Origin of the sequence: Olivibacter sp. CPCC 100613, assembly GCF_036959255.1 — a bacterium.
Taxonomy (GTDB): Bacteria; Bacteroidota; Bacteroidia; order Sphingobacteriales; family Sphingobacteriaceae; genus Olivibacter.
This window is the reverse complement of sequence record NZ_JAWMTI010000002.1, coordinates 692,059-922,744: the sequence shown is the minus strand read 5'-3', so window position 1 is coordinate 922,744 and position 230,686 is coordinate 692,059. Positions and strand designations below refer to the sequence as shown.

The window sequence follows — 230,686 nt, the reverse complement described above, 5'->3', positions numbered from 1 at the left end:
TGAAGGGCAATGTTAATGTTTTTATAGCTGAAGAAGTAGTCGTCTCTGTACCATCCGAATCTGATGTATGCGTATTGCCTTGTTCATTTTGACAGGCAATGATTAGAAAGGATGCAATAATTACCGAAACAATCGTTATGAATGATCTTTTTACTTCCATGTGATTTCAACTAAAGTTCAAAACTGTTTCCATACAGCCCTCCGGGCAGCGCGGTGATACCCCCTATGGCTGTATTTTATGGTGTAGTGACCGCTACCGGTAACACTTTACCATTAAAAAACTTATGTCCGGTCAATGCAAAATCCGCAATATATTTACCCATTTCAAAGGCCGCAATTGGTGACTGGTAATTAGGAAACGCTTTTTCAAGCATTTCTGTTTGCGCTGATCCAATAGCAAGACAGTTAATGTGAATTTTCCGCGCTGCAAATTCAACCGCAAGGCACTCCGTTAGGGTGTGCAATGCTGCTTTACTGGCAGAATAGGCTGCTAACCCGGGAAATTTGACACTTCCTTGAAAACCACCCATACTACCGATGTTTAAGATGTGGCTCCCTGCGGGCATGATAGGACTTAGGTGTTTAATCATTTTTACGTGTCCCAAAACGTTCGTTTGCAACATTTCTGCAAAATCAATGGCAGTTGTTTCTTCGAAAGACTTATTAATTAGGACACCTGCATTGTTAATCAATATATCAACATGACCAATTTTTTCTACAATAAAAGGTAACAGGCCCGATTCGTAGTCATCATGAACAATATCAAATCTTGCTGGGTATATATTGCAATCGGGATTCAATCCCTTTGCTATTTCGAATAGTCTTTTCAGTTTATCATGTGATCGAGCTAAAGCTATTACATGATGTTCATTTCGTAAGATCAGTTCTAAAACGGCTTCAAATCCTACACCACTGCTTGCACCTGTTATTACTATATTCATGTTTAACACTATTTTTCATCTACTATGCATTACATTTCAATGCTGTAAATGTTTATACAAAGTTACATTCTTTTCGTTTAGTCCGCTAAATCTACTTCATTGGTTTCAGGAAGTTTCTCTTCTCCTAGCGCTTTGGGATGAAAGGTGAAATAGGAGCCCGATAAGGATATAAGGGCGGATATAAAATAAGAGATTAAACTGATCAGGATAGCGCGATGTGAATCCAAATGAAAGTAATCTGATCCGTACATAAATACGACTTCCCTTGCGCCTAATCCACCTATTGACAGTGGAATTACAGCAACAATCTGTGAAAGTAAAAAGAGCAACAAATACGGAGAAAATTTCCCCTCGAAGTGCAATCCATACAGAATGCATATGGCACATATTACTTGTAATGATTGAACACCCAAGGCCTTCAGGTGTTTGAAAACAAATGAGTAGGCGTAGTCATTGAAAAATCGGCGCATAACTATGTAGTATACAATTGTTCCAACGACGACCCCTAAAATAGGCATCCAATTGGGTATACCGAGCCTAGGAATAAAAATAACAAGTGCTGCCGTTATTAAACACAATGCCCATAAACCACTCAGCCTATCGAAGAAGACACACGACAATAATTTTCTTCCTTTTACTTGATATTTTTTACGCAAGAAGTAAATTTTATAGCCATCACCGCCTATACCACCAGGTAATGATATATTATAGAACATACCGAGTAAATATAGTTTGAAATTGTAGAGCTCCGGAAGGTCTAGATCAACACCTTTAAAAAACGTATTTAATCTCCATGCTGAGATAACGATCGAAATAAAGAAACTTAAAAACCCCAGAGAGAGAAATAAAGGATCTGATTTTGTAAAGACTTCTTTCAAATCGTTCAGACTTACTTTAGTAAATACTAAATACAGTGCTAGAGCGGTTACGGCAAATTTTAAGAGTAATTTGGTGGTATTCCAGAGCTTCTGTTTGGTCATTGGGTTTATTTATAGATCAGAGGAGCTAAGCGGATGAAAAGCATAACTACATAAATGATCAAGAGTAACGTGTTAAGCGAAAGCATCCAATTGAGGTCCGTTTTTTCGTGACGGTTCCGTCCCGTTAAAATTAATAGCGTTAAAAAGCTTAGAAACAAGATCAGTGGAAATATAAAAACCCATTTGTTTTCTATATAAACATAAGTAGTTCCCAATTTTGCAGCAATTTCGTCATCTACAAAAGCCGGAACAACAGCCGCGGCTAAAATAAGGATAAAAAGTCGTACTAATAATTTGGAAACAAATTTGCTTGTGGTATGATTTTTGGATATAGGACTCTTGGATTTAGACTTCATGGATTTACTTTGTTATTTCCTTTTGCTTTACTATAATTAAATCGAGCGATAATAATTTTAAAAAGCTGCACAATGCTCTATATTTGTGATGTATTTTTATTAACTCAAACCTTTACAAAGGAAACAAATGTACAACTTTATTGTATTAAGATTAAAATCTATCACTAAAGAATAAACGGCTATTGGGGATAATTCGTATGAATACCACCGGCTCTTATCCTTTAGTGAGTACTTTTATCATAAATAACTAGTAAGAATGAAAACAACTTTAAAACTTTTGATTTTAGCACCCTTTCTGTTCTTTTTCGTAGCTTGTTCATCTTCGAAGCAAGCTGTATCATCTTCCTCGCCAAGCGGTAGTCAATGGAAGAGAGGTGTAAAGGGCCAATGGGTGCTTAATAGCGTTGAGAAAAAAAATTTTCCAACAGGAGCCAATGTAAAGCGTATCTTTGATGAAGCACCGATTGATTGTTTTGTCGGAAGTACATGGAACTTGATTGCTAACGGAAAAGGTACGATTACCTTCTCAAAAGACGGTGAGCTTTGCGCACCAGGTGCTACCCGTGACATCTTTTGGTCTATTTTTGAGCCTGAAAACGGGGGAGAAGCGCAGTTTCAGTTTAAGAAGCTTTATCCTGGGGAGAAAGCTAAAAACGTAACCGAAGGATATCGTTTGGATTTGGCTTATGCAGATGAGCAAACTTTTACGCTGCAAATGCCGGTCAATACAGGAGATGGTAACGATTCGTTTTTGGAATTCAAATTCAGCAAACGCTAAAATTACATCAATAAAGATTTTACAAAGCGCTGTAACGAGTTAAGTTGCAGCGCTTTTGTTTTTTTTATACTGCAATACATAAAAAGATTTTGCCGTTAAGTTTTCCTGAACGTGCCTTGCATTTGCGGTTTGATCATTAAAATTCTACATTTATCGCCCTAAACATATTTCACACATGCTAAAATTTAATATGAAAACGTTCGTCGTTGCAGCGGCATTCTTTATTGCCGGCAATGGACAGAGCTTTGCACAAGACAACCTCGTTAAGTCGTTACAGAACAACCAAAGTGACAGTAGTAAATTCGGATTTAAGTTTACTGAGGTAATTAATCTGCAAAATACAACTGTCAAAAACCAGGGATCATCGGGAACCTGCTGGAGCTATTCAGGAAACTCTTTTCTGGAGTCGGAGATGATCAGAAATGGAAGAGAGCCTGTGGAAATATCGCAATTATTTACTGCGCGGAATGTATATGTTGAAAAAGGTAAAAATTATGTTCGTTTACACGGCGGTTTGAGCTTAGGAGAAGGTGGGCAATTGCATGATGTTATCAATATGTACCGTAAATATGGTGCAGTGCCCCGTGAGGTATATACGGGATTACATTATGGTACAGACGGAAACAAGCTGGCAGAGATGAGTAGCGTAACTGATGCGGTATTAGCTGCCGTTGTTAAAAATCCAAATGGCAAACTAACGCCGAATTGGATAGAAGCTTATACAAATGCCATTGATACTTATTTGGGAAGAGTTCCTGAAACATTCAATTACAAAGGAAAAAACTATACACCAAAATCATTTGCTAAGGAGGTGATTGGCTTGAATGCGGATGACTATATCGAGCTTTCGTCCTTTAAAGACCACCCATATTACAGCAAGTTCACCCTTTTGATTCCGGATAACTGGTCTTTCGATCAGGTTTATAATGTATCGATGACCGATATGACGGACATTATTGATCATGCATTAGCGAATGGATATACTGTGGGTTGGGCTACTGATGTAAGTGAAAAAGGTTTCAGTTGGAAAAATGGAGTGGCATATGTGCCGGAAAAACCATACGAAAAAATGAATGAAGAAGAGAAAGCGGCCATGTTTAATGGTCCTAAATCCGAACTGACTATCACGGAAGATCTGCGGCAACAAGCTTTTGACGACTATTCAACCACCGATGATCATGGAATGCACATTGTGGGTCTAGCGAAAGATCAAAACGGTAAAGAGTACTATATTGTGAAAAATTCATGGGGCGCATCAAACGATTATAATGGTTATCTTTACGTGACGAAAGCTTTTGTGCAGTTTAAAACGACTGCTTTTATGGTTCATAAGGGCGGGTTGCCGAAGGATGTAGCGAAGAAATTAGGTTTGTAATCGTTTATAGATTAAAACAAAAAGCGCCTACCGGAACGGTAGGCGCTTTTTGTTTAACCTTGAGGAGTTCCTGAAAATAGCTTCTCGATATTATTTAAGGCATCTTCCAATGCCTTCGCTTCTTTGTTCTGCTTATATTCTTTAGCAAGCTCTGCGGAGCTGTAGATGATTTGTGTACCGATTTGAATATTTTGCATTTCTAAATTCGGTTTCGTACCGGCAATAGCAATGTAATATCGAAGTAGTTCATCCACGTATTTTCCATTTTGCGCTAATAGCGCATTTGCTTTATCTGTCATGCCAACCTGATACAATTGTCGAGTCAAAAAGTATAATACTCTTGATTGACCAAGTGAGTAAATCCGTTTGGGAACTACCGACAGGCATCTGTCCAGAACCTTTTTGGCTTCCTCTTTACGGCCTTCTTCATATAAAGTCTGACTTAGTGTGCTGAAGTTGTTGATAATCAAAGAGAGCATTCCATACGATTCATGGTCAAGATAACGTGCCTTAGCCATATTACCCCATACAAATTTATTCATCGTATTATCATAGAGGGCGTCTACGTTAACCGTTTCCCCCATACGCAGCTGTTCTTCTGTTTTGTTGAACTTAACAGGCATCAGACGTAGGGCAAAACCTTCATTAATCAGGTAATTGTCTAAACCTAAATAGTTGCTGTTAGGTACGGTTGTGGCAAAATAAATAGGGCGCTTCCAGTTATTATGTACCAGGATATCAAACATAGCTAATTCTGCTTTAGACACAAAATCCTTATTATAGGTCCAAACCATGGTATCTACGACATTATTATCCCATTTTGCAGGAACCACCTTGTTTTTAACAACATCGGCTTTATTTACTGAAAGTTTGAAATTTTTTGTAAATAAATAATTGGAGCGACTGCCATCCTGATATTCAACTTGATCGTTCGGATTATCCGATAATAGAACATCAAGAACGGAGCTCAGTTCGATTGGTTGTTTGAATCCGGCATCCATAAATGATAGACCATCACGGGTTCCCTGTTTAAACTGACTGTCCTTCATTGTGATGGGGAGAGCATCGGCTTCATTGACTTTTTCCTTCATTTGTCGTACGTACCAATCGGCACTCAATAAACTCAAGTTAACGATACGAACATCGGGTCTAAAATTTTCAACTTCCTGAACGTACCATAAGGGATAAGTGTCGTTGTCTCCATAGGTAAACAAAATAGCATTAGGTGCACAGGATTGCAGGTAATCTTTGGCGAGATCTCGGGCAACGTATTTTGTGGAGCGGTCATGATCGTCCCAACCCTCTTTTGCCATCAGTATAGGGGCTGCAAATAAGCCTATCAGTGTAGCTGCGATACCTGCCGTTTTAGCACTGGTTTTCTTTTGTAGCATATCCGCTAGCCCAATGACACCTAACCCGATCCAAATAGCGAAGGCGTAAAAAGATCCCGCATAGGCATAATCGCGCTCACGCGGTTGGAGAGGTGTTTGGTTAAGATATAACACGATCGCCAAACCGGTAAAGAAAAAGAGCAAACCCACAATACCCGCGTCTTTTTGATGACGTTTAAAGTGCCACAATGCACCTATTATACCTAAAATTAAAGGCAGTCCATAAAATTTATTATTCGAAGGATCTGTTTTTAATGATTCCGGTATTGCATCCTGCCCTCCCAGACGTGCCTGATCAATTGGCTTGATACCTGTTATCCAATTACCCTCCGTGAAGCTTCCATCACCCTTTTGATCGTTTTGTCGCCCGACAAAATTCCAGAAGAAATAACGAGCATACATATGACCTACTTGATAGGTGAAAAAGAAACTGAGGTTATTACCAAAAGTAGGTTGATCATTTTCCCCTAAATTTAGCCAGCTTCTATAAAATTGCGGATGCCCTCTTCCCGGATCATTACTATAGATGCGAGGAAATATAGTTTCCCGATCATAAACATAGCTGTATTTTTTTCCTATATTTTCGTATTTTTCTTCTCCCTTAATATAGGTATTGCTACCTTCTTTTCGATCGATAATTTTGGATGTGAAGTAAGGGCCTTTGAAGAGTGGCTCTTCACCGTATTGCTCTCGGTTAAGGTATCCCAAAAATGAAAATGCATTATCGGGATCGCTATTGTTTAAGCTTGGATCCGCTTTTGCACGTACTAAAATCATGGCAAAAGAACCGTAACCTAAAATAATAAAGCAAATCCCTAATAAAATTAAATTTAAACGCGGTTTTACTTTTGTTATTGAATAGTAAATACCAAATGTCAAGCCACCGATGACCAGTAAGGCAAAAAACACCACGCCGGTGCCGAAACCGAGTCCTAATGTATTAACGAAGAATAGGTCGAAGTAAGCCGCAAACTTAATCAGGTACTGGATGATGCCCCAAAGGACAAAGGCCACAATGACACAACCAATTAAGAAAGTTTTGAAGACACCCCCGTTGCTTGGAGTTTTAACCCGTTTAAAATAAACGACGAGGGCGAGTGCGGGAATTGTTAATAGGTTCAGTAAGTGAACGCCAATAGAAAGCCCCATAACATACGCGATTAACAAGAGCCATTTGTCGGCCCGAGGTTCTTCAGCGTGGGCTTCCCATTTTAGAATTGCCCAAAACACGATCGCTGTACACAGGGACGACATGGCGTATACCTCGGATTCGACCGCAGAAAACCAGAACGTGTCAGAGAACGTGTAAGCCAAAGCGCCAACCAGACCTGCACCCATTATTTGAATAAGATTTCCCGGTAACAAGGTTGTATTCCCCTGCCACAGTACTTTCCGTGCCAGGGCTGTGATGGTCCAAAACAGGAACATAATGGTTAAACCACTGGAAACAGCCGATCCGAAGTTCATCCAATAAGCGATTGACTCTTTGTTACCGAAGGCTAGATTGCTGAAAATATTCTGCAACATCAAGAAAAGGGGAGCGCCCGGTTGATGTACGATTTGCATCTTATAGGCGGCTGCGATAAATTCACCACAGTCCCAATAACTGGCTGTAGGTTCTAGGGTTAACACATAAACTAAGGTGGAAACGATAAATGTTATCCATCCGAGTAAATTGTTCGTTTTGTTATAATCCATCAGTTACTATTGTTTATTTCGTTCTTTTAAGCGTTCGTTCTCGGTATAAGAAACGCATAATATATCATTATAATACAATTAAGTGCCGAAAATAAGTATTAGTATTGATATAAAGGAAAAATTGAAAAGTAAAAAGTAAAAAAAGAGATGCTGAAAAACATCCACTTGATATTCAAGTAGCTGCTAAAAAAGAGAAAAAAAATGAATGAAATATTTTGAGTATTTAGAATATCACTTTATATTTGCACTCCGTTTACGGCAGAAGGCTGATAAACAAAGCGAATTGCCCGATAGTATAAAGGTAGTACAACTGATTTTGGTTCAGTTTGTCTAGGTTCGAATCCTGGTCGGGCAACATAAACAAAAGAGAATCGGGTCGTTGAAAGCGGCCCGAATTTTTTTAAACACCAAACCCACACGCATGCCTCTTCAATTTAACACGGTTAAATTATTTGCCGGATCCGGTAGCAAAGAACTGGCTCAAAAAATCTCTCAATCTTATGGTAAGGAATTAGGCGAAATGACCTTGTCTCGCTTTAGTGATGGCGAGTTCCAACCATTTTACAACGAATCGGTTCGTGGTAGCGACGTGTTCTTGATACAGTCCACTTATCAGCCAACCGATAACTTGTTTGAACTGCTTTTAATGATCGATGCTGCAAAACGAGCTTCTGCTCATTATATAACAGCTGTAGTTCCTTATTTCGGTTTTGCCCGTCAAGATCGAAAAGATAAGCCACGGGTAGCGATAGGGGCGAAGATGATCGCTAACCTGTTAACAGCGGCGGGAGCCCATCGGATTATGACCATGGATTTGCATGCTGCTCAAATTCAAGGGTTCTTTGATATACCGGTCGATCATTTAGATGCAGCGAGTATTTTTGTGCCCTATATCAAGTCGTTGAATCTTCCCAATCTCACAATCGCTTCGCCTGATATGGGCGGTTCTTATCGCGCTAGAACTTTTGCCAAATACTTTAATGCTGAGGTGGTTATTTGTGATAAACAGCGTAAACGGGCAAACGAGATTGAGTCGATGTCCATTATTGGCGATGTGACAGGACAAGATATCGTGTTGATTGATGATATTTGTGATACCGCAGGTACCTTATCAAAAGCAGCTTCGCTGATTATGGAGAATGGTGCCAGTAGTGTACGGGCAGTGTGTACACATCCTGTTCTTTCGGGTAAGGCCTATGAAACGGTCGAGAACTCAGTTTTAAGTGAGCTGATTGTTACGGATACCATCCCTTTAAAGGGGAAAAGTAGTAAAATCAAAGTATTGTCAACCGCGGATTTGTTTGCACGTGCGATAACAAACATCAATGAACACGGTTCAATCAGTGATTTATTTAAAATTTTTGATCAAAATAAATAATCGATCAATCTTTTTTTCTATCTTTGCAGCCTTGAAAAATGGGGCATGTAGATTGTGTTCTGTAAATGGAAAAATAATAAATATAGATAATGAAATCAATTGCTATTAGCGGTTCTCTTAGAGAGAACGTAGGGAAAAGAGACGCAAAAGAATTACGCTATGCCGGTAAGGTACCAGCTGTTCTTTATGGAGGTGATGAACAATACCACTTCGCTGTGTCCGCAGCTGATTTGAAACCATTGATTTATACACCGGAAGTTAATTTCGTAGATCTTGAAATTGGCGGAAAGAAGTATCAAGCAATTGTTCAAGAGGCTCAGTATCATCCGCTTACGGATCAAATTATTCACATTGACTTTTTGGCGCTAAATGAAAAGAAAGAGGTTTCTGTGAATATTCCTATCGCGCTAACCGGTACATCTCCCGGTGTTAAAATGGGTGGTAAATTAGTTCAAAAATTACGTAAATTGCGCGTGAAGGCCCTACCAAAAGATATGCCTCAAGTGATTGAAGTTAGCTTAGAGTCATTGGAAGTAGGGAAATCTGTACGTGTAGGCGCTATTGAAATTAAGAATGCTAAGGTGCTTAATAATGCTGATGATACAATTGTTTCAGTAATTATGTCACGTGCATTAAAACAAGCTGAACAAGAAGCTGCTAAGACTGGTAAGAAATAATAGTTTTTTAAGCATTTACCAAAGGCATCCGGTGATCAGCATCGGATGCTTTTTTTATAGGGTAAAAAATGAAGTATCTAATAGTTGGTTTAGGTAATATTGGGCAAGAATATGCTGATACACGGCATAATATCGGGTTTATGGTTGCGGATGAACTTATCAAGGAATTCGCTGCAGGTTATTCTACCTTGAAATATGCATTTTATTCGGAATTTAAGCACAAAGGCAGAGCCGTTCATGTTATTAAACCTACCACTTATATGAATCTGAGCGGAAAAGCGGTTAATTACTGGATGCATGAGCTTAAGATACCGATTTCCAATGTTTTGGTCATTGTGGACGATTTAGCGATCCCATTTGGTAGCATTCGAATTAAACCAAAAGGAAGTGCGGCGGGACATAATGGACTCAAAAATATTGAGGCATTGTGTGGGGGACAGCAATATGCACGTTTGCGTTTTGGTATAGGTGATAATTATCCTAAAGGACGGCAGATAGATTATGTTTTGGGACCGTTTGATAAGGATGAGCAAGCCTCGTTGCCGTCATTAATACAACATGCAGTCGACGCGATCAAAAGTTTCGTTTCCGTGGGACTCGAGCTGACGATGACGAATTTTAATAAATAGCTTTAAGTTTCAGGAGTTAACCCTTAATTAATAGCTAAGTCAAGGTTAAAAACGAGAGAAAAATGAAAATTTACGGAATTAAGAACTGTAATACAGTTAAAAAAGCATTGGAATGGCTGGAAAAAAATGAAATATCCTATGATTTTCAGGATTTTAAGAAATTGGGTGTGAGCGAAGATACATTACAGCGCTGGGAGGAGGAAGTAAGTTGGGAATTGTTAGTTAATAAAAGGGGAACAACTTGGCGAAGTTTAAGCGATGCAGAGAAGGAGGCGGTAGTTGATCAATATACGGCCAACAAATTAATGCAAGAGAAAACCAGCGTTATAAAACGACCCGTTATTGAATCTCCAAAAGGGTTAATAGTGGGATTTGATGAGAAGGAATACCTGGATAAACTAAAATAATTGTTACAAAGGCTTAAAATATTCATTTTAAGCCTTTATTTTTATAAGTGACCTTAAAAATAGAGTTATATTAGCGGATAGCCAAAGTTGGAGCGAATCTTGCTTTGCAAGTTATTTTTAATTTATACAGATGCTAAAACAACGATCCTTTATAGCTTTTATAGCTTTTATTCTTTTTTCGGGAGTTGCTGCCTTCGCTCAGCAGACCGTTTCTACTCAAAGCAAATATAACTATGAAAAAGCCTTTGCCCCGATCTTTTATACCCAGAATGGAAATGAGTATCGGTCGGCAAGTGGAAAGCCGGGAATAAAGTATTGGCAAAATAAGGTCAATTATACGATAAAGGTACACTTGAACACGGATCGAAAAGAGCTGGAAGGGATAGCATATTTAGATTATACCAATAATAGCCCTGATAAACTCGATTTTCTATGGCTACAGTTGGATCAGAATCTCTTTTCAAAAAAGAGCCGGGGAGCACAAATTGTTTCGATAGGTAAAAGTAGATACGGTTCACATGATACGCCTTTTGATGGCGGTTATACGATTGAGGCAGTTAAAGGAGCCGACGGTAAAGAAATAGATTACAAGATTGACGATACACGTATGCAGGTATTTCTACCGGAAGATTTGGATGCCACCGGGGGCAACACGAAGCTTGCCATTCATTATCGTTACACAATCCCGGATTATGGTGCAGATCGTACGGGTATTTTGGAAACCGCGCATGGAGATATTTTTGCTATTGCACAATGGTATCCTCGAATGGCTGTTTACGACGATGTGCTTGGATGGAATGTACAACCGTATACAGGACCCGGTGAATTTTACCTGGAGTATGGCGATTTCAATATTGAAATTACGGCCCCCAGCAAGCATATCGTTGTTTGTGGAGGAGAATTGTTAAATCCTGAAGAAGTGTACACAACGGAGCAGTTGAAGCGGTGGGAGCGTGCTGCTAAGAGTGATAAAACAGTTGTGATACGCTCCGGTGAAGAGGTGACTGACGTCAAGTCCAGGCCTGGTGAGAATAAAGAACTAACTTGGCGATTTAAACTTAATCGTAGTAGGGACATTGCGTGGGCATCGTCCAGTTCTTTCATTGTGGATGCCGCAAAAATTAATTTACCCGGGGGGCAAACTTCTCTGGCAATATCCGCTTATCCAATAGAAAGTAGGGGAAACAACGCTTGGGAACGATCAACAGAGTATACAAAATCATCAATAGAATATTATTCAAACAAATGGTACCCTTATCCCTATCCGGTTGCGGTGAATGTTGCATCGAATGTCGGAGGGATGGAATACCCAGGTATTGTTTTTTGTAGAAATACTGCTAAAGCGAGTAGCTTATGGGGGGTGACAGACCACGAGTTTGGACATATTTGGTTTCCAATGATAGTAGGAAGTAACGAGCGATTGTATGCCTGGATGGATGAAGGTTTTAATAGTTTTATCAATTCGCTGTCAAAAGACGTTTTTAATAGGGGCGAATATAAAGCACCGAAGTATGATGGACATGACTTGGCCCGTATTTATTTTGGTGATGAGGTTGAGCCCATCATGTCATCACCTCAAAATATGAAGGAAAGTAATATCGGAACACTCGCCTACAGGAAGCCACAGTTGGCATTAACAATTTTACGGGAACATATTTTGGGAGAGGAACGCTTTGACAGGGCATTCAAAACATATATTGAATATTGGGCGTATAAACATCCTACACCATTCGACTTCTTTCGAACAATGGAGAATGTGGCAGGTGAAAATTTAAGTTGGTTTTGGAGATCATGGTTTCAACACAATTGGAAATTAGATCAAGCTGTTGAAGGAGTTAAATACGTTGACAATGACCCTGCTAAAGGAGCGATCATTACGGTGTCTAATCTTGAGGAAATGCCAATGCCATTAATTGTCGAAATTGTTTCTGCCGATGATGAGAAGCAACTGATAAAACTTCCGGTGGAGATTTGGGAAAGAAATCAATCTTTTTCATTTAAAGTGTCTACTATAGAAAAGCTTAAGTCAGTAGTTATCGACCCTGAACGGGTTTTTCCAGATGTCAACCCAAGCAATAATAGTTGGACTGATATACAATAAATGTTAAATTTTAGGTTTTAGCTAACACTTTTCATTTAAAACTGTTTAGTTTGTACCTGAAATACCAGATTCATTGAATATATGATAAAGCCTTTTACATTGTGTTTCTTTTTATTGGTTAGTATGATTACGGTAAACGCTCAAGACCGTTTTAGAGGAATCGTGTTGGAGTATAAAAGCAACGAGCTGATGCCGGAAGTATCGATAAAGAATTTGAATAAAAGTGATAGCACACGCAGTGATCAATCGGGGGAATTCTCGATTCGTGCCAGTAAGGATGATATTCTGGTATTTTCTTATCCGGGATATCGTGTAGATAGTTTGGTGGTGACGGACTTCGCGTTGAAAAGAATATATCTCACTTCCGTAAATGATCCTCGTATGTTAGAGGTGGTGAACATTAACGCCTTGACAAACAATCGTATTGCTGAAGAAAAAGAGCGTTTAAAAAAAGAAGGTCAATTTGCGAATACCGTTACCGGTAGTAGCAATGTAAATGGTACCCAACGGATGGGAGGGATTGGTTTTTCTCCTTCTCGTATTTTTGGGAAGGGAGCCCGCAATGCCAGAAGGCAGTATAAGATGCTGGAAGAGGAAAGTAACAATCGTATTATAGATGCTCGGTTTACAGCCGAGTTAATTACCAGCCTGACACCTTTAAGAGGAGAAGATTTAAGTTTATTTATGGCGAAATATCGTCCGAAGGCTTCGTTTATCCAAGAAGCCAATGATGAAACGCTTCGTTTATATGTTATGGATTCCTATAATAAATATAAAAACTTAAGCCCGGCCGCTAAAGAAAAAATTAAATTGGAGGATACAACACAGACTAAATAAAGTCCGCATTCCATATAATGGCTGTTTTATCGTCACTTACCGAAACAAAAGTTTGATCATCTATCCAGGATATATTATTGATAGACAAACGATGTGTTTCGTATCCTTTGTCGAAACTAATATTTTTGATTAACGAATAATCTGCAGTACGCCATATTTTTATACTTTTATCACGACTAGCTGTAATAAACACTGGAAAAGTAGGGTGATAAGCTATGCCGTATATACTAAACATGTGGGCCGTGATATTCTTTTCTAATAGAAAATGCTTAGTCTCGAATACATTTAATTGCGCATCTCGTCCGCCCGTTAATAAAAAGCGGTCATCCGGTGAGAAGGCAAGTGCGGTTATGGCTGCACTATGTTCATTGATCTCTTGAAACGGTATATAGTCTTGGGCATGGAACAACCTGATTTTGCTGTCTTTTGATCCAAATGCGAGTATATTTTCTTCCTGATTGAGCGCTATGCAACGCACTGTTTCTGTTGATACGCTGAAATGATATAGTAAATTGAAATTTACCGTGTTCCATATAGAGACTGTACCATCTTCTGAAGATACGATAATTTCGGATTTCGTTCGAAATGCCTGTATCCCAAAAATGGGTTTTTCGTGATGTTGTAGCCTGGCGACTACGAGCTGTTTTTCAATATCAACAATCGTAACCAATCCACTTCGTTCACCAACTGCAAGTAAATTACTGGCAGGTATATAGTGTAAGGCATAGACGGAGCTCTTTACCGGAAGAAGTATTCTTCTAAACTTGCCCAGCTCAAGATCCCATTCAACTACGCCTTTATCATTACCTGCCGTGAAGAGCGTTGTAGGAGCTCCTCCTGTTTCAACAGCAAAAATCGGATTCTGATGTCCCGATAAGGTGTGTTTTTTAGTGATCTCTATCTTATTCATACTTTACTTCTGATGCCGTTTCGCCAGATTTTCTGCAATACGTATCAAGGGAGTATCTTTCTCTCGCAATAGGACCAATAAATGGAAGAGTAGGTCTGACGACTCGTTAATGAAGTCCGTATCCGATTCCTTAAGTGCGGCGATGACAGTTTCAACTGCTTCTTCTCCTACTTTTTGAGCAATTTTATTGACACCTTTTCCTCTTAGCTTATTTACATAAGAACTTTCAACGGGGTTGGTAAATCGGTCATCAATAATTTTTTCTAGCTGGAAAATGAAATTTTGATTGTAGTCGGTGTTAAAGCAACTTCTGGATCCGGTATGGCAAGTTGGGCCTTTTGGATTTACTTTAATCAGAAGCGTGTCCTGATCACAATCAACAGCCGTTTCTACTACTTCTAAGTAATTACCACTTTCTTCCCCTTTGGTCCAAAGACGATTCTTGGTACGAGAGAAGAAAGTGACACGTTGCTCCCGCTTCGTTTTCTCCCAAGCTTCTTCATTCATATACCCTAACATCAGGACTTCCAATGTTTGGTAATCTTGGATGACAGCGGGAACTAAGCCTGCTCCCTTATTAAAATCTAACATTCTTTTTAAATTAAAATTACATTAACGGACTTCAATACCCTGTGATCTCAGCGTTTCCTTTAGTTCGGGTATACGAATTTCACCGTAATGAAAAACGGACGCTGCTAGCGCAGCATCTACCTGTGTTTCCAAGAAAACATCTACAAAGTGTTGCTGATTACCTGCACCACCCGAAGCGATAAGGGGTATACTTAAGCTTTTGTTAACCGTGCGAAGCAAGTTGCAATCAAAACCATTCTTTGTTCCGTCATGATCCATAGAGGTAAGTAATATCTCTCCGGCCCCTCTACTTTCGGCTTCCTTTATCCATTCTTCTGTTATCAAATCTGTTTTTATTCTTCCGCCATTAAGGTGAACATAATTTTTGCCGTCGATATGTTTTGTATCAATCGCAACTACAACGAATTGAATACCAAAAGTGTCCGCCAGCTTATTGATTAAATCGGGATTTCTTACAGCAGCGGAGTTGATAGAGATTTTATCAGCGCCAGCGTTTAGCAATAGATCCGCATCACTTATTTCATGTATCCCTCCGCCGATGGTAAAAGGGATATTCACATTTCTAGCGACAGCTTTTACCATATCGATCGTAGTCTTACGTTTTTCATGTGTAGCTGTGATATCTAGAAAAACCAACTCATCGGCATCCTGTTTGGAATACTGCCATGCCAGCTCAACGGGATCTCCTGCATCACGCAAATCAATGAAGTTAACTCCCTTAACTGTTCTCCCATCCTTTACATCGAGGCAAGGGATAATACGCTTAGTAACACCCGTGTTTAGAAATTGATCAGCGCGCGAAGGTTCCATTCTTTTATTTCTTCAATACTTATCCTGTCTTCGTAAATCGCTTTTCCAACCACACATGCTTCTATCCGAAATTCATCGAGGGCTTTAATATCATCCATCGAACTAATACCACCAGAAGCAATTAATTTGATTATCGGGGAATGATCTAAAAGTTTTTTATACAAATCAATACCTGCTCCGCCAAGTTTTCCGTCCTTATTGATGTCTGTGCAAAGGAATCGGAAGAAACCTAAACCAAGGCATCTATCTATATAATCGATTAACTTTAGTGGCGAACTTTCCATCCAACCTGAATACTTAATTACCTCATCTAAAACATCGATAGCAACCACAATGTGATCGGAACATTTGATGCCATTACAATAAAGATGGCTGAGCTCATCCAAAAATTCAGGATTGGTAATTGCTTGTGTTCCCACGATAACCCGATGTACACCTGCGTCAATCAGCTCTTTTACTTTTTCGATGCTCCTGACCCCGCCTCCATATTGCACCTTCATGTCGGTTTTTTTGATAATGTCAAAAAGGTATTGCTGATTGCTAAAATCGCCTTTTGCGCCGTTGAGATCAATAACATGTACGAATTCGGTACCATTTGACTGGTATTTTTCGATCATCTCCTCCAAACTAATATCGTAGGTGGTGATATCGTCATATTTACCTTCTCGTAGACGAACTACCTTTTTATCCAATATATCGATCGCTGGAATAATATACATGACTTTTCTTGATTAGATTGTACAAAAATTTCTTAATAATTGTTCCCCTGCTTCCCCGGATTTTTCAGGATGAAACTGGACTCCGTAAAAATTGTTAAACTGTATAGCAGAAGAAAACTTAAGACCATACGTTGTATAAGCGAGTGTAAAAGTAGGATTATATTCGATAAAATAAGAGTGGACAAAGTAAAAATATGCATCAGTGGGTATTCCGCGAAAAAGACCGTCGGCATGCTTTGCACTCACTTGATTCCATCCCATATGGGGAACTTTATGTGGAATCTTATGTGTAAAATGTAACGTGTCAATATCCATAATGTCCAATAGTTGAGCATCTCCTTCTTCCGAATGGCGTGTTAACAATTGCATACCTACACAAATCCCCAATACGGGTTTTTTAAGCACTTTTATCGAATCAACTAATCCTGAAGTTTGCAGTTTTTGCATAGCAGCACCTGCATGACCAACACCAGGTATAATAATATGGCTATATTTCTCCATCGTATCTCCCGCATTAACCATACCATATTTTAAGCTCAGTCGATCGAGCGCAGCAGTTAGAGAGAAAATGTTTCCTGCACCGTAATTTATTATTCCTATCATTATTCCAACATTCTATGTTAAGAATTACCATTCATAATGGTAGAGATTATCTGTTTTGGCGCCATTTACCGAAAAATGTAGCGCCTGAATTTATTTATTTCTAAAGTACTCCTTTGGTACTAGGAAGCTCCATCCGCTCGGGGTCTCTTTTTACCGCCATTTTAATCGCTTTTGCAAAAGCCTTAAAAATCGCCTCAATTTTGTGATGTTCATTTTGTCCTTCTGCTTTAATATTCAGGTTGCATTTTGCTGCATCAGAAAAGGACTTAAAGAAATGGATGAACATTTCAGTAGGCATTTCACCTATTTTCTCACGTTTAAATGTTGCCTCCCATACCAGCCAGCTTCTGCCCCCAAAATCCAATGCCACTTGCGCTAAGCAGTCATCCATTGGCAAACAGAAACCGTATCGCTCCATACCTCTTTTATCACCGAGTGCTTTCAATATTGCTTCTCCTAATGCAAGCGCTGTATCTTCGATCGTATGATGTTCATCAATATGTAGATCACCTTTTGTTTTGATGGTCAGATCCATGCTCCCATGCCGCGCTAACTGATCAAGCATATGATCGAAAAAAGGAAGACCTGTTTCGATATCCGCCTTACCTTTTCCCTCCAAGTTGACGGCTACATAAATATCCGTTTCATTGGTTGTTCGTTGATGCGTGGCCGAGCGACGGCCAACTTTTAAATATTCATATACCTTTTTGAATTCTGTTGTTTCTAAAGCAATAACATTGGCATCAACAAGAAGGTTTTCTTTTGCACCTAGCTCATCGTTATTTCGCAGCCAAATAGCCTTTGCACCAAGATTCTGCGCAAGACGTACATCGTTGATCCGATCGCCGATAACGTAGGAATTAGATAAGTCATATTTGTCGTTATCAAAATAGATTGTTAGCATACCAATACCGGGTTTCCGCGTTTCTGCTTGTTCGTGTGGAAAAGTACGATCGATATGTTCCCTGCTAAAATGAACACCTTCGCCGGCGAAAGTTTCCATAACAAAGCGATGTACCGGCCAAAAATTGGCCTCCGGATGTGAATCAGTGCCTAGGCCATCTTGATTACTGACCAAAACTAGTTCATAGTCCAGTTCATTGGCTATTCGGGCCAGGTACTGTATAGCCCCGGGATAAAATTTAAGCTTTTCGAAGGAATCAATTTGTTCATCTTCTGGTTCAAGGATCAATGTCCCGTCGCGGTCAATAAATAAAATCCGCTTTTTATTGTTGGTAATTGCCATATTATCAATTCATTCGTCCTTTAAATCTAACAAAGCAAACAAAATTACCATTAATTCTTTTGTAAAGACAGGCTTTTGGATTTGCGTAAATTTTCTGTTTTATTATTTAATGCGAGTCTATTGCTCACTGGTTGGCAAATATTCTTGAAGAGCTTTTAAAAGTTGCTGATTTTCTGTTGGTGTTCCAATAGTAATACGCAAGCACCCTTCGCATAATATGACTGAAGATCGGTCACGTACGATAATGCCCAAATCAACAAGAAATTTGTAAAGTTCGCGAGGAGCAACCACTTTTATTAAGATGAAGTTGGCTTCCGATGGATATATATACTGTACAAAAGGAAAAGCTAGCAGGTCTTTTACCAATTTTTCTCGTTCTGCAACCGTCGTTTTTATCCAGGTATTAATTTCGTCCACATTTTCCAGCGCTTGTAAAGCAAGTGCTTGCGAGGCCTCATTGATATTATATGGGGGCTTTATTTTGTTAAGGACATCGATGACATCGGTAACTGCAAAGGCCATCCCAATTCTTAATCCGGCCAATCCCCAAGCTTTAGATAAGGTTTGTAAGATTACCAAATTGTTATATTCTGTTAATTCCTGAGTGAAAGATCGTTGTCTTGCAAAATTAATATACGCTTCGTCCACCACGACGATCCCCTTAAAGTGGTTTAGCAATGTTTCTATGTCTTCTCTATGGATTGCATTTCCTGTGGGATTATTCGGTGAACAGATGAAAATAATTTTGCTGCGTTCGTCGATTGCTTCCGCTAAACCGTCGAGATCGAGCTGAAATTCAGTAGTTAATGGAACACGTTTAATTAATACATCGTTAATATTCGCCGAAACCTCATACATTCCATAAGTGGGTGGAACGATGATGATATTGTCGACACCTGGATGGCAAAAGGCTCTCAGTAGGAGGTCAATCGCTTCATCACTTCCATTGCCGATAAAAATGTTCTCGGTGGGGACACCTTTGATTTGAGCGACTTTCTCTTTTAGTTTTACTTGCAGGGGATCGGGGTACCGATTGTAATTAACAGGTAAGGGCGAGCCAAAGGCGTTTTCATTTGCATCTAATAAGATAGAAGCTTCTCCTTTAAATTCATCACGTGCGGAGGAATAAGGGGTGAGTTTTTTTATATTTTCCCTTAACAGGTTCTGGATATTGACAGTCATGCTTAAATTAAAAATTAAAAAGTCAAATAGTTTGCTACTGCATACTCGTTCTGGACCCTTTTTTACGCTTCTTTGTTATTTAACCGTACCGTTACGGCATTTTTATGGGCGTGTAGCCCTTCGAGCTCAGCTAGTATTTCTACCGTAGGCCCTATTTGTTTTATTCCAACCGGTGTTATATGTTGAAAGGTGATTTTTTTAATAAAAGAATCCACGGAAACCCCGGCGTAGGCTTTTGCATAGGCGCTGGTTGGTAAAGTGTGATTGGTGCCGGAGGCATAATCTCCCACACTTTCAGGTGTCAGGTGACCTAAAAAAACAGAACCGGCATTGGTTATTTTGTTTACAACAGACCGCCAATCGTCCAAGGCAAGAATTAAATGCTCTGGGGCATAGGCGTTGCTGAATGACATCGCTTCCGTTAGATCGTGGCAAAACAGGGCATACGAATTAGCAATAGCGGATTTGGCTATTTCAACTCGAGGCAAAACCTCAACTTGTTTAGCCAATTCTTCGTTTACTTGTTCTATCATCGATTTGCTATCACTGACCAGTACGGCTTGGCTATCTTTTCCATGTTCAGCCTGTGCGAGGAGATCGGCAGCTACATAGATAGGGTTACTTGTTTTATCAGCTATTATAAGGACCTCTGAAGGACCTGCCGGCATATCGATTGCCGTGTTGGTAGTTGCTTGGACGATGGTTTTTGCTTTCGTGACAAATTGATTGCCTGGCCCGAAGATCTTGTCGACTTTCGGAACTGTTGCTGTGCCATAGGCCATAGCGCCAATTGCCTGCGCTCCTCCGATGAGGTAAATACGCTTTATTTTCAAAAGATAAGCACAATAGGCTATATAACCGTTGATTAGGCCATTCACCTGAGGGGGACAACAGACAACAATTTCTTTGCATCCGGCAATCCGAGCCGGAACACCAAGCATGAGAAAAGTACTTGGAAGTACGGCCGACCCACCTGGAACATAAAGTCCCACGCGTTCGATAGGACGTGCCTCTCTCCAACAGGTGACGCCTTGCATTGTGTCAATTTTCTTTTCTTTTCTTAATTGTTGTTGGTGGAATTTGTAAATATTGTTAAAAGCGATTTCCAGTGCTCGTTGCTGTTCACGACCAATACCACTAGCCAACGACTGAATCTCGTCCTCCTCTATGTATAGCTTTTCCAATTTAACCTTGTCAAATTGTTCGGTGAAGTCGAACAGTGCAGTGTCCCCATTGTTTCGAACGCTTTGGATAATGCTTTCAACGGTCTCCTGAATGGTATGGGCCGGATCCGTATTACGCAACATCAGTTGATTCAATGCTTCCCGAGAAAGCTCGTTGTAATTATAGGTATTTAACATGTGGTTTTATTGTTCACTATTAGCTGAACGTTATCCGTTGTTCGAACGGGCAACTTACAGCCAATACTATAAATTACATAATAATCTTTTCAATAGGCATGACTACAATCCCTTGTGCACCTGCGGCTTTGAGTTTATTTATCTTTTCCCAAAAGTCGCGCTCTTGTATAACCGTATGGACAGCCACCCAATCTTCCTCAGCAAGAGGAACCACCGTTGGGCTCTTTACACCCGGTAATAAGTTGACAATTATCGGGAGGTTTTCACGCTTCACATTAAGCACAACGTATTTGGTTTCTTTAGCCTTCAAGACAGACTGGATCCGTTGCATCAACTCTTTTACAACCTCCTCTTGTTCTATCCCATTTTTGCTGATTAAAATCGCCTCGGATGACATAACATCTGCAAAGGGTTTTAAGCCGTTGCTTTTTAATGTGCCTCCTGTTGAGACGATGTCACAGATGGCATCACTTAATCCTAATCCGGGAGAAATTTCGACCGATCCGGATATGGTTCGAATGGTAGCATTAATCTGATTGTCTGCAAGATACTTTTTTAAGATGTTTGGATAAGAAGTAGCGATAGCACGACCTTCTAAGTCGCTGATTTGCTTTAAGTCGCTTTCATTCGGTATGGCAATCTTCAGGGTACATTTTCCAAATCCAAGACGTTGCAGGTAATGTACATTCACTTCCGTTTCATTAATGACATTCTCGCCAACAATCCCTAAATCGGCAATCCCATCTTGAACATATTCCGGTATATCGTCATCTCTTAAAAAGAGAATTTCCAGCGGAAAATTGGATACAGAGGAGATGAGAGAGCTTTTATAATTTTCGAAAGTTAAACCACAGTTCTTTAATAGTTCTACAGATTTTTCGTTTAATCTGCCCGACTTTTGGATGGCTATTTTTAAAGACGACATCGATAGTATTTAATATTAAGTTTTCACATGCATAAGATAGCATGCTCTTGAATCTAAAAAAATTAACGAATTGGGGGAGGGTATCTGCTTCACGTAGAAACATACTTATTACATATCGCCGCAAGGGCGATGATGAAAATGTACGTGATGTGTGAAGACTTTCAACATTTTTATTAATCTGCGCTTCTTTGTTAAGAAGAATGTTGCAAATATAGGATACAATTTTGTTTTTGCAAATAAAAGGTGAACTTTATTAGCAAAAATTCATGCGAAAGGAAAGGGAGTTAACTTCTTTTTTTAAGTTTTTTATTTATATTCACCGTAAATATGGGACGAATGCCTCATTGAATGTGCGCATTAACCTTTGCCTGTTATTTTGATCCCATTGCCTGTTATAAGCGGATGAGAAGAAAATTAGCTTTCCTTGAAGGAACATTGTATGCCGGCGGAGTGATTGCCAATAATGTCGTTACAACGGTAACGATTCGCGGAATCTTTAGTAGGGAGTCTTTGAATAAGGCCCTTGATAAAGTACAGCGACGGCATCCACTTTTAAATGTTCATATTGAACATGGTGATGATGGAACACCTTATTTTGTCCAAAATACGATAAAAAAAGATATTGATGTTCGAGTAGTCGATCGAAGCGGTGATGAGGATTGGAAAGATGAGTTTGTCAAGGAATGCCTCATCTCTTTTGACGCAGTCAATAGCTTACTTTTACGGATCGTGTGGATCAAAGGAAACGATTTTTCAGATTTGATTTTTGTAGGTCATCATTGTATTTGTGATGGCAGATCCATCTTAAACTTGGTGCATGAAACGCTTCACGTACTAGGTGATCCAGAGATGGATATTGGTACATATAATCAATTTTCCGCTATACTCGATTTCGTTCCCACGTATGTTAAGCGTAATAGAGCCAATAGAATGATTGCCAAGTGTCTCCCGGTGTTAACAAAAATAGCCTTACGTTTTGCTTCGTTTAAAAAGGAAATTAGTCGAAATAGCCCCTATTTCATTCATTGGAAATTAAGTGTTGAAGAATCAAAGGCTATTTTCGAGCAATGTAAGGTTAGAGGACTTTCTATTCATGCCTTTTTTTGTGCCGTATTTTTGCGCGCTTTTGGTGATGTCGAAGGAAGGAAAAGACAGCTGAAACTTTTTTGTTCCATTGATATGAGGAGATTTATCAAGGAGGTGAAAAATGATATGCTTTTTGCCTTTCCGGCAATGGTTCCTTTACATTTGAATAAAAATCCGTCTCGAAATGTCTGGCAGCAAGCGGAGGTGTTAAAAACAACATTATCAAGGCGCATCGAAAAATTATCAGTTTATGACACCTTGGCTTTTAGCGAAGGACTGACAACGTTGATTCCGCAGATAACCGAGTATGCAAAAAAGGATAAAGGAACGCACGCATTTACTTTCTCAAACATGGGGCTTGTTCAGTTGGCGGATCAATATAACGGACTCATCGTGGAAAATTTATATTCTCCTGCAAGTATTTTCGCTTTGGGTAATCCCTCTACTTTATCCATTACCTGTTTTAAAGCACAAATCGATTTTATGTTTACCTCGGATGAAAATTTTCTTCCACACGCGTCAGCACAAGCTTTTCAAACGCGTGCACTTGAAATTATACGAACTTCCCTTTAACCAAGTGAATATAAAAAACGGTGGAAAAAATAAATTTTTCTGATCGCTGGAAGTGGATGCAGTGTGAATGTGGAACAGCTATAAATAGTTGCTGAACTATTGCATTCATAGCGCAAATACTGTACATTGGCTATATAAATTTGAAATTGACGGAATATGGCTGAAACAATTAATAAAGATGCAATAGAACCAATTCAGGAGGAGACATTAGAGTCGGGCATCCAACATGTCAATAACCCGGTGTTGGACTTGCCACAGATTGTAAAGAAATATCTTCAAAAAATTACAGGTTACGTACAAAAAGGTAACAGCTATGTGTTTACAGATGGCTCTGCTGCAGTCGAAGTTAAAGTAGTGAGCGATGAGATTATACGGGTGCGTTTAGCACCTCATAGTCAGTTTTTAGATGATTTTTCTTATGCGGTTCCCAACCCGGATCAACACGTAGCACTTTATGCATTTCAGGAAGAAGAGGATACTTATAGTGTAAGCACGAATACGGTTACCTGTGTAATCAATAAAGAAGACTTTTTATTATCTTTCCAGGACCGCGAAGGGCGCGTAATTAATCGAGATCATACGCCCATGCATTGGGAGGAAAACCCGGATTTTGGAGGCTATTATGTTTATTGTACCAAAGTTGCCGAAGAGCAGGAAGCTTTTTATGGGGTGGGCGATAAACCCACTCACCTGAATTTACGCGGGAAAAGAATGACAAACTGGAACTCAGATACGTATTCCTTTTCTTTTGACCAAGATCCATTGTATCGAAGTATCCCCTTTTATATTGGCTTGAATAAAGGCGAGGCTTATGGTATTTTTTTCGATAATACTTTCAAAACTTATTTTGATTTTGCTGCTGAGAAACAAGATCAAACCAGCTTTTGGTCGGAAGGCGGTGAGCTTCAATACTATTACATTCATGGACCGCACATGATGGATGTAGTGAAGCGTTACCATAGTATTACCGGAACGCATTATTTGCCTCCCCTATGGGCTTTGGGATTTCATCAGTGCCGATGGAGTTATTATCCGGAGAGCAAAGTATATGAAATAGCGAATGGTTTTCGTTCTCGAAATATTCCGTGTGATGCCATATACCTCGATATCGATTATATGGACGGATACCGCTGCTTTACTTGGAATAAGCATTATTTTCCAAACCCGAAGAAGATGATTAAAGCTTTATCCGATCAAGGGTTTAAAACGGTTGTTATTATTGACCCGGGCATTAAAGTAGACGATAATTATTGGGTATTTAAAGAGGGGAAAGAAAATAAGTACTTCTGTAGAAGAGGTGATGATTATTTTATGGAGGGACACGTATGGCCGGGACGATGTCAGTTTCCTGATTTTACAAACCCGGAAACCAGAGAGTGGTGGGGTGGGTTGTTTAAAGGTTTGGTTGACGTTGGGGTCGCCGGGGTATGGAATGATATGAATGAACCTGCCGTATTCGGTCGGGGTACCTTTCCAAACGACGTGCGGCATAACTATGACGGCTATCGTGGTTCACATCGAAAGGCTCATAACGTATACGGAATGCAGATGGTACGAGCTACTTATGAAGGGCTAAAAAAACTGAACCATGGTAAACGACCTTTTACCATAACGCGAGCGGCCTATGCGGGCACACAACGATATTCTTCTGTTTGGACAGGCGACAATGTGGCCACATGGGAGCACTTGCGTTTAGGTGTATTACAGCTCCAACGGCTTTCTGTATCAGGCATGTCTTTTTGCGGAACTGATATAGGGGGGTTCAGCGGTGAACCCGATGGTGAATTGTTTACCAGATGGATCCAGTTTGGGGTTTTTTCTCCTTTTATGCGTGCGCATTCGGCAGGTGATACACGAGAACGAGAGCCTTGGAGCTTTGGAGCGGATTTGGAAGCTATCAACAGAAAGTTCATTGAGCTCCGCTATCAATTTCTACCCTATATTTATTCAGTTTTTTGGGAACATGCACAGTATGGTTTCCCGATACTGAGACCGATCACAATGCTAGAACAAGCGGTAGATACAAATATTCCAAGAGAGGAAGAATTTTCTTTTGGTGATAAAGTGTTGACTTCGCCTGTCGTTAATCCCGGACAAGTAAGTAAAAAGGTATATCTACCTGTAGGTTACTGGTATCACTATTGGTCAAATATTGTATTAAAAGGAGGAGAGGAGCATGAAATAGCTACGCCAATGGATGAAATACCTTTGTTCATTAAGGCAGGTGCGGTCATTCCTGAGTATCCTGTAATGCAATATGTGGATCTCCGCCAGGTTGAGTTCTTAAAACTACGCGTCTACTACGCTGACGTCGAAGTTAATTCTTTTATTTATGAAGATCACGGAGATACCTTTGCTTACGAGCAAGAGATTTACCTTGAGAAAAAAATTGTACTAAAAGGTGATAAAAATAGCTTAACCTTAAACCAAACGATCGATGGATTGTTTACAGAAAGGTATGAGACTTATAAATTGAATTTTATAGGCTTGCCTTTTAAAATAAATAGAATATTGGTTGATAATCGAATCGTTGAATGGAAAGAGGAAGAGGGGTTCCCCACTATTCAGGTTGATAAAGATTTCCGGAATATTATTGTTGAATAAAGAGAAAGCATAAGGGATATACGCACCCGTATGTTTCTCGCAGGAACGGAATGTGTCTCCGAATTTAATTCGGAAAGGTCAGCTGTTGAATAAGGTAGCCTTTATGGAACGTGCCTAACTTGTTAAAAAACACCATTATATGCATAGTACTGTCGAAGTATTCTCGCTGTTTACTGATTTTGATATTAGCCTTTTCAAAGCAGGAAAACATTTTAAGCTATATGAAAAATTTGGTGCTCACTATCTGGAGAAAGATGGAAAGAGGGGAACTTATTTTTCAGTTTGGGCGCCCAATGCACGACTAGTCAGTGTGATTGGTGATTTTAATGGATGGAATCCCCATTCACATCACTTGTATGTTCGATGGGATGCTTCCGGTATTTGGGAAGGGTTTATTCCTGATATGTCTTTGGGTGCTAATTATAAATATCTTATAAAAACAACAACCGGAGAAAACCTGGAAAAGGGAGATCCTTTTGCCTTGGTGTGGGAGACACCTCCCAAAACTGCATCAAAAGTTAGTACTACTTGGTACGAGTGGAAAGACCAGAGCTGGATGCAGAAGCGACATCAATATAATGGTTTGGATAAACCTATATCGGTATATGAATTGCACCTTGGTTCGTGGATGCGAGATCCGGCCCACCCTAACCGTTTACTGAGTTATGGACAGATCGCTGATAAATTGGTGCCTTATGTTAAAGATGCCGGTTTTACGCATGTAGAATTTATGCCTATCATGGAGCATCCTTACTACCCTTCATGGGGCTATCAGGTAACGGGTTACTTTGCGGCTAGTGCCCGTTATGGTCCGCCCCAAGAGCTCATGTATCTTATTGAGCAATTGCATTTGAACGAAATTGGTGTTTTCCTTGATTGGGTACCTTCTCATTTTCCAGGTGATGCGCATGGATTATATCGGTTTGACGGTTCACATTTATACGAACATGCAGATCCCCGGAAAGGATATCATCCCGATTGGAGTTCCTATATATTTAATTACGGACGAAATGAGGTGAAAGCGTTTTTGATAAGCAATGCGATTTTTTGGCTAGAGCGGTTTCATGCGGATGGATTGCGGGTAGATGCCGTTGCTTCCATGCTTTATTTAGATTATTCACGAAAGGCGGGAGAATGGATACCGAATGAATATGGTGGGCGAGAAAATCTAGAAGCTGTAAGTTTCCTAAAGGAATTGAACGAGGCTGTATATTCAAATTTTCCGGATGTGCAAACAATTGCAGAGGAGTCAACGGCGTGGCCGGGGGTTAGTAGGCCTACTTTCTCGGGAGGCCTGGGATTTGGTATGAAGTGGATGATGGGCTGGATGCACGATACATTGAATTATTTTAAAGAGGATCCCGTATATCGTAAGTACAATCACCAGCAAATCACGTTCAGTACCGTTTATGCTTTTCATGAAAATTTTATGCTTCCGCTCTCGCATGATGAAGTAGTGCATGGGAAACAGGCATTGATCTATAAAATGCCCGGGGACGAGTGGCAACGTTTTGCTAACCTCCGCGCTTTATATCTCTATATGTTTACGCATTCGGGTACAAAGCTTTTATTCATGGGAGGAGAGTTCGGACAAACAGTAGAATGGGACTATAATCAATCATTGGATTGGCATTTACTTAATTATCCAGCGCATGCAGGTTTATTTCGCTTCGTAAAAGATCTAAATAAATTGTATAGAAATGAACCCGCTTTATATGAAAAAAGTTTCTCCCCTGAAGGTTTCGAATGGGTAGAATTAGGTGATCATGAGAATTCGGTACTTGTCTATTATCGAAAAGGATATCAGCAAAAAGATGACTTGATTGTTGTGTTAAATTTAACGCCGGTAGTTCGGTATTATTACCGCATTGGCCTTCCGTACAAAGGGACTTATGAAATATTGCTGAATTCGGATCACGAGATTTATTTTGGAAGTGGGGTAAACAATGATCCGGTCAAAGCGGAGCCTTATCATTGGATGAATAAAGCATATTCGGCTAAGTTTACGCTACCTCCATTAGGTGGTCTGGTCTTAAAAAAAACAAAATAAAACGAGCAAAAAATGCGTGTAATTCATTTTGCCGCGGAGTGCTATCCGGTGGCTAAAGTTGGCGGTTTAGCGGATGTACTAGGTGCTTTGCCCAAGTATCAACGAAAAGCAGGAATAACTGCATCGGTTGTAATGCCCTTTTATAATAAGGCTTTTGTACAAAATAACGAGCTTGAAATTGTGTATGAAGGCCAAATCCAACAAGGTCATTCTCTTTATGATTACCATGTTTTAAAGGAACGAAGTGATTTATTGGGATTCGAATTGATACTAATTAAAATACCGGGCTTATTGGATCGGGAAGAGATATATAGCTATCCAGATGAAAGCGAACAATTTCTTGCTTTTCAGCATGCTGCTTTAAATTGGCTATGTGATACAAACCTGCGTCCGGATATTATACATTGTCATGACCACCATACCGGCTTAATTCCATTCTATATTGAAAATGCGAAGCAGTTCGCTTATCTGAAGGGGGTGCCTACTGTAGCGACTGTCCATAATGGGCAGTATCAGGGATGGCAAAACTGGGATAGCGCCGCACTTATGCCGGCATTTGATACCTGGCGGTGGGGGTTGCTCGATTGGAACGGTCTAATTAATCCGCTTGCAGCTCTTATTAAATGTTGTTGGGCTTACACGACCGTTTCAGAAGGATATTTGCATGAGTTATATACAAGGGCCAACGGACTGGAAAGCCTTTTTAAAGCGGAACAGGACAAGTCCTATGGTATTGTAAACGGAATCGATACGGATGTTTGGAATACGTTAACCGATCCAATGCTGAATCATAACTTTTCGCAAGCTGCTGTTAAAAAGGGGAAAGAAATCAGTAAAAAAAATATAGGTGAGCAATACGGCATGGACGAAACATTGCCTTTGTTTGTATTTATCGGACGGTTTGCATTGGAAAAAGGTGCAGATCTATTAGTTTCTGTTTTCGAATCCATTTTTGAAAACCTTAAAGGACAAGCTAATTTTTTTGTTTTAGGGTCGGGTGATAAAAACATTGAAGCGTCATTATTAAAAATTCAAAAACAATTTTCACAACATTTAGCCTTGTTTATTGGTTATAATGAAGAGCTAGCCCACCAAGTGTACGCGAGTGCGGACTTTCTATTGATGCCCTCAAGGATCGAGCCCTGCGGTTTAAATCAATTGTATGCTATGCGCTATGGAACGGTGCCTGTAGTACATGCAACAGGAGGGCTGAAAGATACCGTTATTGACATGAATGAAGGAGGTTATGGTATCTTATTCAATGATATCACTGTTAGTGGAATAGCCGAAGCAATTCAGCGAGCGCTACAGCACTGGAATGCCACAGATCAGAAGCAGTGGACCACTTTACGTAAAAAATTAATGAAGCTTGATTTTTCCTGGGAAAAATCGACACGCAAGTATACAGAACTATATAACAAACTAATTAACTAATATGACTCCAAAGGTAATATCCATTGTGCTAGGAGGGGGGAGGGGTTCCCGTTTAGCACCTTTAACTGATAAACGGTCGAAACCGGCGGTGCCAATCGCAGGTAAATATCGCCTAGTTGATATACCTATTTCCAATTGTTTGAATTCGGGTTTCAATCGGATTTTTGTGTTAACACAATACAATTCGGCATCATTAAACACACACATCAAAAACACCTATAATTTTAGTGTTTTCAGCAAAGGATTTGTGGACATTATCGCAGCTGAACAAACGATCGAAGGAGACAAATGGTTTCAGGGAACAGCGGATGCCGTAAGGCACTCTTTACGCTATATGGTTAATCACGATTATGATTTCATTCTTATCTTGTCGGGGGATCAACTTTATCAGATCGATTTTCAGGAAATGATAGAGTTTCATATCAGTAAAAAGGCAGAAATCACCATCGCAACTATACCGGTTAACGCAAAAGATGCAACCTCCTTTGGTATCTTGAAATCGGACGATGAGGGACATATCACTTCTTTCATAGAAAAACCTAAAACAGAATTGCTTGTCGACTGGAGTTCGGAGGTAAGTGAGGAAATGAAGGAGGCGGGAAGGGTTTATCTGGCTTCGATGGGAATTTATGTTTTTAGTAAAGGCGTGTTGAATGATTTATTGACGCAAAATCAAGGCTTAGATTTTGGCAAAGAGCTGATACCGGACGCAATTACAGACCAAAAGAAGGTAATAAGTTATCAATATGATGGTTATTGGACAGATATTGGTAATATTGATTCATTCTTCGAAGCTAATATTGGGTTAACGGATGAAATACCGGCCTTCAATCTTTTTGATAAACAAAGTATTTTTACACGACCTCGTATGCTTCCTCCATCTAAGATGGCAGCTACCACACTGTATAATGCAATTGTAGCAGATGGTTGTATTATTGCTGCGAAGGAAATTGAACGTTCTGTGATCGGCGTGCGTTCCAGAATAGGAAAGGGTACTGTTATCAAGAATACCTATATGATGGGAAGTGACTTTTATCAAAATCTTGAAGAGCTGGAAGATGCTAAGAGAAACAATAAACCGATTGTGGGGGTTGGGGAAGATTGTTATATTGACACCGCTATTTTAGATAAAAGTTGCTCTATCGGTAATAATGTTCAGATTAAGGGCGGATCTCATTTACCGGACGGTGACTTTGAAACTTATACCGTGAAAGATGGTATTATTGTTATTAAGAAACGAGCAATAATAGCGGATGATACCATTATAGGTTAGCTGGTTCATTAATTAGTTAATTGGCCTATTAACTTATTATCATATCAAATTCAGTACAAAATATTCGTTAGCATTAATGACTATTTTGTACTTTTGTTTTTTAATGAAAGTTCCTCAGATTGTACTTCATTCTTCACTGCGTTTTATAACCGGAACGGTTATATCACAACAACCTTTTCTTTTTTGCCACATATTGTCAGGCTTTTTATTGAAGTCGCTGACACTTTATATTTATTTGTCAAAAAAACGCTTTGTTTTACATGGATAAAATACTGATAAAGTCTGCCACGCTAGCATTTCCCGGGCATGAAAAAAATGGCCAGCTATTAGATGTTCTCATTTCCCGAGGTATTATAGAGACCATTGGAAATGAGAATAGCTTAGACGACGAAAATGCAATCATCGTTGAGGCCGATGGGCAATACTTGGCTCCTGGATTTTTCGATTTAAATGTGAATTTAGGGGAGCCTGGATTAGAGACGAAGGAAACGGTTGAAAGTGGTTGTGCAGCAGCAGCAGCAGGCGGGTTTACCGGTTTAGCGATGCATCCTAATACGGAACCTGCCCTTCATAGCAAAGGAGAAATCGCTATGGTGGTCAATTTAGCAAAAAATCAGCTTGTATCCCTTTATCCGGTCGGGGCGATTAGTAAAGAACGGGTAGGTAATGATCTTGCTGAACTTTATGATATGAAGTTAGCAGGAGCGATTGCTTTTTCTAATGGGAATAAAAGCATTCAGCAAGCTGAATTAATGAGCAGAGCACTCCTATATTGCAAAGGATTCGGTGCCTTGGTGATGTCCTTTGCCGAGGATGCTTCGATTGCAAATCGTGCTAAAATGAACGAAGGTATTGTAAGCACTTATCTGGGAATGAAAGGAAATCCAGGTCTTGCAGAAGAGTTGATGGTGTCGAGAGATTTATCACTTGCCAATTACCATAATACAACTATTCATTTTAGTACAATCAGTACAAAAGGCAGTGTCTCTCTTATCAAAGAAGCTAAGCAGCGGGGCATTCAAGTGACTTGTGATGTTGCAGCCCATCATTTGGTTTTGACGGACGAGAAAATCGTCGGTTTTGATAGTAATTACAAAGTGAGCCCGCCCTTACGAACTGAAGAAGATATTCATGCATTGCAAGAAGGATTGTTAGATGGCACAATTGATGCAATCGTGTCGCAGCATACACCTCACGAAGTAGAATATAAACGCGTTGAATTTGAAATTGCAAAGAACGGTATTATTGGTCTTCAGACAGCGTTGCCGTTGTTGCTGAATGCAAAATTACCCATTGATTTAATTGTGGAGAAGATGGCGATAAACCCACGTAAAATTTTGGCGCTTCCCGTACCGTCTTTAACCACAGGAGCCGAAGCTAATTTAGTTTTGTTTAATCCAGAAGAAAATTGGACCTTTGATGCGAGTACGAACTATTCCAAATCGACTAACAGCCCTTTTTATGGCACTACATTAATGGGCAGAGTAAATTTAGTGGTGAATAATAATAAGGTATATAGTACGCTAAGCTAACATGATGGACGCACGTATTGAAAAAGCATTAACTGCGGCAATTTCCGCTTTTGATAGAGTAAATGAAACCGGGGAGAATGGGTTTCAGACTCACTTATTTGCCGCCTTTAATAGTAATGAAGGTTATATGCAAAAGGTAGATTTGTTAGATGAGTGTTTTGATTCTTCTCCTTCTTATGAAGATTTAAGAGAAATCGCCTTCGATCTCTTATTAATGAATTTTTTTGCAGCGGATGTCGAAAAATTAGAAGAGGATTATCTTGAATCAGAAGAATGGGAAGATATTGAAGAACAAACAATTGATCGGGGAACCGAGTTGCTTAACTTGTTGTTGTACTTAAGAGAATGTATTGATGAAGAGATCGAGCCCGAACTGGGTGATTTTCTCAAAGAATTCTTGCTGGTTGACGAAGATGAGTTTCAAGATGAGCACCGCATTTACGAGCCGATGATTGCAAATCAGATTCTAGTAGAGAGCAGTTATAAGGAAATAAGTCGTGTTGCCGGCAAGCTCAACGAAGAACAGGAGTTGGCGGCCCTATTCTATCCGATAATGAGTTTTTTTGCCGAACAAAATCCATCAGAAAGTCAATTTGCTGAATATGTGAAAGCGAGTACCGATCCATCAATGGATGCGGCGATTTATGCACTTGCGATTGCTTACAATAAAAAATAGAAGCAAAATGGAAAACAACAGTTTATTACGGAAAGAAGGAGCCAAGTTGGGAATTGGACTGGGAATATTGATGATCGTATTAACTATTATCCCCATGTATTATTACGCATCCAGCTCTTCCTTTTGGATGGTTATTATTGGTCCTGTCATCACCGGTTTTTTTCTTCCTCTGGTGTTAGCCATTTTGTTCACATTTAGATTGAGAAGAAAAATAGGCGGTTACTGGAGTTTCAGACAAGCCGTAATTGGTGTTTTCTTCATGCTGCTTGTGGCGAGCGTTATCTCGTCCATTTCAGGATTTGTTTTTGAAAAATATGTGGAGCCTGATATGAGAGAACGTTATATGCGTAATATAGCGAATAACTCCATTGAGTATATGGAAAAATCAGGCGCAGATGCAGAACAGATTGATGCACAGTTAGAAAAAATAGATGAACAAATAGAAAAGGCAGGAGAGGTAAATGTCGTTAATAGCTTGCGTGGGTTATTAATTTCTATTATTGTTGTCTTTGTAATTGCGCTCATATTTGGTGCCTTATTTAAAAAAGAACGACCGATATTTCAAACAATTTCTGAAGAACCACAGGAATAGATCAGCATTAAAATTAGTTAATCATCGCTCATTGAATATGGATATATCTGTCGTCATACCTTTATATAATGAAGTTGAATCTTTGCCTGAATTAATGACTTGGATTAAAAGGGTTAACGATGAGAACGGCTTTAGTTATGAAGTGATCATGGTGGACGACGGAAGTACGGATGGTTCGTGGGCAGAGATTGAGTCTCTTAAGGTGCGGCACCCCGAAATTTATGCTATTAAGTTTAGGCGTAATTATGGAAAATCGGCAGCGCTAAATGTTGGTTTTGCTGCTGCTTCAGGAGATGTAATCATTACGATGGATGCCGATCTGCAAGATAGTCCTGATGAAATACCGACCCTTTTTAAACGAATAAAAGAGGAAAAGCTTGATTTATTATCAGGCTATAAACAGAAAAGACATGATCCGCTGAGTAAGACGATGCCTACAAAACTTTTCAACGCCGTGACACGCAGGGTTTCAGGAATAAATAATTTGCATGATTTTAATTGTGGATTGAAGGCCTATCGGAAGGATGTTGTTAAGAATATAGAGGTTTATGGAGAAATGCATCGTTATATTCCTGTTATTGCTAAATGGGCGGGTTTTACAAAGATAGACGAACAGGTCGTAAAACATTATCCTAGGAAATACGGTACCACTAAATTTGGTGTCAGTCGGTTCGTAAACGGTTTTTTAGATTTATTGTCCATATTTTTTGTTGGCAAGTTTAGCAAAAGGCCTATGCATTTTTTTGGAAGCCTAGGCGTGTTAAGTTTTATGGGTGGTTTTGTTCTAACTTTTTGGCTAATTCTGGACAAACTGATTAGTATTTCAAAAGGTACACCTTATCGAAATGTTACCGATCAACCTTTATTTTATATTGCGCTAGTTGCTATCATTGTCGGTACACAACTTTTTTTAACCGGTTTTATTTCCGAGTTGGTTTCACGCAACGCAAATGAGCGCAATAATTATCAAATAGAAAAAGTAATCTAGATAGCATTGATATTCCTCTATGATTTTCTTTTCAATCATTATTCCTTTATATAATCGACCACAAGAGATAGATGAACTCCTGTTTACCTTGGTACAGCAAAACTATCCTAGGTTCGAGGTGCTGATTATTGAAGATGGATCTTCAAACGATGCTAGAAAAATCGTTGAAAGCTATCGGGATAAGCTCGATATCCAATACTTTTTTAAACCCAATGAAGGACAAGGGTTCAGCAGAAACTTTGGTTTCGAACGGGCAAAAGGCGATTACTTTATTGTGTTTGATTCCGATTGTTTGATACCTGCCAATTATCTTCAGCTTGTTGATGACTATCTTTCCCTTCATAAATTGGATGCTTATGGCGGACCGGATGCAGCCCATGCTTCCTTTACGTCTGTTCAAAAAGCGATCAGTTATTCCATGACTTCTCCCTTTACGACGGGGGGAATTAGAGGAAATAAAAAACATATCGGACAGTTTCATCCCAGAAGTTTTAACATGGGAGTTTCCCGAGAGGCCTGGAAAACCGTTGGGGGATATAAATTAACGAGATTGGGAGAGGATATAGAATATAGTATACGTATCCATAAAGCAGGGTTCAAAATCGGTCTAATACCAACGGCAGTAGTTTATCACAAACGAAGAACCGATTTTGGTCAGTTTTATAAGCAATTGCATTTTTTTGGAAGAGCTCGGGTTAATATCTATAAGCATTTTCCTTCAGAACTGAAGTTAGTGCATTTTTTTCCGACACTTTTTACCTTGTTTTTAATAGGTACATTTATACTGAATTTTTTACAAGGACTTTCTCTTTTCAGCTTTCCATACCTGACATCATGGTGTAATTTTTTACTGGGAGTTTATGTTTTATTGCTTTTTTTTCATGCATGGTGGCAAACCAAATCACTTCGTGTGGGGAGCTTAAGTGTTATAGCGGCGCTTATTCAATTAACTGCTTATGGTTTAGGGTTTATGCAGGACTTTTGGAAAAGAGTGGTGATCAATAAGAAATAAGGTTAGCCGAGTGCAATAATTTTATTGTTTAGGTCTTCTATATTGAAAGGCTTTTCTATATAATCGTCCGCACCAACTTCCGAAGCTATACGCTCACTTTCTCTACTAGCTGAAAACATAATGATAGGTAAGCGGGCAGTATCTTTATTGTTTTTTAACATTCTTACTATCTCATCACCCATTAGTAAAGGCATCCAAATATCGATTAATAATAAGTCTGGTTTTTCAGTTGAAATCCTGGGAAGTAAAAGCGAACTATTAGGCTCCAATAAAACCTGATATCCGTAGCTTTCTAACAATAAGCCTGTAATGTCCAATATCCCTTCATCATCATCACATATCATAATTTTCTTTATCATGATCTTCATGTTTAAGTGGTAATGTAAAACTGAAGGTGGCGCCTTCACCAATTGTACTTTCAACCCAGAGGGTTCCCCTGTGCTTTTTGATGATCTGGTTACTTACATATAAGCCAATTCCAATACCTGGATATCGTTTCTGCACGTCGTCAACACGATAAAAAGTATCAAATATTTTCTTCTGGTATTGATGGTCTACACCCAACCCATAATCGGTAATGGATACTTTTATGAAATCACTTAACCTGGAAAGATGTATGTTTATCGATCGATCAATAGGGGAAAATTTGACGGAATTTGCTAATAGATTTAGAACCACTTGCTCTAAACGCAGTTTGTCACCAATATAATGATTACTTGCAACCCCTTGTATTTCGAAATGATTGTTAGGATATCTTCCTTTCAATTTCCCTACTACTTCCAGAATCATCGCATCGAAATCAAAGGCCTGTTTCGCAAGTTCTATTGTTCCTGTCTTAATTTTGGATGCGTCTAATAGATCGGTAACAAGATGTTCTAATTTATCTACATAGGATTTTGTCTTATTGAGTGTTTCTTTGAGCGTTTCGCTCGCATCCGGTGAAAGCATTCGTTGCGTTAATTGTAAGCTGGCGGTAATGGTAGTTAACGGCGTTTTTAGCTCATGACTCGCCACACTGAGAAAATCATCTTTTCTTCTTTCCAGCTCACGTAACTCAGTGATGTCATTAATCGCCAGTATAATTGCTGCATGAGGAAAATGTGCTATAAAATGTGCATTAAAATTGAGTACCTTCTTTCCAATGCGCGTTGAAAAGTCTTCCAACAAATAATCCCTAATACTTGTTTTTTTTAATTTTAACTGCTCTACCAGATTTTGCAACCCCATTGTATTCCACCTTCCGCTATCAATTTCAAAAATGTGCTGGTTCAGTATTTCGTCTTCAGCTATATGGAATGTTTTGAGAAATAACGCATTGACCTTTATAATATGAAGATTTTCTGTTAGAACCAGGACCGAATCGTTAACAATATTAGTTATTGCGGTCATTAAATCTTCATCAGCGGATAGGTTGTTATCATGCTCCACCAGATGCTTCTTTACTTTAAGTTTCTCTATTCTAAGCTGCTGATCCGTTAATTTCAAACGAGTTACATCGTTTTGAGTACCAATATAGTACATTACCTTGTTCTCTTCGTCTTTTATTGGTTGCAGGCGAAGTTCATTCCAAAAAAGCGTACCATCTTTTTTATAATTTTTTATTTCTATTTCACAATGTATGCCTAAACGAAGGGCTTCTTTGATAATTTCCCTTTGTTCATTATTATCATCATTGCCCTGTAAAAACCTGCAATTGTGACCAATAATTTCGTTACGAGAATAGCCGGTCAGTTCTTCGAAAGCTTTATTGCAATAAACAATAGGATAATCTGGTTGCGAGCAATCGGTTATCACTACACCGGCTTTTGTGGCATCTAAAGCGGTAAGTAGTAGATCCAATTCCTTATTATAAGTACGAGCGGAAAATGAAAATTTATTTTCGTCAACTTGCTTCATACATTGCAAATATTATCCTGTGTCTAATAAAACGAGGAGATGTTTGTACAATAAAGTGGTCATACTCCCAATTTCTCTATTTACACATTGTTATTACAAACTTCAAACCAAAGTGATTTTACTTGCGAGTTTATGTACAGGAAGGCACTAAAATTGCTCACATTCTATACAATTGGCGGTGAAAAAACAACATGGATAATTATCTATGAAGACAAGCAGGTAACCCTATCATTGCGTTATTCAAATTGAACAAAAAAATAACAAAAAAATGATAAACGAGTTTCCGTTTTAAAATCAGCTTATTGCGTCCTTTTTTAGGCTTTTTCGTGATCAAGATAGATTACTTTGGTTGAATATTTGATAATAACACATACTGATATTGCTAGGATCGACGTTATAAAAATAATCCAAGATCGCTGGACTTTTAGCAGATCTTTTGTGAAATTAATTTATTGAATTTTATCAGAATAGATCAGTAAAAGAAGCTCTTATTCAGTGAATAATGAAATATTGCTGCTGTTGATTGCTTTTAATGTTAAGTATAAGACTGATGAAATCTGCGTGTGTCATCACTTATGACAAGATGATATGCGCCAGCTTCATTGGCGTTAAAAAATGGATTTTGAAATGAAGAACATTCTTTGCGTAGATGACGACACGGATTTTGCAACCATGGTTGCAGATGTATTAAAACCAGAGGGATACAATGTAGAGATAGATACAGGGAAAAACATGCATTATATTTTGAGGACAGGGAAATTTGGACTTGTTCTACTTGATGAGCGCTTGATGTGGATGTGGGGTAGTGATTTGTGTGTGGAACTAAAGCAGAACCCTTCAACGAGTCATATTCCGGTAGCTATGGTGTCGGCATCAGATGATATAGCGAAGATTAAAGAACGATGCGGAGCAGAAGCTTATGTGAAGAAACCATTTGAACTAATGCACTTTTTGCATTTAGTGGATGAATTATATTTGTATAAAGATGAAGTCGTCTAAATATTGTATACTTGAATATATTTAGAAAATGTATGAGTATTGGACAATATCGAAAGGAAATTTTTATCGGACAATATGTAGGGGTTATATTAAAAAAAGATCAGCGTACAGGTGATATTACCTATGGGCATGTCAAGAATATTTTAACATCTGCAGCTTTTCATTCAAGAGGAATCAAAGTTAGGCTCGAAGATGGGCAGATTGGTAGGGTAGCTGAAATTCCGGAAGAATAGCCGACTGTTTAGTTTTATTGTTATTATTAAAGGCTATCACTTAAGTGATAGCCTTTAATCTATAGCTTATATTTTCTATTCAGCCGATTTAATTTTCCGTAATGATCAACCAACCAATGATTTTATAGATAAAGCGATTTTACGCATATCATTGTACTTGTTCTTAAAAAGAGTTATTTTTCTTATATGCAAGAATACCTATTATTTATCGACACGGAAACAACCGGTCTTCCAAAAAAGTGGACGGTAGCGTATTCTGCAAAAGATAATTGGCCAAGTGCGGTTCAAATTGCCTGGATCTTGTTTACAAAGGAAGGAAAAGAGATTAAGCGAGAAAATTTCTATGTGAATGAAGACGATATGGTAATTAGTGGGCAAGCGCAACAAGTTCATCAAATAGATCACGCTTATTTAAGGCGATTTGGTGTACCACGTTGTATTGTCATGGAGAAGCTCAGCGATGATCTTCGGCAATTTGAACCTTTAGTTGTGGGACACTTTGTCGCGTTAGACTGTCATGTACTGGGAGCAGATTTTTACCGCTGTGCCATGGAAAATCCATTTTTAAACATGCGTCTGTTTTGCACGATGATCGCGAGTTCCAGATACGTTAAAAAGCCTTGGATAAAATACCTGCGTTTAAATGAGCTCTATCAAGAACTTTTTGAAAAGGAGTTGGAGAAGGCACACAATGCATTGACAGATGCGGAAGCCACCGCAAAGAGTTACTTCGAGCTCATCAAGCGAAGGGACATTACAGAAAAGACTATTTTGGATCAACAAAGCAAATTATCAAAACAGCTGTTATTCAGTAAGCCATCATTGAGCATGTCAAGAGTAGTAATCATTTTGCTTTTACTGCTTAGTGTACTTTTCTGCTTGATTATTTTCAAACTTGAGTAAGTCGTGTATATGTATTTCAGAACATAACAAACCCAATGAATTAGCAGGTATTGATAGCGTTTATTGATTTAAGATAGCATAGTAAAGGAGCATATTATAAATGAAATTCCATGGATAATACGAAAGAACAAAACTCGTTCTTTGAAGAAAGTTACCTGATGCCCGAACAGATATATTCGAGAAGAATAAGTGATATAGCGTTCAGAGAACTGGTAACATGCAAAGGAAACGTACCTGTTAATGAGGCGGCACGTATTATGGCCAACCATAAGGTTAGCTGTTTGTTTGTTACAAGCGAAAGTGGGAACATTGACGGCTTTATTACGGATATAACATTGCGCGACAATGTGATCGCAAAAAATGCCGACCTTAGCAAGCCTGTCTATTATTTTATGGACCACGCGCTCCAGTCCATCTCCATTGATACCCCTGTATACGAGGCCTTATTAACGATGTACCAAACCAAATTACGTTATTTGTTAGTTGAGTCAGACGGGAAGTACATCGGCTTTGTTAGCAGAAATAAATTAATGAGCGAGCAAGCCCAATCTCCATTAGTTTTCATTCAGTCGGTGAAATTAGCTAGAACAAGTACCGAATTAAAAGATAAGTGGTCTCTTGTACCCTACATTGTCAATCAATTGTTGAGCAAAGGTGTGCAGGCAGAGATTGTTAACCAATTAATTACAGCTATTGCTGACACAATTGCACAGAATGTAATTGAGGAAGTGCTGGTTGAAATGGGGGATTCACCTTCTAAATTTGTTTTTATGGTGTTGGGAAGTGAAGGACGGAAGGAACAAACATTAAAAACAGACCAGGATAATGCTATTATATACGAGGATAAGGCGAACGAAGATCGAGAAGAGGTTCGGGAATGGTTTCTTGAATTTGCCCGGAAAGTATCAGATCGATTGCATTTTGTGGGCTTCGCCTACTGTACGGGAGGGTATATGGCGAGTAATCCACAGTGGACACATTCCTTATCGCATTGGAAGAGCAATTATAAGAAATGGATGGAAGAATCTCTACCTGAAACGGCGATTAAATTTTCTACATTTTTCGATTGTCGTTTGATCTATGGAGATAAAGCGATTATGAATGATCTTAGGGATTTTCTTGATCTTGAACTTCAACAACCATTAGAGAAATTTTTTGTGTACCTGGCTAAGAATGCCTTGCAGTACGTACCACCATTAACATTTTTTAAGCCAATTAAAACAATAACCGTACAGGGACGGGAGGTCTTTGATATCAAAAAGGCCATGACTCCTATCGTAGACCTTGTCCGCGTATATGCCCTGCGAAATCGGGTTTTTCAGGAAAATACAGGGGATCGAATGAAAATGTTGCGGGATATGGGGGTGTTCACAGAAACACAATACCAGGAACTAAGCTTATCCTATTATTATTTAATGACAATGCGCCTTAAAAATCAGGCCATGCGCATGATTGTCGATAAAATTGAACCTGATAATTATATTGATATAGAGAAAATTACACGTATAGAGCGAGTTACACTAAAGGAAATATTTAAGACGGTAGAAAACTTTCAATCCGGAATACGCATAAAGTTTACCAATAACTTGCTAGGATAAAGCATTTTTTATTATATCATCAAATTTAACAAGAGCACACCAATGAGACCGACGACGGCCACGATGGATTCCATTATGGACCAGGTGAGTACGGTGTCCTTTATTGTCAGATTAAAATACTCCTTAAACATCCAGAATCCTGAATCATTAACATGTGAAAAGGCCAAACTACCTGCACCAACAGCCAATACCATCAAGTTGGGATCGGTTCCGGTCGATTGAATAAGCGGTAGAATCATAGATCCGGTTGTCAAACCCGCCACAGTTGCTGAGCCAATACAGATGCGTATGATAGCAGCTATAAGCCAACCTAAAGCAAGAGGAGGAATAGGAAGTACGCTTAAAGATGTAGCAATTTCTTCGCTTACACCTGTTTGCGTGAAAATCTCTTTAAGCGCTCCGGAACCCGCTATAATTAAGATGATGGTAGCAACGTCTTTTACAGCTTGTGTACAATGATTCATTAAATCGCTCATTTTGTTTTTTTGTACAACCCCTAGGGAGAAAAGCGCGTAAAAAAATACAATCATCAAAACTACCGAAGGAGCACTTAGGAATACCAGTAAGCGTTGAACAGTTGGATTCAGCGTAAGTACATGTTGCGAAAAGGTAGTTGTAATTAATAATATAACAGGTAAAAGAGCGGTGAAAAAGCTGTTAAAAGTTCCCGGTAATTTATCCTCCGGTAGGTCTTCTGAAACAAAGGTCTGTAGCGGTTTTGAAGGGATCTTTTTTAGGAACTGGGCGAAAAAAGGACCTGCAATGATAATAGCGGGAATTGCAAGGGCGAACCCGTAGATGAGTGTTAAACCCATATTGGCATTAAATTGAATAACCAAGGCAGAAGGAGAAGGGTGCGGTGGCAGGAAGCCATGCGTAACAGATAAAGCTGCTAACATGGGTAAACCAATGAAAACCGCAGGTAGCTTATATTTATAAACAACCGAAAAAATAAGCGGTACCATAAGCACAAATCCAACGCCATAAAAAAGTGGAATACCTATGATAAAGCCAACAATCATCATAGCCCATTGAATTTTATTTTGTCCTACCCATGACATCATCACGGTAGCTATCTTTTGTGCGGCACCGCTTACAGCGATGATTTTACCAAACATAGCACCGAATGTGATCAAAATCAACAGCGATGATAAAATGTCGCCAATTCCTTTTTCTAGCGCAGGTGCAATTTTATCAAGGGATAGACCTAAGCTAATTGCCGCGAAGATCGAAACGATTAAGAAGGCAGGAAAGGGATGTATTTTGAACGTATTAATCAACAGGATTAATAAAAGAATGGATAGCGCAATATAAACTAAGGTCATTGGTGTTTGTTTTGTTGGTACTGTGTTAGCCAAATTAATAGAATTGTTTTATTTATAAAAATAAAGAACGAAGATTGTTGAGAATAACTGTAAAACGAGGGGATTCAAATACCAAATGTAGCAAAAAGTCCCTCCGAAAATAGGTGCCTATTTTCGGAGGGACGATAACGTGTGTTTGACGCGGCTTATACTTAGTACCCTGGATTCTGCTTTAAATTTGGATTAATGGCTATCTGTGTGTTCGGAATCGGGTATAGTTCGCGGTTCTGATCATTGCTCGGCTTATGATCCCACCAAGAGGCCGTTGTGTATTTTCCAAAACGAATAAGGTCTGTTCGCCTTTTTCCTTCAAAAATAAATTCGCGACCACGTTCGGCCAATAATTCATCGAGTGTCAGACTTGCTGTTGTATACTGAGCAGCAGACCAGTCTTCAGATGAAAACGCCCGTTTTCTACTTTCATTGATCAAATTTACAGCCTCCTGTGTAGCAGTTCCGCCATTTTTTCGCATAATTGCTTCTGCTTTGTCGAAATATATTTCGGTCAGACGATAAATCATATAATGGTTTTCTCGATAGTTAGCGTCTTGTAAAGTTCCCGATTTATATTTGTTGAATCGCGCGCCACTATTTTCTTCGCCCAGCGCCATACCGCCTTCACTTGTTTTATCACCCTCACTTTCACGACGAATACTATTCACAAAAACGATGGGTTTACCGCTCCATTCCTCTGTGCCTAAAACGGGTGTTTGTGTCCCGTATTTATATTGAGGTCCGAATAAAAACCACTGTTTTTTGCGTTGATCATTTTCTGCGTAGGCGTCAAATGCCGTTGGTATAACGACAAATGCATTCCATCCACCGTAGCCAACATTAAGTACATCTTTCATATAATCATAGCCCATAAAGAAGCCTCCCCAATCAAAAGCAAAGCCACCTTTTTGGCTATAAGCAAATTGAAAAAGAGCTTCCGTGGCACGTTGGTTTGTGTTGCTGAATGTAGTGGTAAGATCCGTAGCTAATTTGGGGCCACCGCTTAGCCCCCCACCTTCACCGTTTAGAATCTTATCGCAAGCTGCAATACACTGGTCCCACATAGGCTGACCATTCCATTTTTCCGCATTTAGATAGAGCTCGGCTAGCATAGCATAACCTGCCGCTTTATTTACCCGTCCTATCAACTCCTCAGAAAGAGGTAATAGATTAGGGACGTTTTCTTCCAGTTCCTTTTGTATGAAGGCAAAGACTTCCGTACGTGGTTTCGTCTCCGGATTGGCTATTTCCTCAGCAACTTCCTCCACAATGGGAACGTTTCCCCATAATTCCATGATTTTCATGTAATTATAAGCGCGAAGTACTTTGAGCTCTGCGATGATGGCATTCAGTTCATCGGGTTCCATGCCTACCTTTTCAGGAGACGTTGCTTGAATCCGGCTGAGTGCGTTGTTAATATAACCCAAACCGGTCCACATGCCAATCCAAGCATCACGTGTTCTGGATTCATTGTCTGTCCACGTATGATAATGCTGTCTGAAATGATCCCCTGCATCGTAGCCGTGACGGCCTTTTTGTGGCCAGGCTAATTGATCGGATGACAGTTCAGAATGATAATAATAACCACTACCACCTGTAGGAGCAAGCCAAGATTGCATATGCGTCATAGGACGTAAAGCGGCTTGCAATACCTCTCTTCTGTTGTTGAGAAATTTATCATTGCTTATTTCGCTGTAGGGATTTTCATCCAATTTAGTACAGGCTTGGTAACTCATTGCCGTCATACCAAATACTGCGATATATATAGATTTTTTTAAGAGCTGTTTCATTTTTGATGTTTTTAAAATCCAACATTTACACCGAGCGTGAACGATTTAGTTCGAGGATAAAATCCACGACCGTCTATTCCGGTCGTAAAACCGGTATCTTGAATTTCGGGATCGATTCCACTGTAACCTGTGAACGTTGCTAAATTTCTACCGGCGGCGTAGATTCTTAAGTTTCTTATGTAGTTAGAATTCAGCTTGAAGGTATATCCCAAAGTAACATTATCTAATTTTACAAAATCTCCTTTTTCTAAGTAGTAATCAGAGTATTGTGGATCATCATTCAGCTGATTATGGGTAGTGATAGCACTTTTGAAAATATTATTTGGAAGCCATTTCTTGTTTCCAAAATACATTTCTTTGGTATTCAGAATATCAAAGCCGAATTTACCTCTGAAGAATACGGTAAGATCAAAGTTCTTGTATCGTAGTGTATTGTTTAAGGATAGATTATACTTTGGTACGCCATTTCCGATTATAGTGAGATCGTCATTATTCATTTCACTGGTAGTTGCTACGGATCCGTCAGCCTTATAAAATAACCATTTTCCATCGTCGGTGAAACCTGCAAATCGTTTCCCATAGAAATTACCTACTTTGCCTCCTTCCTCGAGACGAATTGCGTTTCCAAGATTACCTGGGGAAGGCAGACCCCCAAATTCAAGGAAATTGGCTTGGAAGACGTCGCTTGACAGTTGTTTTAATCGGTTGTTTTGCAAACTTCCTGCTAAATCAATATTCCAGGTGAAATTGTCTTTCTTAATAGGCGTGCCACTAACTATAAGCTCAACCCCCTTGTTGGTTATAGAGCCCACATTCATTAAAATTTTGTCGCGAACGAATGATGGTTGCTGCGCGTTGTAATCATATATTAAATCCTTTGTTAAACGGCTGTAAACATCTAATGAACCCGAGAACCTGTTATCTAGTAAGGCAAAATCTAAACCGAAGTTCCACTCGGCTTTACGTTCCCATTTAAGATTGGGATTGGCATTTCTAGATGGGCCGAACGTCTGGTAATAAGTTCCATCCATCAAATACGTGCCTCCTGTACTCAAGGTAAGCAAAGACTGGTAATTACTTATGTCTTGATTACCGGTAACACCATAACCTACTCTTAATTTTAAATTATTAATAAGGGCCGTGTTCTTTAAAAACTCTTCCTCACTGATGGTCCAACCGATAGAAGCTGCGGGGAAATTTCCCCATTTGTTGTTTGAGCCAAAGCGACTGGAACCTTCTCTCCGGAGAATAAATTGTGCGGAGTATTTTCCTAAATAGGAATAATTAACCCGACCAAAAAAAGCGACGAGCGTGTTATCATCTTTAAAACTGCCCATACCGGGACGCGGTAGCAAAGTATTATTAATAGCGCTACCTCCACCGAGGTCCCAGTCCAACATGGCATCATTGGTAAAACCATTGTTGTTCACATTGAATTTTTCCAACGTATTATATTGATAACTGTAGCCTATGGTTGCATTCAATGAATGGTCGTCTGCAATAGTGGTAGTATAATCTAAAGTCGATTCAAATGTCTGCGACCAAGTTAAGAAATTGGCTTTCGCGGCATAGCCCATTCCTTGATACTCAGAATTCTGACGTTGGTCCCAATCGTTTATCGATCGATACCGACGATCGTTGTATTCATCTCGAACATACGATCCGAAAGCTGAGGCTTTTAAACCTTCTATGATGTTGTAGGTGAATCGAGCATCTCCACTAACTGTAGACTGATTGCGCTCAAAGATGCGATTCTCTAGTCTGGAAAGTGGGTTATAGTTATTAAATCCCTGCGTTTCCAAAAAGGAACCATCGGCATTTCTGACGGGAGCCGTTGGATTTCGTTGAATGGCTTGTTCAAAATCAGAACCCGTTGTTTTTCCGTAATCGACGGAACTGAGGTCGTCGTTTACTCCTCCTCCTAGCAGATTTGCTTTGCTTAGATTGGCTGCTAAATTGAATTGCATCTCCAGATGATCTTGTAACCCTTTTTGATTGATATTAACGCGACCGCCAAACTGCCTTCTTCCATTTTCTTTTGCGATACCCTGTGCATTGTTAAAATAGAGCGAAGCACGGTAGTTCGATTTTTCACTACCACCGGAGGCTGCTAAATTGTGATAATGACTTACATTATCTTTGTTTACAAGCTCATCATATAAGTCTGTGGACCCTCCTAAATCTAAATCCTGACCGATTAATCCTTGATTGATAAGGTTACGGAATTCAGATGCCGATAGATACGCTGGCTTCTTATCAACGGATTCATGTTGTATGTAGCTGGAGTAGTCATACCTCGGTTCCCCGGCCTTTCCTTTTTTTGTAGTAATTAAAATTACCCCGGCATTACCTCTCGTACCATAAATAGCCGCCGCAGAACCGTCTTTTAATACAGAGAATGATTCAATATCATCTTGTTGCAGGAGATCCAGGTTGCCTCCCGGAATTCCGTCAACAACGATCAAAGGGTTGGTACCTCCTTTTAGCGAATTAATACCCCTCAACTGAATTGAGGTCGCAGAGTTCGGATTGTTCCCTTGCGTACGTGTAATGTTCAAACCAGCTACTTTCCCTTGGATCAAATCCATGGGTGATCTGGTTCCTCCGGCGTTGAAGTCTTCTGCCTTTACATTGGCTACAGCCGAGTTAATTTCGCTTCGCTTTTGTGTACCATAACCAACAACCACCACCTCTTCTAAGTTATTGCTTTCCTCTCGTAAGGATACATTAACAATAGCTCGATTACCCACCGGTTGTTCGGTATTTAAGTAACCGATATAGCTAAATACTAACACATCATTTGCTGACGCTTCTAAGGTAAAACGGCCCTTCTCATCGGTGGTGACACCTTTTGAAGAACCTTTTATTAAAACAGAAACACCTGGTAAGGGTGCCTGATCGGTAGCACTTGTTACCGTTCCGGCGATTGTTTTCTGTTGCTGGTCGATTGATAGACTTGGCGGTTCCGAGGTAGTTCCGTTAGATGCCATCGCGTGAAAAGGGTAGCATGGTACCCCAATCGAAATAAACAAAGCCAAACTTCCCGTTATGGCCATGTTTTTAATGGGTTTGTTTTTTTGATTGGTCATAAATATTTAATAATCAAGTTTGTAAATGATTGGTTGTTGAAAAATCCAGGCAATAAGAATCCCGTTTACTAAAGCGCTTTAGTAAATTTTCCAAAAAAAATCTTAGGTTACTTAAAAAAATCCTATGGACTAAACTGTTTTGGTTTTCTTATCATAGTTTAATGGTTTTTGTTAGTTTGTATTGTTTCAAAAAGCTAACTTCTTAAGAAAAAAATTAATATCAAAGAGTTTTTGCTAATTTGTGAAATGTACTCACCACTAAGTCTATTTCTTTATGAAGTAATAAATATAAGTTTTTAGGGAAGACAGGAAGATAAGAGGAGGTTCTGGTGCGTACGGAAGTAAAAGAGAATAGGGATTGATTATCGATACCCTCTATAAAGCAAAGAGGCAATTTTCATATTGAAAATTGCCTCTTTGCTGGCTATCACCTTTTTATTAAATTTACCATCCAGGATTGTTTGGTGCTAAATTCGGATTCGCTTGGATTTCCCGTTGCGGAATCGGTAATAATAAATATTTCTCCGTCCAAGTAGTACCACTTTCATTTCTATAGCCGATTAAATCAACAAAGCTATTAGCTGCTAGGTTATAGGCTTTATGGGTTCTTTGGATATCAAAATAAGCTTTGTTTTCAAAGCATAATTCATGATACCTTTCACGCCATACTGCCTCTCTGAATTGGCTTTGAGATAGACCGCTTAGTGGTGCAAGACCGGCCCTTTGTCTTACCTTGTTTAAAGAAGCATAAGCTGCATCTGTAGGACCGTTCACTTCATTTTCAGCTTCCGCTTGGATTAAATACACTTCCGGCATACGTATTAATGTAAAGTTAATATCCGGTGTTAAATCCCCATTGACCCCTGAGGAGGCTTCCAGCCAATATTTATACAAAGCTGGTGGAAAAGTAATTGTTCCTGTACCATTTTTTGCCCTTGCTGAACTCGTAAAGAAGAACCCGCGTTCCGCACTACGTTTATCACCCTCTTCATAACTATTAACAAATGCTTGTCTTGGAACTAAGGCCCCATATTCATCTCCATGTTTTGAGATGGATGAGTTGTAAGGGATGATCATTTGTGTGATATTGTTTTCTGCAACACCACCAAGATATTGTACTTGTAGAATGAATTCTCCCAAATTTTTATTTGGCCTGTCGTGAAGAAAGTCTAGATTACTAAACAAGGGATACCATGCATCTCCTTGTGTTGTTACTTCAGCTGCTTTAGCCGCTGCTAATTGATAATATTCAGCGCCCTTGTTTAAAGGATACCCGGCCATTGTAAGATATACGTTAGCCAGTAGTGATTTCACAGCCCCTTTAGACGTTCTTCCGGTTCGATCTACATCTGGTAGCGAAGAGTTTTCTGCGGCAGTTAAGTCGCTGACAATAAGTTCATATATTGCTTCTTTATTTGCTCTTTGCGGACGCAATTGGCTGTCGTCAGTTGGATCAACAGGTTGTGTCACCAAGGGAATATCGCCAAAAAGACGGGTAAGAAAGAAGTAATAATAGGCCCGTAGAAAATAAGCTTGCCCCATTAAATTGGATTTTTCAGTATCGCTCATGTCAATCTGCGGTATACGGCTTATAGCTACATTGGCGTTAGCTATGCCTTCATAAAAACCTTGCCAGTAACTGTAAAAACCAGGGTTTTCCGTCCCAGTAGTATGGTTAATAACGCCCAAATTAAAGTTACTTTGTGAATTTGTTGTCGCATGACCAACCAATAATTCAATATTTATCCAAGGACTCTCGCCGTAACCAATTCCGTCACCACTCGTATTAGATCTTAAATTCGTATAGATCCCATTGACAAAGGTTTGAGCCTGGGTTGCATTTTGAAAATAACTATCCTGTGTCGGATTACTCTTGTTATTTTCATCCAGAAAACTCTCGCTGCACGAACTCGCCGTAAGTAAGGTGGCAGCCGCAAAGATGGATATAATAGATTTTTTCATTGTTCTCTTGTCTATAAATTAAAAAGTTGCGTTTAATCCAAATGTAAATGTCATTGGCTTTGGATAATCATGAAACTCGATACCTTGTGCGAAGGTATCATCGTATGTAGTAACTTCAGGATCATAGCCACTGTAATCCGTTATTAAGAAGAAGTTTTGAACAGATGCATATACTCTCAATCTGCTTAATTTGATCTTCTCAAGTACATTGGAAGGAAGATTATACCCCAACATCAGGTTTTTACCTCTGATAAAGGACCCGTCTTCAACTTTATGGGAGTCAAGCAACGTATCGTAACGAACACCCGCACCTCTTATTTCAGCGATTGGTGTATTTTGGTTTTCCGGAGTCCACGCATTTAAAACAGTAGCATAGCTATTAGCAATACCGGTACGATCTTCTGACGAGTGTTGGCTCATGCGGAATACATCATTTCCGTAAGAGTACTGTAATTCGAGTGTAAGATCGAAATTCTTATAGCGCACGGTATTAAAAAGACCACCATAAAAATCAGGAATACCTTTTCCAAGAATTGTTCTATCGGCATCGTTGATTTGGCCATCGTTATTTAAGTCGCGGTACTTGATATCACCGGGCAAGCGATTATAACGTGCCGCTTCCTCTGCCTCAGCTGTTCCCCAAGTTCCTTCTCGGATCAATCCATAAAAGCTGCCTACCGGGTTGCCCACGCGTAGAATATTACTGTTGCTTCCAATGAAGAATGGGTTCATAAATACATCTTCATTGTTTGTACCTAATGCGGTTACTTCATTCTTTAAATAAGAGAAGTTCAATGCCGTGGTCCATGAGAAGTCACCTTTGTCGATGTTAACCGTATTAATGCCGAACTCGAACCCGCTGTTTTTCATATCTCCGATATTTGTCATCATCGTTGTATATCCGCTGGAAGCAGGAACGGGTGCTGCAAGAAGCAAATCAGATGTTTTCTTGATATAAGCGTCGAACACAATATTAATACGATCATTCAGTAAGCCTAAATCGAAACCTGCATTGTATTGAGCCGTTTTTTCCCATTTTAAGTTAGGGTTAGGTAGTGTACTTATAATGGTACCTGCCGAAAGACGTCCGTCAAATACATAGTTTCCAGATTGGAGGTTTGCTCTTGATAGATAACTATCAATTTCAGAGTTACCGGTCAAGCCATAGCTTAAGCGTAATTTCAGGTTGCTTACTGTTTCACTTCCTTTCAGGAAGTCCTCTTCCGAAATACGCCAAGCGGCGGCAGCAGATGGGAAGAAGGCAAATTTATTGTTTTCACCGAAGCGTGACGAACCATCGAAACGACCTGTAACAGTTAACAAGTATTTATCCTTATAACCGTAATTCGCACGGGCAAAATAAGAATTCATTTGGTAGTTCTGAACGTCAGAAGTGGGAGGCATCGGTGTAGCTCCCATGCCCAGGTTGTTCCATTGATAAAAGTCATCAGCGATATCGTTCGCGGATGCTTCCCATTCTAACACTTCAAATTTTTGCGCTTCTGTACCTAAGGTCGCACTAATATTGTGGTCTCCAAATGTTTTGTTGTAATTGATGTGATTGGACCATTGCCAGAAATAAGAACTTTCAGCACCTATGCGAGCAAATGTACGCCCTAAACCACCGTCGAAGTTCGATAAACTACTTACAAAATAAGGTTGGTGTTGATCACGCACATTAGCACCGATCGTAGACGTGAAATCTAAGCCATCCATCAAAGTAACTTTAGCGTAAGCATTTCCTGTGAATACATTGCGTTTATAAAGACGGGTAATTTCATCCGCTTGTGCTCTCGGGTTATCACCGGTTTCTAAGCCATCATAATCCTCACGACGGCCGTATGTACCGTCTGGATATTGATAAGGAACGAATGGAACCATTTCGATCATCATTCGTGGAGGAATATTTCCGCCCACACCATCATCTTGTCTGCGTTCCGTATTGTTAGAATAACTTATTGTTCCTCCTACTTTCAACCAGTCACGCACCTGATGATCGATAACGGCTCGTGCGCTATATCTTTTTTGAAAGCTATTTACAATAATTCCCTGATCATCAAAATAACCGAGATATAAACCGTAAGTAGATTTATCGCTTCCTCCTGTAAAAGACAAATTATGTGATTGCCCAATAGCAGTGCGTGTCAGTAGATCTTGCCAATCTACATCATAAAGCGGTTGTCCGTCAGCAGTAAACAGCTCCCTGTTACCGAACGTGTTACCCACAGCATAACGTTTGTGTTTTTCCGCAGGATCTTCATATTTACCTGCCGCAAAACCTTCAGGATCGTATTTTTGTGCATTTTTATAACCCAAAGCCTCCACTTCCATCCATTCAGAGGAATTAAGTACATCCTGTTTACGCGTCATTTTGTTCACGGTCATAAAGGCATCGTAATTGATTTGACTTTGCCCTTTTTTTCCGCGTTTTGTGGTGATCATAATCACCCCATTTGCACCACGTGTTCCGTAAATTGCGGTTGAAGAAGCATCTTTAAGAACGTCAACAGACTCAATATCGCCCGGATTAATCGTAGAGATATCTTCAGTGAAAATAATTCCATCAACTACATAAAGTGGTTCATTCGTCGCGTTGATTGAACTAAATCCACGAATACGAACTTGAGTTCTCCCCCCAGGTCTTCCTGAGTTTGTAGATGCATTTACACCGGCTATTCGACCGCTTAGCGCTTGGTTAACGTTTTGAGCTGGCCGTTGGGTAAGTTCTTCCGATTTAACACCAGCTACGGAGCCTGTGATATCTACTTTTCGCTGTGTTCCGTAACCAACAACAACAACTTCATCTAAACTTTGGCTGTCTTCTTGTAGCGCAACATTGACGTTGGTTGAGCTTCCGACCGTCCTTTCGCTTGTTAAATAGCCCACATAGCTAAATACTAATATATCAGAAGGAGCCGCCTCAATTGTAAATTGCCCCTTTTCATTTGTGGTGACTCCTTTCGCCGATCCTTTGACTAAAACCGAAACACCGGGTAGGGGACTTTGATCAGTAGCGCTGGTTACCGTACCGGCTACTTGTTGTTGCTTCTTAACAGGAAGATAAGAAGATTTGGAAGTTAATCTGCCCGATGCCGTCGCCTGTGATGGACAGAACGGTATTCCAACAGACATCAACAAAGCCAAACTTCCGGTTAAGGCTATGTTTTTAATTGGTTTGTTTTTTTGATTGGTCATAAATGTTTAATATTCAGAATATAAAATGCTTAATTCATGCAGGTTGCAAATGAGTTAATCACTAAATCGCTTTAGTGATGATCTAAAAAATAAAGAGCGAAACTTTCGTTTAGCTAAATTGTTTTAGTTTTAAAGGCAAAATTGTTCATCATGGTTGTTCTGGTTTGTTAGCTTGTTTATATTAATAGTCGGCTAACTTCTTAATAAAAATGTTAATATCAAAGAACTTTCTCAAATTTGTGCGGATAAAGGGCGCAATTCGCGAATATTTTTAACAATTATGTGAAAACGATTGCCTTTTTCTTTCTTTAAATATTATCTTTACCACAACCTTATCAGCTAAACAATGCTATTACCAATTGCATAATCAATGAAAAGAAATAGAATCTCCATTAAAGATATTTCGAAGGCCCTGGGGCTTTCCAATACCACGATCTCTTTCATCTTGAATGGGAAGGCCGAAGAAATGCGAATAAGTGCACAAGTTGCTGAACGTGTTTTGGCTTATGTAAAAGAAGTGGGTTATACACCAAATTACCTTGCAAGAGGTTTGGTGACCGGTAAAACGAATACAATTGGCTTTATTGTTGAAAATATCGGCAATCCTTTTTTTTCGCAAATTGCTTCCTTAATAGAGGAACAGGCCTATAACAATGGGTATAAAATAATTTACAGTAGTACGAATGGGCAGACGGAAAAGGCTGTTGAGCTTATACGCATGTTTAGAGATAGGGGGGTGGACGGTTATATAATTTGCCCTACGGAAGGTCTCGAAGATGAAATTAAACAGTTAAGGGAAGAAAATAGACCTGTTGTACTTTTTGATAGGTATTTACCAATGATTGATTCACATTATATAGGAATCAGTAATGAGGATGCTATGTATGAGGCTTGTGAACATTTGGCAAATAAAGGGAAAAAACATATTGCCCTGATTACAACTGATTCGCAGCAAACCCAAATGCTTAGCCGGCTTGAAGGGTATAAAAAATTAATAAAGGAGCGCAAGTTGGAAGAATATATCCTTTACATTCCCTATAAAGAAAGAAAAGAACGTTTGCAGTCAGATTTTGAAGAATTCTTAAAAAATAATCCAACGATAGATAGTATCTGCTTCGCTACCAATTATTTAGCGGTTGGTGGTTTGGAGGTGATGAGAAGTAAAAAAATTAAAATGCCTACCAAAGTTGCGGTGGTGGCATTTGACGATAATGAAGCGCTTCGTTTATTTCAACCAGGTATAACAGCGGTTGAACAGCCACTTGAAGAGATGGCTAAGTTAATTATTGATCGATTATTGCTCGATTTAAAGCTTGGCAAGGTAAATGATAAGACTTTTCACAAGGAATTACCTGCTCGATTAATTTTGAGAGATTCGACGGAAAAGCTGGTGTAGGTATAGCGTTAGCGCGCTAATAGGTAGCTATTTTTCCCACCTAGGTATATCAATGTCAAAGCCAAATAAATCCAGTGCGCGAGCTACGGTATGTGTAATCATCTCTTCCATCGTTTGGGGCTGCATATAGAAAGCGGGTACCGGAGGCATCACAATACCACCCATTTCAGTTACTTGCAACATGGTTTTTAAGTGACCTGCATGCAAAGGGGTTTCTCTAAAAAGTAGGACGAGTCGTCGCCTTTCCTTTAAAGTTACATCGGCAGCTCGTGATAAAAGTGAGCTGGTTACACCTGTCGCAATTTCTGACATTGTTTTTACCGAACAGGGTGCGATTAACATGCCCATCGTTTTGAAGGAACCACTGGAGATGGCTGCTCCAACATCTGATAGGGAATAAACCTTATGTGCGAGTGAAACAATATGTTCATGTTTATAGTCTGTTTCGTAAGTCCTGACCATTTCGGCAGCCCTACTGATAATAAGATGTGTTTCAACGCCTAGTTTTTGCAGTAGTTCAAGTGCTTTTATTCCATACTGAATGCCTGTAGCACCACTGATGCCTACTACTATTCTTTGTTTAGTCATTTTTTCTGAAAACTTTACCAACCAATACCATAGTCCTCTCCATGATTGCTGCTTCCTCCCCAAAAGGTACCATGTTCCTGGTCAACAAAGATAGCATTTATCGGACCACTCGTACGTTCGCCAAAAGTCATGTTGTAACCCATTTGTTTCAACGTTGTTCTCACTTCTTCATTGGTATTACTATTCAATAAAATACTGCCGGATTTAGGAATTCGATCTTTCATTTGGGTGCCACCTAAGGATAACCAAAGTTGATTGCTGTTAATATTAGCTGCTTCAGTTGCTTGTTGCACGGTCATACCGAACTCAACGGTATTAAGGAAGAATTGCAAGAGGTTTTGATCCTGCGTATCGCCACCTTGTACGGCAAAGGCCAAAAGAGGTTTGTCATTTTTTAATGCCAGGGAAGGCGTTAAAGTCACACGCGGTCGTTTACCGGGTTGTATCACATTATACGGGTTAATGGTCGAGTCGAGCACAAAGCTCTGCAAGCGTTGGCTCATTCCTACTCCGGTATTCCCCGCAATGCAGGCGGGCACCCAACCACCACTGGGCGTAATTGCAATAAGCCAACCTTCTTTGTCTGCTGCAACGACACTGGTTGTCCCTCGCCAAAGGCGATCATGATAAAGACTGTCTTCAGTTACCTTGTCATATAATTGAGCATGATTGGAAGCATCATGTTTAGGTACAAAATCCTTAAGCCCTTCATTTTTATTGGTGTCTAATAATAGAGATCGTTTCTTTAATAGATCGCCGAAGGGATTGTGCTCGTTTTGAAACGGAAAGGGGTCGCCCGGTAGGGCAAGCGCAATATTTTTATCTTTTGGTATTATCGACGCCCGTACTTTGGCATAACTCTTATCGAGTAAGCCGCGAATAGGAGGATGCGGTTTAAAAGAGGGATCTCCATAATAAAAGTCTCTATCTGCAAAAGCCAAATTCATGGTTTGATAAAGCGTGTGAATGTACTGAGCAGAGTTATACCCCATGCTTTTGAGATCAAAGTTTTCAAGTATATTTAAACTCTGCAATAAAGCGGGTCCTTGTGTCCATTCTTGAAGTTTGTATACTTCAACATTACGATAATTCACATGCAACGGTTCTTCTTCAAGCGGTTTCCAATTCGCTAAGTCTGCCTTGGTAATTAAGCCTCCTTGTTCACTTGATCCGCGTACGAACTCATCGGCGATATCGCCTTTGTAAAAACGATCATAAGCAGCCATAATTGCATCTGCTCTGCTTTTTCCTTCTTTCAAAGCTTGTTGTTCAGCCTCTACGAGTTTATTGAGTGTCACTAATAATTGCGGCTGTCGGAAGATTTCTCCGGCGATTGGAGCTTCACGTTCATTGCCGAGATGTGGCAGAAATACTGCTTTGCTGTAAGGCCATTCTTTTATCTTTTCTTTGTTGCGTTCAATACTATTAGCCGTTTGAGCATCGATCGGATACCCCGTGGCCATCTCAATGGAAGGAGCCAGCACTTCTTTCAAGCTTAAAGTGCCATAACGGGCCAGGATGTAACAAAGTCCACCTGGAGTACCTGGTGTTACCGCTGCTAATGGTCCGTATTCAGGAGGAAAGTCGTATCCTTTTGCTTTAAAAAAATCGACAGTTGCTCCGGTAGGAGCAACACCTAAGGCATTGATTGCAATTACTTTCTTACTTCTCGGGTTATAAATTAACGCCTGGGTTTCTCCCCCCCAACTTAAAACATCCCACATAGTGCACGTTGCAGCTAGCATCGCACAGGCTGCATCAATTGCATTTCCACCTTGCTGAAAAATCATGGCGCCCGCAGTAGCAGCTAATGGCTTACCCGTTATTGCCATCCAATTTTTGCCATATAATGGGGGTTTTTGTGTTTGCTGGCCAAATGACGGCATGAAAAACAGCAAAAGGGTACAGAGGTATAAGAAAAAATATTTCATAACAAGAACGCCTGTTTTGATGCGGAATCAAAGATAGGAAAATTGACTGAGTATACGCGTTTCAAAACTTGGCGTCTTACGGTGACCTTATTACGAAGGTTTTACTTTGAAGGCTTGGAAATACATGTTAAAAGCCGGCCCTGGCGAATTCTTCCTGAAATCAACCAGGGCAATAAATTTATTGTGCTTTTAGTTTATCCAAGAGTCTTGTAGCATCTGGATGACTATAGTCTGCCATCCCTTCATGCTTGAATGCGATTTCGCCACTTTTATTTAGGATCACGGTGGTTGGAATAGTAGAACCTAGAAGATCTGCAGGAATCGGACTATTAGGTGTGTAGGTGGGAAGATCATACTGATTTTTATTCATGAACTTAATCGCCTTTTTTAAATTTCCGTCTGTTTCAACGAAAAGAAACACCAGCTCTTCATCCTGTTTTTTCATGTTATAAAGATTTTGCAAAGACGGCATTTCGGCGATACAAGGTGGACACCAGGTGGCCCAAAAGTTGATGAATATAACTTTTCCTTTTAGATCCCCTAAATTGACAATTCGATTATCTTGATCCCTAAATGAAATATGGCTTAAAGGGGCATGGGTAGGTCTATCAGCCTTCATAACGGACTCATTTTTTGGCTTAAATAAGCCTATTTTCATGAGTCCTTGAAGTACCGTTGATTTAAAAGAAGGCATAACCAGCAGGGTTGCAATAAATAGTAAGGCAATGACAAAGAGAATATTGATAATCCTTTGCCATCCATTCTTTTTTACGATTTGTCGATTTGGCATATTTAAAAAAATTAGGAATACCAATATTCAACAATAGATGAATTTAAGGTATTGCTTTATGTGAGTACGAAATAATAGGAAGAATTGTTTACAAAAGTTTTCCTGTCAACAAGCGTTTTTCAGATTAGCAATTGCCGATATTTTAAGTAGATAGGGGGAGTGCGATAGCATTGCTTTTTATTAAATGAAATATATTTTAAATTAATGGAAAGTAGCGGAAAGCAACAGCAAAAAAAAGCTGAAATCAGGAAGATTGTTTGACCGGTATGTTTATATTTAAAAAAACTCGTATCAGTTTTGGAATAAAGCTGGCAAAAATATTTCTTAAGTTTGAAGTTTCCTTCTCTAGTTAAGGCTTGCTTAGTTGGATTGTTTGATGGAAGTTCCTTTGTGCTTACTTGATTTAGTATCCATTGTTTCATAGGGCATGAAGTGAATACGATGATCGACAACATGAACCCTAAAAGAATAGGCGGAATTTTTTTCAAACAGCTATTCACTCCCATGTTGTAAAAATACAATTAATTAAAGAATAACTGATTATTACACTGTCTCAATTTTGTTTCATATATGCACAAACCCGCTATTGTTCAGAAAATGTGAAACGAAACAATCAAAATGAAGACTTCGATGTTTATTAAAAAAACAGAATATGACCAATCTATCACTCTATTTGCCCAATAAAAAAAATGGAAGAAACTTTTCTCTGCTTGCTGCAGATATTGGGGGAACAAAAACAAGTCTAGGTTTATTCAAAGTAGAAGAAACACGGATTACATTGCTTAACGAGAAAACCTTTCCTTCCCAACGTTACCATTCTTTCGACGACATTTTAGACGAATACCTAAAAAACTGTCTTGATACACCTCCTGATATATTATCTATAGGTGTAGCTGGGCCGGTGGTGAACAATTCCGTAAAATTGACCAATTTATCGTGGAGTATCGATGCTAAATTGTTGCAACAGAATCGAGATTGGAATAAAGTATGCTTATTGAATGATCTCGAGGCAACTGCTTATGGCCTAGCCGGTGTTACAAAGGAGGACCTTGCAACCTTATATTCAGGCGAACAAAAAGCAGGCAATATTGCTGTGCTGGCACCGGGGACAGGATTGGGAGAAGCAGGTCTTTTTTGGGATGGAAAATACTATAGACCATTTGCTACGGAGGGAGGTCATAGCGAATTCTCTCCACGTACGGAGCTCGATGTAGAGCTTTTTCACTATTTGCGTAAAGAAAGCCCGTTAATCAGTTGGGAATATTTGATCTCAGGGGCGGGAATACACCGGATTTATTCCTTTTTACGAGAGATTAAAGGATATAAGGAACCGGCTTGGCTAACCGAAAAATTAAATACGGAAGACCCTGCTGCGGTAATAAGTCATACTGCCATGCGTGAGCTGAATGATGCATGTATTAAGGCGATGCAGTTATTCGTGAGCTATATGGCCCGGGAAGCAACGAGTTTGGTGCTTAAATTGAAAGCTACTGGTGGCCTATATCTTGGTGGCGGAATTCCTCCGAAAATATACCCGCTTTTACGGGACGAACTTTTTCGCCAACAATTTATCCAAAGTGATCGTATGGAAGTCCTCCTACAGCATGTGCCAATCCATCTGCTTTTAAAAAGCAGAGCTGCGTTGATTGGCGCGGCATATTATGGTGCTTTTGGTAAGGATGTATGAGCTCAAGTGCAATTAAGTACTTTCTTCAAGTATCGATAAAATATTACCGGCAGGGTCGGTAAACCAAGCAATCTTCGGGCCTGGTCTAGAACCATCCGCATTGGCAATTCCGTTTTTATCGGTTTGAATTTCTCCTGTATAGGAAATGAATTGGATGCCTTTGGTTGTCAATTGATTGACCATGGCAACTATATCTTCTACAACAAAGTTGAGCACCGTAAAAGTGGCGGGGCTATGATTCTCTTTTGGATAAATAATGACGGTATGGTCGTTCTTCAGGTGAAGCTCAAGTACGCCCATTTCAGCACGTACTACGCCCAATCCTAGGGTATCTTTGTAAAACGCTTCGGCTTTTCCCAAATCGTCTGTGGAATAGCTGCCGAAAACTTGATTGTTTTGTAACATAATGATTCCTCAAATTAGTAGTTCAATCATTCATTTATTCTAAGATTGAACTATTTTTCTTTCACTGGTAACAATTGAATAGCAATCTTGTTCGTGACGCTGTCGTTAAATTTTTCTAGCTCGCAAACGGTTGCGTTTACATCCTTTTTGGTTTTAAAGTTATTAAGCCTTAAAATTGTTCAATAGGGCAAAACGAGCCAAATCGAGAACAGAAAATGTAAAACCAGTTATGAAATCAACAATATCGAAACAAATATTTGCTATAGCAAGCTTAATCATCCAGTTTATCATTCCCTTTATCGGAAATGCGCAACAGAAATCTTCAAGACCTAATATTATTTATATCTACGCCGATGACTTAGGTTATGGTGATGTAAGTGCTTATGGTGCAACTCAGATACAAACTCCCAATTTAGATCGTCTCGCCATCGAGGGGACACGCTTTACGAATGCACACAGTACATCTGCCACCTGTACACCATCCAGATACGGACTGATAACGGGTATTTACCCTTGGAGGCAACAGGGAACGGGGATACTTCCCGGTGACGCTAAACTTATTATACCTATCGACCGAGTCACATTGCCCCAAATTTTTAAAAGAGCTGGTTACCAAACGGCAATAGTTGGTAAATGGCATTTGGGACTAGGTATGCAAGTGAAGAAGAACTGGAATGGAGAGATTAAGCCAGGTCCGAATGAAGTTGGTTTCGATTATTCTTTCATTTTTCCGGCGACTGCCGATCGTGTGCCGACCGTGTTTATGGAGAACCAGCGTGTGCTCGGGCTTGAAGACGACGACCCGATCGAAGTAGATTATGAACACAAGGTAGGTAATGACCCTACTGGTAAGGAACATCCCGAATTATTGAAAATGCCATCATCCTCAGGACATGGACATAATCAGACAATTGTGAACGGTATTGGGCGTATTGGATATATGAGTGGGGGCCATCGTTCAAGGTGGGTGGATGAAGAGATTTCCACTACATTTTTAACGGTTGCCAAAGAGTTTATTGAAAAAAATCAGAAGGAACCCTTTTTTCTTTATTTCTCGCTGACAGAGCCTCACGTCCCTCGAATGCCTGCCACTCGATTTAAAGGTAAAAGCAATCTCGGTTATCGTGGGGATGCTATCCTTCAACTTGATTGGACAGTGGGACAGCTTGTAGAACAAATTGAAACGCTTGGTTTAGCGGATAATACGATCATTATTTTCTCCAGCGACAATGGGCCGGTACTTGATGATGGATATGACGATGGTGCTGTAACGCTCCGTAATGGTCATATGCCCGCGGGATCATTAAGAGGAGGAAAGTACAGTATTTTCGAAGGGGGGACGCGAGTGCCTTTCATTGTAAGTGGTGCAGGAGTAGCCAAGAAGAAAGTCTCGAACGCGCTTATCTGCCAGATGGATCTATTGGCGTCTGTCGCTGATATGTTGAATCAGAAAATACCATCGGGAGAAGCCGTTGATAGTCAGTCACTATGGGATGTTTTTCTCGGTACAAAAAATCATGGTCGATCTCATTTGGTTGAACATGCCGGGAGCCTGGGAATCATCAAGGACAACTGGAAATATATTGAGCCTAGCAATGCACCAGTATATGCTAAATTAACGGATACCGAACTGGGGAATGCAGCAACTGTCCAATTATATGACCTGTCTAACGATATTGGTGAAAAGAAAAATGTTGCGGCAAGGTATCCTGAAGTAGTAAAAGAAATGGCAGAACTTTTGGAAAAGGAACGTATGGGGCATAAGTGATTTCATTTCGAAACGACCGCAAGAAACGGATTGCATGTTGACAATCCTTTCTTTAACTTGGGCCATGCAAAATCAGCAATTAATAATACCGGTTAATGGTCCCTTTAATTTTAAAGAATGCCTATGGTTTCTTGATAGAGGATACGATGATTGCTTGATTCGTGTTTACCGAGATCATTTTCGAAAAGCCTTGATTGTAGAAAATGAAGAGATTATCTTCGATGTCTTTGGTGATATTGAAGGATTAAAAGTAACGATAATCAGCGGAAAACTAAAAGAACAAACCATTGATTATATCAAACGGTATTTGACGGAATGGTTTGACCTTGAAAATGATTTGGAGGATTATTACCGTGCTATATCGTTTGATGAAAGATTGAATTATATGTCCGACACGTTTTATGGCCTACGCTTAATTGGTATTCCTGATCTTTTTGAAGCGATTGTTTGGTGTATTATTGGGCAACAGATCAATCTTACATTTGCTTACAAAATTAAACGACGTTTAGTGGAAGAATTTGGTAAACAGGTTAATTGCCAAAACCAAACTTTTTACATTTTCCCTTCTCCTCAAGATTTTAAAACGGTAGATCCGCAGGATTTACTTCGGATACAGCTCTCTAAAAGCAAAGCAAATTATATTCTTGAAGTAGCTAAAGCTTTTTTAGAGGGCCGAATCAATAAGAAAGTGCTAATTGAACAAGCAAGCTTTGAGTTGCAGCAACGATTGTTAATGTCGATTAAGGGGATTGGTCTTTGGACCGCAAATTACGTCTTGATGAAATGCATAAGAATAAATAACAGTGTACCGTATGGTGACGCCGGATTATCGAATGCTCTTATTCAGCACCAAATAATTGCAAACAAAACAGACTTGGTAGGCACTAAACATTTCTTCAGGCAATTTGAGGGTTGGGAATCTTACCTTGTTTTCTATCTATGGCATAGCCTGTCTAAAAATGTGAAGATTAACTCAGTGCATCGTGAAAAATGATGCCAAGGGCATACCGTTGACCTCCATGTAGCGGACTTACCCCATGTTTCATGTTTATTTTATAAAAACCTTTGGTTCCCTTTGTCGATCGAAAACTTGTCGTAAATATCAATAAGTCGCCCTGGTCCGGTTGCAGTACATGGGCTTTTGATTGCGCACGGGGTATTTGCTCAGTGATAACAAATTCGCCCCCGGTATAGTCTTTTTCAATCTGATTAAGTACAACAACCAGCTGCAAAGGAAAGTAAACCGGTCCGTATAAGTCCTGATGCAATGTATTAAAGCCACCCTTCTGGTATTTTAATATTAGTACGGTTGGTTTCATCTGTCCTTGTTCTTGGCAACGCCTTTGCATTTCGTTAAAAACAAGCGGAAATCGGGTGTCTAAGTTCAGCTCGTTCATCCATTGATTGGCCACCGATACAATTTTTGGATAAATCATTTCCCGCAAGGACGAGATGAGTGGCGGTAGTGGGTAGTTGTAATATTTATATTCGCCTAAGCCAAAACGATATTTTTCCATTATAACAGTCTTTCTATAAAGCGTATCATTGTTGTAGCTTTCGATTAACAATTTACATATGTCCTTTGGAATGACATTTTTTATAATAGCAAAACCTTTTTTATGCAATATTGACGAAAGGCGAGTCCAATCTTGTTCTTCTATTGATGAAAAATAATGTTCCATATGAGTTGATGCTAGGTGAACGATTTTTGTTTTGTTGATTTCCATTTCTGATACTGATTTTTTAAACAATGACCACAAGGACGATATCCGTGATGAATTGCCTCCTGCTCATCATAAAAGAACACACGATGAACAATTTTCATTCTTTTGCCTGAAATGCAGGATAATAAGCCATATATTTTTTTGGGCCTATATCCAGCTAAGCTTACACGCCCCTTGCGAATCAGCCAATGCAGCTTGGCCTTTATTTCTTCAGGGCTTCCTCCAAGTTCAGTATGTTGATACATGTATAAATTATTTTCTTCAAAATAAATTGATGCTTATTATATAGGAAACCCGAAAATTGCTGTTTTTGAGGAATACATAATTGCACATATCTCAGTTGACTGTAACAAGAATTAAAAAAATTACCTTTCTTTAAAATAAATTAATATATTTACTTAGCGTAAATCGCTGATAATCACTTTTCCAATTATTTTAAAAACAAATTATGAAAAACTATTTTGCAGAATTTTTCGGAACTTTCTGGTTGGTTTTTGGGGGGTGTGGAAGCGCACTGTTTGCAGCAGGTATACCAGATTTAGGCATTGGCTATATGGGAGTAGCGTTTGCTTTCGGTTTAACAGTACTTACTATGGCTTACGCTGTAGGTCATGTTTCGGGCGGGCATTTTAATCCTGCAGTCTCAATTGGACTTCTTGTAGGTGGACGCTTTCCCGCTAAAGACTTGTTGCCTTACATTCTCTCCCAAGTTTTGGGGGCACTTGCTGCTGCAGCCATCCTGTACTTGATATTAGCGGGGAATGCGAGTCCTCTGGCAATTGATAATACGAAGGCTGGAGCTTTTGCCGCAAATGGTTACGGTGCTTTGTCTCCTCATGGTTATCAGCTTGGTGCGGCCTTTCTGGCAGAAACCGTATTAACGGCCTTTTTTCTTATCGTGATCCTAGGAGCAACGGATAAGTTTGCTAATGGTAAATTTGCGGGTATTGCCATTGGCTTGGCACTTACTTTAATCCATCTCATTTCCATTCCCATAACAAATACATCAGTAAATCCTGCGCGCTCTACTTCACAGGCGGTGATCGCGGGTGGAGAGTACCTTAGTCAATTATGGTTGTTTTGGGTAGCACCCATTGCAGGGGCAATCATAGGGGGCTTAATTTACAAATCGCTTATTCAGAAGAACGGAACGAACTGACTTTTTTATATGATTTTCAACAGGGGTAACCGTTAGGCTACCCCTGTTGTATATTGATAGGTTACACTGAACCTGATTCTTCACCCTCTAGCAGCTCTGCTATCCTCTCGTTCTTTAGGAGCCACCTTCCAAGGCGATCAATTAAAAAAGTGTCTTTCATATTTTTAGGTAGTTAATGACCTTTTGTCGTCATACCTAGGGCCATGTTAAAATCAAATAAATTTCAGAAAAGACAAGACAATGAGCCCACGTGCACACGATTTTGCTAACTTTGTTTGCAAGGTCTTCTATAAAATTTTGTAGATACATAGCTATATGAATTTAAACGTTATCCATAAACGTGTTATCGACTTCTTAACAAAAACAGATAAACCGATATTTTTAACTGGTAAAGCTGGAACGGGGAAAACTACTTTTCTTCATCATATAAAAACGACTATAACGAAAAATCTGGCGATCGTGGCACCCACTGCTATTGCTGCTTTGAATGCAGGTGGTGTTACTATCAACTCGCTTTTTCAAATACCTTTTGGTCCATTGATTCCTCAAAGGAACCCCGACGATTTCCATTCCGGTAAGCCGCTGCATATGTCGCCCGATAAAGCTAAGTTGCTTATCAGTCTGCAGTTGCTCATCATCGATGAAATTAGTATGGTTCGTGCGGATGTTATTGACAGAATTGATTTGATATTAAGGAACATCAAAGGTTCTACTCGACCATTCGGTGGTGTTCAGTTGCTGATGATTGGTGACCTTTATCAATTACCACCGGTTTATCAGCATGATTGGCCTGTTTTACAGCAATATTATGTTAGCCCTTATTTTTTCAATAGCTGGGCTTTTGAATCCTTGCCCTTATTCAGTTTTGAACTGACCGAAGTTTTTCGACAGGCAGACCCTACCTTTATTCGTATGCTAAATAGTATTAGAGATGCTAATATTGATGATTCGCTTCTCACGGTTCTGAATCAACAATATAAGCCGGAAATTGCAACAGCATTGACGGATTACGTCACACTTTCGACACATAATAATTCTGTACGGCAAATCAATGAGGCTCGCTTACAAGAGCTGGAAGGAGAGGTGGTGGTATACAAAGCGAGGGTTGTTGGTGATTTTCCCAAAGATGCCTACCCTGCTGAACTGGAATTAAGCCTCAAAGTGGGAGCGCAAGTTATTTTTATAAAAAACGACTCAAGTGGTAAGAAGCAATACTATAACGGGCGCACCGCTTGTATTATGAAGGCAATGCAGAACAACATTCGCGTCCGTTTTTTAGATGATGGCACAGAGCTTGACGTATTACCCGAGACTTGGGAAAACACAAAATATACTCTCAATGAATCGGAGGGGAAAATAGCATCCTCATCCAGCGGTTCTTTTACTCAATATCCTATTAAGTTGGCTTGGGCAATCACTATTCACAAAAGCCAGGGTTTGACATTTGATAAAGCTGTGATCGATGTAGAAGCCGCTTTTGCGCATGGTCAAACCTATGTGGCGCTCAGTCGGTGCAGAAATTTGGATGGTTTGGTGTTGAAAGCACCTATAAGAATCGAGAACATAATGACAGATCCGCGTATAATTGCATTTATGAATAAGTGCAGAATGCAAAGCGGTCAGGACGCCTTATTGGACCAGGCGGTAATAGAATCTGCTTATAAATGGATCGCTGATGTTTTTGGTTTTAAGAATATTGAACTGGAATGGAACATATTGAAATCCATGTTGAGTACATTGGTAAGGGAAGAACTTATTGTAGCAAACCTTCGTGAAATAGAGGAAATTTTAATGAATCAGGTGAGAAAAGTAGCTGACAAATTTTTAATGCGGGAGTTTGCCAATTTGGATTGGAGGCTTCCACTTGCTGCACAGGATAATTTTTTGCATCGTCTAAAGCAGGCGATCATCTATTTTAAACCCAAAGTTGACTCCCTATTGGACCTAATCCAAGGACTAGTGACTTTACCTATCGAGGAGGGACTTGACCCCGAATTTTTCTCTATATATAATCAGTTATTAATACATTTGAAAGGGAAGCAAGCCGCTTTGCAGATCGACTTGGCGCTAACTGATTTGCAAGAACTGTCGGCAGCGATGATAACAGCGGCGCTGAATCACCCCCCTGTTTATCAAGTGAAGAAAATAGCGGTTGAACCTAAAATTAGCGATTTGGTGGACCCCCGATTACTCAACGAGATTTTTGCATGGCGGACAGCGAACAGCAAAAAGACCGGGCTTGCAGATTACCTTGTTTTAAGTGAACAGCTTTGTATGGCGATTGCAGCCAAATCGCCGAAATCGTTGGGAGAATTGGCACAAATAAAAGGGATAGGGGTTGGAAAAGCAAAGGAATTAGGTGATGAATTTGTAAAGATCATTCGTCATTTTCACGGTGAACACGATTTGTTTGGTTAGTGAGCATAGGCATCTTTTTCACGCCCATTTTTAACCGGTCCGCTTGTTGAAAACAAAGGAACTGACTAAGAAAGGTAAGGGCAGGCCGATCATACAGATTAAAATTAGCAGTTCTTTGATTGCATGGGGCAAGTTAAAGGCTCCTTTTGGTGTATTGCTGAGCGGAACTACCAAAAAATTCATAATAGTCCAGATGAAGAGACCATAAAATATGCCTGCTAATACCTTGTTCTTTGATATAATCGGAAGACGATTATACAGCAGGCAGAAAAATACAGTAAACGAAATCGCAATGCCATAATGTAACAATAACCCAATGAGAATGATAGGTATTCCACTAGACAAAGCTTCTGAACCAAATATTCCGCTTGCAATATATTTGAATATAAACACCGGATCTTTTCCAGTTGTTAGATAGTATTTTATTAAGGCTGCCGTGATGTCGAACGTTCCTACTATTAAACCGACTATTAAAACTTTCACAGCTATGGATGATACCGGTAAATTGGTTTGATTTTTCATAATTGGTTACTATAATGGATAAGGCGGAAATTGTTATACAAAAGAACTAAATATTATTCATACTTCTGTTTTCCGCCTTGCTTTTGTAGGCTACTGTTCGACCGGGAAACGTGATCTCGTTGGAACTTCACGTACCTCAACAACGCCTCCATGCTTTAAAATAGGGCAATATGCTGCATATTTTAAAGCACTTTGAAAATCTTCCGCTCGGAGTATAATGTTACTAACTACGCGCGTATTGTTTGCTACAACAACTCCTTTGCGGACCTGCTTCTTCGCGCCTTTAATAATATAACCTTCGCCGGGGAAGGCATAGCTATAGACATAAACACCTTCTTTTTGCCACCGTGCAATCGTTTTTTCCCATTCAGGACTTACAGCTTTTGCAAGCTCGTTTGAATAGGTCGTAGGAACGCTAACAAGAAGACTGAACTCTTTCATAGGGATTTCTGCTTCTGGTTTTAAACTAATGACTGTTTGCGCGTTCGACCATTTACTTACAATGCTTAAAGCAAGGAGAATAAATAATTTTCGATTTTTCATAAGATTTCTATTTTATTGCCAGGCTCTTCTTTGAAAATGAACCTTCTAGGGCAAAAATGCAACCTGAAATTGATCTAGACTTGTAAAAAATCATTGATCTTGATACGGCTTCATAAGAAATATAAAAAGGACCGATCATATTTCGTAGTAGCAGCGATATGCGGAAAAATCATTACCTTTATTCTTTTAAGAGAACCTAAAAAAGAATGCACGAAAACATAAGTACAAAAATACCCCGTATTGAAGTAGTAGATGCATTGCGGGGCTTTGCTGTGATGGCGATTCTATTAGTTCATAACTTAGAACATTTTATCTTTCCCGTTTATCCCGATTCCACAAATTATCCACATTGGTTGTCTATTTTAGATCAAGGGGTCTTTGATATCACCTTTTCGTTGTTCGCTGGGAAATCCTATGCCATTTTTGCGCTTCTTTTCGGGTTTACTTTTCATATACAATACACGAATCAGCAAATAAAAGGAAATGATTTCGGTTATAGGTTTCTATGGCGACTTTTGTTATTGGTAGGGTTTGCGGCGTTAAATGCTGCCTTTTTCCCGGCTGGAGATGTATTATTACTGTTTTCGATCGTTGGTATACTTCTATTCATTGTAAGAAATTGGAGCGATCAGGCGATTCTTATAGCTGCCGTGATTTTGCTGTTACAGCCCGTTGAATGGGTTCATTATATTTTAAAACTAATGGATTCATCTTATACTTTACCCGATCTGGGTGTTGGAGCTATGTATAAAATGGTGGCTGCTTATACAAGTGAGGGGGATTTTAGTAAGTTTATCTTAGGGAATTTAACTTTAGGGCAAAAGGCGAGCTTATTATGGGCGGTAGGTGCCGGGCGATTCCTTCAAACGGCTGGTCTATTTCTTTTAGGTCTGTTGATCGGACGGAAGCAACTTTTTTTGTTTTCCCCAAGAAGTATCCGTTTTTGGACGTTTACACTTATTTTCGCTTCTATACTTTACGGCCCGCTCTATGTCTTAAAAGTGAATATTTACGATCAGGGAAGTACCGAATTTATCAAGCGCACGATCGGAGTCGTATTTGATATGTGGCAAAAACTGGCCTTTACTTTTGTATTGGTATCTGCCTTCGTTCTTCTATATCAAACAGCGAAGTTTAAACGACTTACGTCCAAATTTCGATATTATGGGAAGATGAGCCTCACTAATTATATTATGCAATCAATTGTAGGTGCTTTCCTTTATTTTCCATTTGGCTTGTACCTAGCGCCACACTGCGGATATACCCTAAGTTTATGTATTGGTATTATTGTCTTTTTTCTACAGGTCTTATGTTGTAAGTGGTGGCTTAAAAGATATAAACAGGGGCCACTGGAAAGTCTATGGCATAAGTTAACATGGATAAGATAATCCTGGCACGTTAATACCCATTTTTACACTTTTTAAAATTTAATCTTAACCATTTTTTACAAAATCTATGGAATGTCAAAAGAATATCTATATTTGTCTACTTATTCTATAGATTTTATTATGTTTAAACAAAAACTACTCCTCTTTTTTCTAACAACACTAATTTCTCAGTTTGTTTTCGCACAACAGACGATTACTGGTATCGTCAAGGATGCGGACGATATTGCCATTCTTGGCGCAACGATACTTATCAAGGGGACTAATTTAAAAGCAGTGACTGACGCGAACGGTGAGTTTACAATACAGACAGCAAGCGTGCCACCTTTTACACTTTCTGTTAGTTCCGTAGGATTTCGGACAAGAGATGTTCAAGTTCAAGAAGTCAATGGGCGTAAACTAAATATTGTATTACTTACAGATGATTTTCAGCTTTCGGAAGTTGCCGTTACGGCACGACGTCGTACCGAACGTGTACAAAATGTTCCGATTCCTATTTCAGTAATTGGTGGAGCGCGCGTTGAAAATGCAGGTGCATTTAATGTTAATCGATTAAAGGAACTGGTTCCCGCTGTGCAGTTATACTCATCTAATCCTAGAAATACAACATTGAATATTAGGGGTTTAGGTTCTACATTTGGACTTACAAATGATGGAATAGACCCAGGTGTTGGTTTTTATGTAGATGGAGTCTATTTTGCTCGTCCGGCGGCAACTACGCTCGACTTCATTGATGTTGAACGTATAGAAGTGTTACGGGGGCCTCAGGGCACGTTATTTGGAAAAAATACAACAGCTGGAGCTTTCAATATTACTACACGCAAAGCTAGTTTTACACCAGAGGTTAATTTCGAGGCTAGCTATGGAAATTATGGTTACGTTCAAGCAAAAACTTCTGTTACAGGACCACTAACCAGAAATTTAGCAGCGCGCGTTTCTTTTTCGGGGACTCAGCGAGATGGTGTATTATACAACGTTGCTACCGACCAGCATGTAAATGATCTTAATAATTTAGGATTTCGGGGGCAGTTACTCTACGCGCCATCTAATAATATTAATATTGTATTAGCAGGTGATGTGTCGAGACAACGTCCCAATGGTTATGCTCAAGTAGTCGCTGGTGTAGTACCTACGCAGCGCGCAGCTTACAGACAATTTGAGCAAATTATTGCGGACCTCGGCTATAATCTGCCAAGTCGTAATCCTTTCGATAGAAAAATAGATCATGATACACCATGGCGATCAGACAATGATTTGGGTGGTGTTTCTTTAAATGCAGATATCAAAATCGGTTCGGGCACATTAACTTCAACTACTGCATGGAGATATTGGAATTGGAATCCGTCAAATGACCGTGATTTTACGGGGCTTCCTGTTTTATCACTTTCACAAGCACCGTCTAAACATCAGCAGTGGTCACAGGAGATTCGCTATGCCGGTGATCTTTCTTCCCGTCTAAGTGGCGTTTTTGGTGTTTATGCTATTGGGCAACGATTAAAGACAGATCCATACCATACAGAAGAATCGGGTTCGGCGCAATGGCGATTCTCTCAAAATTCGACAAGTGATTTATGGGCAACACCGGGTTTGCTTGATGGGTATGGTATTCGCACCTATTCAAAGTTGACATCCTTTAGTGGTGCGGTATTTGGTCAGCTCGACTGGTCGATCACCGATCAATTGCATGTATTACCGGGGCTCAGGTTTAATTACGACGACAAGAAAGTAGATTTCAACCGCCAAACTTACGGTGGACTTCAGACGGATGATCCCGAGCTTTTAGCAATAAAAAGGGCCGTTTATACTGATCAAGTGTTTAATGCGAATACCGATAATACCAATTTGTCAGGACAACTAACGCTTGCCTATAAACCTAATGATCGTATTAATTCTTACACTACTTTCTCAACTAATTACAAACCGGTGGGACTCAATCTCGGTGGTTTGCCAACCAGTAATGGTGAACCAATGTTAGAATTGGCGGAGATTAAACCCGAATACGTTACACATTATGAGATTGGTATAAAAACAAGCCCTTCTGATAATGCAACCTTAAATCTTGCGGTTTACAATACGAATATTAAGGATTTTCAAACACAGGTACAAACAGCAGAAGTAGGTGTAAACCGCGGCTATCTGGCAAACGCAGAAAAAGTGCGTGTACGGGGAGCGGAACTTGATGGTAATGTATTTATTGGTAATGTCTTTTCTTTGTATGGCGCTCTTTCATATACAGACGGTAAATATATTTCCTTTAAAAATGCGCCTGTTCCATTAGAAGAAACGGGTGGTGAATCTGCCTTCAAGGATATTTCAGGCGGAAGGCTGCCCGGGATTTCAAAATGGGCGGGGTCTTTAGGTGGTCAGGTTGATCTGCCAAGTAAGTTTCTTACTTTAGGAGGAAGTTACTTCCTCGCACTCGATTCTTATTTTCGTTCTTCATTTTCGTCAAGTCCATCTCCATCCCGGTATTTAAATGTAGATGGTTATCTATTGTTGAACGCACGACTTGGATTTCAGGCAAGTCAAGGTGTGTCTTTCTTTATTTGGAGTCGGAATTTATTGGATAAAGATTACTTTGAGCAATTACTTCCTGCGGCGGGTAATGCAGGACATTATGCCGCTGTATTAGGTGATCCGCGCACCTTCGGTGCTACTGTTCGCTATAGCTTTGGTAAAGCGATAAGATAGGTCGTCAAAGAGGATGGGGAGAAATATTGCTAATTGCGATCTCAATCCAAAGGGGCTGGCTATTACATTCAATTGCATCGTATGTGCCAACTTCATTGGATTGAGATCGCTATATAATATGGGAAAGATAGTTTTGGTGCCCCTTTTTTCGGATAGTAGCTTGTTATAGACTGACTTTATAATGGTTTTCTTTAAGATCTCCTTTTCAAATCCGTCACTAATAAAGGATTTTCTTTCTTTAATTCTTTTACCAAATTCTCAACTGCCGTTGTCGTTGGATTTTGTTGAAGCCGCTCCAATTCTGTAGATGTAATGCCTATCAGCTGCAAAAAGGAGACTTCTCCGTGAGCGGTGTCTATCTTGCCTAATTCAGGGTCTAGCGCCAAAACAAAACCGGTAATATCTGTATCTGTATTCAGCCTTATCGGTCCGTTGGCTGGTATAAAATGGTTTTCTTCAAACCATCGACCGCTATTATTTACGTAACGCGCGAGATTATTCATTACCTGTATTGCCCAGATAGGATCTTTTTCGTCCTCGTCAAAAGGAACCAGTCTAAAGGTGAACTCAAATCCCCATTTACTAAATTCTCCCCCGGCTTTTTCCTCGTCGTAATAAAGCTCACTCATTCCATAACTTATAATATGTCTATGAAATGGCTCCTTGTGATTGTCGTAAATACTCGCGCCATCTATAGGATCTGTTCCGCCTGCCATATAGTGCAAGCCACATAGTGGGGGATAGTGTCGCGGTTCAATTTGCCCATATACTTTTTCAATTTGGGCATCGATAGATAACCAGCCTACAGCGTCTTCTTCTTTGTATTTGTCTTTATATTCTTCTGTTGTCATATTATACTTCATTAAATGTTAAACGCATTCAAATATTAAAAATAAAATGTATTGAATGAATATCTTTCTTGAAAATGGCTGATTTCGGTGATATCGGGTCCTCGATGATTTTCTTGTTAAAATTTTATCATTAATTGTTCGTTTCTCGGGTGTAAATGCTTAATTTTTTCTGATTTTGTTCGGCTTTCAGTAAAACAAAATCATCGTTTGAAAATTTATAAAGAGTTGTTAAACAGTGATAAGTGTGTTATATTTGCCGCTTATTGAGATCTTCTCGCCTGACTATATTAATAAAAAAGTAAAACTTTCAAAAAAAAGATATTTAATTCGATGAGAATTTTAAACCATTGGCTACCTTTGAAACCAGTAATTTTAACCGCAGGCAATTTTTTGAGAGCTCAATGGTAGTGCTCATCTTCTTCTAAGCTTACTTTAAATGCCTGTTTTACATGAAAATAATTTATTTTAACTAATGGAACATAAAATCAAAGTCGCAATCCTAGGTGTAGGAAATTGCGCAAGCTCATTGGTACAAGGTGTTGAGTATTATACTAATCATCCTGATCAAAAATCTGGCTTAATGACAGATGACATTGGAGGCTATCGTGCAGCAGATATCGAATTTGTTTGCGGGTTTGATGTTGATGAACGAAAAATTGGGAAAACTTTGAAGGAAGCCATTTTTGAAAAACCAAATTGTACAATGGTTCTGTATGACCAAATCAGCTCTACTGCTCCAATATATCCATCCGTTGTTCTTGATGGCGTTTCACCACTGATGGCAAGCTATCCGGAGACACAAAGATTCAAAATTGCAGAACCTTTAAAAGCAACTGATATGCTTGACAATGGTTCGGCATATGATAAGGTGCTTGTGGATACTTATCGTGAGCAGATTATTAACCAATTGAAAGGACATCAGGTTGAGATTTTGATCAATTATCTACCTGTTGGTTCGCAAATTGCTACCGAATTTTTTGCGGAAATATGTTTAGAACTAGGTATTTCACTGGTGAATTGTATCCCGGTATTCATTGCTTCTGATCCTGTTTGGGAGCAACGGTTTATTGATGCAGGTATTCCGATTATTGGAGATGATATGAGAAGCCAGTTTGGAGCAAGCATTTTGTCACAAATGCTTCAGGAACTCGCATTTGCACGTGGACACCATGTTAAAGCTCATATTCAAAGAAATATTGGTGGTAATACAGATTTCTTGAATATGGAAGACAAAAATCGATTGAAATCGAAAAAGATCTCGAAAGAAAACGTTATCAGAGCACAAAATGATATCAGAAATATATCGACTGAAAATAGCTTTTTACACGCAGGGCCATCGGAATACATCGCTTATTACGGGGACAATAAGGTAGCTAATTTCAGATTAGAGCTAGAAGGTTTTATGGGAGCACCCGTTATATTAGATGCACAATTATCTGTTCAGGATTCTCCTAATTCTGCCGGGGTAGTGATTGATGCTATACGGTACGTATACGTAGCGAGAGAATTGGGCATCGTAGGAGCCCTAAGAGGCCCTTCTGCTGCCACGCAAAAAACACCTCCCGAGCAAATGATGTTCAGTCAAGCACTGGAAGAGTGTCATGCTTTAGCGAAGCGTGAATTGACAGCTTCTACGAAGAGTCAGCTTAAAAAAACACAATTAGTGACGGAATAATCTTCTTTAAAATGGGAGAAACGGTAAGTGTTCAACAGCGCTTGCCGTTTTTTTTTTGAATAATAATGTGTACCCCTCCTTTTTTCAGGGATAGCGAAACTTTCATTTTCCCGCTATCTTTGGACGAAAGGATGACATGTTACGCAATCTGGCCTTTGTTCTTAATAAATGTCCAAGCAAGTTTTCCTCATCGGCGGTTTCTATCAATGATACGACCAGAATAGATGTGCAATTGAAAAGAAGGAATATATGGGTTAGGTCCCCGTCTTCAGGTAAGGAAAAAAAGCGAAATGGTCACTTTTTGAATTTACCTTAACCATAATACCACGAGAACCGATAAAGTGATCCTCGCCCGCGTTTATTAAAAATATTGAGAACTTAGTGCGTAATTATGAAAAGGAGGTATATGCCTCCCTTGTTGAAAGCGAAATAAATAATACAACGAGAAATTGGCTCTATACTATTGCTTCGAGGCAGAAATCGGATAATGGTAGAACACTCATTGTACTTTTTCGTATGCACGGAAGTTGTTTCTATTTAGCAGAAATGGAAATAGAAAACATACAATTGCGCGTCTTTCCGTTGGACCAATGGAAGGAGATGGTTTTTTAATGCCTATTAAAATAGTACCTTCGTGGTAAGGAAGGCGTTCTTTTTATATTGATTTGATAAAGACCTTCTCAAAAACACGAATGTACATACCTAAAAATTTTGCATTTAATGACCAGGAACAGTTGTTGGAATTTCTAAAGGCGAACAGTTTTGGTCTTATCGTTAATGGAGATGCGCAAATGACGCCTATAGCGACACATTTGCCTTTCACGGTTGAACATGCAAGTGAAAGGCTTGTACTGAAATCGCATTTTGCTAAAGCCAATAACCAATGGAAATCAATAGAAGAAAAGCGTGTTTTAGTAGTATTTTCTGGCCCCCATGCTTATATATCTCCTAAAAATTATGAAAAAACAGAAAGTGTACCCACATGGAATTATGTTTCAGTGCATGTCTATGGAACCGTTAGCTTAATCTGGGAACGGGAAGAAATATTGGACGTGCTAACAGCTACGATCAATTTTTATGAAAAGGATTATAATGAGCAGTGGAAAACCTTGCCTAAAGAATATATCGATCGAATGGTTAAAGGGATTGTTGCTTTTAAATTAGATGTACAAGAGATCCAGGGTGTAAAAAAATTAAGTCAGAATAAAACACTAACAGAACAGAAACGGATTATCAACGATTTGGCGGGACATAATGATGTAAATGATCAAGCGCTGGCATGGCTAATGCAAAAAGAGTTACAGGTAAGTGATGATCTGAAATAAATACAGTACTAGTGCCACCATCCATTCAACTTTCTGATTAAGAGAATTTGCCCGACGTGATAAGCATTATGATCTAGAATTAGCAATGCTTCATTAAAAAGAGTTTGTCCTGTCCCGTGATCAAAGCGTTTAAAAATGTCCAAGTCATTCTGTATTAACGCGACGAAAGCTTGATGATCTTCCCGAATCTTATCTTGTGTTTGTTTCCATTCCAAACTGTTTCTGGGACTACTTTGTTTGGGCCAATAGCCCGAGGGCCAGTCAGGAGATTTGTAACTCGGATTACGGCAAAATTCCAATATATCGAATTGGGAAATACGGATATGTTCCGTTAGTTGCCAAATATTGTAAGGAAAGTGTTCCTTTTTTTGTCCGGCTTGCTCCCAAGAAAGTCCGTGTATTGCGTCAAAAAGATCAACATGCGCACCACTCCTTGTAAAGCGATCCAATAGTTGTCCTTTTACTTGTGCAATGAGATTATCTAGTGAGTTTTCCATGCATGTAAAAGAATTAAGTCATTGATTTTGTTTTAATAAAATTCAAAATCTTTATATTGATTTCAGGTATCTCTTTTTGGGTGTTAAAAATATTGGCCTCAACTCCCTTGCTTTACTAGTTCTCAGGATAAAAAAGTCATTTTATTATTTATTATATTTATCTTTGTTGCTAAGATATTTAGAGACTAATATTTTTTTCGATGATTGATAACTCAAAAGAGCAGCAGATCCAAACCTTTAGATCCCTAAGCAGGAAATATTCCGATACATCCATATTGATGCACGAAGCGATTGCTCGGGAAATAGGATTGTCGGGTACGGATCATAAGTATTTAGGCTTAATAATGCAAAATGGGCAAATGACTGCAGGTGAATTATCCAGGCTGACTGGATTGACAACGGGAGCAGTTACTGGTTTGGTAGACCGACTTGAAAGGAAAAAATTGATCAAAAGACAATTTGATAAAGAAGATCGGCGAAAGGTAATGATTGTACCAAATACAGAAAATGTTTTCAAGTTACTAAATCCCATTTTTGATAAGCTAAATGAGAAAACAATGGAACTGGTAAATTCCTTTTCGGAACATGAAATCAATATGCTCGAGCGATATTTTCGTTCTGCCATTGATATCATGAATGAAATGATCGAACAACTAAGAGCATAATAAATATGGAATACAGCGCAAATTATATAGTACGGGCAGAGATATGGCTATTTATTACAACACTTGTTTATTTTCTGATGAATGGAGCACAGATTTTTGAAACTGCAGTGATTGTTCCGAAATGGACAGCCTCACCACCGGAATCATTTCAGCTGCTGGGCGGAAAATATGGACTCAATTTAAAGACTTTTTGGATAGTGGTTCATTCCATTCATGAACTTACATTCGTATTAGCACTTATTTTTTGTTGGAAAATTATTCCTGTCAGAAATTGGGTCTTGCTTCTTTTTGTTCTGCACATGGCCGTACGTGCTTGGACACTTTTGTATTTTGCACCGAATATTATCGCATTCCAAAGTATTGCCAATGGATCAGTTCCGGAAGCGGATCTATTAGCTAAAGCAAATCTTTGGCGAACGCTCAATTATGTTCGTGTAAGTCTTTTTATCCTGATATCATGTTGTTTCATTCCCCTTTGTATGTGGATTATAAACATAAAAGTCAGATAAAACTCAAAAGCTGATGATTTATAGGTACTAATCGCTCGTTTTAACGGCGTTGATTTTTTGCTTTTTCCAAAGCTGATAGTCTGTCTTTTTATTGTATTTCTTCGCGTTATTATATCGGTTTTTTCTGCCCAAATGATATTAAAAAGCCACTTTTTTTGTATCTTTATAAGATATAGATAGAACCTGTATAACCAAAGAAATTACGTTATACAAAAGTTTTTTATTTACTTTTTCAATTTTAATGTTCTTTAAACTATTTTTTACATTTACAAAAATTGGCCTTTTTACAATTGGTGGGGGATACGCAGTGATTCCATTGATAGAACGCGACATTGTATCACGTGGTTGGTTGTCTAAAGAAGAATTTTATGAATTACTCTCTATTACTGAATCGTTACCGGGCGTTTTTGCTACAAATATTGCCGCGCTAGTGGGGTATAAAATTAACGGTCTGAAAGGCGGCGCCCTTGCTGCATTGGGAACGATTATTGCACCCTTTATGATCATTATTTTGATTGCTGCTTTTTTTAATAGATTTCAGGAAAACGTATGGGTTGCGAAAGCATTTAAAGCATTGCGCCCAGCTGTTGTTGCACTTATTGTGGCTCCCTGTTTTTCGGCGGCAAAAGCTAACAAACTTACTTATAAAACAGCAGTGATACCAGTTGTCGCATGGCTATTAATGTGGCAGGGAAACGTCTCGCCTATTTTTATTGTTGTTTTTGGATGCGCTGCAGGAATAATTTATCATATTTTCAGAGAGAAAAATAAGGGAAAGTAACGTGATTTTTTTGAGATTATTTTGGGTTTTTACAAAGATTGGTGTTTTTGGTTTTGGTGGTGGGTACGCTATGCTCTCGTTGATTCAGCATGAAGTTGTAGAAAAAAACGGCTGGATGACAAAGCAGCAATTTACCGATTTAATAGCGGTATCTCAAATGACACCTGGACCGATTGGAATCAATACGGCTACCTATGCAGGCTATACTGCTCTTGAAAATTCGGGCCATTCTCCCTTTATAGCTGTTTTAGGCTCCATTGTCGCTACTTTTTCTTTATGCTTACCTTCATTCGTTTTAATCATTCTAATATCTTATTTTTTCAGTCGCTTTCGAAGCAATAAATATTTTACCTGGGCTATGACAGGTGTTAGATTATTAAGTGTGGCGCTCATAGGACTTGCAGCCGTATCTTTAATGACCCACGAAAATTTTATAGACTATGTAAGCCCGATTTTATTCTTAGGAGCACTTTTCCTCTCAGTTCGTTATAAGTTACATCCGGTTTTTATAATAGCAATCGCAGCGATTGTCGGAATTGTTATTTATTAAATAGTATGGCCCTTCTGTCTTGGATCATTTTATTATACCGACTTGTGTCATTAGGAAACTCGCGTTTCTATTTTTTGTGATTCTTTTTTTGATTGTATAATCAAAAGACGAGCCTTCCCCCGGCATAGAGCTGAGCCCGTTGACGAAAACGAGTTTCTTGAAGCATGAAGCTATTTATACGTTCCGTGTATACAGCATGTAAGTTTTTTATGTGAACAAACCGATTTTACAATGGTAATCTTTTGAATCGAGTTTGACAACGTCGCGCTTAGCGATAATGTGCAATAAATTGCTAATTTTATCACAGCAAATTCCAGTACCTATTTATACTATGAAACAGATATTTCAAAAAGGAGCGATAAATCCATCTTTTATTTCCACTAGTATTGCTAAACATGCCACCAAAACAGAAATTGGAGCTCACCATATTTTTTTAGGGCAGGTGAGGGCGGACTTGATTGATGGCAAGGAAGTGGCCGCGATTGAATATACAGCTTATGAAGAAATGGCACTTGAAAAAATGCACGCTATTCGAGAAGAGATTTTTAACAAGTATTCCTTGACTTGTATGCACGTGCACCACAGCTTAGGTGTAGTAAAGACGGGTGAAATTTGTCTTTTTGTATTCACTTCCTCACCACATCGTAAAGCGGCAATGGAAGCTTGTACGGAAGTTGTAGAAAGGATAAAAAGTGAATTACCGATTTGGGGTAAGGAATTGTTAGACGACGGGTATCAATGGAAGGTAAATCAATAAACAAGGGCGACTAAAAGAGATATAGAGGTCTGTGAGTGTCATCAGCTAGGCTAGCAATTTTTTGAACAAGTCTTATAAGTTTTATATTTTAACATCTTTTGTGGGAATACCACGGATATCGATTGGTGTAAAGCACGTCAGCGTTCTTATGTGCCGTAGGCCTGTCTGGGATGCACAATAGAACGAAGTTTTGTGCCATGATCTATGATTTGCTATCTTGTACCGAACAAAGTCAGATACAAATAATAGATAGGACACTTTTTAAGTAAATCAAAATGAAAAGAAAAGATTTTATAAAGAACACGTTGATAGGTGCTGTCGGTATCAGCATAATACCAAGGCATGTACTCGGTGGACAAGGTTTTTTAGCACCTAGCGATCGGATTAATTTGGGGTATATAGGAACGGGAAAACAGAACACCTATTTATTGAGTGCCATCGCTAAATGCCCGGAAACAATGGTGCTCGCAGCGAGTGATGTAGATAAACAGAAGTTGCAGCATTTTGTGCAAGCCGCTGTTGCCGAAAATAAAAAAAAGACAGCGACTGACGTAACTACTTATGGACGATATCGTGAACTATTAGAGAGAAAAGATATAGACGCTGTCGTAATCGCTTCACCCGATCACTGGCATGCACAAATGGTGGTTGATGCCGCCAAGGCTGGTAAAGACATTTATTGTGAAAAACCCCTTTCATTGACAATAGCAGAAGGCAGGGCCATGGTTGATGCGGTTCGTAAATATAAGCGGGTTTTTCAGACAGGGAGCATGCAACGATCCCAACAATATTTCAGAGATGCTGCAAACTTGATAAGAAATGGCTATATCGGTGATATTAAAGAAATCAATGTTTCAATAGGAGGCCCCGTAAAGGCTTGCGATTTACCCTCGTTACCGATACCGGATTATCTAGATTGGGACAGCTGGATTGGTCCGTCTTTATACAGAGGCTATCATCCCACACTTTCTCCTCCTCTAGGTGATGAGAGTTGGGCCGGTTGGCGAAATTATCAAGGTTTTGGAGGTGGCTATGTAACAGACTGGGGGGCGCATATGTTTGACATCGTGCAATGGGCTTTGGATATGGATCGTTCTGGTCCGATTGAGTTTGTACCTCCACAACAACCACTTGCTCAGGAAGGTTTATATTTTAAATATGCGAATGGCATCCAAGTCAATCATAAAAGATGGGTAGATGGAAACGCCATCCAATTCGTCGGGACGGAAGGTACGCTGGAGGTAGCAAGAGAATTTCTTCGTTCAGCACCCGAATCGCTGGTTAACATTTCACTTAAAACAAGTGATAAAAAAGTATATCATAGTGAAAATCATTACCAAGATTGGATCAATGCCATTAAGGTTAGAAAACAACCCATAGTTGATGTAGAGACCGGACATCGTACCGCAACGGTTTGTAATGCGGTCAATATTGCATATGAATTGCAAAAACCACTGAAATGGGATCCCAAAAAAGAATTATTTGATAACTCTTATGCAAATGGAATGCGCTCACGACCGTATAGAGGAACCTGGGATTTTAATGATTTCTAAATTACATGTCAATTCATAAGGGAGCCCCACAAGGGGCTTCTATCTTCTGTCGCAGAATCCCCCTTCCTTTGCCGTAATCCCTACTGTTTTGCATTAATTAATTTACTACTTTTGTTAAGCCTAAGCGCATAAGAGCGATAGGCTCCTATAACTGAATGGATAAATAAATACTTAACAAGTTATAAATTAATGAATTATGAAAATTGTAAAAACCATTCTCTGTGTATTATTTGGTTTGATGTTTATCAATGCCGGCTTAGACAAATTTTTGCACTACATGCCTGTTCCTCCATTGGAAGGTGAAATGTTAAAGGTGGGGGAGGCCTTTATGCAAATCAAGTGGCTATTTCCTTTGGTAGGGGCCATTGAAGTCATTGGTGGATTACTATTTATCTTACCTAAAACAAGAGCTCTTGGCGCTATCGTCATTCTTCCTATTATGGTCGGTGTTATTTTACATAATGCGATTTATATGCCATCTGGACTGATGATTGCAGGTGTTATGTTTTTAATTAATCTTTGGGTGATTGGCGATAATTGGAAAAAATATCAAGTTCTTGTAAGCTAAGTATTTATACTAACATTAACCTGTCACTTCTTCCTGATCAGTTAAGTAAAACGAGTAGATTTAAGACGAGGCTCCTTTGGGAGCCTTTTTTAATATTGATTTCAACAGATGTCAATGATTGCCGGAATTCGATTCGGTTCCATCGTTTTCATATTTTTTCGATACATTTATCCCTTTGACGCTTCGGAGCGGATAAAAATTCCCTCTTGAAGACATTTGTTAACCAATAAAAAATATATGTTAGTAATAAATAATTTCGAAGAGTATGAGTCGCATGTCGGTGAAGGGCTTGGTGTTTCGGATTGGCATAAAATAGATCAGGCACAGATCGATAAATTTGCCGATGCAACGTTAGATCATCAATGGATACATGTAGATAAGAAACGGGCCGAAAGTGACGGGCCATTTAAAAGCACCATTGCTCACGGTTATTTAACCTTGTCATTAATTCCGTATTTATGGAAGCAGATTGCGGATGTACGGAATATAAAAATGGAAATAAATTATGGTATAGAAAACCTAAAGTTTGGCCAGCCCGTATTGGTTAATAATGAAGTTCAGTTAAAGGCAAAACTGATTTCAGCTGTCAATTTGAGAGGTGTGACGAAAGTTGTTATCGAGGCAACGCTTGTCATTAAAGATCAACCAAAACCTGCTTACTCCGGTAATGTGGTGTTCTTATATCATTTTATTTAAACATTTGAAACTGAACCCTCAAATGTAACACAACCTTATTTTTCAGGGAACAAAAGAAATGTAATTTGCTTGTTTTATTTGGCGGAAATTGTTGGATTTTTGTCTTTTCGGACATGAAAAATGAATGGTAACTTTGTTGAAAAAGATAAGGTTATGATTAAAGTTGCAATTAATGGATTCGGTCGTATCGGTCGTTTGACGCTCCGTGAAATGACGAATAATGATAAATTGGAAGTTGTTGCTATTAATGACTTAGCAGATCCTTCCATGTTATCGTACTTGTTGAAATATGATTCCATACATGGAAGATTTGAAAAAAGTGTCGATTATACTGAAAACGCCCTTCTTGTTGATGGGAAAAAAATTGCCGTATATACCGAGCGTGATCCACATAGGTTGCCTTGGGGCAAAGATAAAGTAGATTTAGTAATAGAATGTACTGGTATCTTCGAATCAAAGGAAAAAGCCAGTGCACATTTGGAAGCAGGGGCTAAAAAAGTAATTATTTCGGCACCATCTGACAAAGATGTCAAGACGATTGTTTTTAATGTAAATCACCAGCTACTTGACACGCAAGATGAACTAATCAGCTGTGCCTCTTGTACAACGAATTGCTTAGCTCCGATGGCGAAAGTAATAAACGATCATTTTGGTATCATCGTCGGACAAATGACAACCATTCATGCGTATACCAATTCGCAACCATTAATGGATACGCCAGATCCAAAAGTAAACTATCGTAAATCACGAGCAGCAGGCGACAGCATCATCCCTTATACTACGGGGGCTGCGAAAGCAATTGGCCTGGTTATTCCCGAGTTAGCCGGAAAACTCGATGGTTCGTCCCAGCGTGTTCCTGTCCATGCAGGATCGGTTGTTGAATTGTTTACTTTACTTGAGAAAGAAACGAGTGTAAAGGAAATCAATGCGACAATGCAAGCAGCAGCTAATGAATCTTATGGATATACTGAGGATTTCATTGTTTCTGCTGATACCCTTGGTATCCGTTATGGCTCACTATTCGATGCCACTCAAACAAAGATTGTAGCGGTCGGCGACAGGCAGTTGGTAAAAACGGTTTCCTGGTATGATAATGAAATGTCCTTCGTATCACAAATGGTCCGTACAGCAGTTTATTTCGGTGCATTATAAAGAGATCTTATTATCAGCTGGGGCGACTTTTTGTTGGGCCCGGCTGTTAATAAGTAATTGCGGATGCAAAGCTTTTACGATAATCACTCGGGGTTGTCTTCAAGTGGCGTAAAAACAAGCGACGTAATCCCTCAGTGCTTCCGATTCCGCATTCATCACAAATTTCATCCAGTGTTAATTGTGTTTCCTCTAGTCTTCGACGCGCCCATTCAAGTCGTATTTTTTCAACATATTTTGCTGGAGTCACCCCAGTTTCACGTAAAAAGACGCGTGCGAAGTTCCGTGGGCTCATGGAAACTTTTTCCGCCAAGAGTTCAACGCTTAATTCGCCGTCTAAATGATCAATAATCCAATCTTGGGCAACTTTAATGGGTTCGTAGTCCACCGTTTGATGCATGAGAATATTGCTGAACTGTGATTGGTTCCCTGGGCGTTTTAAATATAGAACCAATATTTTCGCTACCATAACGGCTACATCCCTTCCGAAATCTTCTTCTACGAGCGCGAGTGATAAATCCATGCCGGTAGAGATACCTGCAGAGGTGTAAACATTGCCGTCTTTGATGTAAATGGCATCTTTTTCCACCTTTATTTCGGGATAATATTTTGCCATTTTATCACAAACTTGCCAATGGGATGTCGCCCGCTTGCCGTTTAATATACCAGCTTCTGCCAAAATAAAAGCGCCTGCGCAAATGGATCCTATGCGGCGTATTTTATAACGATTTTCTTTTAGCCAACTAGATAGCTTCTCAGTTATCGAGTTATCGGCATCACCCTTTCCAGCAACTAAGACCGTGTCAATTTCGTAATGAATCGAGTCAATACCACCTTCGCAAACAATAGGTAAACCTGCCGATGTATTAACGATATTGGAGGAACCTGTGGAGAGTACATGAGTAACATAGGCTTTTTTTGTTATCGATTTCTGTTTCCTGACATAATCGGCTGCCTTCGTAAAAACCTCCAAAGGACCTGCTACATCAAGAATAGAAGTCATTGGCGGAACAATAATTACAATGTGTTTTGCTTTGTTCATGGCTTTTTAGAGAAACAAAAATAAGACAAGTAAATGGCAGACAAATATTTTTTTTATATTCTCTGCCATTTACTTGTCTTATTAATCGTTTAGTTGCTAGCCTGCTCTTTGGAAAAAAATGATGCTCATGATCATCGTCTCAAATTATGAAGCAATCATACCGCCAACGGATAATCTGACATTTGTCAGTATACTAGGGAACAATTTTTTATGATGGCGGCTCATTAAGTGATTTTACAAATTCGGTAGGAGTTTGGCCGGTCACTTTTTTAAATGTTGTATTGAAGGTGGTTTTAGAATTAAATCCCGCATGAGCGGCAACACCAAACATATCCAAATGTTTTGCTTGTCCAGAAGCCAATAAGTGCTTGACCTCTTCCACTCTCATTTCATTAATAAATTGATAAAAATTTTTCGATAAGCCATTATTTAGCACATAGGATAATTCATGAGCGCTGATTCCTATTTTCTCGGATAATAACGGTAGTGTAAGCCCTGGCTCGAGGTAGGGTTTCTCCGTTTTTATGTATCGTATCACATCCGTTTTGAGTGTGTCAACCTGTTCTGGCGTCAACCGCTCATACGTTGCTTTCTTACCGAGTACAATTTCCAGTTCTGGAAGCTGTGCAGGAAGAACTGGATAAATGACAGCTTGCTTCAATGAAAAATAGCTTAAAAAAACGACGCTTACAAAATAGATAACAGGAAAAAAGGTTGAAAACATTTCGAATCCGCTAGCAAGATGAATCACTTGCAAGAAAAGTACAATGAACAGTACATACTTTATCCATGTTAGATCGATTTTTTCAATGGAGGAAGAGATCATGCGTATGTTCCGTGCGTGAATATGCAGCTGCGCAAAACAAAGGAACCAATAGAGAAAAAATTGGAATAAAAAGAAATGGCGAATAAAAAGGGGTATCACCGTCGAAAACTCAGGCATTGTCCTCGTGGGATTAAAATGTTGCGGTATGATATACGTAATCGAAAAAAGAAAAAAAAGCGTAACGGGAAGAAAATGAAGGAATATAACGTTGGATTTTTTTGCAGGATTTACAAAATACAAGATGGCCAAATAAAAACAGGGAAGTAAGGCCCATCGAGGTAATTCCAGCAAATGAATGACAAAAGGGAAGCGATCACCTAATCCAAAGGCTTCAATAAATAGCTGCGTAAAAGTGCAAGCTAGAAGACAATAAAAAAATCCAAGCCATCGGTTTGCTTTCTCATTCACGCCAGGCACATTCATTAAAAAGAGAAAGGATAACAAGTATAAGCTACCGGCCGTAAAAGCAAAAAAAATATGTACTAATTCCAAATTTTAGATATTTCGTTACTGATGCTAATATAAGACACTTATAGATTTAAATAGCTGTTCTATGCTGCAAAAAAAGGAAACGGATTGGATTTTCGCGTTCGCTTGGATACAAGCGAACGCCATTTTAGGGTGTTTTTTTCAGATGATACGTTTTGAAATATCGATGATATCCTGTTATTGTTACTCCACCGTGTAGTGAAATTGGATATCATGCGCTTTAAGTTTCTTAGAAGAAAGGAGGCTCTTACCATATCCAAAACAACCAAGCTTCGATTCGGTGCGAAGTAGGAAGAAATATCCATCATTTTTCTTTACAGAAATACCGGGATGAAGGGTCATTTTTTTGGCTGACCAGCCCAGTGAGTCTGCTGGAATTTCAATAGATCCGAGTAGTAGCTCCGTCTCTTCCTTTTTATAAAAATCAATTATCAAATTAGCATCTGGATAACCACTTTTCAGCAAGGTAATTTCAAAATTAGTCAACCTCCCTGTCCGATTAGCAATAAAAGGTTGCTGACGTGTTTCGGTGTGGGTAATTTCACAAACAGCTTTGTAGGAATCGATGTCGTCCATATCGGTTGCTTTCTTTTCCCTGCTTACGCTAAAGTCTCTTATACATTTCAATGGTTTAATGGCTCCGTTTGGCTCAAAGGTCAGGGGTGCCCAATAGAAATTCGCGAGCGCTTCATTTTTTGCTGCGTTATTCCAAAGATCGCTACCATAGAGGAATAAGGTATCGCCGGGTAGTTTAATGGTCGCAACGAAAGAGGGTTGTCCTCCGCATGAGTTGTCGCTGATTTTTTTTGCTTCTGACCAAGGGCCTAGCGGTGATTTAGCGGTTTTGTAGGAGGTGCCTGTTCCTGCACAATAACCACAATTCGGATCTGAATACGTAATATAATAAACCCCTTTCCGTTTGAAAAGTCCGGGCGCCTCGGTTTTTCCTGCAGTAACTTTAGTAGCTACTTTGCCTGTTCCGCTTAAATAATCATCTGTTAACTGCTCAATGGCAATGGCTCCCTCTGCCCGCCAGTCCGTTATCGCTAAATATGCTGTTCCATCGTCATCCACAAATAGATCATGATCGCCATTATTTAATCCAGCTACTGGCTGATCCTTATTGATTGTTAGTTTCGGTTCTTCGACTTCAATAAAAGGACCAACGGGCGATTCGCTAGTAAAGACACGATAACCGATCACATTATCATATACATTGATCCATAAAACATATTGATTGTTCTTAGGGTTGTAAACTACATGTGGTCTAAAGCAACCATATGTTTTACCATCACATCTCGATTGCCACACTGGATTTTGGGCATCAAATAAAAAACCTTCATCTTTCCAATTTACCAAATCTTTAGAAGAATAACTTTTAAATCCGCAAAAGGGCGCCTTTTTGTTATTCCATTCAAAACCACAATCGTAACTTGTACCATACAAATAATAAACACCATTGAAATAAGCAATCATCCCGTCGTGTGCGTCTACTGCTTTTCCTAAATTATCGAATTTGGTAATCTGTTCTCCCGAAGGTGAAAAATTCTTCACTTGCGTTCGACCCAAAAAGGGAGCAGTGAATAGAAGAATAAACAGAAGATAGGTTTTGAACATAGGGTTATAAATTTAGTGAAAAGTGCAGGGAGGTCAACGTTAGCATATTTGTACGGTATTGACTTTTAGTAGTTTGCCTAATTTTTTGATTTTCGATGCCAGGTGACCTTTTCCAATTGCGCAATGATGGGCCGGACCTTCGGCATTCCATGCTTCAACAAAGTTTCTCGCACCAATAGCAAAGGAGTATCGGCTATTGGTGTTGCCTATTTCGAGAATATCACCCGGGACGGATTTCCCTTCGGCCATGATTAATTTAAGCGCCCCTTCGCCGTCCTCTACGACAGAAAGCAAGGTGACCGGCCCGTTTTTGACAGACATCTCGACCGAAAGACCGTTACCTACTTTCCCATGGTAAACTTTTAATGGTTTCACTTTAACTTTCCCTTCCGCTATCTGGGGATGGCATGGTCCATCGTGTCCCATTAATACCAGGTCTTCGTTAAAATCCATGGCATAATATTCAGTAAAGGACCCCCCCGCGCCAAAACTATCCATGATCTTCATCGCTTGTACATTTTTGATTTCATACTCACCTGCCACTGGAATGTGCTTTCCTGTCAATATTGAATTACCTAAAATAACCGAAGTCGCTGTGTTTTCATTAGCTTCGTTTCCGCTGCCCTTATGATAATAGGCCAAGGAACCCAGTTTATATTTATCCACAAGTTTGTCCAATGCTACAGCGGTTATAGCTGCCCGTTGGAGTTCTTCTGAAAGACAATCCTTTTGTACATCAAAAATCTGAACTATTTCCTGTAATTTAAACTCGAGTTCTGTTGTTGTCACCCCTTCTCTCAAATGCGATAATTCATCGATCTCCAATATTTCTATGTGGCCGCCAAATGTGGCACATTGCAAGGTTAAGTCAGTATAAATATCCATCATGCCACCATAGTAATTACCCATAACTCCCATTCGATTGTAGTACATTACTTTGGCTACCCTCGCTGCTTCTATCCATTCCTCTATTTCATTCCATACATGTGGATCATTTTGTAAGATACCTGTAATTTGAAAGAAAGGAATTTTACAGCGTCTAAATACGTTGGCTATCTCAGGAACCGGGCAAGCAGAACAATACGCAAGCCATTCGCCTGTCATCTTTGTCCGATCTTGTAAGCGATTAAATGCTTTATAATCAATATTGGCATTAGGAGACAGGTTTAGAATAATGACAGGTACATTGGCCTTCTTAACAATGGGCAATACAGTCGATGACAAGGCGTAGGTGGTAACGTAGAGCATCAATAAATCGACGTCTTTCTTTTTAAAATGATCGCCTGCTTCAAAGGCTTTTTCCGGTGTATCAATTAGGCCGAGATTAACGATTTCTGTGTTAAGAGCTGCTAATCCCGTAGCAACCAATTCTATTTGGTTTGATAATCGGTCTTTTAAACCATCGAATTGCGCCCAATAGGTTTCCAATCCGATACCGAATAAACCTATCCTAACCTTTGTTTTCATACCCATTTTCATCTTGTTGTTTACAATCGGTGTTGGTTTTATAATTTTTAATCTGTTATCATTAGTCTTCACAAACCTAAAAAAGGGTAAACATTAAAAAAATCGACATTTTGATATTTTAAATACATTTTGTGATTTTTTATCTGGAATGTTCATTCATATTAGTATGTTTATTTTTACTTGGTCAATTGAAAACATAGATGATCGATTTTTTCAAATATCTCCCCGTAAGTCGAGAAGATGAAAAATGGGGGTTAACCGTTCTAAACGTAGGTTGTACGCGAGTAAAAGCTACTACTGATTATCCATTGGCAAGCCACCCCGCAGGTTATAACTTCAATAGAACAGGTTGGCGTATTTTGCAAGAGTACCAACTTATTTATATTATTAAGGGACAAGGCGTTTTTGAGTCGGCAAGTTGTAAGTCAACTATGGTAAAAGCCGGGACAGTACTTTTCCTTTTTCCGAATGAAAAACATCGATATAAACCGGATAACAGAACAGGTTGGGATGAATATTGGGTAGGCTTACAAGGGTCCGTTATTGACAATTTGTTGTTATCAGGTTATTTGAAACGGGATAGTCCATGTATTTATATCGGTTTCAATGAACAGGTATTGGACGTTTATAATACGATTATTGAACATGCCAAATTGGAAAAACCAGGTTATCAGCCTTTGATAGCAGGGGCCACATTACACCTTTTGGGCATCTGCCATGCTATTGCAAAACAACGTATCACCGGCACGAAAGAAGATGAAGGGGTCATCGAGAAAGCGAGACTCTTGTTTCGTTCGAATATTAGTACAAGCTATTCACCCGAGATGGCCGCTGCCGAATTGAATGTGGGGTATTCTTGGTTTCGGAAATTATTCAAGCTTTATACCGGACTTTCGCCTGGTCAGTATTACCTGCAATTGAAAATAGACAAAGCGAAAGATCTTTTGGCAAATAGCGATCGATCGGTTAAAGAAATAGCGACTGACTTAAACTTTCAATCGAGTTTTTATTTTTCAAAAATATTTAAAGATAAAACAGGTTTACGACCTACTGAATACCGAAAAGAAACAAATTTTTAAACCCTTAATGATGTTGAGTCATTGCCAACAACCGTGCTTAGGTAAGCGTTATTCTTTCACTTCATCCAAACGTTTGCCTTTTGTTTCGTGAACAAAAAACCATAAGAATACAAAATATACAAAGCAAATGCCCGCGAATAGGATGAAGGTTTGACTAGCGGAAAATTTATCGATCAAAACGGGAAATGCATAGGTTAACCCAAAGCAGGCAATCCAAAGCATGGTGGAGGAAACGGAGATAGCGAGTTCTCTGACGTTAGTGGGGAAAATCTCTGCAATCAGCACCCACGTTACAGGTGCTAACGTTGCAGCATAAACGGCAATGAAAGCCAAAACGGAGGCACTTAAAAGATATCCGGAGAACAGTTCATGCTTGAATGCATAAGCAATAAGGAGTAACAGTAAGACCATTACTCCCGAACCGAAAAGCATCAAGCTTTTACGCCCTAGCCTATCAACCAGCTGCATGGCAATCAATGTGAAGATTAGGTTAATACCGCCAATTAGTATCTGTTGAAAGAGCTGATCATTGACGTTCATTCCCGCTTTGCCAAAAATAACAGGCGCATAAAATAGAACTGCGTTAGCCCCTGATATCTGTTGGAAAATAGCGATCGTGATTCCCAAGAGCACTAGCGGAAAGATACCCTTTTTGAACAAATCCATAAAAGAAGGCTTCAACGAAGGTGTTTGCCGGTATCGGCGAATAAGTTTGATTTCCAGTTCAACTTCTTTTGGAGGAAGGAGATGCTTCAACACCTGTTCCCCTTTATCCTGGTAACCTTTTATGATGAGCCACCGAGGGCTTTCGGGTATAAGGAATATGCCAAGGAAGAAAAAAATAGCTGGTACAGCTCCACTGGCAAACATCCAACGCCAATTATCAGTTACTGGAGCTAATAAATAGTTGGAGAAGTAAGCTAATAGAATTCCAATCACAATGGCCAGTTGATTGATTGAAACCATTTTTCCTCGCATATTGGCTGGACTTACTTCAGCGATATAAAGAGGGGAGAGTACAGAAGCGCCACCTACCCCAAGTCCCGCGATGATGCGCCAGCAGATTAATGTCGTTGTTTCCGCAGCCAATCCCATCATCATAGAAGAAAAGGCAAAAAGAACGGCCGCAATAATAAGGGGCTTTTTTCGACCAACCCTTTCCGTAAGCCAACCTGTTAATAAAGCCCCGAAAATGCAGCCAATGTATAGGGAACTGGCTATCCATCCTAATTGTTCGGCGTCTAATTGAAAGTGGGGTTTAATAAATGGAATGGTTCCGGAAAAAATAGCAATATCAAATCCAAATAATAAGCCACCCAAGGCTGCCACTAAGCTGATCAAAACCGTATGACGGTGATTTTTATCCATGCGAATATCAAGGTCTATATTTGTTAGCTAAGCTAGTAAATCAATAAGTGTTCGCAATGGAATAAACTCCGTTTAGCATGGATTTTTTTCTGATTATGGATGCATCGCCCAACGATTACGGTAATTTTTTGGCGATATACCCATATGACTTCTAAATAATCGAGAAAAATAATAAGGATCGTCAATGCCTATGGCCAACGCAATTTCAAAGACACGGTGATTGCTAAACTGAAGCAGATGGCAAGCATGTTGTATTTTTAAATGATTGAAATATTCAATGGGTGAGTAGCCCGTTGTTTTATGAAAGACACTGGAAAAATGGGAGACCGATAAATGTACGTGGTTTGCTATGTCTTTTAGGGTAGTGGCTTCAGCGATACGATTTTTAAGAAAACGGATGGCTTGATCGCTTATGTTTACATCTTCTTTTTCTACATGATCGTTAAAACGCTCAGTCAGTAAGTAGCCACTTAAATAATAAGGGAAAGTTAAAGCGATGAATTCGATATTTTCCTTACTATAACCCTGTTGTAAAGTACTGTATATTTTGTCGAACAGATAGCGGTATTGCTCGCTGAACATTACCTTGTTCTTTTGTTGAAGCATACGTTCATAGAGTCGTTTACTAATAGCTGCGGCTTGTAAACCCTTGAAATGTACCCAATAAATCGTCCAAGGATAGTTTGGATCTGCGCGATAGACGTGTTTTGTCTTGGCTGGGATGATAAGGTATTCGCTTGGACCAATGCTTATCTCTTTATCATGGATTGTTGCCGTTCCGCGTCCTTCCACACAGTGGATTAAAATATGTTCCTGTGCGCCTTCTTGCCGGTCGCGATAATGATGTCGAGCCTTTGGGTAGTAGCCAATGTCGGTAACATAGAATTCCTTTGTAAAAGGTGTTTTCTCGTATTGTTCTAAGATTTTTGGAGGTAAAATGATCGCACGTTCCCCTTCAAACCCCTCTTGTTTTTGAATCATAATGGTTGGTTTTGTTTAGCAATTTAAGAAAATAATCCATTGTTAAAAATGATTTCTCCATTTTCGACTATCTGGTAAAGACTAATTTTGTTTCTAAAACCATTATAATCTCATGGACGCAGATGTTAAAGCTTGGATCGAACAGATCTTTATTCCGACGTACAGTATAGGTAAGCCCGAAAAAAATCCCATGTTTTTGGAAAAAAGAATCTATCAAGGAAGTAGCGGCGTGGTGTATCCGTACCCAGTTATTGAAAAAATTCTTGATAAAAAAGAGGACAAGGTTTATACCGCCTTGTTTTTAGAAAATGACTATCTTAAAATTATGGTTTTGCCTGAGCTGGGAGGGAGGGTACAAATGGCCTACGATAAGCTCAAACATCGCCATTTTATATATTACAATCAGGTCATTAAACCCGCTTTAGTTGGACTCACCGGTCCTTGGATTTCGGGGGGTATCGAATTCAATTGGCCACAACATCATCGTCCAAGTACTTTTCTACCAGTAGATTATATTACCGAAGAACGGGCGGATGGAGCTAGGACGATATGGGTAAATGAACTTGAGATTATGTTTAGAACAAAGGCACGGGTTGGTTTTACCCTTTATCCTGATAAGGCTTACCTTGAAGTGGAAGCACATTTATCGAATAGAACATTATTTCCGCAAACCTTTCTTTGGTGGGCCAACCCTGCAGTGAAAGTTAACGATTACTACCAATCAATTTTTCCGCCTGATGTACATGCCGTTTACGACCATGGGAAACGAGATGTATCAACTTTCCCGATCGCAAAGGGAGTCTATTATAAGATGGACTATTCACCTGGTACGGATATCTCTCGTTATAAAAATATACCTGTTCCTACCTCATTTATGGCTGTAAACTCCCGATATGATTTCATGGGGGGATATGAACACGATGTACAAGCAGGTATGTTGCATGTAGCAAACCACCATACGGTCCCCGGAAAGAAGCAATGGACATGGGGAAATGCAGATTTCGGTCGAGCTTGGGACCGTAACTTGACGGATGCTGACGGCCCTTACATCGAACTAATGACGGGGGCTTATACAGATAATCAACCCGATTTTTCGTGGTTGCAACCGAATGAAAATAAAACTTTTCTACAATATTTTATGCCCTATAGCGATATAGGAGAGGTAAAAAATGCAACTAAAGAGGTGGCGGTGCATTTTGATAAGCAAGGCGAATTTTTCAGCTTGGGTGTTTATGTAACTGCCGTATATGAAAATGCGCGTATTTTAATAAAACGAGATGGAAATGTACTAGTCACGCGCGAGATAACTTTATCACCTAAAGCGAGTTATATGGAGCAACTATCCTTATCAGACTGCGCACCTCTACATACTTTTCTGGTTGAAATATATGATGAGTCAGGCAATTTACTGATTCGCTATCAGCCGGATGAGCTGAAAGAGAAAGAAATTCCTTCCCCTGCTACGCCTGCACCAATGCCCGAGAAAGTATCAAGTACAGAAGAGCTTTACTTGCATGGTTTACACCTGGAGCAATATCGTCATGCAACTTTTGATCCAAGACCATATTATCTAGAGGCATTAAAACGTGATGCCGGTGACCTTCGTTGCAATAACGCGATGGGTTTGTGGTTTTTACGCCGTGGTATGTTTACTGAAGCCGAGCAATATTTTCGTGTTGCTAAAGAGCGTTTATTCATCCGCAATACCAATCCCTACGATAGTGAAGTGTTGTATAACCTAGCTTTAGTATGTCTGTTCAAGAAACGTTATGTCGAAGCATACGAATTATTTTACAAAGCTGCCTGGAATGCCGCTTGGAAGGATGTTGCCTATTTTATGTTGGCTAGAGTTGATCTGATTCAGGGCAATATGCAGCTTGCATTGGAGCACATACAGGCATCGCTGGAACGCAATGCAAAAAGTAGTCGGGCGCTGCATCTTCAAGTCGTTATACTGGTTAAGTTAGGGCGTTTAACGGAAGCCTTGCAAGTAGCTAACAGTGCACTGACGACGGATCCCTTCAATTATGGTCTTTACTTTGAAAAACAAGGTGTTCTTGAAAGGCTAGAACGCGAAAGGGAAGCGCTGGAGACCAAAGAACGGGCGCTACATTTAATGAGGGGAAATATTTCTACTTTTATAGAATACGCATTAGATTACAAGCAAGCAGGATGTTATCAGGAAGCTGTCAGTTTACTACAATGGATTGCAGGTATCGGCGAAACGGATCCACTGTTCAATTATCATTTAGGTGCTATTCTGGCAGAACAAGGTAAGGTAGAAGAGGCTATTTTTTATTTTGCAAAAGCAGGTGTCTGTTCGTCTGATTATTGTTTTCCAAATCGAGTGGAAGATATGCTCGTATTGGAGCAAGCATTGACCTATAACCCAAGGGATGCAAAAGCGTACTACTATCTGGGGAATTATTGGTATGACAAACGTATTCATCTCAAGGCGATTGCGCAATGGGAACAATCAAGCACATTAGATCCTGGTTTTCCAACGGCTAAACGAAATTTAGCACTTGCCTACTATAATAAGTTAGCGGATTACGAAAAAGCACAAGTGCTGTTGGAAGATGCCTTTTCCTTGGATAATTCGGATGCTCGGATATTGATGGAGTTAAACCAGCTACATACATTACAACAGGTGCCTTTGGCGAAGCGGCTGTCGTTTTTAACACTTCATTTTGCCTTGGTTGAGACACGGGATGATTTATATTTGGAATATATCACACTCCTGAATTTATTAGGGAGGTATGAAGAAGCATTTGCCTATCTTAAGAGCAGAAAATTTCATCCCTGGGAGGGAGGTGAAGGGAAAACGACAAGTCAATATTTAACGGCGGGACTTGAACTTGCAAAGGAGGCCTTGCTATCCCATGATCCGACAAGAGCACTGGAACTTTTAGCGGGCTTGGAGGTATATCCCGAGAATTTAGGAGAAGGTAAATTACCCAATATACCCGAAAATGATATTCACTATTTAAAAGGTATCGCGTATGAAAATATGGGTGATACTTTAAATGCGAACATCTATTTCAAGCACGCAACGATTGGTGAAGAGAACCCTGTTCAAGCTATCTTTTATAATGATCCCCAACCTGATAAAATATTTTATCAAGGGCTCGCTTGGTTAAAGCTCAACGATATAAGAAAAGCCAACGAAATATTCGGCAAATTGTCTGCTTTTGGCGAGCTACATGTAGAAGATCGGATCGCAATCGATTATATGGCTGTTTCACTACCCGATTTGCTCGTGTTCGAGCAAGATCTTTCACTCAGAAATCGTATCCACTGCTTATACATGCTAGGTTTGGCGGCACTCGGTTTTGGACACCTTGAAAAAGCACAACAATATTTTGATGAGGTCCTTCAGTTGAACAATAGCCATATGGGGGCAACGATTCATCAGAAGATGATCGCCTTATTAAAATTTCTGAACGCATTACCGGAATAGACAGTTGGGTCAAAAGAATATTTTCCATCTTTTGCCCACAATTGTCTATTTTTTTGGCTCCCTGGAGACGTAGTTTTGCAATACCACGAGGCTATCATTTAACCAAAATAAATCTTTTATGCAACCAATTAAATCATGTCTCAACCAGAAGGATGCAAGGCTTTTGTCTAGGACAATTCTTTGTATATTTTACCTGGTCCTTCCGCTGATATTAAGCGCACAGGAAAAGGGGGAACACATCCTACGAGGTCGGATTACCGACCCTGTGGGACAAGCCATCCCGGGAGTTTCTATTGTTGTTAAGGCAAAATCAGCTAAAGGAACATCGTCCGATGCTTCGGGTAATTTTCAATTAAGCGTTAACTCCCTGGATATACTGATAATAAGTGCTATCGGTTATGTTACACAAGAAGTGAAAGTAGGTGAACAACAAGTTGTCAATATTCAACTTAGCGCTGATAATAAGGCGTTGGACGAAGTCGTAGTCGTTGGTTATGGTACGCAAAAGCGGTCTAACATAACCGGAGCAATTGCATCCATTTCCGCAGAAGATATTGTTTCCGAGGGTTTCAGTAACGTGGGGCAAGCTATCCAAGGCAAAGTTGCCGGTGTGCAGATTGAATCAGGTGGTGGAAATCCCGGGTCGGGTGTGCGCGTGTTGATCCGCGGAACGGGATCGCTGAACAATAATAATCCATTGTATATTGTTGACGGTGTACAGGTTGATAACATCAATAATATAGCACCTAGTGATATTGCTTCCATGGATGTCCTAAAAGACGCTTCAGCCGCGGCTATATACGGTTCACGCGCAGCAAATGGTGTCGTTCTGGTCACGACAAAATCAGGGAAAAAAGGCGATAACATCATTGCTTTAAATGCCTATTATGGTTACCAAAAACTAGCCAAGAAATTGGATGTTTTAAATGCACAGGAATGGGCTTCTGTTAGCAATGCAGCGCACGATAATGCAAGTTTAGCACGTTTGGAAATTGCAGATAACTATGCGCAACTTGCAGATGTTGACTGGCAGGATGAGATCTTTCATCAGGCACCTATGCAAAATTATAATCTGAATGCAACGGGTGGGGGAGAAAACTATAATTATAATATTTCAGGTGATTACTTAGGACAGGAAGGTATTGTCCGCACAACCGGCTATGAACGATATAACCTGCGCATCAAATCAGATTTTACCAAGGGACGGGTAAAAATTGGTGAAACCATTATTCTCTCTGATGAAAAGTGGCGTAATATGTCAACGGGTTGGGGTGGTCAAGGTGGTGGCCCTGTCGGCGCCGCACTTAAAATGATTCCTGTTTTTAACGTTTATGATCCAAATGCTATCGGCGGTTTTGCCGGTGCATATGGCCCGGTAGTTAACGTAGCTAATCCTGTCGCTCAACTGCATTTGGATAGGCCGGAATATGCTGCTGCTAATGCGCTCATTAATGCCTATGCCGAAGTAAGTATCATCGATGGGTTGAAATACAAATACAATGCAGGCTATACCCGTACATACGGAAAAGATTTTGCTTATCAGCACCCTTATGAAGTTGGAACGTTGTTTATCAATCGAATGGCTAATCTATATGAACGGCGGACGGAAAAGCAAGTTATATTACAAGAGCACACGTTAACTTATGATAAACAATGGAACAAACATAGCTTGCAAGGCATGGCTGGTTATACCTATCAAAATTCCAACTATCGTGAGCTAAGTGGACGTAAAAGCGGAATGCCGCGGGGCATTGAGGTACTCGACGCAGGAACAACCAATACCGTTACAGGAAGCAACGCACTTGAAAATACGTTAATCTCTTATTTTGGAAGACTGATCTATACCTATGATGACAAATATACATTAACGGCCATTATCCGTAGAGATGGTTCTTCTCGATTCGGTGAAGATTATAAATATGGTAATTTTCCTTCCTTGGCAGCTGCTTGGAATGTGTCGAATGAGTCTTTTTTTAAAGACGCGATCCCTTCAGTCAGCTCATTAAAAATACGGGCAGGTTACGGTAAGCTCGGTAACCAGGAAATTTCAGATTATCAGTTTTTAGCTAATATCAACCCAAATATAAATTATGTAATCGGTAGTGATCAACAATTGATGCCCGGAGCTACACAGGTTGCATTTGCTACACCTGATATACGATGGGAAAGTTCGGAAACCTATAATGCGGGCTTAGATTTGGGCCTCTTTAACAATAAACTCGCACTGATAGCCGACTATTTTGTAAAAAATAGCAATGATATTCTTTTGCAAGTTCCTATACCGCTGTCCACAGGCGCGAGCGCTGCAAGCCCATACGTTAATGCGGGGAGTATCCGTAACAAAGGTTTCGAAGCAGATCTTTCTTTCTCCGACGAAAAAGGGGATTTTTCTTATGGCATTAACGCAACTTTCTCGACGATCTCAAATAAGGTACTTGCACTGGGAAGTGGTTCTCAGCAGATTTTCGGTGGACAACCGACACATCATGGTGCTTCTGCAACTGTAACTCAGGCCGGCTGGCCTGTGGGTGCCTTTTATTTAATTCATGCAGACGGTATTTTTCAGTCAGAAGATGAAGTACAGCAACACAACCTAAACGGTCAGTTGATTCAACCGAATGCTAAGCCGGGTGATATCCGTTTTTTGGATGTCAATGATGACGGTAAAATCGATCAAAACGATCGGCAATACGCAGGAAGTCCGAATCCTAAATTCAGTTATGGTTTTGGTGGAAATTTGCGATGGAAGAACGTTGACCTTAACTTGTTTTTTCAAGGCACCTACGGTAATAAAATCTATAATGGTTTACGGCAGGATTTAGAAGGCATGAATCTAGAATTTAATTATCTGAGAACGACACTTGATGCCTGGACACCACAACATACTAATACGGATATGCCAAGAGCTGTTATCAATGATCCTAATCTAAACAGTCAGACCAGCGATCGTTTTCTTGAAAGCGGGTCCTATTTACGACTTCGTACAGTGCAGGTCGGTTATACATTGCCATCAACTACATTGGAATCTTTGAAGATCAATAACTGCCGGTTTTATGTCAGCCTCGATAATGTTTTTACTGTAAGCAAATACAAAGGATATAATCCTGATTTGGGAAGAACGGGGAGCATATTAAATAGAGGGGTCGATTTCGGCCACATTGCTTATCCATTGGCAAAAACGGCTATGCTAGGTGTACAGGTTTCTTTTTAACAAGTTAAATTCAAGAACATGAATACTGAAAATATTGTACAAATGAGGCGCATATTTACCTTGATAGGGGTAATTGGTGCGATGGTGCTTCTAATTGGTTGTACGGATAAGTTATCATTGGAGAATCCCAATACACAAACCGATGCCAATTTTTGGAAAAATGAAGAAGATGTTTTAAGTGGTTTAGCGGCTACTTATAAAGTATTAAAAGACGTTAATCGTGGCTATTTTGGTGTACGTGGGGTAGAATTGTCAAATGGAAGGGGGGATGATTTTTTCATCCGAAATGACGTACAGTCGCTTTATCAGTTATCCACGTTCACCAACAATCCGACGACTACTACACCGAGAGATCTATACGATGGATTTTTTAGAGGAATCTTTAGGGCCAATCAAGTTATCGAAAATACCCCCAGTGCCGAAATCGACGAAGAGAAAAAGACAGCATTGATCGCCGAAGCTAAATTTTTACGAGCGTTGAATTATTTTTATCTGATTATTAATTTTGGCGATGTACCCCTCATTTCGTCCGTACCAAAAGAACGCGATCAATATTTTACATCACCTGCCAAGCAGGAAGATCTCTGGAACTTTATTATTACCGATCTTAATGAGGCAAAAAATGCCCTACCTCTTAACTATCCAGATGAATATATTGGCCGGGCCACGAATGGTGCTGCTATTGCCATGCTAGGTAAAGTATATCTCTATATGGAGCGGTGGGAAGAGGCAGCAAATGAATTGGATATTGTAACGAAGGCTCCATACGATTATACCTTGTTGGATAATTATGAACAGAATTTTATGGCTGCATATGACAACAATAAAGAATCCTTGTTTGAGGTTCAGATGCAAAATGTAGGCGGGCCACAACCCTGGGCAGGAGAGAACGCGAATGAGTCGCAGGGCACGACAGTAGCACAAGAATTTGCACCCGCAGAGGTTGCAGGTTGGTTTGAAGCCTTTCCAACCAATAAAATCTTTCAAGCTTTCCAGCAAGAGAAAACCATAGACGGTGATTTCGATGCACGCATGTACGCTTCATTGGTATGGGACTATCCGGGAGCACAATATTATAATCGCCCCTTTTCGTCTTTCAAAAAGCAGTTTGGTTTCAACGCAATGATCCGTAAGTATCAGAATTGGCGAAATAATGACGAAGGAATATTTATTTCAGAGAATAACGAAAAGGTTATTCGTTTTGCGGATGTTTTACTGATGCGTGCGGAAGCTTTGATCCAATTGGGACGTATGAACGAAGCCTATCCGCTTATAAATCGGGTTAGAATACGTGCTAAACTTGCCCCACTGCCAGCAGGCAAAGATCAACAAGCCCTGCTTGAGGAGATTATGCACCAGCGCATGTTGGAATTTTTTAGAGAAGGATTGCGATTCTACGACCTGAGACGTTGGGGCAAACTTGCAGACGAAATTGCCGCAAGTGACAAAGAAGGACGTCAGTTTTTAACACTTCCAAGACATGAGTTATTTCCTATACCACAAGACGAGTTGAATACAAACCCAAATATGGTGCAAAATCCTAATTGGTAACAGTCCTTATTAATCTTAAATTTAAAAAACGATTAAACGACCATGAATAGATTGCTCTTATTATTTTGCATTGTATTGTTTAGTACCTGTCGTGTTGATAAATCAACGCAGCGATATGCTGATCTCACAGGCGAATGGTCTTTTTCGCTTGATACGGCTGACCTTGGCGAACGAGAGAAATGGTTTGCCAAAGCTTTACAGGAGAAGGTGAAATTGCCGGGTTCAACGACCACCAATGGCAAAGGTTTTGATATTAGTGTTCATACACCATGGACAGGAGGTATTGTCGACTCCTCTTATTTTACGGATACGGCTTATGCTCCCTATCGTCGCGAAGGAAACATCAAAGTGCCGTTTTGGTTACAACCAGTAAAGTATTATAAGGGTGCTGCTTGGTATCAAAAGGAAATCCGAATACCAGATAGCGCTTATCAAATGGGTGCGGAGCTTTTTATTGAACGTGTACATTGGGAAAGTACAGTCTGGTTAGATAGCATGAAATTGGGTACCGAAAATAGCCTTAGTACGCCTCATCGCTTTTTGTTCAAAGGAAATCTCTCGCCTGGAAGACACCTGATAACTATTCGTGTTGACAACCGGGTTAAATCGATTGATGTTGGTCCTAATGCACATAGCATCACTGATCATACACAAAGCAATTGGAATGGGATGATCGGAGAAATTAGCTTGGAGCCTCTGAAAAAATATCGTATAGAAAGCCTGCAGGTTTTTCCTGATCTATCCAAAAAAAGTGTCACTGTCCATGCACGTATTCGGAATATGGGTGAACCGGTAAACGCTTCCTTGCTACTTCACGCAATCGAAAAGGGAGGAAATAAGCTGAATGATATACAACAGACACTGACCCTTTCAAATGGTGCCAATGAGGTGAAGATAGATTACCCGATGGGGAATACGATTAAAACGTGGGATGAATTCAATCCGATTTTGTATACATTGGTAGCTGGTTTGTCAGTGGATGGAAAATCATTCGGATATCAAACCGATTTTGGAATGCGTGAGGTCGCGGTTCGCGAGAAGGAAATCACCTTAAACGGACGGCCCATTTTTTTACGGGGGACCTTGGAGAGTGCAATTTTTCCACTTACCGGTTATCCGGCAACCGACGTCGAATCTTGGGCGAAAATTATCAATACCTGTAAATCATACGGGTTGAACCACCTTCGCTTTCATTCCTGGTGCCCACCCGAAGCAGCTTTTAGAGCTGCTGATAGCTTAGGTATGTATCTTCAGATCGAATGTGCGTCTTGGGCAAACCAAGGAGCGACAATTGGTGATGGCAAACCCTTGGACAATTATATCTATCGCGAAAGCGAACGCATCGTAGCACAGTATGGAAATCACCCTTCATTTTTATTGATGGCCTATGGGAATGAACCGAGTGGGAAAAATCACGTTGCTTATCTTCGAAAATTTGTAGAAACTTGGAAAGCGAAGGATGAAAGACGCCTATATACAACAGCTGCCGGTTGGCCTGCTATTGCAGAAAATAATTACAATAATATACCTGAACCTCGAATACAGGCTTGGGGGGATGGTTTGAACTCCATCATTAATAAACAAAAGCCACGGAATGATTACGATTGGCGAGACCGTATTGCCCGGTTCGATATTCCTACGGTAAGTCATGAAATTGGCCAATGGTGCGTATATCCCGATTTTAAGGAGATAAAAACTTATACAGGTGTCATGAAAGCAAAGAATTTTGAAATTTTTCAAGATCGTTTACGTGCATCTGGAATGGACAGTTTAGCCGAGAAATTTTTGCAAGCATCCGGTAAACTACAGACCTTATGCTATAAGGCCGATATCGAAGCGGCCTTGCGTACCCCCGGCTTTGCGGGCTTTCAATTGTTGGATTTACACGATTTTCCAGGCCAAGGTACTGCCTTGGTAGGTGTTTTAAACGCGTTTTGGAAAGATAAAGGTTACGTTGATGGAAAAACCTATAGTCAATTCTGTAATAGTACTGTACCGCTGGCCCGATTTGCAAATTTTATCTATACCAATGATCAATTATTAAAAGTTCCTGTTGAAATCGCACATTATGGACCGGAAGAGAAAGATAATGTTCGTGTTAAATGGCAAATAATTGATGAAGCACAACATGTTTATGCGACGGGAAGCCTTTTACTGAATAAGCTAAGGTTTGGAAATAACCAAACTGCGGGTGTGGTCTCTATGGATTTGAAGAAGGTAAAAGAGGCTAGGAAATTAATTTTACAGGTAACTTTGGGCCAGTATACAAACCAATGGGATTTTTTCGTCTTTCCAAAAACTTTACCACGTTTAAGTGATGAAGTATATGTAACGGCCCGTTTCGATCAGCAGGCGAAGGAGGTATTAGCGAAGGGAGGAAAGGTACTGTACTCAATCGAAAAAGGGATGCTTAAGCAGGATAAGGGAGGGGATGTTGCATTGGGCTTTTCGAGTATTTTCTGGAATACGGCCTGGACACGTGGACAGGCTCCGGTTACACTTGGACTACTTTGTGAACCTCATCATCCGGCCTTTCAATATTTTCCTACGGAGTTTCACTCCAACTGGCAATGGTGGGACGCGATCACACATGCGAATGCCATGCGGTTAGACCGAATCAATCCAACATTAAAACCAATTGTGCGTGTAATTGACGATTGGTTTACCGCCCGACCTTTGGGGTTGGTTTTTGAGGCTAACATCGGGAAGGGAAAGTTGTTGGTTTCTGCAATTGACTTATTAACAGATCGCCAAAATAGGCCCGAAGCGAGGCAATTATTGTATAGCCTCGGCAATTATATGCAATCTTCTTCCTTCGCTCCCAAGACGAGCTTGCAGCCTGACGAAATTGTGCAGTTGACAGAATAAATAACAGGTAGTGTCCCTGATTGCAGGGACACTACCTGTTATGTAAAGATGAAGGCTAGCTGAAATTTTCAGGCACTTGGTAGCGATCATTTAATCAAATGCACGAGCTGTTTATTGAAAATATGTATGGAATGCGGGTTGGCATGCTGGATTATGGTGCTAGGTTAACGCGCATTGAAGTTCCCACTTCTTCGGGTTCGTTTCTTAATACGATCTTAAGGTATGCCTCGAGCAAAGACTATCTAAGCGATCCGTATTATATTGGGAGCACGATCGGAAGATTTGCAAATCGGATTCGAGATGGACGCTTTATACTGATGGGACGTGACGTTCAGCTATCCATGAATGAAACTGCTCATTTAAATCACCTCCATGGTGGTTTTATAGGGTTTGATAAAAAAGTCTGGCAGGTAAAGAATCATGAACGATCGGCAATCACGTTGACAGTTAGAAGTGAAGATGGCGAAGAAGGCTTCCCTGGCGCTGTACATGTTGAAATGCATCTTAAGCTATTAGGTAATAGTACCTTGGCTATCAAGTTTTACGGAACAACAGATGCGCCAACAATAATGAACTTAACGAATCATGCTTATTTTAATCTGAGCGGGTCTGTAGATACGATTGATCAGCATAAATTGCAGGTTTTAACAGATTGCTATACACCATTAAATAATAGAAACTTACCGAATGGAGAAATTGAAATGGTGAGGGGAACTAGGTATGATCTTCGACAGCCGCAATCGGTTTACGAAGTAAAAAATACAATAGTTAATGCGAACTATTGTTTTGACCAACAGCAAGAAAGGGTGAAGAAGATGGCTGTATTGGTTCACGGTCCGTCAAACCGTACATTGACCGTTGGCTCAACCTATCCAGGACTACAGGTGTATTTTGGAAATTTTCTTGGCAAACCATTTATCAGCAATCAGGGTTTATGTTTGGAACCCCAGTATTTTCCTGATAGCCCCAATTTACCGCAATTTCCAACTACTCTTTTACTTCCCGGTCAAGTTTATTGCCATGAAATTTATTATCATTTTTCCAACTTTTAAGTTCTTCATTCATTAAGAGTGAAATGTACGATCATCAACATGCAAATCATTGAAAAATTGAGAGAGGCTAATTAATCGTCTTGTCTACTTGAGATGATCTATTGAATAAATGAGAAACGGAACTACTCATTCTTTCCCAATAATATGTACTTTTAAGACCAAGACGTCAGATAGTAGGATCATGAATATTAATTTGAATAGAATAAGCCTTTTTTTCTTTATATACCTCGGAATGTGCCAAGTTCTGGTAGCGCAACATGTCAAAGCGGTTATTCCAGGTGATTTTGCTGATCCTTCTATCATCAGGCAAGGTGATCGTTATTATGCGATCGGTACATCAAGTGAATGGGCTCCCCATTTCCCTATTTTTAAATCGACCAATTTGAAGGAGTGGCAACAAGTAGGATTTTTATTTGAAGAGGCCCCAAAATGGACGAAAGGCTCTTTTTGGGCCCCTGAGTATTACTTTCACAATGGAGTTTATTACGTCTACTATACGGCACGACGAAAAAGTGATGGGGTTTCCTGCATCGGGGTAGCTACTTCTCAATTCCCCGATCGTGGATTCAAGGATCATGGTGTGCTAATTGAGTACGGAAAGGAGGCTATTGACGCTTTTGTATTTAATGATGAGGGTCAGCTGTATATTACGTGGAAAGCATATGGTTTGGACAAAAGGCCCATCGAAATCTTGGGAAGTAAACTTTCAGAGGATGGACGCTCGCTCGTAGGGAAACCTTTTACCCTGCTAAAAGACAAGCGAGGGGAGGGAATTGAGGGGCAAAGTATATTAAAAAAGGGTCAGTATTATTACCTATTTTATTCAGCGGGTGCTTGTTGTGGTTTAGAATGTACCTATAATGTAAGCGTGGCACGCGCAAAGGCAATTACCGGGCCATATGAGGAATATACGGCAAATCCGATTCTTGATGATCTGGACGATTGGAAATGTCCTGGACACGGGACCTTCGTGGAGGATAAAGAAGGGAAAACCTTCTATATGTACCACGCCTATAACAAAACCAGCCACGTTTTCACGGGAAGAGAAGGGCAAATTTCCGAGTTACAATGGAAGGACGAATGGCCGGCTTTTGGTAGTTCTATTTCGGAAGATGCGGACTATCCTAATGTTCATGTTGATTTTACTAATGACACTGAGCGTATTTTCTGGCAGTGGGATTTTCGATATATGCAACCACGAATTCAGATGCAAAATACACAGCTAACTCTTTCGGGAGCATATGATTCGCATTATGAGGCAGGAATTGCATTAACATTAAGACCTTATACACTTTCTTATGAAATGAGTACGACCGTGTTAAACCACAACCACTCCGATAAGGGTTTAATTCTTTATGGTGATGAAAAGGCATCTATTGGGCTTTCCGCAAAGGGAGACGATGCGGTGTTTTGGATGATAAAAGATGGAAGGAAAAAAATAATTGATAAGCAAGCTTTATCGGATAAGGAGCAACCTGTTTCCTTAAAAATGCGTATATCTCCCAATTTTATCTGTAAAGCATATTGGAAACAAGATAACAATTGGCAGGAGCTGGATGCGGAGAAGGACGGATATGCAATTGATTTTTTACCGCCTTGGGATCGCAGCCCTCGACCTGGTTTGAATTTCAGCGGATCAGAAGACAGCCAGGCAGTTTTTCAATTTTTTGATCTTAACTATCTAAGGCACTAAAAAGAGGCGGTTTTATGGATACACAAACAATAGAAGGTAGGCTGAGAGATCATATAACGAAAATCGTGCCCCTTGATGATGAGGAATTTGCATTTGTGTTTCGTCATTTTTCAGTTAAAAGATACCGAAAGCATCAATTTCTTGTTCAGGAAGGTGACTTCGTAAAATATCATTATTTTGTAGTTACAGGTTTGTTAAAATTAGTTTACACCGACGAGTCCGGGAAGCAATACATTGTATCTTTTGCCATGGAGGACTGGTGGGAGAGCGATTTTTATGCTTACTATACGCAAACGAAAGCTACGATGTCGCTAGAATGCCTTGAAGATACAATTGTCTTATGCCTTTTGCTTGAAGACTATAAAAAGTTGTGTGACGACCTTCAAAAGATGGAACGTTTCTTTCTTGAAAAAGCGAATTTTGGTTTTATTGGGTCGCAACGTCGTATTATATCTTGGTTGACATCTAACACGAAAGAACGTTATGAACAACTCCTTAAACGTTATCCTGGACTTATTCAGCGTGTACCCAAAAGTCTTATTGCCGCTTACTTGGGTGTTTCGCGGGAAACGCTTAGTAGGTTAGCCCGCTAAAGTCACAAGAAGCAATGGACTACATTAAATGCCCACTCTCTATCTTACTTAGAATTTTGTAAGGTAAATTTCAAGAAGCTTATTGGTTTATTACAGAAAATCACCGTTTCGGTACAATGTTCCATTTTCAGCTTTTCCCTTGGCGACAAAGTTTTTATATTTGGAATACGCGCTGCATGAAATTATTGTGAAATTGATGCAGATGGTAGGATAGAATGAATTTTTCACCCAAAATTTAATTGGAAGTTATGGAAACGTTAAAATTTATGACTGATATCAACTCGCCAATGGAAATGAGTCGCATTAAATCTATTCTCGACAAGTTTTCTGAAATCCGTGAATGGAAGATAGATTTTGATTCGATCTATAATCTCTTGATAGTAAGAGCGATTAACTTAAAAGGCCCTGTGTTAGCGGAGGCACTTCATCGAATGGGTTACAATGCCACTTTATTATATGAGGAGTAGCTTTGGGCTATTCTCCTCGTTTATTTTTTTTCTTCTAAAAATACGCCATGTGCCATTGTGCCATCTACAATGCTTTCTTTTGCTACTCGCTTGCAGCGGCCCAACAACACATTAAAGCTGATGGATGGCACCCTTACAAAGGGTCCTTCATGATTAGCTTGTCAATGCTTAACTCATTTATATGAAGCTTACCAATTTTACCCTTTCCGATTCGGAGCATGCCTATAGCAATTGTGCCTATTGCAAGTGCTCCAATAGCCATTGCTCCAATGGCCATCACACCAAAAGCAATACGACCACCTGCCGCCTGCCCAACAACAGCACTTCTGACCTTGCTTGTTAAAAACGATTTTCTTTTCATCTTTATATTCTCTTTTGATTCTAGTAGGAGTTCATTATTATTAACAACATTTTAAAGAAGAATCGGTTTACCGGTATTTATAGGAGGCAAATTTTATCCTCTCCTATGGATTCGTTTTTGTTTAGATGAATCAAATAGCCGTTATTTTGATACATTATGGCTGTTTAAATTCAGTAGAATTTTGTTATTTAGCTTTCAATATTGACCATAAATTATCCAAACCATTAAATTAATATGATACAGAAAACCTGCTTAGGTAATGGCATTACAATGGGTTTCTTCTTTATCCTCCTTTGCTCTGGCAATTTACAAGCTCAGGAGAAGCCTGCGATGTATTTTACCGATTGTTCATCTGGTAAGCCTATTGCGAAAGACCCTAAAGTGATATATTTTAAAGGAAAGCATTGGATGTACTATTCCATTCCAGGAAAAGAAGGTGGGGGCTGGCGTATTGGTATCGCTCAAAGTAATAATTTGACCGATTGGCAGAAAGTTGGCGAATTAACTAAAGCTGCAACTTATGAGCAAAATGGCCTGTGCGCTCCTGGTGCACTCGTGCGAGGTGATACCGTCCATCTTTTCTATCAAACCTATGGCAATGGACCTAAAGACGCTATTTGTCATGCTTATTCTACCGATGGAGTTCATTTTACGAGAGATAATACGAATCCGATATTTAAACCCACAGGTGATTGGAATAATGGTCGAGCAATTGATGCGGAAGTTCATTTCTATAAAAATCAATACTTTCTCTTTTTTGCTACACGAGATCCCATGGGAGAAGTGCAGATGCAAGGGGTAGCCGTTGCTCCCAAGGGTACCGATTTCAGAAAAACACATTGGAAGCAGGCCTATGACGGGCCTATTTTAAGGCCAACCTTACCTTGGGAAGGCCAATGTATCGAAGCCGCATCTGTAATCGAAAAAGACGGTGCACTGTATATGTTTTATGCGGGGAGCTATAATAATGATCCACAGCAAATCGGATTAGCGAAAAGCGAAGATGGTATCCATTGGAAACGCGAAGTACAAGAACCCTTTTTGTCAAATGGAAGTTCTGGGACGTGGAATCAAAGTGAGTCTGGTCATCCCGATATCTTTAAAACAAAAGATGGTAAATACTATTTGTTTTTTCAGGGAAATAACACCAGTGATGGACAGTCTTGGTATCTTTCCAATGTACAGCTGCAATGGACAAAGGCCCTGCCCGAAATCCGTCGCTGATTTTAAGGTGTTTTTATCCTAAATATGTTTGTCCACCTGGCCATGCGCATAGGCTTGGCCATAGGCTGTGGCTGTTCGTAATACCGTTTTGTTCTTATTGAAAGATTGTGGGTGTTCAAAACTCGGGTTTATAAGCGGATGATTTACTGTTTTTTAATTGCCTGCTCAAGCACACGATTAACTACTTCAGCCATTCGGGTAAATCCTAAATCTGTTAAATGGGTGCCATCAATCATTGCTTCATGATCATTTCCCGTTAAATGCGCAGCAGGTATATAAAAGATATTGTTGTATTTTTCCTCCTTTAACAGCTGATAAACCCGATGAATACTTTCATTTTGTTTTTTTACATGACGGCCTGTCTGTTGATCAAAATAGCCCGTTTCTCTTATAACGCTTTCTATTAGTATAATAGGTGTCTTGGGGTGCTGCGACTTTAGGTATTTAATAAAAGGCAGTGCCCGCTCATTAATTTGCGCTACTGTTTGATTAGGAATGCAATCCAAAATATAACAATCGGCGGAAACCGTGGCAAGGTATTTTGCAAGCGCCATCTCCATTTTGGCGCTGCCGCTAAAACCTAAGTTAATAACATCGATACCCAACTTTCGTTGAATAATTGCGGGATAGGCCATAGCTGGTCTACTGGCAGAGGCTCCTTGGACGATACTGGAACCGTAAATTACAACGCGTTTGGTCGTGTCAATACCAGGCTGCTTAGGGCGACCAATACTAGATTTAGGTTCGATTCCAATCTGTAGTTCTGAAACGGTATTGTACAGTGGCAGATAGAGCATAAACTGCTTTGTTGTTGTATCCATTCTGCTGATGATAATCTGTTTTTGATTCAACATATCCTTTGCAGGTTTTCCTACACCCACATACTGCCACTTACCATCTTTTAAGCAATAAAGATCCAGTCCACTATGGGCAATGGGAGTCATATTGGCGAAGTATTTATCTTCGGCTAAGGTCCATTTTGCTGCTAATATCGACGAATTTGTTTCAAAAACTACAGCGATGCCCGCACTGTTCAATGCCAGGTCCTGAACAGCTTGAGGCATCAGGTTTGATTCCCGACTTTGGATTCGTTGAAAGATTTCCTTGGTGGGTTTAGGCTTTCCCAAAAGGACCAGGTCATTTGCCGGAATATATCTTAGACTATCCTGCGCATAAGCTACTTGACTTAAAAAAAAATAACATAGGAATAGCCATACAGAAAAAACTGCCTTTTCTTGTTTTTTTTCTTCCATATCTTTATAGTGAAAGTTTTACATAATACGGAATGTAAAAATTTTTTTGTAGAAAATTAGGAAAAGTAATTTTTTTAATAATCCAACCACATTTTAAATACAGGTGCTTTTGTTCTGCTAACAATAACACCTGTGTCCGTGTCGTTTTTAATTTTAACTTTCAATTTTCCATTAAAAAAATTAGCAACCTTTTCAATGGAATTGACGTGTATAATATACTGACGATTTGCTCTAAAGAAGAATTTTGGATTCAATTCCTGTTCCAAAATTTCCAAGGTTTGAGGAACGATGATCCGCTCCCCATTGTATAGGTTTGCAAAACTGATATTCTGCTGGGAATAAAAAAAGGCAATATCTTCTACATTGATTTTCCTATAGCCATCGCGGTAGGGAAGTAGGAAACGTGATCGATATTCTTTTGGTTGGATGTAGGCTAACAGTTCTTCAATTAATGGATATTGTTGGTGCTGTTGTACGGTATGTTCAAATTTTAGGATAGCAGCCTCAAGTTCATCTTTTTCTATCGGCTTAAGAAGATAATCCACACTATTGTATTTGAATGCCTTCACCGCATATTCATCATATGCTGTTGTAAATATGACCGGACATCTGACTTCCGCTAGATTGAAAATCTCAAAGCTTAACCCATCAGCCAATTGCACATCCATGATGATCAGGTCGGGGGATTTATTTTCGGAAAGCCAACGTATTGTTTTCTTGACACTTGTCAAGATAGCAACAATCTCTACATTAGGTCGTATTTTGGATATTAACCGCTTTATACGTTCTGAGTTGAGCTTTTCATCCTCTAGAATCAATACTTTTTTTATTACGTTCATAATTTGATAAGAGGGACTTTTACGGTAAAATGTTCATCGTTTTTTTCTACAACAGGTTTTCTCGCCGATATTAATGCATAACGGCTAATGATATTTTTTAAGCCAATACCTGTAGAATGGGGCTTTTTGATTAGCGGTAACAAGGTGTTGGAAACAACCAATTCGTCTTGATCATTAGCGTAAATACTTACAACTAATGGGTCTTCTTCCTCGGTACGATTATATTTCAGTGCATTTTCGATAAATAGTTGAAGGGTAATAGGAGGAATTAGCAACGTAAGTTTAGATTCCTCAATGTTAATCCGAAAAACAGCACCTCCTCCCATCCGGTTTTTAATAAGGAAAAGATAGGCATGGAGAAATTTGAGTTCCTCGGCTAATGTCACCAATTTCTTTTTAGAATTGACGAGCAGATATCGATAGACCTTCGTAAAATTTTCTGTGTATTCATAACCCAATTGTTGATCCTTCAATATCAATTCCGATAGAACACTTAAGTTGTTAAAAACAAAATGCGGATCAAGTTGCAACTTCAAAGCCTGCAACTCTATTTCAGCTGCTAATTGCTTATTTTCGGCTGCTTTTACTTTGTATTCTGCCGCTGTCATGGTCGCTTTTTTCCAATTTTGCAATAAAAAATCACCGGTATTCAGACTACTGATCATTAAAGCCCACAATACGATGGCAATCACGGTGTATAAGCCCTCTCTTAAACCAATAATGGGCTTTGTGTTTATATTTATGGGATCTGTAAAGGTATAATAAAGAAGACCCAAAGAAACAATAAGACTCAAAGCACCTATGATTTGAAGTATTGTTTGAATAAACAGGCGTTTCATCGGGTGAGTAATCCAAGGTATTTTTCTATTCAATTTCCTGTCTATGAAAAGACTCAGTTCCAAGACTACTGCGCAAAATAATAGATTGACGAGCACGTCTATTATTAGCTCGGATGTCGGCATGTTAAAATATTCCGTCCAATATGAATAGGGAAATATAACGAACAAGGTCGCATAAGATACCAAGAAAGTTAGTATAAGCAACTGGATATGTTTCGCTTTACCTCTTTTTATAATCTTAATTATTTTTTGCAGCTTGTTCACAAATTCCCTTTTTTATATAGTTGGCATTCCGTATAGCTCTATTTCGTATTACTCACAAAATAAAAGAGTTTAAAGTGAGTTTTTAAATAAAATTAATTGAAATGCATCAATGTTCAATTGAAAGGGACGCTAACCGCATTGAAATGAATACGAGCGATTGGTGCCGTCTGTACTGAAGTTTGTTACGAAGATCGTTGTCACCGTACTAATATCAATTAAAAACCTCCATCTTTTAGCTAAATTTTAAATTGGGTACCTATTAAAAATGACTAATATTAACTTCATATCAAATAGGAGAGCATTGCAATAAGCACATAAATATACGATTTTCTGTGCCTGTATTGTGTAAGTGAAACTATCCGAATTATAGTAGCTTTGTTCTATCACAAAGGGTCGGATGGCCGAGCGGCTAGGCAGAGCTCCGCAAGAGATCTTAGAGTGGTTCGAATCCACTTCCGACCTCAATGAAAAATACAAGTGCGTATTTTTTTATTTGGAGTTCACGTAAATTTTAACCGTCTTCCGCTGAGAACGAAGACGGTTTTTTTATTTATATGAACGGAACTCTTATGTCAATCTAATGTTTCAAAGGTATATTTGATATTCCACATTTTGAGTGGTACAGGTAAATTTTTTTCATTCAGTTCGGCCGTCCTTTTTTGAGATTTAAGGACGGCTTTTTATTTTAACCTAGTCAATAAGTAGCCATTTAGAAAATGTAAAACTCTTGCATTATTTAAAATGTGTATTTGGGTTATACGGAAAATCTGGTTTTTTATTTTCTTAAGATTTTCTCCATGGATTTACCTTTTGCTAATTCATCAATCAACTTATCCAAATAGCGGACCTTCTGCATGAGCTTATCTTCTATTTCCTCTACACGATATCCGCAGATTACGCCTGTAATTTTTGAAACATTTGGATTGATTTGTGGTGCTTGGGCGAAGAATGTTTCAAAATTAGTCTTATTGGTGATGTGCTGTTGCAAAGTTTGCGCATCATAGCCAGTTAGCCAATAGATGATCTCATCTACCTCTGCTTTGGTGCGTCCCTTTTTTTCCGCCTTTTGTATATAGTGCGGATATACACCTGCGAAAGACATTTTATAAACTCTTGTATTATCCATCGTATTACGATTATCAAATGATTTTATGTTCGTTATGACCCTGATTCCAAAGTCTGTTTTTGAATTACTTGGCGTATGTCGGAATTAGGCGGCCGATTTGATAAACTTCCCATATTTTTTTTTTGCTTCCATTAAAATTATCTATGCCCGCGGTCGTTCAATAATTTGCAGCTTATTTAGGAGCTTGTTGAATTGATCCAGGCCGCTTGTAAGCGATTCGTTATATAGCAAACAGAGTGGTCAACTTGAAAAGGATATTTTTTTGAATTTTTCTTCCCATCATTTCCTTCAGATTTATCCTTACGCACAAATGTAAGGATATAATTTACATATCTAAACCTTTTAGGGAAGAGACAGGTGTTTTGATGAGCTAGAAAAGCATCGTGAAGTTGATCGAAGGAAAGACTTAATAATACCAACGTTAATTTGAACAAAAATTATAATTCCGTAACTTGGAAATTTTAAGAAAAAAATAACCGTTCGTATGAAAAGCATAAGAAAAATAAACATTTTATGTTCTCTTTTGCTCTTAGTTCCTGTGTGGTCACTAGGTGCCAATCAAACGAAGAAGGTAGATGTTGAATTTTACATTCCGGTAAAAGATTCCAGGCTGTATGTCCGTGTTGTAGGTAATCCGCAGGCCCCTTTGTTAATCAATTTACATGGCGGCCCCGGAGGATTTTCCGGTTTTGATCATCTATTGAACGAAAAACATTTAGAAGACGATTACTTAGTTGCTTATCTTGATCAAAGAGGCGGAGGGAAATCGGATGCTTGCCCCGATTCCACCCTGCTCACAATGCAGCAATTTGTGGCCGATCTGGATGTTGTTGTTGATACGCTGAAAAATAAATACCACCATAAGCAGATAAGTCTGGTAGGTTCTTCTTGGGGAGGAAGTTTAGGCCTGTTGTATATGATTGATCATCAGGATAAAATAACATCTTTTGTTTGTGTAAGTGGTAAAGCGGATGGTGTATATCCTGTATATGCATTGATTGAACATGAAGAAAAGCTGGCGAGCGATTTACTGCAAGAAACTAAGGATGAGAAAAAAAGAGAGCGATATAAAGAAATTCTTTCAACACTGAATGAAGTAAAAGGAAGCGATTTTAATCGATTCTATGAAAAGCTGATGCTGATAAAAATGCAATTTCCCAAAGAACTTGGTTTCAGTCCCTACTGGTCAAATACCAAAGCGCAAGCGCTTGCTGTACAATTGGGCAAAGACCCCGCATATTATGCAGCAGCACATTATACAAAAGCAAGCTTTGATGAAGCGCTGGAAAAAGGAGAGTATGTCAATCGTATATTTCGGAATACCCGTGCTTACAATTATTTGAATATACTGCCTGCGCTTAAAGTCATCAACAAACCCGTATTGGTTGTACAGGGGGAAGACGATTATGCAATTGGTCAGAAGCAGGGATCTATGATTTATAGCGCGTTAACGGGTGTTCCCGCGGAGAAAAAGGAGCTTCATATGATTCCTCATGCGGCTCATAATTTAAACATGGAAAGTGAAGAGCTATATTACAAAATCATCAAGACCTTTTTGTGGAAACACCTAGTTCCGTAGAGCACACGCAGAACGATATTATGAATAATTTCATATAAATATTACAGGTAATCCATTTTTTCTTTTGGTCAAATGATTCGGGCTTTTTATTTTTGTCCACGTGAAAAGATTTTTTCTGTATATTTTCATTATTCTCCTTATTGGTGAAAGTTTGGGATTGACCCAATTGGTCAAATTACCGAAATTATATGAACATTACAGGGAACATCAAGCGCTGAACCCCGAAGTTAGCCTCTATGACTACCTTGCTATGCACTATTGGGGGCAGGATCTGAACGATGACGATGATGAAAAAGATATGCAACTTCCGTTCAAGAAGCACGATATCAGTACACCATCCTTTCTTTTCATTCCCAATAATAAAGTTGTTTGCTTAAAACCACAAGCTTGGCCTGTTGAAGAAGATTTTGACGCGGAACGTTCAACTTTTTACTTCAACCCGGCCGGTGAGTCCTTATTCCGTCCTCCGAGAGTCTAGTTTAACCTTGCTTTTATTTTGCAGTCAAATAGGCTGCTAGAACGTGTCATTTGTGAAGACAAATGGCCTTGCTTCGTATATTCTAGACTTTAATTTATGTTAAATAAAATAATTCAATTTTCAGTTAAGAACAAACTGGCGATTGCGGCATTTATGTTGGTATGGATCGTTTATGGTGCCTATCAATTAACGCAATTGCCCATAGATGCGGTACCGGATATTACGAATAACCAGGTACAGGTGATTACTACAGCACCTGCACTTGGTGCAGAAGATGTAGAACGGTTAATTACATTTCCTATCGAATTAGCCGTAAGCAATATACCTGGCATTCAAGAAAGCCGTAGTATGTCGCGATTCGGACTCTCGCTGATCACCATTGTTTTCGAAGATGGGACAGATGTATATTGGGCCAGGCAACAGGTCACTGAACGCCTATCTCAAATTGAAATCAGTGAAAATGCCAATGCACCTTCGCTTGCCCCCGTAACTACTGGTTTAGGTGAAATCTATCAATATGTAGTTAGACCCGAAAAGGGCTATGAGAAACGCTATTCCCTCGCTGATTTACGAACGATACAAGACTGGGTGATCCGTAGACAAATTCTTGGAACACCTGGTGTAGCTGATGTATCGACCTTTGGTGGAGAACTAAAACAATACGAGGTTGCCGTTAATCCTTCCAAATTGAAATCAATGAATCTAAGCATCAGCGATGTTTTTAATGCACTTAAACGTAACAATCAGAATACGGGAGGTGCATATATCGAAAAGGGCCCTGCTGTACTTTATATAAGGAGTGTCGGATTAACAAAATCGATGTCCGATATCAACAAGATTGTGGTAAAAGAAAACAATGGTATCCCTGTGCTTATCAGTCATGTCGCAGATGTAAGGTTGGGTGCCGCTATCCGGTATGGAGCCTTAACCATGGCTGGTGAAGGGGAGGTTTGTGGTGGTATTGTGATGATGCTTAAAGGTGGAAATTCATCCGAAGTTATTGAGACGGTAAAGACAAAGGTAGCCGAGATTCAGAAAACACTGCCCGAAGGACTAAAAATCGAGCCCTTTCTTGATCGTACCAAAATGGTTAATAATGCAATTGGTACGGTAGAACACAACCTACTAGAAGGAGCGCTGATCGTTGTTCTTGTCCTGGTACTTTTTCTAGGTAATCTTAGAGCGGGACTCATCGTTGCATCGGTCATTCCCTTATCCATGCTCTTTGCTATTGCCATGATGAATACATTCGGTGTAAGTGGCAATTTGATGAGCCTAGGGGCACTCGATTTTGGTTTAATTGTAGATGGGGCGGTCATCATTGTTGAAGCCATTTTGCATCATATGCATTTCACAAAAAAATATATGGGTGTCGATCGGATATCGCAAGAGGAGATGAACAAGGAGGTTACCGCATCCGCCTCGCGTATGATGAACGCGGCGGTATTCGGACAAATCATTATCCTAATCGTTTATCTTCCTATTCTGTCGTTAACTGGTATTGAAGGTAAAATGTTCAAACCAATGGCGCAAACGGTCGCATTTGCGATTCTTGGAGCCTTTATTCTTTCACTCACTTACGTACCCATGATCAGCTCGTTGGTTATCAGTAAAAAAATAACCCACAAACCCAGTATATCGGATCGTATGATGACGCGTCTTGAGACGACTTATCAACGGTTGCTTTCCAAAGCACTTGCTATTCGAAGAATCTTGGTAATTGCCACTTTTCTATTATTCTCTATGGCTGTTTTCATCTTTACCCGCATGGGAGGAGAGTTTATCCCTCAACTTGAGGAAGGCGATTTTGCTGTAGAGACGAGGTTATTGGTTGGTGCCAATCTTTCTACAACCATAAAATCCATTAATAGAATTACCGAGACACTTAAAGAACAGTATCCCGAGGTCGAGAAAATTGTATCCCGCATTGGAAGTGCCGAAATCCCTACTGATCCAATGCCTATAGAAGGTGGCGATATGATTATTGTTCTGAAAGATAAATCGGTATGGACCAGCGCAACAACTTTTCCTGAATTGGCGGCTAAGATGTCTACAACAGTGCAGCAAGTAATGCCTGGGGTCACGACGGGCTTTCAATATCCGGTACAGATGCGTTTCAATGAACTAATGACCGGGGCAAAGCAAGATGTCGTATGTAAAATATATGGAGAAGATCTCGATAAGTTGGCCTCCTACGCAGGCCAACTTGGTTCCATTGCTAAAACTGTTGACGGAACGGCCGATTGGTATATTGAATCAGTGACAGGAATGCCACAGGTTGTAATCGATTATAATCGCGGTGAAATAGCCAAATACGGTTTGGATATTGAGAATGTGAATAGAACAGTGAATGCGGCATTTGCCGGCGCTTCTGCAGGGAAAGTTTATGAAGGTGAGAAAAGTTTCGATCTTGTTGTAAGAGTTGGGGATGAGGGAAGAAAAAGTATAGAAGATGTCAGAAATCTACAGATATCAACATCTACAGGCCTCCAGCTACCGCTCTATCAGCTTGCAAGTATTAATGAAGTCGAGGGGCCAAATCAAATACAACGAGAGAATGCAAGACGTAGAATTATTGTTGGTTTTAATGTTCGCGGACGCGATGTTCAATCCATTGTAGAAGAGCTGCAACAAAAAGTCGATACCAAACTCAAAATGGAACCGGGTTACACGATAACCTACGGCGGCGCCTTTGAAAATTTACAGCAGGCAAAGAAGCGATTGAGTGTTGCTGTTCCTATTGCTTTGCTGCTTATTTTTGTTATGTTGTATTTTGCTTTTTCGTCAATAAAAGAAGGAGCGTTGATTTATACGGCTATTCCCTTATCGGCTATTGGTGGTGTCTTCGCACTTGCTATCAGAGGTATGCCTTTCAGCATTTCAGCGGGAGTAGGCTTTATCGCACTTTTTGGAGTTGCCGTGCTTAACGGGATTGTGCTTATCTCCGAGTTCAACCGTATCAAAAAAGAAGGGAAAATTACCGATATCCATGAGTTGATCTTAGTAGGTACACGAAACAGATTACGTCCCGTGTTGATGACTGCCGCTGTAGCTTCACTGGGATTTTTACCGATGGCGATCAGTAACGGTGCGGGGGCTGAAGTTCAAAGACCTCTTGCGACAGTGGTGATTGGGGGACTGATCACAGCTACTTTTCTTACGCTTTTTGTTTTACCGGCGCTTTATCTTTTATTCAATCGAAAGGCAAGTGATAAGTCGAATAAATCCATCTCTTTAGTCGTTCTCGCCTTGCTGGTTTCAAATTTTGCATTTGCACAGACAAACAAAGTACAACCTGTTGGAATAGAAGAATCGCTCCGAATTGCTGAACAACATAATCTTAGATTGCAAGGATCGCGATTGAATGAGCAGGCCTATGAAAGCCTAAAAAATACTGGATTTGATCCTGCCAAAGCTCAATTGTCCGGTGATTACGGTCATGTGAATAGCGCTTACAACGACAATCGAATCGGAATAACCCAAACTTTGAGTTTTCCGACCGTCTATGTTAATCAGAGCAGAATCTTGAAATCAGATCTTCAAGTTGCTCAAGAAGATACCCGATTAAACGAACAAGAGTTAAAAGCAGCTATAAGAAGTATCTTTTTTGAATACCTCTCTATGGAAAAGCGGAAAGAGCTACTGATTTATGCCGACAGTCTTTACCGGCTTTTCGAAGCCAAGTCCAATAAACGGTTTGAAGTCGGGGAGGCTAATGTCCTCGAAAAAACGGCTGCAGCATCACAAAGACAGCAGATTAATAACCAATTTCGCCTTTTACAAAAAGATATGGACATCGCATTGAACCGTTTTAATGCTTTACTGCAAGATACGGTATCCCATATCCCTGAATCACGTGAATCGCGCTTTTTTTTCTTCCCTGAACAGGTAGATTCCTTGTCCGGTATTAGGTCACTTCCTGCTTTTAAGCGTGCTGAGCACATAGCGGAAGCGTCCCATAATCGCTGGAAACTTGAGCGATCCAAGCTATTACCTGAAATTACTTTAGGTTATAATAATCAAAGCTTACAGGGAATTCAAAACGTTGGGGGAGAAGAAGTGAACTATACAAGGTCAGATCGCTTTAGTTATGTTAGTGCAGGCCTAAGCATTCCTGTTTTCTTTGGTGCACAGTCTGCCCGCGCAAAATCTGCTAAATTTATCTGGCAGCGTCAGGTCAAACAAGCATCACAGGTTGAGCTTCAGCTTCGCGCCGATCTGCGTGATGCCATTCAAGAAGTTGAAAAGTTTCAGGAGGTGCTTAACTATTATGAAACAACAGGGCTGAAGAATGCTGAAACGATCATATCTACCGCAGATCAACAGTTTCAAGAGGGAGAGATCGATTACTTGCAGTGGGTCATCCTGGTTAATCAGGCAATCGGAATTAAAGGCGAATACATCAATATGCTGAACGCCTGCAACCAAGCATCAATCGAATTAAGTAAACTATATAATAATTAAGCACAATGAAATATATAATATATAGCTGGATAGCTTTCCTTTTTCTGGCAGCATGCAGCGGAGAAAATAAAGAGCAGGAAAAAGCAGATAAGACAGCTGATTCGATTCAGCAGCTAAACGATACCCTTGTGAATCTTAGTGACGAACAGATTTCATCAGCAGGGATTGAAGTGGGAAAACCTTTGTCAGAACATATTAGTGGGATGGTCGCATTACAGGGTGCGGTAGATGTACCTCCAAAAAATACGGTCAACCTGAGTTTTCCTATGAGCGGGTATGTTAAGTCGACTTCCATGCTGCCTGGTAAACAGGTGAAAAAAGGGGAGGTTTTAGCTGTTTTAGCGGATATGCAATTTATACAATTACAGCAGGATTACCTGACGGCTAAAACGAATGCAGCACTCGCTGAAGCCGAATTTGACAGACAACGAGAACTGAATGCCAGCAAGGCTAGTAGTGACAAAGTGTTTCAACAGGCGAAAGCAGAAATGGAACGCCAACGTATTCTAGTAAGCGCATTCGGTGAGAAGCTGGCGTTGATTGGGATTGATCAGCATAAACTTAATGCATCTAATGTACGGAAAGAAGTTTCTTTGATATCTCCCATAAACGGATTTGTAGCCAAAGTCAACGTGGCAGTTGGCAAATATACATCACCTACTGATGTGCTCTTTGAGCTAATAGATCCTTCTGATATTCATTTATCATTAAAGGTTTTTGAAAAAGATCTACCCAATATTGTGATTGGCGAGCGCGTGTCTGCTTATACGAACAACAATCCTGCGAAGAAATTCGGAGCGAAAGTTTTTTTAGTTAGCAGAACTTTCGATGAAAACAGAATGGCTGATATACATTGCCATTTTGATCAATACGATCCATCACTTGTACCAGGTATGTTCATGAATGCCGAGGTAGCAGTGAAGGATGTAAAAGCGCTGGTTGTTCCGGAAGAAGCCATTGTCCGATGGGAAAACAAATATTATGTGTTTATAGAGCGCTCACAGGGTAATTTCATCATGACAGAAATAACTCCCGGTATTCAGCGTGATGGAAAACAGCAAATTGAAGGAAATGCAATCAATATAGATACCAAACTAGTTGTAAAAAATGCTTTTTCGCTCCTCATGAAAATAAAGAATACAGAAGAGGAAGGTTAAATTAAAATCAATTATTATTATTCTAAAAAGCCATTCTCGATGAAATCGAGAATGGCTTTTTATGGGCTAAATGATTGTTATGGATATTTACTAAACGAATGAATATTTAATAGCATTTTACATGAAAAAATGTCGTTTTATCGATGCGAAGTAATTCGAATTCAACGGATGTGTTATGCTGATAGAACGCAGATGCTACGGATGCTGGGAGCAACTTCAAAATGTAAAACAAATAATTGATGAATACAATGAATCATATTTTTGATATCTTTGCCTACAATGAGGCTTATTTCATTGATTTGTGTATTGTTGATTGTTATCCAGAATGCCTTGCCTTGTGGAGATAGGGCTGTTGGTGGATCTACCATGCTGGAGAGAAGCGTTAGCACCTACAAATCCCTAAGCCATGATAAGGAACACAAGGATAGCTGCACACCTTTTTGCCAATGTAGTTGCTGTGCTACACCTTCTCTTCAATATCCGTCCATAACATACAATGTTTTTATTCCTGAAACCGTAAATGATTATATCGGTTATATACTTTCTGATGTACCGCAATTTCCACTTGATATCTGGCAACCACCTCGGTTAAAAGCCTAATTTTTTCTCCGTCTGACATCTGATCAAGGATGTCTCAACTACTATTTATTTATTATTTCAATTAAAAGGTAATGGCACGCAAGAAACCTTACCGGAGAAATGGCGTATGAAACATAAGCGCGTCCAGCGCTTGTTTTATGTTCCGTTTCGCATTTCAACTAATTGTATGCTTAATAGAGTCATAAAATTCTCAATCGAGAATAAACTAATAATCGCCTTGATGACATTGGCGCTTATCATATGGGGGGGCTATTCACTACAGAAGCTTCCAATAGATGCTACACCTGATATTACGAACAATCAGGTACAGGTTATTACCTTAAGTCCATCATTGGCCACACCTGAAGTTGAGCGATTGATTTCCTTTCCGGTTGAACAGACAATGTCAACCATTCCCAAGATTGAGCAAGTCCGTTCGATTTCGAGATTTGGCCTTTCCGTTGTTACCATTGTTTTTCAAGATGACGTCGATATTTACTGGGCCCGCCAACAAGTTAATGAAAAATTGGCGGAAGCTGGAAGTAATATACCGCCCACGATTGGAAAACCCGAGATCGCTCCAATTTCAACAGGATTGGGCGAAATTTATCAATATGTTGTACACGCCAAACCTGGCTATGAAGATAAATACAATGCGCGGGAATTGCGCACAATACAAGATTGGGTGGTTCGTCGGCAGCTTTTAGGTACACCTGGTGTGGCCGAAGTCAATAGCTTTGGTGGATTGCTAAAACAATTCGAAATCGCACTCGATCCAGATAAGCTTAATAGCTATAACTTAAGTATTACAGATGTATTCGGTGCCTTGGAACGTAATAACCAGAATACAGGAGGTGCTTATATCGATAAGAAGCCCAATGCTTATTTTATCAGGAGCGAGGGTTTAGTGGGAAGTTTGGCAGATATCCGAAAAATTGTTGTTGAGAAGCGACTTGGCCAGGTGCCGATATTGATTGAAGATATAGCCACCGTACAAATGGGGAGTGCCGTTCGATACGGTGCGCTTACTCGAGCAACTGGTAAGTCACAAGGTGAAGCGGTAGGCGGCATCGTGATGATGTTAAAAGGGTCCAATGCGAAGAAGGTAGTGTCAACCGTTAAAGAACGCATCGCGCGTATCAATAAAACCTTGCCGGAAGGGGTGACAATTGAGGCATTTCTGGATCGAAGTGCACTTGTTGACCGGGCGATTGGTACGGTTGCCAAAAACCTGATTGAGGGAGCGCTGATTGTTATCTTTGTATTGGTGCTTTTCCTGGGAAATTTGCGGGCGGGAATTATCGTTGCCTCTGTGATCCCTTTATCCATGCTTTTTGCCATTTCCATGATGAATCTTTTTGGGGTTACTGGTAATTTAATGAGCTTAGGTGCTATTGATTTCGGTTTGATTGTCGATGGAGCGGTCATTATCGTGGAAGCAACTATGCATCATCTGGGATTGCGCAAAGGGAGTGAGCAATTACATCAAACCGAAATGGATGCAGAAGTGTATGTGTCCGCATCAAAAATCCGTTCAGCCGCAGCTTTTGGAGAAATTATTATTCTTATTGTGTATTTGCCAATCTTAGCCTTGGTAGGAATAGAAGGCAAAATGTTTGGTCCGATGGCGCAAACAGTTTCCTTTGCCATTCTCGGAGCATTTTTGCTGTCGCTGACCTACGTGCCTATGATTTCTTCGCTTGTGCTCAGCAAAAAAATACAACACAAACGCACTTTTTCCGATCGTATGATGGCTTTTTTCCATCGCTACTATGAACCGATACTAAAGTGGGCATTGCGGAACAAGGCGAAAGTCGTGATATCCGCAGTTGTCTTATTGGCGATCAGCATTTTTGCGTTTTCAAAAATGGGCGGGGAATTTATTCCAACATTAGAAGAAGGAGATTTTGCCGTGGAGACGCGTTTACTCACAGGGAGCTCACTTAGCCAAACAATTGATAAGGTGAATCAAGCATCGGCTATCCTGATCAATAAATTTCCCGAAGTAGTAGAGGTTGTTGGAAAAGTTGGTGCTGCGGAGATCCCGACGGATCCAATGCCTATGGAGGCAACAGATTTGACCGTCATTCTGAAAGACAAAAAGGAGTGGGTGTCTGCTAAGGGGCGGGAAGAATTAGCCAACAAGATGGCTGAAGCGCTTGAGTCGGTTACGGGTGTCACCTTCGGCTTTTCACAACCTATCCAGCTTCGATCAAATGAGCTGATATCAGGGGTTCGTCAGGATATCGGTATCAAGATTTTTGGGGAAGATCTCGATCAACTCACAAAACTGTCACAGCAGGTGGGTAAATTGGCCGCTTCGGTTCAGGGGGCTGTCGATATATATATTGAACAGGCGGGTGGATTACCACAGATTGTAGTTAAGATTGATAGGGCCCAACTCGCACGATTCGGTGTTGACGTTGACGCGGTTAATCAGACGGTCAATACAGCCTTTGCCGGCCAATCGGCGGGCTTGGTTTATGAGGGCGAGCGTCGCTTCGATATGGTGGTTCGTCTCGACAGCACGTATCGAAAAGATATCAATGATGTACGTGATGTCTATGTTTCCGCTGCCGATGGGAGTAAGATCCCCTTATCACAATTGGCGAAGGTTGATTTCCAAGTGGGACCGAACCAAATCCAACGTGAAGATACAAAAAGAAGGATCATCGTAGGTTTGAATGTGCGTGGTCGGGATATAGAAAGTGTAGTCGAAGAAATACAGCAGAAAATTGATAAGCAAGTTAAGCTCCCTACGGGTTATTATATTACCTATGGAGGTCAATTTGAGAATTTGCAAGCAGCCGGTAGACGATTATCCATCGCTGTGCCAGCGGCTCTTTTGCTCATTCTTACCCTTTTATATTTTACATTCGGATCTGTCAAGCAATCCTTGCTGATTTTTACCGCCATCCCAATGGCGGCCATAGGTGGTGTGTTTGCACTTTTGCTTCGAGATATGCCCTTCAGTATTTCTGCAGGTGTTGGCTTTATCGCACTTTTCGGAGTTGCGGTTCTGAATGGCATCGTGCTTATTACGGAGTTTAATCGTCTTAAAGATGACGGACTTGAGGATCTGAACGAAATTATTCTTCAAGGTACTGCTGTCAGATTACGACCGGTACTGATGACTGCAACTGTTGCTTCTCTTGGTTTCATGCCAATGGCCCTTTCTACAGCGGCTGGTGCCGAAGTGCAAAAGCCACTAGCTACGGTTGTGATCGGCGGGCTTGTCACATCTACCATTCTGACACTACTCGTGCTGCCTATCTTGTATACGTATTTTGAAAACATGAAGTTAGGTGTTGGTCGAGCTGGAAAGTTGACCGTCAGCGCCGTTCTTCTCGGTTTAATGGCTTTTCCTAATCAAGGATACGGCCAAACGACACAAAATCAAAAATCGGACTTGTTAACGATGGAAGAAGCCATCAAAACTGCACTGCAAAATAATCCTGCTATACGAGCTTCTTCGCTGCAAATAGATCAGCAAAAAGCTCTGCGTGGTGCTTCTGTCGATCTTGGTAAAACAACATTCGATTTACAATACGGACAGATGAACACCACTAAAAGGGATAATAATTTCTCCATTTCGCAAGGGATTCCCAATCCCTTTCTTTTCGCGAAACAGCGGAAGTTGGTGGATGAGCAGGTCAAAAGTCAGGAATATAATCTTGCTATTACAGAGAATGACCTGATCTATCAGGTAAGGAGCGCTTACGGTCAATTGAGTTATTTTCTTTCACTGGAAAAACTGTTTCTAAAACAGGACTCGATTTATGGTGGATTTTTGAGAGCTTCGTCATTGCGCTATAAAGCCGGTGAAACGAATCTGCTTGAGAAAACGACTGCAGAGACCCAGCTCAATGAGATACGGAACAGACTGGAAAAGAACCGTTCCGATATTTTAATCTATAAAGCGGAGCTAAAACGACTACTAAAAACGGATGACTCGATTATGATTGCTGACGATAGTCTACGCCGTCAGATTTGGAAGCCCCTTGATGAGTTTGTGACTGCTGAAAATCCTTTATTACTATTGCAAAAGCAACAGGTGAGGGTTTCGGATAAAAATTTAGCTGTTGAAAAAGCCAAGTCGGGTCCCGATTTCAGTATCGGTTATTTTAACCAATCGCTGATAGGAAGCCAGAACGTCAATGGCAACGAAGTTTACTTCGATGCAGGTAAACGTTTTCAAGGTATTCAGGTAGGGTTATCCGTTCCTTTATTCTTCAGCCCTTTTTCCAGTCGGATAAAAGCAGCACGTATTGGCCAACAGGTAGCTCAATCGGAGGCTGAGTTAATGGAAGTTAATCTGCACTCGCAATACCAGCAGGCGCGACAGGATTTTTTCAAAAACCTACGCAGTATTGAGTATTACGAGTCGAATGCCTTGCCCAATGTGGAACTCATTCTGCGTCAATCGCAGATTGCCTTTCAACAAGGGGAAATTGGGTATGTCGAGTTCAGCGTTGCATTACGCACCTATACCGATATCCGCTTTGCTTATTTGCAGGCACTAAATCAATACAATCAATCGATCTATACCTTGCAACATTTAACAGGAAATAATCAATAAAACATGAATAACAGCATAAAAATTAAAGGATTGTATGCCTTTTTGGTTTTAGCTACTCTATTAATGTTGTCATGTGGGCAGCAGGCAACAAAATCGGAAACTGTAGCAAGCGAATCCGAATCCGAAGAAAATGCAAATATCGTTGAACTTTCCACCGCACAATACCAGGCTTCCGGTGTGTCAATTGGTGAACCTGAAAAGAAAGCGTTGAGCGGTACCTTGAAAGTAAACGGTTTTGTGGATGTACCTCCAGAAAACTTATACAGTATAACCACGCAGATGGGGGGGATCGTCAAATCGGTAAGCGTGCTTCAGGGCAGCATGGTTACCAAAGGGAAAGTGATTGCCATTCTCGAAAATCAGGATTATGTGCAGTTGCAGCAAGATTATCTGGAAAGTAACAGTCAATTGGAGCTTGCTGAGGCAGAGTATAAAAGACAACTTGAACTTTCAAAAGAAAACATCAATGCAGCGAAGGTATTACAACAAGCAAAGGCGCAGCGCCAAACAATGCTGGCCAGAACGAATGCATTGCGCGAAAGGTTGAAGTTGATTAATATTGATGCAAACAAGCTCAATTCTGGTAATATTCGCAGTACGATGAATATCTACGCCCCTACAGCTGGTTATGTAACAAAGGTAAACATTAATGTCGGAAAGTTTGTTGCACCCAATGATGCGATGATGGAAGTGGTGAAGAATACTAATCTGCATGTGGAACTGAAAGCGTTCGAGAAGGATGTCTCCAAGTTGGCAGTTGGACAGAATGTACGCTTTGTACTGAACAATGAAACAGCAGAGAGAAATGCAAGAATTGTGCTTATCGGGAAAGAAGTTGGAACCGATAAAACGGTTACGATTCACTGCCTTGCTAATATCGATTCCGAAAATCTGATCCCGAATACCTATGTACGGGCCTTCATTGAAACGGGTAGCAAGGAAGTCGTAGCACTTCCTGAGACGGGTGTAGTGGATTATTTGGGTAAGCGGTACATTTTTGTAGAGAAACAAAATCGGAAGTTGGCAAACAAAGATGCTATGCCAACGAATCGTAGCGAAATGCACCGTTTCGAGATGGTAAACATCATTACCGGATTACAAGAAGCTGGTTATGTTGAAGTACAGCTTCCTAAAGGTATCGACTCTACTTCGATTGTGAAGACCGGCGCATATGATTTGCTTTCGAAGTTAAAAAATAGTGAGGAAGAGGAATAACTGTAGATCCATTGCAAAATGATATATAAAATGGAATAATAATGGAAAAAACGAAAATTGATCTAGCGATACTTTTTCCCGCTATAATTGATGATAATGATCGGTGTATAGGCCGTCTCATCGATATTTTGGAGGGATATAAAGGGATCGAAAAGGTGCACGTTCAAAATAAAGGTCATAATAAAAAACCGGTTCTATGTTTTCATTACGATCCAAATCGGCTACATGTGGATCAGATTGTCAGAATGGCGCAAGGAGTCGGAACCAAATTGAGTCAGCGTTTCGGTCACCTACTTTTGAAAAGTGAAAACACAAAAAATCCGCGAAATGCAAGATTGCTTGAAAAGACCTTACGTTCTTATAGGGGGGTGAGTTATGTAGCCGCTAGCGGAACAGGCTTTATCAGTTTGGAGTACGATACCAAGTTGGTTGATAGGAACAAACTACTGCAAAAGCTCGAAGCTGCCGGATACAAAACGGAGATTAAGACAGCTGAACCAAATGTTGATACCGCTAAAAAATCGGAAGAAATCAAAACCGGTCAACCAGCAAATGGGCATGAACACGGTGGGTGGTTTGGTCATAATAGTGAGCTGATCTTCAGCCTTATTTGCGGAGCTTTGCTGGGTATTGGTTATGGATTAACCTACGTGAGTGATCTTGCTTCCTGGGTGCCACAAGCTTTGTTTTTTGGTGTTTATTTTTTTGGTGCTTATTTTGTCGTTATTGAAGCATATGAAGCGATATCCAAGGGTGAATTTGAGATCGATTTCTTAATGCTAGTGGCTGCGGTGGGAGCTGGGATTTTGGGACAATGGGAGGAAGGAGCTTTATTGCTGTTTCTATTTAGCCTGGGGCATGCTTTAGAACATTTTGCGATGGAAAAGGCACGCAAATCGATAGAAGCGCTGGCAGATTTAGCCCCAAAAACAGCACTGCGTAAACGCAATAACGAAACCGAGGAGGTGCCAATTGAAGCATTGAAAATTGGAGATACAATTATGGTACGTCCCAACACGCGTGTTGCGGCAGACGCCATCGTAATCAGTGGAACCAGCAGTGTCGATCAATCTCCTATTACCGGCGAAAGTATTCCCGTTGACAAGGTTGCCATAGAAAAATCTGCACCATCAACTGATTTTCAATACATCGATCAAAAAAATAAAGTGTTTTCAGGATCTATCAACGGTAATGGTACATTAGAAGTGGAGGTGATTCGCGAGGCAAATGATTCAACCATATCTCGGGTTATTGAGATGGTCAAAGAGGCGCAGACACAAAAATCACCGACTCAACAGTTTACGGACCGCTTTGAAAAATTTTTTGTACCCTTTGTATTGCTACTTGTTGTGATTTTGTGTTTTGCGTTTTTAGTAATCGACGAGACATTCAAAACCAGTTTCTATCGCGCAATGGCCGTGCTGGTAGCCGCTAGTCCATGTGCCTTGGCGATTTCAACACCCAGTGCCGTTCTTAGTGGTGTTGCAAGAGCCGCACGTGGTGGTGTTCTTATCAAGGGTGGAAAACCACTTGAAGACTTGGGATCGCTAACGGCATTAGCCTTTGACAAAACGGGTACATTGACGGAAGGAAAACCACGACTTACCGAAGTTAAACCGGTGGAAGGTATCAGCGAAGAAGAGCTCCTGCGCATAGCGGTGGCGGTTGAGGCATTAAGTGATCATCCGCTTGCCAAAGCCATCGTAAAGGATGGACGCGCTCGTCTAACTGATCGTGAAATTCCTACTGCTGAAAACTTAGAGGCCATTTTGGGAAAAGGAATCAAGGCAACGCTTGCCGGACAAACGATATATATGGGAAATCTTCCACTTTTTGAAGTTTTAGATGATAAAGCACCTCCCCGAGATCTTGTGTCGGTAGTCAAAAGCTTTGAGTGTAAAGGCAATACAACCATGCTTTTGCGGAGAGCGGATGATTACTTGGGACTTATCGCGGTGATGGATACACCGAGAGCAGAAGCAAAAACAACACTGGAGGCATTGGCACAGCTGGGAATTAAGCGGATGATTATGCTAACGGGCGATAATCAGCAAGTTGCTGAGGCTATAGCAAAAGAAGTGAATTTAACGGATGCTTGGGGTGGCCTATTACCTGAAGATAAAGTTGAAGCTATAAAAAAACTCACCAAGGAAGAGGGGAAAGTTGCCATGATAGGGGATGGCGTTAACGATGCCCCAGCCATGGCAAACAGCACGGTTGGTATTGCCATGGGGGCGGCAGGCTCAGATGTGGCTTTAGAGACCGCAGATATTGCGCTAATGGGAGATAAGCTTAGTTTACTGCCTTTTGCAATTGGTTTAAGTAGAAGGTCAAAAGGTATTATTAAGCAAAATCTTTGGATCAGCTTGGGTGTTGTTGCAATTTTAGTACCCTTGACAATAATGGGTATTACTACTATCGGGCCTGCTGTAATGGCACACGAAGGCTCCACCTTATTGGTGGTCTTTAATGCATTACGTTTGCTGGCATACCGTCAAAGAAATCTTCATTGAGTGGAATTAGATCAGTCAAAAAGAAATCATGTTTCTTGAGCGCTTTTCGACTGATCTAGCTTCATTAAATGATTTCTGAACAAAGTTTACCGCTGTCTTGTCTATCCGATTAATTAAATGATTGTCTAAATTCCAACGGAGACATATTTGTTTTTCTTTTGAAAAGTTTGTTGAAAGATTGCGGATATTCAAATCCCAATTGATAAGCGATTTCCGCTACTGATAAATTACTTAACGTCAAGTATTCCTTTGCTTTTTCAACCTGTTTGTCGTGAATATGTTGTTGTGCGCTTTGTCCAGTTAATGAGCGTAACATATCACTGAGATAATGTGCAGAAAGGTTCAATTTTCCTGCAAAATGCTCGACTGTCGGAAGTCCGTTTTTTAGGGTTTGTTCATCCGCAAAGTAATCCGTTAACAACTGCTCCATCCGTGTTAACAAATCATGGTTCACCGCTTTCCGTGTAATGAATTGTCTTTCATAAAAGCGGTTACTGTAATTAAGCAACAAATCGATTTGTGAGAGAATGATATCCTGCGTATGGCGGTCGATATGCTGGTATTCAGTTTCTATCTTCTGGAAAATTTCGATGATGTCCTTCTCCTCTTGAACGGAAACGTGCAGTGCTTCATTAACGGTGTATGAAAAAAAACCATAATTTTTAATCATGGTGGCCAATGGATGTTTGTAAAGAAAATCGGGATGGAATAGGAGTATATAACCATGCCCGCATTCCTTTTTCATTTGTTGAATATCTGATTTACTCAGCGATTGTACTTGCTTCGGAGCAATGAAGTTCATCGTACCCTTATCAAAATCGTAGTATTGTTGCCCGTATTTCATTTTTGCCGAAACATTTTTTTTTAGCGATATATTGAAAAAATTTATAAAAAATTGTTCCCAAATCTCGCTCTCCACGGGCCTCAGATCTGAAATTTGAATGACACTTACCAAAGGATGTAAAGGCTCCGGTAAACCGAGCAGACGATGAAATTCGGATATGGAATTAATAGTATGCATGACCGTTTTCTTTTACAAATTTACAAAAGCAAAGACAGTTTACCCCGCAAATTGTTTCCCGATTTCCTGTATAAATGCTTCTTTCCCAATTTCCATGCGCCTGGAATAAAACATATGGGCATCTGCACCGGCTAAATAACGTACTTGATCTTTACCGTCTGTTGCCGCTTCATAAACAACTTCTGCAATCTGTTCGGCGGTTGATGCCGATTTGAAGGCTTCGTCAACACCGGCAAACAATTTGGTCTCGATTTCCTGATATTCAGCGTGCGTATTCATGTCGAGCGACCGCCCCGCAAAATCAGTTAAAATACCACCGGGAGCAACGGTTTTGATACTGATGCCAAATTTTTTTAGTTCGAAATGCATGCTCTCAGACCAACCTTCCAATGCGAATTTTGTGGCGTGATAAATGGAACTCAATGGAAAACCCATAAATCCGCCAATTGAAGTCGTGCTGATAAATAGCCCTTTTTTATTTTTTCTGAAATGCGGGATAAAGGCTTGTGTTACACGTATTACACCCAACAGATTGGTGTCGATCTGACGGAGGATTTTTCCATCACTTAGGCCTTCTAGGGCACCCATTAATCCGTAGCCTGCATTATTGAAAACTACATCAATATCGTGTTGTACTAAGGTTTTTTCAACGGTTGATTTAATTTGTTCCGCATCTGTAACATCGAGAGGTAACAGTATGATGTTTTTCAATTGGTTTAATTCTGTTTCATTTTCCGGATTTCGCATGGTGGCGATGACACTCCAACCCCTTGATTGAAACAGTTTGGCCGCGGCCTTTCCTAATCCGCTTGATGCGCCGGTAATAAAAATTGTTTTTGACATGGTTTTACAATTAAAATCTAAAATCTTACCATGCAAAATTGAATAGAAACAGAAAATTAGATGTTTCCAAATCGGGCTTCGTTGTATCCTAAATGCTGATTGATTCGGCTGATATCCTACAATGTGCACATTTTTTTTGGTAATTATCTTGGTGAAGAAAGCTGCCGACATGTCCCGTACGGTTGCTTATACCCATGAAGATAGGCTCACTTATCACCTAGTTACTTTTCTTAAATTCCTGATAAGATCGTTTGATATAATCATACAGATCATACGTTGTCCACTTTTTAACTTCTTCTAGGGTTGGCCTATAGGTTATTTTAAACTTTTCAATTTCATTGTCCTCAATGGTCACGACCTGTTTTATGATTTGGGTGTTAAATTTGGTATCAATTTCATTCAATTCAATTTGTTGATGGATATATCTATTAAATTTCCTGACTTTCTTCCCATCCTTGCCAAGAAGTTCGCGGAAAAAAGTTATTGGGCTCCCGTCAAACGGAGATAGCAATGCTATCGGTGGTCTTCCCCCAAAATATATGCTATTTTTCTTGCTATATTCAATTGCAGTCGCCTCCAATGAATATCGATTGTTCATGACGGCCTCAATATTAACCTCATCTAAAAGAATTGTACTGTCTAAGTAAACGGTCATGTGCTCATAACTTTTTACCTGAATATATTTTTTTGGTATGCCTGGAAGGTATATGGTTAATGAGTCTCCTATTCGTGCCTCAATAAAGAAATTACCCAGCTGATCTGCCGTTGTTGAGATTTTTTTTGCTAAATTACTGATTTTGACATCACCCACGTTTAATTTAAGATCAGTAGGTACATCGTTTAATACCACCGTACCGCTTAATCCATTTGTCGCCTGGGCATATAATCCGTTTGTGGTCAGCAAAAGCATAAGGTACACAAAAAAAAGTCTATAACTTTCCATTAGACCGAAATTAAAATAAAAGCCTTTATCGAACGTTGATTTAACATCATTTAACAATAGGAGTAAGGGCATTTAAGGAAAGGAGAAAAGTGTACGGAAACCTACGCACCAAATGAGCAACATGTTGCTACAGAAAAAAAACAGAATTGGATGCGTATCTTTGAAGTAATGAGATTCACATTCAATGAAAATTCTGCTTATTGAAGACGAAATGGAATTGGCTAAGGCGATTTCCACCTATCTTTCCGGAGAACAGTATCGCTGTGAACTGGCATGTTCTTATGATGAAGGAATGTCTAAAATGAATCAATACAGCTATGATTGCATTATACTTGACCTAACATTACCGGGTGGGGATGGGCTGAAAATTTTGGAAACGTTGAAGCAAAGTGGTAAAGATGACGGCGTGATTATTATTTCCGCCAGAGGTTCATTGGAAGATCGCTTACAGGGACTCACTATCGGGGCTGATGATTATTTGTCCAAACCTTTCCATCTCTCGGAGCTTGCAGCGAGAATATATGCGGTTATTCGTAGACGCCAGCTGGGGAGCAGAAACCTTATCCGACAAGGAGCCCTTATGGTGGATGTTCTTGCCAGAATCGTGACAGTAAATGGATATGAAATAACATTGACCAGACGAGAGTTTGATCTTTTAGTATATTTTATCAGTAATAAGAACAAGGTAATCTCAAAAAATGCAATTGCTGAACATTTATCGGGTGATTTCGCAGATATGCTGGATAATTATGATTTTATCTACGGGCACATTAAGAACCTTAAAAAGAAGCTGAGCGAATTTGGTGGTGATAACTACCTGAAAACGATTTATGGAACAGGGTATAAATGGGAAGTATGAATAAGTTACTGAACCGTTCGTTGAATAAATTGCTTATCTATGCTGCTATTGTACTATGTTGTAGTATACCGATATATTATTTTATATTCAGCGCTTTACTGCAGTATGAACTGGATGAACATAATATTATACTAACAGAAAGGGCAGGTCGTGAGGATAGCTATCTGATCATAGTTACGGTAACAATTCTGACGGTGCTTTTTTCGAGTTTACTATTAATCGGTCTGGTATTATTGAACCGTCGACTTTCGCGTGAATTATGGCGTCCTTTTTATGATAGTCTCACCAAGATTAAAGATTTTGACCTGAACAAACACCAAGCCGTTGCTTTCACACCTACTGACATTGCTGAGTTCGCAGAATTGAATGATAATCTCGATAAACTGATAACTAGCTCCATTTCAGCTTATAATCAACAAAAGAAATTCACGGAGAATGCAAGTCATGAGCTACAAACCCCCTTGGCTATTATGCAGTCTAAACTAGATCTTTTTCTTCAGGAAGAAAACCTTTCGTCTCATCAACATCAATTGATACGTGAGTTGAGCGCTGCTGTGACGCGTACATCGCGCATTAATAGAAATTTGCTTATGCTCGCAAAAATTGATAATAAGCAGTTTGAACAGCAGGAAATCATTAATCTTAGCGGGCTTATCAACGATCTCATGGAGTTATTAGGTGATCATCAAAGTGATAAAAATATAAAGCTCGAAACCAATATCACGCAAGATGTATCAGTTCGCGCCAATCGCGTACTGGTAGAAGTTCTGTTACAAAATCTTTTTTCCAATGCTTACCGACATAATATCCAAGAAGGTAGGTTGCTGATTCGTTTGGACCCTTCGACAATTGTCATTGCCAATTCAGGAAAAGAAGCCTTGGATAGCGATCAACTTTTTAAACGTTTTACTTCCGTAAAAGGAAGTGGAACGGGTTTGGGATTGGCCATCGTTCATGAAACCTGTGCCAGCTTGCGCTGGTCTGTGCGCTATGCCTTTGAAAATCAGAAACACTATTTTTACGTGCGTTTTATTTAAAGCAGAATTTCTACAGAATTGACATGGAGCTTTGTGGGTACAAACAAAAGAGCAACCATGTTTTTGAAAAAATGGAATCTAATAAGATTGTTGTTATGGCTGTCTGTATTCGGTATATCCAATGTATCCGCACAGTGGAGCCAATATACCCGGGAGGGAAAGTATAATGAAACGATCCCGGCAATAAAGCCCTTTTATTTACAACAACCGTTTGTAAGCTTTCACACAAGACAATTATACGCACCTATTGGGCTTATGCTCAGCGGTTTTTTGGCCAATTCAAATGGCCCTGAATCATTAAAAATGGAAATTGTGGAAGAACGTAATGAACATTTTGCCAATTTTCATACAGGTATTGATAATTACTTGCAATACGCGCCGATAGCGGCTGTCTATACGATGGATGCATATGGTTACCATGCCAAACATGACTTTATCAATCGTTCCGCTATCTTGTTGAAAGGTGAACTGATGATGTCTGCTCTTGTCTTTACCGCCAAATCTTCCTTCCATAATTTGCGTCCGGATGGGAGTACATATAATTCCTTTCCTTCAGGTCATACGGCACAAGCCTTCGCAGCTGCTACTTTTTTAACGGAAGAATACGGTTCTACCTATAAATGGATGCCCTACGTGGCCTATGGCGCTGCTTCCTGTGTGGGTGGATTACGCATGGCCAATAATCGTCATTATATCAGCGATGTATTACTGGGAGCTGGAATTGGGATTTTAACGATGAAGGTGGCTTATTGGACACACCGCTTCAAATGGAAAAAACATCGCTCATCTCCTGATGTCATTGAAAATTAGGATTTTTCCAACATGATGGTATGATGTATCGCCTTGATAAAAATGATCAAGAATTGAAGCAAGCCGTGAACGCTTCTTTGTAAAGCAAAATGGAGATTAATTAACTGTTTTTCTTGGTGGAGACTTTCCGACGCTTCAACATGGTTTTCCCTATCTCTCTGGTGCCGTTCGATTGGTGCTTAAAGACATTATTATGATGACTGCCGGTTTGCTTGTGTCTTCGGATGCTGCCAAGCGGATTTTAAAGCGGGGAAATCCCGTCTTTCTGTTTGAAAATTTTTAGATTGGAAAACGTGCCTGTTTTGATGTTCCAACAATACTCAAATGCAATGGTGTATCCTTTAGATTGAATTTGCCAGGTTTGCTCGTCTTTTTTACTTAGGCAATAGTGTCGGAAACCAGCCATTGCATTTTTTCCTATTTCATTGATGTCTTCATTGAACGGTGCAATACCATTAGTAAAGGAAAAAAGTTGATAAGCAGCCTCATCAGGTTGGATAATATTAAGTTGTAAAGCTTGTTGTAATCGCTGCTGTTCTGTAGTTGACAGGTCTCGAAGTTCTTCCCAGTGGGTATCTAATTTGAACCCTTTTTTTAACCCCTGAAGCACTTCTTTTCTGACACCTAGAAACCGTTGCTGATTTTTTGCACAAAATGAGCGAAGGCCTTGATTAATACTATCTTGCCAAACTTCTGGCAACATGTTTTGCAATAGGTCTGTCGAATAGGTATCCCAACGAATTTGATCCATTTCCTGATAAAGTTTGTCGAGTTCATTTGCTTGTTTGTGAGAAATGAACGGGAGCTGTATTTTCAAATAGGAAGGTGTATTTGGAAGGCTATATTCCAATTTGCTCATATGCATGCCGTTTAAGTCAAGAACAAATCGCATCACATACGCTCGGTTGGCAAGCCAGATTTGCCAGGTATCGTCTTGAAGATTTCTTGCGAAAGCTTGCCGTCCGAACATATAGGCTATGCTCGCTTCTCTGGTACTTATTCCGGAGGATTGATAAATTGAGGGCTGGATTATGTTATTAATAATACCAGCTATTTCCACGGGCCTATAACATTGAAATAAGGTTACGTCTATAAATTTCGGATCGCTTAATATTTTTGTGAAACTACTGTCTTCTAAATGGTGAAAACGAATACTGCTCAGCACTTCAGGAGGAGACGGAGTTTGTTTTAGATACGTGGTGCGTATTTCTTTATATTTCGATTGTTCTTTCTTCGTATAATCCACTATTGGATTAAATAAATTGCGCTGCTGCTCCGGTGTCAATGTGGTATCCGAGAGCTTATCAGATACTTCATCTAACAGATGAAAGAACATCTCTTTGGCTTTTTCTTTATGATCTTTCATAACGAGGTCATAAACCTGTGCTGAGCCGGTAAACGCAAGCAATAGAAAAAGTGCGGTGAAAATGGTGCTGTTTAACATGAGTTCTTTGGTCGGTTATATACATAGTGTGTACTTAACGTGGATATTACGTCATACATGTCAAAGGGTTTGCGTATAAAATGTTGTGCACCACAGTTTTGGGCAATTGTCGAGATATTCCATATTCCGGAAATCATTACAATTGGGATATGATCATACGCGGGAAATGTCCTGATTTGCGAACAAAGATCACTGCCTCTATACGCTCCCAGGTTTTCGTCCATGAAAATCATGCGTACGTTATTTTCTTCTAAGATTTTAGCGATGTTCATTCCATTATCAACGATAACACCAATTCCTTCATATTTTAGGATATCGGAAAGTAGGATCTGCATATTGATATCATCTTCTATATATAATACGAGCTCTTTTGAAGTCATAGATTATTTTTTTCGAGCTAGGACAAATTTCGTGCTAGACTTGTTTTTGGCCTAGAACGAGTCTGTAACAAATTAATGATAACATATACCCCTTTTTTCAAAAATCGATCATAATTTTTTTGTACCTTCATAAACATATTCCTAAATTATTATTCGTTTGATCAGTTGGAATGACCGGAAATCAACCTTTTACCTAAAAGAACAAAATAAATCCAAATGATGTATACAACTAATTTTATGGCATCGATCTTCTGGTGCATCGCCTTATCTTCAAATATGCTAATGCAAACGGTAAAAGCACAAGTAATCCCAAAAGTAGGCGTATGTATCTCGGTAGAACAGCAATATGATGCGCGTAATGCCGGTTTTGATTTCGTTGTACCCGGAGTTTCTGCCTATTTAAACACCCATCTAACCAAAAATGATAAGATATACGCACTGCCTGTTTATGCATGTAATGTTTTTCTCCCGGCCAATATAAAATGCGTCGGTCCTGAGGTGGATGTGGAGGGATTGGTGGCTTATGCTGACACGGTGTTTAGACGAGCACAGGAAAGAAAAGTATCGATGGTTGTTTTTGGAAGTGGAGCCGCCCGTAAAATTCCGGATGGATATAATCGGGAGGAAGCTAGGGAGCAGTTTGTCGCGTTATGCAAGAAATTAGCAGCAAGCGCAGCTGCATATAATGTAAAAATAGCCTTGGAAAACCTGAATAGCGACGAAACGAATTTTATTAATACTGTAGAAGAGGCGTTGCTTATAGCAGAGCAAGTTGATATGTCTAACTTTGGTATAAACGCCGATATTTATCATATGTTGAAGGAAGGTGAATCGGCTGAACAGTTGTTCCGGGTTCAGCGATATATACTTTATTGCGAGATCGCCGAGCCGGCTAATCGAACCCCTCCGGGGGTAGAGGGAACCGATTTTACTGCTTACTTAAGGGCGCTGAAAGCTATTAACTATAAAGGAGGAATCGGTGTGGAAGCTAGATGGACTGATTTTAAAAGGCAGTCTGTTTCTGCTCGCCGCAATTTACAAAAACAATTAACAGCTGTTTATCGGTAAAGAAAAATGTCGGTAGATAGAAATTATTGAGAATCGCAAGATATATCTGTTGCCTCTTCAGGAGGTAAGTTTCTGCTTGTTTTTTAGGAAATGAAAAATCTGAACTAGAAAATAGTAAAAAATAAGAGACGAAAAGAATATTGTACCCATAAATAACGTTTCATTAATAAATAGCTGATATGAACGATTTGGAGAAGTATTTCCACGCCAATACAAACCGCGTTATTTACAAATGGCAACATTATTTTGATGTCTATGAGAGGCATTTCAGTCGATTTCGAGACAAGGAGATTGTTTTGCTTGAAATTGGAACTTTGCATGGAGGCAGCTTGCAAATGTGGAAAGACTATTTCGGTGATCGTGCCAAGATCTATGGTATAGATATCAACCCGAACTGCAAGGAAGTCGAAGAAGAAAATATACAGATTTTTATCGGTTCTCAAACGGACCGTACCTTTTTGAGTCGTGTAAAACAACAAATACCGCCAATCGATATTTTGATCGATGATGGCGGGCATACAATGCTGCAACAAATCGTTTCGTACGAAGAACTTTTTTCACATATCAAAAGTGATGGCGTTTATTTATGTGAAGATGTACACACTTCTTATTGGCTTAAGTACGGAGGTGGACATAATCGACAAGGAAGCTTTATTGAATATTCAAAAAACTTAATTGATAAACTTAATGCTTTTCACTCGAAAGAAAAATCACTTAAGGTAGATGATTTTACACGCTCGGTAAACTCTATACATTATTATGATTCGATTGTGGTGGTAGAGAAGCAATCAAGGATCGAACCTTTTGCTTTAAAAACCGGCGTGATAACAACAGCTCCCTATGTAATTCCGGGAGAAAAAAAATCTTTTAAAAAAAATCTGGTCTACTATTTTCGACACGTATGGAATAGCTTGTTGGCCTTTTTTAAACGGCCCTTTAAAAAGGGAAGCTTGGATTATTCCTAAATTTACATAGAATAATTGATGAATTTTTAACGCTTTAAGGAGCTTCTTTTTCCAAATAAATATTGATATCGGTCATCAATGCCATAACCTAATTCATCGACTATTTCAAAACGAAATTGATCTAGGCTCTTTGTCTTAATGATTTTGAATGCTTTGTCAATTGTATCAACGTAAAATGCGTAATTTTTATCTTTTGCATAATAGGTATGATCACATTCTCGATAGTACGTATGTGTAAAACATGCGTCCAAAAATTGAAAGGTTTCTGCGTCTGCTTCATTTACAATGAGTTCTCGAAAGTAAACGTGATTTTTATCTTTGGCAACATTTTTTACAGATTCACCATATAAGACTTCAAACGTTTTTGGGTCAACACCTTTCACCTCCTTGCAATAGTTAAAATAAATTTTATCATTAACCTGCTGATAGTATTCGGATAGTGCTTTTGCTTCTTTTAAACGATAGGGTACTTTTTGATCAAATACATAATCATGACCGTTTGAACTTGCTATTCCATTTTTAAAGTCCAAAATCTTGAAATCTGCCGGGTTTGCTTCTGGAAGAATCGTAAATGGATTCATAAAACTCTCTAAGTATACATGATTCTTGTCTCGAAAATAATGGAAAGTTGAATCATTGCTCTCAATTATTTGAAAGCTAGCGAAATCAATTGTCGGATAAAATTTACGATAAACTTCACGATCGAAATGCAAAATAAAGGCATTGTCTACCATGCTGAATCCATGTTTTAAATCTTTTCTACTCATACGCTTCGCGGATAAAATCGTTCGTCAATATAACTTTTTTATAAATTCATTAACTCAATATACCAAAAGTGAATATAATCCGCGAGTATATAGTACAGCTGCACTTCACAAGGAATCTACGAATTCTTCTATTCGCATCTACAAAGCGTCTACAAATTGACTGTGGCTACAATGGATGCATTTGCAGGCTAACTCCAATGCGGTTAAGGGCATTGATATTGATTACGGCTATGATTAATTTTGCGGTCATTTCTTCTCCAAAAAGATCGATGGCATCGGCGTAAGTTTGATCACTCAATCCCTGATGAGCGATTAATGTGATTTCCTCCGTTAGTCTTAAAATGACTTGATCTTCTTTACTGAACCAATTTTTTGCTTCCCGCCAGGCGCTTAGCACATATAATCGTTTAGGATCTTCGCCAAGTTTTAATGCCTCTTTACTATGCATATGTAAACAATAAGCGCAACCGTTAATTTGCGATGCTCTGATTTTGATGAGTTCTTGTTGTAATTTATCGATCCCGGTGTTTGCTACAAAAGTTGATAGCTGTATCAAGATTTGATAGGAATCTGGAATAAGTTGTTTGAGATTTAGTCTATTTGCCATATGATTGAATTTAAATATTTATGAAAATGAATTGCAGTGGGTGAATGCATTTTTTTAAGTCGAAGGGTCTCTAAAATAGGCATCCAAACTCCACGGAAAGTCGAATTGACCCGCGAGCATTAAACTGGAAAAGCTCACCGCAAATACGGAATAATTAAAGGGAGCTCTGTAGCTTAGGAAGATCAACATACTGAACGCAAATAGCAAGGTGAGTATAAAACTACCGTATGCTGCCAGTCGCGTTTTGTAACCTACAATCAACAGACTACCGCATAAAACTTCCCCAATAGTTGCTATTAAACCAAAGAAGGATGCCACTGGTTCCGAAAAATAAGGCATTAGCGTATGCGTATACCGAACAAAGTGAGTCCAATCTCCCCAAGCTACGTTAGCCGCACCTGGTGCACCTAAGTATCCAATGCGATCGAGCACAGGAAGTATAAATCCAATGCCTAGGGAAAGTCTAAGTAGTAACTGTGCAAGTGGATGAATTTTTTTCATTGCCTATCTATTAATGAGTACAAAGGTATTACCACCGTTTAAAGTCTTGAGGTACCAGAAAGAAATGTCTAGGTAGTCCAGTTGTTTTTGAAATTTTTATGACAGTTTTTGGATGCGCCCTGCTTGGCATATAAATCACCGATTTCGTTTGGAAATGATGCAGGAGATACACCTCTACACCAAAGTTTATCGTAATTTACAAGCGCTTTAATGTCATTATAATACAAGCTTTTTATCTTTAAACGACTTCAAAACAAGTTGCCCAACTTGTCCAATTCAATTAGTAGAACCCATCCCCTTTCTCTGGGATGGGTTTTTTATGGGTTTTGCATTTTATTTAACTCTTTTATCCAAATGATGGAAACTGAGCGAAATCCTTAGTTTTTTAGATGTTATTTTCCCTCAACTATCAAATGAAACCAGCTTTTTTTCAGTTATTATGGCCTTAACGGTTCTTTTTGTCCCTGCTATTTGGTTTGAACACATTTTGTGAGTTATTTGACATGAACCTACTATCAATTGAAGTTTTTGCTTCCGTTGCTTTAAAAGTTTCATACGAAATTTGCTGGCAAAGAAACCATATTATATCAACCTTGTCTTTTAACGTTTCCATAATGTATGTTTTGTAATAGGACAATTAAGCGAAGTAATTTGGACAACTAGTTGAAAATTATATGCATTCGATCGACATTCTCTTGATGCCCACGCCATCAAAGCCTGTATTGATAGGTTATCAATAGTTTCTTTGTGAAAAAATGAGAAAATTAATGTGAAATTTATTGTTGGTTCCGAAAATGAAAGGTATCGAAACAGAAGCACACAATTCTAAACTTAATTTGTTTTATCTCCTGATAGACAGTTTATTATGTTTTGTTAATCAGGAGATAATAGGTAAGATGTAGGACCGGATCATACGGAAAAGCAATAATTCATGAGGGACGAGGCCGAAATTGTGCGCCATTCCATGGTAAGCGTGTTGTTGAGATCGAACATATTGTAAGTTTTTGATTCTGAAATAAATAGATGCTCGTTTAAAATGATAATAGGGATTTCGGCAATGTTATCAGATGAAACGGATAAACCTAATTGTTCAGCAAGTTCATAGATGCTCATTTATGATTCGTAAATAGGTTTGCAAATATAAACATATAATGTTGCATATTAAAAAATATCACAACATTATTCATACATAGTTGCATAAAAAGTGTATATTTTTGTTACCATGTTGCAAGGCTTAAAAGCGTTATATATTGTTATACGAAATGGAGAAGCGATTTGTTTTGAAACGAATCTTCGGGCTTTTGTGCGAAAATTCGAAGAAATAGAGCGAGAATCCAGAAATTTTGATTTTTTCTATCGCAAATTTAAAAAAGAGCGGATTTTTAAATTGACATTGTCGGGAAAAGAATATACTTTTCAAAAATTGTTATAGCACCATACGCCGGCTTTAACAACATGATAAAACCTTAGCTTCCCGTACTTTTTTCCAAGCGCTGAAAATAATATTCTTTACCGTCGATTATAAAAGAGAAGGCAACGATGTTATTGATCATATCACCTTGTGCGGCTATTATCTTGTTTAATTTATCCGTGTGCTGCTGACTACCAAGATAATTGCGGAAATTATTCCATAAATCTTCCAGACGAAATCCATGTGCAATCACCATATCCTGATGAATGATAATAAAGAGAGACGTTGAAAATTCGGTCATTGAGGGCTCTTATTTGTTACATATACAAAGCTTTACCGTTGATCGTTACGATTCGCCATAGCTTCCCATAGCTCGTCTAATTTTAAGTAGAAGCTATACATGAATTAAGAAAGTAATATATCAAATTACACAATTTGGTGTTGTCGATAAAATAAATTAACCTTTAACACGACATAAAGATAAATTTATTCAATAAGAAGCGCAAACGGTTAGACAGGAACGAAGTTACGATTAGGTGATAGTAAGCAATTAAATGATTCGATTTTCTTGAGCTTACGCAGATTATTTTCTGTACTGATCGTAACCCGAAGCAAACTGATAGCAATGGTTTGATCAGAAAATAACCTCGGGAACGCTTAAGTTTTTGCCAATTGGCAATGGATTCTACCGAATCGCTCACTACCTTTATAAAATGGAAGAACTATTGGCATATCTTATGCAGTTTGAAGGTCTGACAAATAAGGGCCAACAGCTTGTAGGGCGAATTGTAAAAGAAACTGCGGTCAAAAAAGGAGCCTATTTTGTTGAACCTGGTAAAATCTGCTCGAGCCTAGGTTTTGTACGCGAAGGAATCTTCCGTTCCTGTTATTACAATAAATTTGGAGATGATTTTACCAGGTATTTTGTTTATGAGGGGCGATTCATAGGCGATATTGGTGGGTTCATAGACCAAGTAGCCTCTACGGAGTATATTGAAGCAGTAACGGATGCTCGTATTTATCTTTTGAAAAGAGAAGATTTTGAACTGCTGGAACATGAACTTCCGAATTGGTCAACTATTTTTGTAAAGCTGAACGCAACTGTTTTAGAGAATAAGATGAAGGCGGCTAGCAATATGTTGGTACAAGATGCACAAACACGCTATTTACATTTTCTTAATCACTATCCGGGCTTAGCTAATCGTATTCCTCAATCTATGTTGGCCTCCTACCTAGGTATTACACCATCGTCTTTAAGTCGCATTCGAAGAAAGATAAGCTAACCGAAGCCTTCTTGTCAAATGACAATGGATTTTCAAAAATTAGAGGTCAAATTTGAACCGTAATTAGTTAATCCATTTATATGAAAGCAGATGTTGTTTTAGGTCTTCAGTGGGGAGACGAAGGTAAAGGTAAAATTGTTGATGTTCTTTCCTCTCAATATCAGGCCGTAGCCCGATATCATGGTGGTTCAAATGCAGGCCACACCTTAGAATTTGATGGTCAAAAAATAGTACTTAGTGTCTTGCCTTCCGGAATTGTCAAGAAGGAAATTCACAATGTAATCGGTAGTGGCGTTGTGTTGGATGTGATGACTTTACGGCACGAATTGGAAGTTCTCGAATCATCGGGATACCGGGTCAGCGACTGGCAAAATCTGTCGATTTCGAAAAAGGCTCATTTAATTTTGCCAACGCATCGCCTATTGGATCGATTGGCTGAAGAACGTTTAGGTGAACGGAAAATCGGGTCTACCCAAAAGGGAATTGCACCGGCTTACGCTGATAAAGTTCTTCGAAAGGGCATCCGTGTTGCTGATGTTTTGCAACCTAATTTTGAAGTACGTTGTAGAAAATTGATGGAGGAGCATAGGAATCAACTCCCCCAGACCATGGCTAAAGAAATTGATCTGGAAGCATATTACCAAGAGTTTATGGAAAGCATCCGTGTTTTACAGAAATTTCCGCTCATTGACACGGAGTTGGTGCTTAATGACATCTTGAACAAAGGGGGAAGCATATTGGCCGAAGGCGCCCAGGCTACGTTATTAGATTTAGATCATGGTTCTTATCCTTTTGTAACCTCATCAAACGCACTTTCAGGCGGTGCTTGCGTAGGTTTGGGCATTGCCCCGCACAAGATAGGTGATGTATATGGCGTCTTTAAAGCCTACTGTACGCGGGTAGGAAATGGACCTTTTCCAACGGAAATGGAAGGTGAAAGCGCTGCGTTGTTAAGGACCGTAGGCAATGAGTTCGGTGCTGTTACCAAAAGATCGCGGAGGACAGGATGGTTAGACCTTCCCACCTTGAAATACGCAATTATGTTGAACGGAGTAACCAAACTAATCATCACCAAAGTTGATGTATTGAGTGCAATGGAAACGATTCAGTTATGTACGCATTATTTGGTGGAAGGAAAGCGTGTTGATCATGCATCGACACTGGTGGAAAGCGATGCGATCGTACCTGTTTTTAAAGAATTTAAAAGTTGGGGAGATGTAGGTTCGGCTCGGGAAGAGTCGCAACTGCCTACCGCTTTAATTGATTATATAGCCTTTTTGGAAGAAGCACTTATGGTGCCGATTGCCTACATTTCTGTGGGACCGGATAGAGCACAAATGGTTAAAAGAGCATGCTTTGATCATTTTTGAATTCTGTATATTAGGCAGCAGACCTGAACGAAAGTTCGACAACTGTAAAAAAGTATACTCATTTAATAGATTTTTATTAGTTTAGCGAAAAACTCGATACAGTCTGTTAAATGAATGAAGATCAACAACCAATAAATAGGTTAAGTCGTGCCCCGAAGGAAGGAGTCGTAAATGCCTAATACGGATTTCGATGCGGTGATCATTGGTTCGGGGCCGAACGGCTTGGCCGCGGCTATCTTATTACAACAGCAAGGTTTAAAGGTGTTGATTGTTGAAGGGAAGAATCATATTGGAGGTGGGATGCGGAGCGCTGAACTGACTTTACCCGGTTTTATCCACGATATTTGTTCAGCAGTACACCCAATGGCTGCTGCTTCTCCTTTCCTCAGGAATTTACCTTTAGCTGACTATGGTTTACACTATATAGATCCCACGGTTTTAGCTGCCCACCCACTCGATGGAGGCACTGCTGCGGCCTTGTATAAAGATATTACACAGACAGCAGAGACACTAAATATTGATAAACAATATTACGCTGATTTTGTGGAACCATTGGTGGCTTCTTGGCCCGACATCGTACAAGATATATTAAGCCCCCTGGGATTTCCCAAACACCCCCGGAAGTACTTACGTTTTGGATTGCAGGCAGCACTTCCGGCTAGCTTGTTTTCTAAACGTTTTAAGGGAAAAGAATTGAAGGCTTTGTTCGCCGGGATGGCAGCGCACAGTCTTTTGGATTTTAATCAGCTCACTACTTCGGCGATTGCTTTAGTATTGACAATGGCAGGCCATCACAGTGGTTGGCCGATTGTGCGGGGTGGCAGTCAGCAACTTGCGCAAAGCATGGCCGCTTATTTTTGTGCATTGGGGGGAAAAATTGAAACGGGAATTTGGATTAAGTCGCTTGAACAGCTGCCTAAAACACGGGCAATTTTTTTTGACACTTCACCTAAACAGTTGCTTGAAATAGCAGGGCATCGTTTAACACCTTTATATAAGAAACAACTCAATCGTTATCGTTACGGGGCGGGGCTTTTCAAGATAGATTGGGCATTGGATGGGCCTGTACCTTTTATTGCTGAATCGTGTAGGCAGGCAGGAACAGTACATATCGGCAATACATTTGAAGAAATTGCTCATGCGGAAAAACTCGTATCACAAGGAAAACATGCCGAGAAGCCGTTTGTGCTATTTGCACAACAAAGCTTGTTCGATCCTTCACGTGCACCCATAGGAAAGCAAGTGGCATGGGGTTATTGTCATGTACCTAATGGCTCAACAAGGGATATGTCTGAGCAGATAGAAAGCCAGATCGAACGCTACGCACCTGGATTTCGCGACTTGATACTGGCTCGCTCTTTAACAAACACGGAAGACCTTGAAAACTATAATCCAAACTACATAGGGGGAGATGTAAATGGCGGTGCCTTGGATTTGAGACAGCTTTTTACACGGCCCGCACTTCGCTTTTCTCCCTACCGTACTTCCGCTAAAGGCCTATATATTTGTTCGGCATCTACACCTCCTGGAGGTGGTGTGCATGGTATGGGTGGTTTTCATGCCGCCAAATGTGCTTTAAAAGATATTTTCCACATAGCTCTTTAGACCCGTATGGATTTTCTGAGTCTGTTTTGTAATAAAAGTATATAAAATAGGTAGATATTATATTCTTTTCATTTTTTTTGTAACTTTGATGCCAAAGATGCGCAGTCTTAAATTTTAAATTGAATGATTATGAACACAAAAATTTTACATGCTTTCACTTTTCGATGTTGATGCTGGGAGTGTAAATAAACGATAGGATTTTTAATCGTTGATCATGATCAATTGGCGTTGCATGATCAATCTTGTAACTTAACCCATTTTTTTATGCAAACACAAAAGAGGACGGTACGATTCGTACCATCCCTCATTTCATTATTTTTTCTTATTTTTTTTACTGAACGGCTAGCTGCCCAGCAAACTAAACCACTTATTAATTCCACATTGAAGGGACAAGTGCTCGATTCAATCACAAAGGAACCTTTACCCGGGGCGCTTGTACATATAGAAGGTACCACGCATAGCGTATCGACAGATGAGGAAGGAAGCTTTGGTTTTGTTACCGGACAAAAATTCCCTTATACGCTTGAAGTCTCTTATATCGGCTATGAAAAGAAAAAAATAATCGTATCGGAGTCAAAAATCGAAATCTTACTCACACCTGGATTCAATCAGCTAAACGATGTAGTGGTGGTTGGTTATACGACACAACAAAGAAAAAACTTAATTGGTTCGGTCACTAAAGTGAACCCTGCTGAAAGTAAAGATATTCCAGCAGGTGGTTTTGATGCCCAATTGCAAGGTAAGGTGTCAGGAGTTCAGATATCCAGCAATACAGGTGTTCCTGGTGAAGCAGTAAATATACGGTTACGAGGAGCTACCTCAATTAATGCTAGCAACGATCCACTGTATGTTATTGATGGCGTTTTTCTAAATACAAATAGCCTACAAACGGTTAATACGGGAGGAAAAGCGACTTCGCCCATTGCGGATATCAATCCGGCTGATATTGAGAGTATTGAAGTTTTAAAGGATGCAGAGGCAACGGCACTTTATGGTTCCCGTGGTGCAAATGGGGTGATTATTATTACAACTAAACGCGGTAATTTTAATCAAAAGCCGAAAGTAGCGTTCAATTTTTCACAAGGAATAGCCAAAGCGGCGAAGCTTTGGGAGCTCACAACGGGCCCCGAACATGCAACTTTAGTAAATGAGTATTACCGGAACATTGGCCAACCAGAGCCCTTTCGTCCAGTGAGCGATGTGGTCAATGGCGTCGCCGGCAGGGGATTACCAGCAGAACAGCAAACGTATGATCGCCTAGGGGAGGCCTTCCGCACGGCTGCCCTAACGAATGCAGACCTCTCCATTAGTGGCGGGTCGACTGACACTCGGTATTATATAGGTGGTGGATATAATCGCCAGGAATCAATTCTTAAACCAATCAGTTTCGATCGACTTAGTTTCAAGGTGAACCTAGATCAGAAGATTAGTGAGCGCGTGCAAATTGGAACGAGTAATACGATTGGACGAACGGGTAGAAATCAGGCGCGTGCAGGCGATGGTCCTCAGGGTGGTTTGTTACAGGCCGCTTTGCATACACCAACTTATCTTTCTCCTTATAATGATCAAGGTGTTCTGGTCGGGAGAGCAGGATTCGATAATCTTACACTTTTGCTGGAAAACTATGATGTGAGCAGTACCAGTCTGCGTTATATTGGAAACATTTATGCGGATATCCAACTGTCATCTGACCTTAAGTTTCGTTCTACTTTCAGTCTCGACTATAATAACTACGATGAAAGTGAGTATTGGAATAACTTGCTGATCGCAGGTAGTCCAAATGGCCTGGCGACATCAGCTGTCGGGCAATCAACGACTTGGATCAATGAACAAACACTGACCTATCGAAAAAAAATCAATCAACGACACGACGTCGGTGTACTGATTGGCAATACCTTGCAGGGTTCTACACTTAAACGTACTTCAGCAACTGGTCGCGGGTTTGCCAGCAATGACTTTAAATTAATTTCCTCCGCGGCTACTACTACAAGTAGCCAAGATTGGGAGAAGTACAATCTGGCTTCCTTTTTTGGAAGAATTGATTATGCTTTTGATGATAAATATTTGATCGATTTCTCTTTGCGAGCTGATGGTTCCTCGCGTTTTGGTTCAGCCGATCCTTGGGGTTACTTTCCGGCTGTGGGGGCCGCTTGGCGCATTAAACGAGAAAATTTCCTGAAAACGCTTGCTTACCTGGATGACCTGAAAATTCGCGCAAGCTATGGGAGCACCGGCAACCAAAATGGAATCGGTGCTTTTGCGGCTCGAAGACTTTGGTCGGGTGTTGGCTCTTCTTACCAAGGTGTTCCCGGTATAGCACCAGAGCAACTGGCAAATAGGGAACTGCGTTGGGAACGAACGGATCAGTTGAATATTGGGTTCGATGCAACGCTCTTTAAACAGGCATTGGATATTTCTTTCAACTGGTATCGTAAATATACAAAAGATGGTTTGCTTCCGGTCACATTAGCAGCAACAACAGGTTATGATAGTTATACCAGCAATGCCGCCGAGATTAGTAACAAAGGGTTTGAGTTTGCATTGGTAAGTCGGAACATTCGAAAAACAGATTTTTCGTGGCAAACCTCCTTTAATATAGCTCGGAACGTCAATAAAATTGAAAAGTTGGAGAATCCATTAAACTATGGCAGTCGCGACCTTATTCTTTTCCAGGAAGGGCATCCTTTATACTCCTTTTGGGTGTATAATCAGTTGTATGTAGATCCGCAAACTGGGGATGTGGTTTATGAAGATGTCAATGGCGATGGTAGGATCACAACAGCGGATCGGAAAATTATGGGTAGTATCTGGCCTGACTTTTATGGCGGCCTTACGAACAACTTGACCTTTAAAGGGTTCGACGCAACTATCTTTTTCGTATTCTCTTATGGTAACGAGATTTATAATCATAATCGATTCTTTGGAGAAGCGGGTGGAGCACGTGATGCGGCAAGGGTCATTTTCGCTTCCAATCTGGATAGATGGCAGCAGCCTGGAGATATCACAGATGTGCCACGCTCGGACGGGGTGAATGTCAATAACTATAAAGATGGCGGCAGTAGATGGCTGGAAGACGGATCGTACCTCCGTTTACGATCGTTGACCATTGGTTATACTTTACCTAAACACATCACAGATCGTTGGCATTTGGATCGCCTACGGGTCTATTTACAGGGAAACAACTTGTTTACTTGGACGAAATATACAGGCTTGGATCCGGAAGCTGCGGCTAGTAGTGATCCAAACGAGCAAGGTATTGATTTGGGAACACCTCCCCAACCAAGGAGTTTTCAATTAGGGATTAATCTAACGCTTTAAGGATTTTTCATGAATAGATTAAAAAATATAGCTTTTATTGTCTTTATAATGACCACGGCTTCGTGCAATAAATTTTTGGATGTTGAGCCAAAAGCATCCATTTCAGGTGATAATATTATCGTGGACGAAACTTCTGCAAATGCGGCTTTGAATGGTGTCTACAGCGCATTACGAACTTATTACAGCGTAGATTTCCAGTCGATTGCCTATTTGTCAGGGGATAATGTTCAATGGACAGGTTCTCAGTCGCAAGTACAAGAGTTTATTAATCATCAGGTAAATGCCGAAAATGCAACGATTACCAGCACTTGGAAGGAAATCTACGTTGCGGTCAATCGAGCGAATCAGGTGATTAAGAATGTGAATGAATTGGCAGAGAATGTGATTAGCGACGACGTTCGCAGACGAATTGCAGGGGAAGCTTATTTTATTCGCGCACTTGCTTACTTCGACTTAGCGCGTACTTGGGGCGGTGTACCGCTGATTACTGAACCTACTGCAAGTCCTACGGATAATGCCGGTGTTATGCGTAGTTCACTGGCAGACACGTATAATCTGGTGCTGGCTGATTTAAATCAAGCGGAAGAATTATTACAAGAAACAACCAATCGATTTCAAGCCACAAAAAAAACCGTATGGGCCTTGAAAGCGCGTTATTTTCTCTATCGGGGAGATTGGCAACAGGCAGTCGATTATGCAAGCCGATTGATCATTGATCAAACGAATTATAGCTTGTTAAGCCCATATTATGCGTTTTTTGCAGATGGAGTGACAGGTACGCGTGAATCGGTTTTTGAAATTTTTTATAATGCAAATGAATTGAACCCGCATCGAGGGCAGTGGCAACCGCAGCAAAATGGCGGAACACGCCAATGGGCACCGAATACTACGTTTGTGAATTTAGTGAACGATCCAACTACCGGCGGTTCACGTAGTGCTCTTGTGGCGAAAGATAATCAGAATAGATGGTATGGCAATCTCTACTACCGCAGTCCCGCTACTGATCCTACCTATGTTATACGGATAGCTGAATTATACTTAATTCGCGCTGAAGCCTACGCCCAGTTGGGAAAATTGGAGGAGGCAATGGCTGACTTGAATGCAGTACGTAATCGTGCTGGTTTGACACCTACTACGACGAGTACGCGAGATAATGTCTTATTGGCCATTGAAAATGAACGGCGATTGGAGTTTGGACTGGAGGCTCATCGATGGTTTGATCTCGTGAGAACGGGAAGAGCACAGACTGTACTGAATATCAGCGATGCCAATCGCTTATTGATGCCTTTACCAGCTGAACAGATTTTAGTGGATAAAGCATTGGAACAAAATCCAGGTTATTAAAATAATGATACACGATGGAAAATTCTGCAATTGAGAAATCATCATACTGGAGCGATTTTGAAAAGATCATTTTCCGCTTCCTTTTTATCTATCTCTTACTTCAAGCTTTACCGCTTGATTGGAAATATTGGAGGCATGTCTTCACGGTTGATTGGCTTCATCCAACATTGACCGATCTCTTCAATGTGAGCCGATATACTCCGCAGTTGTTTTCGATTTACAATTCGGGCGATTATTGGGGCTTAAATACATTTGTTGATTGGGCAATCTTGGCGGCCACAGCGCTTATTGGCACTGTCGGATGGAGTTTTTTTGATCGCCGTACACCGCGTAATTATGATCGTTGGTATTATTTTCTTCGGGTGATCCTGCGCTATCGTTTAGCCTTGGGTGTAATTGCCTATGGCTTTTTAAAGCTATTTCCCTTGCAATCGCCGGCACCTACTTTGAGCGATTTGAATACGCCTTATGGTGATCTTTCTTCATGGAAAATCTTTTCACTCAGCTTGGGTGTGGCTCCTTCCTTTGAAAGCTTTTTGGGTTTGGTGGAGATTATAGCGGGCCTTCTCTTATTGTATCGGAAAACAGTTTTTGTCGGAACGTTCATTCTGCTGAGCTTTACGGGAAATGTGTTTCTTTCCAATTTGGCCTACGAAGGGGGAGAGGCAGTTTATAGCCTGTATCTGATCCAGTTCGCACTTGTTTTATTGGCTTATGATGCCCCTCGTTTGTATACGCTACTCACGCTTGAACGTACTGCAGTTCCTGTCCGATTTAAACCTAAATATCAAACAAAATACGGGGTGATCGGAAGAAAGGTATTAAAAGTAGGGTTTCTATTGTTATTTGTAGTGCTGTATGGACAGAAGGCTTTTGACCAATACCAGGCGGGAGGTTACCAGCTTCCCACCGCTTCCGGCTTGTTGAAGGAAGGCTTTTATGACGTAAGTTCTTTCGTGTACGATGGAAAGGAATTGGATTATGGGGACGAAAATAATGTACGTTGGCAAAATGTGGTCATTGAAAAGTGGCCAACGCTGAGTATACAAACAAGAACCCGTTTAAAACCTGCTATGCATCCTGTGGAAGTTATATCGCGGGACGATGCAGACAGAACTTATGAGTTTGCCGGTAATGGCGCAAGACGGTATTATCGTTGTGAAAAATCCAATAATGGAGAACTTGCGCTTATTGCCTTACAAACACAGAACAAGTTGACTAAATTTTCTTTCACAGAAGTACAGGCATCAGACAGTACCGTTCAGTTGATTGGACAGGACAACACCGGAAAAGCGATTAACATACACCTACGTAAAATTGATAAAAAGTATTTACTGGAAGAAGCGAAGAAAGTAGGTAGACGTAGCCAACTTATATTATAATTTAAAGCCATGGATTCACCAATTATTTCACCGATTCATTCTTCAGTTTTAGAAGGAACTTCCCAAAGCACATCGGACTTTAGCGGTCATGCTTGGAATAAAGGACGGAAATTCGGCTTCCGACTCTTGTTTTTATTTTTCGTTCTGATGTCCATTCCCTGGAATGTCCGTTGGTATACGGATTTATTTGCGATCGATTGGACAAGCCTGCACTATCGGGACCTATATGATATCGCCCGGTTTCAACCTTCTTTTCCTACTTTAGGTAAATGGCTACCTGAATGGTACGGTTATGCAGACTGGATCATTGTTTTGTTGTTCGCCTTTGTGGGGGCTTTGCTTTGGACTGTGATTGACAAAAAGACGCAGAATTATCGAAAATGGTATTACTGGTTGATGGTAATTGCGCGTTATCGTGCCGGAATCGGTATTATCGGTTTTGCTTTTACGAAAGTGCTACCCGTTCAAATGCCTTATCCTTCTGAGGGTATACTAAATACCAATTTTGGGGATTTGACACAGCAGAAAATATATTGGTTATCTATTGGTATCGTGCCTTGGTATCAAGTGTTTGCCGGGATCGTAGAATTGTTGGCGGGTAGCCTGCTTTTTTTTCGGAAAACAACTTTTTACGGTGCCGCATTACTCGTAGGTGCACTGGGCAGCATTACCTTTGTGAATTTTGCTTATGATGGTGGCGTGCATATCTATGCTTCTTATTTCGTACTCTTTGGCTTGTTTATTCTAAGCTACTATGTGCCGGATATCTATCGCTTAATGATTTTGGAACAAGTAACGATACCGCAATATTATTATCCGAACTTCCAAGAGACTTGGCAATATGTTGTTCGTATTGGCTTAAAAGCGACGGTTCTTATTTTGTTTTTGGGTGTGTTGTTCTATGTTCAATTGCTCAATTTTTGGTATGACCCTTATAAACAACCGTCATCTCCCGGTATTGCGAAACTTCGAGGCTATTACCAGGTTGAAGAATTTTACCTGAACGGTAAGTTGCTTCCTTTCAATCCAAATGATTCTTTACGATGGCAGGATTTAACTTTCGAAAAGTGGAGCAGTTTAACTTTTAAGGTAAATCGAGCACAAGCACTTGATTTATCCAATGGTGGTGGAAATCCAATCCGCGATATTGATCGTACCTTCGAGATAGCGGGCGTGGGTGGAGGGCGTCGTGTTTATCATTATTATGCAGACACAACCACACAAACACTATACCTGGAAGATAAAAATACCGCCACCGCGCATTTTCCTGCGGGTAAAAGACGAAGAGGGGCTGACTATCCAAATAGACAGGAAGCGAAGCAGACGGCTGTTGAGGATGTTTATCCTGCTGACTGGATAAGTTCAACGGCTTGGCAACATATCGGAAATGAAGATCACATGATTGATCCTCGAGGTACAACAGCGAGGCGGTCTAGAGACTTTGCCAAAACATCGCTGCCGATCATTCGAAATAAAATGATCTTGCATTATACAACGGATAATGACGGTTCATCGGTGATCTTGGAGGGCTTGGATGAATCAAGGGATTCGATTAAAGTGGTTCTGAAGCGTCAAGATCGCGCATATATTTTGACAAGAAGTACCTTGGATGCAGGATCTTATGACCGTAAGAAATAAGATATATGGGGCCATCGTACTGCTATTTGCTACGTCGTGGGCCTGTCAAACGTCAACGGAAAGGTTGCAGCAAGAAAGGAAGGGGGGGGCGGATGTGCCGATTCGTCCACGTGAGGAACATTACCCAAAAAACTTTGCTTTTGGAAGGGTGATAACAGAAAATGAAATTGCTCCACTTGCGATTAATATAGCACCTGATGGTACGGGATTGCCTGCAGGAAAAGGAACGGCGAAAGACGGTGTGCTGATTTATCATCAAAAATGTGCTTCTTGTCATGGAAAGGCAGGTGAGGGAAGACCTTATGATCGATTAGTTGGCGACCGCAACGTGAAAGAAAAAACCATCGGAAATTACTGGCCTTATGCGACGACTTTGTTTGATTATATACGAAGAGCAATGCCTTATAATGAACCTGGTTCCTTAACGAATATGGAGGTATATCAACTGACGGCTTACTTATTGGCGGCCAATTCATTAATTGCTGATACATTACAAATCAATGCGACTACTTTGCCCAAGGTACGCATGCCTAATCAGTATAAGTTTGTTCGGGACGATCGGCAGGATGGTCCAGTTATTAGATGAAATATGAAAGAGAATAAAAAGAAGGCCGTGGATACAACTGTTCCCGCTAGCTTAGCTCATCTTAAAATGGATCGACGAAAGATGTTAAAGGGGGTTGCAGCACTTGGTTTGGTACTGGTTCAGGAACCGCTTGATGCTGTTACACAAAAGGCAGAATCCATTCATCCGCTAGCCGTCGATCCTTCTAAAGTACTTGGAGTGCCTCCCGGGACACTCGGTACACGTTCCGTTTTTGAAAAACCTGCCAAACTACCCTCTTTTACATCTGCTCGAACACCCCTGCAAGACCTTTATGGTACTATTACGCCCGCTGACCTACATTTTGAAAGAGACCATGCGGGAGTACCTCGTATTGATCCGACTAAGCATGAGCTGTTTTTTCATGGCTTAGTTGAAAAACCAATGGCCTTTACGCTACAGGATCTTAAACGTTTTCCGTCGTTTACACGTACATGTTTTATTGAATGTTCCGGGAATTTTCGAACAGGAAAGACCACCTTAACACCACAGGAAATTTGTGGATTGACCAGTCAAAGCGAATGGACCGGTGTTATGCTATCGACTCTATTTCGGGAAATAGGTGTCAAGAATAAGGCAACTTGGTTTGTTGCTGAGGGAGGTGATGCGGCGTTAATGACGCGCAGTATTCCAGTAGAAAAGGCCTTTGACGATGCGATGGTTGTATATGCCCAGAATGGCGAAGCGATACGACCCGAACAAGGTTATCCAATGCGTTTACTATTGCCCGGTTGGGAAGGCAACACTCAAATTAAGTGGTTAAGACGAATTGAGCTAACCGATCAACCTTATATGACACGTGAAGAGACCTCAAAGTACACTGAAAATGTGGCTGAAGGAAAGATCCGACAGTTTAGTTTTGTAATGGACGCCCGTTCTATTATCACCTTTCCCTCTTATCCATCACAGCTGGCAAAGGGATGGATAGAAATCCGGGGAATTGCCTGGAGTGGGAGAGGCAAGATACAGAACGTGGAGGTAAGTGTCGATGAAGGAAAGTCTTGGCAGGACGCCATGCTGCAGGAGCCGGTTCTCAGTAAAGCACATACAACTTTTCGTTATCTATGGCATTGGAACGGAAAACCAACGTTGATCATGAGTCGGGCCATAGACGAAACTGGTTATAGGCAACCAAGCTACCGGGAGTTGGTGGCTGCAAGGGAAAGCCGAGGTGGTTATCATTTCAATCCAATCACCGTTTGGGAAGTCAAAGGGAATGGTGAGGTGTTTTTGGTTAACGATCGTTAACCAAAAACACCTAACACATCCATCGATTTTCCATGGATAACCGATTTGTAACGAGTCAGGAAAAGATAAAAACGGTTAATTTAATGTCAAGTGCTGCGCTAACTTTGTCGAATTATCGATGAAGGGATCGCTCAGCTCGCCGTCGACAACTAAATAGCCCAATCCATTTCTATAGCAATAATCCTCTGCTTCATCCCAATCTTTTGCTACTATATTCGGACCTGCAAATAGCTGCAATTCCAGTGTGTCAGGGTTAATTGCTTGAAGGTGTGTTGTAAAGGTCTTCATATATTCTTTATCGGGCTTAACAATACGGATGATCTTTTAATCGTTGTACAGATAAAATCCTCGTTTTGGTTGACTAAAATAACACGTTCAGACTAAACTCCAAATTTTTTTGGTTAAAAATAGAGAAAAATTGAGTAAAAACACACAAGGAAATGTTATCCCTATGTTACGTTGAAGAAGATTCTCTTTTTTTGCTTGATTTACAGGTTAATGCATGTTTGGTCTACTTGATCGCTAGAAAGCTTCCCTAAAGGCAACTGTCGTTCCTTCATCAGGATGATGACCATAGCAGGATATCTGGCAATACGAGTATTGTGTCTAAGCTTCTGGTAAGGATAATTGAAGGCCGGCTAATTAAGGGTATGTGCCAATTGAAAATTGATCTTCTACGTGCAAATAAGTATGTTTGTCGCTAGGAGATCGAGAATTACACGATTGCATGCATCTTCTAAATAGCGATTAAATTAACTATATGAACATTGTACCGTTGAAGGAAGGGAACTTCAGTGTCAGTAAGAATAAGGAGTTCACCAAATTAAATGAATTTTCACCTACTAATGATCTTAAAATGGCGATCAATCCCTTCCTTGTAATGGCCGGGGACGACCATATTCTTTTGGATGCAGGTTTAGGTCGGGTTGATCAAGAAGGAACACCGTCTATATACCATAACTTGAAAAATGAACAGGTAATGCCAACTGCAATCACAAAAATTCTCCTTTCGCATTTACACAAAGACCATATAAACGGACTTGGCCAACTAAAAAATGGCAAATTAAAACCGAATTTTCCAGAAGCAAAGATTTTTCTGCAAAAACGTGAACTGGCATTTGCGTTGCAGCAAAAGGAAGTGCCCTCTTATGATCTTCGCATGTTGGAGCAGTTAACTGAATGGCCAAACTTAGTTTTTATGGAAGAAGATGCGGGCATGTTGAGCAATGAAATATCTTATCAGGTTACAGGTGGACATACACCTTTTCATCAAGTTTTTTGGATACGGGAACAAAATCAAGTAATATTCTATGGAGCTGATAATTTACCACAACGCGGTTATTTAAAATTACATATCGCATATAAGAGTGATTATGACGGTAAAAGGGCGATGACACTTCGTCAAGAATGGGAAAAAAAAGCGAATGAGGAACATTGGTCCGTTCTTTTATACCATGACATGAAAATGCCGATTCTAAAATTTTAACAATAGTCGCGCCAGCACGTTAACGGCTCTACGCTTTGTTCAATAGGCAACTTCTTCCGGAATTAGTCTGACCTGAAGTTTTATTGGAAATACTTAATCAAATGCGTTGAAGCTAATGGTAATTCTTCCATTTGATAAACGCCTTTTTCTCTAAAAAAACCATTCGCTTCGAAAAACCCGAGCAAGGGATTTTCTAAATACTCATTGATCCAGGCGAGCTTATATGATTTTGCTACTGATTCACATTTGTCCAATAATGATTTTTTTACTGTCTGCTCATGATAGTTTGGTAGCACACCAAAATCAGCGATTCTAATAAGTCTTTGTTGACTCAGATGGGCTGGCCTTTCTCCTTTTGAAGTTAAACGGGCATAACCAACCGCCTTATCTTCTACATATACGATCAACCATTGGTTTGAAAGGCTGTTTATTTCACGGATTAATTCCTCTTCATTGAAATGAACGGATATATAGTTTTCAAGTGTAGACGAGTCTAATAAGTGTTTGAACTTCTCAGTGGCAATGGTACTTGTTAATTCGATTAAATCATTTATACCTTGCTCGGTTCCTACTGTAAATTTGGTGACGATTCTCATTTGTTTTATCCGTAAAATTTAATACCCGAAGGTATATACTCTTTTAATAACATCGTTGATACAGAGCTGTTAAGAACTTTCGGTACAGTATTCAAATAAGATCTCTTCCGATGGATTGGATTGCTTGGATTTTTTTGGGCGCGTATTTATCCGAAAAAATAACCCTAAAATAATGATCAAAAACGTTGGAAAAAGAAAAAGTGCTCCCTGGAGTGAACCTGATTTCTGCTGCTTGACATTTACGATAAAATAGATCAATATTGATATGATTCGGCAGTTTTACCCAAAGACTATATCCTCCTTGTGGGACACTAATTTGCGTTCCTTTTGGAAAAGACTCATTTAATAGATTGATGGTGAAACGTGCATTTTTTGCAAGTTGTGTCCTAAAGGCACGGATATGCCGTTGGTAACTGGTATTAGATAGTAAGCGATTAACCGTTTCTTGATAAATGGGAGAGACGGTACTTCCGAGAGCGAATTTTATCTGTTCTGCGCGATGCATGAAGTTCGCTGCAGATAACCATCCTAACCGAATTCCGGGAGCCAATGTTTTTGCATAAGAAGAATAGGTCATCACCGAACCACTTTCATCAAAACTCTTAATGGTTGCTGGTCTTTCTCCATTAAATGGAAGATCTCCATAAATGTCGTTCTCTATTATGATGGCTCCATGTTGTTGTGCAACGGAAAGCAGGCCCTGCTTTTGTTCGTTCGTCATGAACGCACCAGTGGGATTGTGAAAGTTAGGGGTAATGACAAGGGCCTTTACGTTGTTTTTGAGACAAGCTCGGTGAAAAATATCGATGTCAAATCCGACTGTAGCAGCAAACGGAATTTCTATTACCCGTAATTTAAGTACTCTTGCAACTTCAAGCACAGAAAAGACACAGGGGCTTTCGAGGGCAATGATATCATTTTTTTCACAGACTGAGCTTAAAGCAATGTACAATGCCTGTAAAGCGCCATCGGTGATGAGTAATTCTGCCGGTGAAATAGACGTACGGTGAATGGCTGCATTGCTGATAATTTTATGCTTTAAATCTGCTGAACCATTTGAATCGTAATAACGCAATAGACCGAGCCCTTGGTCTCGGATCACCTGTTGCATCGTACGTAATAATAACTTTTGTGGGATTAAGAGATCACCGGGGGTGGCAACATTAAACTCGGATACAGACCGCGTCAATTTTGCCGAGCTAATGAGGGTGCGATTACTGGTAAATACCGGATCACGCACTATTGGATAATTACTTGCTTCGCTTGCTCGAGCCAAGATCTTGATTTGGTCGCTGACGTAATAACCTGACTTTGGAATACTGGTGACCAGGCCTTTACTAATTAGTCGTTCATAACCGTGTTGTACAGTTGTCGTGCTTAGGTGGTGCATTTTTTTTAAGTCGCGCACCGAAGGCAACTTTTGCCCGGCCCGGTAAATGCCCTTACGAATGTTTTTTTCAATGGATAAGGGTGAACGTTTCAAATTTATACGACTTCATGGAACTGTACTGCCTGTTGCCTGATGACAAACATAAACAATTTAATCTTTTGAAAACAGAACAGTACAGTTCAATAACGATCAATACAGTTGGTTTGCATTAAAGCGCTTTCGAATTTATATGTATATTTTCGATGCGCGTAGGTAGCCATACCTGCATTTCACCATTGCCCCTGTTGGCCCAGCAAAAGTAGGGGATGGCGGTGATCGTTTGTTCCTTTACTTGAATCGACCGCCCATCGCTCGATGGAGTTGCCACGGGTAATTTGCCCTGTAAGGTAACCACGCCACCTAATAGATCTTTTTGATACGTACTTATGAACTGCGAATTCGAAGGTACAATAAAGTTCATAGCATCGTCTTGGTTATCAATTTGCTCGACACAATAAACCAACGGCCCACGTTGCAAGGCAACACGATTTTTATTAGCAGCTATTTGATCGTTGGCAGCAATCTTTTTTACGTCCATCGGTAATTGAAAGCTAACTACATCATTTTTATTCCAGGTTCGCTCAATAATCGCATAGCCTTTTTCGACACGATAGGGGGTGTTTTTGCCATTAACCTGTAAGGTGTATTGGTTCTCTCCGGTATCTAAAAATCGATAGGCATTTCCTGGAACAGGTTGTCCCGTTGCCCAACCCGGGATACGAATATAAAGCGGAAACTTGCTCTTCCTGTCAGGTGTTACGGTGATGTTAACATCACCTTGCCAAGGATATTCCGTTTGTTGCGATATATGGACGGATCCATTGGCTAAAGAAATGGTACTTTGGCTACCTACAAAGAGATTTACCCAGATCCCTCGGTCTGATTGCGCATAAATGTAGTCACCAAGAGACGCTACTAAACGGGCGATGTTGGAAGGGCAACACGCGGTGCCAAACCATTCACTTCTGCCGTAACCACCACGTGATGCAAGCGGATTTCCATAAAAAAAACGGTCACCGCTGTATGAAAGACCATCTAATGCACCATTATACAGACTTCTTTCGAGTATGTCAACATACTTGGCCTCACCGGTTAGGAAGTTCATACGTTGATTCCAAAAGACCATTCCTACAGAAGCACAGGTCTCACAGTAGGCACTCGCATTGGGAAGATCGTAATCTTGACTAAAGCCTTCGTTTTTGGCCGTTGACCCGATGCCACCGGTGATATACATGTTGCGATACACAACATCTTGCCAAACCGTTTGCATTGCCTGCATATAATCATTGTTTTGGGTTGCAGCACCTACATCGGCCGCGCCCGTATATAGATACATCGCCCTTACTGCATGACCCGTAATTTCTTTCTGATCTTTTAGCGGTATCGCATCTTGGCAACGTGCAGGATCTTTCCACTGATCCCAAGTTTGCCCCTTTCCGTAACCGTGTCCTCGTTGTTGAAGGAACCAATCCGCCAATTGCAAGTAACGTTCCTCTTTGGTTGTATGATAAAGCTTGACCAAAGCGAGCTCAATTTCCTGATGTCCACTTACCCAGGGACGATTTTGTTGTCGAAAAGTAGAATCTATATGATCCGCAAAGCGGGTAGCTACCTGGAGCAGCTTTTTTTTACCGGTGGTATTATAATAAGCAATGGCCGCTTCAATGAGATGCCCGGCACAATAATCTTCATGCATGTCCATATCTGTCCATCGCTTGTCCAATCCGTTAAGGGTATAATAGGTGTTTAAGTAACCGTCGGGTAATTGCGCGGCGGCTATTTTATCGATCCACGCGTCTGCCTTTTGTATCAATTGTTGATCGGGATTGTTTTTGAGCGAGTAAGCAATGGCTTCCAAGGCTTTATATACATCAGAATCATCGTAATAAATACCTTCATGTTTTTCGCCGGTTTGTTGTGCAACCTTTTCAAAGTTACGGATGCGAGGTGTTTTTACCTCGGTCTGTTCAATACAAACAGGAATTGTTACGGTACTGACTGTTTTGATTTTTGGTGCCCAAAATTGATCGTTTATTTCAACCTTGGAAAAATTAACGGGTCTTATAAGCGTAGCCCCTTCCTGGGCGAAGGTATATCCTGTTAAGGAAAGGTAAATACCGATATAGATGATCATTTTCTTCATAAGTCTTTCTTTTAATTAACGATGGGAAATTGGGTAATTCGTAAAGTGGAGCAACCATAAGGAACTAAAACAATGGGAACTTCTTCCTCTTCCGCTGCCGAAAATTGGTGGGGAAGCGGACCTGCCATATGTTTGTATAGCCCCCATTCGGGAATCCTTTTTGCTTTGGTTTTAAGGATGATCGGTGCACCGGTTAAATTCCAGGGATATTGTCCATTCGACTTGTTTTTTACCACTTCAAATCCATTTTCCGGATTGTTGACGGCGCTTTCTATTAAACCATAATTCCAGTCGGATTTTGGATGTACTTCCCAGAAATCTCCAAAATAGGTGGCATCACTTACTTTGCGCCAATCTTCTTCGATTTTCAGTGCGTATACTAATGGGCCACGCGCTACGGCAACCGATAATTCTGCCCAACGACTAGTCTCGACATGCATGGGTAAAACCAGGGTAACCTGGTCTCCATCTTTCCAATTGCGGTTGATTTTTACCATACTTCCTGGTTTTAGGATTTCTTCTTGAATTGCTCCGTTGATTTTTACCTGTGCATTTTTTGCCCAGTGCGGAATGCGTAAATGGAATGGAAAGGAGAGTGGCTGTGTACTATGTACCGTAAAAACGATGTTTTCGTCGAAGGGGTAGTGCGTATCTTCCGTGATGCGGATCGTTTGTCCATTGGCCACCCGGGTTTCTACTTCACTAGGCCCATAGAGAAGAGCAGCTATCCCCTGATCGGCCGTTTGATACCAGAGATTTTGTACAAATTTAGGCCAGCCCTGGTGCATATTTGCCGTACAACAGGGGTAACCTGTAAGCAAACCATAACATTGATCAGTGCCTTGATGTCCATCGTCTTCAAAAAAATTGCGCTTGGCACGGGAGATCAACACCTGATTGGCACTTTGAAAATACTGGCGATAATTAAAATCATCCGTTGCTTGCGTGGGCATGGCGTTATAGGCTATTTTTTCAAGCTGATCAGCAAAATCTGTGTCGCCTGTGATGGTTAACATCGATTCTAGCGAGAAGAGCATTTCAACGACAGAGCAAAATTCGATCCCTTGTGTCGGGGCGTTGCCGTGAAGTGGTTCATCGCCACCATACATACCCTGTGCCTGGCCATGAAAAAGAGTAATATCATTAAATGCTTTTTTTACCGCCTTTATATAATTGGAGTCGGCATGCTGTTGATAATAGATGATGGGTGTTTTAATACCTTGTGCAAGATTGACGCAATGGAAACTTTGTAGCTGTCCAACATGTAACTTATCAATCAGCGCTTGCTTAAAGGGATAAGTATTGCCGGTGTTGTATGGATATAAATGTCCGACACCTTCCTGTTTTGTATCGTACGTGCTGGAGAATACGTTCGTATAGGGGAAGGTTTGCTGATAAATCAAATTACCTAAATCCAATAAGAAACTTTCACCGGTGATATTGTACAACCAGTAAACCACCATTAAATTATCGGCACCTCGACGGTTTCCCCAAAAAGTCCATTGATCCAGGGGGTGTTTGGGAAGCTCCTGAAGCTGATACTTGAAATAGTTGCTAAGTGCTTTGATAACCCGTTTGTCAGCGGTAGCATTGTAATATTGCTGCAACACTTTTAGCATAACCATGCGGGGCCACCAATCTTCTACCGGCTCTTTTTGAATGCCTGCTTCTGGTTGTGGTTTTACTGAAAGGGGTTTGGGCCCAAGATAACCATCTTCGCGTTGATTGTTTAATGTCCATTCTATCCAGGGTTTCACTTTGTTGATAAGTGCTTGGTCCTTTAAAATATAGGCTAGTGGAAGCAAACCATCTATCCAATAAGGGCCTCTTTCCCACGCATCTCCATCACCTCCTAGCCACCCGTTCCGGTGGCCCGCAACTTGTGGATAGCGTTCATCCAGATGCCCGGTAAGTCCGGTTTTCATACGTTGAAGCTGATCTTTTAACCATCCTTGCGGCTGTATGTTGCCCAAGGGAAGCGCAAGATAAGGGTTAGGACGCAGCGGGCTGCGGTTCTGTAACTGGGCTTTACTTTCAACGCCTAGGCCGAAAATAAGAAGGATAAAGCATATAAATGGTTTTGTTTTCATCGTCATAAAAGAACGTAATTGTTAGTACCCTTGATTTTGCGTTAAATTTGGATTCGAATTAATAGTTTGTTGTGGAATTGGAAAGGTAATACGGTAATCACCATTTGGCTTATGAGACAACCAACTTTTCTGCGTAAAGATACTGAAGCGAATCATATCGCGTCTACGATGACCTTCCCAAGCAAATTCCCAACCAAGCTCGTCTAACATACGACCATATTGAACAGGTGTTGTATTCCCTTCATCTACCAGGTTGTAATCTTCTACATATCCATAATGGTAACGACTGTTCTGCTGTAGTTCGTTACCTGTTATAAGCGCTTTTTGCGGATCCTTCTTAAAAGCCCTGGCTCTTACCTGATTAACGAGCGTGGCTGCTTCATCTGAATTACCACTACGCAAAAGACATTCTGCCTTCATTAGCAGAATATCCGCATATCGAAAGAAAGGAAAGTCATTGTCAAGGTTGTACATAGCACCCATTTTTACACTGAACTTATTCATGCGGTAGCCTTCCGATTCACCGGTATATAACCCATCTGGAATGTCTTTCGTAAATACGAGGGGCTTACCGGCCCGATCATATGCACCGAGAAGTGGTGTTTTGCCGTCAGCGGCATATTGGGGTCCCATCAACCAAGTATCTGCTAAACGCTCGTCAGTAGGATCATAGGTGTCAATAAATTGCGGTACGGCCATGGCCGAGCCTGCACCCCAAGGGGTGGCTTGCATATTTGCTTTCGCTTTTAGTGAAGCATGCCAAGAGAACATATGAAAAAGAAAACCACCGCCAACGGTTTCTTCGAATGGAATGGCAAATATAATCTCGGGTGAATGCTCATTGTTTGTGGTAAATATATCCCTAAAGTTGGCATTTAAACTGTATTTACCAGACGTGATCACATCATCACATTGTTGTATGCATTCCTGCCAGGCCGACGTACCGCTATAAACTTCTGCATTAAGAAGCACATTGGCTAGCAAGGCCTTTGCAGCCCATTTATTGAACCGACCGTAGAACTGTTGACTGTTATCTTTGCTTAAGGCAGGTATTGCAGTGTTTATTTCGGAAATAATGAATTGAAAGAGTTCGGCCCTCGATACTTTTGCAGGTAGCTCCGTATCAACTGCCGTTACAAGCGGCGCTTCACCAAAATTATCGCAGATGAGCCAGTAAAAAAAAGCACGTATTACCCGTACTTCAGCTAGTATCCCTTCTTTTGTCAACCCATCGCTCAGGGGAATTTTATCCTCATCAAATAAACTGATAATACGGTTGGCATTGATTACACCTTTGTAAAAGCTATTCCACATGGCACTCATTTGCTCATTTTCCGAGTTCCATGTGTGAAGATGGATACGTTTGTATATACCGCCATCGTCCCAACCCGAGGCATTAGCTGGCATTACCAGTTCATCGGAAGAGGTTTCTTGTACACCGGCCCAATTATGATGATCGAAAAACTCGCGCATGTTAGCGTAAAGAATGCCGGTAGCTTGATAAGCATTTGTATAGCTTAATTGATCATCAGTTACTTCCGTATATAACATTTCGTCCAAATTATTATTGCAAGCTGAGAACGAAAAAACAAGTAAAATAATGGTTATACTGGATGTTATTATTTTCATTTTCTTAAGGCTTAAAAGGTAAAAAATGCACCTAATGTGTAACTTGTTGTGGAAGGATAACGATTTTTATCATCAACTCCCGGTGCCAGTCCGGCAACGCTGATTTCAGGGTCTATACCCTTATATCCTGTAATCGTAGCGAGGTTGGAGATGGATCCGTAGAGTCTTATACGTTTGATATAGTTGCTCTTCACGGGAAGGTTATAGCCTAAGGTGATATTATCGATTTTCCAATAATCGCCGTCTTCTATGTAATAACTTACATAATTAAGGGATTGATCGTCGGCTAATGGGCGTTTGCCGAAAACGGGATCATAAGCCGAATTGAGCAGATTACCACGTGTAAGCATGACGGGGTTCCCATAAAACATTTCAGGCATATTTAAGATCTGAAAACCAAAAGCTCCACGCATCGTAATGTTTAAATCAAGGTTCTTATATACGAAGGTGTTGTTCCAACTTGCATAATATTTAGGCAAGCCATTGCCGATAATTTGCTTGTCATCAGCTTGTTGGTTAGCAATAGACTTTGGGTTTCCATCCTTCCCCTCGATAATCCAATAACCGTTTTCATCTATATCGATGGTCTTAAACCCATAAAAATTGCCAATAGGCTGGCCAACTTGCACGCGATGGGTGCGTTGTTGGATCGGTTCACCGGTTTCACCGGTATCGAAGTAGCCACTTGCTAGCTGGAAGTTTTCATCCGATAAGGACAGAATCTGATTGCTGTTAGTAGAAAAATTGACAGATGTTCGCCACTGAAAATCGTTTCTTTGTATAGGAACGCCATTGATTTGTACCTCAATTCCCTTATTCCGCATCGAGGCCGCATTTGCTCGTATCGTACTGTACAAATAGGGTGGAGTGGGAACGGGGTAATCCATTAATAGATCTTTTGTCGTTCGCCTATAATAATCGATAGAACCTGATAGTCGATTGTTAAAGAAGCCATAATCCATACCAATATTTAACTCCTCTTTCTTTTCCCACCGTAAATCGGGGTTCGGGTTTAAGGAAGGATTGACTACTTGAACCCATTGCCCGTTAACAAGGCTATAGGTGTCAAAATTAACCAGACTCAACGATCGGTATGGTTCGGGAGGTTCTGTACCTGTAATACCGAAACCGGCGCGAAATTTTAAGTTGCTGAGCCCGTTGACGTCCTGAAGAAAACTTTCGCGAATGGCGTTCCAACCCACGGAAACTGCCGGAAAGTTACCCCATTTATTGTTGCTTCCAAACTTCGAGGAGCCTTCGTGACGAATACTGGCCATGAGCAGATACTTTTCTTTGTAATTATAATTTAGTCGGAAAAAATAACCGACTAATTTGTTTTCAGTTTGCAAAGAATTTTCGGGTGCTTGTCCACGCTTTAAGGCTAATCCCGCCCCCATGTTATTGTAAGAGAAATCGTCTGTTGGAAAATCCCAGTTTTGCATCCAATAGTCTTGGTAATTATTGTTTCGCCAGCTATAACCGATTAAAGCGGTGAATTCATGATCTTTAAATGTTTTATGATAATCAGCGGTTAGTTCTAATAAGTCTTCTTGTGTTCGGGTAGTGCCTCTGGATGCATAGCCATTTTTACCGTCTCTAATGGTGGAGAAATGCTTTTTTGTTTCATAATAACCCCTGGTACTATTGTAAAGATCGCGCGAGAGCAAGAGCTTTACATTGATATCTTGTCTAGGGGAATAGGTGATATTTCCGAAAGTTCTGAAATTATTGTTCTGGATGAGCCCCTGTGTCTCTTCCAAAAGTGCTACGGGATTCATGTAATCCGTTTTTTCTATCCGTTCTATCCATACCCCATTATCGTCTTTTAGGCGATCGGTGGGGTTGAAAGTTAGTCCGTTCCTATAAACGTCTCCCCGAAAACTAGTCCCGTCCGCACCTGAAAAATATCGCTGCTGGTAACCATTGATGTTGGCATTTAATTTTAACTTTCCATCAAACATGCTATGGTTAAATTCGATACGCGGGAAGAGTACTTTATTGTCTGATCGTCTGATGATACCTTCGATACTTCGGTAGTTGATATTGGCAATGTAATTCGTGATGTTGTTGCCCCCTTTTAGACTGATGTTATAAACTTGTGAAATCGGTGTTTGTGTTATTTTATCTAACCAATTTGTCTCATGACCATAATCAGTGGCCCCTGGTCTTCCTTCTGCGACGCGTTGACGGTATTGGGCGGCGTTCATAAAGTCCAATCGTCTTGCGATACTTTGTGTTGTAAAATAGCTGTTAATGTCAATGGTTGCCGGTGTCTCGCCATTTACCTTTTTTGTCGTGATCAGGATTACGCCATTGGTACCTCGGGTACCATAGATAGCTGCGGCAGAGCCGTCCTTTAAAATGTCGATCGACTCGATGTCCTCTGGAGCAACAGTAAACAGCGTACCGGGTACGCCATCAATTAGCACTAATGGCGCACCGCTTGCTAATATGGAAGGTACACCTCGAAGATTGACCTGGGCAGTTGCAACAGGATTGGCATCCGGTGAAACAACATTTAAACCCGCTACTTTACCGCGGATAAGCTGCGCCGCATCATTCACTGAACCTTGCACAAAATCTTCTGATTTAACACTGGCAATGGCTGTTGTAATTTGTTCACGCTTTTGGGTACCATATCCTACAACAACAACTTCATTGAGGGTATTGGCATCTTCCTTTAATGTTACATTGATTGTATTTTCCTGATTAAGCGATATCTCTTGGGACGTGTAACCTACATAACTGAACAAAAGTATCGCTCTTGGTTGTGACACAGAGAGTCTATAAAGGCCGTCTTTATCAGTTGTAGTCCCGGTATTGATCCCCTTGACTTTAATACTTACCCCTTGTAATGGTAATCCTTTCTCGTCGTTTACTCGACCGCTGATGGTCTGTTGAAGAACGGGAGTTGTCGGCGCTACTTTAGGAGCACCCTTTAGCACAATGGTCTGCTGCATGATTTTGAACGAGAGCGGCTGGTTCTCAAAACTTTTTCTTAAGGCTTCTTCAATTGATACATTTTTTAGATCGATCGTAATAGTGCCTGTTTTCTGAATGTCCATTTTATCGAATAGAAAATGATATCCGCTTTGCTGTTCGATCAGTTCTAAGATTTCAATAACGGAAGCTTTCTCTTTTTTGAGCGTAATTCCTTGACTATAACTTTTAGCACTCACTTGCAAGAGTGCCAATAACATAAAAAGGGCTGTAAGTTTCATAGTCAATATTAATCGCTGCAGGGAGGGCCATTTGCATAGCATGGCCTTTGAAATAAATTTCATTACTTTTGTCGTGTTTGGGTTAATAAATATTGTTAGACCAGTATGGAAATAGCTCCAAGCTTTTCGGGGAGTGCTACCAACACTCTCCGTTTTTTCGGTTAGTTATACTACTTTATTTTTTCATCATCTTTTGTTTTTTTGTTGATTAGGAGCAAAGGCTTAGCTTTACATCAATTTTTGATTATCACTTTTCTTTCTTGTATTTCGTAATCCACGCCGGTATAGGCAAGCATGTTCATCAGTTCTGATAAGTTTACATTTCGGGAGACACTTCCGTTTAATAACTTTTTGGATCGGGGGCCCCTGTACTCTATTTCAATATCATACCATCGGGCAATTTGTTCCATGACACGTTGAATACTGGCATCCTTAAATATGAAAAGGCCATTTTTCCAGGCGATTTCACTTTCAATGTCCACATTGTCTAAGATGCTAAGCACCTCCTTTTGATGTAATAACGCCTGTTGTCCAGGCTTCAGTAGTTTCGTTTGATCACCGTGCTTTATCTTGACCGAACCATTGATTAGGGTGGTTTTGGACATAGTGTCATCATAATCGGATAGATTGAAGTTGGTTCCTAATACCTGAACTTCTAGATGTTCACTAACCACTTTAAACGCTTGTTGACTATGTTTCGTGACTTCAAAATAGGCCTCTCCTCGTAATTCTACTTTACGTTCCTTACCCCTAAACTGCGAAGGAAAACGTAGGGAACTTGCCGCATTTAACCAGACTTTACTGCCGTCCGGAAGCTGGATTTGGTACTGACCACCTCGCGGTGTTTCCACCGTATTCCAACGGTTGGTACTACTTTCTTCTGCTACGAACGTATTGGCGTCAAAAATGAGCTGGCCATCATTGATCTTCTGAATCGATGCGGCTTGGTCACGAGCCAATAATCCATTCGGTGAATCGGTCAATACAATCGTCGTTCCGTTTGCCATTTTTAGTATTGCCTTATTTCCGCCGGGCGGAATATCATTTAGCTGATTTTGTGATATAGCGATCGGTTGAAGATCCGATTGTTTGTTTTTTATTTGAAAAATGAAAAGGCCGATGGCAAACCCGATTAAGATTGCTGCCGCAGCGAATTTAAGATAAGGGAAAGAAAACGACGATGTAGGCCTAGGCTCGTCTTCCTTATTCGCCAGTATCTGTTTGAGCATTTCTTCACTTCGCAGGTTTTCTGATAAGGATGAAGATATTAACGTATCATCATATATTGTACGCAACACCTGGTCAATTTCCTCTTGCGAAAGCGTATTGAACAAAGAGGCGAGCTCATTGAGCTCGCCTCTTTGTTCAATACGCTTTTCTAAAAAACGATTTAGCAATAAGGAAAATCTTTTCGAGGTGTTATTCATGTTTTATAAATGGTTACGTTGTCTGCATGATAAAGCAACAACTATAATAAAGACAATAAAAGTGAAAAAAAGGGGGTAGTGGCTGAGCGAAAAATTAAAATTTTATTTTGATGAGCAAGAGAAGTAAATAGATGTGCTTTTTCAAATAGCCGATAATTGTGCTTGTGGCGAGTTTTAAATAGCTTTTAACCGTCTCTTTGGATATTCCCATCTGATCAGCTATCTCTGTATATTTCAACTGTTGCTGCTTGCTTAATACATAGACTTTTTGTTGCTGCGGAGGCAATGCCTCAATCGCCTGATCAAGTAAAAAGTGATAGCCCGTCAATTCATTTCCATCGGGTAGATGCCTATATTCTTCCTCCCAATGCTGACGATGTGCTCTTTCCTTTACAACTTGTTTCAAGCAATTGATACTGTGATTTTTCGAAACAGTAAATAGATAAGCCTTAAAATTTTTAACCTTGGTTAATTGCTTCCGATTTATCCAAATTTTCAGAAAAACATCCTGAACAATTTCTTCGGTCAGTTCGTATGAATCGGTTAATTTGTATACAAAAGAGGCAAGATGTAAGTGATACTGACGAAAAAGAAGCGAAAAGGCATGTTCATTGCCCTTTGATACTAGTAATATCAACTCTTTCTCCTCGAAGGCCATTAGGTCAGCGACTTTGGTTTACGCTAGCAAAAATAGACAATCGACGTCAAATTCCAAATGAAAGCATGGCTTCTGTTATTAATGACCTATTCTAAATTAGGGAAGGATCATTCACCGGCATTCCGCTTTAACCACTCCACTCTACGTTGGTCGGGTAGATGCTTAACGGTGAAATTTTCAAACTTGGCGGTAAAACCATCGCCATCGGGGCAGGCAGCCATCATGCCAACTTGTACAGGATGGTTATCTTCTAAGGGTGCATTGCGCAACATAATATAGTTTTTATCATCAAATGAATAGAAGAATTCAATTGCATCAAGCCTTCTTACCGCTTTTATCCAAATGAAAGGTGGAATCTTTTCTAATTGCACAACGCTCCAATCACTTTTTCCATGCGTTACCACAGCACTTACATTCAACTTTCCATCAACGAATTCAACGCCCGCTTTGATCCAGTTTTCATGATCCGAGCGAATCATCAGTCCCATTTGATCGAATCGTGCCTTATACTGACCTACTAGTTTTACCTTCGCTTCAAACTCACCTCCGTAATTGGCATAGTAAAAAGGTGCATCGTCCACGGTGAATCCATAATGCGAAACACGCCAATAATCACTTTTTGGGGTTACCTCCATGATGAATTGCTTATTTTCAATTTTCCATTCCAAGGGTTCATTGAACCAGGTCATTTTCTCTAATGTTTGTGATTTTGAAGAGAAAGGCAATAAAAATAACAGGGGAACAAGGGCAAATACTTTCATGATGATTTCATTTGAATCGCTAAAAATAGAAAAAGCCTTGACCAAAAGAGCATAGACTGTTATTTTTTTCTCTCCTTTATATAATAAGCCGATTGATGCGGGAGACCGCATCACAACGTCGTTTTTTACATCTCTTAAATAAACAGCTAAATTTTGACATTACACTCCTGTTCATTTATTCTGCTCCTAGGAAGCGTTGAACTTTTTTAAGTAGTCATGGAATTCATTCGACGCTTGTTGATAAGCTTTACCACCACCTCGGGTGCTTCTCAAATAGTTGTTTCCTAGTTGAACACTTATCAAAAGAAAAAGAAGAACGAGTGTTAATACAATGGTTACCGGTATAATATGATCAAACATCCAGCTAAATACTTGCTTCTGTATAGAATGCTCGGGGAAGAGGAGGTTTGCCACGTATATTCCTCCGATAACGAAGCCTATTAAAAGGGCCATGAACACCGTGATTGATTTCCACCGTTTCCCCTTTTTTAGAACGGCTGAATAGCTGTTCGTATGACTCCATTTTTCTAGCTCAACCAGTTGTTCATCTAAATTATCTTCGATTTTTTTTACCGGAATTTGATATTGATCGATCCATTGGTGCCAATAAAGTAACTGTTCTTTAAGGTGGGCAACTTGTTGTAGCCCGCTTCCTAAATTATGTAGAAAACCCATAATCCTAATTCTCAAATTTGATGGCAATACCTACGGTATAATTCGACTGCTCTTCTTCTTTTGGATAAGCTAGTAGAACCTTCTCACGCGGATTTTGTTCTATTAGATGTTTGATAACTCGTTCTTTTGCATCCCCAAAATCAGCTAGTTGAAGTTCATTTCGCATATTATCCATATTATCTTCCACTACTGTTTTACTTCTGGCAATAAAGATGGAATCCCCTTCAATCTTCATCACTTTAATCAACCCGATTCCATTCATACTTTGCTCATCTACGGTATTAATAAAGGACACACGTAAAATATCACCTGTTTTTATTTGAGCTAAACGTTTGTATAAGGCTTCCTTTGCGGCTGTAGTTTCGGCCGATTTCTTCGCATTTATCTTTGGCATTATAATAGAAAGGATAGCAATAGCCGTCAGAAAGATAATAGTATTCCGGAAGAAACCAATTTGAAAGGGAACGTTCTCCTTTAATGTTTTGGCTTCGGTTTTTATGGCATCGCTCCAGTCAACTTTCGGGATTTCCCTACCTTGTGCTGTATATAATCGATTTGTCTTCGGACCAGCGGGAAACCAAGGACCTAGCCAAGAGATGTAACGCTGGGTTACTGTTAATTGAAGGGGTTCTTCTACTTGTGAATTTTTGAGTGCTTTTCGAAGGCTTTTTTGTGCAAGTTGCTTATCAATGAACGTGTAAATAAAAATCATGTGTAAAAATTTAATCGCGATCATTGGTTCCTCAAAAATTAAGCCATCGTAATCGAAATGGTGAGCTGCTTTAGATGGGGGATATTAAATCGTTGAAATTAAGTATTATCTTAATTTTGCGCAGCTAGCTAGATGTCGTGAAAGGTATGACAGCTTGACCGAATGACTGTATCTACAAAAATCCCTCAAACATTAGAAGAGGGATTTTACAACTATCCTAAAAACGAGACGAAATAACACTCGTGTAGTGATAACGTAACAGCGAGTTCATGGTTCTGAAAATTAAAAGCAATAATTTAGTGAGGTATTAAACCGCTGTTTGACGACGCGAATGAGCGGTTAAAAAAAAATGAAACAAAATGTCCAATCTTGGAAATTCGATTGTTATAGAATCATAAAACAAAAATATCATGGAACAAAGAACTAATTTTCAAGCTAAAGGACAGAATGCATTAAAAACTTTATTTGGTATAGGTGCTTATTTGAAAAAAGCATCAATCGAGAAAAATCTTCAAGAGCTGGTGAATTTTAGAATATCGCAGATAAATAAATGCGCCTATTGTTTAGACATGCATTCTAAAGAACTTCGCGCTGCAGGCGAAACGGAGCAACGTTTGTATGGTTTGAGTGCTTGGCGCGAAACTCCTTACTTTTCGGATCGAGAACGGGCTGCTTTGGCTTGGGCGGAAGCGGTGAATCACTGCGAAGTTCCGGATCAGATTTATCAAGAAGCTAGGGCCCATTTTTCAGAAGAAGAATTGGTGGATTTGACGTTGAGCATTGGTGCCATCAATATTTGGAACCGTCTTAATATTGCCTTTCAATCGGTACCTGGCGACTATAAAGTCGGTCAGTTTGGATAGAAACTTGCTGGTGTATGCTATTTTGATGCCCTTGAAACATCAAGGGCATTTTTGTTACTAGATGTTTGATCGTATTTTATTCGGTCAGCGCCTTTTTGATGCTAACCCAATACCCAACCTCCGCCATCTGCCAATTGTTGGATTCGCTTTTTTATCTTTTTGTTAATTCTTTTAACAATCGTTTGCACTGGCCGAAATTAGGTGCCCCAAGGTTTATGTAAACGCATAATCGGTGCCTGCTGTTGTACTTTTCCTTTATCAAACATTAATAAACACGATTTTTTTGTAAAGACTATTGATTTAGTAGTATTTTTTTTATCTTGTGTCGACAAATCAGTGGCCTTTCAATTGGCGTTGCAGGCCCTTAGTAACTAAATTCGATATGATACATCCTAATGTAGATCTTAAGAGGATCTTTGCCTTTGTTTTTTGGGGCATTTTTTTTGCTTTCTCTGGCACACCCGTTATAAGGGCTAGGCAGCATGCAGAGCGACCGAACGTCCTATTTATTGCTGTAGATGATCTGAATAATCATGAGAGGACCTATGGCCAAACCTATGTGAAAACACCTAATATAGATCGCTTAGCATTGGGTGGGGTCCAATTTAACAAAGCCTACAATCAGTACCCATTATGCAGTCCCAGCAGAAGTTCGTTATTAACCGGTCATACACCTGACGTAACGAAGATATATGAACTAAAAACACACTTTCGTGAGATTTTACCGGAGGTAGTAACCTTACCTCAGCTTTTTAAGAACAATGGCTATTTTACAGCAAGAGTGGGTAAAATATATCACTATGGGGTTCCTTCACAAATTGGTACGAACGGTCTGGACGATTCAGTTTCATGGAATGTACGCGTCAATCCAAAGGGAAGAGATAAAGCGGACGAGTCTGCGGTGATCAATTTAACGCCCGATAGGCCATTGGGTTCTGCCTTGTCCTACCTCAAAGCTGATGGTACGGACGAGGAACAGACGGATGGACTGATTGCTTCTGAGGCGATTAAATTGTTGACACAAAGCAAAAATAAGCAGGAACCTTTTTTCTTAGCGGTTGGATTTTTTAGGCCACACACACCTTATGTTGCCCCGAAAAGATACTTTGATTTATATCCTACTGAAACAATACCTTTACCAGCGCAATTACCCAATGATTTAGGTGATATTCCTAAAGACGCTTTATTCACAAAACCTGCGCATTGGGGTTTGCGTGAAGAAAAACAAAGGGAAGCACTCAGGGCCTACTATGCATCGATTTCTTTTATGGATGCACAGTTGGGGAGAGTGCTGGATGCCCTGGATAAATTGCAGCTTAGCAACAATACCATTGTCGTTTTTTGGAGTGATCACGGTTATAATGTTGGTCACCATGGTCAATGGATGAAGCAAAGCCTTTTTGAAACGTCGGCACGTGTACCTTTGATCTTTCGTGTACCTAAGTTTAAGGGCGGTCAACAATCAGATCGGACGGTGGAGTTACTTGATATTTATCCTACACTTGCGGAATTGGCCGGTCTTGCTGCGCCGAAAGATTTGGACGGTAAAAGTTTGGTTCCCTTACTTCGTGATCCAGGTGCTTCGTGGGCAAAAGCAGCGTATACGCAAGTGAAAAGACCAAATGGGGTGGTGGGAAGAAGTGTTCGTACAGAACGCTGGCGTTATACCGAATGGGATCATGGTAAGGCAGGTACTGAACTTTATGATCATGAAAAGGATCCAGATGAATTTTACAATTTGACTGATAATTCATCCTACCGAGCGATAAAACAAGAGCTGATCGAAACATTAAAAAAGAGATTCCCGACACATTAAGTCAAACTTCTGCTTATATGAAATTGCAAACGGAAAAATTAGGCTTGTTAGGAAAAATAGGGCTTTTGTTTTTAGTTGGTCTACTCCTCAGCACCACATTGAGGGCCGATGACAAACAAAGCAGGCCAAATATTATTTGGATTACTTGCGAGGACCTTTCACCTTTTATTGGCGCTTACGGAAATAAAGTGGTTAATACACCCAATATTGATCGTTTGGCTAACGAAGGTGTACGTTACACGCATATGTATACCACGGCAGGGGTTTGTGCCCCCAGCAGATCTTCCATTATTACGGGGATGTACCCAATTTCCATTGGAACACAACATATGCGAACAAGAGCGGTCAACGGGCGTTATGGCAATAAAGACATCCCCAGTTATGCTGCTGTTATTCCTCCTTATGTAAAATGCTTCCCCGAATATCTGAGAACATTAGGCTATTATACAAGCAATAACGAAAAACAAGATTATCAATTCGATGCACCTGTGACTGTCTGGGATGCAAATGGCCCTGCAGCAAGCTATCGTAATCGTAAAGATGGACAGCCTTTCTTTAGTGTTTTTAACTTTTTTATTACGCACGAATCGCAATTATTTAGCAGGCAGGATTCTTTGCTGGTGGATCCGGCTTTGGTAGAAGTTCCGCCATATTATAAGGATACGCCCACAGCAAGAAGAGACATTGCTCGTCTATTGACAAATGTACAATTGATGGATGAACAGGTAGGGGAACTAATCGCGCAATTAAAGAAAGATGGTGTCTATGATAATACCTATATTTTCTTTTACAGCGATCACGGTGGGAGCACACCCTGGACAAAGCGCGAGGTCTTAGAACGGGGCACGCACATTCCTTTTATCATACGTTTCCCGGGTGCAAAATATGCGGGGACGGTGGATAATCGTTTATTAAGCAGTATTGATTTTGCACCTACAGTTTTGGCGCTTGCCGGGACTGAGGTTCCAACTTATTTACAAGGAAAGCCATTCTTAGGAACGAGGACGAATAATGAACATCAATATGTATTTGCTGCACGCGATCGGATGGATGAACTTTACGATCGCGTGCGGGCCGTCCGCGATAAACGTTTTCGCTATGTACGCAATTTTATGCCAGAACAAGCCTCCTATCAGAATCTTAAATATCGTCGGAGCGTTCCTATGATGCAGGAACTGCTGAAGTTACATGAAGACGGACTGCTTAATGCGGATCAGGAAGCTTGGTTTAGCATACCGAAAGCGAAAGAAGAACTTTATGACGTTGTGAACGATCCACATGAACTGGTGAACCTCGCAAATTCTCCCGCACATGCTGGTAAATTAGTTGAATTAAGGAGAGTTCTTGATAACTGGCTTAATGAAGTGGGCGATTTGTCCAATACCACTGAAAAGGAAATGGTCGCCAAATGGTGGCATGGTTTGGGATATCCTCCCCAAACAGCGAAACCTGTGTTGATGAAAGAAGGTAATGGATTTAAAATACGCTGTAATACACCGGGTGCATCCATTGGATATCGAATTGTAATTCAAGATGAATCGAGCATCGAAAAAGTTGTTTCGAGTTGGGATATGAAGTTTGTTTCAGGAAAGGTTAAGAACGGTGATAGAATAGCAGTGGAACCGTCTTGGCAGGTTTATCAAAATGAAATCATCAGACTGAAAAAAAATGAAAAGCTTCTGGTTAAGGCTATGCGCATAGGTTTTGAACCCAGCGAACTCATGTATACTGAGTAGGGTTGATTTTTCCTGTATATAATGACTGCTTGTTTTAATCCGTTTCGAAAAATAGTTAGGTCTAAGTAGCCGATAAAATAAAAAAGTCTTCAAACATTCATATCGGTTCATTGTTGATAAGGTAGTTATTGTTAGCATATGAAGAGGATATTAAATCCATCGTCACAAGATGGATTTCAAAAACTTTGGTTCCAATCGGTATCACCTGATATGGGGCATTTAGCGATAGATGACGAACACCAAATTGTAGAGGTGGATCGTAAAGCCATGGAATTATTAGGCTACTCTGATGTGAATTTAAAAGGGAATAGCCTATGGGATATTTTATGTGAAAGATTACCGGCCTATCATTACCAAGCAATTAATATGGCCATATTGAAACGAATGAACCGCGTTATTTACACGAATTTAATCGCTTCGGGTCAAGGTATTTGTTTGACAATAGCGCCAAAAAATCAAGGGATTCACATGACTGTTTCAAGATGGATTCCTTCTGATTCAGAGAGATCTGCCCATTAGTTATAATAATTACCCAAGATACAAATGATCTTTCAGAGCCGGTACCGAAGTGAAATGGAATGCCAAATTGCTTGCGCAAAAGCAGGGTCATCTTCTGATTCGCTAAAATGCCAATGTGTACTGTTTTTTTCTAAGGTTTGAACCATACCATCTAATAAAATCTTAACTAACGTGTCCGTCTTTTTGATCTCTTTACTGAGTATTCTAACTTCGTAGTCAATGTTTTTAAACGTTACCCGTAGGGGCTGACTTTTGTAGGAATAGGTCTCGTCCGGTAATATCGTATCTTCCATAAAGCAAGCACAAAAATAATTTTTTCCTGAAGTTTTCCTGAATTGTTTTCAAAATCGTACACATAGTGGATATTTCTGATGATTAATGGAATCGAATTATTTCCGTAACTTTCTATTAAAAACCATTTTGCGCAACAGATGAAATCCGTTTGTAAACTTGCCGCTTGCTTTAAGAATAGGTAGACTAAGTACGGCAAGTAAAGAAATTGCTGCTGATGTACCTAAAGCGCCCCCATATCCATGAAAAAAACTGCTGGTATTTAGGTAAACGATGCAAAAAATGAGCCCCGCGGCGCCAATTAAAAAATAATTTGAAATGAGCCGCGTGGAAACCATGCCAATAAAGGAAGAACCGATAAAAACAAGGGGGATGTTCGTCGTGAGGTAGGGTGATAATAATTGTGGGAATAGAAAGAAGAAAGTCGCAACGATTAAAGATAAAACAGCCGATGAGCGGATAGGGCCTTGTTTCAAATGTTCATTAAGATAAAAGGTACCTGTTGCTGCTATAAAACTTACAATAAATAGAATCAAAATGTACATTAGAAAATAAGAAAGAAAATCAAAGAAGTAATCGTTACGCCGGCAAATGCAAGTACACCCAATTTACCACCCAGGCCGGAAAAAAGACTTTTTGAAAGGATCATGAGCATACCGGTGAATATACTGGCCGCTAATACAAACAGCATACTAGAGGCTACTTTGGTGCTGGACATCCCAATAAAGGCGCCGCAATAAAATGCTGGTGGAAGTTGTTTTAAGTAATGTGATCGCTTGTTTAAACTCGGCAGAAAGGAAGCGGTTGTTCCAACGATGCCAGCTGCCATGACGGGACCTAATTGTAGTATATTGTTTATATAATAGGAACATAGGGCACCTATCGGAATCCAGAGTGCAACGAAAATATGCTCATACGTGTGCTCCTCATGATGAAGAGGTGCCTTCAGGTAACTAATGGTAAGGGCGATCGAAATGAAGATAATGAAAATTGGAATGAAAGCTGTTTGCTGATGTTCGAGAAGAATGGCGATAAGGAATAAACTTTGGATGGTTAATAAAAAGAGTACAAATGATATTCTGATCGTTTTCTTCCAGTTCATTTCATTTTTTTTGCGGGGGCAAAATTAAAATTAAAAATGAGAAAGATGACTAAAAAAATTACTTATCAAGAATGGACGCTAAGGAGGTCGGGTTTATAATTTTTTTGATACCTGATTTGGCTTCATGGTTTATCTTCGTAAAGGTTTTGATATAATAAAATATTGGTATCGAGAACACAGAGCCGCCTACGGTTCAAAAAAAACGCATTGTATGCTCATTTGGAGGGCCGGGCTTTGTACAACTCATTATAAATGGCATCGAAGTTCTTCCCTTTTTGTTTCTGCCAATGTTCGGATAATCTTACTTCTACACCTTTTAATAACTGGATACATAATTCTTGATCATCCGCTGTTAGTGAATTGAGTAACATGGCGGCATTTTTTTTAATCCTTGCTTCACTTAGTTCAGCGGTGTTTTCCCCTTTTGCTGTAAGTTCGACTCTCTTGGAGCGCCTATCTTCCTTGTCTGCGTATTCTTTGATTAATCCACGCTTTTGCAATCGATTCATCATATCGGTGCCACTCGATAATTCGAACAAATTAGCATAAATTACCTCGGTTTTTCGAGGAGATTTTTCCTGTTTGATGGTTTGAAGAATACCAAATTCTTCAATTTGATTCAACCCCGTTTCCTTCAGTGCAATATTGGCATAGGCCATATTGAGTTTACTGATCCTGCCAATGATCTTCAGCAAAAGTCCCTCTCTAAAATAAGGGACTACCCCGCCAACCAAAAGTCCCTCTAATTCTTCTTCTTTGTCTTGCTGTGCTAAAAAGTACCGGCAGAAGTCTGCAATACTACCTTCAGGGTGCTTTTTTTCAAATTCTCCCCAATGATTGACCAGTTCAACGGTTTTGTTCATACTGAAATGTATTTCGTTTTCGCAGTAAATTTAGAAAATAAATAACGAAAATATTGTTTTATTTCATAAACGAAGTATATTTGTTAAATAAACATCGTAAACGAAATAAAATATTCCACTATGAATAAAGTAACTCGAAACAAAACAACTTACTGGATGGTAAAAGGTTTTATCACTTTTTTTATGTTATTCAGTGCCTGGTTCTCTTTTACCCATGCTGCCGATTTAAGAAAACTCGGTTTCCCTGATTATTTCCGAATAGAGCTCGTTATTGCTAAAATTATCGGGGCCTTTTCATTACTTGTTCCTTTTACACCCTTACGGGTCAAAGAATGGATATATGCGGGATTCCTTATAGCAATGATCTCCGCATTGATCGCACACATCTGCAGTGGAGATCCGCTTTCTAAAATCATCTTCGTATCAGTAGACTTTGTGCTGGTTCTCCTTGCGATTCGTTATGTTTCTAAGGTAGAGTTTTTAGAAAATAAATCATCAAATCAATAGGTTATGAGTGTTACATTGTATAATTCAGCTTTGGTGCTGCATATCATTGGCATTACGGTGATGGCAGGCACGACTTTTATCGACTTTATCACAACGCAGGCATTTTATAGACTGTATTCCTCCAATAGGTCTGAAAGTTTTGTGTTGGAAAACTATCTTCAAAAACTCCAACGCTTCTTGGGAATTGGTATGCTGTTGCTACTTATTTCAGGAATAACAATGATGGTAAAATTGCATGAATTATGGGGAGCACAACTTTGGTTCCGTATAAAGATGGTATTGCTGTTGATTATTATTTTTAATGGTCTTGGTCTACGCAGGAGGCTTGGTAACGAGCTCCGCAGGTGGATGACGGACAACACTTCTGTTGCCACAAAGGAACAAAGACCTCGTGCAATACGAAATCTCACTTGGGTCCAGGTCATTCAGCTGATATTATTTCTGGTTGTTTTTGTACTAAGTGCTTTCAAATTTAATTAAATCATGACCAGAAGCAATAATAGACTATTAGTCAAACCAATAAAAAAAGGTTGCTCGTCTTGAGCAACCTTTGGTACCTAGGGCGGGAATCGAACCCGCACTCGCTTTAAGGCGAACAGGATTTTAAGTCCTGCGTGTCTACCAGTTCCACCACCTAGGCAGCTATACTAGCTTTTAAAATTAAAATCCTTTCTCAAGAGAAAGGACTCGGAGCGAAAGACGAGGTTCGAACTCGCGACCTCAACCTTGGCAAGGTTGCGCTCTACCAACTGAGCTACTTTCGCTTATTTCGATCTTTTTAAAATCGTTTTTTCCGTTTTGGTGATGCAAATATAGGCAGTTTTCAGTTTCTGGCAAATTATTTTTTAAAAAATTGTAAAGTATTTTATAAGTTATTGTTAGTCAGTATGTCAAAAATAAGTTCGTTTTCATAGCCTTTGGATAAGGCATATTGGACTAATTTATTTTTTCGTTTATAAGGGTCTGATTCCTTTAAAAGAGCTGCTTTTTTTTCTAATAGTCCCTTTAATTTATAGTAATATTCGTCTTGCTCCAGGTGATTTAAGGCGTCTTGAATAAGGCGCTGTGGAATTTGATGCAACTTGAGTCCCTGCTTGATTTTAATCTTACCCCAGCCTTTAATTTTAAATTTCCCTGAAACATAAGCAAACGCAAAACGTTCTTCGTTTAAAAAATTTTCGGTAATAAGATCGGCAATCAATTCTTCAACATCTGTTTGATGAAGTCCCCAGCTATATAACTTATCACGCACTTCCTGCTGACTGCGGTCTTGATAGGCACAATAACTTTCCGCCTTCAATTTGGCTTGCTGTCTTGAGAATTTTTTCGGTTTGATCGCTCGCTCGTAATCCATGCTTCTAAAATCGTAAAAAATTGGCGTATTCCTAAAAAATACTCAATTTTGAACTTGCAATGGGGATGGGTTATGAATATGCAATTAAACTATGCCCACTCGGCTACCTTCTTTTTGGTCTTTTGAATAGTTAGGCATTCTACGAAATGAGCAATACAATTTATAATATACAAGATATAGCAACGATTGTTGCCGTAACGTCTGTTGAATTAAGTGATCCTTCGGCTATCATCAATACGCTGGCTTATGATAGTCGCAAAATAACCGATCCAAAACATGCACTTTTTTTTGCATTAAGTGGGAGAAGAGATGGCCACCAATATTTGCAAGAAGCCTATCGAGCAGGTATAAGGAGTTTTGTAGTTAGAAAAAATGCCTTTGATCAGGCAGATTATCCTGATAGTAATTGGCTCTATGTTCAAGATACGTTGCAAGCATTGCAACTATTGGCCTCTCACCATCGTCGGCAATTTGAATATCCGGTGATTGCGATCACCGGGAGTAATGGTAAAACGATTGTGAAGGAATGGCTCTATCAATTGTTATCGCCCGAATATCAGATTATTCGAAGCCCGAAAAGCTATAACTCACAGCTTGGCGTACCGCTGTCGCTTTGGCAAATGGATGGGCGTCATAATTTAGCTATTATTGAAGCAGGTATTAGTCAAGCAGGTGAGATGGATAGCATTGAAAAAATGGTGAAACCAACAATTGGTGTATTGACCAATATCGGCCACGCACATGATGAAGGCTTCGCTTCAATCCAAGAAAAAACCCTTGAAAAGCTAAAACTTTTCAGGGACGCGGATAAGGTGATTTATAATCCTAGCTATGTTAATACCGCAATTAAAGTACCCGGGCGATATCATTTTACATGGATCGTTGGAGAGGGGGCACTATTGGAAGTGATTGCTTCTCGCAAGGAAATGGAACAGCAATATGTATTGGAAGCCAATTATCAGCAACAATCTTATGTGTTCACAGTGCCGTTCACGGATAAAGCCTCCATAGAAAATTTGGTTTGCTGCTGGGCCGTTATGTTGGTTTTAGGGTATGAGACGGCCATGGTCATCGATCGGATGAAAGATCTACTGCCCATAAGCATGCGCCTTGAACTAAAAAAGGGCATTAATAATAACTCCATTATTGACGATTCGTATAGTAACGACTTATCGTCTTTGCTGATCGCCCTGGACTTTCTGAAACAACAGCAGCAACACCCACATAAAATGTTGATACTTTCCGATTTACCAATTGGAGAACAAGATAAAACTAAACTGTATACGAAAATAGCAGCCATGCTCAAGGGGAAAGGAATTGATCGATTCATAGGCGTGGGTAAGCATCTCCGTCAGCATGCGGCATTATTTTCTATGGATGCCCGGTTTTTCGATACGACGGAAGAATTGCTAGCGAATATCACGAAGCTTAATATTCAGCATAGTACCGTATTAATTAAAGGAGGACGGGTGTTTGGCTTTGAGAACGTCAGTAAAGCACTTACTTTACAAACACATGAAACTACCCTGGAAATTAATTTAAATGCCTTGGAGTATAACCTGAACAGCTACAAATCACTACTGCAACAAGGAACGAAGTTGATGGTGATGGTGAAGGCATTTTCCTATGGAAGCGGAAGTTTTGAAATTGCCAATCTTTTACAGTTTAATAAAGTCGATTACTTGACGGTTGCTTATGCGGATGAAGGCATTGCACTTCGGAAAAGTGGTATTACACTTCCTATTGTAGTAATGAGTCCGGGAGAGGATACCTTCGAACAAATGATTCATTATCGTCTTCAACCGGAGATTTATAGTTTTGCCGAATTGGATACGTTTATTCATGCCTTATCGGTTATAAAAACAGAAACTTATCCCATACACATTAAGGTCGATACGGGCATGCACCGACTGGGCTTTGAGCTGGATCAGGTAGGCGAGCTGTTGACCAAATTAAAAAGAACGGATAAAATAATAGTAAAAAGTGTATTTTCGCATCTGGCAGCAAGTGGCAGCCGGGAACATGATGATTTTACGCGCGAACAGATTCGCTTATTTGATGTTTTTACAAAAGACTTAGCACAGGGCTTAGGCTATCATTTTATCAGACATATAGCTAATACCTCTGCTATTTCCCGTTTTCCACAGGCACAGTTTGATATGGTCCGTTTGGGAATTGGACTGTATGGTGTCTCTGCGGATGCGGAACACCCTTTGCCATTACAGTCGGTAACCCGACTTCGTACGGGGGTTACGCAAATCAAACATATAAAAGCCGGCGAAACGGTGGGATATAATAGAAATGGTCGTCTACCGGGCGAAGGAACTATAGCAACTGTAAAAATTGGTTATGCAGATGGCTACAGCCGACGCTTTGGTAATGGTGTTGGCAAGATGCTTATAAAAGGGGAATTGGTGCCGACCGTTGGTGATATTTGTATGGATATGTGTATGTTGGATGTCACCGGTATGGATGTTAAGGAAGGGGAGGAGGTGTTGGTTATGGGCGATGAACTTTCTCCTGATAGCTTAGCAAAAGCGATTGGGACGATCCCCTATGAAATCCTAACAAGTATTTCTCAACGTGTAAGACGTGTATATTACTTTGAATAAAATTTAATCCACCCCAAAAATGTCGAATAGAACATTATTGAGATTGTTATTAAACTACCTGATTAAAGGAGTTTTGTTTTTAGTGCCTTTGGCGGGCGCCTTGTTGTTGATTTTTTGGATTGTTGCCACGATTGATTCTGCTTTAAACTTAAGCTGGTTGATACGTGATGAAACCGGTCAGCCACTGTACATACCGGGTTTAGGTATCGTTATCATGGTTTTGATTTTGATTCTTGCCGGCGTCGTGGTTACAAACTTTATTACCGAACCAATTTATAACCGACTGTATAAATTGTTGAATCGTGTGCCTTTATTCAGTACGCTATATTCTTCTATTAAAGACTTTACGGAAGCCTTTGTTGGTGATGAAAAAAAATTTAATGAACCTGTCTTGGTCGAGGTGAATGAAACCGGACTTAAGAAAATCGGTTTTCTCACCCAGCACGACCTGCGTAAGATACAATTACCGGAAGATGTCATTGTGTATTTTCCATATTCTTATTCGTTTGCCGGACAGGTTTGTGTAGTAAAAGCAAAGCGTGTTACTCCTTTGAAAATGAGCGCAACGGATGCAATGAAATTAGTTGTATCGGGCGGTGTAAGCGGATTGGAACATGAAGAGACAAAAGGTGTCGAACCTTTTGTGGAATAGGGTTAAAAAGGCCCGCTCACCCTAGCTTTTATGCTCCGCTTAACGGATTTTCCTTCCTGTTACTACTAACAGCTCATCCCGTGGGCCAGTACAGAAAAACAGATGCTGATCACCACCGTCCTTTATTTTATGTCTTTTTCTTAAGTCTTCGGGTTTTAATGGGAAATTTCTGGTGGATACGTTCCCCTGAATCGGCTTTTTACACTTTTTGAAATCGCTATAGCTTGTTATTTTGATCACTTCGAAACAGCGACCAATAAAGTCTTCTTTCAAAATATCGGATGTATAGAGGTGGGTATGCTGATGCAGTTTTGATAACGTAAAATGAATGGCTGTATATTTGAAACAACCCGCCTTTAAAAGTGCGGCATCAGGTTCATATAAATAGCGTTGCGGGCTGTCAAAAACAGGAATACTCTCTCTTTCGTCTCGCTCGGTGAAGCATAAAGTATGCGAAAAGTTGCTGTTAAGAGCTGCACAATGAAAGGTGATCGGACCTCCTTGCGGATCACGTAAAGCAAATAGGAGTTCTTTGCATTCGTTGCGCACACTGATGATATGTACCTCGCTTATTCCAGGGAGTTCTTTAATAGCTGCTTGTATATCCAGAAGCGGTGCTGCCTTAATGAAAACATTTTTACTTTTTTGTTTAAAAAGTGGAATATGTATTACGACATTAGGTTCACAATCACTTAAGCGAAATACCTTTTGCTGTTTAACCCGGCGCGAAGGGTCCACGTAGATAAAATCAAAAATCTCTTTGGCAGATTGGAGATAATCTAAACCATCCCGGGGAAGAAACCGGATATTGGTTGCCCCGAGCTGTTTAGCATTATGTTCGGCTATCTCCGATAGAGCTTCGTTGCGTTCGCAATGAAACACTTGCTTGGCACGTTGTGCAAAATAGTAATCATCAACACCAAATCCACCGGTAATATCAAGCACGGAGCTGCCGGTATCAATTAATTCACTTTTATAAAGACCCGTAAGTGAAGATGAAGATTGTTCCAGTGCTAAGAGACCGGGATAATAGATGTTAGCTGTATTAAACCATCGCGGTAGCTTCTTTTGCGCTCGTTGCATTCCATCTAATTGATCAGCCAGTTCTGAAGAACTTACGTTCGGAAATGAACTTTTTTGCAAAGCGATTACCGAAGGAGATGTTTGGATACGATCCCGTAAAAAAAATTGTACTTCCGAAGTTAAAATCGCTTGGTTCATTTTTTTAACGCTCAACTACTCTCTCGGCTACTTAACTATTCCACTTCTTAACTATTAACAGGGCACTGAGCATAAGAGCAGCCAAATTGGCTAACATCACATCGCTCATTAGCTAACCCACTACTCAACAACTTTCAACGCAACGAACTATTAACTATCCAATCGACCGGATTAACATTTGACAAGTGTAGTTATCCTGTAGCTGCATAATTACTTCTTTATTGACCAATACTCGTTCAATGGTCTGTTGGTTATAGTATCTGATGGTAACAAGCTCTAGATCACGCGTAAACTCCACATCATACTGTTTCTTTAATTCTTTGATCAACGAAACGATGTTTTGTTCATCGTAATCAACACTTACCGAAAAGCTTACGGCACTGTTGTGCATCATGTTGATTTTTAATCGATGTTTGGCAAAAACATCAAAGATATGACTGAAATTGTCTTCAACAATGAAAGAAAAATCTTTTGGCAATATAGAAATGAGTACCTGATTTACTTTAAAGATAAACGACGAGACGGGAAGGGGGTTGTTGGTGGCGCGTATGATGGTACCATTGCGCTGTATATCAATGAAAGAGCGTACCGCCAGCGCAATTCCTTTATTTTGTAAAGGTTTAATCGTTTTAGGGTGGATAACCGTTGCACCATAATAGGTCAGCTCTATCGCGTCTAAATAAGAAAGTTCTGCTATCAATTCGGTCGAATCGAACCATTTAGGATCGGCATTGAGCACACCGGGAACATCTTTCCAGATAGTTACTAAGCTCGCATCCAAGGAAGCCGCAAAAATTGCTGCCGTATAGTCAGAGCCCTCTCGACCTAGTGTTGTGGTGAAGTTTTCGGAAGTACTGCCAATAAAACCTTGCGTAACCAGGATGTTTTTCTCTAATAAGGTAGGAATCGAAGATTGCATGCTGCGTTCGGTCTTTTCCCAATCCACCTGTCCTTCTCGGAAAGTGTTGTCGGTATGGATATAGTTTCTCGCATCAATCCATAGACTAGGGGTACCAACCTTTTTCAAGTATGCTTCTATAATGCGGGAGGATACAAGCTCTCCGATAGAGACGATCTGATCATATAAATAATCATACGTATCCTGTGGTTCTTCTTCAATGATCCAGTCGATCTCTACAAAAAAATTAGCTACTTCGTCAAAAATGGGATTTTGTTTATCTTCAAATAGTTCGTGTAGGATTTCTTCGTGAAATATTTTTGCCTTTTCGAACAGCTTATGTAACACGGGCTCGTTGTTAAAATACGCATGTGTTACTTCTTCTAGTAAATTCGTAGTTTTTCCCATGGCTGAAACTACGATGATTAATTGTTGATCTTTATACTGTTCTACGATACGGGCAACATTTCGAACCCCGTCTGCATCTTTTACGGATGCACCTCCAAATTTAAATACCTGCATTAATTCGTTGTAATATCTTGTACTAGCTGAGTACGTATACGCTTTCCTTCCTCACTCATCAATGAATCAATTTGCTCGTAAGGGATCATCAGCTTGGTGACGCCTGCCGCATAAGGTTTGATCTCATATACGTTGTACAAAAATAATAAACCTTTTGGGGTTAAGGTAAAGTTATTGTTTAAATGAAAACGATTATCTTCAAAAAAATAGGACTCATCTAAACTTTGTGCTGAAGACAGGCCTTCTTGCTCTCTGAAGATACCTTCTGCAATCTTCGTCAAGGTTTCGAACCTGTCTGAATTGATAACTTTTTCCAGACCAATCGTGTCAACTTTGGAAGGGTCATAATTGTAGAAAAGCGTGGCGTAGTTTCCATGTGCTCCGCCCGTATAATCGCTGAGCTCTAAGGAGAGGGAAAGATAAGAGGCCTTGTTTTCTAGCACCTTGGCATGCATTTCAGCATACCAGGCGCGAGGATATTCATCCATTTTTACAAAATCTTCATAGTTCTCAATGAAGGCCTTTGCCTCTTGCTCAATGGAAGTATATTGTGTGTCCGGTTGTCTATTGGCTGTGAATTGCTTTTTAATGAGCGCATCGATCTCTTTCTGCTCAAAAACAGGGAAGTCTGCTTTGAAATAAGTCGTATCTTTTTTTCCATCATTTTCGACTACTTCTTTGCTGGATAAGGCATAATGCTGATAAACGTAGCGGAGTGTATCACTTTTTGTCACCGACCGCTGTTCGTTGGGTTGATTGCATGACGTTAATAGGAAGAATGCAAAAAAGAATGGCAGACTCGTATTTATCCCGAAGGATTTTCTTGTGTTAAACATATTCGCTTTGTTAAACCTAAAAAAGAGATAAGATCGCATTTTAAACAAGTTAACAAGGTAATAGGTTAATTGTTTATGGAAACATTGACCCACTCGGGATCAAAAGTGGCTTCATACTTTTTATAAAAGTTAATCGCGGGTTCATTCCATTCCAATACTTGCCATACCATGCCGCTATAGCCTTTATTTCGCATCTCTTCAATAACTTGATCGAACAAAAGTTTGCCGATGCCCTTGCCGCGCATTTCTTCCGTAACAATTAAGTCTTCTAAATAAATCCTTCGACCTTTCCAAGTCGAATAACGGATATAGTACAGGGCAATGCCTTGTATCGTGCCATCAATGTCAGCAACGAATGCTTCCCATACCGGATGAACACCAAAACCGGCATCTTCCATTTCTTCGAGGCAAACGGTTACTTCTTCCGGTGCTTTTTCATATAACGCTAATTCGTGTATCAACTCTAAAATTCTTGGACAATCTTCTTTTCGTGCTTTACGTATCATTGCTTTGTATAGTAAAAATAGTTAAGTAGTTAAGTGGGAAAGTAGTTGAATAGTTTAGTAGGAAAGTAGTTTAGTGGTTGCCTAACGACTCAACGACTCAACGTTTCAACAGCTCAGCGTGATCCAAATATAGTGCTCCCCAACCGAATCATGGTGCTCCCTTGTTCAATGGCAATCTTATAATCGGATGACATCCCCATCGATAATTCGTTAAAATGTGCCTTTTTTCGGAAGAAGCTCACTTTAATCCCATTGAAAAGTGTTTTTAGCTCATAAAATTCCTCTCGGATCATTTTTTCGTTATCCGTATTGGTGGCAAGTCCCATTAAACCGACAATGCGAATATTTTTAAGTGTACCGAAATCATCCGATCGTAGTAACTCAATTGCTTCGTCGTAAGCTAGGCCGAACTTTGTTTCTTCATCTGCAATATAGATTTGCAGAAGACAGTCGATCGTGCGGTTATGTTTTAAAGCTTGTTTGTTAATCTCTTGAAGCAGTTTTAGACTATCAACGGAATGAATCAACTTGATGAAAGGAGCGATGTATTTTACTTTATTTGTTTGTAAATGGCCGATCATATGCCATTCAATATCTTTTGGCAAAAGTTCATATTTATCACGCAATTCCTGCACCTGGTTTTCCCCGAAGATACGTTGCCCTGCATCATAGGCTTCTTGAATTGCTGCTACTGATTTCGTTTTTGAAACGGCAACTAAGGTTACACCTACTGAATCGGTTTCTTGTTTAATTTTCTGTAAATTGTCACTAATACTCATTTCTTTTAATTTTTTGCTGATTGCCCGCCTGTGGTAGGCAGAAAGCGACGAGTTCCTTTTGCTGTTTTCCCTATGCGGACGCTACCAATTGCATATGAAAAGCATTTTATCTAAGTTTGTGCGAATTTAAAGAAATGACTCGGTTATTAATAGCAATTCTTTCAGTGTTTTTGTTAGTGGCTTGTAATAAAGAGAAGTTGCCTGAAGGAGTAATTGCTCAAAAGAAGATGGTCCCACTTTTGTGCGACTTTCACTTGGCGGAAGGATATTTAACTTCCTTACCGATGGATTCATCGCGCTTATTGGCGAAAAATTATTACGCCTCCATCTTTAAGAAATACGATACTGATTCGGCGGGATTTAACAAGAGTTTGGTTTTCTACTCGAAGAAACCGGGGCTATTGAACCAAATTTATGCAGAGGTACAAAAGAAATTGCAGCAATATCAAACGGATGAACAAGCAAAGATAGATGCTAAAATGAGAAAGGTGTATGTGGCCGATTCGATCAAAAGCGCCTCGGTTAAGGATAGTTTGCATGCAATAAAAACAGATTCAGTGAATTTTGAGCTGACTGAAAAATTGCTTTACTGGAAAGATGCTGATTCGTCCAAGCTTAAGCTCAAACCTTGGTCTTTACCCTTGGAAAAGGCATTGGTTAAACGAATGCTATACGTTCCCGAGGGAAACAATGAGTTGAGCACCTTATTGATACCGATAGATTCAAGCGCGAAGTCCAAATCGACGGATTCGTTGAAAATGAAGGCGACGGTTAAGTAGTTAAGTGGTTGAGTAGTCGAGTAGTTATTCCTGATGAATGCTAATAGCGATTAATCGACAACCAATAGCTATCTAAAGTTAAAATAAAATGATATATCCTGAAAATGCCGTTGATAAGTTAGGTTTTACCGAAATCAAGGCACTTATAAAAACATATTGTTTGAGCGAAATGGGGCGTCAAATGGTGGATAAAATTCAGCCCATGCATCAGTTCGATCAAATCAATAAATTTATGCGTCAGACCTATGAATTTAAAGAAATTCTACAGAATGACGCGCCCTTACCAATAGAACATTTATATCCCATACGTGCACTTGCTGAAAAGGCGCGAGTTGAAGGTGTTTTTTTAACGGAGGAAGAATTTTTTCACGTATTACTTTCGCTGAAGACCGTATTTGCGGTTATTCGTTATTTTAATGATCGAAATGGACTTTATCCTAATTTGGAAGCACTTTTTGAGCATCTGCCCATAGAAAAAGGGATTGTCAACGCAATTGAACGTGTCATTGACGCCAAAGGGAAAGTCAAGCCGAATGCTTCTCCGCTATTTGCAGACATCATCGCCAATATTTCCAAGGCAGAACAGGAAGCACGCAAACGGATCGATCAGGTTTTTAAAAGTGCGCAGGGAAATGGTTGGACGGCAGATGGTAACCTCACCGTGCGAGACGGGCGTTTATGTATCCCGCTATTGGCGGAAAATAAACGCAAGATGAAGGGCTTTATCCACGACGAGTCCGCTACGGGACAAACGGTTTTCATCGAGCCGGAAGAAGTCTTTCATTTAAACAACAGGGTCCGCGATCTTGAGTTCGATAAGCGAAGAGAACTTATCCGTATATTAATTGAGCTAACGGATGCACTTCGTCCAAATATTCCGCTCTTAACGGCGTATCATGGATTGCTCAGTAAACTTGATTTTGTAAGAGCGAAAGCACTTTTCGCCCTTGAATTGGAAGCAGAGATGCCGCAACTGTCGAAGGAGGCTGCTGTCGAATTAATAAATGCTAGACATCCACTTCTCATGCTTAATTTCAAGAAAGAGAAGCAAACCGTGGTGCCACTAAATGTTAAGATTGAGAATGAACAACGTGTAATTGTTGTTTCGGGGCCCAATGCCGGTGGAAAATCGGTAGCAATGAAAACGATTGGCCTGTTGCAAATCATGGCGCAGGCCGGCCTATTGATCCCGGCCGACGAGTCGTCTACAGTGGGGATTTTCAAGCAATTTTTTGCCGATATCGGCGACGATCAGTCAATCGAAAGTGATCTAAGTACCTATAGCGCCCACCTTTCGAAAATGAAATATTTTACAGAACAGGCGAATGCGAAGACCTTGGTGCTGATTGACGAATTTGGTACAGGAACTGATCCGCAATTTGGTGGACCAATCGCAGAGGCCGTATTGGAGGTGTTAAATCGTAAAAAGATAAGAGGGGTGATTACAACACACTATTCTAATCTGAAAAGCTTCGCAAATGCGACAGCGGGTTTGGAAAACGCCTCGATGCTTTTTGATAACGCAGCTATGCGTCCTCTTTATATTTTAGAGATCGGAAAACCAGGCAGCTCTTATGCCTTCGAAATTGCGCAGAAAATCGGACTACCACCGGAAGTTCTGCAAGCCGCAAAGCAAAAAATCGGTGCGCAGCAAAAGCGGGTAGATACCTTGTTGGTTGATTTAGAGCGCGAAAAAAAGACGATTCTGGATACAAAACGTTTGGTGGAAAAAAGAGAATCGACACTTAATAAGCTGCAAGAGGATACAGAGGCGCTTCAGCGCTATCTCGATGAGAATAAAAAAACGATTCTTAAGCAAGCGAAATTGGAGGCACAGGAAATCATCAAAAATGCCAATAAGCTAGTGGAAAACACGATCGCTGAGATTAAGGAGAGTAAAGCAGACCGGGAAAAAACAAAAGTAGTAAGACAACATTTGCAGCAGGAGCTTGAGCGTCATCAAATTAAAGAACCTAAGGTCAAGCTTCCGCCTATAACCAGTCATCAGGAAATCAATGTTGGCGATTGGGTGAAAATCATTGAATCAGGAAATGTGGCTCAAGTATTGGAAGTGGCCAAAGACAATCTCATCTTGGCGATGGGTGATTTACGGTCTGTTGTGAAAAGAAAACGCGTAGAAAAAGTAGCAAATAAAGAAGTTCCAAAAGAAATTCGAAGGTCCCATAGTGCTTCTGTTACCGAAGAGCTGACAGGTTTTTATCCAGAATTAGATGTGCGGGGAATGCGTACAGAAGATGCGTTACAGTCCATTGAGAAACACTTGGACAAAGCCATTATGCTGGGTTTCCCGAACTTAAAAATCATTCACGGGAAAGGAGATGGAATTCTAAGAAAGATGATAAGAGATTATTTACGAAAGTATACAGAGGTCAATCGAATGGAAGATGAACATGCTGATCGAGGAGGAGACGGCATAACATATGTCTATTTAAATTAAGCTCAATTTTATTGCACTCATTTTATCGGTCGGGACATTTTTTACAACGTTTGCCTTTTTTATATTTTTTACAACATTTCTTGAAATCACAACAAAAGCTTGCATAAGGATTGATCCCTTTGTGATTTTCGGGATCTAATGGAGAGCTGGTCCTTATCAATTCCATCTCAAAAGCAGTCAATACCTTCATCTTCATCAAATTACGCCGTCAAAGGTAAACATTATTTAAATTAATTCTAAATATTTTTTGGAATAGTTAAGTCGTTAATTAGCCAATATGATGAGGAGTCAATGTGATGACGTAGTTAGTGCTAGCTTCGTATTTAGCGCTTGAGTCTATGGTTTATCTTGATTCTCTTTGTTTTATAGCACCAAAAATTGTAAATTAACGTCGGTAGCCAATTTCAAACTATATAGCCATGATTAATAAAGTAGTGAACAATGCTGATGAAGCTGTTAGAGACATTCAGGATGGAATGACGCTTATGCTTGGGGGATTTGGCCTATGCGGGATACCTGAGAATTGCATTGCCGCATTGGTGAAAAAAGAAGTGAAAGACTTAACATGTATTTCCAATAATGCCGGTGTAGATGATTTTGGTATTGGTTTAATGCTTCAGAAAAGGCAGGTCAAAAAGATGATCGCATCGTATGTGGGAGAGAATGCAGAATTTGAACGACAGCTTCTTTCAGCTGAACTTGAAGTGGAACTGATCCCCCAAGGAACTTTGGCCACTCGATGTTTGGCGGCAGGTTATGGAATGCCTGCCATATATACACCTGCAGGAGTGGGAACAGAGGTGGCAGCCGGAAAAGAGAAGCGAAATTTCAATGGCAAGGATTACTTATTGGAAATGGCTTTTGAGGCCGACTTTGCTTTGGTAAAGGCTTGGAGAGGAGACGCAGCAGGGAACCTTATATTTCGCTCAACCGCACGCAATTTCAATCCCATCATGGCCATGGCGGGAAAAATAACCATTGCCGAAGTAGAAGAATTGGTACCCCTCGGGACGTTGGATCCCGATCAAATCCATACACCCGGAATTTATGTGCATCGCATTTTCCAAGGTGAAAAATATGAAAAAAGAATAGAGAAGAGAACGGTAAGAAATTAGTCAATTTTTTAATTAGCCAATTAGCCAATAATAAAGTTGTAAATGCATAAAGATTTAGTAGACAAAAACATCATTCTTAGACTGACATTTGACTTTGCTTTAGACATTATCAGCTACTGTGAATGCTTAGAAGCGAGATATAGATACAATCTGGCACGCCAATTATTTAAAAGTGGAACTTCTATCGGAGCCAATGTTCGAGAAGCCCAGAATGCGGAAAGTAAGTCAGACTTTATACATAAGTTTAAGATTGCCGCAAAAGAAATGGATGAAACCGAATATTGGTTGCAATTGTGTTTGAAATCTTATGATCTAGAAAACACACAAATGTTGTTATCCAAATTGGAACAAATTTCGAAAATTATTACAAAAATAATTGCTACGTCTAAAAAAAGCAGGGTGAGTTTGACGGACTAGCAAGCGTATTGATATTAATGAATATTATCACATTGGCTAATTAGCTAATTATCACATTAAAAAGCTATGCTTGATAAACAAGGAATTGCCAAGCGCATTGCGCAGGAAGTAAAAGACGGATATTACGTCAATCTCGGTATCGGTATACCGACATTAGTAGCAAATTATATACCTGAAGGCATTCATGTCGTATTGCAATCGGAGAATGGTTTATTAGGAATGGGACCGTTTCCATTAGAAGACGAAGTGGATGCTGATTTAATTAACGCAGGTAAGCAAACAGTAACAACATTGCCCGGATCAGCTATTTTCGATTCGGCCATGAGTTTTGGTATGATTCGCGCACAGAAAGTAGATTTAACGATTTTGGGCGCAATGGAGGTTTCCGAAAACGGTGATATTGCAAATTGGAAAATACCCGGTAAAATGGTAAAAGGAATGGGCGGGGCGATGGATTTGGTGGCTTCAGCAAAAAACATCATTGTTGCTATGCAGCAGGTTAATAAGGCCGGTGAAAGCAAATTGCTTCCTTCATGCACACTCCCCTTAACAGGTGTAAAATGTGTCCGTAAGATTGTAACGGAACTTGCCGTTTTTGAGATCGATTCAACAGGTGGCTTTCGTTTATTGGAAAGAGCACCTGGTCTTAGCGTTGAAGAAATAAGAAATGCCACTGCCGGCAAGTTTATAGCGAATGGAATGATTCCGGAAATGAGACTTTAGAAAAGCTTCTTTCTCAAGCGTGCTGAAATTTCGTCCGTCAACTGCATCATCATCGCCGCATCGTCTTCATTGTTTTCGATGACCTGATCGCATTGTGCCTTATAAGGTAAGAGATATTCGGCAAAACTCGGCAGTACATGGTTATACCATTTATACTTGACATCCTCCTCAAAATACCCGCGTTCAATAAGATCTCTTCGAAGCCGTCGTTCCAATGCAATATGCTCTTCCGCATGAAGAAAGATACGTTCGTCTAAAAGTTCATTGATTTCTTCAAAATGAAAAATAAAAAGCCCCTCCACGATTAATAGGGGGGCAGGTTTTATTTCGAGCATCTTTGGCTTAAGGGCCGGATTATTAAAAGTATACTCTTCTTTGAAGACGGTCCTTCCTTCAATCAATGCACTAATGTCCTGATAAAACAGCGTACGGTTAATAGCCGCGGGGACATCAAAATTGTACAGCTTGTTTTCTTCCTGTGTTTTTGTATTAGCAGGAAAGTAATAGTCGTCCTGAGAAATTAATGTGACCTCGTGATCTTTGAAATGGTTAAGAAAACACTTTAAAAAGAACGTTTTTCCAGAGCCACTACTACCGGCGATGCCAATAACATAAGGTTTTTTAAACATTTTTTATATCCGCTATTAGACGTTAGCTATTTGTACACTTTAAGCTCAATAGTCCCATTAGCAAATCGGCTAATTAACTACTTAATCACTCAACTACTTAGCCACTTAACTACGCAATTAATAAGAAATATTAACCTGGAACCTTCTATCGATTACACCAATGAGCGAGGCTACTGACTTAGAGATAACGATGATAGCATCCTTATTTTCTGAGGTTTCATTGAATTTACCAACCACTTTTGCATAGGTTGTTCGGTTAGTCATCGGGTTCGTAATTTTAATCACGGTACCAACCGGAGCAGCATTGTGTAAAGCAAGCATTTTACCACTCTCTCCATTTAGGTCGTCCATCCAGATTCCGATACCACTCGCCGTCACCTGTTTGATGCCATAGCGATTGGCAGGTGTACTGTCCTCCTTAGGGGTTTCTTCGGGTTTTTCATCGATTGTCACCTCATTATTGGCAGACCGTTGTCCCGTTTCGCCTGATGCGTTATTTAGTTCTTCGTTGCTAATCACTTTTCTCGCAACGTCGGGGTCTGCTGCTGCCGCCTCTACAGAGGTATTCGGGATTTTAATTAATTGTCCTTCCTTCAACGCGTTGTCGGCTAAATTGTTTGCCTGTTTTATAGCATCAACGGTTACACCAAAACGCTTCGAGATTGCAAAGAGCGTTTCTTTCGCACCTACTTTATACTCAATATATTCAGTCGCTTGCGAAGTAACCGTTGTTCCACCGTTAACCGGAGGTTTTGTGCTGGGTGTTGGATTACTTGCAACAGGGGTAGTAGTAGAGCCTGCAAATGGCATGTTGGTAGGTATTTTGACAACATCACCTGCTTTTAGTGACTTATTTGCGTTAAAATCGATGATATCTTTTGGTTTCAGGTTGTACTGGCGACCCAGTGAGTAATAAGACTCTCGTGATTGCAGCTTATGTAGAATTACTTTTTTACCATTTTGGTTTTCAACGCCTATCGAATCCCTTGTTATCGGATTCGCAAAAACAACACTACTTGTTAAGACACAGACAACAGTTACGCCTAAGCCTTTTAATATTTTCTTATTCTTCATATACATTACAATTATACAAAATACGAAACAATTTCTCGTTTATTATTCCTTACAAAAAACAATTGTTGGTCGACCATAAAAAAAACCTCCGGGAGTAGGTAATCTAAATGATCGATGATGCATTCCCGATGCTGTATCACACCTGCTTGTACGATCGTTAATATAACCCGAAGCTTATCCCCATTCTTTTCATGATAAGCCCAAAACTCTTTTTCCTTGTTTTCCAGAAAAAAATAGGGACCAACCTGGGTGCTTGTAAAGGGAAATAAGGAAGAGGGGGGAGCAGGTGCGGCCGAGCGTATATTTCGGAACAAAGGGGCCAACTCGTTCAGTAATTGGCGATCTTTTAGCATACTGCCGGAAGAGGGGTCCACTAAGCTCACCGTCTGTACATTGTCAAATCGTTGTTTAACCGCTATCCCTTCTTGTACAAGCTCAATAAATTGTACATTAAAGAGCTCCCAGGAAACTTTCTCGCTGTCAATATCAATGGCTACCAGACCCTGCGTCTGTCCTATATTTGGCTGGGGATAATGTTGTAATAACAACTGATGATGATGCACGCCGGCTAAAGTCCACCAGCGATCACCATATTGTATACGATCCGCTAACAGACGGCCACTGGGATAATGGATTACCGAAAAGTAAGGAAGCCCATCCTGATCTCTCCATTCGATTGCGAGCAAGGCTGCGGTCTCATTTAGCTCCATTTTCCAAATCGCACCATCGTATTTGTGAGCGAATACTTCTGTCATTTATTTTAATTATTTGTTGCTATGCACGTTTTTCGCTCCATCTTTCGGCTTTCCTCCTTCAGCTTTCTATTTTCCACTACAACCATTTGACAAAAATAGTATCTTTATGGAAAATCCCTTTAAATCGATTCAGGGAAAATACTAAAAGAAATGAATTAGATGAAACATATGCGTATGTTAAACTGGCTTTCTATAGGACTATTGCTAGCCTTATTCCTACCTGGTTTTGCTATAGGCAAAATCGCACAGGGTACGACCAAGGTTTATCAATACCACTTAAATGAGGAGATAGGCCCGGCTGCTTGGCGCCAAACTGAAAAGGCTTTTAGTGAAGCTAAAGCGCATGGCGCCGCTTATATACTTATTGAAATCAATACCTATGGAGGAATGCTTAATTATGCCGATTCGATACGGACTAAAATCATCGAATCCGACATGAAGACAATAGCTTTCATTAATCATAATGCAGCCTCAGCAGGTGCATTGGTTGCCCTTGCTTGTGATAAGATATATATGGTTAATGGCGCAAGTATTGGGGCTGCCAGTGTGGTAAACCCACAGGGCGAAGTGATGCCGGAGAAATACCAATCCTATATGCGAAGCTTAATGCGCGCAACGGCTGAAGCAAAAGGAAGAGACCCCCGGGTAGCTGAAGCTTTTGTGGACCCGGATGTGGTGCTGCCTGAATTAAAAGAGGCGGGTAAGGTGCTGACGTTGACTACGCAAGAGGCATTGAAAATAGGTATGATTAATGGAGAGGTAACTAATTCTGCCGAGATACTTGCCAAAGAGAATTTACAGGGGGCATCCATTACGCGTTATCAACGTACTTGGGTAGATAGCTTTATTAACTTTCTTATCAATCCTGCGGTGAGTAGTGTGCTGATTCTACTGATCGTTGGCGGTATTTACTTCGAGATGCAGACACCGGGGATCGGTTTTGCATTGGTGGTTGCTATTATTGCAGCACTTTTATTTTTCGCACCCTTATACATGCAAGGGCTAGCGGATAATTGGGAGATTGCTTTGTTTGTAATTGGCGTTGTTTTATTATTACTCGAAGTTTTTGTAATCCCGGGTTTTGGTGTTGCGGGGATCTTGGGGATAATCGCGCTGGTGTGCGGGTTGGCCTTCAGTATGGTGCCCAACCAGAATTTTAATTTTCAACCTGTTGAACCGAATCAAGTAATGACCTCATTTGTTATTGTTATCGCAGCTACAATTGCCTCCATTATTCTTTGTGTTATTTTCGGTAAAAGTATCCTGCGTTCGGGTGCTTTTCAACGATTGGTTTTGGCTGATGAGCAACAGTCGGACAAAGGCTACGTCTCTTCGGTAAAAAACCTGGATTTAATTCATAAAGAAGGAATCGCCAAGACGGCCTTACGCCCTTCGGGAAAAATAGAAATTGAAGGGAAATGGTACGATGCGGTAGCATTGGATGGATTTATTGAGAAAGATACCGCCATTTATGTCGAAAAACATGAAAACTATAATCTATTTGTAAGAAAGAAAAAAGACGACCATGTATACTAACCTAAATTTAGCTTATAAAACAATTCACTGACCCGGGCGTTATCTATCTACAGTGATACGGAATAAATTATACTTTATGAATCCAAAAGCAATTAGTTTAGAAGAAAAGAAATTAAGACCGGTGGTAGATCACCTAAATGACTTATTGGCAAACTATCATGTTCATTATCAAAAGCTGCGAGGTTGTCATTGGAATGTGAGAGGTTCGCACTTTTTTACCCTGCATGCAAAGTTTGAAGAGTTATACAATAATGCCATAACAACGATTGATGAACTCGCCGAACGTATTTTAACCTTAGGCAAGTCACCACTAAGCCGGTATCAAGACTATCTTGAAACAGCGGAAATTAAGGAAATTGATACCATCGGGATGTCGGATGTCGATTTGGTTAAAGCGGTGGTTGACGATCTGGAAGTATTGATCGCTTTACAGCGGGATTTACTTGAGATTACCGATGAGGCGAATGATGAAGGTTCGAATGATATGGTCAATGCTTTTATGCAATTTAACGAAAAACAAAATTGGATGCTAAGAGCCTTCCTTAATAAGCGATAACAATTTTGAACCGCTGGAGCTTGTCTAAAAATGCTAACCTATTTCTTCTTTATTGAAGCGGAAACAAAGGCTTTTTTGGACAAGCTTCTTTACATTTCTACCGATCTTTTAACAATTTATTAATAACATATCTAAACCTTTAACGCTGAAAACTATTTATTTTTGACGAATAGTTCATATACATGTCAGCAGAAACCATTAACTTCTTAGGTTGGATTGGAGTGGCCAGTTGTACCACAGGCTATTTGCTGGTGAGTGTAGGCTATATCCTTTCTAATAGCTGGAAATACCAATTGTTAAATGCAATTGGAGGTCTTTTTTTGGTGATAAGTGCCGTATATAATCATGATACGCCAAACACGGTTGCCAACGGTTTGTGGGCACTTATCGGCTTTGTCAGTTTGCTTAAATTTAGTTTGCTTGCTACCTCTAAAAAGGCAGTTGCTAAGCGTTAATGCCTAATAAGACATAAGCTTCTTTTTTGTATAAAGCTAATTTTTCTTGAAATATGCTTTTGTTATCTACCAGTGATAGGTAAAAATAAGCTCCATCCAATAGAATAAACACCATATCAGCTGTGCGACTAATGTCTGCTATGTTTGTGCTCCCATCGCTATTCAATTCTTCAAGTACTTTTCTTAACTCGTCCCTTAAGGAATCCAAAATCGTTTTGTACTTCTCCTTTATTTTGGCTTCACGAAAACTTGCTGCATAGAAGCTATAAAAAAGACCGTCATCGAAAAGCGTATTCCACTTTTTTGAGAATAGGCGATCAACAATAAGCTTCAACCGTTCAACTCCTTTTTTCTTTGTTTCTCCTTGTTTGTAAATGAGTAGATAGCGTTCTAATATATAGTCGATCAATGCCATTTTAAGGTCCTCTTTGGTAGCAAAATAGTGGATAATTAAGCTCGGATTGATATCCATTGCTTTGGCTACCTTGGCGATTGAGGTATGCTCATAACCAATCTTTTTCGCCACCTGATAAAAGGTGCTGATGATTTCCTGTTGTCGTAAATCTTTTAAACTTTTTCTGCCCATTTCTTTCGATGTTAACGCAAATTAACCTATTTATTTTGAATGAATGTTCAATTAATCAATTAAATAATGTTCAATTGATGATAGCTTAATATAGAGACCTGAACTTCGCTATAATTTAAACGAATATTCAATCAATCTAGTCTTTATGAAAGATTCATTCTCCATGTCTAAACTTCTTTCGATTTCGAAAATCGGATGGCTCTTATGTTTAACATTTTCAGTGTTTCGGCCATTGATGGCCCAAGAACAAGCGATAGAAGGAAAGATTATCGGTATAGTCAATGATCAGCAGGGGCTTCCTTTGCCTGCAGCATCCGTTAAAACGGAAAAAGCCAGTACCTCTACTGATTTTAATGGTCGTTTTTTGCTAAAAGTTGACTTACCTGCTATACTAAATATAAGCTCTATGGGTTATAAAACACAACAACTTACCATTTCAAAGACCGATACCGTGAAGATCGTTATGGTAGAAGATAACCAAAGCCTTTCCGAAGTGGTGATAACGGCATTGGGGGTAAAGAAAGAAAAGGCAAAGTTGGGTTACGCGGTGCAGGAAGTAAAAGGAGAAGCGTTGGATAAGGCAAGGGAACCCAATTACATCAACTCATTGACGGGAAAAGTCGCAGGCTTAAATATTAGAAATTCCACGGAACTCTTTCAAAACCCGGGAATCACCTTAAGGGGGCGAACGCCCTTATTTGTGATCGATGGTATCCCCGATCAACAAGCGGATGTCTGGAAAGTGAATGCCGATGATATTGAAAGTATCAGTGTATTAAAAGGGGCTGCCGCCTCCGCTCTTTATGGTTCTATTGGACAGAACGGTGCCATTATGATTACCACCAAACGCGGAAAGGGAAAGGATAAAACGGCTTTTGAATTTAATTCTTCAACGATGTTCCAACCCAGTTTTATACGAATTCCTAAGGTACAAACTATTTATGGTAATGGAAATAAAGGACAGTATGCTTATGTAGACGGAAAGGGAGGCGGTACGGAAGGTGCCGGGTGGATCTGGGGACCGAAGATGGATCAATTGGATCCCAACAGTCCCAGTGGATATTGGGAAACACCACAGTACAATAGCCCGATCGATCCCAATACGGGTGAGCGGATTCCGCTTCCTTTTGTTTCAAGAGGAAAGGATAATATTAAAAACTTTTTCAATACGGGGGTAATAGCCACCAATAATATTAGTTTTACGCAGAATGGCGAGAAAGGTAGTTTCAGAGCTTCTTTATCGCATATTTATCAAAAAGGAATTGTACCGAATACCAGTTTACAGAATGCCTCTTTTAATCTATCCGGTAACTACAATTTAACAAGTAAATTACAGGTCGATGCGCGATTAAACTATAATAGGGAGTACAGTGACAACTTTCCGGAGGTAGGTTACGGTCCGACTAATTATTTATACAACTTGGTATTGTGGACCGGAACGGACGTGGATGTGCGTGATCTCCGAAATTATTGGCAGGAGGGACAAGAGGGGATTCAGCAAAGACACTATAATACCTCTTGGTATAATAATCCATATTTTCAGGCCTATGAATTTCTAAGGGGCTATTACAAGGATAATATTTTCGGTTCTCTTACCTTAAATTATCAAATTGCATCCGGGTTGAGTGCTACTCTTCGTTCGGGTATTAATCAATATGGATTAAACCGCGACTGGAAGGAACCGAAGAGCTATGTCGGTTACAGCAATTTTTCGAGAGGAAATTATACCACAGAGGCGACAAATTATTTTGACATCGTAACCGATGCGATTTTGAAATACGACCATTCATTCTCTGATAATTTTGGACTGCATGCGGAATTAGGTGGTTCCAATTTCTTTATGAATTCACGCTTTCAGCAATCGAGTACCGATGGTCTTACAATTCCGCAATTTTATAACCTTAGCAATTCTGCCGGTCCACTGCAAGCGCAGAACACGTTGCAGCAGCGGCGTATATTAAGTGCTTATGGTTTCGTTGATTTTGAATTTTATAAAGCGTTTTATTTAACGGTAACTGGTCGTCAGGATAAAGTTTCCACTTTACCGCTCCATAATAACAGCTATTTCTATCCATCACTTACGGGATCCGTGTTGGTGTCTGAGCTAACCGATATGCCTTCCTTCATAAACTATTTTAAGCTTAGAGGGTCATGGGCAAGAGTCTCTAGTGGGGCTATTAACGCGGAAAACAATGCCGATCAATTGGCCATTCTTCAAGGTGATGCATATGGTTATATACCGGCTTATGATAAAGGTGTGATATGGAATGGCACCCCTTCTCTTACTTTCGGTGAAGTGCGTACCAACCCTGATATCAAACCGCAAACCACCGATAGCTGGGAAGCGGGAATGGAACTTAAGCTTTTTAACAGTCGACTTGGCTTCGACCTGACTTATTTTCAAACGCGCGATTACAACAACATCGTTTCTATCCCGGTTTCTTTGGGAAGCGCTTATGCCTTCAGACAGGAGAATGGAAATGTTTATCAACGAAAAGGCTGGGAATTGATGCTGCAAGCCAATCCTATTGATGCGAAGCTAAAATGGAATATTAGTGTTAATGCTAGTACCTATCGACGTTATTTGACGGAGATTTTTGGAAATGCACCGTATTTGGATCGTTTGAAGAAAGGTGATCGCGCAGATAAGATTTTTGCTTCTGTTTATGAAAGTTCACCTGACGGTCAGGTGGTGTACCAAAGCAATGGGATGCCAAAACCGGATCCCTTCACGCGTTTTGTCGGATACAGTGACCCTGATTTGGTATTTGGTATCGAGAATGCCTTTAATTATCAAAATTTTACCTTGCGTTTTCAATTTGATGGTCGTTTGGGAGGTAAAATGTTCTCAACTACCAATCAAAAAATGTGGTGGGGTGGGCAACATCCGGGCACCGTTAATCAATATCGGGAAGACGCAAATAATAATTTAGCTACCTATGTCGGAAGGGGTGTCATTGTTACTGACGGAGAAGTAACGTATGATAGTAACGGTAATGTGGTGACGGATACACGGGTATTCGCTCCGAATACAACGCCGGTTAACTACATCGATTTCATGACGACCACCAGCAATGCGACAGAGACAAACTATAACTATTATTCCCAAACTTTTGTAAAGCTACGGGAGGTGACACTCTCTTATCAAGTGCCTTCTTCTTGGTTAAGTAGGATGAAGGTCATACGTGGCGCTAATATTTCGCTGGTAGGACGTAATCTGCTTTTGTTTTCTAATATGCCTAATGTCGATCCTGACAGAGGCTTAGATGATTTGCAAACGCCCTCAACCCGAAACATAGGATTCAATCTAAATCTCCAATTCTAAATAAGGTGAATTAAAAAACAAACAGATGAATATACGAATTTTAAGTTTGATGTGCTTTGTTCTACTGGGGTTCAGCGCATGTAAAAAATTTGAAGATTTTCAAACAGACCCGAACCGAACAACCCAGGCGACGCCCGACCTGGTTTTTTCAAGTGTTCAACAGCAGGCGTTTAATAGAATCAGCGTCGGGGCTGCGATGGCCAGCCGTCAATTGGTGAATGTGGAATCAGTATCATCGGAACAATATTATAACTGGTTAAGGGGAAGTTTTAATGATTATGGCAATTTACGACAAGTTTATAAGATGAACCAAGAGGCAGAACGTTTAGGAAAGACAAGCTACCTTCCATTGGCTGTTTTCTTTAAATGTTGGTATCTGTATGATTTAACGCTGACTTTTGGAGATATTCCATATAGTGAAGCATTGCAGGGAGATAATCAGCAGTTTCAACCTAAATACGATACACAGCAAGCTGTCTTTTTACAAATGCTCAATGAATTAGATCAAGCAAATGCAATGATCGCAAAGGATATGGAACCCGTGTCAGGTGATTTGATATATGGAGGCGATTTGCAGCAATGGAAAAAGGCTATTAATACATTCACACTAAAAGTGCTGATGACCTTATCAGCTAAGGTAAACGATCCATCCTTAAACGTTGCAGCACGCTTTGCCAAAATTGTAAATGATCCTGCGACCTATCCTGTTTTTACCGATAATTCAGACAACCTATCCTTGCCTTATTATGATATTGTGAATAATCGCTATCCCTACTACAATAATAATGGTATACAAACGGCCAACTATATGGAAAAAACCTTTGTGGATTTGTTGAAAGGGTTAAAAGACCCACGTTTATTTAGGTATGCCGCACCGGCAAGGGCTTTGGTCAATCAATACGGAGCGGAAGATTTTCGTGCGTACGAAGGTGTTTTAGGAAGTGCGCCCAACAATGAAAATGCTGCGCAAGTAGTTACAGGACGGGTATCCAATATCAACAGTCGTTATTATAATAATCCTACCAATGAACCTGCTCTCGGACTTGGTTTTTCTGAGCTGCAATTTTTGCTGGCAGAAGCAGCAGTGAGAGGGTGGATCGCGGGAAATGCGGTCGCATTTTATCAAGCAGGTATTCAGGCATCCCTGGCTTTTGCTAAAGTTCCTGAAACGGATATAAACACGTATCTTGCACAAGAAAGCCTACAACAACTGACGCCTGGAAATGAAATCAAGGAAATTGTGACGCAGAAATACATTGCCTCGTTTATGTTGCCGAGTTGGAATGCCTTTTATGAGCAAAGACGGACCGGCTTTCCTATCTTTGATGTAAGTGGTGGCGCGGTGTTGAATAATGGAAAGGTACCAAAGCGTTGGATGTATCCGGAAGATGAATTGCGAAACAATGCCGACAACCTGGCGGCAGCTGTTAGCCGGCAATATCCGGAAGGCGATCATATTAATGGTGTTATGTGGCTATTACAATAAGGTGAAACGAAAAGAAACAAAGAATATGAATAAAATACTCATGTTATGCTTATGCTTGTGGGGAGAGCTCCTTGCGGCTCAAACGACAAAAAAGGTGGTTTATATTATCGCGGATGGAATTGCTGCTGATGTAATTGAACAAGCAGATTTGCCTAATTTACGGGCAATAAGTAGGCAGGGTACTTATTTACGTGCTTTCCAAGGCGGAGAAAAGGACCAATATAACGAGTCGCCGACGATTTCAGCGGTAGGTTATAATAATGTGTTAACGGGTGTTTGGTATAATAAACACAACGTTCCTGATAATGATATTAAGGCCCCCAATTATAATTATCCGTCAATTTTCAGACTATTGAAAGATGCCCATCCGGACAAAAAAATAGGTGTCTTCTCTAGCTGGCAAGACAATAGAACCAAGCTCATTGGCGAAGGATTGCCGGAGACGGGTAAAATAAAAATGGATTATGCTTTTGATGGTTTGGAATTGGATACCTTGAAATACCCACATGATAAGGAGCGTAATTTTATGTCTGCAATCGATGAGGCGGTAAGTAAGGCAGCCGCTAAATGTATTGAAGAGAAAGCTCCCGACCTCTCTTGGGTATATTTAGAGTATACCGACGATATGGGCCATATGTATGGTGATAGCCCACAGTATCAAGAGGCTATTCGGAGAATGGATCAGCAAGTTGGTCGTATTTGGCAGGCCGTTCAAGAACGCCAAAAAAAGGGGGAAGATTGGATGTTGATTGTGACCACTGATCACGGAAGAGAGGAGCGTACGGGAAAGGGGCATGGCGGCCAATCTTTTAGACAGCGCTCCGGTTGGATTATTAGTAATCAGGTTTTCCAAAATGATTACGCCAAATTATTATACCCTGCTGCGGTTGATGTGCTGCCTACAATTGCCGAATTTATGCAAATTCCTGTTCCGGAAGAGACCGAACGGGAGCTGGATGGGATTAAGCTCATAGGGGAGGTCAGTGTAGCCCAACCACGCGTCCATCTTTACCAATCCACGTTGGATATTTCTTGGATTCCTTTAGGGCAAGATGGTGAGGTGAATATATGGGTGAGCACGGAAAATAAGAAGAAGAGTGGAGGAAAAGATACCTACCGTTTGATGGGTACCTTTCCGTTAAAGAATAAACAGGCTATCCTTTCCGTAAAGGATCGTCCTTCTAATTTTTATAAGATCGTTTTACAAACGGATCAAAATACGGTGAACAGGTGGGTGGGGAATCCTTAATACCCACCCGTTTTTTCTTGATCCTTGTTAAACGAAAATCTTCGGGAAATGCTGAAACCCCATCTATACTGTCCTTTACCCCAAGAAGTTGTCGTTTCCGGGATAAATTGCGATTCTTGAATCGCTGTGGCATTGGTAAAGTTTAGGTGGAAAACGTGACCTCCCGTTTCGATTTCTAAACCAACTCCCAATGCATCGTAGAATTTTTGTTGATTGATATTTTCTACGTATTCTTTTTTATCCTGACTTCGGAAGGGACGGAAATAGTCGGCTACAATTGCCATACGCTTGCTGATTTTTAAACGCCCTCCGGCCCCTAAAGCAAAGATCCCATTTTGGTCTCCGAAAACGGTGTAATTGCGATGTACATAGCTCGGAATGAGAGCGAAGGAAAAACGACTGCTGAATTTTCTGGCCATTATTAGCTGACTGACATAGCTAATGCGGTCATTGAAGTTTTTGTAGGACGTCGACGCTGTTGGATCCTCGGATGCTTTGACACCGCTTATGGTCCCGCTTCCAAAAAATGCCAGACTTATCGGGATGGCATCATCGGTTGTTTGTTCTAAGAAACGATATTTGAAATTGGCTTCATATAGTTGTGTAGCTGCTGTGGCTCCTTTGGCACGGGCAATTCCTACATTGAATTGGTCTGATATACCATAATCAAAACCAATGCGGATGTCGGTCGATTGATCAAGGCCGAAGAAATTACCAATCCCTCCACTGCCACCGGCGATATCTCCAAATCGATGATCCACCCGAAATTCGAGTTCCTTTTTATGGATGGTTTCGGTGGATTGCGCATTAATGAGATGATTGGATTTAAAGGTGGCGCTTACCTTTTCCCGAGGGGTACTATCTTGTTGAATCAATTGTTCTAAGTCGCTTTGCGCAAGTAAACAAGAGAAGGGAATAACCGATAAAAAGTACGTGAAAAAAAATGTGATACGCTTCATAAGATGATTAAGGGGTTTTAGCTTGGTAAGCAGCAGCAACCTTAACGTCCAAGGTTTCCGCTATGTTTTTTATAACAATGGTTGGAACTTCAATCCCATGATCGGCTGTCTTTACCTTAAAGGTACATGCGGCTGTAATGGCACCATTGTTCACCGTTATTTTAACAGGTGCAGTGTAGCTTTTAGCAACACCATGTACAGTTAGTGTACCACGCACGATACATTGATAGCTACCATTGTCTTTCAGTTTATCCGGATCGTTTATTTTTCCTTTAAATTCTGAGAATGGATACTGTTCGCTTTCCATATAATTTTCATTGAAATGCTCTTGCATAAGCTTTTTTTTGAATTGAAAAGAGGTGTTTTTCACTTTGAATACAATGTCACCGGTATTGACATCCAAGGCAGACAATCCATTCTTGCTGATACCTTCTATATCTTCAACCGGTGTACTGCTGAAAAAAGATATGGTAGCACCGTTACATACATAGGTGCTTTGTGCTCTTGAAATTACAACAGAGAAGAAGCTCAGGAGCAATAAGGGTAAAATTACTTTTTGAGTCATGATTTTTTCTATTACTGTTCCGGCATATTACGATCAAACCAAGCTTTTAAAAGTGCCTTTTCATTTGTACTTAAAGAGCCGCCGAGGGGCATGGTACCCGTTACCAATACGACATTGTTAATTCTGGTCCCATTCGATCGAACCGAATTGTAGTCCGAGAAGGTCCAACGACCACTTGCTCCACCTCCGGCCGCATGGCAACCTGCACACTTTGTCTGAAACAGGGCACCGGCGAAATTATTGTAACTGACGTTTTCAGCGGTTACTTCTTCATTGCCCGGCGATTCAGGTTCGGCAGCCTGGTCTTTTGAGCAGCTGTATAGGACAGCAATAAAACTTGTTAAAATAGCAAGTGCATGGAATGACTTTCTTTTCATAATCTTAAACCTCTTCATTTTTATGTGTTTTTTTGATCGATACTGTAAATACGGAGATGAGATGCATAGGGTTGCCTGGCAGGTATAAAAAATGCAAAATATTTGTTACAGAAATTTATTTTACTCCCGTAATTAATTTTAGCTTTGAGGCAACCTTTTTTTGAGGGCGTTCGTAATGTCTATTGGAAGGAGGGCTTGGTGGCACCTAAGGAGAATCAGGAAGAAGTCATATCGAAACTTATACAGGGATGTATTCAAGAGGATCGGAATTCTCAAAAGGAACTCTATAGGCATTACTATGCTTATTCAATAGGGATTTGCCAACGTTATGCGGGTAACAAAATAGACGCCGCCAGTATCATGAACGAGGGCTTTTTTAAAGTATTTAAGCATATCAAGAAATACGACAGCCGAAAACCGTTCACTGCTTGGATTGGTCGTATTATGACCAATGCCGCAATTGATTATTATCGAGCTAACCTTAAATTTGCCAGTAATGAAAATATAGTGGATTATGATCAGGCGGGATCTGACGAGGCTATTTATGAGAAACTAAACTATCAAGACCTTTTATGCATGGTACAGTCGTTAAGTCCTTCCTATCGGACGGTTTTTAACCTTTATGCAATTGAAGGATATAGCCATGAAGAAATCGCAGGGATGTTGCATATTTCTGTCGGAACATCGAAGTCGAACCTGTTTAAGGCAAGAGCAAAATTAATGGAGATGCTGAAGGAAAGGGACGTAAGCATCGATAAAAATGAAATAGATAAGAACCTAAGTGAGTAAGTGTGATGGAGAAGAAGAAACTCGATGAGCTATTCAGGGAAGGGTTAAAGAACCCGGAAGCATCTTATGACGAGGTGCATTGGATCGCTATGGAAGAGAAACTTGCTTCTAACCGGAAAAAAAGACAAGGAATTATCTGGTTGGGTTCTTTGAGCGCAGCAGCAGCTATTATACTGGCTTGCCTAATTATCTGGTGGCCCACTACACGGGATACGGTGGTTGAAGTAACGGAAAAGAAAGACAGCATGACGTCCAAAAGGGCGCCGGTTGAGAAAATAATACCGCCGATTAACGATCAGGTGGTAAAGGGTTCGCATATACAAAAGGAGTCAAGAGGAGCCTTGGTCGCTGTGCCTGAAAAAAACAACGATCATGGAGCGGGGAGAATAGAGCAAGTACTTGCCGGTATTTATAAGGATACGTTAAAGATTCATTCAACACCTGATGATTTTGTTGGAAGGAGGGATGGAAATTTAAGCTTGGCACCGGTGTATGTAGCAAACGCTCTGTTGACCGGCGAGAACACTGCACCCGAGCTAAAGATGCCTCGAAAAAGAACCTCTGCTTACTTAACGATTTTAGCTGCGCCCGATTTAACTACTGTGCAAGGGGCTGGAAACCCACAGCTGAGCCGAAATATGGGTGTTCTGTATACCTTGCCCTTAACGCATAAATTAAGTATATCAGGCGGCGTATTGTATGCGAGAAAAAACTACAATTCGCCTTATAGCTTTTACCGACCAAAAGTACAACGAAACTATGCATTGACCCCGAGCGAAGTCGATGCAGCATGCGACGTACTGGATGTGCCAATTGAACTGAGCTATCAGGTATACCAAAAGGGTGCAACACGTATTGTTGTGAACGGCGGTGCATCCAGCTATTTTATGTTACGGGAACAATATGAATTTAGCTATCATACCGGAGATTCCTATCAGGATAAGCAACATATAAACTACGAGGTGAATGGTAAAAACAATCATCCCTTCGGAGTGGCAAACATCTCTGCTACCTTTGAACAGCAGCTGAATAATAAGGTTAGCATTGGCGTTAGACCTTTTGTCAAATTACCTTTAACAGGTGTTGGTTACGGTCGAACCAAGTTGGAATCGAAAGGTTTAGCGGTTTCAGTTAGTTTCAAATTAGGTAATAAAAACACCAATTAATTTTCAGGCCTAGATCGATATTAGTATGTTCGTATTTGATTAATATTCACTATATGAATCCTTATGCATTGATTACCGGCGCAAGTCAGGGAATTGGGAAAAGTTTAGCAATTGAGTTGGCCAAACGTTCATACAATCTGCTCTTGGTGGCCCGGTCGACTGAAAAGCTCGAGTTATTGAAAAAAGAATTGCATGTTTCGTATCGTGTCGAGGTAGATTTTTTGACGCTTGATCTGGCACAGCAAGGGGCTGCGGATATACTTTTCAATTGGTGTCAAAGCTTGCGTGTTCCTATACAGATTCTCGTTAACAATGCCGGTTTTGGTTTGTGGGGTGCTTTTGATACGTTGCCAATCCAAGAACAGGAGCAGATGATCGATCTAAATGTTCGAAACCTCACGTCCATTACCTACCGCTTTATATCCTTGCTTGAAAAGAACGATCAGTCTTATCTATTGCAAGTTGCAAGTACAGCTGCGTATCAAGCGGTACCGACTTTAGCGGTTTACGCAGCCTCAAAAGCCTATGTCTTGTCCTTTACGCGAGCTATTCGGCACGAGTTAAAATCAAAGAACATATCTGTCACTTGTTTATGTCCCGGGCCAACAGAAACGGGTTTTTCAGATAGAGCAGGGATGCAGGCCTTAGCAAAGCTAACCGCTAAATATAATATGTCGGCCGATATCGTTGCCCGGCAGGCTCTGAAAGCGATGTATGATGGGAAAGCGGAGGTGGTACCCGGCTTTACCAATAAGTTACAACGTTTTGGCGATTGGTTGGCTCCAAAAAATGTGGTGGAAAAAATAGCTGCTCGTTTATATCGGGAGCGACCGGTAGTTAAGTAGTTGAGACGTTAAATGGTTGAGTAGTTAAGTCATTGCGTATATTAACAACTAACAACCAATAACTAATAACCAGTTTTAAACAGTTCTGGTAAGTAAATATTCCACAAAACAGGCTAAAATATAATCCCATCCTTCCGGAGCGTCCATCATTTCCTGATAAGCAATAGCTTTTTCGCCGTGCTTTGCAAAATTTCGGTGTTCCAAGATCATGGTTGTGCAACCTTGATCTTCGGTAAAAGATATTTCCACTTCGCTTGACTTATCGGGATTGGGCTCTGGTACGCGGTCGGGACCTATTTGCCAGAGAAAAGTGAAAGCGTCCGTTCCAAAGGCTACAATCCGTCCCCAATCGCACTGAAATCCATAGGGGCCTATCTCGGTGAAAAAGCCATTGATCGTAGGATTAACTTTTAATGCAACCAACTCTTCCCTCGACCAGGTATACTCCTTTGGCCACCAAATGCCTAAATCATTCAAAAAAATATCGAATGATCTTCTCATGGAGGCTTCAAACATGATTTTCTTTTTAATGTCCTTCATATCTCTTTTCTTGGAAATATGCTACGGTATCTACCATATCTTGCTAACAAGTGACGGACAAATTGGTTTGAAAGTAGTGGACGTGATGGTAAGGGAATTGGTATTTTAAACAAAAAAGGTTAAGCAAGCTTGCTTAACCTTTTCACTATTTTTTGATACTTAATATTAAAATTTCGCACCTATCGTTAAGAACACATTGTTACGTGTATTTTTAACACTCGCCGAAGGATTTGTCAATCCTGTTGCTTCTTGGTGCGCCGGTGTGAACTGGTATGGCATATGGTTGTATTCTTGTTGCCAATTTTGATAGGTTGCGTCTACATAGTAATTCAAGAAGCGAAAACCAAGCCCTCCGGTAATAGATCTTGCTTTAAAATCAGCATTGTCGTAAGGGTTTCCTTGATGATTATAACCTGCACGAATCATCATAACTTGCGGTATTACAGCTAATTCACCACCTACTTTCAAGTTAACGGCTCCTTTGTAGTTCGCTTTTATATCTTCGTTCATTAACTCTTTATCATAGCTATAAGTGCCTGAGAAACGAGCGCTTCCGTAGTCAATATACTCCACATCCGCTGATATAAGACCCCTTGAGAAAACTCCTGCAATACCACCATTAAATCGGAATGGTGTACGGTAGTTGTACTCGTAATAGTTTGCTTGAGACTGGTCATCTGCGCTTGAAAATGGCTCCGATTCATTTGGATGATAATTTCTGATCATATACGAATCATCAAAATCATCAGACATTCTGTACCAAGTAGGGCTAGTTGCATTAATACCAATTCGAACTTGTTCCACCGGTTTATAGATCATTCCTAATTTAAAATTAACGCCTGTACCACGAGTTCTCATCCAGACTTCTTGATCGTAGCTATAGTCGGAACCCAAAAGTTGTTGATAGCCCGTGTCTCCGTTAGGGCCAAATCTTGAATTTTGCCAACCAGGAAGTGTTTCTAGATAGGCCTGATCAACCATGACTCCGTCTTCATAAAAACCTGTATAACTATCGTAGTCTATGGTGGCTAAACCAATTCCCGCACCTAAATAAAATTTATTGCTATAGTTTGCTCCGAAAGATAAATTGGTTTCCGATTGATATCCACTGTAGCGATTCATAACACCCTGTTCATTGTCGATGCTTGTCATAGGGTAATTATCGTTTCCTAATTGATCATATAAACCAAAATCATATCCGATTTTCCCTAGGAACGATCCCTCATAGCCCTGATCAGCAAAGAAGTCTGCAGCCGTTGACGTCGTATTAACACCAGCATAACCTAATGTTGAATGAAAGCTGTTGGTTTTAGTGTAGCCTAACCCAATATTGAAATTGAGCCAACCTGTCTCCAAATTGCTGCCTCTGGCACGCATGCTAGGTAGATTGAAAACAATTCCCAGTTGATTTAGGCCAAACCTGTTTTTTGTATTGGAATTTGACTGTCCAAAATAAGTGGCTTGATTTTTATCGCCAAAATAATCTAACGAAATGCTGACATCTGAACTCGTGAAAAATCCTAGACCTGCTGGATTGCCCGAAATATTACTGATATCACCACCCAACGCAGTCTGGGCATTCCCCATTGCCTTAAACCTCGCGGATGATCCTTGTTCATTTTGGGAGAAGAGGAGGGATTCCCCTACGTTCTGGGCATGAGCAGCATAAAAAAAGCCTGTCATGATTCCCAGTGTTATAAATTGTTTAGTTCTCATTCAATTAAGCGTTTAATAACATATAAATATTACGGCACGAAATTTTGTATTTAGGATTTGTATGGCACAGCCCTCTATAAGAACTGTGCCGTATAATAGGTTATCTTCTTCCTCCACCGCCACGGGAAACACCACCGCCTCCGCCGCCGCGACTCATACCGCCTCCGCTAAATCCCCCGGAAGATCTTCCTCCCGATGATGGACTATAGCTCGGACGTGAAGGTGCACTGCTTGGTCTTGATACGCTACCTTGTGGTCTTGACGTAGGACGACCCATCGAACTAGGTCTTGACGAAGGTCTGCTCATACCACTTGGTCGATCCATGCTACTTGGACGGGAACCAACAGGCCTGTTTCCAGATGATGGTCTACCCATGTTGCTCGGTCTATCCATGCTGCTTGGGCGACGTCCGTAGGATGGTCTTGAACCAATATTTCCTCTATTATAAGTTTCTCGGGTAGTTCTGCTGCCGCTACTTGGTCTTACACCGGTAGCCCTACTTCCAGTTCCCCAATTATTCCGCGCATTCGAAGTTCTAACTCCGCTACCTCTTCTGTTGTTAACCCCAAGGTTATTTCGTATAATAGAACCTCTGGAATTGAAAGCATTCATGGCGTAGGGTCTTGGGTTATAGTTTACTCGGCGAGCGTAACCGCCGCCCCAGCCCCAACCTGGATAGCCCCAGCCGCCACCCCAGTAGCCACCGCCCCAGCCCCAGCCGGCGCCGTAGTAAGAGTAGGGACCCCACCAAGGTGAGTACCAGCCACCCCAGCCACCGGCAAAGTAAGGATTGCCCCAACGGCCACCCCAGCCGAAGCCACCGCCCCAGCCCCAGCCGCTGCTCCAGCCAAAACCTAAACCGAAGCCACCGCCCCAGCCAAAACCACCGCCCCAACCGGCATAGCCGTACCAGGGATCAAAAAATGGATCGTAATAGGTCATGCCCGGTGTGGCATAGTAAAAACGATTGATGCGATTTGCGTACTCGGAGTCACTGTACTCATCAGCATAGGCATCTCCATAGCTGTCAGCATACTCGTCATCATAATATCTTCCATTCTGATCTGCATATTGGTCGTCATAAGCATTGGTATCCGTGTCAGCATATTCGTCATAACCTTCAGCAGGCTCGGCATATTCATCATAATAATCCGGGCTACGATAGGCTACTTCCTTTGCTTTTGTCCTCCCTCCATAAACATCATCCTGAAAAGTATTTTGTGCGTACTGACTGGTAGCACATGATCCTAAGGATAAGGCTCCTATCAATACAGCACTTTTTATGATTAATGGTTTACTTTTCATTGTTCTTTCCTTTCAAATAATTTTGTGGTCTTTGTAACGTTAGACGCAGTTAAACCGAAAAGGTTTAATAGGTAAACGGTTGTGAAAATGCGTCTGCTACAAAAATAATTTAATAATCCTTACATTCGCAAAATGGAAGTAACTTTACGGTGATTTTAACATTTTTAACAAATTTTAACAATTCCTTTTTGCTTTCTATTTAAAGCACAATTTTTATTCCAAACATACAACAATGAGTAAAGGTATAACTAGCAGAAATGAAGATTATTCGCAATGGTACAATGAATTAGTAAGTAAGGCCGATTTAGCAGAACACTCTGCCGTACGTGGATGTATGGTAATCAAGCCCTATGGCTATGCTATATGGGAGAAAATGCAGGCCGCACTTGATCAAATGTTTAAAGATACCGGGCATAGCAATGCCTACTTTCCGCTCTTCATACCAAAGTCATTTTTTTCGAAGGAGGCTTCTCACGTAGAAGGTTTCGCAACGGAGTGTGCCGTTGTGACACATTATCGTCTTAAAAATGACGGAAATGGACAGATCGTTGTTGACGAAGAGGCAAAGTTAGAGGAAGAGCTTATTGTGCGGCCAACTTCCGAAACTATTATATGGAACACCTATAAGGGTTGGATACAGTCATACCGTGATTTGCCGATCCTGGTTAATCAATGGGCGAATGTGGTGCGTTGGGAAATGCGTACACGTTTGTTTCTGCGAACAGCTGAATTCTTGTGGCAGGAAGGGCACACCGCGCATGCAACGAGTGAAGAGGCGGTGGAGGAAACGGAACGGATGCTTAACGTATATGCAACCTTTGCGGAAAATTGGATGGCTTTGCCGGTAGTACGTGGAAGAAAGACAGAAAATGAACGTTTTGCAGGGGCATTGGATACCTATTGTATCGAAGCGCTTATGCAAGATGGTAAAGCATTGCAGGCAGGAACTTCGCATTTTCTAGGACAGAATTTCGCTAAGGCTTTTGATGTTAAATTTACATCGAAAGAAGGTAAATTAGATCATGTTTGGGCGACCTCCTGGGGAGTGTCAACACGTCTAATGGGCGCCTTGATTATGGCCCACTCCGATGATGCAGGTTTAGTTTTACCTCCTAAATTGGCACCGATACAGGTCGTTGTCGTACCGATTTATAAAACGGAAGAAGAGCGTCAACAAATTGATGCGTTGGCGGACGATTTGATAGCAAGATTGAAACAAAAAGGGGTGTCTGTGAAATATGATGATCGTGATACGCAACGTCCCGGATTTAAATTTGCAGAATGGGAACTTAAAGGTGTGCCTGTTCGGGTAGCAGTGGGAGCACGCGATTTGCAGAATGGTACCGTAGAGCTGGCAAGAAGGGATACGCAAAGCAAAGAAACTGTTTCTCAGACGGGATTAGCGGAAACGATTGAACAATTACTGATTGATATTCAGGAAAATATCTACCAAAAGGCTTTAAGTTACCGTGACGCACATATCACGGAAGTAAATTCCTACGAAGAGTTTAAAGAGGTTTTGGAAGGAGAAGGTGGTTTTATTTCGGCTCATTGGGATGGCACGAGCGAAACCGAAAAAAGAGTAAAAGAAGAAACAAAAGCGACGATTCGCTGCATCCCGCTGAACAATAAAGAAGAGGAAGGAACGTGTATATTTACAGGGAAACCATCAAAGCAAAGAGTACTATTTGCTAAGGCTTATTAATTTGGTGACTAGTTATTAGTTACTGGTTATTGGTCATACTTAATAATTGGTTACTGGTTATTCTCATCTTAATAACAAACAAGGAACAAATGGGTTACGGGGCTAATAACCAATAACGAACAACTAATAACGAGCAACTATCAACGAATAACGAAAATTTATGAAATTCGCAACAAAAGCTATACATGCCGGGCAACATCCGGACCCAACAACGGGCGCTGTGATGACACCGATTTATCAGACATCGACCTATTGGCAACAATCGCCCGGCGAACATAAAGGTTATGAATATTCGAGGGGAACGAATCCAACACGTAAGGCGCTGGAGGAGTGTATTGCCGCGTTGGAAAATGCAAAATTCGGACTGGCGTTTTCCAGTGGTATGGCTGCTACGGACACGGTTTTGCGTTTATTAAAACCGGGTGATGAGGTGATTACAGGTAATGATTTGTACGGAGGTTCCTACCGAATTTTCACGAAGGTATTTGAGAAATTTGGTATCAAGTTCCACTTCGTTGATCTCACCAGTCCCGACAATATTCGGTCCTATCTAAACGATCAGACAAAACTTATCTGGATCGAAACACCTACAAATCCAACCATGCAGATTATTGATATTGAAGCTGTGGGGGCAATTGCAAAGGAGTCAGGTGTTTTATATGTGGTCGATAACACCTTTGCTTCACCTTATTTGCAAAATCCTATTGATTTGGGCGCCGATATCGTGATGCATTCGGTGACAAAATATATTGCCGGCCATAGTGACGTGGTGATGGGCGCTTTGGTAACTAATAAAGAAGAACTCTACAAGCAACTCTTTTTTTACTATAATGCTTGCGGTGGTACCCCAGGGCCTCAGGATAGCTTTCTGGCACTTCGCGGAATAAAAACCTTGCATCTTCGCATGAAAGCGCATTGTGAGAACGGCAAACAAGTAGCCCACTTTTTGCGGAATCACCCAAGGATTGAAAAAATATATTGGCCAGGCTTTGAAGATCATCCAAATCACGCAGTCGCTAAAAAGCAAATGCGCGATTTTGGTGGTATGATTTCCATTGTTCTAAAGAATGCCACTTTGCAGGACACTTTTAAAGTGGCTTCATCTTTTAAAGTGTTCTCTTTAGCGGAGTCGCTCGGTGGCGTCGAATCTTTAATCAATCATCCCGCGACGATGACCCATGGATCCATTCCAAAGGAAGTTAGAGAGCAGGTCGGCGTAGTCGATAATCTAATTCGTATCAGCGTTGGTGTCGAAGACATTGAAGATCTTTTGGAAGACTTGGAGCAAGCACTAGGATAATGTATCGATTAACCAATTAGCGAATTAGCCAATCATTAGCTAATTCGCTAATTGGCGTATTGGCTAATGGTTATGTTAAATCTAAAAGACTTTCTCGATCGTAAGGTAGCGCAATATAATCAGCCCGGTTTTATTGAAAATGATCCGGTTTGTATTCCGCATGAATTTTCCCTGAAGCAGGACGTGGAAATCATGGGTTTTTTCGCGGCGATATTGGCTTGGGGCCAACGAAAGACGATTATCAATAAATGTCGCGAATTGATTGATCGAATGGATGGCCAGCCTTACGAGTTTATCAAAGCGCACAAGGCAAGTGATCTTAAACGTTTATTGGGCTTCAAACATCGAACTTTTAATGACACCGACTTGTTGTATTTCATTAGTTTTTTCAATGCGCACTACGAACGTTTCGATTCATTGGAGTACGCATTCCTACCATTATCGAGCTCGAATGAATTTAGGCAGGACTTTTTAATGGAGTGGTCAGAAGAGGCTGTGTCGGGTGATGAATTGCATAGCAACGTCTGTTATCAATCCGAGTTGATTCGCCCGCAAATCAAAGTTGAAGCTGCCTTGAATCGCTTTCGATCGTATTTCTTCAGCTTACCGGATTATCCGACTCGTACGCGGAAACATATCAGTTCTCCCAGTCAAAAGTCCACATGCAAGCGGCTCAATATGTTTTTGCGATGGATGGTTCGTCATGACAATCACGGCGTGGATTTTGGTATTTGGAAACGGATAAAAATGAGTGAATTAATCTGTCCTTGCGATGTACACGTAGAACGGGTGGCAAGACACTTGGGATTAATTACTCGTAAACAACGAGATTGGAGTACAGCTGTCGAACTAACGGATAAGCTCCGTATACTAGATGCCAACGATCCTGTAAAGTATGACTTTGCGCTGTTCGGATTGGGAGTTGAAGGGGAAATTTAATTAGCTAATCATTTGATTAGTCAATTACCTAAATCTGTTTGTGTGAAGACTTTCATGAACACACTTTATCCAATCATCACATTGGCTAATCATCACATTGGCTAATTTTAACAGCCCGAAGCATCTCCCGTTTACCCGGGGCACCTGGTGCTTTTTCAATAGTGAATCCAATACTTTTCATAATACGCTTTAGGTTGCCTGTGATCGCATAGGTTACAAATACGCCTCCGGGATTCAGGAACGAACATACATGTTCAAGTGTTTCGAGGTTCCACATTTCCGGTTGATGGACGGCTGCAAAGGCGTCAAAATAGAGTACATCAAAGCGTTGCCCACTATTAAACGTAAGAACTTCCTGATGAGCAATAGTTAATGCTATTTCCTTCGTTATACTTTGTGTGCTCGATAAAGCAGGTGTATAATGCGCTAAAAAAGAATGCCAAAGGGTGGCCTGTATTTGTTTTTCATAACCTGTCTGTGCGATTATTTCGGCTTCAAGTGGATAAGCTTCAATACCGGTATAAACGAGCTTAACATTTTGCTGATGGCAATAAGCTGCCGTTAATAAAAAGTTGAGACCTGTCCCGAAACCTACCTCTAAGATAGATACCGTATTCGTCGGCCTGTCGGAGGTATGTTCTCGGTAATATTGCAATCCGGATTGCAGAAACACATGTCTACTTTCCTGCACCGCACCGTGCTTAGAATGATAATGTTCTCCAATCGCTTCATGAAAGATGGTTTTTGACCCATCGGCTGTTATAACGAAATTCATCTATTGGTGTCAATCTATATAGTCATTGGCTAATTAGCCAATTTGCAAATTAGCTAATTGGGGAAAAGTCATTCACCGCCGTACCTAGATCATACACAGGTACGGCCACGCTGGCGGCAATAATGCTGGAACCAATGGCAGAGCGATACCCACCTGCGCAATGAACTACAATAGGCTTTTCTTCCGGGATGGCTTGCAGTGATTCCCGGAGTCGGGGAAGTGGGATATGAATGGCATGCTTAAACAATTTACCTTCCTTTAGCTCATTGTCATTTCGGATATCAATGATGGTAAAATTATCTTCATTTTTTTCGAAAAAAGAAAGGTCAAAAACAGGACTCATTTGACTGCTGACCGTGGCGCTAAGGTAACCCTTACACTGGGCTTCATAACCTATTTTAGCGAGCTTATGCAATAAGCGGCTTAGGGTTTGCTCGTCCTCAATAATTAAATAAAAAGACTCACCGGGAGCGATAATACTACCAAGCCAAGTTTCAAATTTATTGCCATCAGGAATATTAATGGCGTGATGGTGATGGCTTGTTTTAAAGGCTTGCGCAGACCGCGTATCTACAAGTAAAGCACTTGTATTGTCAATTTCTGACTCTTCCGTATGAATAATATGAGACAAGCTTATTTCCAGATCGGATGCTCCCGCACGATTGAGCGCAACATCGTGAATAAAATATTTTGGAATAAAGGGTTGGTCGTTCAGAAGCATTTCTATAAACACTGATTCTTCCATAGTACCTAATGCCGGGTTTTCTTCAAGCTCTTTGCCAATGGTACTTTGTAACTCGTTGCGCATACTTTTGCCGCAGAGTGAACCAGGGCCATGCGCTGGATAAACAAGCACATCCGTGGGTAATTTCATGATTTTATCGCGCAAACTATAGTACATCGCTTTCGCCAATTCCCTGGCCTTTGCCTGTAAATTTCCTACATTTTCACGTAGATCGGGCCTTCCTACATCACCTACAAAGAGCGTATCACCAGTGAATACGGCTATTTCTTTTCCATGTTGATCACTTAGTAGGACGCAAATACTGTCGGGCGAATGCCCCGGGGTATTTAGGGCTTTCAAGGTACAATGGCCGATTTCAATTTGCTCACCTTCGTCAAAGGTCTTGTGTGGATAACTTGCTCCGACTAGTTTACTCGTGTAAATGGTAGCTCCTGTGCGTTTATGAAGTTCTAAATGACTGCTTACGAAGTCCGCATGAGGATGTGTTTCGATAATGCCAATAATTTTGGCATGATTTTCTCTTGCAAAGGCGAGGTACGGCTCGGGATCTCTTGCTGGATCAACCAGTACCATTTCGTTATTACTAATAATGGCATATGAAGCTTGGGCGAGTCCGGTATCGTAAAATTGTTCTATCTGCATGTCAACCAAAAATATTGGCAAAGGTACAAAAAATGGTGAGGGAGAGTAGACGTAGAAATGTCAAATAACACACAATGCGATTAATTATTCATGTCATAGGGATATCCTTCCTTCTCACGGTGTTCTGTCGCATTGACAAGGGCGAGTTCGGAGATGCGATTGATAAAGGTCAGCTAACTTACGATGCGATTGATGAGGCGTCCGGTCTAGTCTGCGGTATCAATAATCCCGGGTATTTTTGGACACATAATGATAGTGGTGATGAAGCACGTATCTTTTTGCTGGACAGTGCGGCTCAATACAAGGCAACTTATTTTTTAGAAGGAGTAGGAGCGCGCGATTGGGAAGATATTGCAAACATGAAGGAGGGCGATAAGTCTTATTTATTGGTGGGTGATATCGGTGATAATTTGGCAAAACATACCACTATTTATGTACATCGATTTGAAGAACCGAAATTTGATAGGAAACAGATGGTGGATACCATCCCGGCGCAATCGATTACCAGTTACACCCTTCGTTATGAAGACGGACCAAAGGACGCTGAATCGTTGTTTTTCGATCCTATTGATAAAAAGCTCTATATTATTAGTAAACGTGATCTACATGTAGGCGTTTATGAAGCAATACTGCCTGCACAGGCAGGGGACACAATTGTGTTAAAAAAGCGTATTTCCATCCCCTATACTTTCATTACAAGTGCTGACATCTCCTCGGACGGCAAAGAAGTACTTATAAAAAACCTGTTAAATGTCTATTATTGGAAGCGCAAACCCAATGAGTCAATTCCCGAAATGTTTAAACGAGAAGGCGCGATGCAACCCTATCAAGCAGAACCACAAGGGGAAGCTATCACTTTTGCTAGGGATGGATCCGGTTACTATACGACCAGTGAGCGCCCTTTCGGTTTACCCGGACATATCTATTTTCATAAAAGGCAGTGAGCAGAGAGCTGTCAGAAATCAGCTTTCAGTCACACGAACCTTTCCCAAAACTCACAACAGGCAACTCGCCACTGATCATTCATCATTCACTAAAGCTAACACCTATTTAACATAAACTTAATGGTTGTTTTGTTTATTTGTAACTAATTGATAATTAGGTTTTTGTGCTTTGTTCTTAACCTTTTGCTGCCTTGCTGTTAACACTTGAAAAAGGTGGGTATATATTTTGTAACGATCGCTCTTTCATCGAGAAGTCGATGTTCTTCAACTTTGTGATGTGAACAAATGGGGATTAATATCAACCTGTAAAGTCTTAACGTAAAATACTAAACCATCAAAAAATGAAAAAACTTTTTACAAGCTGTTTGCTCTTGAGCTTATCCTTCATCGCCTTCGCGCAACGGCATGGTGTAATTTCCGGGAAAGTACAAGAGTCGCTCACGAAGGCGTCGCTACCAGGGGCCACTGTGCGCCTCAATGCGGGAAATCGTTATACCATTTCGGGCCAAAATGGAGATTATGAATTTTTAAATGTGCCGGCGGGATCGTATGAAATGGAAGTAATTTATATGGGCTATCAAACGGCGAAACAACAGGTCCAAGTTGCTGCAGGGGAAAATACGGTCGTTAATTTTATGTTGGAAGATGGTTCTGTTACGATGGATGAGGTCGTGATCATGGGAGACCGACTTCGGGGGCAGGCAAGGGCCCTCAATCAGCAAAAAAGTAAATCAAATATTACCAATATCATTTCCTCTGATCAAGTCGGAAGATTTCCCGATGCAAATATCGGCGATGCCTTGCGGCGTGTTCCCGGTATCACGATGCAGAACGATCAAGGCGAGGCACGTAATATCATCGTACGCGGCTTATCGCCGGAACTAAATTCGGTTACGCTAAATGGTGATCGAATCCCATCTGCAGAGGGTGATAACAGAAGGGTACAAATGGATTTAATTCCTTCCGATATGATTTCGACGATTGAAGTGAATAAAACCTTGACACCCGATATGGATGCCGATGCAATTGGCGGTTCAGTCAATCTGATCACCAGGGCTTCACCAAACGGACAGCGAATATCGGCTACCTTAGCAGGTGGTTACAATCCTTTACATCATACACCTATTTATACCGGCGCTTTTGTTTACGGAAATCGTTTTGCAGCGAATAAATTCGGCATGGTGCTAAGCGGCTCTTATAATAACAATCAATTAGGTTCGGAAGGCGTTGAAGGTGAATGGTCGCAGGATAAGGACGGAAATGCCTGGTTATCTCGCGAAGACATTCGGCGATATAATGTACAACGTGTTCGAAGAAGTATCGCGGGTGCTTTTGATTATAAAATTAACGATAATCATAGTTTATTCGCCAACGCCATGTATAACTGGCGGGATGATTGGGAAAATCGTTACCGCGTTCGAACAGATATTGAATTAGCCGATGAAGATCTGGGGGTGGCCGGCGGTTTTAAGCTGGATAAGATTTCAAGGGAAACAAAGGGAGGAATTGGTAATAACCGCGTCGATTATGCGCGATTGGAGGATCAACGGGTACAAAATTATTCATTAGGGGGTAATCACTTATTTGGAACCTCACTTGATATGGACTGGGCGGTAAGTTACGCAAAAGCCAGTGAAGATCGTCCTCATGAGCGGTACATAAACTACGAATATGAAAGTGAAGAAGATTTATTAATCCAGCAAGTACCATCATCTAACGATCGACCGATAGATTTGGTTTTTGATCGACCGAATGCAGAACTGAGCCAATTGGATGCAATCAGTGAGAACAATGATTATACCGATGAAAGCGAACTGGGAGCTAAACTTAATTTCCGTGTTCCCTTTTCCTTGGTCGACGGCCAAAAAGGCCGCTTGCGTTTTGGTGGGCGTTTACGGTTGAAAGAGAAGGAACGAAGAAATGAATTCTTTGAATATGGGCCTCTTAGCGATCAGTACAATACATTAGGAGGGGTGCAGACGGTTAATTGGACAGGTGTCTTCGAACCTGGTAACCAATATGCCCCCGGTTTATTTGCCGATAAGCACTTATTGGGCAGTCTTAATTTAACAGATGCCTCTCAATTCGAGCAAGAAGCAAAACCGGATGAATTTTTAGCCGTAAATTATCGTGCCAAGGAGCGAATCACGGCTGCTTATCTTCGTTGGGATCAAGATTTCAATAGTAGGCTCTCGATGATTTTGGGTGCCAGAGTAGAACATACTAATATCGATTATACAGGTAACGTTGTAGCGGATGAGGAAGAATTAGCAGGTACGCGGTCAGTAGAGAACAGCTATACCAATATTTTGCCGGGACTAACCTTGAAATATGTACCCCGGGAAGATCTGATTTTGCGGGCCGCGGTTACGACCGGACTTGCTAGACCAAACTATTATTCGATCGCACCTTATGTGCAGTCGATTGTGGATGATGGTCAGGTAGCCGCAGGTAATCCAGATCTTAAAGCTACTTATGCTTGGAATTTCGATTTGATGGCTGAGAAATATTTTAAATCCGTGGGGATTTTGTCGGGAGGTATTTACTATAAAAACCTGAAGAACTTCATTTATAAATACAGCAATAGAAATTATACGGCAGAAGAATTTGCACGCGATTTCCCGGACGCAAGCAATTTAATTCCTGAAGGAGAAACTTGGCGTTTTGTGCAAGACCGTAACGGCGATAATGTAGACGTTTATGGGTTCGAAGTGGCTATACAACGTCAATTGGATTTTCTGCCTGGCAAATTTTTGAAAGGTTTTGGCATTTATGCGAATTATACCTATACAAAATCGCGCTCTAAGGGTATCGCCGATGCGGAAGGAAATCCGCGAGGTAATATGACCTTGCCACAAACGGCACCGCACATGTTGAATGGTTCGTTGTCATGGGAAAATAAACGCTTTTCCGCGCGTGTATCAGCCAATTATACAGCTGCTTACATCGATGAAATAGGATCAGATGCGTTTAGCGATTTTTATTACGATAGTCAGTTCTTTTTGGATGCAAATGCTTCTTATCGATTTGGAAAGTATATGCGTGTGTTCGTCGAAGCCAATAACCTAACGAATCAATCTTTACGCTATTATTGGGGTGCTAGTAACAGACCAATGCAAAATGAATTTTATAAACCTCGTTATAACTTAGGTATTAAATTTGACCTGTAAGAAATAATAATAATAATAAAAGGCCGTCTTAAAGAGACGGCCTTCTTTGTCAAAGTGAAGGGAAGCATGAACCTCTTTATTAGGTGTTAATTAACAATAAGTTAACACCAAGCCCTTATTTTTGTGCTATGGTACATTTCCGTGTCTGCTTCTTTGTATTTGCTTGGATATTATCGTGCCCATGTTTTTTGATGGCACAGGTTTCTTTTGCTATTCAAGATATTAGGGGACGCTTGGAAATGTATGATATCAGACCCTCCGATTCCCTATTAATCATCGAAAATGAACGTCATCTGCTGGCTGAAAGGTTAGGTGATAAGCTTAAACAAGCCTTGTCTTTGCAAAAGATGGGACAAATATGTTATAATACAGGTCTATTTGCCCAATCATTAAACTATCATCTGCAAGCGGAAAAATTACTGGAACGTGGACCAAGAAATGAGCGGGCGAATAACCTTAATGACCTGGGTATGCTTTTGCTGCTAAATAATCAACGGGATGATGCAAAACGGGTCTATTTTCAGGCATTAAGCATTTATCAACGATCCGGTAACCTGAAAGGTCAAGGATCTACTTATGGCAATCTCGGACACCTTTATGAAAAATGCAGTGATTATGATAGTGCTTTTTACTTTCAGGGGAAAGCCATGGAGACCCTTGAAAAAATAAATGATCTGGATGGCATTGCACTGATCAATGAAAATATAGGGAGTATTTATGAGGATAAGGAAAGGTATGAGGACGCTTTTCGGTATTTTTCACGTGCTTTGGAGCGATTTAAAGTGAATGGTAATACACCTATGTTAATTGATGCCTATAATAATATTGGTGATATTCATAGGAAAACAGGGAATTATAAGGTTGCCCTGAATTATACCAGACAGGCCGAAAAATTGTCGAAAGAAAACAAAGCCCTTAGTAGATTGAGCAGTGCTTACAGAGATCTTGGGAAAACATTTAGCTTTCTGCAACATGCAGATAGTGCCTTTCATTATTTAGAACTCAGTAGACAGCTTTACATAGAAACCTATAATGAGGATAGTAAAAATCAAGCAGCCTTGCTTAAAGTATTATATGATATCGACCGTAAAGACGCGCGTATCGCACAATTGGCAAAGGAGCGCAGGACAGCAATCATTATCTATGCAACACTTGGTATCATCGCTTGTCTGCTTGTTCTTCTATTCATCATAGTGATCAAGAATCAACGGCAGAAGATTCGTAATGAAAGGCGGCTGCGCGATCAGGAGGCGGTTTTATCGGTGGCAAACCAACGTCTAATGGAAGTGGAGTTGCAAAATAAAAAGCTTCGTGAAGAACAATTGCAGACCGAAATCGAAAGTAAAGCAAAAGAAATTACATCTCATACACTTCAAGCAATTGAGAAAAACAAATTGTTGGAGGAGATGAAGCTAGCATTAACGGAGATCATTCGAAATGATAGTAGAAGTTATAAAAAGGAACTGAGACAACTCCTAAATAAAATCAACCAAAGTTTTCATAAAGAAGCGAGTTGGGGTGATTTTAGGCGAGTATTTGAAGAAATTAATCAGGATTTTTTTCTACATCTTCAACAAATTAATCCAGATTTATCGGCCGCTGATCTACGTCTTGTTTCTTTAATTAAGCTTAATATGAACACCCCGGACATGGCTGCGTTATTAGGTATTTCTACCGATAGTCTTCGCGTTTCCAGATACCGCCTTCGTAAAAAATTGGGTATTGAACCGGGGAAAAGTCTGACTGCCTTTTTGCAAGCCATATAGCCTTATCTTACCAACTCTTAATTTGCAGCTTTTACTGGCTTAGGTTATACCAACTTTATTATTAGTAAAGAATTAACAGAGGTTTAGTAGAGGGTTAATAAAGAGTTAACAAAGGGTTAATAAAGGTAAAACCTTGCTAAACCTTTGTTAATACATGGTGAAAGCACAATAAATACTATTTTAATAGAAAAGAAAGGGTAAGCTTATTACAAACTTGATAGGTATGTTGCAAATTGTTGCCTTAATTTTTAATTATGTTCACTATTTGTAACGCTAAAAAATTGGTTTATTTCGGTCAATAAGGACATTTTTGTGAGAAAAAGGAATAATGGATAAAAGAAATAAAACACCTTTAGTTTTAGCCCTTATCATTGCCACGTTGGCTTTTGGCTGTCAATCCGCTAACAATAAAAAGGATGATGAAGCAGTTCAACAAACTAATCACCTGGCCGATACGTTGCAAGCAACGGTTATCACGGAAACTGTGAAACACGATAGCGATGATCCTGCCATCTGGATTGATCGGAAAAATGCCGAAAACAGCCTCATTATTGGAACGGATAAAGACAGTGATGGGGCACTTTATGCTTTTGACCTGCACGGTAAAATCGTGAAAAGAGTTGACAATATTAAAAGACCGAATAATGTTGATATTGCTTATGATTTTTCATTGAATGGAAAGAAAATAGATATTGCGGTTGTTACGGAGCGCGAAAGGGATAAAATCAGAATTTTTGCATTACCCGATTTGGTCCCTGTGGACGATGGGGGCATTGACGTGTTTGTTGGAGAGGCAGAACGTGCTCCCATGGGTATTGCCTTATATACACGACCAAGTGACCGGGAAATATTTGCGATAGTCGGTAGAAAATCCGGACCCGCCGAAGGCTACCTGTGGCAGTACCAATTAATAGATAATGGAAAGGGACATATCACAGGTAAAACGGTCCGTAAGTTTGGCAAGTATAGTGGTAAAAAGGAAATAGAAGCTATTGCAGTTGACAATGAATTAGGGTATATCTACTATTCGGATGAGCAAACAGGGCTTAGGAAATATATAGCAGATCCGGATGCTAATAACAATGAAGAACTGGCACTTTTCGGGGAAACCGGTTTTTCAAAGGATCATGAAGGAATTGCAATCTACAAAACCGGTCAGGAAACGGGTTATATCCTTGTTTCTAATCAAGGATCACACACCTTCATGGTTTACCCGCGTGAAGGGGCGGAAGGGAATCCGAACAGTTATCCATTATTGGCGGAAATTCCCGTTAGCGCAATGGAGACTGATGGGGCGGATGCTACCTCAGTAAGTTTAGGGACTCAATTTCCGGCAGGCTTTTTGGTGGCCATGAGCACCAACCGAACGTTCCATATTTTTGATTGGCGAGAAGTAAGCGAACGGATTGAACAGAAACATTGATAAATGAGTCTTTTGCATAAAATACCATTTGCAAGCGATCTGCAAACGGTATTTTATGCAAAAGGAATTACCCGGCCATTAGCGCGTTTTATCTTGTTTATATTCTACTTGGTCGCAGTGACGTGCATGTTTCTCAAAGTGTCGATTTGATCGCCATTGAAAAGCAAAGATATTAGCTGCAATGAAAAGAAAAATCACAAGGATTGCCGCAACTTTTGAAATGGTGGCCAATACCGGTTTATTGGCGAAGCCACCAAAGATATAACCGATTATAAAAATCATAGAGACTACAAAAAGTATCCGAATTCCGATGAAAACTAACATAATACGTAATTTAAATTAAACTCATTCAGGCCTCTTGTCGAATTCCCCTTTCAACAAGTGTTTTCTGCCTTTTTTGTTTAAAATTAATAAAGGAAAATCAGTGTTTTTTGATCTGTAGACCAGCGACTTAAATGTGTAGACGAAGGGTCTGGATTCAGCTACCACGTGCATTTAATAATTCATTGACACGTTCCTTGAATGATTCGCCTACCGGAATTTCCTTGTCATGAATACAAACAAAATCGCGTTTAATGGTTGTGATTTTGTCTGACGCTACAAGGTAGGATCGATGGGTCCGTATAAAGGAAAATGAAGATAGGCGCTCTTCAATGGATTTCATGGTCATCCGTGTCAATATGGGTTTGGCGGATGAGGATAAATAAATTTTGATATAGTCTTTTAACCCTTCCACATAGGTTATTTCTTCAATCACAATTTTAACCAGCGTATACTCTACATTTACAAAAAAATGGTCAGGCCTATTCTTTTTTGATCGTAAATTGTTCTGCGCGCTAAACAGTTCCTGTGCGCGATTGCAAGCCTGTAAGAAGCGATTGAAGCCAAAAGGCTTTAAAAGATAATCAACAACCTGTAAGTTGAACCCCTCAAGTGCATATTGTTCATAGGCCGTTACCAATATAATTAATGGGGGGGTGTTGAGTGTCTGAAGGAATTCCAAACCACTTAGTTTCGGCATTTGAATATCTAAGAAGATTAAATCAATGTGTTCTTGATGTATAATTGTTGCCGCTTCGATCGCATTCCTGCACGATTTTATGAGCGTTAAAAAGGGCACCTGCCTGATATTGTCTTCCATCAGTTCACGCACCAATAATTCATCATCTACAATCAAACATCGTATCATGTCAATTTCAATTTAAGTCGTATCGTGAATACGTGGTCATTTTCATCGGTTTCCAAGCTATAATTTCCTTGATATAAGAGAGCTAAACGCTGCTTTATATTTTCAAGTCCGATGCCACCCGACTTTTCAGGCCTTTTTTGCTCATGGGGTTGATATCGATTCTGAACTTCAAAAAAGAGTTGATCCGCTTGCACCTTCAACCGAATATGAATTTGTGGAGCTTCTAAATAGCTTACACCATGTTTAAAGGCATTTTCGACAAAGGGGATAAGCAGCATTGGTTCAATAACGTATTCTTGTTCTACTTCTTGCCATTCCAACTCACTATTGATCGTTAGCTCTTGTCCAAATCTCAGTGTTTGTAGTTGGATATAGTTTTTTAAATAATCAATTTCTTTACTTAACGCGATTTTTTTACCCTGTGTGTCATAAAGCATATACCGCATCATTCCCGAAAGCATGATGAGCGATTCTTCCAATTTATCTGATTTTTTTCGTGCAAGAGACACCATGTTTGTCAACACATTGAAGATAAAATGCGGGCTGATTTGCGCGCGGAGAAATTTCAGTTCTGCTTCTAGCTGAACGGCAAGCCGCTCCTTCTGCAATCGCTCTGCTTGAATTCTGTTCAGTACAGCACGATAAATCAGACTCACGATAAAAACAGCAATGGAAGGGGTAAAAAGCAATCTAAAAACAAAGGGATCATGCGGAATCTGAGAAAAATACGTTAAAAGTAACCAGTACTTTAGTCGAAACGAAAATAAGAGTAGTA

The 230,686-nt window shown here is 40.2% G+C and carries 193 protein-coding genes, 3 tRNA genes and 1 pseudogene (2 of these 197 running past the window's edge); 106 read left to right on the top strand and 91 right to left on the bottom strand.

Features of this window, described 5'->3' with window-relative positions; translation table 11 throughout:
• The 4 genes from RYH73_RS10360 to RYH73_RS10345 form a co-directional block, all read right to left on the bottom strand.
• Nucleotides 1–160, bottom strand: the start of a protein-coding gene (locus RYH73_RS10360) for a hypothetical protein (RefSeq protein ID WP_335313349.1). 350 nt of this gene lie to the left of the window's left edge; the window shows 160 of its 510 coding nt (coding positions 1–160); it begins with the start codon at nt 158–160; its stop codon lies off the left edge, out of view.
• Between the two features lie 76 nt (nt 161–236).
• Nucleotides 237–941, bottom strand: coding sequence for an SDR family NAD(P)-dependent oxidoreductase (locus tag RYH73_RS10355; RefSeq protein ID WP_335313348.1), 705 nt, complete (start codon nt 939–941; stop codon nt 237–239).
• Between the two features lie 77 nt (nt 942–1,018).
• Entirely contained in the window at nt 1,019–1,921 is a 903-nt protein-coding gene (locus RYH73_RS10350) for a lysylphosphatidylglycerol synthase transmembrane domain-containing protein (protein ID WP_335313347.1), read from the bottom strand.
• Between the two features lie 5 nt (nt 1,922–1,926).
• On the bottom strand, nt 1,927–2,277 hold the full coding sequence (locus RYH73_RS10345) for a hypothetical protein (protein WP_335313346.1): 351 nt from the start codon (nt 2,275–2,277) through the stop codon (nt 1,927–1,929).
• A gap of 256 nt (nt 2,278–2,533) precedes the next feature.
• Here RYH73_RS10345 and RYH73_RS10340 point away from each other — a divergent pair, with 256 nt between their 5' ends.
• Together RYH73_RS10340 and RYH73_RS10335 are read left to right on the top strand one after the other, a co-directional pair.
• Complete coding sequence (locus tag RYH73_RS10340) at nt 2,534–3,055, top strand: hypothetical protein (RefSeq protein WP_335313345.1); 522 nt, start codon at nt 2,534–2,536, stop codon at nt 3,053–3,055.
• A 190-nt stretch (nt 3,056–3,245) separates the two neighbouring features.
• Nucleotides 3,246–4,430: an aminopeptidase C gene (locus RYH73_RS10335; RefSeq protein WP_335313344.1), complete on the top strand. Its 1,185-nt coding sequence runs from the start codon at nt 3,246–3,248 to the stop codon at nt 4,428–4,430.
• A gap of 53 nt (nt 4,431–4,483) precedes the next feature.
• Here RYH73_RS10335 and RYH73_RS10330 read toward each other — a convergent pair whose 3' ends face one another.
• Nucleotides 4,484–7,519 (bottom strand): glycosyltransferase family 117 protein, encoded by a 3,036-nt coding sequence (locus RYH73_RS10330; protein WP_335313343.1) that lies wholly within the window; start codon nt 7,517–7,519, stop codon nt 4,484–4,486.
• 284 nt (nt 7,520–7,803) lie between these two features.
• Here RYH73_RS10330 and RYH73_RS10325 point away from each other — a divergent pair.
• From RYH73_RS10325 to RYH73_RS10295, 7 genes are all read left to right on the top strand, one after another.
• Nucleotides 7,804–7,874 (top strand) — tRNA-Gln (locus tag RYH73_RS10325).
• Nucleotides 7,875–7,940: 66 nt separating this feature from the next.
• Nucleotides 7,941–8,897, top strand: a complete 957-nt coding sequence (locus tag RYH73_RS10320; protein ID WP_335313342.1) for a ribose-phosphate pyrophosphokinase — start codon at nt 7,941–7,943, stop codon at nt 8,895–8,897.
• 89 nt (nt 8,898–8,986) lie between these two features.
• Nucleotides 8,987–9,574, top strand: coding sequence for a 50S ribosomal protein L25/general stress protein Ctc (locus RYH73_RS10315; RefSeq protein ID WP_335313341.1), 588 nt, complete (start codon nt 8,987–8,989; stop codon nt 9,572–9,574).
• 68 nt (nt 9,575–9,642) lie between these two features.
• Complete coding sequence (gene pth / locus RYH73_RS10310) at nt 9,643–10,203, top strand: aminoacyl-tRNA hydrolase (protein WP_335313340.1); 561 nt, start codon at nt 9,643–9,645, stop codon at nt 10,201–10,203.
• A 62-nt stretch (nt 10,204–10,265) separates the two neighbouring features.
• Nucleotides 10,266–10,610 carry an arsenate reductase gene (locus tag RYH73_RS10305; protein WP_335313339.1) on the top strand — a complete coding sequence of 115 codons (345 nt, stop codon included), beginning with the start codon at nt 10,266–10,268 and terminating at the stop codon, nt 10,608–10,610.
• 130 nt (nt 10,611–10,740) lie between these two features.
• Nucleotides 10,741–12,711 (top strand): M1 family metallopeptidase, encoded by a 1,971-nt coding sequence (locus RYH73_RS10300; protein ID WP_335313338.1) that lies wholly within the window; start codon nt 10,741–10,743, stop codon nt 12,709–12,711.
• A gap of 123 nt (nt 12,712–12,834) precedes the next feature.
• Entirely contained in the window at nt 12,835–13,548 is a 714-nt protein-coding gene (locus RYH73_RS10295; protein ID WP_335313337.1) for a hypothetical protein, read from the top strand.
• Here RYH73_RS10295 and RYH73_RS10290 read toward each other — a convergent pair.
• The 9 genes from RYH73_RS10290 to hisG all read right to left on the bottom strand — a co-directional run bounded on the left by RYH73_RS10290 (nt 13,541) and on the right by hisG (nt 21,895).
• Nucleotides 13,541–14,458, bottom strand: a complete 918-nt coding sequence (locus tag RYH73_RS10290; RefSeq protein ID WP_335313336.1) for a WD40 repeat domain-containing protein — start codon at nt 14,456–14,458, stop codon at nt 13,541–13,543. The two genes, RYH73_RS10295 and RYH73_RS10290, sit on opposite strands and share 8 nt — an antisense overlap.
• 3 nt (nt 14,459–14,461) lie before the next feature.
• Nucleotides 14,462–15,049, bottom strand: coding sequence for a bifunctional phosphoribosyl-AMP cyclohydrolase/phosphoribosyl-ATP diphosphatase HisIE (gene hisIE / locus RYH73_RS10285; protein ID WP_335313335.1), 588 nt, complete (start codon nt 15,047–15,049; stop codon nt 14,462–14,464).
• A gap of 21 nt (nt 15,050–15,070) precedes the next feature.
• Nucleotides 15,071–15,859 (bottom strand): imidazole glycerol phosphate synthase subunit HisF, encoded by a 789-nt coding sequence (gene hisF / locus RYH73_RS10280; RefSeq protein ID WP_335313334.1) that lies wholly within the window; start codon nt 15,857–15,859, stop codon nt 15,071–15,073.
• Complete coding sequence (locus tag RYH73_RS10275; RefSeq protein WP_335313333.1) at nt 15,829–16,578, bottom strand: 1-(5-phosphoribosyl)-5-[(5-phosphoribosylamino)methylideneamino]imidazole-4-carboxamide isomerase; 750 nt, start codon at nt 16,576–16,578, stop codon at nt 15,829–15,831. The genes hisF and RYH73_RS10275 overlap by 31 nt, the downstream gene beginning before the upstream one ends.
• Before the next feature lie 12 nt (nt 16,579–16,590).
• Nucleotides 16,591–17,181, bottom strand: coding sequence for an imidazole glycerol phosphate synthase subunit HisH (hisH, locus tag RYH73_RS10270; RefSeq protein ID WP_335313332.1), 591 nt, complete (start codon nt 17,179–17,181; stop codon nt 16,591–16,593).
• 100 nt (nt 17,182–17,281) lie between these two features.
• Nucleotides 17,282–18,427, bottom strand: coding sequence for a bifunctional histidinol-phosphatase/imidazoleglycerol-phosphate dehydratase HisB (hisB, locus tag RYH73_RS10265; protein ID WP_335313331.1), 1,146 nt, complete (start codon nt 18,425–18,427; stop codon nt 17,282–17,284).
• Between the two features lie 117 nt (nt 18,428–18,544).
• A complete protein-coding gene (gene hisC, locus RYH73_RS10260) occupies nt 18,545–19,609 on the bottom strand; it encodes a histidinol-phosphate transaminase (protein ID WP_335313330.1) in 1,065 nt (354 codons plus the stop codon).
• A gap of 62 nt (nt 19,610–19,671) precedes the next feature.
• Nucleotides 19,672–20,970, bottom strand: coding sequence for a histidinol dehydrogenase (gene hisD / locus RYH73_RS10255; RefSeq protein ID WP_335313329.1), 1,299 nt, complete (start codon nt 20,968–20,970; stop codon nt 19,672–19,674).
• Between the two features lie 73 nt (nt 20,971–21,043).
• A complete protein-coding gene (gene hisG, locus RYH73_RS10250) occupies nt 21,044–21,895 on the bottom strand; it encodes an ATP phosphoribosyltransferase (RefSeq protein WP_335313328.1) in 852 nt (283 codons plus the stop codon).
• A gap of 402 nt (nt 21,896–22,297) precedes the next feature.
• Here hisG and RYH73_RS10245 point away from each other — a divergent pair, with 402 nt between their 5' ends.
• The 10 genes from RYH73_RS10245 to RYH73_RS10200 all read left to right on the top strand — a co-directional run bounded on the left by RYH73_RS10245 (nt 22,298) and on the right by RYH73_RS10200 (nt 35,715).
• Nucleotides 22,298–23,554, top strand: a complete 1,257-nt coding sequence (locus RYH73_RS10245; protein ID WP_335313327.1) for a condensation domain-containing protein — start codon at nt 22,298–22,300, stop codon at nt 23,552–23,554.
• A gap of 156 nt (nt 23,555–23,710) precedes the next feature.
• Complete coding sequence (locus RYH73_RS10240) at nt 23,711–26,158, top strand: glycoside hydrolase family 31 protein (RefSeq protein ID WP_335313326.1); 2,448 nt, start codon at nt 23,711–23,713, stop codon at nt 26,156–26,158.
• 139 nt (nt 26,159–26,297) lie between these two features.
• Entirely contained in the window at nt 26,298–28,208 is a 1,911-nt protein-coding gene (gene glgB / locus RYH73_RS10235) for a 1,4-alpha-glucan branching protein GlgB (RefSeq protein ID WP_335313325.1), read from the top strand.
• A gap of 12 nt (nt 28,209–28,220) precedes the next feature.
• The gene (locus RYH73_RS10230; protein WP_335313324.1) at nt 28,221–29,642 is read left to right on the top strand and encodes a glycogen synthase; all 1,422 of its coding nucleotides are present in this window, start codon (nt 28,221–28,223) and stop codon (nt 29,640–29,642) included.
• 1 nt (nt 29,643) lies between these two features.
• Entirely contained in the window at nt 29,644–30,915 is a 1,272-nt protein-coding gene (locus RYH73_RS10225) for a glucose-1-phosphate adenylyltransferase (RefSeq protein WP_335313323.1), read from the top strand.
• A gap of 260 nt (nt 30,916–31,175) precedes the next feature.
• The gene (locus RYH73_RS10220) at nt 31,176–32,447 is read left to right on the top strand and encodes a dihydroorotase (RefSeq protein WP_335313322.1); all 1,272 of its coding nucleotides are present in this window, start codon (nt 31,176–31,178) and stop codon (nt 32,445–32,447) included.
• A 1-nt stretch (nt 32,448) separates the two neighbouring features.
• On the top strand, nt 32,449–33,123 hold the full coding sequence (locus tag RYH73_RS10215; RefSeq protein ID WP_335313321.1) for a hypothetical protein: 675 nt from the start codon (nt 32,449–32,451) through the stop codon (nt 33,121–33,123).
• 7 nt (nt 33,124–33,130) lie between these two features.
• Entirely contained in the window at nt 33,131–33,715 is a 585-nt protein-coding gene (locus tag RYH73_RS10210) for a DUF4199 domain-containing protein (RefSeq protein WP_335313320.1), read from the top strand.
• A 37-nt stretch (nt 33,716–33,752) separates the two neighbouring features.
• Entirely contained in the window at nt 33,753–34,703 is a 951-nt protein-coding gene (locus tag RYH73_RS10205; RefSeq protein WP_335313319.1) for a glycosyltransferase family 2 protein, read from the top strand.
• A gap of 22 nt (nt 34,704–34,725) precedes the next feature.
• Complete coding sequence (locus RYH73_RS10200; RefSeq protein WP_335313459.1) at nt 34,726–35,715, top strand: glycosyltransferase; 990 nt, start codon at nt 34,726–34,728, stop codon at nt 35,713–35,715.
• A 2-nt stretch (nt 35,716–35,717) separates the two neighbouring features.
• Here the strand turns inward: RYH73_RS10200 and RYH73_RS10195 are convergent, their stop codons facing one another.
• Entirely contained in the window at nt 35,718–36,074 is a 357-nt protein-coding gene (locus tag RYH73_RS10195; protein WP_335313318.1) for a response regulator, read from the bottom strand.
• Nucleotides 36,049–37,611: a PAS domain-containing protein gene (locus tag RYH73_RS10190; protein WP_335313317.1), complete on the bottom strand. Its 1,563-nt coding sequence runs from the start codon at nt 37,609–37,611 to the stop codon at nt 36,049–36,051. Before RYH73_RS10190 ends, RYH73_RS10195 begins: the two co-directional genes overlap by 26 nt.
• Before the next feature lie 627 nt (nt 37,612–38,238).
• On the opposite strand from RYH73_RS10190, the gene RYH73_RS10185 reads away from it, so the two are divergent.
• From RYH73_RS10185 to RYH73_RS10170, 4 genes are all read left to right on the top strand, one after another.
• Entirely contained in the window at nt 38,239–38,610 is a 372-nt protein-coding gene (locus RYH73_RS10185; protein ID WP_335313316.1) for a response regulator, read from the top strand.
• A 32-nt stretch (nt 38,611–38,642) separates the two neighbouring features.
• On the top strand, nt 38,643–38,843 hold the full coding sequence (locus RYH73_RS10180) for a YwbE family protein (protein WP_335313315.1): 201 nt from the start codon (nt 38,643–38,645) through the stop codon (nt 38,841–38,843).
• A 186-nt stretch (nt 38,844–39,029) separates the two neighbouring features.
• The gene (locus RYH73_RS10175) at nt 39,030–39,746 is read left to right on the top strand and encodes a 3'-5' exonuclease (RefSeq protein ID WP_335313314.1); all 717 of its coding nucleotides are present in this window, start codon (nt 39,030–39,032) and stop codon (nt 39,744–39,746) included.
• A 110-nt stretch (nt 39,747–39,856) separates the two neighbouring features.
• Entirely contained in the window at nt 39,857–41,344 is a 1,488-nt protein-coding gene (locus RYH73_RS10170) for a DUF294 nucleotidyltransferase-like domain-containing protein (RefSeq protein ID WP_335313313.1), read from the top strand.
• 11 nt (nt 41,345–41,355) lie between these two features.
• On the opposite strand, the gene RYH73_RS10165 is transcribed toward RYH73_RS10170, so the two are convergent.
• The 5 genes from RYH73_RS10165 to RYH73_RS10145 form a co-directional block, all read right to left on the bottom strand.
• Nucleotides 41,356–42,669, bottom strand: a complete 1,314-nt coding sequence (locus RYH73_RS10165; RefSeq protein ID WP_335313312.1) for a gluconate:H+ symporter — start codon at nt 42,667–42,669, stop codon at nt 41,356–41,358.
• Nucleotides 42,670–42,860: 191 nt separating this feature from the next.
• Entirely contained in the window at nt 42,861–44,492 is a 1,632-nt protein-coding gene (locus RYH73_RS10160) for a RagB/SusD family nutrient uptake outer membrane protein (protein ID WP_335313311.1), read from the bottom strand.
• A gap of 11 nt (nt 44,493–44,503) precedes the next feature.
• Nucleotides 44,504–47,581, bottom strand: coding sequence for a SusC/RagA family TonB-linked outer membrane protein (locus tag RYH73_RS10155; RefSeq protein ID WP_335313310.1), 3,078 nt, complete (start codon nt 47,579–47,581; stop codon nt 44,504–44,506).
• Between the two features lie 444 nt (nt 47,582–48,025).
• Nucleotides 48,026–49,543, bottom strand: coding sequence for a RagB/SusD family nutrient uptake outer membrane protein (locus RYH73_RS10150; protein ID WP_335313309.1), 1,518 nt, complete (start codon nt 49,541–49,543; stop codon nt 48,026–48,028).
• 18 nt (nt 49,544–49,561) lie between these two features.
• On the bottom strand, nt 49,562–52,738 hold the full coding sequence (locus tag RYH73_RS10145; RefSeq protein ID WP_335313308.1) for a SusC/RagA family TonB-linked outer membrane protein: 3,177 nt from the start codon (nt 52,736–52,738) through the stop codon (nt 49,562–49,564).
• 370 nt (nt 52,739–53,108) lie between these two features.
• On the opposite strand from RYH73_RS10145, the gene RYH73_RS10140 reads away from it, so the two are divergent.
• Nucleotides 53,109–54,134 carry a LacI family DNA-binding transcriptional regulator gene (locus RYH73_RS10140; RefSeq protein ID WP_335313307.1) on the top strand — a complete coding sequence of 342 codons (1,026 nt, stop codon included), beginning with the start codon at nt 53,109–53,111 and terminating at the stop codon, nt 54,132–54,134.
• A 27-nt stretch (nt 54,135–54,161) separates the two neighbouring features.
• On the opposite strand, the gene RYH73_RS10135 is transcribed toward RYH73_RS10140, so the two are convergent.
• The 3 genes from RYH73_RS10135 to RYH73_RS10125 form a co-directional block, all read right to left on the bottom strand.
• Nucleotides 54,162–54,722 carry a UbiX family flavin prenyltransferase gene (locus RYH73_RS10135; protein WP_335313306.1) on the bottom strand — a complete coding sequence of 187 codons (561 nt, stop codon included), beginning with the start codon at nt 54,720–54,722 and terminating at the stop codon, nt 54,162–54,164.
• A gap of 14 nt (nt 54,723–54,736) precedes the next feature.
• Nucleotides 54,737–56,653, bottom strand: a complete 1,917-nt coding sequence (locus RYH73_RS10130) for a gamma-glutamyltransferase family protein (protein WP_335313305.1) — start codon at nt 56,651–56,653, stop codon at nt 54,737–54,739.
• A gap of 178 nt (nt 56,654–56,831) precedes the next feature.
• Nucleotides 56,832–57,443 carry a TlpA family protein disulfide reductase gene (locus RYH73_RS10125; protein ID WP_335313304.1) on the bottom strand — a complete coding sequence of 204 codons (612 nt, stop codon included), beginning with the start codon at nt 57,441–57,443 and terminating at the stop codon, nt 56,832–56,834.
• 652 nt (nt 57,444–58,095) lie between these two features.
• On the opposite strand from RYH73_RS10125, the gene glk reads away from it, so the two are divergent.
• The gene (gene glk / locus RYH73_RS10120; RefSeq protein WP_335313303.1) at nt 58,096–59,130 is read left to right on the top strand and encodes a glucokinase; all 1,035 of its coding nucleotides are present in this window, start codon (nt 58,096–58,098) and stop codon (nt 59,128–59,130) included.
• Nucleotides 59,131–59,142: 12 nt separating this feature from the next.
• Here the strand turns inward: glk and RYH73_RS10115 are convergent, their stop codons facing one another.
• Nucleotides 59,143–59,535, bottom strand: coding sequence for a VOC family protein (locus RYH73_RS10115; protein ID WP_335313302.1), 393 nt, complete (start codon nt 59,533–59,535; stop codon nt 59,143–59,145).
• A 229-nt stretch (nt 59,536–59,764) separates the two neighbouring features.
• Between RYH73_RS10115 and RYH73_RS10110 the strand changes: the two genes are divergently transcribed.
• Together RYH73_RS10110 and RYH73_RS10105 are read left to right on the top strand one after the other, a co-directional pair.
• The gene (locus RYH73_RS10110; protein ID WP_335313301.1) at nt 59,765–61,303 is read left to right on the top strand and encodes a sulfatase family protein; all 1,539 of its coding nucleotides are present in this window, start codon (nt 59,765–59,767) and stop codon (nt 61,301–61,303) included.
• A gap of 34 nt (nt 61,304–61,337) precedes the next feature.
• A complete protein-coding gene (locus RYH73_RS10105) occupies nt 61,338–62,297 on the top strand; it encodes a DNA-3-methyladenine glycosylase family protein (protein ID WP_335313300.1) in 960 nt (319 codons plus the stop codon).
• Here the strand turns inward: RYH73_RS10105 and RYH73_RS10100 are convergent.
• Together RYH73_RS10100 and RYH73_RS10095 are read right to left on the bottom strand one after the other, a co-directional pair.
• Nucleotides 62,272–62,985 carry a 2OG-Fe(II) oxygenase gene (locus tag RYH73_RS10100; protein ID WP_335313299.1) on the bottom strand — a complete coding sequence of 238 codons (714 nt, stop codon included), beginning with the start codon at nt 62,983–62,985 and terminating at the stop codon, nt 62,272–62,274. The two genes, RYH73_RS10105 and RYH73_RS10100, sit on opposite strands and share 26 nt — an antisense overlap.
• Nucleotides 62,986–62,996: 11 nt before the next feature.
• A complete protein-coding gene (locus RYH73_RS10095) occupies nt 62,997–63,272 on the bottom strand; it encodes an Ada metal-binding domain-containing protein (protein ID WP_335313298.1) in 276 nt (91 codons plus the stop codon).
• Nucleotides 63,273–63,475: 203 nt separating this feature from the next.
• Here RYH73_RS10095 and aqpZ point away from each other — a divergent pair, with 203 nt between their 5' ends.
• Together aqpZ and RYH73_RS10085 are read left to right on the top strand one after the other, a co-directional pair.
• Nucleotides 63,476–64,186, top strand: coding sequence for an aquaporin Z (gene aqpZ, locus RYH73_RS10090; RefSeq protein ID WP_335313297.1), 711 nt, complete (start codon nt 63,476–63,478; stop codon nt 64,184–64,186).
• Between the two features lie 315 nt (nt 64,187–64,501).
• Entirely contained in the window at nt 64,502–66,604 is a 2,103-nt protein-coding gene (locus tag RYH73_RS10085; protein WP_335313296.1) for an HRDC domain-containing protein, read from the top strand.
• A gap of 30 nt (nt 66,605–66,634) precedes the next feature.
• On the opposite strand, the gene RYH73_RS10080 is transcribed toward RYH73_RS10085, so the two are convergent.
• Both RYH73_RS10080 and RYH73_RS10075 read right to left on the bottom strand, forming a co-directional pair.
• Nucleotides 66,635–67,126 carry a hypothetical protein gene (locus tag RYH73_RS10080; protein WP_335313295.1) on the bottom strand — a complete coding sequence of 164 codons (492 nt, stop codon included), beginning with the start codon at nt 67,124–67,126 and terminating at the stop codon, nt 66,635–66,637.
• A gap of 90 nt (nt 67,127–67,216) precedes the next feature.
• Complete coding sequence (locus RYH73_RS10075) at nt 67,217–67,669, bottom strand: hypothetical protein (protein WP_335313294.1); 453 nt, start codon at nt 67,667–67,669, stop codon at nt 67,217–67,219.
• A gap of 206 nt (nt 67,670–67,875) precedes the next feature.
• Between RYH73_RS10075 and RYH73_RS10070 the strand changes: the two genes are divergently transcribed.
• Together RYH73_RS10070 and RYH73_RS10065 are read left to right on the top strand one after the other, a co-directional pair.
• Complete coding sequence (locus RYH73_RS10070; RefSeq protein WP_335313293.1) at nt 67,876–69,057, top strand: DUF418 domain-containing protein; 1,182 nt, start codon at nt 67,876–67,878, stop codon at nt 69,055–69,057.
• Nucleotides 69,058–69,177: 120 nt separating this feature from the next.
• Complete coding sequence (locus RYH73_RS10065; RefSeq protein WP_335313292.1) at nt 69,178–71,745, top strand: TonB-dependent receptor; 2,568 nt, start codon at nt 69,178–69,180, stop codon at nt 71,743–71,745.
• Nucleotides 71,746–71,936: 191 nt separating this feature from the next.
• On the opposite strand, the gene RYH73_RS10060 is transcribed toward RYH73_RS10065, so the two are convergent.
• Complete coding sequence (locus tag RYH73_RS10060; protein WP_335313291.1) at nt 71,937–72,596, bottom strand: suppressor of fused domain protein; 660 nt, start codon at nt 72,594–72,596, stop codon at nt 71,937–71,939.
• Nucleotides 72,597–73,068: 472 nt separating this feature from the next.
• Between RYH73_RS10060 and RYH73_RS10055 the strand changes: the two genes are divergently transcribed.
• The 3 genes from RYH73_RS10055 (at nt 73,069) to RYH73_RS10045 (ending at nt 75,596) form a co-directional block, all read left to right on the top strand.
• Nucleotides 73,069–74,271, top strand: coding sequence for an inositol-3-phosphate synthase (locus RYH73_RS10055; protein ID WP_335313290.1), 1,203 nt, complete (start codon nt 73,069–73,071; stop codon nt 74,269–74,271).
• Nucleotides 74,272–74,652: 381 nt separating this feature from the next.
• Nucleotides 74,653–74,883 carry a hypothetical protein gene (locus RYH73_RS10050; RefSeq protein WP_335313289.1) on the top strand — a complete coding sequence of 77 codons (231 nt, stop codon included), beginning with the start codon at nt 74,653–74,655 and terminating at the stop codon, nt 74,881–74,883.
• An 80-nt stretch (nt 74,884–74,963) separates the two neighbouring features.
• Nucleotides 74,964–75,596, top strand: coding sequence for an FMN-binding negative transcriptional regulator (locus RYH73_RS10045; RefSeq protein WP_335313288.1), 633 nt, complete (start codon nt 74,964–74,966; stop codon nt 75,594–75,596).
• 8 nt (nt 75,597–75,604) lie between these two features.
• Here RYH73_RS10045 and RYH73_RS10040 read toward each other — a convergent pair whose 3' ends face one another.
• Complete coding sequence (locus RYH73_RS10040; protein ID WP_335313287.1) at nt 75,605–76,093, bottom strand: DinB family protein; 489 nt, start codon at nt 76,091–76,093, stop codon at nt 75,605–75,607.
• A 200-nt stretch (nt 76,094–76,293) separates the two neighbouring features.
• Between RYH73_RS10040 and RYH73_RS10035 the strand changes: the two genes are divergently transcribed.
• The 9 genes from RYH73_RS10035 to gap all read left to right on the top strand — a co-directional run bounded on the left by RYH73_RS10035 (nt 76,294) and on the right by gap (nt 83,324).
• The gene (locus RYH73_RS10035; RefSeq protein WP_335313286.1) at nt 76,294–76,758 is read left to right on the top strand and encodes a MarR family winged helix-turn-helix transcriptional regulator; all 465 of its coding nucleotides are present in this window, start codon (nt 76,294–76,296) and stop codon (nt 76,756–76,758) included.
• 5 nt (nt 76,759–76,763) lie between these two features.
• On the top strand, nt 76,764–77,267 hold the full coding sequence (locus RYH73_RS10030) for a transposase (protein ID WP_335313285.1): 504 nt from the start codon (nt 76,764–76,766) through the stop codon (nt 77,265–77,267).
• Nucleotides 77,268–77,508: 241 nt separating this feature from the next.
• Nucleotides 77,509–78,048: a chromate transporter gene (locus RYH73_RS10025; RefSeq protein WP_335313284.1), complete on the top strand. Its 540-nt coding sequence runs from the start codon at nt 77,509–77,511 to the stop codon at nt 78,046–78,048.
• Between the two features lies 1 nt (nt 78,049).
• Nucleotides 78,050–78,598: a chromate transporter gene (locus tag RYH73_RS10020; protein ID WP_335313283.1), complete on the top strand. Its 549-nt coding sequence runs from the start codon at nt 78,050–78,052 to the stop codon at nt 78,596–78,598.
• 331 nt (nt 78,599–78,929) lie between these two features.
• Nucleotides 78,930–79,355 (top strand): molybdenum cofactor biosynthesis protein MoaE, encoded by a 426-nt coding sequence (locus RYH73_RS10015; protein WP_335313282.1) that lies wholly within the window; start codon nt 78,930–78,932, stop codon nt 79,353–79,355.
• 275 nt (nt 79,356–79,630) lie between these two features.
• On the top strand, nt 79,631–80,908 hold the full coding sequence (locus tag RYH73_RS10010) for a Gfo/Idh/MocA family protein (RefSeq protein ID WP_335313281.1): 1,278 nt from the start codon (nt 79,631–79,633) through the stop codon (nt 80,906–80,908).
• 196 nt (nt 80,909–81,104) lie between these two features.
• Nucleotides 81,105–81,476, top strand: coding sequence for a DoxX family membrane protein (locus RYH73_RS10005; protein WP_335313280.1), 372 nt, complete (start codon nt 81,105–81,107; stop codon nt 81,474–81,476).
• A gap of 237 nt (nt 81,477–81,713) precedes the next feature.
• Nucleotides 81,714–82,172 (top strand): MaoC family dehydratase, encoded by a 459-nt coding sequence (locus RYH73_RS10000; RefSeq protein ID WP_335313279.1) that lies wholly within the window; start codon nt 81,714–81,716, stop codon nt 82,170–82,172.
• Between the two features lie 153 nt (nt 82,173–82,325).
• Entirely contained in the window at nt 82,326–83,324 is a 999-nt protein-coding gene (gene gap, locus RYH73_RS09995) for a type I glyceraldehyde-3-phosphate dehydrogenase (protein ID WP_335313278.1), read from the top strand.
• A gap of 46 nt (nt 83,325–83,370) precedes the next feature.
• Here gap and RYH73_RS09990 read toward each other — a convergent pair whose 3' ends face one another.
• The 4 genes from RYH73_RS09990 to RYH73_RS09975 form a co-directional block, all read right to left on the bottom strand.
• A complete protein-coding gene (locus RYH73_RS09990; RefSeq protein ID WP_335313277.1) occupies nt 83,371–84,363 on the bottom strand; it encodes a GlxA family transcriptional regulator in 993 nt (330 codons plus the stop codon).
• Between the two features lie 208 nt (nt 84,364–84,571).
• A complete protein-coding gene (locus RYH73_RS09985) occupies nt 84,572–85,681 on the bottom strand; it encodes a helix-turn-helix domain-containing protein (protein ID WP_335313276.1) in 1,110 nt (369 codons plus the stop codon).
• Between the two features lie 180 nt (nt 85,682–85,861).
• Nucleotides 85,862–87,295 (bottom strand): family 43 glycosylhydrolase, encoded by a 1,434-nt coding sequence (locus tag RYH73_RS09980; RefSeq protein WP_335313275.1) that lies wholly within the window; start codon nt 87,293–87,295, stop codon nt 85,862–85,864.
• Between the two features lie 39 nt (nt 87,296–87,334).
• Nucleotides 87,335–88,762 carry an arabinose isomerase gene (locus RYH73_RS09975; RefSeq protein ID WP_335313274.1) on the bottom strand — a complete coding sequence of 476 codons (1,428 nt, stop codon included), beginning with the start codon at nt 88,760–88,762 and terminating at the stop codon, nt 87,335–87,337.
• Nucleotides 88,763–88,962: 200 nt separating this feature from the next.
• On the opposite strand from RYH73_RS09975, the gene RYH73_RS09970 reads away from it, so the two are divergent.
• Nucleotides 88,963–89,841, top strand: coding sequence for an AraC family transcriptional regulator (locus RYH73_RS09970; RefSeq protein ID WP_335313273.1), 879 nt, complete (start codon nt 88,963–88,965; stop codon nt 89,839–89,841).
• A gap of 48 nt (nt 89,842–89,889) precedes the next feature.
• Here the strand turns inward: RYH73_RS09970 and RYH73_RS09965 are convergent, their stop codons facing one another.
• Both RYH73_RS09965 and RYH73_RS09960 read right to left on the bottom strand, forming a co-directional pair.
• Complete coding sequence (locus RYH73_RS09965; RefSeq protein ID WP_335313272.1) at nt 89,890–91,209, bottom strand: sugar porter family MFS transporter; 1,320 nt, start codon at nt 91,207–91,209, stop codon at nt 89,890–89,892.
• Nucleotides 91,210–91,302: 93 nt separating this feature from the next.
• A complete protein-coding gene (locus tag RYH73_RS09960; RefSeq protein WP_335313271.1) occupies nt 91,303–92,190 on the bottom strand; it encodes an AraC family transcriptional regulator in 888 nt (295 codons plus the stop codon).
• 112 nt (nt 92,191–92,302) lie between these two features.
• On the opposite strand from RYH73_RS09960, the gene RYH73_RS09955 reads away from it, so the two are divergent.
• From RYH73_RS09955 to RYH73_RS09920, 8 genes are all read left to right on the top strand, one after another.
• Nucleotides 92,303–95,650 (top strand): DUF5107 domain-containing protein, encoded by a 3,348-nt coding sequence (locus RYH73_RS09955; protein ID WP_335313270.1) that lies wholly within the window; start codon nt 92,303–92,305, stop codon nt 95,648–95,650.
• Between the two features lie 118 nt (nt 95,651–95,768).
• On the top strand, nt 95,769–98,861 hold the full coding sequence (locus tag RYH73_RS09950; RefSeq protein WP_335313269.1) for a SusC/RagA family TonB-linked outer membrane protein: 3,093 nt from the start codon (nt 95,769–95,771) through the stop codon (nt 98,859–98,861).
• A gap of 18 nt (nt 98,862–98,879) precedes the next feature.
• The gene (locus RYH73_RS09945) at nt 98,880–100,412 is read left to right on the top strand and encodes a RagB/SusD family nutrient uptake outer membrane protein (protein WP_335313268.1); all 1,533 of its coding nucleotides are present in this window, start codon (nt 98,880–98,882) and stop codon (nt 100,410–100,412) included.
• Nucleotides 100,413–100,454: 42 nt separating this feature from the next.
• Entirely contained in the window at nt 100,455–103,280 is a 2,826-nt protein-coding gene (locus tag RYH73_RS09940; RefSeq protein ID WP_335313267.1) for a sugar-binding domain-containing protein, read from the top strand.
• A 98-nt stretch (nt 103,281–103,378) separates the two neighbouring features.
• Entirely contained in the window at nt 103,379–104,332 is a 954-nt protein-coding gene (locus RYH73_RS09935; RefSeq protein ID WP_335313266.1) for an aldose epimerase family protein, read from the top strand.
• Nucleotides 104,333–104,513: 181 nt separating this feature from the next.
• Complete coding sequence (locus tag RYH73_RS09930; protein ID WP_335313265.1) at nt 104,514–106,025, top strand: glycoside hydrolase family 43 protein; 1,512 nt, start codon at nt 104,514–104,516, stop codon at nt 106,023–106,025.
• Between the two features lie 14 nt (nt 106,026–106,039).
• Entirely contained in the window at nt 106,040–106,618 is a 579-nt protein-coding gene (locus tag RYH73_RS09925) for a Crp/Fnr family transcriptional regulator (RefSeq protein ID WP_335313264.1), read from the top strand.
• A gap of 248 nt (nt 106,619–106,866) precedes the next feature.
• Entirely contained in the window at nt 106,867–107,085 is a 219-nt protein-coding gene (locus RYH73_RS09920) for a hypothetical protein (protein WP_335313263.1), read from the top strand.
• A gap of 133 nt (nt 107,086–107,218) precedes the next feature.
• Here the strand turns inward: RYH73_RS09920 and RYH73_RS09915 are convergent, their stop codons facing one another.
• On the bottom strand, nt 107,219–107,446 hold the full coding sequence (locus tag RYH73_RS09915; protein WP_335313262.1) for a hypothetical protein: 228 nt from the start codon (nt 107,444–107,446) through the stop codon (nt 107,219–107,221).
• Nucleotides 107,447–107,680: 234 nt separating this feature from the next.
• Here RYH73_RS09915 and RYH73_RS09910 point away from each other — a divergent pair, with 234 nt between their 5' ends.
• A complete protein-coding gene (locus tag RYH73_RS09910) occupies nt 107,681–108,670 on the top strand; it encodes a family 43 glycosylhydrolase (protein ID WP_335313261.1) in 990 nt (329 codons plus the stop codon).
• A 143-nt stretch (nt 108,671–108,813) separates the two neighbouring features.
• On the opposite strand, the gene RYH73_RS09905 is transcribed toward RYH73_RS09910, so the two are convergent.
• The 4 genes from RYH73_RS09905 to RYH73_RS09890 all read right to left on the bottom strand — a co-directional run bounded on the left by RYH73_RS09905 (nt 108,814) and on the right by RYH73_RS09890 (nt 112,991).
• Complete coding sequence (locus RYH73_RS09905) at nt 108,814–109,923, bottom strand: SGNH/GDSL hydrolase family protein (RefSeq protein ID WP_335313260.1); 1,110 nt, start codon at nt 109,921–109,923, stop codon at nt 108,814–108,816.
• A gap of 74 nt (nt 109,924–109,997) precedes the next feature.
• Entirely contained in the window at nt 109,998–110,762 is a 765-nt protein-coding gene (locus RYH73_RS09900) for a LytR/AlgR family response regulator transcription factor (protein WP_335313259.1), read from the bottom strand.
• The gene (locus tag RYH73_RS09895; RefSeq protein WP_335313258.1) at nt 110,759–111,865 is read right to left on the bottom strand and encodes a sensor histidine kinase; all 1,107 of its coding nucleotides are present in this window, start codon (nt 111,863–111,865) and stop codon (nt 110,759–110,761) included. The genes RYH73_RS09900 and RYH73_RS09895 overlap by 4 nt, the downstream gene beginning before the upstream one ends.
• A gap of 775 nt (nt 111,866–112,640) precedes the next feature.
• On the bottom strand, nt 112,641–112,991 hold the full coding sequence (locus RYH73_RS09890) for a DUF2200 domain-containing protein (RefSeq protein ID WP_335313257.1): 351 nt from the start codon (nt 112,989–112,991) through the stop codon (nt 112,641–112,643).
• Between the two features lie 484 nt (nt 112,992–113,475).
• Between RYH73_RS09890 and RYH73_RS09885 the strand changes: the two genes are divergently transcribed.
• The 8 genes from RYH73_RS09885 to RYH73_RS09850 all read left to right on the top strand — a co-directional run bounded on the left by RYH73_RS09885 (nt 113,476) and on the right by RYH73_RS09850 (nt 129,555).
• Entirely contained in the window at nt 113,476–114,570 is a 1,095-nt protein-coding gene (locus RYH73_RS09885; protein ID WP_335313256.1) for an alpha/beta fold hydrolase, read from the top strand.
• A gap of 100 nt (nt 114,571–114,670) precedes the next feature.
• Nucleotides 114,671–115,048 (top strand): hypothetical protein, encoded by a 378-nt coding sequence (locus RYH73_RS09880; RefSeq protein WP_335313255.1) that lies wholly within the window; start codon nt 114,671–114,673, stop codon nt 115,046–115,048.
• 96 nt (nt 115,049–115,144) lie between these two features.
• Entirely contained in the window at nt 115,145–119,512 is a 4,368-nt protein-coding gene (locus RYH73_RS09875) for a CusA/CzcA family heavy metal efflux RND transporter (RefSeq protein WP_335313254.1), read from the top strand.
• Nucleotides 119,513–119,517: 5 nt separating this feature from the next.
• The gene (locus RYH73_RS09870) at nt 119,518–120,669 is read left to right on the top strand and encodes an efflux RND transporter periplasmic adaptor subunit (RefSeq protein WP_335313253.1); all 1,152 of its coding nucleotides are present in this window, start codon (nt 119,518–119,520) and stop codon (nt 120,667–120,669) included.
• Between the two features lie 279 nt (nt 120,670–120,948).
• Entirely contained in the window at nt 120,949–121,269 is a 321-nt protein-coding gene (locus RYH73_RS09865; protein ID WP_335313252.1) for a DUF6660 family protein, read from the top strand.
• A gap of 166 nt (nt 121,270–121,435) precedes the next feature.
• Complete coding sequence (locus tag RYH73_RS09860) at nt 121,436–125,827, top strand: CusA/CzcA family heavy metal efflux RND transporter (protein ID WP_335313251.1); 4,392 nt, start codon at nt 121,436–121,438, stop codon at nt 125,825–125,827.
• Between the two features lie 3 nt (nt 125,828–125,830).
• Nucleotides 125,831–127,042 carry an efflux RND transporter periplasmic adaptor subunit gene (locus RYH73_RS09855; RefSeq protein ID WP_335313250.1) on the top strand — a complete coding sequence of 404 codons (1,212 nt, stop codon included), beginning with the start codon at nt 125,831–125,833 and terminating at the stop codon, nt 127,040–127,042.
• 41 nt (nt 127,043–127,083) lie between these two features.
• Nucleotides 127,084–129,555: a heavy metal translocating P-type ATPase gene (locus RYH73_RS09850; RefSeq protein WP_335313249.1), complete on the top strand. Its 2,472-nt coding sequence runs from the start codon at nt 127,084–127,086 to the stop codon at nt 129,553–129,555.
• Between the two features lie 109 nt (nt 129,556–129,664).
• On the opposite strand, the gene RYH73_RS09845 is transcribed toward RYH73_RS09850, so the two are convergent.
• The 3 genes from RYH73_RS09845 to RYH73_RS09835 all read right to left on the bottom strand — a co-directional run bounded on the left by RYH73_RS09845 (nt 129,665) and on the right by RYH73_RS09835 (nt 132,362).
• Nucleotides 129,665–130,576 carry a helix-turn-helix domain-containing protein gene (locus RYH73_RS09845; RefSeq protein WP_335313248.1) on the bottom strand — a complete coding sequence of 304 codons (912 nt, stop codon included), beginning with the start codon at nt 130,574–130,576 and terminating at the stop codon, nt 129,665–129,667.
• 39 nt (nt 130,577–130,615) lie between these two features.
• Complete coding sequence (locus RYH73_RS09840) at nt 130,616–131,419, bottom strand: SDR family oxidoreductase (RefSeq protein WP_335313247.1); 804 nt, start codon at nt 131,417–131,419, stop codon at nt 130,616–130,618.
• Between the two features lie 217 nt (nt 131,420–131,636).
• Entirely contained in the window at nt 131,637–132,362 is a 726-nt protein-coding gene (locus RYH73_RS09835; protein WP_335313246.1) for a hypothetical protein, read from the bottom strand.
• A 184-nt stretch (nt 132,363–132,546) separates the two neighbouring features.
• Between RYH73_RS09835 and RYH73_RS09830 the strand changes: the two genes are divergently transcribed.
• The 4 genes and pseudogenes from RYH73_RS09830 to RYH73_RS09815 form a co-directional block, all read left to right on the top strand.
• Nucleotides 132,547–133,221, top strand: coding sequence for a response regulator transcription factor (locus tag RYH73_RS09830; RefSeq protein WP_335313245.1), 675 nt, complete (start codon nt 132,547–132,549; stop codon nt 133,219–133,221).
• Nucleotides 133,218–134,258: a sensor histidine kinase gene (gene porY, locus RYH73_RS09825; RefSeq protein ID WP_335313244.1), complete on the top strand. Its 1,041-nt coding sequence runs from the start codon at nt 133,218–133,220 to the stop codon at nt 134,256–134,258. Before RYH73_RS09830 ends, porY begins: the two co-directional genes overlap by 4 nt.
• Before the next feature lie 57 nt (nt 134,259–134,315).
• Entirely contained in the window at nt 134,316–135,068 is a 753-nt protein-coding gene (locus RYH73_RS09820) for a phosphatase PAP2 family protein (protein WP_335313243.1), read from the top strand.
• 151 nt (nt 135,069–135,219) lie between these two features.
• Nucleotides 135,220–135,351: pseudogene (locus RYH73_RS09815) on the top strand (hypothetical protein); the annotation flags it as partial.
• Here RYH73_RS09815 and RYH73_RS09810 read toward each other — a convergent pair.
• Together RYH73_RS09810 and RYH73_RS09805 are read right to left on the bottom strand one after the other, a co-directional pair.
• Nucleotides 135,310–136,512 (bottom strand): TraK family protein, encoded by a 1,203-nt coding sequence (locus RYH73_RS09810; RefSeq protein ID WP_335313242.1) that lies wholly within the window; start codon nt 136,510–136,512, stop codon nt 135,310–135,312. The pseudogene RYH73_RS09815 and the gene RYH73_RS09810 overlap by 42 nt on opposite strands.
• Nucleotides 136,506–136,892: a response regulator gene (locus tag RYH73_RS09805; protein WP_335313241.1), complete on the bottom strand. Its 387-nt coding sequence runs from the start codon at nt 136,890–136,892 to the stop codon at nt 136,506–136,508. Before RYH73_RS09805 ends, RYH73_RS09810 begins: the two co-directional genes overlap by 7 nt.
• 216 nt (nt 136,893–137,108) lie before the next feature.
• Here RYH73_RS09805 and RYH73_RS09800 point away from each other — a divergent pair, with 216 nt between their 5' ends.
• Both RYH73_RS09800 and RYH73_RS09795 read left to right on the top strand, forming a co-directional pair.
• A complete protein-coding gene (locus RYH73_RS09800) occupies nt 137,109–137,960 on the top strand; it encodes a sugar phosphate isomerase/epimerase family protein (protein WP_335313240.1) in 852 nt (283 codons plus the stop codon).
• Between the two features lie 179 nt (nt 137,961–138,139).
• Entirely contained in the window at nt 138,140–138,925 is a 786-nt protein-coding gene (locus RYH73_RS09795; protein WP_335313239.1) for a class I SAM-dependent methyltransferase, read from the top strand.
• A 26-nt stretch (nt 138,926–138,951) separates the two neighbouring features.
• Here RYH73_RS09795 and RYH73_RS09790 read toward each other — a convergent pair whose 3' ends face one another.
• From RYH73_RS09790 to RYH73_RS09770, 5 genes are all read right to left on the bottom strand, one after another.
• Nucleotides 138,952–139,692, bottom strand: a complete 741-nt coding sequence (locus RYH73_RS09790) for a DKNYY domain-containing protein (protein WP_335313238.1) — start codon at nt 139,690–139,692, stop codon at nt 138,952–138,954.
• A 166-nt stretch (nt 139,693–139,858) separates the two neighbouring features.
• On the bottom strand, nt 139,859–140,299 hold the full coding sequence (locus RYH73_RS09785) for a carboxymuconolactone decarboxylase family protein (RefSeq protein WP_335313237.1): 441 nt from the start codon (nt 140,297–140,299) through the stop codon (nt 139,859–139,861).
• A 54-nt stretch (nt 140,300–140,353) separates the two neighbouring features.
• Nucleotides 140,354–140,800 (bottom strand): DoxX family protein, encoded by a 447-nt coding sequence (locus RYH73_RS09780; RefSeq protein WP_335313236.1) that lies wholly within the window; start codon nt 140,798–140,800, stop codon nt 140,354–140,356.
• Between the two features lie 909 nt (nt 140,801–141,709).
• On the bottom strand, nt 141,710–141,913 hold the full coding sequence (locus RYH73_RS09775; RefSeq protein ID WP_335313235.1) for a hypothetical protein: 204 nt from the start codon (nt 141,911–141,913) through the stop codon (nt 141,710–141,712).
• A gap of 353 nt (nt 141,914–142,266) precedes the next feature.
• Entirely contained in the window at nt 142,267–142,512 is a 246-nt protein-coding gene (locus tag RYH73_RS09770) for a hypothetical protein (protein WP_335313234.1), read from the bottom strand.
• 412 nt (nt 142,513–142,924) lie between these two features.
• On the opposite strand from RYH73_RS09770, the gene RYH73_RS09765 reads away from it, so the two are divergent.
• From RYH73_RS09765 to soxC, 9 genes are all read left to right on the top strand, one after another.
• Nucleotides 142,925–143,494 carry a Crp/Fnr family transcriptional regulator gene (locus RYH73_RS09765; protein WP_335313233.1) on the top strand — a complete coding sequence of 190 codons (570 nt, stop codon included), beginning with the start codon at nt 142,925–142,927 and terminating at the stop codon, nt 143,492–143,494.
• A gap of 80 nt (nt 143,495–143,574) precedes the next feature.
• Nucleotides 143,575–144,864: an adenylosuccinate synthase gene (locus RYH73_RS09760; protein ID WP_335313232.1), complete on the top strand. Its 1,290-nt coding sequence runs from the start codon at nt 143,575–143,577 to the stop codon at nt 144,862–144,864.
• Nucleotides 144,865–145,035: 171 nt separating this feature from the next.
• Nucleotides 145,036–146,469, top strand: a complete 1,434-nt coding sequence (locus tag RYH73_RS09755) for a phytoene desaturase family protein (RefSeq protein ID WP_335313231.1) — start codon at nt 145,036–145,038, stop codon at nt 146,467–146,469.
• A gap of 264 nt (nt 146,470–146,733) precedes the next feature.
• Nucleotides 146,734–149,787, top strand: a complete 3,054-nt coding sequence (locus tag RYH73_RS09750) for a SusC/RagA family TonB-linked outer membrane protein (protein ID WP_335313230.1) — start codon at nt 146,734–146,736, stop codon at nt 149,785–149,787.
• A gap of 9 nt (nt 149,788–149,796) precedes the next feature.
• On the top strand, nt 149,797–151,131 hold the full coding sequence (locus RYH73_RS09745; RefSeq protein WP_335313229.1) for a RagB/SusD family nutrient uptake outer membrane protein: 1,335 nt from the start codon (nt 149,797–149,799) through the stop codon (nt 151,129–151,131).
• A gap of 14 nt (nt 151,132–151,145) precedes the next feature.
• Nucleotides 151,146–152,513, top strand: a complete 1,368-nt coding sequence (locus tag RYH73_RS09740) for a DoxX family protein (protein ID WP_335313228.1) — start codon at nt 151,146–151,148, stop codon at nt 152,511–152,513.
• Between the two features lie 9 nt (nt 152,514–152,522).
• Complete coding sequence (locus RYH73_RS09735; protein ID WP_335313227.1) at nt 152,523–154,151, top strand: hypothetical protein; 1,629 nt, start codon at nt 152,523–152,525, stop codon at nt 154,149–154,151.
• Nucleotides 154,123–154,737 carry a c-type cytochrome gene (locus RYH73_RS09730; protein WP_335313226.1) on the top strand — a complete coding sequence of 205 codons (615 nt, stop codon included), beginning with the start codon at nt 154,123–154,125 and terminating at the stop codon, nt 154,735–154,737. The genes RYH73_RS09735 and RYH73_RS09730 overlap by 29 nt, the downstream gene beginning before the upstream one ends.
• A 3-nt stretch (nt 154,738–154,740) precedes the next feature.
• On the top strand, nt 154,741–156,003 hold the full coding sequence (gene soxC, locus RYH73_RS09725; protein WP_335313225.1) for a sulfite dehydrogenase: 1,263 nt from the start codon (nt 154,741–154,743) through the stop codon (nt 156,001–156,003).
• A 75-nt stretch (nt 156,004–156,078) separates the two neighbouring features.
• Here soxC and RYH73_RS09720 read toward each other — a convergent pair whose 3' ends face one another.
• Nucleotides 156,079–156,291 carry a hypothetical protein gene (locus RYH73_RS09720; RefSeq protein ID WP_335313224.1) on the bottom strand — a complete coding sequence of 71 codons (213 nt, stop codon included), beginning with the start codon at nt 156,289–156,291 and terminating at the stop codon, nt 156,079–156,081.
• A gap of 472 nt (nt 156,292–156,763) precedes the next feature.
• Here RYH73_RS09720 and RYH73_RS09715 point away from each other — a divergent pair, with 472 nt between their 5' ends.
• Nucleotides 156,764–157,489 carry an MBL fold metallo-hydrolase gene (locus RYH73_RS09715; protein WP_335313223.1) on the top strand — a complete coding sequence of 242 codons (726 nt, stop codon included), beginning with the start codon at nt 156,764–156,766 and terminating at the stop codon, nt 157,487–157,489.
• An 80-nt stretch (nt 157,490–157,569) separates the two neighbouring features.
• Here the strand turns inward: RYH73_RS09715 and RYH73_RS09710 are convergent, their stop codons facing one another.
• From RYH73_RS09710 to RYH73_RS09660, 11 genes are all read right to left on the bottom strand, one after another.
• Nucleotides 157,570–158,085 (bottom strand): GNAT family N-acetyltransferase, encoded by a 516-nt coding sequence (locus tag RYH73_RS09710; protein ID WP_335313222.1) that lies wholly within the window; start codon nt 158,083–158,085, stop codon nt 157,570–157,572.
• 91 nt (nt 158,086–158,176) lie between these two features.
• The gene (locus RYH73_RS09705) at nt 158,177–159,568 is read right to left on the bottom strand and encodes an aminotransferase-like domain-containing protein (protein WP_335313221.1); all 1,392 of its coding nucleotides are present in this window, start codon (nt 159,566–159,568) and stop codon (nt 158,177–158,179) included.
• 115 nt (nt 159,569–159,683) lie between these two features.
• Nucleotides 159,684–161,657, bottom strand: a complete 1,974-nt coding sequence (locus tag RYH73_RS09700) for a glycoside hydrolase family 127 protein (protein ID WP_335313220.1) — start codon at nt 161,655–161,657, stop codon at nt 159,684–159,686.
• Nucleotides 161,658–161,668: 11 nt separating this feature from the next.
• Nucleotides 161,669–163,747 carry a beta-L-arabinofuranosidase domain-containing protein gene (locus RYH73_RS09695; protein ID WP_335313219.1) on the bottom strand — a complete coding sequence of 693 codons (2,079 nt, stop codon included), beginning with the start codon at nt 163,745–163,747 and terminating at the stop codon, nt 161,669–161,671.
• 21 nt (nt 163,748–163,768) lie between these two features.
• Nucleotides 163,769–165,376: a RagB/SusD family nutrient uptake outer membrane protein gene (locus RYH73_RS09690; protein WP_335313218.1), complete on the bottom strand. Its 1,608-nt coding sequence runs from the start codon at nt 165,374–165,376 to the stop codon at nt 163,769–163,771.
• 11 nt (nt 165,377–165,387) lie between these two features.
• A complete protein-coding gene (locus tag RYH73_RS09685; RefSeq protein ID WP_335313217.1) occupies nt 165,388–168,660 on the bottom strand; it encodes a TonB-dependent receptor in 3,273 nt (1,090 codons plus the stop codon).
• A 170-nt stretch (nt 168,661–168,830) separates the two neighbouring features.
• The gene (locus RYH73_RS09680) at nt 168,831–170,024 is read right to left on the bottom strand and encodes a FecR family protein (protein ID WP_335313216.1); all 1,194 of its coding nucleotides are present in this window, start codon (nt 170,022–170,024) and stop codon (nt 168,831–168,833) included.
• 94 nt (nt 170,025–170,118) lie between these two features.
• Nucleotides 170,119–170,682 carry an RNA polymerase sigma factor gene (locus tag RYH73_RS09675; protein WP_335313215.1) on the bottom strand — a complete coding sequence of 188 codons (564 nt, stop codon included), beginning with the start codon at nt 170,680–170,682 and terminating at the stop codon, nt 170,119–170,121.
• 107 nt (nt 170,683–170,789) lie between these two features.
• Nucleotides 170,790–171,443 (bottom strand): DUF1349 domain-containing protein, encoded by a 654-nt coding sequence (locus RYH73_RS09670; protein ID WP_335313214.1) that lies wholly within the window; start codon nt 171,441–171,443, stop codon nt 170,790–170,792.
• 186 nt (nt 171,444–171,629) lie between these two features.
• Nucleotides 171,630–172,118, bottom strand: coding sequence for a DUF6097 family protein (locus tag RYH73_RS09665; protein ID WP_335313213.1), 489 nt, complete (start codon nt 172,116–172,118; stop codon nt 171,630–171,632).
• A 4-nt stretch (nt 172,119–172,122) separates the two neighbouring features.
• Nucleotides 172,123–172,830 (bottom strand): hypothetical protein, encoded by a 708-nt coding sequence (locus RYH73_RS09660; protein ID WP_335313212.1) that lies wholly within the window; start codon nt 172,828–172,830, stop codon nt 172,123–172,125.
• 410 nt (nt 172,831–173,240) lie between these two features.
• Here RYH73_RS09660 and RYH73_RS09655 point away from each other — a divergent pair, with 410 nt between their 5' ends.
• The 4 genes from RYH73_RS09655 to RYH73_RS09640 all read left to right on the top strand — a co-directional run bounded on the left by RYH73_RS09655 (nt 173,241) and on the right by RYH73_RS09640 (nt 177,764).
• Complete coding sequence (locus RYH73_RS09655) at nt 173,241–173,693, top strand: carboxymuconolactone decarboxylase family protein (RefSeq protein WP_335313211.1); 453 nt, start codon at nt 173,241–173,243, stop codon at nt 173,691–173,693.
• A gap of 382 nt (nt 173,694–174,075) precedes the next feature.
• Nucleotides 174,076–175,509, top strand: a complete 1,434-nt coding sequence (locus tag RYH73_RS09650) for a sulfatase (RefSeq protein ID WP_335313210.1) — start codon at nt 174,076–174,078, stop codon at nt 175,507–175,509.
• Nucleotides 175,510–175,526: 17 nt separating this feature from the next.
• On the top strand, nt 175,527–177,245 hold the full coding sequence (locus tag RYH73_RS09645) for a sulfatase family protein (RefSeq protein ID WP_335313209.1): 1,719 nt from the start codon (nt 175,527–175,529) through the stop codon (nt 177,243–177,245).
• A 138-nt stretch (nt 177,246–177,383) separates the two neighbouring features.
• Nucleotides 177,384–177,764: a PAS domain-containing protein gene (locus RYH73_RS09640; RefSeq protein ID WP_335313208.1), complete on the top strand. Its 381-nt coding sequence runs from the start codon at nt 177,384–177,386 to the stop codon at nt 177,762–177,764.
• A 32-nt stretch (nt 177,765–177,796) separates the two neighbouring features.
• Here RYH73_RS09640 and RYH73_RS09635 read toward each other — a convergent pair whose 3' ends face one another.
• From RYH73_RS09635 to RYH73_RS09620, 4 genes are all read right to left on the bottom strand, one after another.
• Entirely contained in the window at nt 177,797–178,057 is a 261-nt protein-coding gene (locus tag RYH73_RS09635; RefSeq protein WP_335313207.1) for a hypothetical protein, read from the bottom strand.
• 96 nt (nt 178,058–178,153) lie between these two features.
• A complete protein-coding gene (locus RYH73_RS09630) occupies nt 178,154–178,600 on the bottom strand; it encodes a hypothetical protein (RefSeq protein ID WP_335313206.1) in 447 nt (148 codons plus the stop codon).
• A complete protein-coding gene (locus tag RYH73_RS09625) occupies nt 178,600–179,157 on the bottom strand; it encodes a hypothetical protein (RefSeq protein WP_335313205.1) in 558 nt (185 codons plus the stop codon). The genes RYH73_RS09630 and RYH73_RS09625 overlap by 1 nt, the downstream gene beginning before the upstream one ends.
• 215 nt (nt 179,158–179,372) lie before the next feature.
• The gene (locus RYH73_RS09620) at nt 179,373–180,020 is read right to left on the bottom strand and encodes a MarR family winged helix-turn-helix transcriptional regulator (protein WP_335313204.1); all 648 of its coding nucleotides are present in this window, start codon (nt 180,018–180,020) and stop codon (nt 179,373–179,375) included.
• 120 nt (nt 180,021–180,140) lie between these two features.
• Between RYH73_RS09620 and RYH73_RS09615 the strand changes: the two genes are divergently transcribed.
• On the top strand, nt 180,141–180,527 hold the full coding sequence (locus RYH73_RS09615; protein ID WP_335313203.1) for a DoxX family protein: 387 nt from the start codon (nt 180,141–180,143) through the stop codon (nt 180,525–180,527).
• Nucleotides 180,528–180,530: 3 nt separating this feature from the next.
• Nucleotides 180,531–181,007: a DUF2269 family protein gene (locus RYH73_RS09610; protein ID WP_335313202.1), complete on the top strand. Its 477-nt coding sequence runs from the start codon at nt 180,531–180,533 to the stop codon at nt 181,005–181,007.
• A gap of 71 nt (nt 181,008–181,078) precedes the next feature.
• Here the strand turns inward: RYH73_RS09610 and RYH73_RS09605 are convergent.
• From RYH73_RS09605 to RYH73_RS09595, 3 genes are all read right to left on the bottom strand, one after another.
• Nucleotides 181,079–181,167 (bottom strand) — tRNA-Leu (locus RYH73_RS09605).
• 51 nt (nt 181,168–181,218) lie between these two features.
• A tRNA-Gly gene (locus tag RYH73_RS09600) sits at nt 181,219–181,291 on the bottom strand.
• Nucleotides 181,292–181,392: 101 nt separating this feature from the next.
• Nucleotides 181,393–181,881: a regulatory protein RecX gene (locus tag RYH73_RS09595; RefSeq protein ID WP_335313201.1), complete on the bottom strand. Its 489-nt coding sequence runs from the start codon at nt 181,879–181,881 to the stop codon at nt 181,393–181,395.
• 146 nt (nt 181,882–182,027) lie between these two features.
• On the opposite strand from RYH73_RS09595, the gene RYH73_RS09590 reads away from it, so the two are divergent.
• Both RYH73_RS09590 and RYH73_RS09585 read left to right on the top strand, forming a co-directional pair.
• Entirely contained in the window at nt 182,028–184,493 is a 2,466-nt protein-coding gene (locus RYH73_RS09590; protein ID WP_335313200.1) for a bifunctional UDP-N-acetylmuramoyl-tripeptide:D-alanyl-D-alanine ligase/alanine racemase, read from the top strand.
• A 19-nt stretch (nt 184,494–184,512) separates the two neighbouring features.
• Complete coding sequence (locus RYH73_RS09585) at nt 184,513–185,145, top strand: DUF502 domain-containing protein (protein ID WP_335313199.1); 633 nt, start codon at nt 184,513–184,515, stop codon at nt 185,143–185,145.
• 39 nt (nt 185,146–185,184) lie between these two features.
• Here the strand turns inward: RYH73_RS09585 and RYH73_RS09580 are convergent, their stop codons facing one another.
• From RYH73_RS09580 to RYH73_RS09560, 5 genes are all read right to left on the bottom strand, one after another.
• On the bottom strand, nt 185,185–186,366 hold the full coding sequence (locus tag RYH73_RS09580; RefSeq protein ID WP_335313198.1) for a class I SAM-dependent methyltransferase: 1,182 nt from the start codon (nt 186,364–186,366) through the stop codon (nt 185,185–185,187).
• 154 nt (nt 186,367–186,520) lie between these two features.
• Nucleotides 186,521–187,786: an aspartate kinase gene (locus RYH73_RS09575; protein ID WP_335313197.1), complete on the bottom strand. Its 1,266-nt coding sequence runs from the start codon at nt 187,784–187,786 to the stop codon at nt 186,521–186,523.
• Entirely contained in the window at nt 187,786–188,622 is an 837-nt protein-coding gene (locus RYH73_RS09570) for an RsiV family protein (protein ID WP_335313196.1), read from the bottom strand. The genes RYH73_RS09575 and RYH73_RS09570 overlap by 1 nt, the downstream gene beginning before the upstream one ends.
• Nucleotides 188,623–188,687: 65 nt before the next feature.
• The gene (locus RYH73_RS09565; protein WP_335313195.1) at nt 188,688–189,128 is read right to left on the bottom strand and encodes a GNAT family N-acetyltransferase; all 441 of its coding nucleotides are present in this window, start codon (nt 189,126–189,128) and stop codon (nt 188,688–188,690) included.
• A gap of 113 nt (nt 189,129–189,241) precedes the next feature.
• Nucleotides 189,242–189,907, bottom strand: a complete 666-nt coding sequence (locus RYH73_RS09560; RefSeq protein WP_335313194.1) for a YggS family pyridoxal phosphate-dependent enzyme — start codon at nt 189,905–189,907, stop codon at nt 189,242–189,244.
• 134 nt (nt 189,908–190,041) lie between these two features.
• Between RYH73_RS09560 and RYH73_RS09555 the strand changes: the two genes are divergently transcribed.
• The 5 genes from RYH73_RS09555 to RYH73_RS09535 all read left to right on the top strand — a co-directional run bounded on the left by RYH73_RS09555 (nt 190,042) and on the right by RYH73_RS09535 (nt 195,399).
• Nucleotides 190,042–190,686, top strand: a complete 645-nt coding sequence (locus RYH73_RS09555; protein ID WP_335313193.1) for a DUF4296 domain-containing protein — start codon at nt 190,042–190,044, stop codon at nt 190,684–190,686.
• An 88-nt stretch (nt 190,687–190,774) separates the two neighbouring features.
• The gene (locus RYH73_RS09550; protein WP_335313192.1) at nt 190,775–193,144 is read left to right on the top strand and encodes an endonuclease MutS2; all 2,370 of its coding nucleotides are present in this window, start codon (nt 190,775–190,777) and stop codon (nt 193,142–193,144) included.
• Between the two features lie 419 nt (nt 193,145–193,563).
• On the top strand, nt 193,564–194,259 hold the full coding sequence (locus RYH73_RS09545; RefSeq protein ID WP_335313191.1) for a CoA transferase subunit A: 696 nt from the start codon (nt 193,564–193,566) through the stop codon (nt 194,257–194,259).
• 42 nt (nt 194,260–194,301) lie between these two features.
• Nucleotides 194,302–194,676, top strand: coding sequence for a four helix bundle protein (locus RYH73_RS09540; protein ID WP_335313190.1), 375 nt, complete (start codon nt 194,302–194,304; stop codon nt 194,674–194,676).
• Between the two features lie 66 nt (nt 194,677–194,742).
• Complete coding sequence (locus RYH73_RS09535; RefSeq protein ID WP_335313189.1) at nt 194,743–195,399, top strand: 3-oxoacid CoA-transferase subunit B; 657 nt, start codon at nt 194,743–194,745, stop codon at nt 195,397–195,399.
• Here RYH73_RS09535 and RYH73_RS09530 read toward each other — a convergent pair.
• From RYH73_RS09530 to RYH73_RS09520, 3 genes are all read right to left on the bottom strand, one after another.
• Nucleotides 195,396–196,028, bottom strand: coding sequence for a uridine kinase family protein (locus RYH73_RS09530; RefSeq protein WP_335313188.1), 633 nt, complete (start codon nt 196,026–196,028; stop codon nt 195,396–195,398). The two genes, RYH73_RS09535 and RYH73_RS09530, sit on opposite strands and share 4 nt — an antisense overlap.
• A gap of 117 nt (nt 196,029–196,145) precedes the next feature.
• Entirely contained in the window at nt 196,146–197,102 is a 957-nt protein-coding gene (locus RYH73_RS09525) for a LysM peptidoglycan-binding domain-containing protein (protein WP_335313187.1), read from the bottom strand.
• Nucleotides 197,103–197,113: 11 nt separating this feature from the next.
• Nucleotides 197,114–197,857, bottom strand: a complete 744-nt coding sequence (locus tag RYH73_RS09520) for a DUF4905 domain-containing protein (protein ID WP_335313186.1) — start codon at nt 197,855–197,857, stop codon at nt 197,114–197,116.
• A 159-nt stretch (nt 197,858–198,016) separates the two neighbouring features.
• On the opposite strand from RYH73_RS09520, the gene RYH73_RS09515 reads away from it, so the two are divergent.
• The 3 genes from RYH73_RS09515 (at nt 198,017) to RYH73_RS09505 (ending at nt 200,404) form a co-directional block, all read left to right on the top strand.
• The gene (locus RYH73_RS09515) at nt 198,017–199,393 is read left to right on the top strand and encodes an NfeD family protein (protein ID WP_335313185.1); all 1,377 of its coding nucleotides are present in this window, start codon (nt 198,017–198,019) and stop codon (nt 199,391–199,393) included.
• A gap of 76 nt (nt 199,394–199,469) precedes the next feature.
• Entirely contained in the window at nt 199,470–199,949 is a 480-nt protein-coding gene (locus RYH73_RS09510) for a Dps family protein (RefSeq protein WP_335313184.1), read from the top strand.
• A gap of 182 nt (nt 199,950–200,131) precedes the next feature.
• Complete coding sequence (locus RYH73_RS09505) at nt 200,132–200,404, top strand: CBU_0592 family membrane protein (RefSeq protein ID WP_335313183.1); 273 nt, start codon at nt 200,132–200,134, stop codon at nt 200,402–200,404.
• Here RYH73_RS09505 and RYH73_RS09500 read toward each other — a convergent pair.
• Entirely contained in the window at nt 200,394–200,990 is a 597-nt protein-coding gene (locus RYH73_RS09500) for a TetR family transcriptional regulator (protein ID WP_335313182.1), read from the bottom strand. The two genes, RYH73_RS09505 and RYH73_RS09500, sit on opposite strands and share 11 nt — an antisense overlap.
• Nucleotides 200,991–201,135: 145 nt before the next feature.
• On the opposite strand from RYH73_RS09500, the gene RYH73_RS09495 reads away from it, so the two are divergent.
• The 3 genes from RYH73_RS09495 to RYH73_RS09485 are packed head-to-tail and all read left to right on the top strand — an operon-like array spanning nt 201,136 to nt 207,050.
• Nucleotides 201,136–204,315 (top strand): SusC/RagA family TonB-linked outer membrane protein, encoded by a 3,180-nt coding sequence (locus tag RYH73_RS09495; protein WP_335313181.1) that lies wholly within the window; start codon nt 201,136–201,138, stop codon nt 204,313–204,315.
• A gap of 25 nt (nt 204,316–204,340) precedes the next feature.
• The gene (locus RYH73_RS09490) at nt 204,341–205,801 is read left to right on the top strand and encodes a SusD/RagB family nutrient-binding outer membrane lipoprotein (protein WP_335313180.1); all 1,461 of its coding nucleotides are present in this window, start codon (nt 204,341–204,343) and stop codon (nt 205,799–205,801) included.
• A gap of 25 nt (nt 205,802–205,826) precedes the next feature.
• Nucleotides 205,827–207,050 carry an alkaline phosphatase family protein gene (locus tag RYH73_RS09485; protein ID WP_335313179.1) on the top strand — a complete coding sequence of 408 codons (1,224 nt, stop codon included), beginning with the start codon at nt 205,827–205,829 and terminating at the stop codon, nt 207,048–207,050.
• On the opposite strand, the gene RYH73_RS09480 is transcribed toward RYH73_RS09485, so the two are convergent.
• Genes RYH73_RS09480 through RYH73_RS09470 form a run of 3 tightly spaced genes read right to left on the bottom strand, consistent with a single transcriptional unit; the run spans nt 207,047 to nt 208,969 of the window.
• Nucleotides 207,047–208,009 carry a DUF5777 family beta-barrel protein gene (locus RYH73_RS09480; RefSeq protein ID WP_335313178.1) on the bottom strand — a complete coding sequence of 321 codons (963 nt, stop codon included), beginning with the start codon at nt 208,007–208,009 and terminating at the stop codon, nt 207,047–207,049. The two genes, RYH73_RS09485 and RYH73_RS09480, sit on opposite strands and share 4 nt — an antisense overlap.
• Nucleotides 208,010–208,016: 7 nt before the next feature.
• The gene (locus RYH73_RS09475) at nt 208,017–208,574 is read right to left on the bottom strand and encodes a YceI family protein (RefSeq protein ID WP_335313177.1); all 558 of its coding nucleotides are present in this window, start codon (nt 208,572–208,574) and stop codon (nt 208,017–208,019) included.
• Between the two features lie 11 nt (nt 208,575–208,585).
• Nucleotides 208,586–208,969, bottom strand: coding sequence for a hypothetical protein (locus RYH73_RS09470; RefSeq protein WP_335313176.1), 384 nt, complete (start codon nt 208,967–208,969; stop codon nt 208,586–208,588).
• A gap of 126 nt (nt 208,970–209,095) precedes the next feature.
• Between RYH73_RS09470 and RYH73_RS09465 the strand changes: the two genes are divergently transcribed.
• From RYH73_RS09465 to RYH73_RS09455, 3 genes are read left to right on the top strand one after another with little or no spacing between them, the layout of a single operon-like run.
• Nucleotides 209,096–209,740 (top strand): RNA polymerase sigma factor, encoded by a 645-nt coding sequence (locus RYH73_RS09465; protein WP_335313175.1) that lies wholly within the window; start codon nt 209,096–209,098, stop codon nt 209,738–209,740.
• Nucleotides 209,741–209,745: 5 nt separating this feature from the next.
• A complete protein-coding gene (locus tag RYH73_RS09460; RefSeq protein WP_335313174.1) occupies nt 209,746–210,906 on the top strand; it encodes a hypothetical protein in 1,161 nt (386 codons plus the stop codon).
• Nucleotides 210,907–210,959: 53 nt separating this feature from the next.
• On the top strand, nt 210,960–211,751 hold the full coding sequence (locus RYH73_RS09455) for an SDR family NAD(P)-dependent oxidoreductase (RefSeq protein ID WP_335313173.1): 792 nt from the start codon (nt 210,960–210,962) through the stop codon (nt 211,749–211,751).
• Between the two features lie 75 nt (nt 211,752–211,826).
• Here RYH73_RS09455 and RYH73_RS09450 read toward each other — a convergent pair whose 3' ends face one another.
• From RYH73_RS09450 to RYH73_RS09440, 3 genes are all read right to left on the bottom strand, one after another.
• Complete coding sequence (locus RYH73_RS09450; protein WP_335313172.1) at nt 211,827–212,291, bottom strand: hypothetical protein; 465 nt, start codon at nt 212,289–212,291, stop codon at nt 211,827–211,829.
• Nucleotides 212,292–212,456: 165 nt separating this feature from the next.
• Nucleotides 212,457–214,007: an OmpP1/FadL family transporter gene (locus tag RYH73_RS09445; protein ID WP_335313171.1), complete on the bottom strand. Its 1,551-nt coding sequence runs from the start codon at nt 214,005–214,007 to the stop codon at nt 212,457–212,459.
• A gap of 100 nt (nt 214,008–214,107) precedes the next feature.
• Complete coding sequence (locus RYH73_RS09440) at nt 214,108–215,313, bottom strand: hypothetical protein (RefSeq protein ID WP_335313170.1); 1,206 nt, start codon at nt 215,311–215,313, stop codon at nt 214,108–214,110.
• A 232-nt stretch (nt 215,314–215,545) separates the two neighbouring features.
• On the opposite strand from RYH73_RS09440, the gene proS reads away from it, so the two are divergent.
• The 3 genes from proS to RYH73_RS09425 all read left to right on the top strand — a co-directional run bounded on the left by proS (nt 215,546) and on the right by RYH73_RS09425 (nt 219,257).
• Entirely contained in the window at nt 215,546–217,018 is a 1,473-nt protein-coding gene (gene proS / locus RYH73_RS09435; RefSeq protein ID WP_335313169.1) for a proline--tRNA ligase, read from the top strand.
• Between the two features lie 160 nt (nt 217,019–217,178).
• On the top strand, nt 217,179–218,318 hold the full coding sequence (locus RYH73_RS09430; protein ID WP_335313168.1) for a cystathionine gamma-synthase: 1,140 nt from the start codon (nt 217,179–217,181) through the stop codon (nt 218,316–218,318).
• A 66-nt stretch (nt 218,319–218,384) separates the two neighbouring features.
• Entirely contained in the window at nt 218,385–219,257 is an 873-nt protein-coding gene (locus RYH73_RS09425; protein ID WP_335313167.1) for a TIGR02757 family protein, read from the top strand.
• Between the two features lie 85 nt (nt 219,258–219,342).
• Here the strand turns inward: RYH73_RS09425 and mnmD are convergent, their stop codons facing one another.
• Both mnmD and RYH73_RS09415 read right to left on the bottom strand, forming a co-directional pair.
• Entirely contained in the window at nt 219,343–220,032 is a 690-nt protein-coding gene (gene mnmD, locus RYH73_RS09420; protein ID WP_335313166.1) for a tRNA (5-methylaminomethyl-2-thiouridine)(34)-methyltransferase MnmD, read from the bottom strand.
• A 49-nt stretch (nt 220,033–220,081) separates the two neighbouring features.
• The gene (locus RYH73_RS09415; RefSeq protein ID WP_335313165.1) at nt 220,082–221,419 is read right to left on the bottom strand and encodes an MBL fold metallo-hydrolase; all 1,338 of its coding nucleotides are present in this window, start codon (nt 221,417–221,419) and stop codon (nt 220,082–220,084) included.
• Between the two features lie 74 nt (nt 221,420–221,493).
• On the opposite strand from RYH73_RS09415, the gene RYH73_RS09410 reads away from it, so the two are divergent.
• The 4 genes from RYH73_RS09410 (at nt 221,494) to RYH73_RS09395 (ending at nt 228,722) form a co-directional block, all read left to right on the top strand.
• The gene (locus RYH73_RS09410; protein ID WP_335313164.1) at nt 221,494–222,363 is read left to right on the top strand and encodes a hypothetical protein; all 870 of its coding nucleotides are present in this window, start codon (nt 221,494–221,496) and stop codon (nt 222,361–222,363) included.
• 341 nt (nt 222,364–222,704) lie between these two features.
• A complete protein-coding gene (locus RYH73_RS09405) occupies nt 222,705–225,533 on the top strand; it encodes a TonB-dependent receptor (RefSeq protein WP_335313163.1) in 2,829 nt (942 codons plus the stop codon).
• A gap of 191 nt (nt 225,534–225,724) precedes the next feature.
• Nucleotides 225,725–227,299, top strand: coding sequence for a tetratricopeptide repeat protein (locus RYH73_RS09400; protein ID WP_335313162.1), 1,575 nt, complete (start codon nt 225,725–225,727; stop codon nt 227,297–227,299).
• A gap of 328 nt (nt 227,300–227,627) precedes the next feature.
• Nucleotides 227,628–228,722 carry a phytase gene (locus RYH73_RS09395; protein WP_335313161.1) on the top strand — a complete coding sequence of 365 codons (1,095 nt, stop codon included), beginning with the start codon at nt 227,628–227,630 and terminating at the stop codon, nt 228,720–228,722.
• 78 nt (nt 228,723–228,800) lie between these two features.
• Here the strand turns inward: RYH73_RS09395 and RYH73_RS09390 are convergent, their stop codons facing one another.
• From RYH73_RS09390 to RYH73_RS09380, 3 genes are all read right to left on the bottom strand, one after another.
• On the bottom strand, nt 228,801–229,046 hold the full coding sequence (locus RYH73_RS09390) for a hypothetical protein (protein WP_335313160.1): 246 nt from the start codon (nt 229,044–229,046) through the stop codon (nt 228,801–228,803).
• 154 nt (nt 229,047–229,200) lie between these two features.
• On the bottom strand, nt 229,201–229,911 hold the full coding sequence (locus RYH73_RS09385; protein WP_335313159.1) for a LytR/AlgR family response regulator transcription factor: 711 nt from the start codon (nt 229,909–229,911) through the stop codon (nt 229,201–229,203).
• Nucleotides 229,908–230,686 carry the 3' portion of a sensor histidine kinase gene (locus tag RYH73_RS09380; protein ID WP_335313158.1) on the bottom strand. The gene runs 247 nt beyond the window's last position, so only the last 779 of its 1,026 coding nucleotides appear in the window; the start codon falls outside the window, past its right edge; its stop codon occupies nt 229,908–229,910. Before RYH73_RS09380 ends, RYH73_RS09385 begins: the two co-directional genes overlap by 4 nt.

Coding starts and splice junctions, on each gene's coding strand:
- RYH73_RS09515 (WP_335313185.1), top strand. CDS start 198,017: ATGAAACATATGCGTATGTTAAACTGGCTTTCTATAGGACTATTGCTA.
- RYH73_RS09970 (WP_335313273.1), top strand. CDS start 88,963: ATGATCGATTTTTTCAAATATCTCCCCGTAAGTCGAGAAGATGAAAAA.
- RYH73_RS09885 (WP_335313256.1), top strand. CDS start 113,476: ATGAAAAGCATAAGAAAAATAAACATTTTATGTTCTCTTTTGCTCTTA.
- RYH73_RS10145 (WP_335313308.1), bottom strand. CDS start 52,738: ATGACCAATCAAAAAAACAAACCAATTAAAAACATAGCCTTAACCGGA.
- RYH73_RS09930 (WP_335313265.1), top strand. CDS start 104,514: ATGAATATTAATTTGAATAGAATAAGCCTTTTTTTCTTTATATACCTC.
- RYH73_RS10010 (WP_335313281.1), top strand. CDS start 79,631: ATGAAAAGAAAAGATTTTATAAAGAACACGTTGATAGGTGCTGTCGGT.
- RYH73_RS09735 (WP_335313227.1), top strand. CDS start 152,523: ATGGATTCACCAATTATTTCACCGATTCATTCTTCAGTTTTAGAAGGA.
- RYH73_RS09900 (WP_335313259.1), bottom strand. CDS start 110,762: ATGAACGTAATAAAAAAAGTATTGATTCTAGAGGATGAAAAGCTCAAC.
- glk (WP_335313303.1), top strand. CDS start 58,096: ATGACCAATCTATCACTCTATTTGCCCAATAAAAAAAATGGAAGAAAC.
- RYH73_RS09440 (WP_335313170.1), bottom strand. CDS start 215,313: ATGAAAAGTAAACCATTAATCATAAAAAGTGCTGTATTGATAGGAGCC.
- RYH73_RS09700 (WP_335313220.1), bottom strand. CDS start 161,657: ATGAAGAAAATGATCATCTATATCGGTATTTACCTTTCCTTAACAGGA.
- RYH73_RS09840 (WP_335313247.1), bottom strand. CDS start 131,419: ATGTCAAAAACAATTTTTATTACCGGCGCATCAAGCGGATTAGGAAAG.
- RYH73_RS09945 (WP_335313268.1), top strand. CDS start 98,880: ATGAATACTGAAAATATTGTACAAATGAGGCGCATATTTACCTTGATA.
- RYH73_RS10215 (WP_335313321.1), top strand. CDS start 32,449: ATGATGGACGCACGTATTGAAAAAGCATTAACTGCGGCAATTTCCGCT.
- RYH73_RS10290 (WP_335313336.1), bottom strand. CDS start 14,458: ATGAATAAGATAGAGATCACTAAAAAACACACCTTATCGGGACATCAG.
- RYH73_RS09635 (WP_335313207.1), bottom strand. CDS start 178,057: ATGGAAGATACGATATTACCGGACGAGACCTATTCCTACAAAAGTCAG.
- glgB (WP_335313325.1), top strand. CDS start 26,298: ATGCATAGTACTGTCGAAGTATTCTCGCTGTTTACTGATTTTGATATT.
- RYH73_RS09745 (WP_335313229.1), top strand. CDS start 149,797: ATGAATAGATTAAAAAATATAGCTTTTATTGTCTTTATAATGACCACG.
- RYH73_RS10100 (WP_335313299.1), bottom strand. CDS start 62,985: ATGGAACATTATTTTTCATCAATAGAAGAACAAGATTGGACTCGCCTT.
- RYH73_RS10315 (WP_335313341.1), top strand. CDS start 8,987: ATGAAATCAATTGCTATTAGCGGTTCTCTTAGAGAGAACGTAGGGAAA.
- RYH73_RS10345 (WP_335313346.1), bottom strand. CDS start 2,277: ATGAAGTCTAAATCCAAGAGTCCTATATCCAAAAATCATACCACAAGC.
- RYH73_RS09545 (WP_335313191.1), top strand. CDS start 193,564: ATGATTAATAAAGTAGTGAACAATGCTGATGAAGCTGTTAGAGACATT.
- RYH73_RS10150 (WP_335313309.1), bottom strand. CDS start 49,543: ATGAAAAAATCTATTATATCCATCTTTGCGGCTGCCACCTTACTTACG.
- RYH73_RS09525 (WP_335313187.1), bottom strand. CDS start 197,102: ATGAAGAATAAGAAAATATTAAAAGGCTTAGGCGTAACTGTTGTCTGT.
- RYH73_RS09950 (WP_335313269.1), top strand. CDS start 95,769: ATGCAACCAATTAAATCATGTCTCAACCAGAAGGATGCAAGGCTTTTG.
- RYH73_RS09890 (WP_335313257.1), bottom strand. CDS start 112,991: ATGGATAATACAAGAGTTTATAAAATGTCTTTCGCAGGTGTATATCCG.
- RYH73_RS09485 (WP_335313179.1), top strand. CDS start 205,827: ATGAATAAAATACTCATGTTATGCTTATGCTTGTGGGGAGAGCTCCTT.
- RYH73_RS09510 (WP_335313184.1), top strand. CDS start 199,470: ATGAATCCAAAAGCAATTAGTTTAGAAGAAAAGAAATTAAGACCGGTG.
- hisH (WP_335313332.1), bottom strand. CDS start 17,181: ATGATAGGAATAATAAATTACGGTGCAGGAAACATTTTCTCTCTAACT.
- RYH73_RS09775 (WP_335313235.1), bottom strand. CDS start 141,913: ATGAGCATCTATGAACTTGCTGAACAATTAGGTTTATCCGTTTCATCT.
- RYH73_RS10300 (WP_335313338.1), top strand. CDS start 10,741: ATGCTAAAACAACGATCCTTTATAGCTTTTATAGCTTTTATTCTTTTT.
- RYH73_RS10080 (WP_335313295.1), bottom strand. CDS start 67,126: ATGAAAAATCAAACCAATTTACCGGTATCATCCATAGCTGTGAAAGTT.
- RYH73_RS10225 (WP_335313323.1), top strand. CDS start 29,644: ATGACTCCAAAGGTAATATCCATTGTGCTAGGAGGGGGGAGGGGTTCC.
- gap (WP_335313278.1), top strand. CDS start 82,326: ATGATTAAAGTTGCAATTAATGGATTCGGTCGTATCGGTCGTTTGACG.
- RYH73_RS09845 (WP_335313248.1), bottom strand. CDS start 130,576: ATGCATACTATTAATTCCATATCCGAATTTCATCGTCTGCTCGGTTTA.
- RYH73_RS10245 (WP_335313327.1), top strand. CDS start 22,298: ATGAGAAGAAAATTAGCTTTCCTTGAAGGAACATTGTATGCCGGCGGA.
- porY (WP_335313244.1), top strand. CDS start 133,218: ATGAATAAGTTACTGAACCGTTCGTTGAATAAATTGCTTATCTATGCT.
- RYH73_RS10210 (WP_335313320.1), top strand. CDS start 33,131: ATGGAAAACAACAGTTTATTACGGAAAGAAGGAGCCAAGTTGGGAATT.
- RYH73_RS10275 (WP_335313333.1), bottom strand. CDS start 16,578: ATGTATATTATTCCAGCGATCGATATATTGGATAAAAAGGTAGTTCGT.
- RYH73_RS09960 (WP_335313271.1), bottom strand. CDS start 92,190: ATGATTCAAAAACAAGAGGGGTTTGAAGGGGAACGTGCGATCATTTTA.
- RYH73_RS09555 (WP_335313193.1), top strand. CDS start 190,042: ATGACTCGGTTATTAATAGCAATTCTTTCAGTGTTTTTGTTAGTGGCT.
- RYH73_RS09530 (WP_335313188.1), bottom strand. CDS start 196,028: ATGTTTAAAAAACCTTATGTTATTGGCATCGCCGGTAGTAGTGGCTCT.
- RYH73_RS09570 (WP_335313196.1), bottom strand. CDS start 188,622: ATGTTTAACACAAGAAAATCCTTCGGGATAAATACGAGTCTGCCATTC.
- proS (WP_335313169.1), top strand. CDS start 215,546: ATGAGTAAAGGTATAACTAGCAGAAATGAAGATTATTCGCAATGGTAC.
- RYH73_RS10085 (WP_335313296.1), top strand. CDS start 64,502: ATGAATTTAAACGTTATCCATAAACGTGTTATCGACTTCTTAACAAAA.
- RYH73_RS09760 (WP_335313232.1), top strand. CDS start 143,575: ATGAAAGCAGATGTTGTTTTAGGTCTTCAGTGGGGAGACGAAGGTAAA.
- RYH73_RS09610 (WP_335313202.1), top strand. CDS start 180,531: ATGAGTGTTACATTGTATAATTCAGCTTTGGTGCTGCATATCATTGGC.
- RYH73_RS10065 (WP_335313292.1), top strand. CDS start 69,178: ATGTTTAAACAAAAACTACTCCTCTTTTTTCTAACAACACTAATTTCT.
- RYH73_RS09955 (WP_335313270.1), top strand. CDS start 92,303: ATGGACGCAGATGTTAAAGCTTGGATCGAACAGATCTTTATTCCGACG.
- RYH73_RS09910 (WP_335313261.1), top strand. CDS start 107,681: ATGATACAGAAAACCTGCTTAGGTAATGGCATTACAATGGGTTTCTTC.
- hisC (WP_335313330.1), bottom strand. CDS start 19,609: ATGACTGTCAATATCCAGAACCTGTTAAGGGAAAATATAAAAAAACTC.
- RYH73_RS09855 (WP_335313250.1), top strand. CDS start 125,831: ATGAATAACAGCATAAAAATTAAAGGATTGTATGCCTTTTTGGTTTTA.
- RYH73_RS10135 (WP_335313306.1), bottom strand. CDS start 54,722: ATGACTAAACAAAGAATAGTAGTAGGCATCAGTGGTGCTACAGGCATT.
- RYH73_RS10105 (WP_335313300.1), top strand. CDS start 61,338: ATGTTGACAATCCTTTCTTTAACTTGGGCCATGCAAAATCAGCAATTA.
- hisIE (WP_335313335.1), bottom strand. CDS start 15,049: ATGTTAGATTTTAATAAGGGAGCAGGCTTAGTTCCCGCTGTCATCCAA.
- RYH73_RS09940 (WP_335313267.1), top strand. CDS start 100,455: ATGAATAGATTGCTCTTATTATTTTGCATTGTATTGTTTAGTACCTGT.
- RYH73_RS09870 (WP_335313253.1), top strand. CDS start 119,518: ATGAAATATATAATATATAGCTGGATAGCTTTCCTTTTTCTGGCAGCA.
- RYH73_RS09660 (WP_335313212.1), bottom strand. CDS start 172,830: ATGATTTTTATTTACACGTTCATTGATAAGCAACTTGCACAAAAAAGC.
- hisG (WP_335313328.1), bottom strand. CDS start 21,895: ATGTCGTCTTTAAAAATAGCCATCCAAAAGTCGGGCAGATTAAACGAA.
- RYH73_RS09925 (WP_335313264.1), top strand. CDS start 106,040: ATGGATACACAAACAATAGAAGGTAGGCTGAGAGATCATATAACGAAA.
- RYH73_RS10240 (WP_335313326.1), top strand. CDS start 23,711: ATGGCTGAAACAATTAATAAAGATGCAATAGAACCAATTCAGGAGGAG.
- RYH73_RS09450 (WP_335313172.1), bottom strand. CDS start 212,291: ATGAAGGACATTAAAAAGAAAATCATGTTTGAAGCCTCCATGAGAAGA.
- RYH73_RS10060 (WP_335313291.1), bottom strand. CDS start 72,596: ATGACAACAGAAGAATATAAAGACAAATACAAAGAAGAAGACGCTGTA.
- RYH73_RS09850 (WP_335313249.1), top strand. CDS start 127,084: ATGGAAAAAACGAAAATTGATCTAGCGATACTTTTTCCCGCTATAATT.
- pth (WP_335313340.1), top strand. CDS start 9,643: ATGAAGTATCTAATAGTTGGTTTAGGTAATATTGGGCAAGAATATGCT.
- RYH73_RS10025 (WP_335313284.1), top strand. CDS start 77,509: ATGTTCTTTAAACTATTTTTTACATTTACAAAAATTGGCCTTTTTACA.
- RYH73_RS10355 (WP_335313348.1), bottom strand. CDS start 941: ATGAATATAGTAATAACAGGTGCAAGCAGTGGTGTAGGATTTGAAGCC.
- RYH73_RS10000 (WP_335313279.1), top strand. CDS start 81,714: ATGTTAGTAATAAATAATTTCGAAGAGTATGAGTCGCATGTCGGTGAA.
- RYH73_RS10320 (WP_335313342.1), top strand. CDS start 7,941: ATGCCTCTTCAATTTAACACGGTTAAATTATTTGCCGGATCCGGTAGC.
- RYH73_RS09405 (WP_335313163.1), top strand. CDS start 222,705: ATGAAAAAACTTTTTACAAGCTGTTTGCTCTTGAGCTTATCCTTCATC.
- RYH73_RS09665 (WP_335313213.1), bottom strand. CDS start 172,118: ATGGGTTTTCTACATAATTTAGGAAGCGGGCTACAACAAGTTGCCCAC.
- RYH73_RS09710 (WP_335313222.1), bottom strand. CDS start 158,085: ATGAGAATCGTCACCAAATTTACAGTAGGAACCGAGCAAGGTATAAAT.
- RYH73_RS09400 (WP_335313162.1), top strand. CDS start 225,725: ATGGCACAGGTTTCTTTTGCTATTCAAGATATTAGGGGACGCTTGGAA.
- RYH73_RS09865 (WP_335313252.1), top strand. CDS start 120,949: ATGAGGCTTATTTCATTGATTTGTGTATTGTTGATTGTTATCCAGAAT.
- RYH73_RS10075 (WP_335313294.1), bottom strand. CDS start 67,669: ATGAAAAATCGAAAATTATTTATTCTCCTTGCTTTAAGCATTGTAAGT.
- RYH73_RS09675 (WP_335313215.1), bottom strand. CDS start 170,682: ATGGCCTTCGAGGAGAAAGAGTTGATATTACTAGTATCAAAGGGCAAT.
- RYH73_RS09720 (WP_335313224.1), bottom strand. CDS start 156,291: ATGAAGACCTTTACAACACACCTTCAAGCAATTAACCCTGACACACTG.
- RYH73_RS09740 (WP_335313228.1), top strand. CDS start 151,146: ATGGAAAATTCTGCAATTGAGAAATCATCATACTGGAGCGATTTTGAA.
- RYH73_RS09860 (WP_335313251.1), top strand. CDS start 121,436: ATGCTTAATAGAGTCATAAAATTCTCAATCGAGAATAAACTAATAATC.
- RYH73_RS10130 (WP_335313305.1), bottom strand. CDS start 56,653: ATGAAATATTTTTTCTTATACCTCTGTACCCTTTTGCTGTTTTTCATG.
- RYH73_RS10030 (WP_335313285.1), top strand. CDS start 76,764: ATGGAATACAGCGCAAATTATATAGTACGGGCAGAGATATGGCTATTT.
- RYH73_RS10055 (WP_335313290.1), top strand. CDS start 73,069: ATGGAACATAAAATCAAAGTCGCAATCCTAGGTGTAGGAAATTGCGCA.
- RYH73_RS10045 (WP_335313288.1), top strand. CDS start 74,964: ATGTACATACCTAAAAATTTTGCATTTAATGACCAGGAACAGTTGTTG.
- soxC (WP_335313225.1), top strand. CDS start 154,741: ATGAAAGAGAATAAAAAGAAGGCCGTGGATACAACTGTTCCCGCTAGC.
- RYH73_RS09805 (WP_335313241.1), bottom strand. CDS start 136,892: ATGACTTCAAAAGAGCTCGTATTATATATAGAAGATGATATCAATATG.
- RYH73_RS10335 (WP_335313344.1), top strand. CDS start 3,246: ATGAAAACGTTCGTCGTTGCAGCGGCATTCTTTATTGCCGGCAATGGA.
- RYH73_RS10155 (WP_335313310.1), bottom strand. CDS start 47,581: ATGACCAATCAAAAAAACAAACCCATTAAAAACATGGCCATAACGGGA.
- RYH73_RS09395 (WP_335313161.1), top strand. CDS start 227,628: ATGGATAAAAGAAATAAAACACCTTTAGTTTTAGCCCTTATCATTGCC.
- RYH73_RS10095 (WP_335313298.1), bottom strand. CDS start 63,272: ATGTATCAACATACTGAACTTGGAGGAAGCCCTGAAGAAATAAAGGCC.
- RYH73_RS09905 (WP_335313260.1), bottom strand. CDS start 109,923: ATGGAAGAAAAAAAACAAGAAAAGGCAGTTTTTTCTGTATGGCTATTC.
- RYH73_RS09590 (WP_335313200.1), top strand. CDS start 182,028: ATGAGCAATACAATTTATAATATACAAGATATAGCAACGATTGTTGCC.
- RYH73_RS09480 (WP_335313178.1), bottom strand. CDS start 208,009: ATGAAGCGTATCACATTTTTTTTCACGTACTTTTTATCGGTTATTCCC.
- RYH73_RS09385 (WP_335313159.1), bottom strand. CDS start 229,911: ATGATACGATGTTTGATTGTAGATGATGAATTATTGGTGCGTGAACTG.
- RYH73_RS09630 (WP_335313206.1), bottom strand. CDS start 178,600: ATGTACATTTTGATTCTATTTATTGTAAGTTTTATAGCAGCAACAGGT.
- RYH73_RS09500 (WP_335313182.1), bottom strand. CDS start 200,990: ATGGGCAGAAAAAGTTTAAAAGATTTACGACAACAGGAAATCATCAGC.
- RYH73_RS10005 (WP_335313280.1), top strand. CDS start 81,105: ATGAAAATTGTAAAAACCATTCTCTGTGTATTATTTGGTTTGATGTTT.
- RYH73_RS09460 (WP_335313174.1), top strand. CDS start 209,746: ATGGAGAAGAAGAAACTCGATGAGCTATTCAGGGAAGGGTTAAAGAAC.
- RYH73_RS10205 (WP_335313319.1), top strand. CDS start 33,753: ATGGATATATCTGTCGTCATACCTTTATATAATGAAGTTGAATCTTTG.
- RYH73_RS09935 (WP_335313266.1), top strand. CDS start 103,379: ATGCACGAGCTGTTTATTGAAAATATGTATGGAATGCGGGTTGGCATG.
- RYH73_RS09685 (WP_335313217.1), bottom strand. CDS start 168,660: ATGAAATTTATTTCAAAGGCCATGCTATGCAAATGGCCCTCCCTGCAG.
- RYH73_RS09920 (WP_335313263.1), top strand. CDS start 106,867: ATGGAAACGTTAAAATTTATGACTGATATCAACTCGCCAATGGAAATG.
- RYH73_RS09445 (WP_335313171.1), bottom strand. CDS start 214,007: ATGAGAACTAAACAATTTATAACACTGGGAATCATGACAGGCTTTTTT.
- RYH73_RS09810 (WP_335313242.1), bottom strand. CDS start 136,512: ATGTTAAACAGCACCATTTTCACCGCACTTTTTCTATTGCTTGCGTTT.
- RYH73_RS09640 (WP_335313208.1), top strand. CDS start 177,384: ATGAAGAGGATATTAAATCCATCGTCACAAGATGGATTTCAAAAACTT.
- RYH73_RS09455 (WP_335313173.1), top strand. CDS start 210,960: ATGAATCCTTATGCATTGATTACCGGCGCAAGTCAGGGAATTGGGAAA.
- RYH73_RS10165 (WP_335313312.1), bottom strand. CDS start 42,669: ATGACCTTAGTTTATATTGCGCTATCCATTCTTTTATTAATCCTGTTG.
- RYH73_RS10295 (WP_335313337.1), top strand. CDS start 12,835: ATGATTACGGTAAACGCTCAAGACCGTTTTAGAGGAATCGTGTTGGAG.
- RYH73_RS10190 (WP_335313317.1), bottom strand. CDS start 37,611: ATGAAGCAAGTTGACGAAAATAAATTTTCATTTTCCGCTCGTACTTAT.
- RYH73_RS10115 (WP_335313302.1), bottom strand. CDS start 59,535: ATGTTACAAAACAATCAAGTTTTCGGCAGCTATTCCACAGACGATTTG.
- RYH73_RS09430 (WP_335313168.1), top strand. CDS start 217,179: ATGAAATTCGCAACAAAAGCTATACATGCCGGGCAACATCCGGACCCA.
- RYH73_RS09780 (WP_335313236.1), bottom strand. CDS start 140,800: ATGAAAAAAATTCATCCACTTGCACAGTTACTACTTAGACTTTCCCTA.
- RYH73_RS09670 (WP_335313214.1), bottom strand. CDS start 171,443: ATGAAAGTATTTGCCCTTGTTCCCCTGTTATTTTTATTGCCTTTCTCT.
- RYH73_RS09540 (WP_335313190.1), top strand. CDS start 194,302: ATGCATAAAGATTTAGTAGACAAAAACATCATTCTTAGACTGACATTT.
- RYH73_RS09625 (WP_335313205.1), bottom strand. CDS start 179,157: ATGAACTGGAAGAAAACGATCAGAATATCATTTGTACTCTTTTTATTA.
- RYH73_RS09495 (WP_335313181.1), top strand. CDS start 201,136: ATGAAAGATTCATTCTCCATGTCTAAACTTCTTTCGATTTCGAAAATC.
- RYH73_RS09415 (WP_335313165.1), bottom strand. CDS start 221,419: ATGCAGATAGAACAATTTTACGATACCGGACTCGCCCAAGCTTCATAT.
- RYH73_RS10040 (WP_335313287.1), bottom strand. CDS start 76,093: ATGGAAAACTCACTAGATAATCTCATTGCACAAGTAAAAGGACAACTA.
- RYH73_RS09655 (WP_335313211.1), top strand. CDS start 173,241: ATGGAACAAAGAACTAATTTTCAAGCTAAAGGACAGAATGCATTAAAA.
- RYH73_RS09520 (WP_335313186.1), bottom strand. CDS start 197,857: ATGACAGAAGTATTCGCTCACAAATACGATGGTGCGATTTGGAAAATG.
- RYH73_RS09715 (WP_335313223.1), top strand. CDS start 156,764: ATGAACATTGTACCGTTGAAGGAAGGGAACTTCAGTGTCAGTAAGAAT.
- RYH73_RS09565 (WP_335313195.1), bottom strand. CDS start 189,128: ATGATACGTAAAGCACGAAAAGAAGATTGTCCAAGAATTTTAGAGTTG.
- mnmD (WP_335313166.1), bottom strand. CDS start 220,032: ATGAATTTCGTTATAACAGCCGATGGGTCAAAAACCATCTTTCATGAA.
- hisB (WP_335313331.1), bottom strand. CDS start 18,427: ATGGCAATTACCAACAATAAAAAGCGGATTTTATTTATTGACCGCGAC.
- RYH73_RS09915 (WP_335313262.1), bottom strand. CDS start 107,446: ATGAAAAGAAAATCGTTTTTAACAAGCAAGGTCAGAAGTGCTGTTGTT.
- RYH73_RS09750 (WP_335313230.1), top strand. CDS start 146,734: ATGCAAACACAAAAGAGGACGGTACGATTCGTACCATCCCTCATTTCA.
- RYH73_RS09645 (WP_335313209.1), top strand. CDS start 175,527: ATGAAATTGCAAACGGAAAAATTAGGCTTGTTAGGAAAAATAGGGCTT.
- RYH73_RS10070 (WP_335313293.1), top strand. CDS start 67,876: ATGCACGAAAACATAAGTACAAAAATACCCCGTATTGAAGTAGTAGAT.
- RYH73_RS09765 (WP_335313233.1), top strand. CDS start 142,925: ATGGAAGAACTATTGGCATATCTTATGCAGTTTGAAGGTCTGACAAAT.
- RYH73_RS09620 (WP_335313204.1), bottom strand. CDS start 180,020: ATGAACAAAACCGTTGAACTGGTCAATCATTGGGGAGAATTTGAAAAA.
- RYH73_RS09575 (WP_335313197.1), bottom strand. CDS start 187,786: ATGCAGGTATTTAAATTTGGAGGTGCATCCGTAAAAGATGCAGACGGG.
- RYH73_RS10175 (WP_335313314.1), top strand. CDS start 39,030: ATGCAAGAATACCTATTATTTATCGACACGGAAACAACCGGTCTTCCA.
- RYH73_RS09990 (WP_335313277.1), bottom strand. CDS start 84,363: ATGAACAAAGCAAAACACATTGTAATTATTGTTCCGCCAATGACTTCT.
- RYH73_RS09875 (WP_335313254.1), top strand. CDS start 115,145: ATGTTAAATAAAATAATTCAATTTTCAGTTAAGAACAAACTGGCGATT.
- RYH73_RS09980 (WP_335313275.1), bottom strand. CDS start 87,295: ATGTTCAAAACCTATCTTCTGTTTATTCTTCTATTCACTGCTCCCTTT.
- RYH73_RS09615 (WP_335313203.1), top strand. CDS start 180,141: ATGAATAAAGTAACTCGAAACAAAACAACTTACTGGATGGTAAAAGGT.
- RYH73_RS10180 (WP_335313315.1), top strand. CDS start 38,643: ATGAGTATTGGACAATATCGAAAGGAAATTTTTATCGGACAATATGTA.
- RYH73_RS09425 (WP_335313167.1), top strand. CDS start 218,385: ATGGTTATGTTAAATCTAAAAGACTTTCTCGATCGTAAGGTAGCGCAA.
- RYH73_RS09800 (WP_335313240.1), top strand. CDS start 137,109: ATGATGTATACAACTAATTTTATGGCATCGATCTTCTGGTGCATCGCC.
- RYH73_RS10185 (WP_335313316.1), top strand. CDS start 38,239: ATGAAGAACATTCTTTGCGTAGATGACGACACGGATTTTGCAACCATG.
- RYH73_RS09830 (WP_335313245.1), top strand. CDS start 132,547: ATGAAAATTCTGCTTATTGAAGACGAAATGGAATTGGCTAAGGCGATT.
- RYH73_RS10220 (WP_335313322.1), top strand. CDS start 31,176: ATGGATAAAATACTGATAAAGTCTGCCACGCTAGCATTTCCCGGGCAT.
- RYH73_RS09770 (WP_335313234.1), bottom strand. CDS start 142,512: ATGACCGAATTTTCAACGTCTCTCTTTATTATCATTCATCAGGATATG.
- RYH73_RS10170 (WP_335313313.1), top strand. CDS start 39,857: ATGGATAATACGAAAGAACAAAACTCGTTCTTTGAAGAAAGTTACCTG.
- RYH73_RS09835 (WP_335313246.1), bottom strand. CDS start 132,362: ATGGAAAGTTATAGACTTTTTTTTGTGTACCTTATGCTTTTGCTGACC.
- RYH73_RS10340 (WP_335313345.1), top strand. CDS start 2,534: ATGAAAACAACTTTAAAACTTTTGATTTTAGCACCCTTTCTGTTCTTT.
- RYH73_RS10110 (WP_335313301.1), top strand. CDS start 59,765: ATGAAATCAACAATATCGAAACAAATATTTGCTATAGCAAGCTTAATC.
- RYH73_RS09965 (WP_335313272.1), bottom strand. CDS start 91,209: ATGGATAAAAATCACCGTCATACGGTTTTGATCAGCTTAGTGGCAGCC.
- RYH73_RS09680 (WP_335313216.1), bottom strand. CDS start 170,024: ATGAATAACACCTCGAAAAGATTTTCCTTATTGCTAAATCGTTTTTTA.
- RYH73_RS09730 (WP_335313226.1), top strand. CDS start 154,123: ATGCAGGATCTTATGACCGTAAGAAATAAGATATATGGGGCCATCGTA.
- RYH73_RS09490 (WP_335313180.1), top strand. CDS start 204,341: ATGAATATACGAATTTTAAGTTTGATGTGCTTTGTTCTACTGGGGTTC.
- RYH73_RS09690 (WP_335313218.1), bottom strand. CDS start 165,376: ATGAAAATAATAACATCCAGTATAACCATTATTTTACTTGTTTTTTCG.
- RYH73_RS09470 (WP_335313176.1), bottom strand. CDS start 208,969: ATGAAGAGGTTTAAGATTATGAAAAGAAAGTCATTCCATGCACTTGCT.
- RYH73_RS10160 (WP_335313311.1), bottom strand. CDS start 44,492: ATGAAACAGCTCTTAAAAAAATCTATATATATCGCAGTATTTGGTATG.
- hisD (WP_335313329.1), bottom strand. CDS start 20,970: ATGTTAAATACCTATAATTACAACGAGCTTTCTCGGGAAGCATTGAAT.
- RYH73_RS09410 (WP_335313164.1), top strand. CDS start 221,494: ATGCGATTAATTATTCATGTCATAGGGATATCCTTCCTTCTCACGGTG.
- RYH73_RS09580 (WP_335313198.1), bottom strand. CDS start 186,366: ATGAACCAAGCGATTTTAACTTCGGAAGTACAATTTTTTTTACGGGAT.
- RYH73_RS09585 (WP_335313199.1), top strand. CDS start 184,513: ATGTCGAATAGAACATTATTGAGATTGTTATTAAACTACCTGATTAAA.
- RYH73_RS09650 (WP_335313210.1), top strand. CDS start 174,076: ATGATACATCCTAATGTAGATCTTAAGAGGATCTTTGCCTTTGTTTTT.
- RYH73_RS09795 (WP_335313239.1), top strand. CDS start 138,140: ATGAACGATTTGGAGAAGTATTTCCACGCCAATACAAACCGCGTTATT.
- RYH73_RS10230 (WP_335313324.1), top strand. CDS start 28,221: ATGCGTGTAATTCATTTTGCCGCGGAGTGCTATCCGGTGGCTAAAGTT.
- RYH73_RS09820 (WP_335313243.1), top strand. CDS start 134,316: ATGTTTTTGAAAAAATGGAATCTAATAAGATTGTTGTTATGGCTGTCT.
- hisF (WP_335313334.1), bottom strand. CDS start 15,859: ATGGAACCTTCGCGCGCTGATCAATTTCTAAACACGGGTGTTACTAAG.
- RYH73_RS09975 (WP_335313274.1), bottom strand. CDS start 88,762: ATGAAAACAAAGGTTAGGATAGGTTTATTCGGTATCGGATTGGAAACC.
- RYH73_RS09790 (WP_335313238.1), bottom strand. CDS start 139,692: ATGAGTAGAAAAGATTTAAAACATGGATTCAGCATGGTAGACAATGCC.
- RYH73_RS09475 (WP_335313177.1), bottom strand. CDS start 208,574: ATGACTCAAAAAGTAATTTTACCCTTATTGCTCCTGAGCTTCTTCTCT.
- RYH73_RS09560 (WP_335313194.1), bottom strand. CDS start 189,907: ATGAGTATTAGTGACAATTTACAGAAAATTAAACAAGAAACCGATTCA.
- RYH73_RS10125 (WP_335313304.1), bottom strand. CDS start 57,443: ATGCCAAATCGACAAATCGTAAAAAAGAATGGATGGCAAAGGATTATC.
- RYH73_RS09390 (WP_335313160.1), bottom strand. CDS start 229,046: ATGTTAGTTTTCATCGGAATTCGGATACTTTTTGTAGTCTCTATGATT.
- RYH73_RS09785 (WP_335313237.1), bottom strand. CDS start 140,299: ATGGCAAATAGACTAAATCTCAAACAACTTATTCCAGATTCCTATCAA.
- RYH73_RS09535 (WP_335313189.1), top strand. CDS start 194,743: ATGCTTGATAAACAAGGAATTGCCAAGCGCATTGCGCAGGAAGTAAAA.
- RYH73_RS10305 (WP_335313339.1), top strand. CDS start 10,266: ATGAAAATTTACGGAATTAAGAACTGTAATACAGTTAAAAAAGCATTG.
- RYH73_RS09550 (WP_335313192.1), top strand. CDS start 190,775: ATGATATATCCTGAAAATGCCGTTGATAAGTTAGGTTTTACCGAAATC.
- RYH73_RS09595 (WP_335313201.1), bottom strand. CDS start 181,881: ATGGATTACGAGCGAGCGATCAAACCGAAAAAATTCTCAAGACAGCAA.
- RYH73_RS10330 (WP_335313343.1), bottom strand. CDS start 7,519: ATGGATTATAACAAAACGAACAATTTACTCGGATGGATAACATTTATC.
- RYH73_RS09505 (WP_335313183.1), top strand. CDS start 200,132: ATGTCAGCAGAAACCATTAACTTCTTAGGTTGGATTGGAGTGGCCAGT.
- RYH73_RS10195 (WP_335313318.1), bottom strand. CDS start 36,074: ATGATAAAGAAAATTATGATATGTGATGATGATGAAGGGATATTGGAC.
- RYH73_RS09695 (WP_335313219.1), bottom strand. CDS start 163,747: ATGAAAACAAAACCATTTATATGCTTTATCCTTCTTATTTTCGGCCTA.
- aqpZ (WP_335313297.1), top strand. CDS start 63,476: ATGAAAAACTATTTTGCAGAATTTTTCGGAACTTTCTGGTTGGTTTTT.
- RYH73_RS10140 (WP_335313307.1), top strand. CDS start 53,109: ATGAAAAGAAATAGAATCTCCATTAAAGATATTTCGAAGGCCCTGGGG.
- RYH73_RS10015 (WP_335313282.1), top strand. CDS start 78,930: ATGAAACAGATATTTCAAAAAGGAGCGATAAATCCATCTTTTATTTCC.
- RYH73_RS10350 (WP_335313347.1), bottom strand. CDS start 1,921: ATGACCAAACAGAAGCTCTGGAATACCACCAAATTACTCTTAAAATTT.
- RYH73_RS09755 (WP_335313231.1), top strand. CDS start 145,036: ATGCCTAATACGGATTTCGATGCGGTGATCATTGGTTCGGGGCCGAAC.
- RYH73_RS10035 (WP_335313286.1), top strand. CDS start 76,294: ATGATTGATAACTCAAAAGAGCAGCAGATCCAAACCTTTAGATCCCTA.